The 224,612-nt window shown below is 64.9% G+C and carries 207 protein-coding genes, 2 tRNA genes and 2 pseudogenes (2 of these 211 cut by a window edge); 110 read left to right on the top strand and 101 right to left on the bottom strand.

The features are described from left to right. A protein-coding gene (efp, locus tag AIOL_RS16730) for an elongation factor P (RefSeq protein ID WP_049644033.1) crosses the window boundary here: on the top strand, positions 1 to 72 show its 3' portion. It extends 492 nt beyond the left edge of the window; only the last 72 of its 564 coding nucleotides appear in the window; its start codon lies beyond the left edge, outside the window; its stop codon occupies positions 70 to 72. A 190-nt stretch (positions 73 to 262) separates the two neighbouring features. Here the strand turns inward: efp and ygfZ are convergent, their stop codons facing one another. Then, a complete protein-coding gene (gene ygfZ, locus AIOL_RS16725; RefSeq protein ID WP_049644032.1) occupies positions 263 to 1,021 on the bottom strand; it encodes a CAF17-like 4Fe-4S cluster assembly/insertion protein YgfZ in 759 nt (252 codons plus the stop codon). 63 nt (positions 1,022 to 1,084) lie between these two features. On the opposite strand from ygfZ, the gene AIOL_RS16720 reads away from it, so the two are divergent. The 9 genes from AIOL_RS16720 to recN all read left to right on the top strand — a co-directional run bounded on the left by AIOL_RS16720 (position 1,085) and on the right by recN (position 11,660). Continuing rightward, complete coding sequence (locus AIOL_RS16720) at positions 1,085 to 1,768, top strand: TIGR04283 family arsenosugar biosynthesis glycosyltransferase (protein ID WP_049644031.1); 684 nt, start codon at positions 1,085 to 1,087, stop codon at positions 1,766 to 1,768. Between the two features lie 45 nt (positions 1,769 to 1,813). Next, positions 1,814 to 2,746, top strand: a complete 933-nt coding sequence (murB, locus tag AIOL_RS16715; protein WP_049644030.1) for a UDP-N-acetylmuramate dehydrogenase — start codon at positions 1,814 to 1,816, stop codon at positions 2,744 to 2,746. A gap of 117 nt (positions 2,747 to 2,863) precedes the next feature. Then, the gene (locus AIOL_RS16710) at positions 2,864 to 3,742 is read left to right on the top strand and encodes a D-alanine--D-alanine ligase (RefSeq protein WP_049644029.1); all 879 of its coding nucleotides are present in this window, start codon (positions 2,864 to 2,866) and stop codon (positions 3,740 to 3,742) included. After that, positions 3,730 to 4,617: a cell division protein FtsQ/DivIB gene (locus tag AIOL_RS16705; protein ID WP_049644028.1), complete on the top strand. Its 888-nt coding sequence runs from the start codon at positions 3,730 to 3,732 to the stop codon at positions 4,615 to 4,617. Before AIOL_RS16710 ends, AIOL_RS16705 begins: the two co-directional genes overlap by 13 nt. Beyond that, positions 4,614 to 5,948, top strand: a complete 1,335-nt coding sequence (gene ftsA / locus AIOL_RS16700; protein WP_049644027.1) for a cell division protein FtsA — start codon at positions 4,614 to 4,616, stop codon at positions 5,946 to 5,948. Before AIOL_RS16705 ends, ftsA begins: the two co-directional genes overlap by 4 nt. 179 nt (positions 5,949 to 6,127) lie before the next feature. Next, positions 6,128 to 7,738: a cell division protein FtsZ gene (gene ftsZ / locus AIOL_RS16695; protein ID WP_082152641.1), complete on the top strand. Its 1,611-nt coding sequence runs from the start codon at positions 6,128 to 6,130 to the stop codon at positions 7,736 to 7,738. A 385-nt stretch (positions 7,739 to 8,123) separates the two neighbouring features. Beyond that, entirely contained in the window at positions 8,124 to 9,053 is a 930-nt protein-coding gene (lpxC, locus tag AIOL_RS16690; RefSeq protein WP_049644025.1) for a UDP-3-O-acyl-N-acetylglucosamine deacetylase, read from the top strand. Positions 9,054 to 9,142: 89 nt separating this feature from the next. Beyond that, entirely contained in the window at positions 9,143 to 9,964 is an 822-nt protein-coding gene (locus AIOL_RS16685) for an outer membrane protein assembly factor BamD (protein ID WP_049644024.1), read from the top strand. A gap of 40 nt (positions 9,965 to 10,004) precedes the next feature. Continuing rightward, positions 10,005 to 11,660, top strand: coding sequence for a DNA repair protein RecN (gene recN, locus AIOL_RS16680; RefSeq protein WP_049644023.1), 1,656 nt, complete (start codon positions 10,005 to 10,007; stop codon positions 11,658 to 11,660). Between the two features lie 190 nt (positions 11,661 to 11,850). Here recN and AIOL_RS25545 read toward each other — a convergent pair whose 3' ends face one another. Together AIOL_RS25545 and AIOL_RS16670 are read right to left on the bottom strand one after the other, a co-directional pair. Beyond that, on the bottom strand, positions 11,851 to 11,988 hold the full coding sequence (locus AIOL_RS25545) for a hypothetical protein (RefSeq protein ID WP_160314502.1): 138 nt from the start codon (positions 11,986 to 11,988) through the stop codon (positions 11,851 to 11,853). Between the two features lie 164 nt (positions 11,989 to 12,152). Continuing rightward, positions 12,153 to 12,839 (bottom strand): fused DSP-PTPase phosphatase/NAD kinase-like protein, encoded by a 687-nt coding sequence (locus AIOL_RS16670; protein ID WP_049644021.1) that lies wholly within the window; start codon positions 12,837 to 12,839, stop codon positions 12,153 to 12,155. Positions 12,840 to 12,974: 135 nt separating this feature from the next. On the opposite strand from AIOL_RS16670, the gene AIOL_RS16665 reads away from it, so the two are divergent. After that, a complete protein-coding gene (locus AIOL_RS16665; RefSeq protein WP_049644020.1) occupies positions 12,975 to 14,168 on the top strand; it encodes a pyridoxal-phosphate-dependent aminotransferase family protein in 1,194 nt (397 codons plus the stop codon). A gap of 339 nt (positions 14,169 to 14,507) precedes the next feature. Here the strand turns inward: AIOL_RS16665 and AIOL_RS16660 are convergent, their stop codons facing one another. The 7 genes from AIOL_RS16660 to AIOL_RS16630 all read right to left on the bottom strand — a co-directional run bounded on the left by AIOL_RS16660 (position 14,508) and on the right by AIOL_RS16630 (position 24,043). Beyond that, entirely contained in the window at positions 14,508 to 15,650 is a 1,143-nt protein-coding gene (locus AIOL_RS16660) for an acetate/propionate family kinase (RefSeq protein ID WP_049644019.1), read from the bottom strand. Position 15,651: 1 nt separating this feature from the next. Beyond that, a complete protein-coding gene (locus AIOL_RS16655; RefSeq protein WP_049644018.1) occupies positions 15,652 to 16,011 on the bottom strand; it encodes a DsrE family protein in 360 nt (119 codons plus the stop codon). A gap of 141 nt (positions 16,012 to 16,152) precedes the next feature. Then, entirely contained in the window at positions 16,153 to 17,922 is a 1,770-nt protein-coding gene (gene xsc / locus AIOL_RS16650) for a sulfoacetaldehyde acetyltransferase (RefSeq protein ID WP_049644017.1), read from the bottom strand. Positions 17,923 to 18,098: 176 nt separating this feature from the next. Beyond that, positions 18,099 to 19,559 (bottom strand): MocR-like pyridoxine biosynthesis transcription factor PdxR, encoded by a 1,461-nt coding sequence (pdxR, locus tag AIOL_RS16645; protein ID WP_049644016.1) that lies wholly within the window; start codon positions 19,557 to 19,559, stop codon positions 18,099 to 18,101. A 143-nt stretch (positions 19,560 to 19,702) separates the two neighbouring features. Then, on the bottom strand, positions 19,703 to 20,800 hold the full coding sequence (locus tag AIOL_RS16640) for a DUF2235 domain-containing protein (RefSeq protein WP_053101297.1): 1,098 nt from the start codon (positions 20,798 to 20,800) through the stop codon (positions 19,703 to 19,705). Next, positions 20,787 to 23,084 (bottom strand): xanthine dehydrogenase family protein molybdopterin-binding subunit, encoded by a 2,298-nt coding sequence (locus tag AIOL_RS16635; protein WP_049644015.1) that lies wholly within the window; start codon positions 23,082 to 23,084, stop codon positions 20,787 to 20,789. Before AIOL_RS16635 ends, AIOL_RS16640 begins: the two co-directional genes overlap by 14 nt. A 260-nt stretch (positions 23,085 to 23,344) precedes the next feature. After that, complete coding sequence (locus AIOL_RS16630) at positions 23,345 to 24,043, bottom strand: DNA helicase (RefSeq protein WP_049644014.1); 699 nt, start codon at positions 24,041 to 24,043, stop codon at positions 23,345 to 23,347. 320 nt (positions 24,044 to 24,363) lie between these two features. On the opposite strand from AIOL_RS16630, the gene AIOL_RS16625 reads away from it, so the two are divergent. The 4 genes from AIOL_RS16625 to AIOL_RS16610 all read left to right on the top strand — a co-directional run bounded on the left by AIOL_RS16625 (position 24,364) and on the right by AIOL_RS16610 (position 29,585). Next, the gene (locus AIOL_RS16625; protein ID WP_049644013.1) at positions 24,364 to 25,248 is read left to right on the top strand and encodes a phytanoyl-CoA dioxygenase family protein; all 885 of its coding nucleotides are present in this window, start codon (positions 24,364 to 24,366) and stop codon (positions 25,246 to 25,248) included. Further along, entirely contained in the window at positions 25,248 to 25,841 is a 594-nt protein-coding gene (locus AIOL_RS16620; RefSeq protein ID WP_049644012.1) for an HD domain-containing protein, read from the top strand. Before AIOL_RS16625 ends, AIOL_RS16620 begins: the two co-directional genes overlap by 1 nt. 321 nt (positions 25,842 to 26,162) lie before the next feature. Then, positions 26,163 to 29,249, top strand: coding sequence for a valine--tRNA ligase (locus AIOL_RS16615; RefSeq protein WP_049644011.1), 3,087 nt, complete (start codon positions 26,163 to 26,165; stop codon positions 29,247 to 29,249). A 6-nt stretch (positions 29,250 to 29,255) separates the two neighbouring features. Then, the gene (locus tag AIOL_RS16610; protein ID WP_049644010.1) at positions 29,256 to 29,585 is read left to right on the top strand and encodes a DnaJ family domain-containing protein; all 330 of its coding nucleotides are present in this window, start codon (positions 29,256 to 29,258) and stop codon (positions 29,583 to 29,585) included. Here the strand turns inward: AIOL_RS16610 and AIOL_RS16605 are convergent, their stop codons facing one another. Continuing rightward, positions 29,586 to 30,656: an SMP-30/gluconolactonase/LRE family protein gene (locus tag AIOL_RS16605; protein ID WP_049644009.1), complete on the bottom strand. Its 1,071-nt coding sequence runs from the start codon at positions 30,654 to 30,656 to the stop codon at positions 29,586 to 29,588. Between the two features lie 51 nt (positions 30,657 to 30,707). Here AIOL_RS16605 and AIOL_RS16600 point away from each other — a divergent pair, with 51 nt between their 5' ends. Then, positions 30,708 to 31,823, top strand: a complete 1,116-nt coding sequence (locus AIOL_RS16600; protein ID WP_049644008.1) for a pyridoxal phosphate-dependent aminotransferase — start codon at positions 30,708 to 30,710, stop codon at positions 31,821 to 31,823. A 75-nt stretch (positions 31,824 to 31,898) separates the two neighbouring features. Further along, on the top strand, positions 31,899 to 32,129 hold the full coding sequence (locus AIOL_RS16595; protein WP_049644007.1) for a hypothetical protein: 231 nt from the start codon (positions 31,899 to 31,901) through the stop codon (positions 32,127 to 32,129). A gap of 123 nt (positions 32,130 to 32,252) precedes the next feature. On the opposite strand, the gene AIOL_RS16590 is transcribed toward AIOL_RS16595, so the two are convergent. After that, positions 32,253 to 33,107 carry a phosphate acyltransferase gene (locus AIOL_RS16590; protein ID WP_049644006.1) on the bottom strand — a complete coding sequence of 285 codons (855 nt, stop codon included), beginning with the start codon at positions 33,105 to 33,107 and terminating at the stop codon, positions 32,253 to 32,255. Between the two features lie 43 nt (positions 33,108 to 33,150). Between AIOL_RS16590 and AIOL_RS16585 the strand changes: the two genes are divergently transcribed. Next, the gene (locus tag AIOL_RS16585; protein ID WP_049644005.1) at positions 33,151 to 34,284 is read left to right on the top strand and encodes a citrate/2-methylcitrate synthase; all 1,134 of its coding nucleotides are present in this window, start codon (positions 33,151 to 33,153) and stop codon (positions 34,282 to 34,284) included. Positions 34,285 to 34,553: 269 nt separating this feature from the next. On the opposite strand, the gene AIOL_RS16580 is transcribed toward AIOL_RS16585, so the two are convergent. The 6 genes from AIOL_RS16580 to AIOL_RS16555 form a co-directional block, all read right to left on the bottom strand. Beyond that, positions 34,554 to 36,134 (bottom strand): ABC transporter substrate-binding protein, encoded by a 1,581-nt coding sequence (locus AIOL_RS16580; protein ID WP_049644004.1) that lies wholly within the window; start codon positions 36,132 to 36,134, stop codon positions 34,554 to 34,556. 154 nt (positions 36,135 to 36,288) lie between these two features. Beyond that, positions 36,289 to 37,380, bottom strand: a complete 1,092-nt coding sequence (locus tag AIOL_RS16575) for a mandelate racemase/muconate lactonizing enzyme family protein (RefSeq protein WP_049644003.1) — start codon at positions 37,378 to 37,380, stop codon at positions 36,289 to 36,291. Positions 37,381 to 37,488: 108 nt separating this feature from the next. Further along, positions 37,489 to 38,427, bottom strand: a complete 939-nt coding sequence (locus AIOL_RS16570) for a 2-hydroxyacid dehydrogenase (RefSeq protein ID WP_152912560.1) — start codon at positions 38,425 to 38,427, stop codon at positions 37,489 to 37,491. Then, positions 38,424 to 39,272 (bottom strand): fumarylacetoacetate hydrolase family protein, encoded by an 849-nt coding sequence (locus AIOL_RS16565; protein ID WP_049644002.1) that lies wholly within the window; start codon positions 39,270 to 39,272, stop codon positions 38,424 to 38,426. The genes AIOL_RS16570 and AIOL_RS16565 overlap by 4 nt, the downstream gene beginning before the upstream one ends. A gap of 80 nt (positions 39,273 to 39,352) precedes the next feature. Beyond that, on the bottom strand, positions 39,353 to 41,155 hold the full coding sequence (locus AIOL_RS16560) for an IlvD/Edd family dehydratase (RefSeq protein WP_049644001.1): 1,803 nt from the start codon (positions 41,153 to 41,155) through the stop codon (positions 39,353 to 39,355). 54 nt (positions 41,156 to 41,209) lie between these two features. Beyond that, the gene (locus AIOL_RS16555) at positions 41,210 to 41,956 is read right to left on the bottom strand and encodes an SDR family oxidoreductase (RefSeq protein WP_049644000.1); all 747 of its coding nucleotides are present in this window, start codon (positions 41,954 to 41,956) and stop codon (positions 41,210 to 41,212) included. A 114-nt stretch (positions 41,957 to 42,070) separates the two neighbouring features. Between AIOL_RS16555 and denD the strand changes: the two genes are divergently transcribed. Together denD and AIOL_RS16545 are read left to right on the top strand one after the other, a co-directional pair. Next, positions 42,071 to 43,042 carry a D-erythronate dehydrogenase gene (denD, locus tag AIOL_RS16550; RefSeq protein WP_082152640.1) on the top strand — a complete coding sequence of 324 codons (972 nt, stop codon included), beginning with the start codon at positions 42,071 to 42,073 and terminating at the stop codon, positions 43,040 to 43,042. Positions 43,043 to 43,074: 32 nt separating this feature from the next. Further along, positions 43,075 to 43,590, top strand: a complete 516-nt coding sequence (locus tag AIOL_RS16545; RefSeq protein ID WP_049643999.1) for a redoxin domain-containing protein — start codon at positions 43,075 to 43,077, stop codon at positions 43,588 to 43,590. Positions 43,591 to 43,675: 85 nt separating this feature from the next. Here AIOL_RS16545 and AIOL_RS16540 read toward each other — a convergent pair whose 3' ends face one another. Then, entirely contained in the window at positions 43,676 to 44,614 is a 939-nt protein-coding gene (locus AIOL_RS16540) for a phytanoyl-CoA dioxygenase family protein (RefSeq protein WP_049643998.1), read from the bottom strand. 222 nt (positions 44,615 to 44,836) lie between these two features. On the opposite strand from AIOL_RS16540, the gene comD reads away from it, so the two are divergent. From comD to AIOL_RS16525, 3 genes are all read left to right on the top strand, one after another. Next, positions 44,837 to 45,355: a sulfopyruvate decarboxylase subunit alpha gene (gene comD, locus AIOL_RS16535; RefSeq protein WP_049643997.1), complete on the top strand. Its 519-nt coding sequence runs from the start codon at positions 44,837 to 44,839 to the stop codon at positions 45,353 to 45,355. Beyond that, positions 45,352 to 45,906 carry a sulfopyruvate decarboxylase subunit beta gene (comE, locus tag AIOL_RS16530; RefSeq protein WP_049643996.1) on the top strand — a complete coding sequence of 185 codons (555 nt, stop codon included), beginning with the start codon at positions 45,352 to 45,354 and terminating at the stop codon, positions 45,904 to 45,906. The genes comD and comE overlap by 4 nt, the downstream gene beginning before the upstream one ends. 346 nt (positions 45,907 to 46,252) lie before the next feature. Continuing rightward, a complete protein-coding gene (locus tag AIOL_RS16525) occupies positions 46,253 to 46,972 on the top strand; it encodes a type 1 glutamine amidotransferase (RefSeq protein WP_049643995.1) in 720 nt (239 codons plus the stop codon). A 215-nt stretch (positions 46,973 to 47,187) separates the two neighbouring features. On the opposite strand, the gene AIOL_RS16520 is transcribed toward AIOL_RS16525, so the two are convergent. The 3 genes from AIOL_RS16520 to AIOL_RS16510 form a co-directional block, all read right to left on the bottom strand. Continuing rightward, positions 47,188 to 47,796: a hypothetical protein gene (locus tag AIOL_RS16520; RefSeq protein ID WP_049643994.1), complete on the bottom strand. Its 609-nt coding sequence runs from the start codon at positions 47,794 to 47,796 to the stop codon at positions 47,188 to 47,190. 93 nt (positions 47,797 to 47,889) lie between these two features. Further along, positions 47,890 to 48,504, bottom strand: a complete 615-nt coding sequence (locus tag AIOL_RS16515) for a TetR family transcriptional regulator C-terminal domain-containing protein (protein ID WP_049643993.1) — start codon at positions 48,502 to 48,504, stop codon at positions 47,890 to 47,892. Positions 48,505 to 48,506: 2 nt separating this feature from the next. Beyond that, the gene (locus tag AIOL_RS16510; protein ID WP_049643992.1) at positions 48,507 to 49,142 is read right to left on the bottom strand and encodes a TetR family transcriptional regulator C-terminal domain-containing protein; all 636 of its coding nucleotides are present in this window, start codon (positions 49,140 to 49,142) and stop codon (positions 48,507 to 48,509) included. 93 nt (positions 49,143 to 49,235) lie between these two features. Between AIOL_RS16510 and AIOL_RS16505 the strand changes: the two genes are divergently transcribed. The 10 genes from AIOL_RS16505 (at position 49,236) to AIOL_RS16460 (ending at position 57,705) form a co-directional block, all read left to right on the top strand. Continuing rightward, complete coding sequence (locus tag AIOL_RS16505; RefSeq protein ID WP_049643991.1) at positions 49,236 to 50,486, top strand: Zn-dependent hydrolase; 1,251 nt, start codon at positions 49,236 to 49,238, stop codon at positions 50,484 to 50,486. Continuing rightward, positions 50,483 to 50,827 (top strand): hypothetical protein, encoded by a 345-nt coding sequence (locus AIOL_RS16500; RefSeq protein WP_049643990.1) that lies wholly within the window; start codon positions 50,483 to 50,485, stop codon positions 50,825 to 50,827. Before AIOL_RS16505 ends, AIOL_RS16500 begins: the two co-directional genes overlap by 4 nt. Before the next feature lie 88 nt (positions 50,828 to 50,915). After that, a complete protein-coding gene (locus tag AIOL_RS25140; protein ID WP_152912559.1) occupies positions 50,916 to 51,719 on the top strand; it encodes a hypothetical protein in 804 nt (267 codons plus the stop codon). Beyond that, a complete protein-coding gene (gene hydA / locus AIOL_RS16485) occupies positions 51,716 to 53,170 on the top strand; it encodes a dihydropyrimidinase (protein ID WP_049643987.1) in 1,455 nt (484 codons plus the stop codon). The genes AIOL_RS25140 and hydA overlap by 4 nt, the downstream gene beginning before the upstream one ends. A 10-nt stretch (positions 53,171 to 53,180) precedes the next feature. Further along, on the top strand, positions 53,181 to 53,510 hold the full coding sequence (locus tag AIOL_RS25135; protein ID WP_152912558.1) for a hypothetical protein: 330 nt from the start codon (positions 53,181 to 53,183) through the stop codon (positions 53,508 to 53,510). Further along, entirely contained in the window at positions 53,507 to 54,289 is a 783-nt protein-coding gene (locus AIOL_RS16480) for an ABC transporter ATP-binding protein (protein ID WP_049643986.1), read from the top strand. The genes AIOL_RS25135 and AIOL_RS16480 overlap by 4 nt, the downstream gene beginning before the upstream one ends. After that, on the top strand, positions 54,279 to 54,845 hold the full coding sequence (locus AIOL_RS16475) for a hypothetical protein (RefSeq protein ID WP_152912557.1): 567 nt from the start codon (positions 54,279 to 54,281) through the stop codon (positions 54,843 to 54,845). Before AIOL_RS16480 ends, AIOL_RS16475 begins: the two co-directional genes overlap by 11 nt. Next, entirely contained in the window at positions 54,842 to 55,765 is a 924-nt protein-coding gene (locus AIOL_RS16470; protein WP_049643984.1) for an ABC transporter permease, read from the top strand. Before AIOL_RS16475 ends, AIOL_RS16470 begins: the two co-directional genes overlap by 4 nt. Positions 55,766 to 55,853: 88 nt before the next feature. Continuing rightward, the gene (locus tag AIOL_RS16465) at positions 55,854 to 56,696 is read left to right on the top strand and encodes an ABC transporter permease (RefSeq protein WP_049643983.1); all 843 of its coding nucleotides are present in this window, start codon (positions 55,854 to 55,856) and stop codon (positions 56,694 to 56,696) included. A 25-nt stretch (positions 56,697 to 56,721) separates the two neighbouring features. Further along, entirely contained in the window at positions 56,722 to 57,705 is a 984-nt protein-coding gene (locus AIOL_RS16460; protein WP_049643982.1) for an ABC transporter substrate-binding protein, read from the top strand. An 86-nt stretch (positions 57,706 to 57,791) separates the two neighbouring features. On the opposite strand, the gene AIOL_RS16455 is transcribed toward AIOL_RS16460, so the two are convergent. After that, positions 57,792 to 59,411 (bottom strand): peptide chain release factor 3, encoded by a 1,620-nt coding sequence (locus tag AIOL_RS16455; RefSeq protein WP_049643981.1) that lies wholly within the window; start codon positions 59,409 to 59,411, stop codon positions 57,792 to 57,794. Between the two features lie 200 nt (positions 59,412 to 59,611). Here AIOL_RS16455 and AIOL_RS16450 point away from each other — a divergent pair, with 200 nt between their 5' ends. Continuing rightward, positions 59,612 to 60,493 (top strand): Hint domain-containing protein, encoded by an 882-nt coding sequence (locus AIOL_RS16450; RefSeq protein ID WP_082152639.1) that lies wholly within the window; start codon positions 59,612 to 59,614, stop codon positions 60,491 to 60,493. A 32-nt stretch (positions 60,494 to 60,525) separates the two neighbouring features. Here AIOL_RS16450 and AIOL_RS16445 read toward each other — a convergent pair. Next, positions 60,526 to 60,777: pseudogene (locus AIOL_RS16445) on the bottom strand (GTP-binding protein); the annotation flags it as partial. 346 nt (positions 60,778 to 61,123) lie between these two features. Between AIOL_RS16445 and AIOL_RS25970 the strand changes: the two are divergent. Beyond that, on the top strand, positions 61,124 to 62,878 hold the full coding sequence (locus AIOL_RS25970) for a Hint domain-containing protein (RefSeq protein ID WP_049643978.1): 1,755 nt from the start codon (positions 61,124 to 61,126) through the stop codon (positions 62,876 to 62,878). On the opposite strand, the gene AIOL_RS16435 is transcribed toward AIOL_RS25970, so the two are convergent. Both AIOL_RS16435 and AIOL_RS25965 read right to left on the bottom strand, forming a co-directional pair. Further along, positions 62,875 to 63,897 carry a Hint domain-containing protein gene (locus AIOL_RS16435; RefSeq protein WP_049643977.1) on the bottom strand — a complete coding sequence of 341 codons (1,023 nt, stop codon included), beginning with the start codon at positions 63,895 to 63,897 and terminating at the stop codon, positions 62,875 to 62,877. The genes AIOL_RS25970 and AIOL_RS16435 overlap by 4 nt on opposite strands. Before the next feature lie 188 nt (positions 63,898 to 64,085). Continuing rightward, positions 64,086 to 64,277 (bottom strand): hypothetical protein, encoded by a 192-nt coding sequence (locus tag AIOL_RS25965; protein WP_152912556.1) that lies wholly within the window; start codon positions 64,275 to 64,277, stop codon positions 64,086 to 64,088. Between AIOL_RS25965 and AIOL_RS16430 the strand changes: the two genes are divergently transcribed. Both AIOL_RS16430 and AIOL_RS16425 read left to right on the top strand, forming a co-directional pair. After that, positions 64,264 to 65,043: an SDR family oxidoreductase gene (locus AIOL_RS16430; RefSeq protein ID WP_049645502.1), complete on the top strand. Its 780-nt coding sequence runs from the start codon at positions 64,264 to 64,266 to the stop codon at positions 65,041 to 65,043. The two genes, AIOL_RS25965 and AIOL_RS16430, sit on opposite strands and share 14 nt — an antisense overlap. 107 nt (positions 65,044 to 65,150) lie before the next feature. Then, positions 65,151 to 66,233, top strand: a complete 1,083-nt coding sequence (locus AIOL_RS16425) for an ABC transporter ATP-binding protein (RefSeq protein WP_235439054.1) — start codon at positions 65,151 to 65,153, stop codon at positions 66,231 to 66,233. On the opposite strand, the gene AIOL_RS16420 is transcribed toward AIOL_RS16425, so the two are convergent. Further along, positions 66,225 to 66,920, bottom strand: a complete 696-nt coding sequence (locus AIOL_RS16420) for a helix-turn-helix transcriptional regulator (RefSeq protein WP_049643976.1) — start codon at positions 66,918 to 66,920, stop codon at positions 66,225 to 66,227. The genes AIOL_RS16425 and AIOL_RS16420 overlap by 9 nt on opposite strands. 180 nt (positions 66,921 to 67,100) lie before the next feature. On the opposite strand from AIOL_RS16420, the gene AIOL_RS16415 reads away from it, so the two are divergent. Genes AIOL_RS16415 through AIOL_RS16400 form a run of 4 tightly spaced genes read left to right on the top strand, consistent with a single transcriptional unit; the run spans position 67,101 to position 69,815 of the window. Continuing rightward, the gene (locus AIOL_RS16415) at positions 67,101 to 67,331 is read left to right on the top strand and encodes a twin-arginine translocase TatA/TatE family subunit (protein WP_200898762.1); all 231 of its coding nucleotides are present in this window, start codon (positions 67,101 to 67,103) and stop codon (positions 67,329 to 67,331) included. A 24-nt stretch (positions 67,332 to 67,355) separates the two neighbouring features. After that, positions 67,356 to 68,048 carry a Sec-independent protein translocase subunit TatA/TatB gene (locus tag AIOL_RS16410; RefSeq protein WP_049643974.1) on the top strand — a complete coding sequence of 231 codons (693 nt, stop codon included), beginning with the start codon at positions 67,356 to 67,358 and terminating at the stop codon, positions 68,046 to 68,048. Between the two features lie 6 nt (positions 68,049 to 68,054). After that, complete coding sequence (gene tatC / locus AIOL_RS16405; protein WP_049643973.1) at positions 68,055 to 68,978, top strand: twin-arginine translocase subunit TatC; 924 nt, start codon at positions 68,055 to 68,057, stop codon at positions 68,976 to 68,978. Next, a complete protein-coding gene (locus AIOL_RS16400) occupies positions 68,979 to 69,815 on the top strand; it encodes an ATP-binding protein (protein ID WP_049643972.1) in 837 nt (278 codons plus the stop codon). It begins immediately after the preceding gene. Positions 69,816 to 69,842: 27 nt separating this feature from the next. Here the strand turns inward: AIOL_RS16400 and AIOL_RS16395 are convergent, their stop codons facing one another. The 4 genes from AIOL_RS16395 to surE all read right to left on the bottom strand — a co-directional run bounded on the left by AIOL_RS16395 (position 69,843) and on the right by surE (position 75,544). Further along, a complete protein-coding gene (locus tag AIOL_RS16395; protein WP_049643971.1) occupies positions 69,843 to 72,542 on the bottom strand; it encodes a Hint domain-containing protein in 2,700 nt (899 codons plus the stop codon). 338 nt (positions 72,543 to 72,880) lie between these two features. Continuing rightward, positions 72,881 to 74,008 carry a LysM peptidoglycan-binding domain-containing M23 family metallopeptidase gene (locus AIOL_RS16390; RefSeq protein ID WP_326973132.1) on the bottom strand — a complete coding sequence of 376 codons (1,128 nt, stop codon included), beginning with the start codon at positions 74,006 to 74,008 and terminating at the stop codon, positions 72,881 to 72,883. A gap of 100 nt (positions 74,009 to 74,108) precedes the next feature. Then, positions 74,109 to 74,750: a protein-L-isoaspartate(D-aspartate) O-methyltransferase gene (locus AIOL_RS16385; RefSeq protein ID WP_049643969.1), complete on the bottom strand. Its 642-nt coding sequence runs from the start codon at positions 74,748 to 74,750 to the stop codon at positions 74,109 to 74,111. An 8-nt stretch (positions 74,751 to 74,758) separates the two neighbouring features. After that, positions 74,759 to 75,544 carry a 5'/3'-nucleotidase SurE gene (surE, locus tag AIOL_RS16380; protein ID WP_049645500.1) on the bottom strand — a complete coding sequence of 262 codons (786 nt, stop codon included), beginning with the start codon at positions 75,542 to 75,544 and terminating at the stop codon, positions 74,759 to 74,761. A gap of 497 nt (positions 75,545 to 76,041) precedes the next feature. Between surE and AIOL_RS16375 the strand changes: the two genes are divergently transcribed. The 9 genes from AIOL_RS16375 (at position 76,042) to AIOL_RS16335 (ending at position 86,084) form a co-directional block, all read left to right on the top strand. After that, positions 76,042 to 77,430 carry an aspartate aminotransferase family protein gene (locus tag AIOL_RS16375; protein WP_049643968.1) on the top strand — a complete coding sequence of 463 codons (1,389 nt, stop codon included), beginning with the start codon at positions 76,042 to 76,044 and terminating at the stop codon, positions 77,428 to 77,430. Between the two features lie 113 nt (positions 77,431 to 77,543). Further along, positions 77,544 to 78,095, top strand: a complete 552-nt coding sequence (locus tag AIOL_RS16370; protein ID WP_049643967.1) for an SH3 domain-containing protein — start codon at positions 77,544 to 77,546, stop codon at positions 78,093 to 78,095. A gap of 190 nt (positions 78,096 to 78,285) precedes the next feature. Next, positions 78,286 to 80,253, top strand: a complete 1,968-nt coding sequence (gene dnaG / locus AIOL_RS16365; protein ID WP_049643966.1) for a DNA primase — start codon at positions 78,286 to 78,288, stop codon at positions 80,251 to 80,253. 143 nt (positions 80,254 to 80,396) lie between these two features. Continuing rightward, positions 80,397 to 82,403, top strand: a complete 2,007-nt coding sequence (rpoD, locus tag AIOL_RS16360; RefSeq protein WP_049645499.1) for an RNA polymerase sigma factor RpoD — start codon at positions 80,397 to 80,399, stop codon at positions 82,401 to 82,403. A 6-nt stretch (positions 82,404 to 82,409) separates the two neighbouring features. Further along, the gene (locus AIOL_RS16355; protein WP_082152637.1) at positions 82,410 to 83,228 is read left to right on the top strand and encodes a patatin-like phospholipase family protein; all 819 of its coding nucleotides are present in this window, start codon (positions 82,410 to 82,412) and stop codon (positions 83,226 to 83,228) included. A 12-nt stretch (positions 83,229 to 83,240) separates the two neighbouring features. Beyond that, positions 83,241 to 83,525, top strand: a complete 285-nt coding sequence (locus AIOL_RS16350; protein ID WP_049643964.1) for an HlyU family transcriptional regulator — start codon at positions 83,241 to 83,243, stop codon at positions 83,523 to 83,525. Between the two features lie 23 nt (positions 83,526 to 83,548). Next, positions 83,549 to 84,397, top strand: coding sequence for an SDR family NAD(P)-dependent oxidoreductase (locus AIOL_RS16345; protein WP_049643963.1), 849 nt, complete (start codon positions 83,549 to 83,551; stop codon positions 84,395 to 84,397). Positions 84,398 to 84,530: 133 nt separating this feature from the next. Next, positions 84,531 to 85,646 carry a hypothetical protein gene (locus AIOL_RS16340; protein ID WP_049643962.1) on the top strand — a complete coding sequence of 372 codons (1,116 nt, stop codon included), beginning with the start codon at positions 84,531 to 84,533 and terminating at the stop codon, positions 85,644 to 85,646. Between the two features lie 18 nt (positions 85,647 to 85,664). Further along, a complete protein-coding gene (locus tag AIOL_RS16335; protein WP_049643961.1) occupies positions 85,665 to 86,084 on the top strand; it encodes a secondary thiamine-phosphate synthase enzyme YjbQ in 420 nt (139 codons plus the stop codon). Here the strand turns inward: AIOL_RS16335 and AIOL_RS16330 are convergent. Then, complete coding sequence (locus AIOL_RS16330; protein ID WP_049643960.1) at positions 86,081 to 86,596, bottom strand: hypothetical protein; 516 nt, start codon at positions 86,594 to 86,596, stop codon at positions 86,081 to 86,083. The genes AIOL_RS16335 and AIOL_RS16330 overlap by 4 nt on opposite strands. A 183-nt stretch (positions 86,597 to 86,779) precedes the next feature. Between AIOL_RS16330 and nrdR the strand changes: the two genes are divergently transcribed. Both nrdR and ribD read left to right on the top strand, forming a co-directional pair. Further along, on the top strand, positions 86,780 to 87,256 hold the full coding sequence (nrdR, locus tag AIOL_RS16325; protein ID WP_049643959.1) for a transcriptional regulator NrdR: 477 nt from the start codon (positions 86,780 to 86,782) through the stop codon (positions 87,254 to 87,256). Between the two features lie 23 nt (positions 87,257 to 87,279). Then, positions 87,280 to 88,350 carry a bifunctional diaminohydroxyphosphoribosylaminopyrimidine deaminase/5-amino-6-(5-phosphoribosylamino)uracil reductase RibD gene (ribD, locus tag AIOL_RS16320; protein ID WP_049643958.1) on the top strand — a complete coding sequence of 357 codons (1,071 nt, stop codon included), beginning with the start codon at positions 87,280 to 87,282 and terminating at the stop codon, positions 88,348 to 88,350. Between the two features lie 312 nt (positions 88,351 to 88,662). On the opposite strand, the gene AIOL_RS16315 is transcribed toward ribD, so the two are convergent. The 4 genes from AIOL_RS16315 to AIOL_RS16295 form a co-directional block, all read right to left on the bottom strand. Next, positions 88,663 to 90,693 carry a capsular polysaccharide biosynthesis protein gene (locus tag AIOL_RS16315; protein WP_049643957.1) on the bottom strand — a complete coding sequence of 677 codons (2,031 nt, stop codon included), beginning with the start codon at positions 90,691 to 90,693 and terminating at the stop codon, positions 88,663 to 88,665. A gap of 6 nt (positions 90,694 to 90,699) precedes the next feature. Continuing rightward, positions 90,700 to 91,788, bottom strand: coding sequence for a polysaccharide biosynthesis/export family protein (locus tag AIOL_RS16310; protein ID WP_200898790.1), 1,089 nt, complete (start codon positions 91,786 to 91,788; stop codon positions 90,700 to 90,702). A 107-nt stretch (positions 91,789 to 91,895) separates the two neighbouring features. Continuing rightward, positions 91,896 to 92,854 (bottom strand): IS630 family transposase gene (locus AIOL_RS24510; protein WP_152912289.1). Its coding sequence is split into 2 segments (ribosomal slippage): positions 91,896 to 92,510 and positions 92,513 to 92,854, totalling 957 coding nucleotides; the frame shifts between segments, so codons are not numbered across the junction. 372 nt (positions 92,855 to 93,226) lie between these two features. Beyond that, on the bottom strand, positions 93,227 to 94,513 hold the full coding sequence (locus tag AIOL_RS16295) for a capsule biosynthesis protein (RefSeq protein ID WP_049645497.1): 1,287 nt from the start codon (positions 94,511 to 94,513) through the stop codon (positions 93,227 to 93,229). A 158-nt stretch (positions 94,514 to 94,671) separates the two neighbouring features. On the opposite strand from AIOL_RS16295, the gene AIOL_RS16290 reads away from it, so the two are divergent. The 3 genes from AIOL_RS16290 (at position 94,672) to AIOL_RS16280 (ending at position 96,833) form a co-directional block, all read left to right on the top strand. Further along, positions 94,672 to 95,277 carry a riboflavin synthase gene (locus AIOL_RS16290; protein WP_049643956.1) on the top strand — a complete coding sequence of 202 codons (606 nt, stop codon included), beginning with the start codon at positions 94,672 to 94,674 and terminating at the stop codon, positions 95,275 to 95,277. A 1-nt stretch (position 95,278) separates the two neighbouring features. Then, entirely contained in the window at positions 95,279 to 95,509 is a 231-nt protein-coding gene (locus AIOL_RS16285) for a hypothetical protein (protein ID WP_049643955.1), read from the top strand. A gap of 88 nt (positions 95,510 to 95,597) precedes the next feature. Beyond that, entirely contained in the window at positions 95,598 to 96,833 is a 1,236-nt protein-coding gene (locus AIOL_RS16280; protein ID WP_049643954.1) for a mandelate racemase/muconate lactonizing enzyme family protein, read from the top strand. A gap of 303 nt (positions 96,834 to 97,136) precedes the next feature. Here AIOL_RS16280 and AIOL_RS16275 read toward each other — a convergent pair whose 3' ends face one another. From AIOL_RS16275 to AIOL_RS16265, 3 genes are all read right to left on the bottom strand, one after another. Continuing rightward, complete coding sequence (locus tag AIOL_RS16275) at positions 97,137 to 97,631, bottom strand: thioredoxin family protein (protein ID WP_152912555.1); 495 nt, start codon at positions 97,629 to 97,631, stop codon at positions 97,137 to 97,139. Positions 97,632 to 97,714: 83 nt separating this feature from the next. After that, the gene (locus tag AIOL_RS16270; RefSeq protein WP_049643952.1) at positions 97,715 to 98,380 is read right to left on the bottom strand and encodes an SOS response-associated peptidase; all 666 of its coding nucleotides are present in this window, start codon (positions 98,378 to 98,380) and stop codon (positions 97,715 to 97,717) included. Positions 98,381 to 98,492: 112 nt separating this feature from the next. Beyond that, the gene (locus AIOL_RS16265; protein ID WP_160314501.1) at positions 98,493 to 100,574 is read right to left on the bottom strand and encodes a methyl-accepting chemotaxis protein; all 2,082 of its coding nucleotides are present in this window, start codon (positions 100,572 to 100,574) and stop codon (positions 98,493 to 98,495) included. A gap of 399 nt (positions 100,575 to 100,973) precedes the next feature. Here AIOL_RS16265 and lhpI point away from each other — a divergent pair, with 399 nt between their 5' ends. Continuing rightward, complete coding sequence (gene lhpI / locus AIOL_RS16260; RefSeq protein WP_049643950.1) at positions 100,974 to 102,665, top strand: cis-3-hydroxy-L-proline dehydratase; 1,692 nt, start codon at positions 100,974 to 100,976, stop codon at positions 102,663 to 102,665. A 99-nt stretch (positions 102,666 to 102,764) separates the two neighbouring features. Here the strand turns inward: lhpI and AIOL_RS16255 are convergent, their stop codons facing one another. Next, a complete protein-coding gene (locus AIOL_RS16255) occupies positions 102,765 to 103,385 on the bottom strand; it encodes a 2-dehydro-3-deoxy-6-phosphogalactonate aldolase (RefSeq protein WP_049643949.1) in 621 nt (206 codons plus the stop codon). An 18-nt stretch (positions 103,386 to 103,403) separates the two neighbouring features. Then, positions 103,404 to 104,549, bottom strand: coding sequence for a mandelate racemase/muconate lactonizing enzyme family protein (locus AIOL_RS16250; protein WP_049643948.1), 1,146 nt, complete (start codon positions 104,547 to 104,549; stop codon positions 103,404 to 103,406). 72 nt (positions 104,550 to 104,621) lie between these two features. Here AIOL_RS16250 and AIOL_RS16245 point away from each other — a divergent pair, with 72 nt between their 5' ends. From AIOL_RS16245 to AIOL_RS16205, 9 genes are all read left to right on the top strand, one after another. After that, positions 104,622 to 106,307 carry an SMP-30/gluconolactonase/LRE family protein gene (locus tag AIOL_RS16245; RefSeq protein ID WP_049643947.1) on the top strand — a complete coding sequence of 562 codons (1,686 nt, stop codon included), beginning with the start codon at positions 104,622 to 104,624 and terminating at the stop codon, positions 106,305 to 106,307. A 23-nt stretch (positions 106,308 to 106,330) separates the two neighbouring features. Then, positions 106,331 to 107,359 (top strand): ABC transporter ATP-binding protein, encoded by a 1,029-nt coding sequence (locus AIOL_RS16240; RefSeq protein ID WP_049643946.1) that lies wholly within the window; start codon positions 106,331 to 106,333, stop codon positions 107,357 to 107,359. Next, on the top strand, positions 107,359 to 108,171 hold the full coding sequence (locus AIOL_RS16235) for an SDR family NAD(P)-dependent oxidoreductase (protein ID WP_049643945.1): 813 nt from the start codon (positions 107,359 to 107,361) through the stop codon (positions 108,169 to 108,171). The genes AIOL_RS16240 and AIOL_RS16235 overlap by 1 nt, the downstream gene beginning before the upstream one ends. Positions 108,172 to 108,262: 91 nt before the next feature. Continuing rightward, the gene (locus AIOL_RS16230) at positions 108,263 to 109,519 is read left to right on the top strand and encodes an ABC transporter substrate-binding protein (RefSeq protein ID WP_049643944.1); all 1,257 of its coding nucleotides are present in this window, start codon (positions 108,263 to 108,265) and stop codon (positions 109,517 to 109,519) included. Positions 109,520 to 109,554: 35 nt separating this feature from the next. Next, positions 109,555 to 110,487, top strand: a complete 933-nt coding sequence (locus tag AIOL_RS16225) for a carbohydrate ABC transporter permease (protein ID WP_160314500.1) — start codon at positions 109,555 to 109,557, stop codon at positions 110,485 to 110,487. Next, positions 110,487 to 111,323, top strand: coding sequence for a carbohydrate ABC transporter permease (locus tag AIOL_RS16220; protein WP_049643942.1), 837 nt, complete (start codon positions 110,487 to 110,489; stop codon positions 111,321 to 111,323). Before AIOL_RS16225 ends, AIOL_RS16220 begins: the two co-directional genes overlap by 1 nt. After that, positions 111,323 to 112,231, top strand: a complete 909-nt coding sequence (locus tag AIOL_RS16215; protein WP_049643941.1) for a dihydrodipicolinate synthase family protein — start codon at positions 111,323 to 111,325, stop codon at positions 112,229 to 112,231. Before AIOL_RS16220 ends, AIOL_RS16215 begins: the two co-directional genes overlap by 1 nt. After that, positions 112,228 to 113,403 (top strand): mandelate racemase/muconate lactonizing enzyme family protein, encoded by a 1,176-nt coding sequence (locus AIOL_RS16210; RefSeq protein ID WP_049643940.1) that lies wholly within the window; start codon positions 112,228 to 112,230, stop codon positions 113,401 to 113,403. The genes AIOL_RS16215 and AIOL_RS16210 overlap by 4 nt, the downstream gene beginning before the upstream one ends. A gap of 27 nt (positions 113,404 to 113,430) precedes the next feature. Next, complete coding sequence (locus AIOL_RS16205) at positions 113,431 to 114,303, top strand: 2-dehydro-3-deoxygalactonokinase (protein WP_082152633.1); 873 nt, start codon at positions 113,431 to 113,433, stop codon at positions 114,301 to 114,303. Positions 114,304 to 115,265: 962 nt separating this feature from the next. Here the strand turns inward: AIOL_RS16205 and AIOL_RS16200 are convergent. Continuing rightward, positions 115,266 to 115,472 (bottom strand): cold-shock protein, encoded by a 207-nt coding sequence (locus AIOL_RS16200; RefSeq protein WP_049645496.1) that lies wholly within the window; start codon positions 115,470 to 115,472, stop codon positions 115,266 to 115,268. Beyond that, positions 115,465 to 115,815, bottom strand: coding sequence for a hypothetical protein (locus tag AIOL_RS25120; RefSeq protein WP_152912554.1), 351 nt, complete (start codon positions 115,813 to 115,815; stop codon positions 115,465 to 115,467). Before AIOL_RS25120 ends, AIOL_RS16200 begins: the two co-directional genes overlap by 8 nt. Before the next feature lie 165 nt (positions 115,816 to 115,980). Here AIOL_RS25120 and AIOL_RS16195 point away from each other — a divergent pair, with 165 nt between their 5' ends. Continuing rightward, positions 115,981 to 116,856: a lysophospholipid acyltransferase family protein gene (locus tag AIOL_RS16195; RefSeq protein ID WP_049643938.1), complete on the top strand. Its 876-nt coding sequence runs from the start codon at positions 115,981 to 115,983 to the stop codon at positions 116,854 to 116,856. A gap of 490 nt (positions 116,857 to 117,346) precedes the next feature. On the opposite strand, the gene AIOL_RS16190 is transcribed toward AIOL_RS16195, so the two are convergent. The 5 genes from AIOL_RS16190 to AIOL_RS16170 all read right to left on the bottom strand — a co-directional run bounded on the left by AIOL_RS16190 (position 117,347) and on the right by AIOL_RS16170 (position 121,716). Further along, on the bottom strand, positions 117,347 to 118,504 hold the full coding sequence (locus AIOL_RS16190) for an LLM class flavin-dependent oxidoreductase (protein ID WP_235439053.1): 1,158 nt from the start codon (positions 118,502 to 118,504) through the stop codon (positions 117,347 to 117,349). Positions 118,505 to 118,708: 204 nt separating this feature from the next. Beyond that, positions 118,709 to 119,584, bottom strand: coding sequence for a helix-turn-helix domain-containing protein (locus AIOL_RS16185; protein ID WP_082152632.1), 876 nt, complete (start codon positions 119,582 to 119,584; stop codon positions 118,709 to 118,711). A 600-nt stretch (positions 119,585 to 120,184) separates the two neighbouring features. After that, the gene (locus tag AIOL_RS16180) at positions 120,185 to 120,586 is read right to left on the bottom strand and encodes a DUF7737 domain-containing protein (protein WP_049643935.1); all 402 of its coding nucleotides are present in this window, start codon (positions 120,584 to 120,586) and stop codon (positions 120,185 to 120,187) included. 96 nt (positions 120,587 to 120,682) lie between these two features. Next, positions 120,683 to 120,757 (bottom strand) — tRNA-Gln (locus AIOL_RS16175). Positions 120,758 to 120,897: 140 nt separating this feature from the next. Continuing rightward, positions 120,898 to 121,716 carry a sulfotransferase family protein gene (locus AIOL_RS16170; RefSeq protein ID WP_049643934.1) on the bottom strand — a complete coding sequence of 273 codons (819 nt, stop codon included), beginning with the start codon at positions 121,714 to 121,716 and terminating at the stop codon, positions 120,898 to 120,900. Positions 121,717 to 121,864: 148 nt separating this feature from the next. On the opposite strand from AIOL_RS16170, the gene AIOL_RS16165 reads away from it, so the two are divergent. The 4 genes from AIOL_RS16165 to AIOL_RS16150 all read left to right on the top strand — a co-directional run bounded on the left by AIOL_RS16165 (position 121,865) and on the right by AIOL_RS16150 (position 125,368). After that, complete coding sequence (locus AIOL_RS16165) at positions 121,865 to 123,442, top strand: DUF5928 domain-containing protein (protein WP_049643933.1); 1,578 nt, start codon at positions 121,865 to 121,867, stop codon at positions 123,440 to 123,442. A 77-nt stretch (positions 123,443 to 123,519) separates the two neighbouring features. After that, a complete protein-coding gene (locus AIOL_RS16160) occupies positions 123,520 to 123,699 on the top strand; it encodes a zinc-finger domain-containing protein (protein ID WP_049643932.1) in 180 nt (59 codons plus the stop codon). A gap of 18 nt (positions 123,700 to 123,717) precedes the next feature. Beyond that, positions 123,718 to 124,365, top strand: a complete 648-nt coding sequence (locus AIOL_RS16155; protein WP_049643931.1) for a DUF2459 domain-containing protein — start codon at positions 123,718 to 123,720, stop codon at positions 124,363 to 124,365. 91 nt (positions 124,366 to 124,456) lie between these two features. After that, the gene (locus AIOL_RS16150; protein ID WP_049643930.1) at positions 124,457 to 125,368 is read left to right on the top strand and encodes a pirin family protein; all 912 of its coding nucleotides are present in this window, start codon (positions 124,457 to 124,459) and stop codon (positions 125,366 to 125,368) included. A gap of 386 nt (positions 125,369 to 125,754) precedes the next feature. Here the strand turns inward: AIOL_RS16150 and AIOL_RS16145 are convergent, their stop codons facing one another. After that, positions 125,755 to 127,395: an electron transfer flavoprotein-ubiquinone oxidoreductase gene (locus AIOL_RS16145; protein ID WP_049643929.1), complete on the bottom strand. Its 1,641-nt coding sequence runs from the start codon at positions 127,393 to 127,395 to the stop codon at positions 125,755 to 125,757. 211 nt (positions 127,396 to 127,606) lie between these two features. Here AIOL_RS16145 and AIOL_RS16140 point away from each other — a divergent pair, with 211 nt between their 5' ends. From AIOL_RS16140 to AIOL_RS16130, 3 genes are all read left to right on the top strand, one after another. Then, positions 127,607 to 127,987, top strand: coding sequence for a VOC family protein (locus tag AIOL_RS16140; RefSeq protein ID WP_049643928.1), 381 nt, complete (start codon positions 127,607 to 127,609; stop codon positions 127,985 to 127,987). A 454-nt stretch (positions 127,988 to 128,441) separates the two neighbouring features. Beyond that, the gene (gene greA / locus AIOL_RS16135) at positions 128,442 to 128,912 is read left to right on the top strand and encodes a transcription elongation factor GreA (RefSeq protein WP_049643927.1); all 471 of its coding nucleotides are present in this window, start codon (positions 128,442 to 128,444) and stop codon (positions 128,910 to 128,912) included. 37 nt (positions 128,913 to 128,949) lie between these two features. Continuing rightward, a complete protein-coding gene (locus tag AIOL_RS16130; protein WP_200898789.1) occupies positions 128,950 to 129,966 on the top strand; it encodes a hypothetical protein in 1,017 nt (338 codons plus the stop codon). A gap of 250 nt (positions 129,967 to 130,216) precedes the next feature. Here AIOL_RS16130 and AIOL_RS16125 read toward each other — a convergent pair whose 3' ends face one another. Then, positions 130,217 to 130,675 carry a DUF6173 family protein gene (locus AIOL_RS16125; protein WP_049643925.1) on the bottom strand — a complete coding sequence of 153 codons (459 nt, stop codon included), beginning with the start codon at positions 130,673 to 130,675 and terminating at the stop codon, positions 130,217 to 130,219. Further along, positions 130,672 to 130,932: pseudogene (locus AIOL_RS16120) on the bottom strand (MBL fold metallo-hydrolase); the annotation flags it as partial. The pseudogene AIOL_RS16120 and the gene AIOL_RS16125, both read right to left, overlap by 4 nt. A 153-nt stretch (positions 130,933 to 131,085) precedes the next feature. On the opposite strand from AIOL_RS16120, the gene AIOL_RS16115 reads away from it, so the two are divergent. Then, the gene (locus tag AIOL_RS16115) at positions 131,086 to 132,129 is read left to right on the top strand and encodes an IS110 family transposase (RefSeq protein WP_049641827.1); all 1,044 of its coding nucleotides are present in this window, start codon (positions 131,086 to 131,088) and stop codon (positions 132,127 to 132,129) included. Positions 132,130 to 132,462: 333 nt separating this feature from the next. Here AIOL_RS16115 and AIOL_RS16110 read toward each other — a convergent pair whose 3' ends face one another. Together AIOL_RS16110 and AIOL_RS16105 are read right to left on the bottom strand one after the other, a co-directional pair. Further along, positions 132,463 to 133,344: an MBL fold metallo-hydrolase gene (locus AIOL_RS16110; protein ID WP_152912692.1), complete on the bottom strand. Its 882-nt coding sequence runs from the start codon at positions 133,342 to 133,344 to the stop codon at positions 132,463 to 132,465. Between the two features lie 2 nt (positions 133,345 to 133,346). Continuing rightward, positions 133,347 to 135,059 carry an acyl-CoA dehydrogenase gene (locus tag AIOL_RS16105; RefSeq protein WP_049643923.1) on the bottom strand — a complete coding sequence of 571 codons (1,713 nt, stop codon included), beginning with the start codon at positions 135,057 to 135,059 and terminating at the stop codon, positions 133,347 to 133,349. Positions 135,060 to 135,160: 101 nt separating this feature from the next. Here AIOL_RS16105 and AIOL_RS16100 point away from each other — a divergent pair, with 101 nt between their 5' ends. Next, positions 135,161 to 136,093: an L-threonylcarbamoyladenylate synthase gene (locus AIOL_RS16100; protein ID WP_049643922.1), complete on the top strand. Its 933-nt coding sequence runs from the start codon at positions 135,161 to 135,163 to the stop codon at positions 136,091 to 136,093. Positions 136,094 to 136,409: 316 nt separating this feature from the next. Here the strand turns inward: AIOL_RS16100 and AIOL_RS16095 are convergent, their stop codons facing one another. Both AIOL_RS16095 and AIOL_RS16090 read right to left on the bottom strand, forming a co-directional pair. Continuing rightward, the gene (locus tag AIOL_RS16095; protein ID WP_049643921.1) at positions 136,410 to 137,180 is read right to left on the bottom strand and encodes a hydroxypyruvate isomerase family protein; all 771 of its coding nucleotides are present in this window, start codon (positions 137,178 to 137,180) and stop codon (positions 136,410 to 136,412) included. Beyond that, positions 137,177 to 138,079, bottom strand: coding sequence for a DMT family transporter (locus tag AIOL_RS16090; RefSeq protein WP_049643920.1), 903 nt, complete (start codon positions 138,077 to 138,079; stop codon positions 137,177 to 137,179). The genes AIOL_RS16095 and AIOL_RS16090 overlap by 4 nt, the downstream gene beginning before the upstream one ends. A 114-nt stretch (positions 138,080 to 138,193) precedes the next feature. Here AIOL_RS16090 and AIOL_RS16085 point away from each other — a divergent pair, with 114 nt between their 5' ends. After that, complete coding sequence (locus tag AIOL_RS16085; protein ID WP_049643919.1) at positions 138,194 to 139,846, top strand: choline dehydrogenase; 1,653 nt, start codon at positions 138,194 to 138,196, stop codon at positions 139,844 to 139,846. Between the two features lie 524 nt (positions 139,847 to 140,370). Here AIOL_RS16085 and argF read toward each other — a convergent pair. The 4 genes from argF to AIOL_RS16065 form a co-directional block, all read right to left on the bottom strand. Then, complete coding sequence (gene argF, locus AIOL_RS16080; RefSeq protein WP_049643918.1) at positions 140,371 to 141,276, bottom strand: ornithine carbamoyltransferase; 906 nt, start codon at positions 141,274 to 141,276, stop codon at positions 140,371 to 140,373. An 80-nt stretch (positions 141,277 to 141,356) separates the two neighbouring features. Beyond that, positions 141,357 to 142,535 (bottom strand): aspartate aminotransferase family protein, encoded by a 1,179-nt coding sequence (locus AIOL_RS16075; RefSeq protein WP_049643917.1) that lies wholly within the window; start codon positions 142,533 to 142,535, stop codon positions 141,357 to 141,359. An 846-nt stretch (positions 142,536 to 143,381) separates the two neighbouring features. Further along, positions 143,382 to 146,171, bottom strand: a complete 2,790-nt coding sequence (locus AIOL_RS16070; RefSeq protein WP_049643916.1) for a [protein-PII] uridylyltransferase — start codon at positions 146,169 to 146,171, stop codon at positions 143,382 to 143,384. Beyond that, positions 146,152 to 147,333 carry a penicillin-binding protein activator gene (locus AIOL_RS16065; protein ID WP_049643915.1) on the bottom strand — a complete coding sequence of 394 codons (1,182 nt, stop codon included), beginning with the start codon at positions 147,331 to 147,333 and terminating at the stop codon, positions 146,152 to 146,154. Before AIOL_RS16065 ends, AIOL_RS16070 begins: the two co-directional genes overlap by 20 nt. A 99-nt stretch (positions 147,334 to 147,432) precedes the next feature. On the opposite strand from AIOL_RS16065, the gene rsmI reads away from it, so the two are divergent. The 3 genes from rsmI to gshB are packed head-to-tail and all read left to right on the top strand — an operon-like array spanning position 147,433 to position 149,617. Further along, complete coding sequence (gene rsmI / locus AIOL_RS16060) at positions 147,433 to 148,272, top strand: 16S rRNA (cytidine(1402)-2'-O)-methyltransferase (protein WP_049643914.1); 840 nt, start codon at positions 147,433 to 147,435, stop codon at positions 148,270 to 148,272. Continuing rightward, positions 148,269 to 148,622: a YraN family protein gene (locus tag AIOL_RS16055; protein ID WP_049643913.1), complete on the top strand. Its 354-nt coding sequence runs from the start codon at positions 148,269 to 148,271 to the stop codon at positions 148,620 to 148,622. Before rsmI ends, AIOL_RS16055 begins: the two co-directional genes overlap by 4 nt. Positions 148,623 to 148,675: 53 nt before the next feature. Next, on the top strand, positions 148,676 to 149,617 hold the full coding sequence (gshB, locus tag AIOL_RS16050; RefSeq protein ID WP_049643912.1) for a glutathione synthase: 942 nt from the start codon (positions 148,676 to 148,678) through the stop codon (positions 149,615 to 149,617). Between the two features lie 148 nt (positions 149,618 to 149,765). Here gshB and AIOL_RS16045 read toward each other — a convergent pair whose 3' ends face one another. Continuing rightward, complete coding sequence (locus AIOL_RS16045) at positions 149,766 to 150,248, bottom strand: PaaI family thioesterase (protein ID WP_049643911.1); 483 nt, start codon at positions 150,246 to 150,248, stop codon at positions 149,766 to 149,768. Between the two features lie 49 nt (positions 150,249 to 150,297). Then, complete coding sequence (gene metF, locus AIOL_RS16040; RefSeq protein WP_235439052.1) at positions 150,298 to 151,158, bottom strand: methylenetetrahydrofolate reductase [NAD(P)H]; 861 nt, start codon at positions 151,156 to 151,158, stop codon at positions 150,298 to 150,300. Positions 151,159 to 151,250: 92 nt separating this feature from the next. On the opposite strand from metF, the gene AIOL_RS16035 reads away from it, so the two are divergent. The 4 genes from AIOL_RS16035 (at position 151,251) to AIOL_RS16020 (ending at position 155,172) form a co-directional block, all read left to right on the top strand. Then, positions 151,251 to 152,174: a LysR family transcriptional regulator gene (locus tag AIOL_RS16035; RefSeq protein WP_049643909.1), complete on the top strand. Its 924-nt coding sequence runs from the start codon at positions 151,251 to 151,253 to the stop codon at positions 152,172 to 152,174. Positions 152,175 to 152,199: 25 nt separating this feature from the next. Then, positions 152,200 to 153,975: a Na+/H+ antiporter NhaA gene (gene nhaA / locus AIOL_RS16030; protein WP_049643908.1), complete on the top strand. Its 1,776-nt coding sequence runs from the start codon at positions 152,200 to 152,202 to the stop codon at positions 153,973 to 153,975. Between the two features lie 142 nt (positions 153,976 to 154,117). Then, positions 154,118 to 154,906 (top strand): inositol monophosphatase family protein, encoded by a 789-nt coding sequence (locus AIOL_RS16025; protein ID WP_049643907.1) that lies wholly within the window; start codon positions 154,118 to 154,120, stop codon positions 154,904 to 154,906. 77 nt (positions 154,907 to 154,983) lie between these two features. Beyond that, positions 154,984 to 155,172, top strand: coding sequence for a hypothetical protein (locus AIOL_RS16020; protein ID WP_049643906.1), 189 nt, complete (start codon positions 154,984 to 154,986; stop codon positions 155,170 to 155,172). Here AIOL_RS16020 and cas8a1 read toward each other — a convergent pair. Together cas8a1 and AIOL_RS16010 are read right to left on the bottom strand one after the other, a co-directional pair. Beyond that, positions 155,166 to 155,534: a type I-B CRISPR-associated protein Cas8b1/Cst1 gene (cas8a1, locus tag AIOL_RS16015; RefSeq protein WP_049643905.1), complete on the bottom strand. Its 369-nt coding sequence runs from the start codon at positions 155,532 to 155,534 to the stop codon at positions 155,166 to 155,168. The genes AIOL_RS16020 and cas8a1 overlap by 7 nt on opposite strands. Further along, a complete protein-coding gene (locus AIOL_RS16010) occupies positions 155,531 to 156,277 on the bottom strand; it encodes a rhomboid family intramembrane serine protease (RefSeq protein ID WP_049643904.1) in 747 nt (248 codons plus the stop codon). Before AIOL_RS16010 ends, cas8a1 begins: the two co-directional genes overlap by 4 nt. A 113-nt stretch (positions 156,278 to 156,390) precedes the next feature. On the opposite strand from AIOL_RS16010, the gene AIOL_RS16005 reads away from it, so the two are divergent. Then, positions 156,391 to 156,476, top strand: a tRNA-Leu gene (locus tag AIOL_RS16005). Positions 156,477 to 157,504: 1,028 nt separating this feature from the next. Here AIOL_RS16005 and AIOL_RS15995 read toward each other — a convergent pair. The 6 genes from AIOL_RS15995 to AIOL_RS15970 all read right to left on the bottom strand — a co-directional run bounded on the left by AIOL_RS15995 (position 157,505) and on the right by AIOL_RS15970 (position 162,501). After that, entirely contained in the window at positions 157,505 to 157,981 is a 477-nt protein-coding gene (locus tag AIOL_RS15995) for a GAF domain-containing protein (RefSeq protein ID WP_049643903.1), read from the bottom strand. After that, positions 157,981 to 158,886 carry a branched-chain amino acid ABC transporter permease gene (locus tag AIOL_RS15990; protein WP_049643902.1) on the bottom strand — a complete coding sequence of 302 codons (906 nt, stop codon included), beginning with the start codon at positions 158,884 to 158,886 and terminating at the stop codon, positions 157,981 to 157,983. The genes AIOL_RS15995 and AIOL_RS15990 overlap by 1 nt, the downstream gene beginning before the upstream one ends. Further along, a complete protein-coding gene (locus AIOL_RS15985) occupies positions 158,886 to 159,749 on the bottom strand; it encodes a branched-chain amino acid ABC transporter permease (protein ID WP_049643901.1) in 864 nt (287 codons plus the stop codon). The genes AIOL_RS15990 and AIOL_RS15985 overlap by 1 nt, the downstream gene beginning before the upstream one ends. Before the next feature lie 62 nt (positions 159,750 to 159,811). Then, a complete protein-coding gene (locus AIOL_RS15980; RefSeq protein WP_049643900.1) occupies positions 159,812 to 160,993 on the bottom strand; it encodes an ABC transporter substrate-binding protein in 1,182 nt (393 codons plus the stop codon). A gap of 42 nt (positions 160,994 to 161,035) precedes the next feature. Then, positions 161,036 to 161,737 (bottom strand): ABC transporter ATP-binding protein, encoded by a 702-nt coding sequence (locus AIOL_RS15975; RefSeq protein ID WP_049643899.1) that lies wholly within the window; start codon positions 161,735 to 161,737, stop codon positions 161,036 to 161,038. Continuing rightward, positions 161,734 to 162,501, bottom strand: coding sequence for an ABC transporter ATP-binding protein (locus tag AIOL_RS15970; protein ID WP_053101293.1), 768 nt, complete (start codon positions 162,499 to 162,501; stop codon positions 161,734 to 161,736). The genes AIOL_RS15975 and AIOL_RS15970 overlap by 4 nt, the downstream gene beginning before the upstream one ends. A gap of 83 nt (positions 162,502 to 162,584) precedes the next feature. On the opposite strand from AIOL_RS15970, the gene AIOL_RS15965 reads away from it, so the two are divergent. The 3 genes from AIOL_RS15965 to AIOL_RS24505 all read left to right on the top strand — a co-directional run bounded on the left by AIOL_RS15965 (position 162,585) and on the right by AIOL_RS24505 (position 165,655). After that, positions 162,585 to 163,235, top strand: coding sequence for a TetR/AcrR family transcriptional regulator (locus tag AIOL_RS15965; RefSeq protein ID WP_049643898.1), 651 nt, complete (start codon positions 162,585 to 162,587; stop codon positions 163,233 to 163,235). 5 nt (positions 163,236 to 163,240) lie between these two features. Continuing rightward, entirely contained in the window at positions 163,241 to 164,482 is a 1,242-nt protein-coding gene (locus AIOL_RS15960; RefSeq protein ID WP_049643897.1) for a metal-dependent hydrolase family protein, read from the top strand. A gap of 684 nt (positions 164,483 to 165,166) precedes the next feature. Next, positions 165,167 to 165,655 (top strand): hypothetical protein, encoded by a 489-nt coding sequence (locus AIOL_RS24505; protein ID WP_235439051.1) that lies wholly within the window; start codon positions 165,167 to 165,169, stop codon positions 165,653 to 165,655. 115 nt (positions 165,656 to 165,770) lie between these two features. On the opposite strand, the gene AIOL_RS26240 is transcribed toward AIOL_RS24505, so the two are convergent. Together AIOL_RS26240 and AIOL_RS15950 are read right to left on the bottom strand one after the other, a co-directional pair. Then, positions 165,771 to 165,971 (bottom strand): hypothetical protein, encoded by a 201-nt coding sequence (locus AIOL_RS26240; RefSeq protein WP_326973131.1) that lies wholly within the window; start codon positions 165,969 to 165,971, stop codon positions 165,771 to 165,773. 12 nt (positions 165,972 to 165,983) lie between these two features. Then, complete coding sequence (locus AIOL_RS15950; RefSeq protein WP_326973130.1) at positions 165,984 to 166,976, bottom strand: cytochrome b/b6 domain-containing protein; 993 nt, start codon at positions 166,974 to 166,976, stop codon at positions 165,984 to 165,986. 159 nt (positions 166,977 to 167,135) lie between these two features. On the opposite strand from AIOL_RS15950, the gene fabD reads away from it, so the two are divergent. The 4 genes from fabD (at position 167,136) to AIOL_RS24500 (ending at position 170,592) form a co-directional block, all read left to right on the top strand. After that, positions 167,136 to 168,074: an ACP S-malonyltransferase gene (gene fabD / locus AIOL_RS15945; protein WP_049643895.1), complete on the top strand. Its 939-nt coding sequence runs from the start codon at positions 167,136 to 167,138 to the stop codon at positions 168,072 to 168,074. Between the two features lie 9 nt (positions 168,075 to 168,083). After that, a complete protein-coding gene (locus tag AIOL_RS15940; RefSeq protein WP_049643894.1) occupies positions 168,084 to 168,407 on the top strand; it encodes a hypothetical protein in 324 nt (107 codons plus the stop codon). A 485-nt stretch (positions 168,408 to 168,892) separates the two neighbouring features. Continuing rightward, positions 168,893 to 169,633 carry a class I SAM-dependent methyltransferase gene (locus tag AIOL_RS15935; protein WP_049643893.1) on the top strand — a complete coding sequence of 247 codons (741 nt, stop codon included), beginning with the start codon at positions 168,893 to 168,895 and terminating at the stop codon, positions 169,631 to 169,633. Positions 169,634 to 170,112: 479 nt separating this feature from the next. Further along, positions 170,113 to 170,592: an isochorismatase family protein gene (locus AIOL_RS24500; protein ID WP_082152627.1), complete on the top strand. Its 480-nt coding sequence runs from the start codon at positions 170,113 to 170,115 to the stop codon at positions 170,590 to 170,592. Here the strand turns inward: AIOL_RS24500 and AIOL_RS15930 are convergent. From AIOL_RS15930 to AIOL_RS15920, 3 genes are all read right to left on the bottom strand, one after another. Next, complete coding sequence (locus AIOL_RS15930; protein WP_049643892.1) at positions 170,579 to 171,007, bottom strand: GNAT family N-acetyltransferase; 429 nt, start codon at positions 171,005 to 171,007, stop codon at positions 170,579 to 170,581. The genes AIOL_RS24500 and AIOL_RS15930 overlap by 14 nt on opposite strands. Positions 171,008 to 171,292: 285 nt before the next feature. Continuing rightward, complete coding sequence (locus AIOL_RS15925) at positions 171,293 to 172,774, bottom strand: flavin-containing monooxygenase (RefSeq protein WP_049643891.1); 1,482 nt, start codon at positions 172,772 to 172,774, stop codon at positions 171,293 to 171,295. A 12-nt stretch (positions 172,775 to 172,786) separates the two neighbouring features. Next, entirely contained in the window at positions 172,787 to 173,251 is a 465-nt protein-coding gene (locus tag AIOL_RS15920) for a cupin domain-containing protein (RefSeq protein ID WP_049643890.1), read from the bottom strand. Between the two features lie 126 nt (positions 173,252 to 173,377). Here AIOL_RS15920 and AIOL_RS15915 point away from each other — a divergent pair, with 126 nt between their 5' ends. After that, positions 173,378 to 174,364, top strand: a complete 987-nt coding sequence (locus tag AIOL_RS15915; protein WP_160314498.1) for an AraC family transcriptional regulator — start codon at positions 173,378 to 173,380, stop codon at positions 174,362 to 174,364. A 77-nt stretch (positions 174,365 to 174,441) separates the two neighbouring features. Here the strand turns inward: AIOL_RS15915 and AIOL_RS15910 are convergent, their stop codons facing one another. Then, entirely contained in the window at positions 174,442 to 176,328 is a 1,887-nt protein-coding gene (locus AIOL_RS15910; protein WP_049643889.1) for a PhoX family protein, read from the bottom strand. A gap of 313 nt (positions 176,329 to 176,641) precedes the next feature. Here AIOL_RS15910 and AIOL_RS15905 point away from each other — a divergent pair, with 313 nt between their 5' ends. The 11 genes from AIOL_RS15905 to AIOL_RS15855 all read left to right on the top strand — a co-directional run bounded on the left by AIOL_RS15905 (position 176,642) and on the right by AIOL_RS15855 (position 188,201). Then, positions 176,642 to 177,961, top strand: coding sequence for a serine hydroxymethyltransferase (locus AIOL_RS15905; RefSeq protein WP_049643888.1), 1,320 nt, complete (start codon positions 176,642 to 176,644; stop codon positions 177,959 to 177,961). A 158-nt stretch (positions 177,962 to 178,119) separates the two neighbouring features. Further along, positions 178,120 to 180,423, top strand: a complete 2,304-nt coding sequence (locus AIOL_RS15900; RefSeq protein ID WP_049645492.1) for a bifunctional salicylyl-CoA 5-hydroxylase/oxidoreductase — start codon at positions 178,120 to 178,122, stop codon at positions 180,421 to 180,423. Continuing rightward, complete coding sequence (locus tag AIOL_RS15895) at positions 180,420 to 181,142, top strand: SDR family NAD(P)-dependent oxidoreductase (RefSeq protein WP_049643887.1); 723 nt, start codon at positions 180,420 to 180,422, stop codon at positions 181,140 to 181,142. The genes AIOL_RS15900 and AIOL_RS15895 overlap by 4 nt, the downstream gene beginning before the upstream one ends. Then, positions 181,139 to 181,618, top strand: coding sequence for a MarR family winged helix-turn-helix transcriptional regulator (locus AIOL_RS15890; RefSeq protein WP_049643886.1), 480 nt, complete (start codon positions 181,139 to 181,141; stop codon positions 181,616 to 181,618). The genes AIOL_RS15895 and AIOL_RS15890 overlap by 4 nt, the downstream gene beginning before the upstream one ends. Further along, a complete protein-coding gene (locus AIOL_RS15885) occupies positions 181,611 to 182,408 on the top strand; it encodes an enoyl-CoA hydratase family protein (protein WP_049643885.1) in 798 nt (265 codons plus the stop codon). Before AIOL_RS15890 ends, AIOL_RS15885 begins: the two co-directional genes overlap by 8 nt. A gap of 59 nt (positions 182,409 to 182,467) precedes the next feature. Continuing rightward, positions 182,468 to 183,610 carry an acyl-CoA dehydrogenase family protein gene (locus tag AIOL_RS15880; RefSeq protein WP_049643884.1) on the top strand — a complete coding sequence of 381 codons (1,143 nt, stop codon included), beginning with the start codon at positions 182,468 to 182,470 and terminating at the stop codon, positions 183,608 to 183,610. Positions 183,611 to 183,613: 3 nt separating this feature from the next. Next, positions 183,614 to 185,218, top strand: coding sequence for an AMP-binding protein (locus AIOL_RS15875; protein ID WP_049643883.1), 1,605 nt, complete (start codon positions 183,614 to 183,616; stop codon positions 185,216 to 185,218). Further along, positions 185,215 to 185,622 (top strand): RidA family protein, encoded by a 408-nt coding sequence (locus AIOL_RS15870; protein WP_049643882.1) that lies wholly within the window; start codon positions 185,215 to 185,217, stop codon positions 185,620 to 185,622. Before AIOL_RS15875 ends, AIOL_RS15870 begins: the two co-directional genes overlap by 4 nt. A 154-nt stretch (positions 185,623 to 185,776) precedes the next feature. Then, on the top strand, positions 185,777 to 186,610 hold the full coding sequence (locus AIOL_RS15865) for a tryptophan 2,3-dioxygenase (RefSeq protein WP_049643881.1): 834 nt from the start codon (positions 185,777 to 185,779) through the stop codon (positions 186,608 to 186,610). Then, positions 186,607 to 187,794: a kynureninase gene (gene kynU, locus AIOL_RS15860; RefSeq protein WP_200898761.1), complete on the top strand. Its 1,188-nt coding sequence runs from the start codon at positions 186,607 to 186,609 to the stop codon at positions 187,792 to 187,794. The genes AIOL_RS15865 and kynU overlap by 4 nt, the downstream gene beginning before the upstream one ends. Then, positions 187,794 to 188,201, top strand: a complete 408-nt coding sequence (locus tag AIOL_RS15855; RefSeq protein ID WP_049643879.1) for an acyl-CoA thioesterase — start codon at positions 187,794 to 187,796, stop codon at positions 188,199 to 188,201. The genes kynU and AIOL_RS15855 overlap by 1 nt, the downstream gene beginning before the upstream one ends. Before the next feature lie 353 nt (positions 188,202 to 188,554). Here the strand turns inward: AIOL_RS15855 and AIOL_RS15850 are convergent, their stop codons facing one another. From AIOL_RS15850 to AIOL_RS15800, 11 genes are all read right to left on the bottom strand, one after another. Next, on the bottom strand, positions 188,555 to 189,334 hold the full coding sequence (locus AIOL_RS15850; protein WP_049643878.1) for a succinate dehydrogenase iron-sulfur subunit: 780 nt from the start codon (positions 189,332 to 189,334) through the stop codon (positions 188,555 to 188,557). A gap of 18 nt (positions 189,335 to 189,352) precedes the next feature. Then, entirely contained in the window at positions 189,353 to 189,682 is a 330-nt protein-coding gene (locus AIOL_RS15845; RefSeq protein ID WP_049643877.1) for a hypothetical protein, read from the bottom strand. Further along, positions 189,679 to 191,484 (bottom strand): succinate dehydrogenase flavoprotein subunit, encoded by a 1,806-nt coding sequence (sdhA, locus tag AIOL_RS15840; protein ID WP_049643876.1) that lies wholly within the window; start codon positions 191,482 to 191,484, stop codon positions 189,679 to 189,681. Before sdhA ends, AIOL_RS15845 begins: the two co-directional genes overlap by 4 nt. 17 nt (positions 191,485 to 191,501) lie before the next feature. Then, complete coding sequence (locus tag AIOL_RS15835; protein WP_049643875.1) at positions 191,502 to 191,873, bottom strand: succinate dehydrogenase, hydrophobic membrane anchor protein; 372 nt, start codon at positions 191,871 to 191,873, stop codon at positions 191,502 to 191,504. Between the two features lie 13 nt (positions 191,874 to 191,886). Continuing rightward, positions 191,887 to 192,270, bottom strand: coding sequence for a succinate dehydrogenase, cytochrome b556 subunit (gene sdhC, locus AIOL_RS15830; protein ID WP_049643874.1), 384 nt, complete (start codon positions 192,268 to 192,270; stop codon positions 191,887 to 191,889). A gap of 185 nt (positions 192,271 to 192,455) precedes the next feature. Continuing rightward, a complete protein-coding gene (locus tag AIOL_RS15825) occupies positions 192,456 to 193,199 on the bottom strand; it encodes a DUF4344 domain-containing metallopeptidase (RefSeq protein ID WP_049643873.1) in 744 nt (247 codons plus the stop codon). A 77-nt stretch (positions 193,200 to 193,276) separates the two neighbouring features. Then, positions 193,277 to 194,413, bottom strand: coding sequence for a M48 family metalloprotease (locus AIOL_RS15820; protein WP_049643872.1), 1,137 nt, complete (start codon positions 194,411 to 194,413; stop codon positions 193,277 to 193,279). A gap of 157 nt (positions 194,414 to 194,570) precedes the next feature. Beyond that, the gene (ahcY, locus tag AIOL_RS15815; RefSeq protein ID WP_049643871.1) at positions 194,571 to 195,959 is read right to left on the bottom strand and encodes an adenosylhomocysteinase; all 1,389 of its coding nucleotides are present in this window, start codon (positions 195,957 to 195,959) and stop codon (positions 194,571 to 194,573) included. Positions 195,960 to 196,038: 79 nt separating this feature from the next. Then, positions 196,039 to 197,184, bottom strand: a complete 1,146-nt coding sequence (locus tag AIOL_RS15810; protein ID WP_049643870.1) for a M24 family metallopeptidase — start codon at positions 197,182 to 197,184, stop codon at positions 196,039 to 196,041. A 30-nt stretch (positions 197,185 to 197,214) separates the two neighbouring features. Continuing rightward, positions 197,215 to 197,754, bottom strand: a complete 540-nt coding sequence (locus tag AIOL_RS15805) for an SRPBCC family protein (RefSeq protein ID WP_049643869.1) — start codon at positions 197,752 to 197,754, stop codon at positions 197,215 to 197,217. A gap of 231 nt (positions 197,755 to 197,985) precedes the next feature. After that, positions 197,986 to 201,174, bottom strand: coding sequence for a 2Fe-2S iron-sulfur cluster-binding protein (locus AIOL_RS15800; protein WP_049643868.1), 3,189 nt, complete (start codon positions 201,172 to 201,174; stop codon positions 197,986 to 197,988). Between the two features lie 107 nt (positions 201,175 to 201,281). Between AIOL_RS15800 and AIOL_RS15795 the strand changes: the two genes are divergently transcribed. Then, entirely contained in the window at positions 201,282 to 201,983 is a 702-nt protein-coding gene (locus tag AIOL_RS15795) for an HAD family hydrolase (RefSeq protein ID WP_049643867.1), read from the top strand. Positions 201,984 to 202,253: 270 nt separating this feature from the next. Here AIOL_RS15795 and AIOL_RS15790 read toward each other — a convergent pair whose 3' ends face one another. From AIOL_RS15790 to AIOL_RS15780, 3 genes are all read right to left on the bottom strand, one after another. Beyond that, entirely contained in the window at positions 202,254 to 203,129 is an 876-nt protein-coding gene (locus AIOL_RS15790) for an ABC transporter substrate-binding protein (protein WP_152912552.1), read from the bottom strand. Between the two features lie 58 nt (positions 203,130 to 203,187). Next, positions 203,188 to 205,602 (bottom strand): SDR family NAD(P)-dependent oxidoreductase, encoded by a 2,415-nt coding sequence (locus AIOL_RS24495; RefSeq protein ID WP_082152625.1) that lies wholly within the window; start codon positions 205,600 to 205,602, stop codon positions 203,188 to 203,190. A 155-nt stretch (positions 205,603 to 205,757) separates the two neighbouring features. Then, a complete protein-coding gene (locus AIOL_RS15780; protein WP_049643865.1) occupies positions 205,758 to 206,351 on the bottom strand; it encodes a LysE family translocator in 594 nt (197 codons plus the stop codon). A gap of 220 nt (positions 206,352 to 206,571) precedes the next feature. On the opposite strand from AIOL_RS15780, the gene AIOL_RS15775 reads away from it, so the two are divergent. Then, positions 206,572 to 207,321: a YebC/PmpR family DNA-binding transcriptional regulator gene (locus AIOL_RS15775; protein ID WP_049643864.1), complete on the top strand. Its 750-nt coding sequence runs from the start codon at positions 206,572 to 206,574 to the stop codon at positions 207,319 to 207,321. A gap of 328 nt (positions 207,322 to 207,649) precedes the next feature. Here the strand turns inward: AIOL_RS15775 and AIOL_RS15770 are convergent, their stop codons facing one another. The 6 genes from AIOL_RS15770 to hppD form a co-directional block, all read right to left on the bottom strand. After that, positions 207,650 to 208,066 (bottom strand): HIT family protein, encoded by a 417-nt coding sequence (locus AIOL_RS15770; RefSeq protein ID WP_049643863.1) that lies wholly within the window; start codon positions 208,064 to 208,066, stop codon positions 207,650 to 207,652. 67 nt (positions 208,067 to 208,133) lie between these two features. After that, positions 208,134 to 209,819, bottom strand: coding sequence for a thiamine pyrophosphate-binding protein (locus tag AIOL_RS15765; protein WP_049643862.1), 1,686 nt, complete (start codon positions 209,817 to 209,819; stop codon positions 208,134 to 208,136). Continuing rightward, positions 209,816 to 210,595 (bottom strand): alpha/beta fold hydrolase, encoded by a 780-nt coding sequence (locus AIOL_RS15760; RefSeq protein ID WP_049643861.1) that lies wholly within the window; start codon positions 210,593 to 210,595, stop codon positions 209,816 to 209,818. The genes AIOL_RS15765 and AIOL_RS15760 overlap by 4 nt, the downstream gene beginning before the upstream one ends. Beyond that, positions 210,588 to 211,178, bottom strand: a complete 591-nt coding sequence (locus AIOL_RS15755) for an amino acid synthesis family protein (protein WP_049643860.1) — start codon at positions 211,176 to 211,178, stop codon at positions 210,588 to 210,590. Before AIOL_RS15755 ends, AIOL_RS15760 begins: the two co-directional genes overlap by 8 nt. Then, on the bottom strand, positions 211,178 to 212,209 hold the full coding sequence (locus tag AIOL_RS15750; protein WP_049645490.1) for an LLM class flavin-dependent oxidoreductase: 1,032 nt from the start codon (positions 212,207 to 212,209) through the stop codon (positions 211,178 to 211,180). The genes AIOL_RS15755 and AIOL_RS15750 overlap by 1 nt, the downstream gene beginning before the upstream one ends. A gap of 142 nt (positions 212,210 to 212,351) precedes the next feature. Beyond that, positions 212,352 to 213,452 (bottom strand): 4-hydroxyphenylpyruvate dioxygenase, encoded by a 1,101-nt coding sequence (hppD, locus tag AIOL_RS15745; protein WP_049643859.1) that lies wholly within the window; start codon positions 213,450 to 213,452, stop codon positions 212,352 to 212,354. A gap of 135 nt (positions 213,453 to 213,587) precedes the next feature. Here hppD and AIOL_RS15740 point away from each other — a divergent pair, with 135 nt between their 5' ends. Together AIOL_RS15740 and AIOL_RS15735 are read left to right on the top strand one after the other, a co-directional pair. Further along, positions 213,588 to 214,046, top strand: coding sequence for an Lrp/AsnC family transcriptional regulator (locus AIOL_RS15740; RefSeq protein ID WP_049645489.1), 459 nt, complete (start codon positions 213,588 to 213,590; stop codon positions 214,044 to 214,046). A 58-nt stretch (positions 214,047 to 214,104) separates the two neighbouring features. Further along, positions 214,105 to 215,991, top strand: coding sequence for a monovalent cation:proton antiporter-2 (CPA2) family protein (locus tag AIOL_RS15735; RefSeq protein WP_049643858.1), 1,887 nt, complete (start codon positions 214,105 to 214,107; stop codon positions 215,989 to 215,991). A 91-nt stretch (positions 215,992 to 216,082) separates the two neighbouring features. Here the strand turns inward: AIOL_RS15735 and AIOL_RS15730 are convergent, their stop codons facing one another. The 4 genes from AIOL_RS15730 to rplS form a co-directional block, all read right to left on the bottom strand. Then, positions 216,083 to 217,153 (bottom strand): methyltetrahydrofolate cobalamin methyltransferase, encoded by a 1,071-nt coding sequence (locus AIOL_RS15730; protein ID WP_049643857.1) that lies wholly within the window; start codon positions 217,151 to 217,153, stop codon positions 216,083 to 216,085. Positions 217,154 to 217,389: 236 nt separating this feature from the next. Then, entirely contained in the window at positions 217,390 to 217,911 is a 522-nt protein-coding gene (locus AIOL_RS23985; protein WP_053101291.1) for a GNAT family N-acetyltransferase, read from the bottom strand. Between the two features lie 621 nt (positions 217,912 to 218,532). Beyond that, on the bottom strand, positions 218,533 to 218,754 hold the full coding sequence (gene rpmE, locus AIOL_RS15720) for a 50S ribosomal protein L31 (RefSeq protein WP_049643856.1): 222 nt from the start codon (positions 218,752 to 218,754) through the stop codon (positions 218,533 to 218,535). A 12-nt stretch (positions 218,755 to 218,766) separates the two neighbouring features. Beyond that, on the bottom strand, positions 218,767 to 219,144 hold the full coding sequence (rplS, locus tag AIOL_RS15715) for a 50S ribosomal protein L19 (RefSeq protein ID WP_049643855.1): 378 nt from the start codon (positions 219,142 to 219,144) through the stop codon (positions 218,767 to 218,769). 321 nt (positions 219,145 to 219,465) lie between these two features. Here rplS and AIOL_RS15710 point away from each other — a divergent pair, with 321 nt between their 5' ends. After that, a complete protein-coding gene (locus AIOL_RS15710; protein WP_049645487.1) occupies positions 219,466 to 220,266 on the top strand; it encodes a lytic murein transglycosylase in 801 nt (266 codons plus the stop codon). 34 nt (positions 220,267 to 220,300) lie between these two features. Here the strand turns inward: AIOL_RS15710 and AIOL_RS15705 are convergent, their stop codons facing one another. Beyond that, complete coding sequence (locus tag AIOL_RS15705; RefSeq protein WP_049643854.1) at positions 220,301 to 220,804, bottom strand: hypothetical protein; 504 nt, start codon at positions 220,802 to 220,804, stop codon at positions 220,301 to 220,303. Positions 220,805 to 220,848: 44 nt separating this feature from the next. Between AIOL_RS15705 and polA the strand changes: the two genes are divergently transcribed. Then, positions 220,849 to 223,656 carry a DNA polymerase I gene (gene polA / locus AIOL_RS15700; protein ID WP_049643853.1) on the top strand — a complete coding sequence of 936 codons (2,808 nt, stop codon included), beginning with the start codon at positions 220,849 to 220,851 and terminating at the stop codon, positions 223,654 to 223,656. A 71-nt stretch (positions 223,657 to 223,727) separates the two neighbouring features. On the opposite strand, the gene AIOL_RS15695 is transcribed toward polA, so the two are convergent. Further along, positions 223,728 to 224,291: a DUF1285 domain-containing protein gene (locus AIOL_RS15695; RefSeq protein ID WP_049643852.1), complete on the bottom strand. Its 564-nt coding sequence runs from the start codon at positions 224,289 to 224,291 to the stop codon at positions 223,728 to 223,730. Between the two features lie 93 nt (positions 224,292 to 224,384). Between AIOL_RS15695 and AIOL_RS15690 the strand changes: the two genes are divergently transcribed. Then, positions 224,385 to 224,612, top strand: the 5' portion of a protein-coding gene (locus AIOL_RS15690) for an AAA family ATPase (protein ID WP_049643851.1). It continues 780 nt past the right edge of the window; only the first 228 of its 1,008 coding nucleotides appear in the window; it begins with the start codon at positions 224,385 to 224,387; the stop codon falls past the right edge of the window.

Below are 224,612 nucleotides of genomic sequence, written 5' to 3'. Positions count from 1 at the left end.
CCGCCCTTCGTGGGCCAAGACGAGAAGATCATCGTCGACACGCTGTCGATGGAGTATTCCGAGCGGGCCTGACCCTCGGCATGTCCTAACCAAATCCTAACGCCGCGTGCATCCGTTCCGGAGGCGCACGGCGCGAATCGGGGGTTAATCCCTTATTTTCTTGGCAAAACCGGTGTCGGCTTTTTGTCGGCAAAACGTCGGCTTTTCGTCGGGCACTGACGGGCCAAAGCGCGTGGTTAACAGAGCGCGCGGTGGTCTGGCCCTAAAGCCGCCGCACCACGGCGTCGCCCGCCTGCAAGTCGCCCTCGGCCCGATCAAAGCGCAGGTAGGCGAGCGCGTGCCCGCCCGCGATGCGATGCAGCATGCCAACCGGCTTGCCGGCGGAGGTGATCGCGGTGCCCGGCACCGCCGCGCCCTCGACGGACACCCGGGCCAGCCCCTTGCGCAGCGAGGTTTTGTGCTTCATCCGCGCGGTGACCTCCTGGCCAACATAGCAGCCCTTCTTGAAGTCCACGCCGTTGAGGCGCTCGAACCCCATCTCTAGGATGTAGCTGTCATTGGGGACCAGCTCGGCGCCGGTGGCGGGCACGGCCTGGGCGATCTCCAGCGCGGCCCAGTCGATCCCGGCGGGCGTGGCCTCTAGCGCGCCATAATGCCGCCACCCGAGTGCGGGGTCGCGCGGGTCGGGCCACGCCTTGGGCGGCGGCGGGGCATCCGCCCCGCGATAGACCTCTAGCGGCAATGGCGCGATCTGCACATCCGCGCGCAGCTTGTACATCCCCAGGCGCTGCGCCACGCCAGCGGCAAGGTCGGCCTGCACATCCAGCAAAACCGCATCCTCCTCGCCTGGGACCAGGAAGAAATCCGCCATGTACTTGCCCTGCGGCGTCAAAAGCGCGGCGTAGACCAGCCCGTCTTGCAGCCCGGCCACGTCATTGGTCACCAGCCCTTGCAGGAATTCCATCCGATCCGCGCCGCTAATGCGCAGAATCTGGCGGTCGGTGTCGCGGTCGGCCTGCATGTGGGGTTCCTTCCTTTGCTCGGGCGGTACTATAGGGGGCGCGAGCCCAAGGGAAAGAGCCAGATGCGCGCGCCAATCTCTATCGTGATCCCGACCCTGAACGCCGAGGGGGCGCTGCCCGCCACGCTGGGCGCGCTGGGCGAGGGGCTGGAGGCCGGGCTGATCCGCGAGCTGGTGATCTCTGATGGCGGCTCTGCGGACGCCACACGCAAGGTGGCCGAGCAGGCCGGCGCGGTCTGGGTCACCGGCGCGGCGGGGCGGGGCGGGCAGCTGCGCCGCGGCGTAGAGGCCAGCGGCGGCGATTGGGTGCTGGTGGTGCATGCCGATACCTGGCTGGCGCCGGGTTGGGCAGAGCAGGCCTTGCGCCACATTAACAGCGCGCCGGACAAGGCGGGTTACTTTCGGCTGGAGTTCCGCGCCCAAGGCCTGGCGCCCGCCCTGGTGGCGGGCTGGGCCAACCTGCGGGCGCGCCGCTTCGGGCTGCCCTATGGCGATCAGGGGCTGCTGATCGCGCGGGCGCTTTATGACGAGGTCGGCGGCTATGCCGACATCCCGCTGATGGAGGACGTGGCGCTGGCGCGCGCTTTGCGCGGGCGGCTGCTGGCGCTGCCGGGCCGCGCACTTACCGACGCCGAGAGATATCAGCGCGAGGGCTGGCTGCGCCGCGGCGCGCGCAACCTCTGGACGCTGGCGCGCTACCTGCTGGGCGCGGACCCGGCGCGCTTGGCGCGCGGCTACAACCGGTGACCCGGGCCCTTGTCAGCGCGGGGCCGAGCGCTTAGGCCTCGCGGGATGGATATCTCTGCGCTTCCAGGCGTCCGCGGGACGCTGACCCCCGACCGGGCCTTGGGCGATCTCACTTGGCTGCGGGTGGGTGGCCCGGCGGATGTGCTGTTTCAGCCCGCCGATATCGAGGATTTGTCCGGCTTTCTGCGCGCCTTGCCCGGCGACGTACCGGTCTTTCCCATCGGAGTGGGTTCGAACCTTATCGTGCGCGATGGCGGCATTCGTGCCGTGGTGATCCGCCTGGGGCGGGGCTTTAATTCCATTGAAATTCAGGGGGATATGGTGGTCTGTGGCGCGGCCGCCTTGGACGCGCATGTCGCGCGCAAGGCGGCGGAGGCCGGGCTGGACCTGACCTTTTTGCGCACCATTCCGGGCGCCATCGGCGGCGCTGTGCGCATGAATGCGGGCTGCTATGGCTCTTATGTGGCGGATGTTTTCGTTTCCGCTCAGGCGGTTACGCGGTCCGGGGAGGTCGTCACGCTGAGCGCCGATGACCTGCAATTCGCCTACCGCCAATCCGCGCTGCCCGACGGCTGGGTGCTGGCCCAGGCCACTTTCCGCGCCCCGCGCGGCGACGCCAACGCCTTGAAAACAAAGATGGAAGAGCAGCTGGCCAAGCGCGACGCCACCCAGCCCACCAAGGACCGCACCGCCGGGTCGACCTTTCGCAACCCCGCCGGGTTCAGCTCGACCGGGCAGGCCGATGACACTCACGAGCTGAAGGCCTGGAAGCTGATCGACGAGGCCGGGCTGCGCGGGCATCGCCTGGGCGGGGCGATGATGTCGGACAAGCACCCCAACTTCCTGACCAACGCCGAGGGCGCCACCGCCGCCGAGCTGGAGGCGCTGGGCGAGCTGGTGCGAAAAAAGGTGTTTCAAAACAGCAAGATTCAGTTAGAATGGGAAGTGATCCGGGTCGGAGAACCCGGACAGGCATAAAAGGGCCGCACGGCCCAGAGGTTTAAAGCCCAACAAGGTCAAGCATTTAGGCCAGGGGCAACAAGGCAGGCAAACGTGGGAACGTCGGGCAGGACATCCCCGAAAGTTGCTGTATTGATGGGTGGTCCCTCGGCTGAGCGCGAGGTGTCGCTATCGACGGGGCATGAATGCGCCGAAGCGCTGCGGGGCGAAGGATTTGAGGTGGTCGAGCTGGACGCTGGCGCCGACATTGTCGCGCGCCTGGGCGAGATCCAGCCGGATGTGTGCTTTAACGCGCTGCATGGGCGCTGGGGCGAAGATGGCTGCGTCCAAGGCATCCTGGAGTGGCTGCGGATCCCCTATACGCATTCCGGCGTGCTGGCCTCGGCCCTCGCGATGGACAAGGAGCGCACCAAGGCCGCGCTGCGCGCCGCGGGGCTGCCGGTGGCGCATTCGGTGATCGCCGACAAGTCCGAGGTCCAGGCCCGCCACATCATGCAGCCGCCTTACGTGGTGAAGCCCAATAACGAGGGCTCTAGCGTCGGCATCTACATCGTGCAGAAGAGCGCCAACCAGCCGCCCTTCCTCAACGAGGAGATGCCCGAGCGGGTGATGGTCGAAAGCTATGTGGCCGGGCGCGAGCTGACCACGGCGGTGATCGGCGACATGGCGCTGACGGTCACGGATATCATCACCGACAGCTGGTATGACTACCACGCGAAATACGACGCGGGCGGCTCGCGCCATGTGCTGCCCGCCGATATTCCGCAGGAGATCTTTGACGCCTGCCTGTCCTACGCCAAGCGCGCCCATAACGTGCTGGGCTGCCGCGGGCTGACCCGCACCGATTACCGCTGGGACGAGGAGAAGGGGCTCGACGGGCTCATCATCCTGGAGACCAACACCCAGCCCGGCATGACGCCCACATCGCTGGCGCCGGAGCAGGCCGAGCATATGGGCATCTCCTTTGGCCAATTGTGCCGCTTGCTTGTGGAGGACGCCTCGTGCAACCGGTGAACCCGCATGACGCCGCGCGCCGCGACCCGGCGCCCTCGCGCCTGTCCTACCGGGTGCAGCGCTGGTGGCTGACGCCGAACTTCCGGCGCATGGTGCGCTATGGCTTGCCGATCGCAAGCATCGCGCTCGCCCTTCTGTGGGTCTTTAGCGTCGAGGAAAACCGCGCCGTCATCGAAGAGCAGATCGCCGAGATCCGACGCGCCGTCGCCGAGCGCCCCGAGTTCATGGTCAAGGCGATGGCCGTGGACGGGGCCTCGGAGGAGTTGGGCGAGGACATCCGCGAGGTGCTGCCGGTGGACTTCCCGATCTCCAGCTTTGACCTGGAGCTGCAGGACATGAAAGCGGTGGTCGAGCAGCTCGACGCCGTCGCCCAGGCCGAGCTGCGCATCAAGGCGGGCGGCATCCTGCAGCTTGAGGTGACCGAGCGCATGCCGGCGATCGTCTGGCGCAACCGTGGCACGCTGGAGCTGTTGGACGAGACCGGGCGCCGCGTGGCCGCCATCACGCATCGGTCGCAGCGCCGCGACCTGCCGCTGATCGTGGGCGAGGGGGCGGATCAGGCCGTGCCGGAGGCGCTCGCGCTCTTCGCCGCGGCCACGCCCTTGGAGCCACGCCTGCGCGGGCTGGTCCGCATGGGCGAGCGGCGCTGGGACGTGGCGCTTGACCGGCAGCAGCGCATCCTTCTGCCAGAGCAGGGCGCGGTGCAGACGCTGCAGCAGGTGATGGCGCTGGACCAGGCCAAGGACGTGCTGGACCGAAACATCATAGATTTTGACATGCGGGACCCCGCTCGGCCGACCCTTCGGTTAGCAGCGCCGGCGGTCGAGGATCTCCACCGCATCAGAGCATTAGAAATAGGAGGCTCCGGCCAATGAGCGATCTCTACGAGTCCCAGCGCGCCATGCGGAACATGCGCCAGGCGGCGATGCAGCGGGGCGTGATCGCGATCCTGGACGTGGGCAGTTCCAAGATTGCTTGCCTGGTGCTGCGCTTTGACGGGCCGGGCCGGGTGACCGGGGACGATGGCGTGGGCTCGCTTGCCGGGCAGTCGGCGTTCCGGGTGATCGGGGCCGCCACGACGCGGTCGCGCGGGGTGCGCTTTGGCGAGATCGACGCCATGCAAGAGACCGAGCGCGCCGTGCGCACCGCGCTTCAGGCCGCGCAGAAGATGGCGCAGGTGCGGGTGGACCACGTGATCGCCTGCTTCGCGGGGGGCAACCCGCGCAGCTACGGCCTGGCCGGGGCCATCGACATCCACGACACGGTGGTTTCCGAGCATGACGTGGCCCGCGTCATGGCAAGCTGCGACGTCCCGGATTTCGGAGAGGGCCGCGAGGTCTTACACGCGCAGCCGGTGAACTTTGCGCTGGACCACCGCTCGGGGCTGGGCGACCCGCGCGGGCAGATCGGCAACAGCCTGGCCTGCGACATGCACCTTCTGACCATCGACATGGGCGCGGTGCAGAACCTTCTATACTGCATCAAGCGCTGCGACATGGAGCTGGCGGGGATCGCCAGCTCGGCCTATGTCTCGGGCGTGTCCTCGCTGGTGGAGGACGAGCAGCGCCTGGGCGCGGCCTGCGTGGACATGGGCGGCGGGGCGACGGGCCTGTCGATCTTCATCAAGAAACACATGATCTACAGCGACTCGGTGCGCCTGGGCGGCGACCACGTCACGCAGGACATCTCGAAGGGTCTGCAGATCCCCATGGCCACCGCCGAGCGCATCAAGACCTTCTATGGCGGTGTCGTGGCCACCGGCATGGACGACCGCGAGATGATCGAGATCGGCGGCGACACCGGCGATTGGGAGCATGATCGCCGCACCGTGAGCCGGGCCGAGCTGATCGGGATCATGCGCCCGCGGGTCGAAGAGATCCTTGAGGAGGTCCGCGCCTGCCTGGACCGCGCCGGGTTCGAGCACCTGCCGAGCCAGCAGATCGTGCTGACCGGCGGCGCAAGCCAGATCCCAGGGCTCGACGGGCTGGCCCCGAAAGTGCTGGGAAATCAAGTTCGTATCGGGCGCCCGCTGCGCGTGCAGGGGCTGCCGCAGGCCGCCACGGGGGCGGCATTTGCCTCGGCGGTGGGGCTGTGCCTCTTCGCGGCACACCCGCAGGACGAGTGGTGGGACTTTGAGATGCCAATAGAGCGCTACCCGGCCCGGTCGCTTCGGCGCGCCATGCGCTGGTTCAAAGACAACTGGTGAACACAAGCGGTGGTGCGATCGGCGAAATAACGCGGAAGTAAAGGCAGTTTCCCCTAGATTTTGTGGCAGTTTCGTGTCTTTTTAGGGGATGAGAGAATAAAAGGGGCACGAGTCGCCCCAATTGAGCAGATCAAGACCGGCCAGGACAGGGGCCCGGCAAGACAGCAGGCGGACAGGCAATGACATTGAATCTTACAATGCCCCAACAGGAAGAACTGAAGCCGAAGATCACCGTATTTGGTGTCGGTGGCGCCGGGGGCAACGCGGTCAATAATATGATCGACAAAGAGCTTGAGGGCGTTGAGTTCGTCGTGGCCAACACCGACGCGCAGGCGCTCCAGCAGGCGAAGGCCCCAAGCCGCATTCAGATGGGCGTGAAGGTCACCGAGGGGCTGGGCGCGGGCGCGCGGCCCTCCGTGGGCGCCGCCGCCGCCGAGGAGACCATCGAAGAGATCGTCGACCAGCTGGCCGGCGCGCATATGTGCTTCATCACCGCCGGCATGGGCGGCGGCACCGGGACCGGCGCCGCACCGATCATCGCGCAGGCCGCGCGTGAGATGGGCGTGCTGACCGTCGGCGTCGTGACCAAGCCCTTCCAGTTCGAGGGCAACAAGCGCATGCGCCAGGCCGAGGAAGGCGTGGAGCAGCTGCAGAAGATGGTCGACACGCTGATCATCATCCCGAACCAGAACCTGTTCCGCCTGGCCAACGAGAAGACCACCTTTACCGAGGCGTTCTCGATGGCCGATGACGTGCTCTATCAAGGCGTGAAGGGCGTGACCGACCTAATGGTGCGGCCCGGCCTGATCAACCTCGACTTCGCCGACGTGCGCGCGGTGATGGATGAGATGGGCAAGGCGATGATGGGCACCGGCGAGGCCTCTGGCGAGGACCGCGCGACCCAGGCCGCCGAAAAGGCCATCGCCAACCCGCTGCTGGACGAGATCTCGCTGCGCGGCGCCAAGGGCGTGCTGATCAACATCACCGGCGCGCATGATCTGACGCTGTTCGAGCTTGACGAGGCGGCCAACCGGATCCGCGAAGAGGTCGACCAGGACGCCAACATCATCGTGGGCTCGACCCTGGACGAGAACATGGAAGGCGCGATGCGCGTGAGCGTGGTTGCCACCGGCATCGACGCCGCGGACGTCACCCAGGACATCCCAGCGCCGCGCCGGTCTCTGGCCGCGCCGATGGCCACAGCCCCGGTTGAGGCCCCAAGCATCGAAGTTCCCGCCGCCCCTGCCGCTGTGCAGGAAGAGCCGGCACCGGTCGCAGAGGTCGCGCGGGCCCATCAGGAAGAGCCGATGCTCTTTGACGGGCTCGACGCACAATCCGCCGCCGCGCAGGAGCAGGCCGAGGAAGTCTTTGCCGAAGACCAGCTGCCGCCCCCGGCCTACCAGCCCGAGGTCGCCTTCACGCCGCAGCCTGACGTCTCGGAAGAGGCCGCATTTGTGGCGCCCAAGCCAGGCACGCCATCGCCAGAAGCGATGGCGCGCCTGCAAGCCGCCGTCAGCAAGGCGCCGCGCCCGGTTCCAAGCCAGGCCGCAGAGCGGCCGCAGCAGCCCGCCGCCGCAGCCGCCCCTGCAGATGCGGGCGCCGAAAAGCCGCGCTTTGGCATCAACTCGCTGATTGGCCGGATGACCGGTCATTCGGACGTGCCGCAGCCGCGCCCGGCGCAGCAGCGCGTGCAGCCGACGATGCAGCAATCCGCGCCCGCCGAGCCCGAGCAGGATGCCGATCAAGAGCGCATCGAGATCCCGGCCTTCCTGCGCAGGCAAGCGAACTAAGCCCGCGCAACAAAGACCGATCAGGTTACCCAAGGCGACCGCAATGTGCGGTCGCCTTTTTTCGTGCGTGTTGCCGGGCGAGGCCCCGCCAGAGCCGGTACGATGTGGCTCATCACGGCGAAGCCCATGGCCAAAGCGCAGAAAACGGCCTGTCCAGCGCCGCCGCGGCAATTTCTGAATTGTTTCCAACCTAGGCCGTCGAGCGGGGGCAAAATGGTGAATTATCAGTCTGTTGCGCAACAAAATCCGCGGAGTAGGCGGTTTTTTGCGCATCCATTTGAGATGTTTCAGAGCGTTGCAAAGAGTGAGTTGCTGACTTGGTTCCGCGCGGGTTAACGCTTTTGGTGCTGCCACGCATGTTGCAGCACGAGGGTTGGGACCAAAAGTGCAAACGACGTTAAAATCAGTAGTCGCCTTTACAGGCGTGGGCCTTCATTCTGGAAAGCCGGTGCGTATCGAAGTCCAACCGGCCTCGGCGGAATACGGCATTTGGTTCCAGCGGGTGGACGTCTCTGGCGTCGACCCCATGATCCCGGCGCGCTGGGATTGCGTGACGCCCTCGCCCTTGTGCACGCGGATTGAGAATGACGCGGGCGTCCATGTCTCGACCATCGAGCATCTGATGGCGGCGCTGGCGGGCTGCGGCATCCATAACGCGCTGATCAATATCGACGGCCCGGAAGTGCCGATCCTGGATGGCAGCTCTGCCGACTTCGTGGCGGGCTTTGTGGCAACCGGGATCCGCCGTCTGGGCGTGCCGGTGCGGGCGCTGCGCATCCTGCAGCCGATCCAGGTGCAAGACGGCGAGGCCATTGCGCGCCTTGAGCCTTGCGACAATTTCGAGATCGACTTTCGCATCGACTTTGAGGACGCGGCCATCGGCCAGCAGTCCAAGAGGCTGCGGATGGCCAACGGGGCCTTCATCCACGAGCTTTGCGACAGCCGCACCTTCTGCCGGCAGTCGGACGTGGATGCCATGCGCGAGAAGGGCCTGGCGCTTGGCGGCTCGCTGGAGAACGCCGTGGTGGTTGCGGGCGAGAAGGTCCTGTCGCCGGGCGGGCTGCGCCACGAGGATGAGGCGGTGCGCCACAAGATGCTGGACGCGATGGGCGACTTGGCCCTGGCGACCTGCCCGATCCTGGGCCGGTATACCGGCATCCGGGCCGGGCACGCGCTGTCCAACAAGCTGCTGCGGGCGCTTTTCGCCAATCCGGCCTCCTATCGGCCGGTCATGTGCGACGCGGCGATGACGGCGAAACTGCCGGGTTCTGGCATCGGGCGGGCGGACATCGCGGGATTGCGCGCCGCCGCCTGAGAATTCGGCGTTTTGCGCCGGAATATCCTGTGCTAAACCAACCCAGGACGCACTTCGTGCGGTGGGAACACGATAAGGGTGGTTGAGGCATGAACAGGTCAGGTTGGATAGCTGCGGGCGTGGCGCTGGCGGTTCTGGTCGGGTGCAGCCGGAGCGAAGAGGTCGCGATCGAGGACCAAAGCGCCGAGCAGATTTTCACCCAGGGCGAGTACCAGCTTGAGGTTGGGCGCGCCGATGACGCGGCGGAGTTCTTTGGCGAGGTGGAGCGGCTCTATCCCTACTCGGAACTGGCCAAGCGCGCCCTTATCATGCAGGCCTTCGCCTACCACGAAGACAACGATTACGAGAACAGCCGCGCCAGCGCGCAGCGCTATATCGACTTCTACCCCGCCGACGAGGACGCCGCCTATGCGCAGTACCTCCTGGCGCTCAGCTACTACGATCAGATCGACGAGGTCGGCCGCGACCAGGGCCTGACCTTCCAGGCGCTGCAGTCGCTGCGCACGGTGATCGAGCGCTACCCGGACACCGAATACGCGCGCTCCTCGATCCTGAAGTTTGACCTGGCCTTCAACCACCTCGCCGCGAAAGAGATGGAGATCGGGCGCTACTACCTGAAGCGCAAGCACTACCCCGCGGCGATCAACCGGTTCCGCGTGGTGGTGGAGGAGTTCCAGACCACGACCCACACGGCCGAAGCGCTGTACCGGCTGGTCGAAAGCTATCTCATTCTGGGTTTCCCGGACGAGGCGCAGACCGCTGGCGCCATTTTGGGCCATAACTACCAGTCCACCGAATGGTATGACGACGCCTATAAGCTGCTCACCGGGCAGGGGCTGCGGGCCGAGGTGGCGGGCGATGGCTGGCTGCGGCAGGTCTATCGTCAGATGATCCGGGGCGAGTGGCTCTAGGGAGGGTGCGTGCAGGCACGCACCCAACGGAACGCGGCTGATGCTCGTCTCATTAGACATCCGTGACATACTCATCATCGACCGGCTGGAGATCGAATTCCAGCCGGGCCTGAACGTGCTGACCGGCGAGACCGGGGCGGGCAAGTCGATCCTGCTGGACGCGCTGGGCTTTGTTCTGGGCTGGCGCGGTCGCGCCGACCTGGTCCGCTCCGGGGCCAAGCAGGGCGAGGTGACCGCCGTCTTTGAGCTGCCCGAGGGGCACCCCGCCCGCGAGGTGCTGCGCGAGGGCGCCTATGGCGGCGAGGATGGCGGCGAGCTTATCCTGCGCCGGGTCAACAGCGCCGAGGGGCGCAAATCGGCCTGGATCAACGACCGCCGGGCCTCCGGCGAGGTGCTGCGCGCCCTGTCGGACGCCTTGGTGGAGCTGCATGGGCAACATGACGACCGCGGTCTGTTGAACCCGCGCGGCCACCGCGACCTGCTGGACGCCTATGCCGGAGTGGAGGCCGAGCTGGCGAAGGTGCGAGCCGCGTGGCGCGCCCGCGCCGCCGCACAAGACGCCCTGCGCGCCGCCGAGGCCACGCTCGAGGCCGCCCGCGCCGAGGAGGACTTTCTGCGCCACGCCGTGGGCGAGCTGGACGCGCTGGCGCCGGAACCCGGCGAGGACGCGGCGCTCGACACCAAGCGGCGTCTGATGCAGGCCTCAGAGCGCATCCGCGACGACATCGCCAAGGCGCAAGACGCGCTGGGATATGACGGCGCCGAGGGCATGCTGGGCAATGCCGCGCGCTGGCTTGAGGGCGTCATGGACCAGGCCGAGGGGCGCTTGGATGCGGCGGTGGCGGCACTTGGGCGCGCGATGACGGAGCTGGGGGAGGCGGAGCAGGGCGTGGCCCGCGCCCTAGAGGCGATGTCGTTCGATCCGTCAGAGCTTGAGGCCGCGGAAGAGCGCCTTTTTGCGATCCGCGCCTGCGCGCGCAAGCACGGCGTGCAGCCGGATGACCTGGGCGCCTTCGCCGATGACCTGCGCGCGCGCCTTGCTGCGATTGATGGCGGCGCGGATAACATCGCGGGCCTGCGCGATGCCCTTGCTGCGGCAGAGGCGGCGTATGACGCCGCCGCCGGACGCCTTTCGGCGCGGCGGGCAAAGGCGGCGGTCTCGCTGGACGCCGCCATGGCCGAAGAGCTGGCCCCGCTTAAGATGGAGCGCGCGGTCTTTTCGACCGAGGTCTCCGAGGGCGAGGCCGGCCCCTCGGGCCGGGATGCTGTTGCCTTCACCGTTGCGACCAATCCGGGCACGCCCGCCGGGCCGCTCAATAAGATCGCCTCTGGCGGTGAGCTGTCGCGGTTTCTTCTGGCCTTGAAGGTGTGCCTGACCCAGGGCACCAGCGGCTTGACGATGATCTTTGACGAGATCGACCGCGGCGTGGGCGGCGCCACTGCGGATGCGGTGGGTCGGCGCCTTGCGGCGCTGGCCGGGGGCTGCCAGGTGCTGGTCGTGACCCACTCGCCGCAGGTCGCCGCACGCGGGGCGCATCACTGGCAGGTGGCCAAGCGGGTGGAGGGTGGTCAGACGCTCTCGACGGTGACGCCCCTCGCCGAGGCGGCCCGGGTGGACGAGATCGCGCGCATGCTGGCGGGCGATGTGATCACGGCTGAGGCGCGGGCGGCGGCGCAGGCCTTGCTTAGCGGGTAACGCCTGCGGGTCTCACGGGCGCTCTGGGTCTTGGCGGAACCAAATCTCTTGCAAGAGATTTGCAACTTCCTTGAAAGGAAGTTGGTTGCGCGAGAGTGTCGAGCGCGCTCTTTGTGCCTACGCCTCAGAGGCTTGCGCGACGCAAAACTCTTTCAAGAGTTTTGCCGATTTCTTCCAAGAAATCGCCCCCTCACCCCTTGAATTGCAGCTTGTGTAGCTGGGCGTAGAGCCAGTTGCGGCCGACCAGTTCGTCATGGGGGCCGTGCTCGACCACGCGGCCCTGGGCCATCACCACGATCTTATCCGCGGCGCGGATCTGGGCCTGCACGAACGCCTGTAAAGACTCGCCGGGACGCGATCGGCACCCAGCGAAACAGCCCCCCATGAGCACCATCCGCACAGGCGTCACCGCTGCCGCGATCAGCCAGATATGGCCGCGCAGGTAGCCCCGCCACACCTAGCGGGTCAGCGCGCGGCGGCCCGGGGCGTCGCTCATCCCTCCCAGCCCATCTTGGCAAAGAACTCGGCCGTCAGCGCCTCGTTGTCATAGGCCTCGGCGAACCATTGCCGGATCGGCATGGGGGCGCTCGCGGTGTCGGCCTCGTAGGCGTCCAGCACGTGATCCATCAGCCCGGTCTTGGTGCGCTTGAGATGCGCGTAGCGCAATGAAAGCATCTTTTTGGCCTGCGCGACGCTCGCGCCCTCTTGGTCCAGCAGCCACAGTGCCGAGACCAGCCCGGCGCGATCCGCGCCCGACTTGCAATGCAATAGGAACGGGCGCTCCAGCCGGTCGAAAATCTCAAAGAGCTCCAGGAAGGTCTCGCGCGAGACCAGATATCGCGCGTAGATCTTGTGGTCGATCAGCGCGATGCCCAGCTTTGCGCAGGCCTCCCGCTCGAACAAGTAGAAGCTGAAATCGTCCGCCCCGCGAAGGTTCAGGATGGTGCGGATGCCCTGTCCATGCAGCCTGCGCAGCCGCGCGGGCGAGGGCTGGTTCGAGCGCCAGACCCCCGGCGCGATCTCGAACTGGTTGGTCCAGAGCCCGCGCAGGATGCCATGGTCGGACAGGTAGAAATGCCACCACGCGGCGCGGCGCGCGCTTGGCGTCGAGATGCTCTTGCCAAAGGATCTCGAGAACCTCTTCTCGATCTCATGGATGCGTTGAATCAGGGCGCGCAAATTCGAGGCCTTTCGCCAGCGGGTTCAGAGGGTCGCCATAAAGACAAACGCCGGGGGGCTCAAGCGCTGGCGGGTCGGATTGACGCCCCCCCGGCGGCGGCGTAACGCTTGCGGCAGAGCAGAATGGAGCCGCAAATGACGCTTTCGAACGGACGCCACTACCTTGCAATCCCGGGCCCCTCCGTGGCGCCCGACGAGGTGCTGCGCGCGATGCACCGCCCGTCGCCGAATATCTACGAGGGGCCTTTGGTGGATATGGTGCCCGGGATCGTCGCGGATCTCAAGAAGGTGGCCCGGACCGAAGGCGAGGCCGTCATCTACATCGCCAATGGGCACGGCGCCTGGGAGGCCGCGCTGGCGAACACCCATTCGCGCGGCGACCGGTCCCTGGTTCTGGCCACGGGGCGGTTCGGGCATGGCTGGGCCGAGATGGCCGAGCGCATGGGGGTGATCTGCGATGTGCTGGATTTCGGGCGCTCGGATACCCATGACCTAGAGCGGGTCGAGGCCGCCCTGCGCGCGCGCGACGATTACGCCTCGGTGCTGGTGACACATGTGGACACCTCGTCCTCGGTGCTCAACGACGTGGCCGCGGTTCGCGCTCTGATGGACCGGGTGGGCTCTGGCGCGCTGCTGATGGCCGATTGCATCGCCTCGCTGGCCTGCGACCGCTTCGAGATGGACGCGCTTGGCGTGGACGTGATGGTGGCGGGCTGCCAGAAGGGGCTGATGGTGCCGCCGGGCATGTCCTATGTGTTCTTCAACGCCAAGGCGGACGCCGCGCGCGAGACGGCGAATTGCGTGACCTCCTACTGGGACTGGCGCCCGCGGGCCGCGCCGGAGGATTTCTACCAGTATTTCGGCGGCACCGCGCCGACGCATCACCTCTATGGGCAGCGCGCCGCGCTGGACATGATCTTTGCCGAGGGGCTCGAGGCCGTCTGGGCGCGCCACCGCGCCTTGGCCGGGGCGGTCTGGGCCGCGCTCGACTGCTGGGCGCAGGACGGGCCCTTGCGGATGAACATCGGCGACCCGGCTTTGCGCTCGAACGCGGTGACCGCCGTGAGCATCGGCAAGCCCCATGGCGCGCAGCTGCGCGGCTGGCTGACGCAGAACGCGGGCGTGACGCTGGGCATCGGGCTTGGCATGGCCACCGAGGAAGACCCCGCCTCCGAGGGCTACTTCCGCATCGGGCATATGGGCCATGTGAACGCGCAGATGGTGCTGGGATTGCTGGGCACGATGGAGGCGGGGATGCGCGCGCTGCAAGTGCCTTTCGGGGCGGGGGCCTTGGAGGCCGCGGCGATGGCCTGCACAGAGGCGGGCTAGGTCAGCGCGGCGCCGTTGGGGGCAGGCGGGTGTCTTTGGGTCGGCTTTGTGCGGCTTGGAGCGGGCATTAGAAACCCGCCCTAGGCCTGACCCTGGGGCCTCAACCTTGAGCCAAGCGCAACCTGGGCAGCGGCCGACCTGGAGGTCGCCTGCGCATGGGTTCTGTGTTGCGAACGATCTTCGAAAACGCGAGCGTTCCAATGGGTTGCGACGTTGCAAAAGCGGCCTCCTGGGGGAGGTCGGCCGCTGCCCGAGGCAAGCTCGGGCGGTTGTATTGCTTGGGTTCCGTCGCATCTGGTGTTGGCAAGCGTTGTCAGGGCCGCACGCATCCCGTCCAGCCTAAAGCAATCCCAGCGCGTCCTCGGCGATCATCTGCTCTTCCGCCGCAGGGACCACCCAGGCGCTGACCTTGGAGGTCTGCGCGTGCAGCCGGGGTCCGCCGCGGTGGTTGCCGTCGGGGTCCATGCGCAGCCCAAGCCATTCCAGGCCGCGCAGGATGCGCGCGCGCACCGCTACGGCGTTCTCGCCGATGCCGCCGGTGAAGGCGACCGCGTCGCAGCCCTCCATCGCCGCCACCAGGGACCCCGCGTGGCGCAGCGACCAGTAGCAGAAATGCTCGACCGCAAAGTCGCTCTCTGCGGAATGCTCCAGCACCAGGTTGCGCATGTCGGACTTGCCGCCGGAGAGTCCCAAAAGGCCGCTCTCGTGGTTCAGGATCGCCTTGGTGCGCTCTAGCCCGTTTTCTTCGACCAGGCGCAGCACGGCGTTGGCGTCGATCCCGCCGGAGCGCGTGCCCATGGTCAGCCCGTCCAGCGGCGAGTAGCCCATCGTGGTGGCCACGGACCGCCCGTTATGGATCGCGCATAACGACGCGCCGTTGCCCAGGTGGAACGCCAGCAGGCGCGAGGGCAGGGCGGCGCCGGACACCTCGGGCAGGCGCTTGACCATCGAGGCATAGCTGAGCCCGTGGAAGCCATAGCGCCGAATGCCCTTGGTCTCCATCATCTTGGGGATGGCATAACGCGTGGCGACGTCGGGGTTGCTGGTGTGGAAGGCCGTGTCAAAGCTGGCGAATTGCGGAAGGTCGGGGGCGGATGCGGAAAGGGCCTCGATGGCCGCGAGGTTATGCGGGTTGTGCAGCGGCGCCAGGGGCGTGCAAGAGACGATCTCGGCGATGTTCTCGGGCGTCAGGCGCACCGGCTTGGACAGGTGCCGCCCGCCATGCACCACGCGATGCGCGGCGGCGCGCAGCCCGCCTGGCTCTACGCCGACCTTCTTGAGCGCCGCCAGAACTGCGGCCAGTGCCGAGGTGTGGTCGATGAAGGGCTGCTCTTTGCGGGCGCCGTCGATCTCGAGGAAGGAGGCGCCGCCGATCCCGGCGGCCAGCCCGCGATGCTTTTCTTCCAGCGCGCCGTTGAATACCGCGAATTTGATCGAGGACGAGCCCGCGTTCAGAACCAGGATGTCCCCCGCATCGCCCATCTCAGTAACAAAGAACCGTGTCGGCGTCCGTCGTCATCTGCACCAGCAGCGTCGGCATGCCAAAGCGCGCGTTGTAGCCCTCTAGCAGGCCGTCATCATAGCCGCGGGCCTTGGCGGACATGCCAGAGACGCCCATCTCAGCGCCCGCCTCGCGAAGCCCCGCCAAGTGGTCGCCCACCCGGCCCGTGCCCTGCCCGGTCACGTCGGCATGGTCCGGTGAGAGCAGATGCACAGCGTCGCCCGCAAGAAAGAGCTGCACCGCGTGCCCCTCCTTGCAGCCGGTCAGGGCTACGAGCAGGCCGAGCGCGGCTTTGGTTGGGTTCTCGGGGCCCGTGTGGATGTGGATCAGAAGCTTGGCCATGATGAATTCTCCTCTGTGTCACTTGCGGTCATATGGCGCGAAACCTGGAAAATCTTTAGTGAATGTTCACCCGTTGTGCCGAATAATGGCACAGGGCGGGCACGGCCGTGCCGGTCGGAACCGGCACGGCCTGATCACGCGTTATTGCGGCACCATGTCGGCGGCGTCGATGCCGGCCACCTCGACGGGGTTCTTCATCGCGTCCCGGCGGAAGGGCTCGCCCAGCTCTTGGTTGATCATCGCCTCGATCAGCGTGGTGATGCCGTTCTTCTGGTCCCTCAGCGCTTGATCCAGCGCCGCGGTCAGCTCGTCCTGGGTGCGCGCGACAACGCCCTTCAGCCCGCAGGCCTTGGCGATGCCGGCATACGAGACTTCCTCGTCCAGCTCGGTGCCGACAAAGTTGTCATCGAACCACAGGGTGGAGTTCCGCTTTTCCGCGCCCCACTGATAGTTGCGGAACACGATCTGGGTGATCGCGGGCCACTCGCCGCGACCGATGGCGGTCAGCTCGTTCACCGCGATGCCAAAGGCGCCGTCACCGGCAAAGCCAACGACGGGCACGTTGGGGCAGCCGATCTTTGCGCCCACGATCGAGGGCAGACCGTAGCCGCAGGGCCCGAAGAGCCCAGGCGCGAGGTATTTGCGGCCCTCCTCGAAGGAGGGGTAGGCGTTGCCGATGGCGCAGTTATTGCCGATGTCGGACGAGATGATCGCCTCGCGCGGCAGGGCGGCCTGGATCGCGCGCCAGGCCATGCGGGGGCTCATCCAGTCGGGCTTGGCGGCGCGGGCGCGCTGGTTCCAGGTGGTGCCGGGGTCGTCCTGCTCCTCGTTCATCGAGGTCAGTTCCTGCGCCCAGGCGGATTTGGTCTGCGCGATGGTGGCCTTGCGCGCGGCGCGGTCGGCATCGCCGGCGGCGTCGCTGAGCTGCGCCAGGATGCCCTGCGCCACGCTGGCGGCATCGCCCACCACGCCGACGCTGACCTTCTTGGTCAGGCCGATCCGGTCGGGGTTGATGTCCACCTGGATGATCTTGGCGTCGGCGGGCCAGTACTCCATGCCATAGCCCGGCAGGGTCGAGAACGGGTTCAGCCGCGTGCCCAGGCAGAGCACCACATCGGCCTGGCTGATCAGCTCCATCCCGGCCTTCGAGCCGTTATAGCCCAGCGGGCCAGCGAAGAGCGGGTGCGAGCCGGGGAAGGCGTCATTGTGCTGGTAGCCGACGCAGACCGGCGCGTCCAAGCGCTCTGCCAAGGCCTTGGAAGCCTCAATGCCGCCCTCTGACAGCACCGCGCCCGCGCCGTTCAGGATCACCGGGAACTTGGCGCTGGACAGAAGCTCTGCCGCCGCGGCGACCGATTTGGCGCCGCCCTGCGGGCGCTCGAACTCGATGGGCTCGGGGATCGCGATGTCGACCACCTGGGTCCAGAAATCGCGCGGGATGTTCAGCTGGGCGGGCGCCGACAGGCGCTTGGCCTGGGCGATCACGCGGGTCAGGACCTCGGCCACGCGGGTCGGGTCGCGGACCTCTTCCTGATAGGCGACCATGTCCTCGAACAGCTTCATCTGCTCGACCTCCTGGAAGCCGCCCTGGCCGATGGTCTTGTTCGCGGCCTGCGGGGTGACCAGCAGCAGCGGCGTGTGGTTCCAATAGGCGGTCTTCACTGCGGTGACGAAGTTGGTGATGCCGGGGCCGTTTTGCGCGATCATCATCGACATCTTGCCGGTCGCGCGGGTGTAGCCATCGGACATCATGCCCGCCGAGCCCTCATGCGCGCAGTCCCAGAAATGGATGCCCGCCTTTGGGAAGAGGTCAGAGATCGGCATCATGGCCGAGCCAATGATCCCAAACGCGTGTTCGATCCCGTGCCGCTGTAGGACTTTTACAAAGGCCTCTTCGGTGGTCATCTTCATGGTGGCAGGCTCCCGGAAATGCTAACGCGGGCGGCACAATGCCCCCGCCTCTGGACCTCAGTTTTGTACGGCGGAGCGGGGTCAGCCAATAGGGCCAACCGGTGGGGCCGGTTATAGCCAGTCCGGGCGGGACGGGGCCGGGCAGGGCCGGGTCCCGGGAGTGGGCGCGCGCCGATCTATGCCGCCAGCGCATCGGCGATCAGACCGATGCCCTCGGTGATGCGTTCTTTTGGGATCGAGGAATAGGCGAGACGGTAGAAGGCGTTGTTTTCGTCCTCGGGCCCAAAGAAGGCCCGCCCCGGCTCGATCAGCACGCCCATCTCGCGCAGCCGCTGCGCCAGATCGATCGTGTCGACGCCTTCCGGCGCGCGCATCCAAAAACTGGAGCCGCCGAAATTGCTTGGCGCCGCCAAATCAAGACCGAACTCGTGGATCGCGGCCTCCATCACGGCGCGCCGCTCGGCATAGGCCGTGCCCATGCGCCGGACCTGCGCGTCGTAATGCCCAAGGGACAGGAAATAGGCCACCGTGCGCTGGATATGCCCCGGCGGGTGGCGCAGCACCAGCCCGCGCAGCGCGCGCGCCTCGCGAATGAAGGTCTCGGATCCCACCAGGTAGCCCAGCCGCAGCCCCGGGAATACCGATTTCGAGAACGAGCCAATATAGACCACCGCCCCGGTTTGATCGAGCGATTTCAAGGCGGGCGAGGGCGAGCGGGCAAAGGACATCTCGAATTCGTAATCGTCCTCGACGATGATGAACCCGTCCTGCGCGGCTCGGGCCAGCAGCGCGCGGCGCCGCTCCACCGGCATGGTCGCGTTGGTGGGGGACTGGTGCGAGGCGGTGGTGAACACCACATCGACCTCGCTTGACAGCGCCTCGGGCGGCAACCCGCCCGCGTCGACATCCACGACATCCAGCTTGCAGCGTGTGGGCTCTAGGATCTCGCGCAGCCCGGGGTAGCAGGGGTTCTCGATCGCGGCGGTGCGGCGCTGCGTCAGCAGGACCTGGGCGGCCATCCACAAGGCGTTCTGAGCGCCCAGCGTCAGCAGGACCTCCTGCGGGCGGGCGGCGATGCCGCGCCGCGGCAGGATGTGGCGGGTGATGAACTCGATCAGGCGGGCGTCGTCGCGCTCGTAGTAATCCGCGGTCATGGCCTCGAAATCGCGCTGCCCGAGCGCCTTCAGGGCGCATTGCCGCCAGTTCTGGTGGTCAAATAGCGTCGCGTCCGCCTGGCCATAGATGAACGGGAACTTGTAGCGCCGCCAGTCGGAGGGGCGCACCAGGGGGGCATAGCGCGAGAAGCGCTGGCCAATCGCGCGGGTCCAATCCACGGAATCCGCGGTCGCCTGGTCGGGGATGTCAAACACCGGTGGGCGCGGCGCGTTCTCGGACACGAAATAGCCCGAGCGCCCCTCGGCCCGCAGGAAGTCGTTCGACACAAGCTCGGTATAGGCCAGCGTGACGGTGATGCGGCTGACGCCCAGCTGCTCGGACAGGCGTCGGCTAGAGGGCATGCGCTCGCCGGGTTGCAGGCGGCCGGACAGAATGCCCTCGGTCACAAGTTCCTGGATCTGCTGCTGCAGCGTGCCCTCATAGCTGGGATCAAGCACAAAGCTTTCGGCGGGTATGACCAACGTAAGAGACCTCGGGCGGTGGGATAACTGGACTTAACAGCGCTGGGCGCATAATGCCAGAGCCAGATGCGGCAACCGGATGCTGGGCCGCGCGCGTTGGGGGGCTGTGAAACCTGGGGCGACCGGCGATGCCGCGACGGCGCCTAGCCTCGAAGAGCGCCGGGCGTGCGACCGTTTACCGGGCCGCTGGTCTGGTCCGCGCGGTCTTGCTTGGGCATGGGGGCCGGGTCCGCGGTTGGGTGGACGCGCTCGGACGGGTCCGCGCCGATCACGCGCCGGCGCCGCGCCATGAAGAGCGGCCCCCAGCCGCGCAGGGTGCCAACCGAGGGCGCCTGCGCGTCGCAAGGAAAGCGCGCGCGCCATTGGCGGGGCAGGGCGAGGCCGCAGGCCTCCACCCGCTCCAGCATCCACACCAGCGGTATATTCGACAAGGGCCGCGCGGGCAGGAAGCCGCTGAGCTGCCCGCCCACATCGCCATGGCTGCCACGGAACCAGACCTGCTCGACATGGCCGGGGAAATCTTCGGTGTCGTCCCAAAGCACCGGCGCGAAGGCCTCGCGCGTCTCGTCGCGCGCCAGGGCGTGGTAGGCGTGCTTTACCTGCGCGCCCAGCTCGTGATTGTGGAAGCGGTGCTTGGTCTCGGTCCAGCGCCACAGCACCGGCAGGCGCATCCCCAGCGCCTTCACCGTGTCCCAGACGCCCAGCATCTCGATCTCGGGCGCGTCGTGGCAGTAAAGCTGGGTGAACCTCTCGCAGGCCTCGCTGGTCCCGCCGCGCTCGTAATGGCGATAGGCGTCGCGGATATGGCGCACGGTGGCATATTCGGGCCGCAAGAGCCCGACGCGGTCGATCACCCCCGCCAGCGAGCGCACCGCATAGGCCCCGCGGGAATACCCGAACAGAAAGATCCGATCCCCGGGGCGGTAGCGCGAGGCGATGAAGCCATAGACGCGCCGGATCTGCCGGTTGATGCCGCGCCCCTCGATCACATCCCGCGCCGAGGTCCAGTTGCGCCACTGGATGCCCGCCTCGTATCGCAGGCTGATCCGCTTGTCGGGCGCCATCTCGCACAGAAGCTTATAGAGCAGCCCGGCATTTGTCTCGTAGCCGAGGCGCAGGGTGGACATAGAGCCGTCAATGATCACCACATGATCGACGCGGTCGCGCGTGGGCCCCGCGGGGAACGTGCGGGACTTCGGGCCGCGCCCGATCCAGCCTGCTATGCGATCAAATAGCTTCACCCTCTAACTCTTTCAAAGTCTCCCACATTTTGCCCGGCGTGAACGGCATGTCCACCCGGCGCGCGCCCTTGTCCCAGGTCGCATCCAACACCGCGTTGGCCACCGCGGCAAGCGCGCCGACGGTGCCGGCCTCGCCGCAGCCCTTCATGCCAAGCGGGTTGGCGGTTGAGGGCACAGGATAGGTTGTAAACGAGATCCATGGCAAATCTTGGGCACGCGGCATGGCGTAATCCATAAAACTTGCGGTCAGCAGCTGCCCGGTCTCGTCATAGACCACGCGCTCTTGCACCGCCTGGCCCACGCCCTGGGCCACGCCGCCATGTACCTGCCCCTCTGCAAGCAAGGGGTTGAGAAGGTTGCCAAAATCGTCGGTGACGGTGTACCTTACCACCTCCGTTTCGCCGGTGTCGGGGTCTATCTCCACCTCTGCTATATGGGCACCATTTGGATAACTGCGACCGGGCAGCTCCTCACGCTGCATAAATTTCAAGAGATCCTCGCGCCCGGCGGCGCGCGCCATCTCGGCGGCCTCCAGGAAGGTGGGCGTCAGGTTCGAGCCCTCGGCGCGGAACCGCTCGTCATCGAACTGCACCGCCTCTGCGGGCAGGCCCATCTCGTCCGCCAGGAACGCCGAATAGGCCGCAACCATCACCCTAACCGCATGAAAGGTCACGTTGGTCTGCACCGTCATCGAGCGCGAGCCGCCGGTGCCGCCGCCCTGCGCGATGGCGTCGCTATCGGCCTGCACAAAGCGGATCTTGTCGGCGGGGATGCCCGTCTGATCGCTGAGATAGGAGACCATCGTGGTCTCATGCCCCTGGCCGTTCGAGACTGTGCCGACATAGATCGTCGCCGTGCCGTCCGCGTTGAAATCGACCTGCACCGATTCAGAGGGCTCGCCCAGGATCGACTCGATATAATAGCACAGCCCCAGCCCGCGCAGCTTGCCCGCCGCATGTGAGGCGGCGCGGCGTGCCGCGAACCCCGCGCGGTCCGCCTGCGCCTCTGCCTTGGCCAGAACCGCGCCGAAATCGCCCACGTCATAAAGCTCGCCCGTCGCACTGCGATAGGGGAACTGATCGGGCCGGATGAAGTTCATCCGCCGGAACTCCCACGGGTCCAGCCCCAGATCCCGCGCGGCATAATCCATAGCGCGTTCAAGCACATAGATCGCCTCTGGCCGCCCGGCGCCGCGATAGGCGTCCACCTGCGTGGTGTTGGTATAGACCCCCACCGAGTGCAGATAGGCCGCCTGGCAATCATAGGTGCCCATCATCACCTTGGTGAAGAGATCGGTTTGAATGCCTTGGGACATAACGGAATTATACGCCCCAATGTTGAAGACATTCTTCACACGGTAGCCGATGATCTTGTGGCCCGCGTCCAGCGCCAGCTCGGCGGTCGAGACCAGGTCGCGCCCGGAATTGTCCGTCAGCATCGATTCCGTGCGCTCTGCCATCCACTTCACCGGGCGGCCCAGCAGGCGCGCAGCGGCGATCACCGCGTAGTATTCGGGGTAGGGGAAGGCCTTGGTCCCAAAGCCGCCGCCCACATCGGGGATGGTCACGCGCACCGCGTCGGGGGCCAGCCCAAAGGCCCCGGCCATGAGCTGCTTGATCCCCCAGACGTTCTGCCCGCCAAAGCACAGATGCATGCGCCCGTCCTGCCACTCGGCGTAGCAGGCGCGGGGCTCCATGGCGTTGCAGAAGATGCGGTTATCCGAGATGTCGTAGCTGAGCACCTTGGCGGCGCCCGCAAAGACCTGCTCGACCGCGGCCTCGTCGCCGAAGCCATAGTCGATGGCCACGTTCCCAGGCGCCTCGGGGTGGATCTCTGGGCCGCCGGGGGCGATGTCGAGATGCACCGGCAAGTCGTTGTAATCGATCATGATTAAGTCGGCGGCGTCCTTGGCGGCCTCCATCGTCTCGGCGATGATGCAGGCGATGGGCTCGCCCACGAACCGCACGCGCTTGCGGGCCAGGCAGGGGCGTTCGGGGAACGCCCCGTCCGAGCCGTCGCGGTTCGGGAACTGCCGCGAGAACATGCCGACCTTGACGCCCTGCGCCTCTAGGTCCTCGACGGTCAGCACCGCCAGCACGCCCGGGGCGGCGCGGGCCTCGTCAAGGTCCAGCGCGCCGAACTCGGCATGGGCCATAGCGCTGCGCAGGAAGTAGGCGACCGCCGCGCCCGCGGGCGCGATGTCGTCGACATACCGCCCCTCGCCGGTCAAGAAGCGTTGGTCTTCGATCCGACGGATCGGCTGGCTCTTGCCAAAGGCTTGCATGGGGTGCTCCGCGCATTTGAGTGTCGCGGTGGAGCCTAGCGGAGGGCGGCGGAATGTCTAGCGCCGGGCGTGGGTCTTACCGAGGGGTAAACGCGGCGGGCGGTGGTTTCGGCCCGCCGCGCCGCGGATCGGGGTTAACCCCTTATTTTGCTGGAAAATCCGCGGTCGGCAAAGCGTCGGCAAAACGTCGGCCTTGCGTATGGCACCCTGTCGGGCAGATCGCAGGGTTAATCGACCGTGCGGGGCTTGGGGGCGGCGCCTCAGAGAGGCGCAATCCTGGTGGCGCCGCCATGCAGGAACACCGCGCGGGCAAAGAGCGTCAGATCCACCGGGTTGGGCAGGCGTATATCGCTGGCATCGGGAACGGCCTTGGCGTCGGGGTCAAACCGGCGGTCGATCTGGCTGATGCACAGGAATGACACGCCCGAGCGGCGCGCGAAGGCGCTCAGTTGGGCGACCTGCGCGTCAAGCGGCGGGTGCGCGCGGCGCTGGTCCAGAAGCTGCAGGTAGTCGATGACCGCGACCGTGCCGGGGCCCGCGCCATCCAGCGCGCTGGTGATGTAATCGGCAGAGATCTCATCGGCCACGTCGAACCGCACCGCGTCCCCCGCGCGTCCCCCGACGGTGTGATACGGTTCGGCGATTTCCTCGGCGGTGTAGTCCAGCGAGAAGACCGCGCCCGCATGCCCGGCCTTGGTCGCCTCTGCGAGGATCTCCAGCGCCAGAAGCGTCTTGCCCTGGCCGGGGCGGGCCGCGATCAGCACCAGCTCTCCCGGGGTGAGCGCGGCCAGCACGCTCTGCGCGGGGCTGTTCGGGGCGGTGTTCGAAAGATGGCTCCAGGATTGGAACCCCTGGTCCGCGGCGACCTTGTTCAGGGCCGCGTGCAGCGGCAAGCCGCCGTCGCGGGCGAGCTGCTTGGCCTGGCGTTTCAGATAGAAGATGGGTGCAGAGATCTGCAAGGTTGAACCCTCCAAGGCGCGGCCTGGCTGCAGTCCCTCCGTTATGCGCGGCGCGTGCCCCGTCAGGTGTGTTGGTACAAGCGGCCCCGCATGCGTTCTGCTTCCCCGTGCCGGAGGGCGGTGGCCCGGGCCAGGGCCATGCGGCTACCGTATCCGGTGGGACTGGCGGGTCAAGGCCCAGGTGGTGAAGCCGCGCCGTTGACGCCGCGCCTGAGGCCTCACCGTTGGAACCTCACTGTCCAAAACCGACCCCCAGGTCGAAAACGGGACAGCATTGCCCGGCCTGGTGTAGAGTCTGCGGGGAATACGGGAGGATTTACATGTTGGATAGTTTGACTTTGGCGGGGGGGCGCCTCTCTGAGGCGCAAAAGGCGCAATATTGGGACCAGGGGTTTCTCTTCCCGATCCGCGCGATCCCCGAGGACGAGACCGCCGCCCTGCGGGCCGAGTTCGAGGCGCTGGAGCGGGAATGGCTGGACAATGGCCTGCCGCAGCCCCTCAACACCTACAAACGCCTGAACGCGCATACCGTGATGCCCATGGTGGCGCGCACGGCGCGCGACGCGCGGGTGCTGGACGTGGTGGAGGGCGTGCTGGGCCCCGACATCATGATCTACTCCGCCGAGTTCTTCATAAAAGAGCCCCGCACCAAGCATATCGTGTCGATGCATCAGGACCTGACCTATTGGGGGCTGGGGGCCATTGACGGGCTGGTGACGGCCTGGCTGGCGCTGTCGCCCGCCACGGTGGAGAGCGGCTGCATGGACTTCGTGCGCGCCAGCCATAAGAACGCGATCCAGCCGCATCAGGACACCTATGCCGAGGACAACCTGCTGAGCCGCGGCCAGGAGATCGAGGTGGATGTGGCGCCGGAGGATAAGGTGAATATCGCGCTGCGCCCGGGCGAGATGTCGCTGCATCACGGGCTGACGATCCATGGCTCGGGGCCGAACGCGTCGGATGACCGGCGCATCGGGATGGTGATCCGCTATATCCGGCCCGACATGGCGCAGGAGGAAGGCCACGAGGACCACGCGATGCTGGCGCGCGGCGCCGACAGGCATGGCAACTTCACGCCGGTCGCGCCGCCGCGCGAGAACTTCGCGCCCGAGGCGGTGGCGCTGCACGAGAGGATCCGCCTGCAGCAGGCGGCGGTGATGATGAAGGGCGCCAAGAGCGGCTCGGCCGCGGGGATGTATGACTGATGGAGCATGTGAAATTCACCGCGATGAAAGATGGCGACAAGGAGGATTACGCGTTCCTGCACCCCTTGGAGGTCGAGTACGCGTCTGGTACCGCCGACCGGCTGCTGAAGGCGCTGGTGAGCCTGGACGAGAGCCTCTCGGGCTATCAGGTCACGCGGCTGGGGCACTCGCTGCAATCGGCCACGCGGGCGGAGCGGGATGGGGCGGATATCGACTGGGTGGTCTCGGCCTTGCTGCACGACATTGGGGACATCTTCGCGCCCTATAATCACGACGAATACGCCGCCGCGATCCTCAAGCCCTTCGTGCGCGAGCAATGCACCTGGGTGGTGGAGAAGCATGGCGACTTCCAGATGATCTATTACGGGCACCATGTGGGCGCCGACCCCGAGAAGCGGCAGCAATATGCCGGGCACAGATACTTTGACGACTGCGTGGCGTTCTGCGCGCGCTGGGACCAGGCGTCGTTCGATCCGGGCTATGACACGCGGCCGATAGAGCATTTCGCCGCGCGGGTGCATGAGGTCTTCGCACGCCAGGCCTATGACCCGGCGGTGATCCGCACAGGCGAACGTGAGCCGCTGGTGGTGTAGCGTGGGATTTTGCGTGAGGTGGCTGGATTTGACCTCCAGCGGATATGGGCGCGACGCAATTTTCTTGCAAGAAAATTGCGAAACTCTTGCAAGAGTTTCCTCAGCGCGCCCCAAAATGATCCCTTAATCGCACCCCCTTGCCGCTTGCGGGCCCACTTTCCTTGGAAGGAAAGTGCAAATCTCTTGCAAGAGATTTGGTCCCGCCCGGACGCAGCGGCACATAACAGCTTCCACTCCCGCGCGCGCTTCGATACACCGCCCGCGACCGCAAGGAATTGCCCCCTCGTGCCCCATCGCTTCGCTATCTGAGGACGACGCGCCATGCCCATGGAAAAGACCTTCAACGCCGCCGAGGCGGAACCGCGCATCACCAAAGCCTGGGAGGAGGCCAAGGCCTTCGCCGCGGGCAAGCATGTGGACAACGCCGAGACCGGCAGCTTTTGCGTGATGATCCCGCCGCCCAACGTCACCGGCGCCCTGCATGTGGGGCACGCGTTCAACAACACGCTGCAGGACATCCTGACGCGCTGGCACCGGATGCGCGGGTTCGACACGCTCTGGCAGCCGGGGCAGGACCACGCGGGGATCGCCACGCAGCTGCAGGTCGAAAAGAAGATGAAGGCGGAAAGCAACATGCGCCGCACCGACCTGACCCGCGAGGAGTTCCAGGGCAAGGTCTGGGACTGGAAGACGGAATACGCCTTCACCATCATCGACCAGCTCAAGCGCCTGGGCTGCTCCTGCGACTGGGACCGCAACGCCTTCACCATGGCGGGCGCGCCGGGGGACCGCCGCGTGGGGCACGAGAACTCGCCCAACTTCCACGACGCCGTCATCAAGGTCTTCGTCGAGCTCTATAACCAGGGCAAGATCTACCGCGGCAAGCGCCTGGTGAACTGGGACCCGCATTTCGAGACCGCGATCAGCGACCTGGAGGTCGAGAATATCGAGACCCCGGGCCATATGTGGCACTTCAAGTACCCGCTCGCCGATGGCGTGACCTACGAGTATGTCGAGAAGGACGAGGACGGCAACGTCACCCTGCGCGAGACGCGCGACTATATCTCGATCGCCACCACGCGGCCCGAGACGATGCTGGGCGACGGCGCGGTGGCCGTGCACCCCAAGGACGAGCGGTACGCGCCCATCGTGGGCAAGCTCTGCGAAATCCCGGTGGGCCCCAAGGAGCACCGCCGCCTGATCCCGATCATCACCGATGAGTATCCCGACCCCGAGTTCGGCTCTGGCGCGGTGAAGATCACCGGCGCGCATGACTTCAACGACTACGCCGTGGCCAAGCGCGGCGGCATTCCCTGCTACCGGCTGATGGACACCAAGGGCGCGATGCGGGCGGATGGCGCGGCCTATGCTGAGGCGGCGGGCATCGCGATGGCTGTTGCCAAGGGCGAACGCAGCTTGTCCGAGGCCGAGGTGGACGCCGTCAACCTGGTCCCCGACGAGCTGCGCGGGCTGGACCGGTTTGAGGCGCGCGACAAGGTGGTCGCGCAGATCACCTCCGAGGGGCTCGCGGTGATGACCGCCGGGGACGATCCGCGCCTGGGGCGTAGGGTGGGCGGTTCCTCGTCGGAAGACGAGGGTTCGCCCACCGCCCCCGTACCTTTGGTCGAGGCCAAGCCGATCATGCAGCCATTTGGCGACCGCTCAAAGGTTGTGATCGAGCCGATGCTGACCGACCAATGGTTCGTGGACGCCGAGAAGATCGTCGGCCCGGCGCTGGATGCTGTCCGTGACGGCACGGTCAAGATCCTGCCCGAGAGCGGGGAGAAGACCTATTTCCACTGGTTGGAGAATATCGAGCCCTGGTGTATCTCGCGCCAGCTCTGGTGGGGGCATCAGATCCCGGTTTGGTATGGTCCCAAAGTCAACTCCGATGGCGTAAACATCGAAGGGGTCGAAGTATTCTGCGAACCAAGCGAACAGGAGGCAATCGAGCAAGCCCGAAAACACTATGGCGGGGTTTTCGCCGGTGACCTGACAGTTGAGGTACGTGGAGACACCCAGACGCATGGCGTACCTGTTCTCGCGGCCGGACAAGCCGGCATTTCGCTTGGCAAGAACCTGAATGTGGTCCTGACACGGGAGGCCGACGTTCTCGACACTTGGTTCTCCTCCGGGCTCTGGCCGATCGGCACGCTGGGTTGGCCCGAGGATACGCACGAGCTAAACACTTATCACCCCACCTCGGTGCTGATCACCGGCTTTGACATCCTGTTCTTCTGGGTCGCCCGGATGATGATGATGCAGCTGGCCGTGAAGGGCGAGGTGCCCTTCCACACGGTCTATCTGCACCAGCTTGTCCGCGACGAGAAGGGCAAGAAGATGTCCAAGACCACGGGCAATGTGATCGACCCGCTGGAGATCGTCGACGAGGTCGGCGCCGACGCGCTGCGGTTTACCAATGCGGCGATGGCCTCGATCGGGGGCGTGCTGAAGCTGTCGAAGGATCGCATCACCGGCTATCGCAACTTCACCACCAAGCTGTGGAACGCGGTGCGGTTCGCCGAGATGAACGGGGTCTATATCGAGCATGTGCCCTCCGGGGTCACGCGCCCCAGCCAGACGGCGAATAAGTGGATCATTGGCGAGACGGCCAAGGTGCGGGAAGCGGTGGATCAGGCGCTGGCCGAGTACCGGTTCAACGACGCCGCCAGCGCGCTTTATGGCTTCACCTGGGGCAAGGTCTGCGACTGGTATGTGGAGTTCTCCAAGCCGCTTCTGAACAGCGAGGACGAGGCCATTGTCGCCGAGACCCGCGCGACCATGGGCTGGGTGTTGGATCAATGCATGATCCTGCTGCACCCGATCATGCCGTTCATCACCGAAGAGCTTTGGGGCGTCACCGGTGACCGCTCCACGATGCTGGTCCATGCGGAATGGCCCAGCTATGGCGCTGAATTGATTGACGAAGATGCGGATCGCGAGATGAACTGGGTGATCTCGCTGATCGAGGAGATCCGCTCTGCCCGCCACCAGGTGCATGTGCCCGCGGGCCTGCAGATCCCGCTTATGCAATTGTCGCTGGACGGGGCCGGGCAGGCGGCCTGGGCCCGCAACGAGACCCTGATCAAGAAGCTCGCCCGCGTGGAGTCCTTGAGCGAAATCAGCGAGATGCCCAAGGGCGCGATCACCATCCCCGTCGAAGGCGGCACCTTCTGCCTGCCGCTGGCGGACATCATTGATGTTGGCGAGGAAATCGCTAGGCTTGAGAAATCGCTGGGCAAGCTTGAGAAGGAGATCAACGGCTTGCAGGGTCGCCTCAAGAACCCGAAATTCGCCGCCTCCGCCCCGCCGGAGGTGGTCGAAGAGACCCGCGAGAACGCCGCCCTGCGCGAGGATGAGGCCGCCAAGCTGCGCAGTGCATTGGATCGTCTAAAAGAGATTGGATAGCATGATATGCCGCGCAATTTCAGACAGTTGACTGAGGCGCAAATCAAGAAGGCCGAGGCGGAGGGCAAGCTCTCGGGCCTGGCGGGCGAGGGCGAACCGCTGCCGTATCGCCCCGGCGACGCCTATATCGACCCCGGCGACGCCGTGGGGCACCGGATTATGGCCGAGGCGGGCGCGCTGCCTGAGGAGATCACGCTCAAAAAGCAAGTCGCCGCAGCCAAAGACGCCTACGCGACTGCCAGTGAGGCCGACAGAAAAGCCGCCATGGCGCGGCTGGCTGATCTGGAGTTGAAGCTTGCGATCGCCCAGGAGGCGCGGCGCAAGTTCCTAAAGTAGCTACTTGATCTCGGCCAGCGGCAGCCGCGCCAGGACCGGCCCCTCGAGCAGGCTTATATAGAGATCATCGCCCACCACCCGCGCCCCGGTGGTGATGCCCAAAGAGCCGCTCGAATTCTGCAGCACGTTCAATATGTTGCCCTCGCCGTCAAAATGCACAACGATGCCGTGAGGGATCGGCGCCGGGCGCACCATGGGGCCCAGCCGCCAGATCATCTTGCGGAGAAACGGGTAGGGCATCAGGGCCTCCGCGGATACGCGCGGCGAGGCGAAGGCCATCCAATAGGTGCCGTCGCCCACGGGCTCGATATTGTCGGGGTAGCCCGGCAGGTTCTCCATAAAGATCTCGCGCTGCCCGGCCTGGTCCCCGGTCAGCCACAGCCGGTGCAGGCGCGCGCGCCCGGTCTCGGCGATCAGCAGGAAATCCTCGCCCGGGGACAGGGCCACGCCGTTGGTAAAGACGAACCCGTCGGTGATGATCTCGGCGCCGCGCTCGGGGTGCCAGCGCGCGACAGAGCCGGTCTGGGATTGCTCCCAGATCGTCATGACAGAGGTGAGCAGGGTGCCGCCCATCGTCTCGGGGTCGAACTTTTGCGAGGAGGCCGAGAAATAGACCGTGCCGTCGCGCGCCACGTCCAGCTGGTTGGCGTAGATCACCGGCGCGCCGTCGATCTCTTCCACCAGCCGCTCGGCCCCGCCGTCGGGCGTCCAGCGCATCAGCCCGTGGAAGCTGTCGGCGATGTAGAGCGCGCCGTCCGGCCCCTCGTCGAGGCCGAGGGGGCGCCCGCCCAGCTGCGCGACCTTGGTCAGGGCGTCGCCCTCCAGCCGGAACAGCCCGCCCGTGACATCCGCGGTGTAGAGCGCGCCATTCAGCACGGCGATGTCCTCGGGGCCCGCGGCACCCTCGGGCAGGCGCAACCGCGTGGCCCCGCCCAGGGCATCGGAGGGCGCGAAGGCCCCGGTCAGCCCGGGGGCCTTGGGCGGCGCATAGGCCACCGGCGCGACCGGCACGGGCCAGAACGCAAGGTAGAGCCCCGCCAGGATCAGACTGAGAAGAATAACACCGCGCATGCTCGCCCCGCCGCTCTTGCCGCCGCCCGCATCCTGGGCGATGGTCCCAGCATGACTGGACCACGATACACGCCGCTTGTCGACAGCCTTCCCGCCACCGTGCCCTTTGTTGGCCCCGAGACGCAGGAGCGCGCGATGGGGCAGGGGTTCCGCGCCCGGCTGGGCGCCAACGAAAGCGTTTTCGGGCCCTCCCCCAAGGTCGTCGCCGCGATGGCCGAGGCCGCGCGGGGCAGCTGGATGTATGGCGACCCCGAGAACCACGACCTGCGCCAGGCGCTGGCCGCGCATGAGGGCGTCGCGCCGGAGAACATCATCATCGGCGAGGGGATCGACGGCCTGCTGGGCTATCTGGTGCGCATGGTCACGGCGGGACCAGCGGACCATATCGTGACCTCGGACGGGGCCTATCCGACGTTCAACTACCATGTGGCGGGGTTCGGCGGCACGATGCACAAGGTGGCCTACCGCGACGATCACGAGGACCCGGCGGCCCTGTTGGCCAAGGCGGGCGAGGTGGCCGCCAAGCTGATATACTTCGCAAACCCGGATAACCCGATGGGGTCCTGGCACCCTCGCGCGGTGGTCGAGGAGATGGTTGCGCAGGTGCCGGCGGGCAGCCTGCTGGTGCTGGACGAGGCCTATGGCCAGTTCCTGCCGCCCGAGGACCTGCCGCGGATCGATCCAAGCGACCCGCGCGTGATCCGCTTCCGCACCTTCTCGAAGGCCTATGGCATGGCGGGGGCGCGGGTGGGCTATGGCATCGCCGCGCCGGAGCTGATCACCGCCTTCAACAAGGTGCGCAACCATTTCGGCATGAGCCGGGTGAGCCAGGCCGGGGCCTGCGCGGCGCTGGATGATGGCGCCTACCTGGCCGACACAATCGGCAAGGTGCGCGACGCCGTGGCGCGCATCGGGCAGATCGCGGCCGAGAACGGGCTGACGGCATTGCCGAGTGCGGCGAATTTCGTGGCCATCGACTGCGGGCGGGACGGCGCGTTCGCCAAGGCGGTGCTGGACGGGCTGGTGGCGCGCGGCATCTTCGTGCGCATGCCCTTCGTGGCGCCGCAGAACCGCTGCATCCGGATCTCGGCGGGCGAAAAGGCCGACCTGGAGGTGCTGGCGCAGGCCCTCCCCGACGCCCTGGCCGCCGCGCGCACGGGAGTTTGATCAAAGCTTGCCGCGCGTGGGCTAGTCAGAGCGGCAATTGGTGCTATCATCTGCCCTGAGTAGAGTGGGACGCCCATGCAGCACCACGATCGCCAAAGAGACACGCGCCGCAGCAGTGGAGCCCTTGGCTATGTCGAGGACTTCACCGTGCCGTTCCTGGTCACCGCGGGCGTTTTGTGCTTCGTCCTGTTCTACGCGGTGCTTGGCGTCTTTGGCTGGTTCGTGACCCTTGGGCTGGCCTATGGGACCGACAAATACATGGCGCGGCGCCAAAGGGCCAGGGCGCGCGTCTCGCGCGATGGCTGAGGGGTCAGGCTGAGAGACTAATTCGGACGCGCCGTCCCGGCGCCCGCCCTGAATCATCTGTCGCGCAATACATCTAAGAAATCGCTAAATTTCGTACGCTGCGTCCCCGCGCCGCAGCCCGGCCTACGCCATGGCCACCGTCACCAGGGTCGCCGCAACGATGTCCTCCACCGTCGCCCCCCGCGACAGGTCGCAGACCGGCCGCGCGAAGCCCTGCAGGAACGGGCCCACCGCCTGCGCGCCGCCCAGCTCTTGGGCCAGCTTATAGGCGATGTTGCCCGCGTCGAGATCCGGGAAGACCAGCACGTTGGCGTCTCCGGCACCCAACCCCTTCTTGGCGGCGATGGCGGGGTTCAGCGCGGCGTCGGCCTGCACCGGCCCGAGGAAGCCCGTGGTCTCCGCCGCCGCGCGCACCATGTCCACGGAGGCGCCCGCGCCGCTGGTGCCGGTGGAGAACGACAAGAGCGCGACCCGCGCCGCGCCGAGGAGCGCCGCGCCAGAACCCGAGGAGGCCCGCGCGATATCCGCCAGCTGCGCCGCATCCGGGGCCACGTTCACCGCGCAATCGGCGAATATCATCTCGCGCCCGTCGGGGAAGAGTATCAGAAAGAAGCTGGAGACCGTCTCGACGCCCTCCGCCAGCCCGATGCCAATCGAGGCGGCCTCGATGACGCGCTTGGTGGGGCTATCGGCGCCCGCGACCATCGCGTCCGCCTCGCCCGCGGCCACCATCGCGGCGGCGCGGTAGAGCGGGCGGCCCAGCATGCGCTTGGCGATGCCCTCCTTGAGCCCGCGCGCCTCCACCAAAGCCGCCACATGGGCCGCGCTGGGCTCCTTGGCCAGGGGCACCGGCACCACCAGCCCGTCCGCCTGCAGCCGGCGGATCGCCTCGGCCACGCGCGGCTCCGCGGCCTCTGGATATACGACTTTGGCGCGCCTGGACGCTGCGGTTTCGGTGGCCTTCTGCAATATCGACATGTATGCCTCGGTATGCCGGGGGAGTTGAGCACAGGAGACCGATATGACCGACGCCGTCAAGATTAATCGCGGCCTGAAGGGCATCTATTTCGAGCGCTCGGGGGCCTCTGACATCGACGGCACGGCGGGCAAGCTCAGCTATCGCGGTTATGACATCAACGACCTGGCGGAGAATGCGAGCTTTGAGGAGGTGGCCTACCTGCTGGTCCATGGCGAGCTGCCGACGCGGGCGGAGTTCGACGCTTTCGATGCCGAGCTTAAGGCGGCGCGGGAGCTGCCCGGGGCGGTCTATGACATCATCCGCGCGGCCAAGGACGGGCACCCGATGGACGTGCTGCGCACCGCGGTTTCGGCGCTGGCCGCTTTGGAGCCGGGGAGCCAGGACGCCTCTGAGGCGGGGTTCATCCGCAACGGGGTGCGGCTGACGGCGCAGATCCCGGTGGTGATCGCCGCCCATGACAACATCCGCAACGGGCGCGACCCGGTGGCGCCGGATGCCAGCCTGGGGCACGCGGCGAACTGGCTTTGGATGCTGACGGGCAAGGCGCCCTCGGCGGATGCGCAGCGCCTGGCGGAGCTGGACTTCATCCTGCATGCCGAGCACGGCTCGAACGCGTCCTCCTTCGCGGCGCGGGTGACCGTGGGGACCGAGGCGAATATCCACGGCGCCATCGTCACGGCGATCTCTACGCTGGCCGGGCCCGCCCATGGGGGGGCGGCCGAGGACGTGATGAAGATGGTGCATGAGATCGGCACGCCCGAGAACGCGGCTGAGTATGTGAAAACCAAGCGCAAGGCGCGCGAGGCGGTCACCGGGTTCGGGCACCGCGTCTACCGCACCGAGGATCCGCGCGCGCGGCACATGCGCAGCGGGGTGGAACGCCTGTCCAAAGAGATGGGCCAGCCGGAATGGTACGAGATCCTGCAGGGCGTGGTGGAGGCGATGAAGCCCTATGCCCGCCATGGCCTGAACGTGAATGTGGATTTCTATTCGGGTGTGATCTACCAGCTGCACGGGATCCCGATGGACCTCTACGTGCCGATCTTCGCTATCGGGCGCGCGCCGGGCTGGGTGGCGCAATGTATGGAGCAGGTGCGCGGCAACATCCTGATCCGCCCGCTGACGCTTTACAACGGGCCGGACCCTCGCCCGTTCGTTGCAATGGCCGACAGGTAGCCGCTGTTAAATTGAGCGCCTTCGGCGCGCTTTATGTCTCGTCGTCCGCCTCCGGCTCCCTCCTCGGGTGGGCCGGTCGCGCGTCCTGTTCTTCATCTTGTCCCAAATACGCATCTCTGCGCGGGCGCCCGATCGCGACGCCCATGTGGCGCGTCGCCTGCAGCCCAACTTAAAAAAAGAGCGTGCGGAAGCACTCATTTGGATCAAGCCCGCGAAAGGGAAAGGGGCGCCCCGTTGGAGCGCCCCCTCTACCGTCTTAAGGCCTAGGCCTAGTTGAAGGTGAAGTACTTGAACTGCGCCGCGTCGCCCGGGTCAACGATGGTGTTGACTTTGGACTTCATCCCCCAGTTCAGCACCTGGTGGTGGATCGGGATGTAGAGCTGCTCGTCCTGCACGACCTTCCAGATATCGTTGATCATGGCGTCACGCTTGGGCAAGTCGGTCTCGGCGGCCAGCGCCTGGATCTTCACATCCAGGTCCGGGTTGGAGAACCGCGTGGCGTTCCAAGAGCCGTATTTCTCGCCCTTCGAGTGCACCAGGAAGTTAAAGATGTACTCGCTGTCATAGGTCGGCACGCCCCAGCCCAGCATGTAGAAATCGGTCTCCAGGTTGCCGATCAGCGGGAAGTGCTGCGCCTTGGGCTTGGCATCCAGGTTCACCGTGATGCCGATCTGCGCCAGCATCCCCACCGCGGCCTGACAGATCGCCTCGTCATTGATGTAGCGGTCGTTCGGGCAGTCCAGGGTGATCGAGAACCCGTCGGCGTATCCGGCCTCTGTCATCAGCGCCTTGGCCTGTTCCAGATCCGTGTTCGAGGAGCTGTCCATGGCGTCGTTCCAGCCGTTCACGAAGGGCGGAGCGATCATGCCCGCGGGCGCGGACTGCCCGCGCATCACCACCTGCTTGATGGCGTCGCGGTTGATCGCCATCGACATTGCCTTGCGCACGCGCAGATCGGCGAGCGGGTTGGTGCCGTCGACACTGTCATTGGACAGATCCGCGTCGCCCTGGTTCAGGCCAAAGAAGATCACCCGGTTCTGCGGCGCTGTGCGCACCTCGAGCCCCTCGGCATCCGACACGCGCGCCAGGTCCTGCACCGGCACGTCCTGGATGAAGTCCACCTCGCCGGACAGAAGCGCCGCGACGCGCGTCGCCTTGTTCTGGATCGGCGTGTAGATGATCTCGGTGACCTCCATGGGGAACTCGTCCATGCCCCAGTAGTTCTCGTTGATCGTCAGCACGGTCTTCACGTCAGGTTCGCGGCTGACCAGCTTGTAGGGTCCGGTGCCCATGGCGTTGCTGGACGCATAGGTCTGCTCGCCGCCCTCATAGTCCTGCACCTTGACGGTATTGTTGGCCTCGGCCCAGCCCTTGTCCATCATGAACAAGTTGGTGAGGTTGTTGGCCATGATTGGGTTCGGACCGTTGGTTTCGATCTCGACCTCGTAGGGCCCGGTGGCGCGCACCGCTACCACGCTGGCCAGCAGCTCTTTGTAGCCGCTGTCGGGCGTCATGGCGCGCTCTATCGAGAAGACCGCGTCCTCGCTGTCAAAGGTCGAGCCGTCATGGTAGGTCACGCCCTCGCGCAGGGTGAAGACCCAGACGTTTGGGTTCTCCTCGGAGGGGCCCCATTCGGTGGCCAGCCCGGGCACCATGGCACCGGTCATGTCGCGCACGACCAGCGTCTCCATGATCTGATGCGCCAGCGCCGAGGTCGGGCCCTCGTTTTGCGCATGCGGGTCAAGGGTAAGCGAGTCGCCCTGCCGCGCCCAGCGAAGGGTCTCTGCGGACACGGAAACAGCGGTCGTCGCCAGGAGCGTCGCCGCGAGGGTAAGGTTTCTTATTTTCATGGATATCTCCCTGATTGGTGAACGGGAGTATGCCGTCTCGCGCGAAAATGGCAACGGTGCTGTTTTCAGATGGCGCGCATTCAGCGCGCAGGTCTAGCAATTCGTGCGGCTGCGCGCGCGCCCCTGACCCCCGTACCTGGATGTTGCTTAGAACTTAACCAGTTTGGAAATTCGCGAGTTTGCTCCAGTCAAACGCCACGCCCGTTCCCGGTGCATCCGTCGCCTGCGCGAGATGCCGCGCGACCTGCAAGGGCCGGTGCGTATAGCGGTCAATGGGAAAAGAATGCACCTCCATCCAGCCCGCGTGGGGCTGGCTGGCCAGGAGCGAGACATGCAGCTCTTGCATGCCATGCGAGCATACCGGGATGCCGTTCTGGGCGCAGAGCTGCGCCACTTTCAGCCAGCCGGTGATCCCGCCGCAATTCGAGGCATCGGGTTGCATATAGCTAAGGCCCGCCCATCGCGCGGCGTGCTCGAACTCCTCGATGATATGCAGGTTCTCGCCCATTGCCAGCGGCATTCCCGTGGCCTTTGCGATGCGCCCATAGGCAAGGTAGTCGTCTGGGATGGTGGGCTCTTCGAACCACAGCAGATCAAAGGGCCTAAAGGCATGGGCGGCCTCGGTCGCCGCCGCCTCTGACATGGAATAGTTCGCGTCCACCGCGAAGGCGATATCTGGCCCGATCAGCTTGCGCACCGCCGCGATCCGCTCCAGGTCTTCGGCCAGGGTGGGCTGCCCGATCTTGATCTTCACCCCATTAAAGCCGGCATCCAGGTAGCCGCGTATCGAGTCCAAGAGCTTAGGCAGCGGAAAGTTCAGGTCGATCCCGCCGCAATAGGCCTTGCACGCGGTGCCCGCACCGCCCGCCATCTGGCGCAGCGGCTGGCCCAGTCGCTTGCCCCGCAGATCCCATAGCGCGATATCCACCGCCGAGATCGCGAAGCTCGCGATCCCGCCGCGGCCCACATAGTGGATGTGCCAGAGCATCTCCTCGTAGAGATCCTCGACCGCCTCGGCATCGTGGCCCTCCAGGAAGGGCGCCAGGTCATGGGCGATCATTGCCGCGATCGCATGCCCACCCTTGCCGCCGGTATAGGTATACCCCGTGCCCTGGCTGCCGTCGTCCAGGGTCACCGTGGCGGTGATCAACTGAAAATGCGTGTGGCTGCCATGCTTGGCGTCCACCAGCACCTCGTCGAGGGGCACGTTAAAGAGGCGCGCTTCGATGGATTGGATCGCTGGCATGTCTTCTCCTACGCGGAACTCATCCGCCATTGCGGGCGTCTTCGTCAGGCGAGGAGTGCCCGCAGATCGGGGGAGCCCGATCAGGGCGCGAGGGGCCGCGCGCTGACGTTACTGGCATTCCGGCACCGGCGTGATCGCCTTCCCGGTTGCGTGAAACTGCGCCAGGTTGTCGGCCGCCAGATCGCCCATCGCGTTGCGCGTCTCGACGGTGGCCGAGCCGACATGCGGCAGAAGGGTGACGTTCTCCATCGCGATCAGCGCTGCGGGCACATGCGGCTCGTGCTCGAACACGTCCAGCCCGGCCCAGCCCAGCCGGCCCTCTTGCAGCGCCGCGATCATGGCCGGTTCGTCCACCGAGGACCCGCGCCCGATATTGACAAAGATCCCCTCTGGGCCGAGCGCGTCCAGCACCGCGCGCCCGATCATGTGCTTGGTGGCCGCGCCGCCCGGCATGATCGAGATCATCGCGTCCACGTCGCGCGCCATCTCCACAAGGTCCGGGTAGAAGCGGTGGGGCACGTCCTGCGGGTTGCGCCCGTGATAGACCACATCGATGCCGAACACGGCGAGCTTCTCGGCCGCGGCCTTGCCGATCCGGCCCAGGCCGACGATGCCCACGGTCATGCCGCGCACCGAGCGGCTAAGCGGCGCGCTGCCCTCGGCCTCCCAGCGTCCGGCGCGCAGATAGCGCTCGTCGGCGGCGAAGTTGCGCGCCACGGCCATGAGCAGCAGCACGGCGGTGTTGGCGACCTCGTCATTCAGCACGCCCGGCGTGTGCGTCACCAGGATCCCGCGCGCCAGCGCGGCGTCCATGTCGATGGCGTCATAGCCCACGCCGTAATTCGAGATCGCGCGCAGCTTGGGCATGCGGTCCATCAGCGCCGCGTCACAGCCGCCATGGCCCTGCCAGAGCAGGTATTCGATCTCGGCCCCGTGGGCGGCCAGGATAGCCTCCTGATCACCTGCACGGTGAACCGTGAAGGTCTGGGCCAAGCGCTCGGCGGTGCGATCCGCGCCGCCGATCATCAATGCAACGGGCTGGGTCATGCGTCCTCTCGCACCATTTGGGTCTGCTGGCCGAGCCCTTCGATCCAAACATCCATCTTGTCGTCGGAGTTGAGGTAGACCGGTTCGGGCTTCATCCCCATGCCGACGCCCGGAGGGGTGCCGGTCGAGATCACATCGCCCGGGTGCAGCGTCATCAGCCCCGAGAGATGCGCGATGATCTGCGCCACGGTGAAGATCATGGTCGCGGTCGAGCCCGTCTGCATCCGCGTGCCGTTCACATCCAGCCACATACCAAGGCTCTGCGGGTCCGGCACCTCGTCGCGGGTCACCAGCCAGGGCCCGGTGGGCCCGAACGTGTCGCAGCTCTTGCCCTTGGTCCAATTGCCGGAAAGCTGGGTCTGGAAGTGCCGCTCGGAGACGTCATTGCACACGCAATAGCCCGCCACGTAATCCAGCGCGTCGGCCTCGGAGACGTATTTTGCCTCTTTGCCGATCACCACGCCCAGCTCGACCTCCCAGTCGGTGTGGGTGGAGCCGCGCGGCATGACCACGTCGTCATTGGGGCCCACGATGGCAGAGTTGGCCTTCATGAAGAGGATCGGGTGGTCTGGCACGGCCAGACCGCTTTCGGCGGCATGGTCGGAATAGTTAAGCCCGATGCACATGAACTTCGAGAACCCGGCGACGCAGGCGCCGAGCCGAGGGTTGCCCTCCACTGCGGGCAGGCTGGCGGTATCCAAAGCGCGCAGCTTGTCCAGCGATGCGTCACCCAGCATCGCGCCGGTGATGTCGTCCACATGGGCGCTCAGATCGCGGATCACACCATCGCCATCCATAAGCCCCGGTTTTTCTGATCCAACCTCGCCGTACCGCAAAAGCTTCATGTCTTATCCTCTCTCTCGTCTGGGCGGTGGCGGATTTCTTAAAGAAATCCGATCCGAAATCCTTCAAGGATTTCGGCGCCCTAGTGGTTGTTTCTCGGTTTGTACTTATAGCCAACGTCGCGATAGGTGTGGGCGTCGCGCAGGGTCATGCCCTCGCTGAAGGGCTGCACCATCTCGCGGAAATATTGCTGCCAGGGTGTGTGGCTCTCGGGGCTCTGATATCCGCCCGCTTCCTCCAACGCTGCCCGTCGTGCCGCCAGCTCCGCGTCGCTGATCAGCATATCCACCCGACCCTTGGCCAAGTCGATCCGCACCCGGTCGCCGTTCTGAACCAGCGCCAGCCCGCCGCCATCCGGCGCCTCGGGTGAGGCGTTCAGGATCGAGGGCGAGCCCGACGTGCCGGACTGCCGCCCGTCGCCGATGCAGGGCAGCTCGATCTCGCCCTCCTGCTTTAGCAGGTAGCCGGGCGCGCGCATATTCACCACCTCGGCCCCGCCGGGATAGCCCTTGGGCCCGGCGCCGCGCATGATCAACACGCAGTTGGCGTCGATCCCCAGCGCGGGGTCATCAATGGTGGCGTTGTAATGCTCTGGCCCGTCAAAGACGATGGCGCGGCCCTCAAAGGCGTTGGGGTCATTGGGGTTGGACAGGTAGCGGCGCTTGAAGTCCTCGGAGATGCCCGAGGTCTTGATGATTGCACTGTCAAAGAGGTTGCCGGTGAGGTTCTGAAAGCCCGCGTCCTGCTTGAGCGGCGCCGAGACGGGCCAGATGACATCCGGGTTCACGATCTCGGCCTCGGCGCAGTTCTCGCCAATGGAGCGCCCGTTCACCGTCAGAGCATTGGGGTGCGGCAGCATCCCCGCCCGCATCAGCTCGCCCACCACGGCGGGCACGCCGCCCGCGCGGTGGTAGTCCTCGCCCAGATACTTGCCGGAGGGCTGCAGGTTCACGATATGCGGGATCTTGTGGCCCACCGCCTCCCAGTCGTCATTGGTCAGCTTGATCCCCAGATGCCGCGCGATGCCGTTGAGGTGGATCTGCGCGTTGGTCGAGCCCCCGATGGCGGAGTTCACCACGATGGCGTTCTCGAAGGCCTCGCGGGTCATCACCTGCTCGGGGCGCATGTCGTCCCAGACCATGTCGACGATGCGCTGCCCGGTGCGGTAGGCCATCTGGCCGCGCTCGCGATAGGGGGCGGGGATCGCCGCCGCGCCCGGCAGTTGCATGCCAAGGGCCTCGGCCAGCGAGTTCATCGTGGTCGCGGTGCCCATCGTGTTGCAATAGCCGGTGGAGGGGGCGGAGGAGGCGATCAGCTCGGCCATCTCTTCGTCGTTGATCTCGCCCTTGGCATGCAGCTCGCGCGCCTTCCAGACGATGGTGCCCGAGCCCGTGCGCTCGCCGCGGAACCAGCCGTTCAGCATCGGGCCCACGGACAGGGCGATGGCGGGGATGTTCACCGTGGCGGCGGCCATCAGCAGCGCGGGCGTGGTCTTGTCGCAACCGATGTTGAGCACCACCCCGTCGATGGGATAGCCCGCGAGGCTCTCCACCAGCGACAGGTAGGCCAGGTTGCGGTCCAGCGAGGCGGTGGGCCGCTTGCCGGTCTCTTGGATGGGGTGCACGGGGATCTCCATCACCGTGCCGCCGCGCTCGATCACCCCGTCGCGCACCCGCTTGGAGAGCTCGATATGGTGGCGGTTGCAGGGCGATAGATCGCTGCCGGTCTGCGCGATGCCGATGATGGGCTTGTTGCCAGAGCGCAGCTCCTCCAAGGTCAGCCCGTAATTCAGATAGCGTTCCAGATAGACGGCCGTCATCTCGGGGTCATCTGGGTTGTTGAACCACAGGCGCGAGCGCAGGTCCTCGGGTTTTCTCTTGGTCATGTCATTCCCTTGATATTCGGCCCAACATAGATATTCGTTAAAAAATACAGCGTGTTAGCCAGACCAGCCCCCGTCGATATAGAACGGCTGGCCGGTGGTGAACGCGCTCTCGTCGCTGGCCAGGTAGACCGCCAGCGCGGCGATCTCTTCGGGCTGGGCGACGCGGCCCATGGGCTGGCGCGACACGAAGGCCTCGAGCGCGGCCTCATAGCTGCCCATCTCCTCGCCAAGCGCCTTCACGCGGTCATGCCAGGACGGGCTCTCGACCGTGCCGGGGCAGATGCAGTTGCAGCGTACGCCGGTCTTGATAAAGTCGATGCCCACCGATTTCGTCATGCCCTCGATGGCCGCCTTGGAGGCCCCATAAACAAAGCGATTGGGCGCGCCGATCTTGGCGCCGAGGGCCGAGGCCATGTTGATGATCGAGCCGTTGCCGCGCGCGATCATCCCGGGCAGCGCGGCGCGGATCGTGCGGTACATCGAGCGCACGTTCAGATCGAAGGCAAAGTCCCATTCGTCATCCGTGGCGTCCAGAACGGTGCCGTGATGCACAAAGCCCGCGCCGTTGAACAGCACGTCCGGCTGGGCGCGGGCGACGCCTGCCGCGACGGAGGCGTCGTCGCGCACATTCATCACGAATGCCTCTATGTTTGAGTGGTTTAGCTCGCCGAGCAACGCCTCGTTCACATCCGTGGCGAAGACCTGCGCGCCCTCATCCGCCATGGCCAGCGCGGTCGCTCGCCCGATGCCCTGCGCCGCCGCCGATACGAGGGCACGTTTCCCTGAAAGCCGTCCTGACATAAGCCATCCTCCCATTTTCCTGAAAGTGTTAGCGCACACAAATGCCGAACAACAGACCTATCCTGTCCGGGGTGCCGCGGTTAGTGTCAGGGCTGATATAACTTGGAGGGTAGGGTGCAGAGAATTTTGATTTTGGGCGGCGGCGGCATGATCGGCCAGAAACTGGCCTGGCATCTGGCCGGCGAGGGGCTGAACGGGGATCGCGATCTGGACGTGACGCTGCATGATCTGGGTTATCCAGAGCCCTCTGCGCCCGGGCGCAAGCGGATCGGGAACGTCGCCGTGGCGGGCACCATGACAGCGGCCGTCGCCGAGAAACCGGACGTGATTTTCCATCTGGCGTCGGTGGTTTCCGGCGAGGCCGAGCAGGATTACGACAAGGGCTGGGCGGTCAATATGCACCCGATGTGGGAGCTCTTGGAGGCCCTGCGCGCGCATCAGGCGGCGGATCCGGGCTATTGCCCAAAGGTGATCTTTTCCTCCTCGATAGCGGTGTTCGGCGCCCCCTATCCGGAGGCGATTGGCGACACGTTCCTGTCGGCACCGCTTAGCTCTTACGGGGCGCAAAAAGCCGTTTGCGAGCTGATGCTCAGCGATGCCAGCCGCAAGGGTTTCGTCGACGGCATATCGATCCGCCTGCCGACGGTCTGTGTGCGCCCGGGCAAGCCCAACAAGGCCGCGTCGGGGTTCTTCTCGGGCATCATCCGCGAGCCGTTGAACGGCAAGGAGGCGGTGCTGCCCGTGGATGACAGCGTGCGGCATTGGCTTGCCTCGCCACGCTCTGCGGTGGGCTTCTTGGTGCATGCGGCTGGGCTGGACAGCGCGCGGCTGGAGGGGCGGAGGGCGCTGAACATGCCGGGCTTTTCCTGCACCATCGCCGAGCAGATCGAGGCGCTGCGCCGCGCCGCCGGTGAAGACGCGGTGAAGCTGATCCGGCGCGAGCCGGACGAGGCCATCATCAACATCGTCAAGAACTGGCCGCGCAACTTCCAGACCGACCGCGCCTTGGCGCTGGGCTTCACGGCCGAGTCCGATTTCGACGAGATCATCCGGGTCTATATTGAAGACGAGCGCCCGGGCTGCTAGCCCTAGGCCACTGCAATAAAAGGAAAACCTCTATGAACACCGCAAGACCCGCTGTCGGCGCGCCCCTCGGCCCGCTCACCTTTGCCAAACTTGGCGGAGGCGAGATCACCGTCGGCGCGCCCGGCGCGCGCTGGACGATGTTGGTGGTTTATCGCGGCAAGCATTGCCCGCGTTGTAAGCGTTACCTGAACAAGCTCAGCGGCATGTTGGACAACTGGAACGAGCACATGGATGTGGTCGTCGTCTCGGCCGACCCCGCCGAGAAGGCGCAGGCGGATATGGACGAGTTCGGTTGGACGTTTGACCTGTGCTATGACCTAAGCGAAGCCCAAATGCGCGCTTTGGGTCTCTACGTGTCCGACCCGCTCTCGGAGGCCGAGACCGACCGGCGCTTTGCCGAGCCTGGAACGTTCGCCATTCGCCCGAGCGGTGAGTTGATGTTGGTTGATATCTCGAACGGTCCTGCCTCGCGTCCAGATCTGGATGAGCTGCTGGATGGGATGATTTTCAACATCACCAAGGACCGGCCCGCGCGCGGGCTTGCCTAGCCACGGGCTAAGTTAAGGCACGGGCTAAGTTAAGGCACAGGCTAAGTTAAGGTACGGGGCGGGATAATCCCGCCCCTGCCAACGATCACGACCAATCGGTCAGCCCCAAGAGCTTCTCGCCCAGAGCGTTCAGCTTGGCGGGCCCATAGCGCGATTTCTCCCAATCACGCGGATCGCCCGGAAAATCGGGGCGGTTTGGCGGCTCGATCTCTTTCCAGAGCCGCACCCGCTCGGCCTTCTCGGCGGCGTTCTCGGGCTCGGCGGGATGCATCGAGATATACTGCGCCACACGGAACCGGTCCTTAGAGATGTTGGGCCGCACGCCATGGGCCAGTAGCGAGTTGAAGATCATCAGGTCGCCCGGCTCAAGCATGATGTTCTCGCGCGCCACGCCGGTCATGTCCGGCAGCAGCGGGTTGCGGTCGGCGGGCTGCGTTTTCACCCACTCGTCGAAATGCTCAAAGAGGTAGGGCGCGCATTGGAAGCCGCCGGTCTCCATGTCTTGCACATCGAGGCTGAGCACGCCCTGAACCCCAATCGGCGGCGGGTCGAGCGATGTGTTCACGTCCCAGTGGATGAACCCGTCCGTGGTGGTGGCGCCCTTCTTAGGCGCGTTCAGATTGGCGCGGTCGATGGTGACCCACAGGTCCTCGCGGTCCCAGATGTCCACGAAGGCCTCGTAGACACGCTGTGTCTGGCGGTTATCCCAGAGCGCCTGGTGGTGGTAGATCTCGACCATGCCCGCGTTGTTGAGCTCCTTGCGCACATGCGGGCGGCGCTCTGGCGCGTACCAGGTCTCGGGGTCGTTGCGGTCCTTTTCGTCGAACTCAAAGAGCACCTCCGCCAGCGCCTTGGCCTGCGCGGGCGGCACCGCCTCTTTCACCACCACGTAGCCCTTGGTGATCCAATGCTGCCAGTCCTCCTCGGAGAGCACCCGCAGGGGCAGCTCCTTTTGGATGTCCTTGAGCTGAGTGGTGAGCCCGGCGCTGATTGGGTGGCTGATGTCGTCGGCGTTTGGCTGCATGGCGATCTCTCCCTAATTGATCGCGGCCCGCAGAGCCCTGGCTCAGAGCCTTCGACGGGGCGCGGGCGCATATTGGCACCATGCGCCCGCTGCTGTCCAGCCTGGCGCGCGCCGCATTTTCGGCATATCGAAAGCCGGTTTTCGGGGCGCGTGAAATGCTTGCAGCCGCCCTTGCGGTCGGGCCGAATAAACGCATATTCAGCCGCAACCTGGGAGGCGCAATTGGATATCAACAAAAAATTTGCCGATGATTTTGCGGCGAACGGCGTGGACTTTATCACCACCGTGCCCTGCAAGCAGCTGGCCGGCGTGATCGAGGAGCTCGAGCGGCGCGACGACATCTTTCACATCCCGTCCAACAAAGAGGACGAGGGGATGGGGCTATGCGCGGGCGCCCATATGGGCGGCAAGCGCGCGGCGATTATCATGCAGAACACCGCGCTTGGGGTGACCATCAACACGCTGGCCACCCTGATCCAGTACTACCGTATGCCGCTGCCGATGCTGATCAGCTACCGCGGCGAGCTGGGCGAGCCCGTGGCCTGCCAGGTCGAGATGGCCGTGCACACCAAGGGCCTGCTGGCGCAGCTCAACATCCCGACCTACCACTTCCACCGGCCAGAGGACGTGGCCGAGTTCGACGCCATCCTGAAATACACATTCATGTGCAACAAGCCCGTGGCGATCTTGACCGACGCGACCTTCTGGGGCGGCTATGACGGCGAAGGAGACGCGAAATGATCCGTTCTGAGGTTCTCAAAGAGATCGCGCCGATCATCCGCGACGAGCTGATCGTCTGCAATATCGGCATCCCCAGCCAGGAACTGCACGCTATCGACGACCAGCCGACGAATTTCTACATGCTGGGTACGATGGGGCTGGCCTCGTCCATTGGGCTGGGCCTGGCGCTGGCGCAGGACAAGAACGTGATCGCGATCGATGGCGACGGCTCGGTGCTGACCAATCTGGGCACGCTGCCGACGATCGCCAACAACGCGGCGGGGAATTTCACGCTGCTGATCGTGGATAACGGTTCCTATGGCTCGACCGGCGACCAGCCGACCTATGCGGGCATGAAGACCTCGCTGTCTAAGGTGGCCGAGGCCTGTGGCTGCGAGAACGTGGTGGAGTGCCGTGCCGAGGACACCGGCGAGGTGCTTGAGGCCGCGCTGGCGGGCGACGAGATGACCATCATCGTGTGCAAATGCGAAAGCGGCAACGCCAAGATGCCCGTGATCACGATGGACCCGGTGGTCATCAAGGACCGGTTCATGAAGGCGGTGCAGGCCTAGCGATCTGCGTGGAGGCGGGGTCAAATCTGGCCTTGGCGCGACACAATTTTCTTGCAAGAAAATTGCGAAACTCTTGCAAGAGTTTCTCTCCCGCGACCCGCGTTGAACCTTTAATAGCAACCTCTTATACGCTTGCGGGCCCACTTTCCTTGGAAGGAAAGTGCAAATCTCTTGCAAGAGATTTGGTGCGCCCACATGGTGCTCCGGGCCAGAACCGCCAATCCGCCTCGCTGATCCGACACTCTTTCGTTCTACACGATGGCGGCGCGCACCCGCCTCATGCCTTGATCGCTTGCGCCCGAGGCGGAAACCACCATGATGCGTGCAACACCAGCCGGAGACTTCAATGCACATCCTTGTTCTGCAACATGCCCGCATCGAGCATCCTGGGATCTTCCGCGGTTTCCTAGCCGAGGACGGCCACAGCTGGGATGCCGTGGAGCTTGACGAGGGCGAGGCGCTGCCACCGCTGGACGGCTACGACGGGCTTTGGGTTATGGGCGGGCCAATGGATGTGTGGCAGGAGGATGCGCATCCCTGGCTGGTCGCCGAGAAGGCGTTGATCAAGGAGGCGGTCGCGGACCGCGGTCTGCCTTTCCTTGGGCTCTGCCTGGGGCATCAGCTGCTGGCCGAGGCCCTTGGCGGCGAATGCGGCCCCTCCGCAACGCCCGAGATTGGCATCCTGGACGTCCAGATGACCGAGGAGGGCGCCAGCGGCGTGTGGATGGACGGGTTGCCCGAGACGTTCAAGGCGCTGCAGTGGCACTCGGCCGAGGTCACCCGCCTGCCGCAGGGCGCCAGCGTGCTGGCCACGTCGCCAGCCTGTGCTGTGCAAGCGATGAAATGGGGCACGCGGGCATTCTCGGCCCAATTCCACGTCGAGATCGAGCCCGACACCGTGCGGAACTGGGCCAAGATCCCCGAATACGCCCAGGCCCTGGCCAGCGCGTTGGGCGAAGACGGCTTGACCGTGATGGATGACGGTGCGGCGCAGAATATGCGCGATTTCAACGCTATGGCCGAGCGTCTGTATATCAACTGGCTGCAATGCGCGGCCAAAACTTAAACTGGTGAATGTCTGCAGGCCCTAGCCTAACTCGCAAAGGCTGAGTGTCGCGCGGGGCGCGTGCTGGCTGGGCGGCTCGGTGCGCCGCTGTTGGCTGGCAAATTTGAGGCGGTTCAGAGATCCGCGCCTGTTAAGACCCACGGGACCTCACGGGTCACGGATCGAAGCTATGGCGGGTCGCAAAGAAACTGCATCAGGTTTTGAAGCGAAAGGCTTTAGGCCTCCTCTCCCAGCACCGCTGGCGTCGCAACGGTCGCGGCCGGGCCTTGGGCGGTACTTGCGACGGTGGCCATGCGGGCAGCGTCCCGCGCCGCGCTCTCGGTCGCGTCCGCGCTGCTTTGCGCGGCGTCGACAGGGTCAGGTTCACGCGGCGGCGCGCCAGTCCGGGCGCGCGTCTCGGCATTCTCGGCGGGCTGGTCCGCCGCGGCATCCTCCGGCGCGTCCAGAGCCAGCGCGGTATCTGCGCCAGGCGAGGGGGGCGCTTCGACGAAACGCGCGTTGGCGTCCTCCTCCCGGCCAAAGGAATGCGAGGCGTTCATCCGCGCGAGCGATTCCTGAAGCTGCGCGTCCAGTTCAAGGACGGAGATCTGAAACGCCGGCGGAGGGCCGGGGATCGTGTGCTCGTCGGGCTTTGGCTCAGCGGGCGCGTCAGGCGCGGGCTGCTGCCCGCTGCCGTTGCTTTGCGCATCCGCGGTCATCTGCCCGGACAGCGCTGAGCCCCCGGACGATGACGCCACGGGCGCGATGGCGGGAATTGCGATCTCTGCGGTGTGTCGGACCGGCCCGAGGCCGCCGAGTATATTTAGACCGGCAATGTCACCCATTTTGATGCTCCCACATTCGGAGCCCCCACATTGGGAACATTACCAAATCCGGCCCAAAACACAAGGAAACCTCAGTAAAACCTGAGGTATTGGTTAACCCACGGTTAATGCGCGGCGGTAGAATCCTGCCAGGAATTCCGCCGCGTCGTCAAAATGTGCGTCGCCCTTGGGGGCCAGGATGCCGCGCACCTGCACGTCGAAATCCGCGTAATGCTGCGTGGTGGCCCAGATCGAGAATATCAGGTGATGCGCGTCCAGGGCCGCGATGCGCCCCTGCGCGGACCAGCCCGCGATGAGCGCGGCCTTATCATCCACCAGGGCCTTCAACGGGCCCTTGATCTCGGTCAGGATGCGCGGCGCGCCCTGCACGATCTCGTTGGCAAAAAGGCGGCTTTCGCGCGGGTAGGCCCGCGCCATGTCGAGCTTGCGCCGCACGTAGCCCAGGATCTCTTCCACGGGGTCGCCGGCAGCGTCCAGGGTGCGTAAGGGATCCAGCCAGGTGTCCAGCAGGCGCTCAAGCAGGGCGATGTGCATCGCCTCCTTCGACCTGAAATAGTAAAGCATGTTGGGCTTCGACATGCCTGCGGCTGTGGCGATCTGGTCAAGCGTCGCGCCGCGAAAGCCCTGGTTCGAGAACACCTCTAGCGCGGCCTCAAGGATCGTGGCGCGGTTCTTCTCCTGGATGCGGGTGCGCTTTTGCTGCGCCATGTTCAGACCTTCACCCCGATGCCTTGGAGGATGATTCGCTTGATTGTGGTCTTGGCCTCCTCCCACTGGGCCTCGCCCAGCGGTTGACCGCCGTTCAATGTGTTGATTTGATGCCGAAAGTCGGCGTAGTGCTGGGTGGTGGCCCAGATCATGTGGAGCAGATGCCGCGGGTCCACTTTATCCATCAGCCCGGCGTCCACCCAGCGCTGGATTATCGCCAGCCGGCCTTGGGTCCATTCGACCAGGGTGGTTTCAAGGTAGTCCTGTGTGAACGGGGCGCCATGCATGACCTCGCTGGCCCAGACCTTGGACCCGTTTGGGTGGCTGCGACTGATCTCCATCTTGGCGTCGATATAGGCGCCGATTCCTTCGACGGGACCGACGGCGTCGTCAAAGGCCGAGGCGGCCTCGAGCCAGATGCCGAAGATGTTTGACACCACCTGCCGGTAGAGGTCCTCCTTGGTCTGGAAGTAGTAATGCACGTTGGCCTTGGGCAGCCCGGCCACGTCCGCGATCAGCTGCATAGTGGCGCCGCCGAACCCCGCCTGGGCAAAGACGCGCTCGGCGGCGCGCAGAATAATCTGCTCTTTCTCGCGGCGTTTGGCGTTTTTTTTGTCCGTGGGGGTCTGGATGTTCATGGACCCATGTAAAAATTTGTTGACCGCTTGGTCAAGTGACGGAATAGTCCTGGCCTACCGGTCAGGATAGGCCGCACATGCCAGGGGGATAGTATGGCCCAGCTCGCCGACAATATGCGCATAAATGGCGAACGCCTTTGGGATTCGCTGATGGAGATGGCCAAGATCGGGCCGGGCATCGCGGGCGGCAACAACCGCCAGACCCTGACCGACGAGGACGCCGAGGGGCGCGCGCTGTTCCAGCGCTGGTGCGAGGCCGCGGGCTGCACCATGGGGCTGGACACGATGGGCAACATGTTCGCGCGGCGCGAGGGCACGGATCCCGAGGCGCTGCCGGTCTATGTGGGCTCGCACCTGGACACCCAGCCTACGGGCGGCAAGTATGACGGCGTGCTGGGCGTGCTTGGCGGGCTAGAGGTCCTGCGCACGCTGAACGACCTGGACATCAAGACCAAGCATCCCATCGTCGTGGTCAACTGGACCAACGAGGAGGGCACGCGGTTCGCCCCCGCCATGCTGGCCTCGGGCGTCTTCGCGGGCAAGCATACCGAGGACTGGGCCAAGGACCGCATGGATGCCGACGGCAAGCGGTTCGGCGATGAGCTCAAACGCATCGGCTGGGAGGGCGACGAGCCCGTCGGCCAGCGCAAGATGCACGCCATGTTCGAGCTGCATATCGAGCAGGGGCCGATCCTGGAGGCCGAGGGCAAGGATATCGGCGTGGTCACGCATGGGCAGGGGCTGCGCTGGATCGAATGCACTGTGACGGGCAAGGAATCGCATACCGGCTCGACGCCCATGCATATGCGCAAGAATGCGGGCCGCGGCCTGGCGCGGGTGACCGAGCTGGTGCACGAGATCGCCATGGCCGCCCAGCCGGGCGCGGTGGGCGCGATCGGGCATGTGGACGTCTCCCCCAACTCGCGCAACATCATCCCCGGCAAGGCGGTCTTCACCATCGACTTCCGCTCGCCGGATCTGGAGAAGCTAGAGCGCATGGTGGCCGAGCTAGAGGCCCGCGCGCCGGGGCTTTGTGCGGAGATTGGTGTGGAGTTCTCGTCTGAGATCGTCGGCCAGTTCAACCCGCCCGCCTTTGATGAGGGCTGCGTGGGCGCGATCCGCGATGCCGCCGTGCGGCTGGGCTACAGCCATATGGATATCGTGTCTGGGGCGGGGCATGACGCTTGCTGGATCAACGACGTGGCCCCCACGGCGATGATCATGTGCCCCTGCGAGGACGGCTTGTCCCACAACGAGGCCGAAGAGATTACGCCCGGCTGGGCCACGGCTGGCACGGACGTGCTGTTCCACGCAGTGGTGGAAACGGCGGAGGTTGTGGGGTGAGGACGCTCGTTCTTTTTCCCGCAGCGCTGTGCCTTGCCGCCTGCCAGACAACGCCCGGCTTGGACGCGACGTCCGAGCCCGAGCTGAACACGCCCTATCCGCCGGGATATTCCAGGGCCGAGGGCCGGTTGCCGGAGCAGGTCAAGGCGAACCTGCCCGCCGACATCACCGCAGAGCAGGTCCTGATCGCGGATGACGGGTGCTACTTTTACCACCGCGGGGCCACGACCTATGCGGTCAAGGGCGGGAACCCAGTATCCAGGTTCTGCCTGGAGCGCGAGCCCGTCGGCATCCCTATTGACCTGAATGCGCCGGTCGGAACTACGGAGGCGGGCAGTTGAGTCCACCAGGCCGTGAAACAATTCAGCGTACGGCCGCCGGGACGGACGTGCTGTTCCACGCGGTGGTGGAGACGGCGGAGGTTGTGGGATGAGCGAACTCGTACCAAAAAAGGCTGGGCTCGTAAGGAACCCTCTAACAGTTATTGCGATTTTCGCGGGGCTTGCTGAGGTGACAGCAACTATTGCGCTCCCACAACTGACGCCAGAAATACAAAGACTCTTTGTTTGGTTCGTAATGTTGTTTCCAACGATGCTCGTCGCATTATTCTTCTTCATTCTTTGGAAGCGTCATCATGTTCTTTATGCTCCCAGCGACTATTCCGATGAAGAAAACTTCATGAATTGGTGGCGACGCGCTGGATCCAGCAGTCAAGACAATGACGAAGCTTATTTGGAAGAATCTGAAGAAGAGGTTGTCCAAATCGAAAGCCGATTTAGTCAAAGTGGATCTGCCCTCATTTCTCGACGGAACTCCGAATATCAAATTGCGGAAGATATTGCGGTGGCGCATCTGGAAACGAAATTGGGCCTAACATTCACTCGTGATGTGGAACTTCTGGGACACCGCGGTGTTCGCTATGATGCCATCGCGAAATCTAAATCCGGACCGATTTTAGTTGAGGCCAAACTCGTCCGAAGCCTCAACATGGCATACATGGTTGTAAGACGGGAAATCGATCGCGCAGCAGCCATGAGCTACCGGCTGCCACCGAGCGAGCTAAGGGAGTTGCGTCTAATCATTGTCATTTTATGGCGTGAGGAAGTTGGCGATGAGCAAAAGGAACGATCAAAACGTCGAATTTTAGAATTGAGGGATCAGGTAGGCCTTCCTTTTTCCGTCGAGTTCGAATTTTTGCCGTTTGTTTCGAATGAGGAGGAAGAGACGGAATGACCACAGTCATCAAAAACGGCACCATCGTCACCCATGACCTGACCTACCAGGCGGACGTCCTGATCGATGGCGGCAAGATCATCGAGATCGGCATGGCGCTGACGGGCGACAAGACCCTCGACGCCACCGGCTGCTACGTCATGCCCGGCGGGATCGACCCGCATACTCACCTAGAGATGCCCTTCATGGGCACCTATTCCTCCGACGACTTCGAATCCGGCACCCGTGCCGCATTGGCGGGCGGCACCACCATGGTCGTCGATTTCGCCCTGCCGAGCCCCGGCGAGGGGCTGCACGAGGCTCTGAAACGCTGGGACAACAAGTCCACCCGCGCCAATTGCGACTACTCCTTCCACATGGCCGTGACCTGGTGGGGCGAGCAGGTCTTTGACGACATGAAATCCGTGATCGAGCAGCGCGGCATCACCACTTTCAAGCATTTCCTGGCCTATAAGGGCGCGCTGATGGTCAACGATGACGAGCTCTTCGCGTCGTTCAATCGCCTGGCCGAGCTGGGCGGGATCGCGATGGTCCATGCCGAGAATGGCGATGTGGTGGCGGAGCTCAGCGCCAAGCTGCTGGCCGAGGGCAATACCGGTCCCGAGGCGCATGCCTATTCCCGCCCAAGCCAGGTCGAGGGCGAGGCCACCAACCGCGCCATCATGATCGCCGATATGGCGGGCGTGCCTTTGTATGTGGTGCACACCTCCTGCGAAGAGGCGCACGAGGCGATCCGCCGGGCCCGCCAGCAGGGCAAGCGCGTCTGGGGCGAGCCGCTGATCCAGCACCTGACGCTGGACGAGTCAGAGTATTTCAACGCCGACTGGGACCACGCCGCGCGGCGCGTGATGTCGCCGCCCTTCCGCAACAAGATGCACCAGGACAGCCTCTGGGCCGGGCTGCAATCGGGATCTCTGTCCGTGGTCGCCACCGACCACTGCGCCTTCACCACCGAGCAGAAGCGGTTCGGCGTGGGCGACTTCACCAAGATCCCCAACGGCACTGGCGGGCTAGAGGACCGGTTGCCGATGCTCTGGACCCATGGCGTGGCGACGGGGCGGTTGACGCCGAATGAGTTCGTCGCCGTGACCTCGACCAATATCGCCAAGATCCTGAACTGCTACCCCCGCAAGGGCGCCGTGGCGGTGGGGGCGGATGCCGATATCGTGGTGCTGGACCCCGAGAAGTCCAAGAGGATCCTGGCCGCCACCCAGCAATCGGCCATTGATTACAACGTCTTCGAGGGGCACGAGGTGAAGGGCCTGCCGCGCTTCACCCTGACCCGCGGCCATGTCGCGGTGCATGACGGCGAGATCCGCACGCAAGAGGGCCACGGCGCGTTTGTCTCACGCAAGGCCGATCATCCGGTGAACAAGGCGCTCTCGAGCTGGAAGGAGCTGACCAACCCGCAGCCGGTTAAGCGGACGGGGATACCGGCGACGGGGGTTTGACTGCCTAAAGATGAAGAGACGTGAGCCAACAGTTTCAAAAGGTGAAGGCGGTTATCAAATCGCTGAGCAAGAAGGCTTGATTTCAAGTTTTTATAAACAAAACAAAGCCGTACGAGTTAGCTTTTCTGGTGGTCTGATTGGCATCTTCTTGGGAAGCTCACGCGGCAGAGTCGATGCAGTTCTAAAGAGAGAGAACGCCGCCGGTTGGAATCTGGCTGAAGTAATTCCCGACAATCCCAACCTGGCTATATGGTTGCTTCGTTTGGTTTTCTTGATCGTTACGCTAGGTCTGTGGACGCTCTCGACTGGGTACATCTTCATATTTGAGAAACCGAGATGATCGACGAAATTGTATCGGCTAAAAATCTAGACCTGACGTTCCAGACCAACGACGGGCCGGTGCATGCTTTGAAGGGCGTGGACCTGGAGATCGGCAAGGGCGAGTTCGTCTCGTTCATTGGGCCTTCGGGCTGTGGCAAGACAACGTTCCTGCGCTGCGTGGCGGGGCTGGAGGAGCCGACGGGGGGTGCGTTGACCGTCAACGGCATGACCCCGGACGAGGCGCGGCGGGCGCGGGCCTATGGTTACGTGTTCCAGGCGGCGGGGCTCTATCCTTGGCGGACGATTGCGGGAAATGTGAAACTCCCGCTCGAGATTATGGGGTATTCGCGCGCCGATCAGGACGCGCGTGTTCGAAATGTGCTAGAGCTTGTAGAGCTCGCCGGGTTTGAGAAGAAGTTCCCCTGGCAGCTTTCGGGGGGCATGCAGCAGCGGGCGAGCATCGCCCGCGCTCTGGCCTTTGACGCCGACATCCTTCTGATGGACGAGCCCTTTGGGGCGCTGGACGAGATCGTGCGAGACCACCTTAATCAGCAGCTTCTGACCCTCTGGGCGCGCACGGAAAAGACCATCGGCTTCGTGACGCACTCGATTCCAGAGGCGGTGTATCTGAGCACCAAAATCGTGGTGATGTCGCCGCGCCCGGGGCGGATAACGGACGTGATCGAGAGCCCGCTGCCCAAGGAACGTCCCTTGGATATCCGCGACACGCCGGAGTTTCTGGAGATCGCCGGGCGGGTGCGAGAGGGGCTTCGCGCGGGGCATGCCTATGACGATTGAGGCCCAAAAACCCACGTCGGTATTACGTCGGTATCGCGTCGGTATTGCGTCGGTGCGCGCTGCGATATTGGCTATTGCCCTGGTCACCCTAACGCTTTCTCAAACAGTTCTTGCGGATCAGTTGTCCTCTATTGACGAAGGGACGCTCGGTGGAACGAAGCTGACCTTGGTGGCTCTCAAGATTCCAGGCGACAAAGGCAAGGGGTTCCCGCCTCGGCTGAAAGGGGCGAAATACGCCACTGAAGTTGCATCAGGCGAGTGGGCGCGCGTCGTATTGATGATCGAGGGACGAGAGCTTTCGCAGGGCCCACTCGTTCTCAATTGTCTCCTAAAAATCACTGATCCAACGGGCGTTCTCCTATATGATCAGGTCCGGAAGGATTGCTTGAACGAACCGGTAGATCGCTTGGTTATCGCAGATCTTGACGTAAGAATTCGACCGGACCCTGGCGATCCGATTGGCGCCTACCGCGTCACCGTCGAAGTCAAGGCGCGAGGAGTGGCTAAGGCGCGCTCGTTGACGGTCGGAATTGGCCATATCGGGTCGCGCCAATGAATCGCGTTCTACCCATCCTTACCGTGCTCGCCGGGCTGGTGGTGCTCTGGTACGTGGCCGTGGTGCCGATGAACATCGCGCAGTCGATCAGCCTAGCCAAGAAGGACGGGGTGGAGGTCTCGGCGCCCGAGACCATCGGCGAGATGGCCAAGGCCAGCAAGATCGGCCTGACACTGCGCAACCCGGACGTCTGGCGGTACTCTTACAGCCATAAACGCCCGCGCCTGCCTGCACCGCATCAGGTGGGCGAGGAGCTCAACAAGACCGTTCTGCAAAAGAATGTCACCTCCAAGCGCAGCCTGGTCTATCACGGGCTGATCACCCTGCGCTCGACACTTTACGGGTTCGTCCTCGGCGTCAGCCTGGGGCTCGCGATGGCGGTGGCCGTGGTCTATACCCGCGTGGCCGAGATGAGCCTGATGCCCTGGGCGGTGATCAGCCAGACCATCCCCATCGTGGCGCTGGCGCCGATGATCATCGTGGTCTCTGGCCAGATGGGCATCGCCAGCAAGGACGTGCCCAAGGCGATCATCTCGGCGTATTTGTGTTTTTTCCCGGTGCTGGTGGGCATGGTGAAGGGTCTGCGGGCGCCGGATGCGATGCAGCTGGACTTGCTGCGGACCTATGGCACCTCGGGCGCGCAGGTGTTCTGGAAGCTAAGGCTGCCCGCGTCGATGCCCTACCTCTTCACCTCGCTGAAGATCGGGATCGCGGCGGCGCTGGTGGGCACCATCGTGGGCGAGCTTCCCGCGGGCGCCATCCAGGGCCTGGGCGCGCGCATCCTGATCGGAGACCAGTTCGGCAACCCGATCATGGTCTGGGCGGCGCTGATCGCGGCGGCGGTGCTGGCGGGGGTCCTGGTGACGGTGGTGAGTCTGCTGCAGGGCGTGACGCTCAGGCGGATGGGGTTCGCGCGATGAGGGCCTGTGATTTGCGTATTTTTGACAAGATGAACGAGGGCCGCTTCGCGCGGCGAGCTTCGACTGCACGTGGCGCGGGGGATCGCGCATGACCTTGGTTGTGGCGGCGGCAGCGATCTGGGCGGCGGGCTGGTGGCTGAACGTCAAGCTGGCGGGCTCTGCACTAGGATCGCGGCCCCTGGGCCGCCTCATCGTGCCTGTCGTGTTTGGCGTGACGCTTTTGGGTGTGTGGGAGCTTGTCGTGCGTGGGCTGGACGTGCCCAACGTGATCCTGCCACCGCCCAGCATGATCGGGGCCAAGTTCGCTGCCGAGACCGCCACGCTCTGGATCGACGTGCTGCAAACCGCGCTCAAGGGCGCGCTGTCGGGTTATGTGATCGGCTGCGCGGCGGGGTTCGGTGCGGCGCTGGCGATCGACCGCTCGCCGTTCCTGCAGCGGGGCCTCTTGCCCATCGGGAACTTCGTGGCCGCGCTGCCCATCGTCGGCACCGCGCCCATCCTGGTGAACTGGTTCGGGTTCGACTGGCACTCCAAAGCCGCGGTGGTGGTGGTGATGGTATTCTTCCCCGTGCTGGTGAACACCGTGCAGGGGCTGGCCGACACCACATCCATGCAGCGCGACCTGATGCGCACCTACAGCGCGGGCTACTGGCAGACGCTCTGGCGCCTGCGCCTGCCCGCGGCGATGCCCGCCATCTTCAACGGGCTCAAGATTTCAACAACGCTCGCGCTGATCGGTGCTATCGTGGCCGAATATTTTGGCTCGCCCACGCGCGGCATGGGGTTCCACATCTCGACAGAGGTGGGGCGGCTCGGGCTTGATATGGTCTGGGCAGAGATCACGGTGGCGGCGCTGGTCGGCACGGTGTTTTACGGCGCGGTGGCGCTGATGGAGAAGCGGGTGACGTTCTGGCACCCATCGCAGAGATAACAATGACCAACCTGGAGGGAACAAAATGAAACAGATCCTAGGAAGCGCCGCGGCGCTGGGCCTGATGGCGGGCGGCGCGTTTGCGGCCGACGACCTGACGCTGCAGCTCAAATGGGTGACCCAGGCGCAGTTCGCGGGCTACTACGTGGCCCTGGAGAACGGGTATTACGGCGAAGAGGACCTCAACGTCACCATCAATCCCGGCGGGCCGGACATCGCGCCCACGCAGGTGCTGGCCGGCGGCGGCGCGGACGTGACCGTGGAGTGGATGCCAGCGGCGCTGGCCGCCCGCGAGAAGGGCCTGCCGATGGTCAACATCGCCCAGCCGTTCAAGAGCTCGGGCATGATGCTGACCTGCCGCAAGGATACCGGCGTGGCCAGCCCGGCGGACTTCGCCGACAAGACCCTGGGCGTCTGGTTCTTCGGCAACGAATTCCCCTTCCTCAGCTGGATGTCGCAGCTTGGTCTGGCCACGGATGGCAGCGCCGGGGGCGTGACCGTGCTGAAGCAGGGCTTTAACGTCGACCCGATCTTCAACGGCCAGGCGGATTGCGTCTCGACCATGACCTATAACGAGTACTGGCAGGTGATCGACGGCGGGCTGACGCCGGGCGACCTGGTGACCTTCAAATACGAGGACCAGGGCGTGGCCACCCTAGAGGACGGGCTTTACGTGCTGGAAGACAAGCTGGCTGATGCGGCCGAGGTCGACAAGCTGACCCGCTTTGTGCGCGCCTCGATGAAGGGCTGGAAATGGGCCGAGGAGAACCCCGATGACGCGGCCATGATCGTGCTGGAATACGACCAGACCGGCGCGCAGACCGAAGAGCACCAGACCCGCATGATGGGCGAGATCGCCAAGCTGACGGCAGGCTCGAACGGCGCGCTGATCGAGGCGGACTTCCAGCGCACGGTGGACAGCCTGCTGGCAGGCGGCTCGGACCCGGTGATCACCAAGCAGCCGGAGGGCGCCTGGACCCATGCGATAACGGATGCGGCGCTGAACTAGCGCGGCGCGCGCCCCGGGCTTGATCCGGGGCCTCCACCTGGAAACACCTCAAGGTCCCGCGGGTTCGCGGGGCCTATTCAGTCTGCCTAGACCATCATCTCTTTGGTCGCGCTGAGCGTCAGGTCGGGATAGTCCCGCTCCACCCGGTCGATGTCCCATTGCAGGCGCGTCAGATACACCACGTCGCCGTCATTGTCGTAAGAGATGTGCTGGCGGTTGGCCTGGGCGAATGTCTCGACCGCGTCCTTGGGCCCATGCACCCAGCGGGCGGAGGTAAACTGCGAGGCCTCGAACCGCACCGGCAGGCCGTATTCCAGCTCGATCCGGCTGGCCAGCACCTCGAATTGCAGCGCGCCGACGACGCCCACGATGAAGCCGCTGCCGATCATCGGCTTGAACACCTTGGCCGCGCCCTCCTCGGCGAATTGCATTAGCGCCTTGTCCAGGTGCTTGGCCTTCATCGGGTCGCCCGCGCGTACGCCCTGCAAGAGCTCGGGCGCGAAGGAGGGGATGCCGGTCACCCGGATCGCCTCGCCCTCGGTCAGCGTGTCGCCGATGCGCAGCTGGCCGTGGTTGGGGATGCCGATGATGTCGCCGGCCCAGGCCTCCTCGGCCAACTCGCGGTCAGAGGCCAGAAACAGCACCGGGTTGCTGATCGCCATGGGCTTTTTGGTGCGCACATGGGTCAGCTTCATGCCGCGCTTGAAGTGCCCGGACGCCATGCGCACGAACGCCACGCGGTCGCGGTGCTTGGGGTCCATGTTCGCCTGCACCTTGAACACGAAACCCGCGACCTTCTTTTCCTCGGGGCCCACCTGGCGGGGCTCGGCGGATTGCGGCTGCGGCTCGGGGCCGTAGCCCGCGATGCCGTCCATCAGTTCCTTCACCCCGAAGGAGTTGATCGCAGAGCCGAACCAGATCGGCGACATGGTGCCATCCAGCACCTCCTGCGGGTCCAGCGCGGGCAAGAGCTCGCGCGCCATCTCCAGGTCTTCGATCAGCTTCTCTAAGAGCTGCGGCGGAACATGTTCCGCGATCTTGGGGTCGTCCAGCCCGGTGATCTGGATGCTCTCGGCCACCTTGTTGCGGTCGGCGCGGTCCATCAGCTCCAGCCGGTCGCGCAGCATGTCATAGCAGCCGATGAAATCAGCGCCGACGCCGATGGGCCAGCTCGCGGGCGTCACATGGATCGCCAGCATCTCTTGGATTTCGTCGATGATCTCAAAGGTGTCGCGGCTCTCGCGGTCCATCTTGTTGCAGAAGGTCAGGATCGGCAGATCGCGCATGCGGCAGACCTCGAAGAGCTTCTGCGTCTGGCTCTCCACGCCCTTGGCGCCGTCGATCACCATCACCGCGGCGTCCACGGCGGTCAGCGTACGGTAGGTGTCCTCGGAGAAGTCCGAGTGGCCGGGCGTGTCCACCAGGTTGAAGCGGTATTCCTGGTCGCCGCTGGCATAGTCGAACGCCATGGCCGAGGCCGATACGGAAATCCCGCGGTCCTGCTCCATCTTCATGAAGTCCGAGCGCGTGCGCCGCGCCTCGCCCTTGGCGCGCACCTGGCCCGCGGTCTGGATCGCGCCGCCATAGAGCAGGAACTTCTCGGTCAGCGTGGTCTTGCCCGCATCCGGGTGCGAGATGATCGCGAATGTGCGCCGCCGCGCGATCTCGGGCGGCAGGTCTGGGGCGTTTGAGGTGCGGTCTAACATGGGCGCGGGTATAGGCGAGCCGCACAAAAGGGGCAATCGGCCAAGCACGCGCGCGCCTCTTAAACCTCGACCTGCCGCGCATCTCCTATTCGCGATCGTCGGTCCATCGCGATCTGGCGCCATTTCCTCGAGACATGGTAAATTGATCGCTAATCTGGTTTACTTGCCGGAAAGCCGCGCAAGCCCAGGGGGGACATAAAATGCCAAATTCGGAAACTTTCACTATTTTTTACCGGATTAGCACATCGGACTTGATCGACGGATCAGAAACCTATCCGGCTCCAACCACAGCAAACACGGAAGTATCGGACACTCGGGACTCCGGGGGAATCGACGGGATGACGGCAATCGGCGATCCGCTCGATTGGGATATCTCCGCATCCACGGCGGTGTTCTGGGGATTTTTCGGGGCGGGCGATCCCATTATCCGAGTGGCCACTTTAACGGATGGCACATTTGACTTTTACGTGCTGTCCAATGACCCGGTGCTCACGGGAACCGTCGGGTTTAATCCCAGTGGCGTCTATCAATATTGTTTTGCCGCCGGAACCGGCATTGCTGTGCCCAATGGCGAAACCCCGGTTGAACGGCTTTGCATCGGTGACGCATTGGCACTTGCCGACGGTCGCACCGCGCGCGTCAGATGGGTCGGTCGGCAGACGATCTCAAAACTGTTTTCAGGGCAGCGTTCGTCACTTGTTCGTATCGCCGCAGGCGCTCTGAGCCACCGGCAACCGCATCGCGACCTCTATGTCACGGGCGACCATGGCATGATTCTCGACGGCTATATCGTAAACGCATCCGCGTTGGTCAATGGAGGCACAATTGATTGGGTCGGCTTGGCGGACACGCCAGACCGCCAAACCGTCTACCACATCGAGACCGAGGATCATGATGTGATCCTCGCCAACGGCGCTCCGTCAGAGACCTACCTGGATGCGCCAGGTCGCCGGGCGTTCGACAACTACCAAGAATACCTGGACCTCTACAGTGCCGAACGCACCATCGCTGAAAGCCCGCTGCCCCGGATCAGCAGCGCCCGGTTGTTGCCCGGTCATCTCCGCGTCCCGATGGCGGCGTAGCGGTTAAGGAGGAACTCTTGGTCGCCGCTGGCATAGTCGAACGCCATGACCGAGGCCGAGACAGAGATCCCGCGGTCCTGCTCCATCTTCATGAAGTCCGAGCGCGTGTGCCGCGCCTCGCCCTTGGCGCGCACCTGTCCCGCGGTCTGGATCGCGCCCCCGTAGAACAGGAACTTCTCGGTCAGCGTCGTTTTGCCCGCATCCGGGTGCGAGTTGATCGCAAATGTGCGCCGCCGCGCGATCGCTGGCGGCAATTCGGGGGCATTTGAGGCTCTGTCCAACATGTGCGGGCGTAAAGGCGAGCCCGGGGCGAAGGGCAATCGGCAGTGCACCTGTCCAGCGCGTGGCACAGAGTCGGCGGGCAACGACTACGCCCGGCATCGCTTGCTTTACTGCGGGCACCCTGATCGCCACACCATCGGGGAGGTTGCCGTGGAGGCTTGGCGATTGGCCGCTCGGTCGTCACAACCGGCGGGCGCTGCGTGCCCGTGAAATGGGTCGGTTGGCGGCGGCCGCAGCACCGCTAGACAATCCAGCAGTGCTGCTCGATATTCGATCGGGATCAACGCGGCGCGGCTGGGTGATGCGGCCTGCCTGGATCACCAAAGGTACGACCAAGAAAGCCCAATCATGCCTCTTCACATCGTCGATCCGGCCTCTACCGAGACCGAGCACGTCACCTCGGTTGATGTTTATTTCTCGGGCACGCATATCGGCGGCGGGATCTATTTTTCGGCCAACCACAACCCTACGCCCGGGGGCAGCTCCAACGCCGAGCCTCAGGCCTGGCTGAACAGCGCCGCGGAGCTGCACAGCACCACCGAGATCGACTTTACGCTGCCTGCGAACTCGGCCGATTGGGGGCCGTATCTGAACGGCAGTACCGTCCTGGCGGGCTTCGATATCGGCATGCATGTGGGCGACACGATCACCGGCGGCGGGTTCTATGACGGCCCGGCGATCCCGCTTTTGGTGGCGATGGACCCGGATGACCTGTCCGGCACGGTCACGATCACCGGCTACCCCGAGCAGATGAATGCGCTGAACATGCAGGCGGGTGTGCTGCACCAGACCTCGGGTGACCTGCTGGGCTTTGGGCAGGGGTTCATCGAGCAAGATGTGAACGGTGATGACGGCGGTTACTTCCAGATCGACGTGGGTGACGTGGTCGGCGGGATGAGCGGCGGCGGGAACTTTCTTGATTTCGACGCCGATGGCGACGGCACGCCCGAGACCTACCTGATTGGCGCGACGTCGCGCTCGCTGACGGACGCGTTTGGCACCACGCTGCAGTCCACCGCCTTCGCGCCGCACTACGCCGACATGGCGGCGGCGATCCAGTCCCTGACCGGCGCGGCGGCGCGGGATGCGGACGACTTCGCGCGCATGGTGCTGTTGGCCGGGCAGAGCGCCGGCAGCGGGTTGACCCAGGTGCAGGGCGCGTTCTTCCACGAGGACATCTATGGCAGCGCTTTCGCCGACACGCTTCTGGGCGCCGGTGGCAATGACATGCTGGCGGGGCGCGACAGCGACGACCGGCTGGAGGGCGGCGACGGCGCGGACACGCTGAACGGCGGGGCGGGCAATGACACGCTGGTCGGAGGCGCCGGGGCGGATCTCTTCACCGGCGACAGCTTTGGCGGGGCGGTCACGACCGACGAGATCAGTGACTTCGACGGCTCGGAAGACATCGTGGACCTTGCCGGCTTCTTTACCGATATCTCTGACGTGATTGCCGCCAGCACCGAAAACGGCGCGGATCTTGAGATCAACCTCGGGGCCGGGTCCATGCTAATCATGCGCAACACCAGCCAGGCTCAGCTTAGCGCCACCAACACGAATACGCTGTGCTACGCCGAAGGCACGATGATCGCCACGCCCGCGGGCGAGGTGGCGGTAGAGGCCCTGCAGATCGGGGACATGGTACGCACCGACGGGCGCGCCGTGCCGGTGAAATGGATCGGGCGGCAGACGATCTCAAAGCGCTTCGCGGGGGAGCGGGCGCAACTCGTGCGGATTTCGGCAGGGGCGCTGGGCAACCACTCGGACCTCTATGTCACAGGCGACCATGGGATGATGCTCGGCGGCTTCGTGGTGAACGCCTCCGCGTTGGTGAACGCTTGTTCAATTGACTGGGTGTCTTTGGCGCAGACGCCAGAGGTCCAGACCGTCTACCACATCGAGACCGAGGCCCATGACGTGATCCTCGCCAATGGAGCCGCGTCCGAGACCTACCTGGATATGCCGGGCCGTCGCGCCTTCGACAATTACCAAGAGTACCTGGATCTCTACGGGGGCGAGGCCACGATACAAGAGAACCCGATGCCGCGAATATCGTCCGCGCGGCTTTTGCCCGGTTACCTTCGGGAACGGCTTACGGCTTAAAGCATCGACGCCTTGCGCAGGATGTCGGCGGCAATCGCGCTGTCGAGCATGCCCTCGCCCAGATCCACCGGCCTGGGGCGGTTCGGCGACAGGCGGCTGAAGCCGAGCTTTTCCTGCACATGCCGCGGCAGGGCGGGCGAGGTCCGGCGGTCCACCGTCAGGCTCTCGGTCGCGATGCCCTCGGCAAAGATGAACTCGTGGTTGTCAAACAGGATCTGGAAGTAGTCCACGAACCCGCCATCAGAGCGCTTCACCGTATCGCCATTTACCAAAAGCTCGGCCTTCACCACCACCTCGGCCTGGCCGGTCTTTAGGCGGTCCTGGCGCTGGTAGACGAACAGGCGCTGGTTGGGGCTGAGATGCAGGTCGTGGGCGTTATGCATCGCGCCCTTCTTGATCACGATGGGCGCGAAGGCCCCGGTGGCGCGCACGGTCTGTTGCCCGACCCAACGCACCGGCTGGATGCCGTTGTCGCGGGTGAGCACCCGGTCGCCGGCGCGGAGCTCTTCGACGCGGCGCTGCTCGCCCGTGGCCATGGTGATATGCGTCCCGCGGGTGAAGCTGACGCAGGCCAGGCCGGCGAATCTGGCGCGCGGCGTCTCGGTGCTGACATCCACCAGCGCGTAGTCCGTCCGGGGCGCGATCTCGGCCAGCGGCAGCATGTAGGTCTCGGCGATCACGCCGGTCTCGCGCTCGGTCTCGATCAAAACGATGGCCTCGACGATGGTGCCGTCCGGGGCCATCAGCGTGGCGCAGCAATCCAGATGGACCTCGGCCTCGATGGTGCCAAGCTGCGAGCCCTCGCAGATCACCAGATGGCTGCCGCCGTCCACATTGGCCACCGATAGCCGCCACTTTCGGGCCGCGGGCGTCAGCTGATAGATGTCGTCAAGGATGATGTCGCTTGCTTCGCCCAGCGGGTCGCCGAGGTTGGCGCCATTGCTGACGCGGAAGTCAGACGCACGGAACACCCGCAAACCCTGCGCGGTAGCCCGATTGTCAAATCCAAGTATGCTCATGCCCACCGACTCGCGATGCTACGTTTCGTGGCTGTGCAAGATGGAGACCGAAGAGTCACGAATCCCTTGGCGCACCCCACACGCCGAAGATTGGTCATGGTTAGAGCGATCATACATCTTGGTCAACTATCCGCGTTGCTTCGAGCGAGTGGTGCCCGAATTTGTTTCGCGACCAGTCACAGTCCGGCCTAAAGCAATGGATTGGCGATGATTTGGCGAAATTGTGGCTTTTTTAGCATGTGTTCTTTTTTGGCGCCAACTGGCCCTGATTTGGCTCTGATCTGCCGCTGCGCCCTTCCCGCCGCCGCGCCGCGGTGATAGGCGGAATGGAACGGAACAGAACTCGCGACCAGAGAGGTGAAGGCGATGGATCTTGGCATTAAGGGCAAGAAGGCGATTGTTTGCGCGTCGTCCAAGGGGCTGGGGCAGGGCTGCGCCCGGGCGCTCGCCGCGGCGGGCGTGGATCTGGTCATGAATGCGCGCGGCGCCGAGGCGCTTGAGGCGTCCGCGGCGGCGATCCGGTCGGAGTTTGGCGTTGATGTTCAGGCGGTTGCGGCGGACATCACCTCGGAGGAGGGCCGCGCTGCGGTTCTTGAGGCCGCGGGGCAGGTCGACATCCTGGTCAACAACGCCGGCGGCCCACCCCCAGGCATGTGGCACGACTGGGAGCGCGAGGACTTCATTCAGGCGCTCGACAGCAACATGCTGACGCCGATCGCGCTGATCAAGGCCTGCGTGCCCGGCATGATGGAGCGCGGCTGGGGCCGGGTGGTCAACATCACCTCGCAATCGGTGAAGGCGCCCATCGGTGTGCTGGGGCTGTCGAACTCGGCCCGCGCTGGGCTGACGGGCTATGTCGCGGGCACTTCGCGCCAGGTCGCGGGCAAGGGCGTGAACATCAACAACCTGCTGCCCGGCATCCACGCCACGGACCGCGCGACGTCGCTGGATGGCGGCGTGGCCAAGGCGCAGGGGATCACCCCCGACGAGGCGCGCGCGAATCGCGAAAAGACCATCCCGGCGGGCCGCTATGGCACTGCGGACGAGTTCGGCGCGGCCTGCGCGTTCCTGTGCTCGCAGCACGCGGGCTTTATCGTCGGCCAGAACATCCTGCTTGATGGCGGTGGGGTGAATTCCACCCTTTAAGCGGCCGCTTGGTTCGCCAGGGTGGGCGACCTTGCTTGCGGTGCCGTGGAGGCCTTGCTATTTGCGGCAAGCCCGAGCGAAAGGCTCGGGTTTCTTAAGGGGTAGACGTGCCGGGCGACGCGTTCAGATTGGAAGTGCAGCATCTGGTGCGCCATTTCGGTGGGCGGGCTGTGGTGGACGACGTCTCGCTGCGGGTGCGCGCGGGGCAGGTGACCTGCCTGCTTGGCCCCTCGGGCTGCGGCAAGTCCACCACGCTGCGGTGCGTATCTGGCGTTGACCAGCAGGATAGCGGCGCGATCTACAGCGATGGCGAGCTGATCTGCGACGGCAAGACCAGTCGCCCGCCCGAGGACCGCCCCGTTGGGCTGATGTTCCAGGACTTCGCGCTGTTCCCGCATATGAGCGTGGCCGACAATGTGGGCTATGGGCTGCGCGGGCCCCGGGCCGAACGGCGCGCGCGCGTCGGCGCGATGCTGGAACGCGTGCATCTCAGCGCGCTGGCGCGGCGCTACCCGCATGAACTGTCCGGCGGCGAGCAGCAGCGCGTGGCGCTGGCCCGCGCCCTGGCCCCGCGCCCCAAGATCATGCTGATGGACGAGCCCTTCTCGGGGCTCGACAACCGCCTGCGCGACGGCATCCGGGATGAGACGCTGGAGATCCTCAAGGACGAAGGCGCCGCCGTCCTGCTGGTCACCCACGAGCCGGAAGAGGCCATGCGCATGGGCGACGAGATCGCCCTGATGCGCGACGGCAAGATCGTCCAGCAGGGCGCACCCTACAACGTCTACAACGCTCCGGTGGATAAGGCCGCCGCGGCCTTCTTCAGCGACATCAACGTGATCCGCAGCGAGGTGCAAGGCGCTCTGACCGAGACCCCCTTTGGTCAATTCTTGGTGCCCGGCCAGCCCGACGGTGCCCAGGTCGAGATCGTGATCCGCCCGCAGCACCTGAAGATCGACTTTGACCGCGGCGGGCGCGGACCCAACCCCACACCGAGAGAAGGCACACCCGCGCGCGGCGTGGTCGAGCGCGCGCGCTTCATGGGGTCCGAGAGCCTGGTGGAGTTCCGCATGGATTACGACGGCTCGATCCTGAAGGCCGCCGTGCCGTCGGTGTTCCTGCCCAAGCCCGGCATGGCGCTTTGGCTGATGTTCCGCCGGGACCGCTGTTTCGTCTTCCCGTCAGAGTGACGGCTTCTCTTCCTGCTCCAGCCTAGCGGCATAGTCCTCTAGGCGCTTGCCGTCCTCCTCGACGAACAGCGCAGGCAGGACCTGCAACGCGTCGATCCGGTCGACGCGGAGCACGCGGAAGTCGTCACGCAGCTCGCACCAGCAGGTGGCCGTCCAGACCCGCCCCCAATATTCCAACTCCAGCGGCCGCACGGTGCGGGTCGTGACCGCGCCGTCCAGCGATTGATAGACCAGCCGCAGCTTCTGGCGCGCGCGGATCGCGCCGCGGATGCCGGGCATGTGCTGGAACCCCTTCGCCGCGTCCGCAAAAGGGTAGACCGCAAACCCCCAGCCGGTGGGCGGGGCGCGCCGATCCTCGGGCAGCACCGCGTCGATCTTGGCAGAGAGCGACGCGGCGGCGGCCTTTAGCTCGTCATCCGCGGCCTCGCCCACCACCGCCATACCGAAATGCAGCGCCTCCAATTCGGTCATCGTCAGGTTCAGCGGCGGCAGGGTGATCTCGGCGGTGATGCGATAGCCCAGCCCGCGCGCGCCCTCGATCGGCAGGCCGCTGGCCATCAGCGTGTCCATGTCGCGATAGATCGTGCGCACGGTGACGCCCAGGCGCGTGGCGATGTCCTGGGCGCGAAACAGGCGCCCCTCGCGCATGATCTGCACAACGGCGATAAGGCGGTCACTGCGGCGCATCGGGTCCTGCGGCTACGGGTTCGAAGGGAAGGCTACTGACAGGATACTGTCACAAATTCGTGCCCGTAACCAGGAAATTCGCCCGCGTGGCCTTTTCGCGCGTGCAGAATGCGCCTAACTGACTTGCCCAATAGTCACGAACTCGAACTGGGGCCGCAGGCCCCCACCGGAGGAAGTCACATGCACTCTGCAATGTTTATCACCAATATCCCGCCCGTTGGCTGGCTGATCATCGCCGTTGTGGTGCTGGTGCTGTTCGGCCGCGGCAAGATCTCTTCGCTGATGGGGGAGGTCGGCAAGGGCATCACCTCGTTCAAGAAAGGCGTCGCCGAAGGCACCAAGGAGCTGGAGGAAGCCCAGGCCGAGGCGGCCAAGGACGTCACCCCCGAGGACGAAAAAGACAAAGCGTAAATCCCGCCTGGAAGGGTTTCTGACATGGGCTTGATGGAGCTTATGATGGTCGGCGTGGTGGCCCTCATTGTTGTGGGGCCAAAAGACCTGCCGGTCATGTTCCAATCGCTGGGCAAGATGACCGCCAAGGTGCGGCGCATGGCGCGGGAGTTCTCCAGCGCGATGAACGATGCCGCCAACGCCACCGGCGCCAGCGACATCGCCAAGGACCTCAAGGGAATCGCCAACCCCAAGGCCATGGGCATGGACGCCCTGAAGGACGCCGCCGACGCCTTTGACAAGTGGGAGCCGGGCAAGGAGCCCAAGGTGGCCGATAGCGAGACCGCCAAGCTGCGCGCCGAGCAGGCTCGTAAGATCAAAGAGAACATGGCGCGCAAGGGCCAGGAGAAGCTTGACGCGGAGAAGGCCAGCAAGGCCGAGGCCGAAGGCGCCGAGGCACCGGCCACCACTGCCAAAGCCGCAAAGCCAAAGGTTGCCAAGGCAAAGACCGCCAAGCCCAAGGCCGAAGCAAAGCCCGCGGCCAAGCCGGCGCCAAAGCCCAAGACCACCAAGGCAAAGCCCGCAGCAACCAAGGCCAAGCCCGCAGCTGCCAAGGCGAAACCCGCCGCGGCCAAAGCAAAGCCCGCGGCAACCAAGGCAAAACCCGCAGCCGCCAAGGCCACGCCAAAGCCCAAATCCACACCCGCGGCGAAACCCAAAGCGGATAAGGCGAGCTAAGATCGCATGAGCCAGACCGAAGACCAGATCGAAGACAGCTCTGCCCCGCTGATCGAGCACCTCGCAGAGCTGCGCAACCGGCTGATCAAGGCGGCCATCGCGTTCGTGATCGCGATGTTTGCGGTCTTCACGGTCGAGGTCACGCCCTCGCTGGGGCGCCCGTTCTTTAACTTCCTTGCCAGCCCGATCTGCGACACGCTGATCTCGCGGGGGCAGGACTGCAACCTGATCTTGATCAAGCTGCAGGAGGGCTTTTTTGTCACCATCCGCATCTCGCTGATGATCGGGTTTGCCTTGGCGTTCCCCTTCATCGGTTTCCAGCTGTGGCGGTTCGTGGCCCCGGGGCTCTACCGGTCCGAAAAGAACGCCTTCATGCCGTTTCTGATCGCCTCGCCCTTCATGTTCTTCCTGGGCGGGGCCTTTGCCTATTATGTCGTGATGCCGCTGGCCTATGACTTCTTCCTGAACTTCCAGCAGGTGGGCCAGGGCGAGAGCGCGCAGATCGACTTCCAGGGCTCGGCGGGCGAGTACCTGTCGCTGACGGTGACGTTCATTCTGGCCTTCGGAATGTGCTTTCAGTTGCCGGTGTTGCTGTCGCTTCTGGGCAAGGCCGGGCTGGTCAGCGCCGAGGGCCTGGTGAATGTGCGCAAATACGCCGTGGTGGCGATCCTGGTGGTCGCCGGGCTGGTGACGCCGCCCGACGTCTTCACCCAGGTGATCCTATTCGTCGTGGTCTATGGGCTCTACGAGATCTCGATCCAGCTTGTGAAACGCATCGAGAAAAACCGCGAGGCGAAGCTGCGCGCAGAGGGCGCGTTCTTTGAGGAAGACTATGAAGACGACGACGCGGATGATGCCGAAGGCTGGACCGAGGAGGATGCCGACACGGATGCCGATGACGGCGAGGGACATCCCGAGGAGCGCACCTAAGTGTCCGATGATCTGATGCGCCGCATCGCCGAGGCGTTGGAAAGGGTCAGCCCGCCGCCTTCGCCCACGCCCAGCTTTGAAGGCGAGGCCTTCGTTTGGCACATCGAACCCGACCGGCTGGAGCCCGTGGCCAAGGTCAACCGCGTGGATCTGTCCCTGCTTGTGGGCATCGACCGCGCCCGCGACACCCTGGTTGAGAACACGATGCAGTTCGCGCGCGGCCTGCCCGCGAATAACGCCCTGCTCTGGGGCTCCCGCGGCATGGGCAAGTCCAGCCTGGTCAAGGCGGTGCATGCCGACGTGCACGAGACCTATTCGGTGTTGAAGATCATCGAAGTACAGCGCGAGGATCTGCCCAGCATCGGGCGGCTCATGAACCTGCTGCGCGACCGCGCCGAGCGCTTCTTGCTTTTCTGTGACGACCTAAGCTTTAGCCATGATGACACCCATTACAAATCGCTAAAGGCGGTGCTGGATGGCGGGATCGAGGGCCGCCCGGACAACGTGCTGTTCTATGCCACCTCGAACCGGCGGCACTTGATGCCGCGGGACATGATCGAGAACGAGCGCGGCTCGGCGATCAACCCGTCTGAGGCGACGGAAGAGAAGGTCTCGCTTTCGGATCGCTTCGGGCTGTGGCTGGGCTTTCATCCTTGCAGCCAGGACGAGTACCTGCAGATGATCCGCGGCTACTGCGCGGCCTATGGCGTGCAGATCGACGAAGAGACGCTTTGGGCCGAGGCGATCGAATGGCAGGCGACCCGCGGGGCGCGGTCGGGACGCGTGGCCTGGCAGTATTTCACCGATCTTGCTGGGCGGCGCGGCACCAGCCTTTAGCGGGGTGTAGCGCGCCGTTGGGCGACCCTACGCGGCTAACGAAATCTCAGACAGTCCTGAATGGCCTAAGGCCACGTCGCGCAGCACCTGCTTGCGCTTCATGAACGGGCGCGCCGTTGGGCCGTAGCAGTCCTCTACCGGCTTTTCGCCAAGGCCGGGCACGACGTCCTTTAACTCGTCCACGATGGCGTCGGGATACATCGCCAAGGCTTGCTCGCCAGGGTAAAAGCTCTCCGCCGCGGCGCCGTTGGCATAGATGACCTGATGGGCGTCAAACATTAGATGGATGTAGGTCACGCGCTTTTTGCCATGCGCCACGCGCACTGGGCCGGGGGCCTCTGCCAGATGCTTGGCCCGCGCGAAGGCCCCCCATCCGGGTAGGCCATTAGAGATTAGCAAGCCATGCAGCGGCGACACCAGAAGCGGGGCATAGTTGCCGCTGACGCCCGTTGGTATGAAGACCGGGGAGTGCTCTGGGAAGAGCTTCAGCTCGCGGCGCTCCAAACGGCGCTTACCGACCCAGCGCAGTGGCATCGCACCGTTGTCCTTGGTCAGGACCAGGTCGCCGACCTTGAGGCTCTCTATCGGCACGTCGCCTTTTGGTGTCCGGATCAGCGTGCCTTCGGTGAAGCAGGGGATGCCCGCCGCGCTCAGCGCCTGCGCGCCCGTGACCGTGGCCGGGGCGACGCCCTGCAAGATCACCGTCTCGCCGTTGGGGAAGCTTAGCAGCGCGTTGCCGAAGCCGTCGTCGCTGACCACCACATCCCAGGCGTTCACCGGGTTGCCGGCCGCGTCGGTCAGCCCGGTGACGTCGAACTGGTCGTTAAAGACCCCGTCGCCATTGGTGTCCGCGGTGTCGAAATCGGTGATCACATCCGCGCCCGAGCCGCCATCGGCCAGCACGAACACGTCGTCGCCCGCGCCGCCGGTCATGGTGTCATTGCCGGTGCCGCCGGTGATCGTGTCGGCGCCATGCATCCCGTCGATCACATCCGCGCCCGCGCCGCCGTCCAAGCTGTCGCTTGAAACGGCGGTGGACGGGATCGTCTCGAAGAACACGTCGCTTACATTGATGCCATGGGTGCCGGTCAGCGCATTGGAATAGACGATCTCGATCTGGCTCACCGGGCCCGCGATCTCCACCAGGACCGAGCCTGCGGCGTCGGCAGAGGTCTCGCCGGTCGGACCCGCACTGATCGTATTGCCAGACACCGTGTCATTGCCCGCGGGCGTGATCGTCACGCTCACGGGGTTTCCGTTCGCGTCATAGGCGTTGATCGTCACCGTGTCTTGGTGGTTGCCCGCCGCAAAGTCGATATCGCTGATCCGGAACGAGACGTTCTCGACCGCGTTCTCGACCTGCGCGCCGGTCGCGGCGGCAAAATCCATCGTCGTGGTAGAGGTCGCCGCGTCGCCATCACCAAAGAGGAAGAGCGAGGAATTGGCGTCGAACTCCTCGCCGGCCTCTACATAGACAGCATCAGTGGTCTCAATCGTGAAGATGGGGTCGTTGTTGCCATCGTTGGTGAAGCTGAGGCTGACGTCGATGTCGCCGGTATTCTGCGTAAAGCCCGCGGCCACATTGGTGCCGTCGGCGCCTTCGGCGCTCCAGTCCAGCACCTCGGTGCGCCCGGCGCCGCCATCGCCCAGGATGGTGTCGTTGCCCGCGCCGCCATCCACGGTGTCGCTGCCCGCCCCGGCGGTGATCTGGTCCGCCCCGGTGCCACCGGCGATGCTGTCAGCGCCGCTGCCCGCGTCAATCGTGTCCGCCCCCGCGCCGCCAATGATGCTGTCACTGCCCCCGCCGCCCAGGATCGAATCCGCACCCGCCCCACCATCGAGCGTGTCGTTGCCCGCGCCGCCATCCAGCGTGTCGTTGCCCGCGCCGCCCAAAAGCGAGTCCGCGCCCGCATCGCCCGCTAGAACGTCATTGCCGCTCTCGCCATAGATCGTGTCGGCGCCGTCGCCCCCGGAGAGCGAGTCATTGCCGCCACCCGCTGCGAAATCGCCATTGTCGCCATAGATCAGGTCGGCCCCGGTGCCACCCAGGATGGTATCGTCGCCCGCACCGCCCAATCCGGTATCCGCACCGGTGCCCAGGTAAACCAGGTCATTGCCCAGCCCGGAGGCGACCGAGTCATTGCCGCCCTCAGCATAGACAATGTTCCCGTGACCGCTGGGGCCGCTGCCGCCGCCGTCATCAATCTGGTCGCCCTCGGGGTCGCCCGCATAGCTGGCGTCGATTGTATCCGCGCCGCTGGTGCCCGTTACGATCCCATCCGGAGAGATATAGTCGTTAGCACTCCATGCCGGGTCCCCGGCCGTGACATCGGGATTGGAATTATAGGCCAGCGTTTCGTAGGACCGCCCAACCACCAGGGGCACTTCGGAGAGCGTGTAATAGCCCGCGGCGGCACCGTTTTCGACCTGAAGGGTCGTGACCTCAAAAATCTCTCCGGTGACGGTGTCGCGTATGGTCCAGACCTCTTCGGCATCCACGTTCGAGCCAGTAGAGGTGTTGCCGCCGACGGTTACATCCGCGGTCGCGGTCTCGCCGCCGGCGTTGTCATCGTCGAGCGTGAACTCTTGGATGCCGGTTTCGGTGTCGGTGATCGTGGCCGTGCCGTCAGCGGTCGCGGGCCCGGACCAGGTCGCCGTCCCATTGACCGTCTGATTGAAGATGCCAAGCGGATCGACATCATAGAAACTGACGTCATAGGTCGCCATGACGCGTCTCTATCGTCAGCGTGGTGCACCATTGCACTTGCATCCAGACCGTCAGGCGCACCCGTCGGGCGGAAGGTTCCTGTGCCGGGTTAAGGCGTTGAGTTTTTAAAGCGATTACATTCATATCTGCGGCCCCCAAATCTCTGCCGCGAGGTGGAATTTGGCAGGGGAGCTTGGCGCCGGATTGGCGACAATCAGGTTATTTTTAGAAAAATTGTATCCGAATTACTCAATAAACCGGGGGCTTGCCCAGGAATCGTCGCAGTTGTCGCAACTATTCCGCGAAGTCGCTCCGACTGTTTCCATCCTGGAGCCAGTCGGCTCGACTCCCGCCGCGCTCAGTTCAGATAGGTGATCGGATCCACGCTGTCGAAGCCCTCGCGCACCTCAAAATGCAGGAAGCTTGGCGAGGCGCCGCGCACCTTGGCGATGGTCTGGCCCTTGCTGACGCTGTCGCCCTTCTTGAACGCCACGTCCTCGATATTGGCATAGACCGTCAGCAGGTTGCCCGAGTGGCGCAGCACCAGGATCGGCACGCCATCGGTGTCGCGCGTGATCGCGGCCACGGTGCCGGCGGCGGCGGCCTTCACCGGGGTGCCGGCGCTGGCGGAGATGTCGATCCCGTCCGATTTGCCCTTCACATAGTCGCGGATGATGCTGCCATTCACCGGCATGGACAGCCGCGTGCTTGAGGCGGCGGTGCGGTCCTGGGCCAACTCGGCGGGCGGGGCGGGGGTCTCTTTGACCTCCGGCTCGGGCTCGGGTTCCGGCAAAGGCGTGCTGGCGCTGGGCGGCTCGGGCGCGATGGAGCCCGCGCCGGGCACGGACACCTCGGGCTCGGGGGCGCGGGCGGCGGGCGCCACCGGCGCGGATTTGGCGATGGGGATCAGCAAGTACTGCCCCTCGCGCACGTTCAGATCCGAGCCCAGCCCGTTCCAATCCGCCAGCGCGCGGACCGAGACTTTGTAGAGACGCGAGATCGAATACGCGGTCTCGCCGCGCGCGACCTGGTGCTGGATCGGCTCAGGCCCCGCCTGCACAGGCGGCAGCGTGCCGGTCGCGCCCTCGCGGTCGGCGCGGTCCAGCGCGTCGCCGGCAAGGGTGGTGATGTCGATGGCGTCGTTCGCGGGCAGGCCCGCCAGGGTGCCGCGGCCGTCTGCCGGCTCGGGCAGGGCCACGACCTCGCCGCCGCGCAGCTGCGTGCTTACGTCGAGCCCGTTATAGCGGGCCAGCGCGACCGGGTCCTGGCCAATGCGGTTGGCCACGTCGGCCACGGTGTCGCCGCGCTTGGCCACGGCCACTTGGAAGCTTGGGTAAGAGATCAGCCCCCGGTCGTCCGGGTTCGGGCGGCGCTGTGTCTGCTGGCGCACGGCCTCCGAGGTGTCTGGCCCGCCCGCTATGTTGCGCAAGTCCAGGTCAAAACCATCAGAGCACGCGCTTAGCGCAAACAGGCTCGTGCCCAGCAAGATGCCACGCAAAATGGGTCGGCGGATTTCTGCCATTGCTCGTCCTCGCATCCGAGCCCGGTTCGCTCCGGGCCTCTCGATTTGCCCCGCGGGGCCTGTTCTAGTCCTGTCCGAGCCCCTCCAGCAGGGGCACAAAGCGCACGGGGGCCAATTCGTCATAGTCAAAGCCCGCCTCGCTGCGCGTCACCTTTATCAGGCTCTGCACCGCGTCGGACTGCCCCACCGGCACCACCATGATACCGCCAACGCGCAGCTGCGCCAAGAGCGGGCCGGGCGCGTCCTCGGCGGCGGCGGTGACGAGGATGCGATCAAAGGGCGCCTGTTCGGGCAGGCCAAAGCTGCCATCGGCGATCAGGGTGGTGATATTTACAAGCCCCAGCGCGTCAAACACCGCCCGCGCCTCGGTCACTAGGCGGCGGTGGCGCTCGACGGTGTAGACCCGCCGGGCGAGCTGGCTGAGGATCGCCGCCTGATAGCCAGAACCCGTGCCGACCTCTAGCACCTTGTCGCGCGGCCGCACGTCCAGCGCCTGGGTCATCAGGCCCACCACCGAGGGCTGGCTGATGGTTTGCCCGCAGGCGATTGGCAGCGGCATGTCCTCGTAGGCGCGCGCCGAGAAGACCCCGCCCCGCAGGAACGCTCCGCGGTCGATCGACTCCATGGCCTCAAGCACGCGCTTGTCCATTATGCCCTTAGAGCGGAGCGCGAACAGGAATTGCATCTTGAGCTCGGCGTCCATCATCGTCGGCGCTATCCCAGCGTGGCCTTGAGCGCGTCCAGCGCGTCATGCGCGGTCAGGTCGCAACGCATCGGCGTCACCGAGGTGTAGCCCGCGATGTTGACGGTGCAATCGGTGTCGGGGCCGCTCTCGACCGCCTGGGCGCCGCCGCCGATCCAGAGGTACTTTCGCCCGTTCGGTGCCTCATGCGGGTTGGCCGAAAAGCGCACCCCTGGGCGGCGCCCCTGCGCCACCACGCGGGTGCCCTTGACCTGGGCCGCCGGGACCGGCGGGAAGTTGACGTTGTAGAAGATCGGGTAGGGGTCCGCACCCCAGCTGTCCGCCGCCAGGATGTCGCGGATCACCTGCGCGCCGGTCTGCGCCGCCGCATCGAACGGGTTCTCAATGGCGTTGTTGGCGGGGCCGTAGAACTGGCTCAGCGCGATGGCCTTGCAGCCCTGCAGGGCGCCCTCCATCGCGGCTCCTATGGTGCCGGAATAGAGCGTGTTCTCGGCCGAGTTGTTGCCACGGTTCACGCCGGACAGGATCAGGTCCGGCTGCGCGCCGCCCAGCACGTCATAGATGCCCGCCAGCACGCAATCCGCCGGGAAGCCCTCGACCTCGAAGCGGCGCGGGCCGCGTTCGGCGATCCGCGCGGGATTGGTGTAGCTGACGCAATGACCGACGCCCGACCGCTCAAAGGAGGGCGCGACGACCCAGACTTCTCCGGCGGCGCCCGCGATCTCGTTCGCGACGGCCTCCATGATCTTGATGCCAGGCGCGTCGATGCCGTCGTCATTGGTGATTAGAATGCGCATGTGCCCGCCCTGAATATGTATCGCATCGTCCATACGGCGCCGGGGCGGCAAAGGGAATACTGGGTGAGCCTCCGACGGAAATTCTGCGTTTTGGGTGTGGCTTGTTTTGGCCTACAGCGGTCCTTTGGGCGCGCCAAATCTCTTGCAAGAGATTTGCACTTTCCTTCCAAGGAAAGTTGGGCCCGCTAGCGGCCAAGCGATCGCCCTAGGCGGATCATCTCGTGTCGCGCCAAAGAAACTCTTGCAAGAGTTTCGCAATTTTCTTGCAAGAAAATTGTGACGTCCAAAATTCGCTCCAAGCCAAAACCGACCCTTGGCTTAATCTTGCTGCGCCGCCCGCTCTCCCTTTGCCGCGCCACATCGGCCCGCTTCGGACAGTTCAGAGCGCACTGATCACTAGTCTCACGCCCCGCCTTAAGCCGACGGTGCATGGATGATCGTTATTGACCCCAAACGCGCATTCCCTAGGGTGGCCCGAAAATGCGCGAGGCTCTGAAATGAACATCTTGACCAACAATCTACCCACCGAAGAGCTGCAGGCCATCGACGCCGCGCATCACCTGCACCCGTTCACCGCAGGCAACGAGCTGGCCCAGAAGGGCGCGCGGATCGTTACGCGGGCCGAGGGCGTTTGGCTGACCGATAGCGACGGCAACCGCCTGCTGGACGCCATGGCGGGCCTGTGGTGCGTCAACATCGGCTATGGGCGCGACGAGCTGGCCGAGGCCGCCGCGGCGCAGATGCGCCAGCTGCCCTATTACAACACCTTCTTTCAGACCTCGCATATCCCGGCCCTGAGCCTGGCCAAGCGGATCGCGGATCTCGCGCCGGGGGATCTCAACCACGTGTTCTTCGCCTCGTCGGGGTCCGAGGCCAACGACACCAATATCCGGCTGGTGCGGCAATACTGGACCCTGCGCGGCAAGCCCCAGAAGAAGGTGATCATCAGCCGGGTGAACGCCTATCACGGCTCTTCAATGGGCTCGGCCAGCCTTGGCGGCATGGCGGGGATGCACGCCCAGGGCGGCATGCCGATCCCCGATATCGAGCATATCGGGCAGCCGCATTGGTACGCCGAGGGCGGCGACATGGATCCCGAGGCCTTTGGGCGGATGCGCGCCCGCGAGCTGGAGGACAAGATCGCCGAGCTGGGCGAAGAGAACGTCGCCGCCTTCATCGCCGAGCCGATCCAGGGCGCCGGGGGCGTGATCATCCCGCCCGCCAGCTACTGGCCGGAGATCCAGCGCATCTGCGACGCGCACGAGATCCTGCTGATCGCGGACGAGGTGATCTGCGGCTTCGGGCGCACTGGCGAGTGGTTTGGCAGCCAGACGCTGAACCTGAAGCCGGACATGATGACCATCGCCAAGGGGCTGTCCTCGGGCTATGCGCCGATCGGCGGCTCGGTGGTGTCCGATCATCTGGCCGAGGTGCTCAACCAGGACGAATTCACCCATGGCTACACCTATTCGGGCCACCCCGTGGCCTGCGCCGTGGCGCTGGAGAACCTAAGAATCATCGAAGAGGAGGGCCTGGTCAACCATGTCAAAACCGTGGCCGCGCCCGCTTTGAAGACTGCCTGGGAGAGCCTGGGCGATCACCCGATGGTTGGCGAGACGCGCAGCATTGGCTTGATGGCCGGCCTCGCCTTGTCCCCCAACAAGGCCGCGCGGGCCATTTTCGACGCGCCGGTCGGCACGGTCGGCTACCAATGCCGAGAGGCCAGCTTTGCCAACGGCTTAGTCATGCGCCATGTGGGCGACCGAATGATCATCTCGCCGCCGCTTGTGATCACGCCCGATGAGATCGAGACCCTTGTGGCGCGGGCCCGAAGCGCGCTGGATACGGCGTATGAATGGGCAAAAAACGAGGGGCTTTGTTCGTAAAACCACACGGCCCAATTAGCGCCCAATTAACTGACTATCGTCATAGTTGATACTCAAGACGCCCATGACGATAGTCGGAGGACGGTATGCGTTTCGCCTTAATTGCGTTTGCGATGATTTTAGCGCTCATTGCGGGCCCCCATGTGGACCTGGGTGAGGACATGCCCGAGACCTTATTGCCAAGCCCTATCGTATCTCGCACCCTGCCGGAGCCTGAATACGCCGTGTCATTGCAGTCGGATGTCTTGCTTCCGGAAGTCATTTCCCAACCGGTCAGCATGGACGGGTCGATCTTCATCAACCCGCCGTCTCGGGTGACGATGCCCTTAATGCCGGATATCCCAGAGCCCGTGCATCAGATTGAACCCGTGCAAGCGCCGCTCTTCGCGGCGCTGGCGGCGCCAGACCCTCTGCTGTCGAGCTTGGTGGTCTCCACTAAGAATGTCGATGCAGCCATGGGCGACGGCCAACGCCAGGGCCGCATATTGGGGGATGCGCTGAATGTGCGCGTTGGGCCCGCAAAGCGGCACCCCTCAGTGGCGCGCCTGCGTCGTGGCGATGTGGTCGAGGTCGTGGGCAGAGTGAACGGCGGTTGGGTGCCGATTGCGCTTGAGGGCTCCGACCAGGTCGGCTGGGTGTTCCAGCGTTATATCGAGCTCCTTTAGACCAGCTTAGCGGCCCGGGCGGGCGCCAAAATCTCCAATCAGAAGCTGCGCGACCCTTGCCGGGTCCTTGCCAACCACTGGCCATCTTTGTTGGCGCGCGCGGGCGGTGTTGCGATAATTCTTGCGCCAAACCCACATAAGACCGGCCGTTCCCCTAGACTCGGCAAGGTGCAATGACGATATTCTGTACATGAGCCTGCCCCCCGGATTCCTTGACGAGCTACGCACACGCACCTCTATGTCGCAGGTCGCGGGGCGCAAGGTGATGTGGGACGCGCGCAAATCGAACCAAGGCAAGGGCGACATGTGGGCGCCGTGCCCCTTCCACCAGGAAAAAACCGCGTCTTTTCATGTGGATGACCGCAAGGGCTATTACTACTGCTTCGGCTGCCACGCGAAGGGCGACGCGATCTCTTTCGTGCGCGAGACCGAGAATGTCTCGTTCATGGAGGCAGTGGAAATTCTTGCCCGCGAAGTCGGCATGCAGGTGCCCGAGCGCGACCCCAAGGCGCAGGAGAAGGCTGACCGGATAACCCGGCTTGCCGAAGTAATGGAGCAGGCGGTCCAGCATTTTCGGTTGCAACTCAAGACGGCTGGGGCGGCAGAGGCGCGGGATTACTTGGCGCGGCGCGGCCTCAGCGAGGCGGCGCAGGAGCGCTGGGAGATCGGCTTTGCGCCGGACGCCTGGCAGGGGCTTTGGGATCATCTCAAGGCCAAGTCGGTCGAGGATGACCTGATCCTTGGCGCGGGCCTGGCCAAGCCGAGCCAGAAGGGCGGGCGCCCCTATGACACGTTCCGCGGGCGCATCATTTTCCCGATCCGGGACGCGCGGGGCCGCTGCATCGCCTTTGGCGGGCGGGCGATGGACCCGGGCGACAACGCGAAATACCTCAACTCGCCCGAGACCGAGCTTTTCGACAAGGGCCGGTCGCTGTTTAACGTGCGCGCGGCGCGAGAGGCCGCGGGCAAGGGCCAGCCGCTTGTCGTGGCCGAGGGCTATATGGACGTCATCGCGCTGTCAGAGGCGGGCTATACCGGCGCAGTGGCGCCGCTGGGGACCGCGGTGACAGAGACCCAGCTTCAGATGCTATGGCGGATCGCGCCAGAGCCTTTGGTGGCGCTTGACGGCGACACGGCGGGGCTGCGCGCCGCGATGCGGTTGATCGACCTGGCGCTGCCGCTGCTCGAGGCGGGGCGGTCCCTGCGCTTTTCCATTATGCCGCCGGGGCAGGACCCCGACGATGTGATCCGCTCCGGTGGGTCCGGCGCGATGCAAAAGCTGTTGGATCAGGCGCAGCCGATGGTGTCTCTGCTGTGGCGGCGCGAGACCGAGGGCAAGAACTTTGACAGCCCCGAACGCAAGGCCGCGCTGGACAAGGCGCTGCGGGAGGCGATCAGCAAGATCCAGGACCCAAGCCTGCGGGGCCATTATGGCGAAGAGATCAAGCGCCTCAGGTGGGACCTTTTTGGCACAGCGCGTCAGGCGCAAAAGCCGCGCGGGTCGGGGCAGGGGCGCGGCGCATGGCAGCGCCGCGGGGAGCCGCAGGGGCCGACGCCCGGCGCGAAGCAATCCGCCCTGGCGGCGCAATCTGGCGAGGTCGAGCAGCGCCTGCGTGAGTCGGTGATTCTGACGGGGCTCTTGGTGCAGCCGCAGCTGCTGGACCGATTCGAGCCGGAGTTGGACGACCTGTCCTGCACCACCCCCGATCACGAGGCGCTTCGGCGCGCCATCCTGCGGCATGCGACGGCCGAGGACCCACCCAGTGCCGTGGCCGGCGAGCTGGGCACCGACCCGCTTGAAACCCTTATGGCACAGGGCCATATCCGCGTGATCCCGGCGCTGCGCGCGGATGCGGACCCGGATGAAACCCAGGCCTGCATCGCCGAGGAATTCGCCAAGATCGCCGCCAGCCTGGGCGCCGAGCACGAGGTGCGCGAGGCGATCCTGGATATCGAATCACTTGCCGACGAGGGGCTGACCTGGCGCCTGACGCAGGCCGCAGAGGCCCGCCGTGCCGCGCAAAAGGGCCATGAAGAGGAAGAGATCGACTTTGAAACCGCGCCAAACGGCGCGAAAATCAACCGTAGCGAGCGAAAAGCGCTGGATGCTCTTGTCGATGGTATTGCGTTTTCGAAACCACACCGTACGCCTCGGTAAGGTTTGGTAAGGAAGCTCTCAATAAAAAAGGGTAAATGGGTGTGCGAATCACTGATTCGCGTTAAATGATTCGCATTGGGCCTATCCAACCCTATATGTGGCGCGTAAACGCCCCCGCGAAGACCGAGCAAGGAGTGCCCGCAATGGCCGCCAAGGACACCAACGAAGATCGCAAGCAGGACGACTCCGACCAGGAGGCGATGCTGGATATGTCCCAGACTGCGGTCAAGAAGATGATCGCTGAGGCGCGCGAGAAGGGCTACATCACCTACGACCAGCTCAACACGGTCCTGCCGCCCGATCAGGTGAACTCCGAACAGATCGAGGACGTGATGTCGATGCTGTCCGAGATGGGCATCAACATCATCGAGGACGAAGAGGCCGAGGAAGAGGAAAACAAGGGCGCGACCGACCTGGTAGAGGCATCCGCCTCGCGCGAGGTCGCCGTGGCGGCCTCCGCCACCGAAAAGCTTGATCGCACCGACGACCCCGTGCGGATGTATCTGCGCGAGATGGGCTCTGTCGAGCTGCTCAGCCGCGAGGGCGAGATCGCCATCGCCAAGCGCATCGAGGCCGGTCGCAACACGATGATCGCGGGGCTCTGCGAGAGCCCGCTGACCTTCCAGGCGATCACCATCTGGCGCGACGAATTGCTCAACGAAGACATCCTGCTGCGCGACGTGATCGACCTCGAGACCACATTCGGCAACTCGATGGACGAGGACGGCGAGGAGGGCACCGAGCCCGTCGTCGAGAACCTCAATGTTGAAGCCGCCGGTGTGCAGCAGCCCAAGAAAGAGGCCTCTGCCGAGCCAGAGCTGGACGCCGACGGCAACCCGATCCAGACCGATGACGACGACGATGAGGACGACCAGGCCAACATGTCGCTGGCCGCGATGGAGGCGGCGCTCAAGCCCCGCGTGTTAGAGACGCTCGACCGCATCGCTGACGACTATGCCATGCTCTCCGAGATGCAGGACCTGCGGATGTCGGCCACGCTGAACGAGGACGACTCGTTCACCGAGAAGGCCGAGCAGAAATACCAGAAGCTGCGCTCCGAGATCGTCGAGCTGGTGAACGAGCTGCACCTGCATAACAACCGGATCGAGGCGCTGATCGACCAGCTCTACGGCATCAACCGCCGCATCATGTCGATCGACAGCAACATGGTGAAGCTGGCCGACCAGGCCCGCATCAACCGCCGCGAGTTCATCGACGAGTATAAGGGCGCCGAGCTGGACCCAACCTGGCTGGACCGCATGGCCGAGAAGGCCGGGCGCGGCTGGCAGGCCTTTATCGAGCGCTCGACGGACAAGGTCGAGAAACTGCGCGCCGAGATGGCCCAGGTCGGCACCTATGTGGGCGTCGACATCTCCGAATTCCGCCGCATCGTGCAGCAGGTCCAGAAGGGCGAGAAAGAAGCCCGCCAGGCCAAGAAGGAAATGGTCGAGGCGAACCTGCGCCTGGTGATCTCGATTGCCAAGAAATACACCAACCGGGGCCTGCAATTCCTTGATCTCATTCAGGAAGGTAACATTGGCCTGATGAAGGCGGTCGATAAGTTCGAATACCGCCGCGGCTACAAGTTCTCGACCTACGCGACCTGGTGGATCCGCCAGGCGATCACCCGGTCGATTGCCGACCAGGCCCGCACGATCCGTATCCCGGTGCACATGATCGAGACGATCAACAAGCTGGTGCGCACCGGCCGCCAGATGCTGCACGAGATTGGCCGCGAGCCGACGCCAGAGGAACTGGCCGAGAAGCTGCAGATGCCGCTCGAGAAGGTCCGCAAGGTGATGAAGATCGCCAAAGAACCGATCTCGCTCGAGACGCCGATTGGCGACGAAGAGGATTCGCAGCTCGGCGACTTCATCGAGGACAAAAACGCGGTGCTGCCGCTGGACTCTGCGATCCAAGAGAACCTCAAAGAGACCACCACCCGCGTGCTGGCCTCGCTGACCCCCCGCGAGGAGCGCGTGCTGCGCATGCGCTTTGGCATCGGGATGAATACCGACCACACCCTAGAGGAGGTCGGCCAGCAGTTCTCCGTGACCCGCGAGCGGATCCGTCAGATCGAGGCGAAGGCGCTGCGCAAGCTCAAGCACCCCTCGCGCAGCCGCAAGCTGCGGAGCTTCCTGGATCAGTAAAACGCCATGACGACGCCTCGCATCGGGCTCGTTCTCGGTGGCGGTGGCCCGTCGGGGGTGATGCACATCCCCGTGCTGGAGGCGTTCGATGAGCTGGGCGTGAGACCCGCCGCCATCGCGGGCACCTCCGTTGGTGCGTTGATCGGCGCGATCTATGCTGCGGGCCTCCCCGCCAATGAGATCAGGGAACACTTCATCCGCCAAAGCGCGCGGGGGCTTCGACAGCTCACCCGCGTCCTGCTCAGGGGCGGGCTGGGCTTCAATCGCGGGCTGTTTGCGGTCAATCCGGAACGTTTCGCCGAATTGACCCTGCCCGCGGGGATGCCCGATCGGTTCGAGGACCTCGCCATTCCGTTCACCGCCGTGGCCATGGATTTCCATCGCAAGACGGCGGTGACACTTGACCAAGGCCCGCTGCTTCCCGCCATCGCGGCCTCCATCGCGGTGCCTGGCGTGTTCAAGCCGGTGATGCGCGATGGCCGCCCGCTGGTAGATGGCGGTGTCGTCGAGAATTTGCCGCTGACCCGCCTGCCGCCGGTGGACATCACGCTGGCGGTGAACGTCTTTACTGATCGCCCCAGTGACTCCGATAAACGCCCGGGCAATCTGCGCGGCGCCGCGGCGGTGATCCGCACCATGCTCTGCAAGCAGGTTGACGCGGCTCTGGCCGCAAACCCGCCCGACATCCTGATCGAGGCGCCGATCCAGCCCGGCGGCATCGGGGCCATGTGGCACGTCCGCCAAATCTTGCAGGAGGCAGAGCCGATGCGGGCAGAGACCTTGCGCCGCCTGTCTGAGCGGCTAACATCTCTGCCATCGGGCTAACGGGGGCGTATCATGTCATTTCTATCCAAACTCTTCGGCGGCGGTGGCGGCGACGGTCCAAAGAAGGGCAAGTCCGCCGATCCCGTCGAGCATAGTGGCTTCCGCATCTATGCCGAGCCGATCTCGGAGAGCGGCGGGCATCGCATTGCCGCCCGCATCGAAAAGGACATCGACGGCGAGACCAAGACCCACCAGATGATCCGCGCCGATGTGACCAGCAATCGCGATGAGGCCGTCGAGACCTCTGTACACAAGGCGAAGATGCTGATCGACCAGCAGGGCGAAACCATTTTCTGAACCGCCCCCAAAAGGAGCGCGCCATGACCCACCCCGCCTTCACCTCTGACAGCGTTGTCACGGTCACCGGGGGCGCCTCGGGGATCGGACGCGCGGTGGCGCTGCACTTCGCGGGGCTGGGCTGTCGCGTGGTGGTGGTGGACCGCAGTGTGGAGGCGCTCGCGCAGACCGAGGACGCGCTGCGCGGGGCAGGGGCGGCGGATGTGATGACCTCCGCCACGGATGTGTCCGACCGCGCGGCCCTTGAGGCGCTGGAGGCCGATGTGACCCAGCGCTTTGGCGGCACGGACATCCTGATGAACAATGCCGGGGTCAGCGAGGGCTCGTCAACGCTGGGCGATAAGGCGCCCTGGGACGCGATGCTGGGCGTGAACCTCTGGGGCATCATCAACGGCACGCAGGTCTTTGGGCCCGGCATGGTGGCGCGCGGGCGCCCCGGCGCGATTATCAACACCGGCTCCAAGCAGGGCATCACCACGCCGCCGGGCAACCCGGCCTATAACGTCAGCAAGGCGGGGGTGAAGGCCTTCACCGAGGCGCTGGCCCATGAGCTGCGCAACACCGAGGGGCATCAGCTGACGGCGCATCTGATGATCCCGGGCTTTGTCTTCACAGGCATGACCGCAGGCGGGCGCCGTGAGAAGCCGGACGCGGCTTGGACTGCGGAACAGACCGCCGCCTTCATGGTCGAGAGCATCGCGCGTGGCGATTTCTACATCCTCTGCCCCGACAATGACGTGGACCGTGCAACCGACGAGAAGCGCATGGCCTGGGCGGCGGGCGACATCATAAAGAACCGCCCCGCGCTTAGCCGCTGGCACCCCGACTGGGCGGAGGCCTTCGCCAATCACATGAAGCAGGGCAAACCTTAGCGTTTCCATAAGCGTGGTTGCGCTGCCGCATCCGATGACGGCGTCGCCTCTAAGGCGAGATTGTCATCGACCTGCTATTGCGTCCCGATGTAGGGCTCTGCCCTGAGTAACTGAGCGCAACGGCAGGAACAGGATGACCGAGCTTCGCATTCATCACGCCACGCGCGTGGCCGTGCCGGAAGGGTATCAAAGAGACCGCGCAATCCGCCCCTCCGGGCTCGCGCCGGAAAGCCATCTGCGCTACGATTTTGACACGTTCTTCTATCAGGCCATCCGTGCCGGGCGGCACGTCGCCCTGGTTGCCCCAAAGCTGCTGAATTTTCGGCGCCTCTTCCGGCAGGCCCAGTTCCGCGTTGGCGGGCAGCGCGTGCGCCGCACGCGTATCTTCTCGTTTTATCGCCATGCGATTATCTGGCTGCTCAACGTACCCGAGGGCGAGACACTTGCGATCACATTCCCGGATGGTTCCGAAGCAGACGCCCACATCCATCCGCAGGATCTTGGGTTTCTAGCGGGACTGAATTGTCAGATGATGATCTCGAAGGACAATGACCTGGGATGGATCAAGGACCAGCTTGGGTTCCACGCCGCAGCGTGCGGTTTGGAGGCGGTGTGCTTTATCGACAATGGGTCGACCGCCTATGGGCTGGACGATCTGGCGCAAGCACTCACAGAGGTCGGGCTACAACGCGCGGTCCTGATCTCGATGCCGTTCAAATGGGGCGGGGTGAACCGCAAACCGGCTAACCGAGAGCTATATTTGCAGACCGCCGCCTACAACGCTGCGCGACTGAAGTATCTAGCGCAGGCGCGTGGGGTCCTCTGCCTGGACGCGGACGAGATCCTGATCCCTCAGCCCGACGGCGAAACGGTGTTTGACCGCGCGCAACGCGCACGGCTGGGATTTGTGCGCTTCTCCGGGCGCAACCGCTTTCCTGGACCCGACGCCCAGCCGCGCTTTGACTACGCAGATCACGGCTGGATGCTGAGCGACCAGGCGCCTGCCGCACACAACTGGTGCCTGAACCCGCGTGGACCAATGGGGCACTTTCAATGGCGATGCCACAACCTAGAGCACAACATTCTTGATGTTTTCCAGGTGCTTCAGGGGGATCACTTCTATCATTGCCTGGGGATTGGCACTGGGTGGAAAGACCCGCAACGATCAGATGGGGGACCGGCGCTGCGCCCCGACCCCGAAGCAGAGGCATTCTGGCGCGACACATTCGTGCCCGCCTTGCCTCGATAAAGTGCGAGGGACACGCGGTTGACCGAGTTTGACATAGCGACACGTGGCGCCGGGCTTTATGAATTCACCCGCGAAGTGCAGGGCTGGCTGCCGGGCGAGGCGACCGGCTTGCTGACGCTCTTTGTGCGGCACACGTCCTGCTCCTTGCTGATCCAAGAGAACGCTGACCCCGAGGTGAAGACGGATCTGAACGCGTTCTTTCGCCGCTTGGTGCCGCCCAGCACCGACCCCAGCATGTCCTACCTGACGCATACCTATGAGGGGCCCGACGACATGCCCGCGCATATCAAGGCGGCGCTCTTGCCGGTCAGCCTGTCGATCCCGGTGCAGGACGGGCGCCTGGCGCTGGGCACCTGGCAGGGCATTTATCTCTTCGAGCACCGGGACCGGCCGCATCGCCGCCGGGTTGTGGCGCATCTAGCAGCGTCGGGCCTTTAACTTGAGGCATCAGGTAACGGTCTGGGGCGCGGAACCTTTTGAGCGTGTGGACGCGCTGCCAATAGTGGTGAGTTAGGTTCTCGCGGCACGCTGTAGCTAAGCAATTCACCCGGCTCGGGGCAATCGCGCACGCCACGCTGCACGCGGTCAATCACGAAGCGCGCACCAAAGTCGGTTTGTTGAAAGACGTAGCCGTCCCCGTTCCGAAAGACCCAATAACAATACGGCCCCGGAGCGGGGATCGTCGGGTAGGTAAAGCAGGCCTGGTCAAGGTCAGAGATCGCCATCTGCCCCGGATTGGAATAGGGGTAGATTTCGCCCTCGGGATAAGTGCGATAGACCGTCTGTCCGGAGGGCTCAATGCACTCATCCACGCGCAATCCGGAATTGGCTTCGTAACCGAATTGATGAGTGCCAAAGAGCTCGGAAAGCTCCGCGCCGCGCAGCAGCTGCATCTCCTGTGAAGAGGCGGGCAGGGCGACCATGGCAACGAGAACGGCGAGAGGTCTCATACTACACCGTCTAAGAGATATCCTCGCGCTGGGGTAGCGTATGTGGCGCAAATTAGCCTCGCGTGTTCGCGGCGCCATACATGCGCCGCTAAATGGAGTGGCCCAATTTCCCCTCTACCCAATCTGTCGCCTGTCCCCTATAGTGGCTGTGGATACTTAAGGACAGGGACCGAGGGAGAGGTCATGCGCTGCCCGTTTTGCGGAAATATAGATACTCAGGTGAAAGACTCGCGCCCGGCGGAGGATCATGTTGCGATCCGGCGGCGGCGTTTTTGCCCGGCCTGCGGCGGGCGCTTTACAACTTACGAGCGCGTGCAGCTGCGCGATCTGGTCGTCATCAAGACCAATGGGCGCCGCGAGGAGTTCGACCGTGACAAGCTGGAGCGGTCGATCCGGATCTCGATGCAGAAACGCCCGGTGGAGCCCGAGCGGATTGACCAGATGATCTCTGGCATCGTGCGCCGCCTCGAGAGCATGGGCGAGACCGACATCCCGTCCAAGGTCATCGGCGAGATCGTCATGGAAAGCCTCAACCGCATCGACACTGTCGCCTATGTGCGCTTTGCCAGCGTCTATAAGAATTTCCAGGACGAAGAGGATTTCGAGGCCTTCGTCTCGGAACTGCGCCCCGGCAACGACGACGATGTCGAGGACGATTGAGCGGCGCGGCTGACCAACGCTTCATGAACATGGCCTTGGGCCTCGGACGCCGGGGCCAGGGGCGCGTTTGGCCCAACCCGGCGGTTGGGTGCGTTGTGGTGAAAGACGGCCGGGTCGTGGGGCGCGGCTGGACCCAGCCCGGGGGGCGGCCACATGCCGAGCGCGTGGCCCTGCACCAGGCCGGCGCCTCCGCCAAGGGGGCGGATGTTTACGTCACGCTCGAGCCCTGCAGCCATTATGGCAAGACCCCGCCCTGCGCCGATGCATTGATCGCCGCGGGCGTCGCGCGGGTGGTCGTGGCGGTGGGCGATCCGAACCCCCAGGTGGCGGGCCAGGGCCTGTCGCGGCTGCGCGCCGCGGGGATTGCGGTGGCGCTCGGCGTGATGACCCAGGAGGCGGCGCGGGACCACCAGGGATTTTTGACACTGCAGATTCAGGCCCGCCCGATGGTGACGCTGAAACTGGCCTCCAGCGTGGATGGCCGCATCGCCACCGCCACGGGCGAGAGCCAGTGGATCACCGGGCCGGAGGCGCGGCGCCGCGTGCATCTTATGCGCGCCTGCCACGACGCGGTCTTGGTGGGCGGCGGCACGGCGCGGGCAGACGATCCCATGCTGAACACCCGCGGGCTAGGCGTGGCGCACCAGCCGGTCCGGGTGGTCTGGTCGCGAAATCTCGATGTTCCCCTAAGCGGCGCATTGGCCCGCACCGCCCGTGATACGCCCGTCTGGCTATGTTGCGGCCCCAGCGCGGACCCTGCTCTGCAACGGGCGTGGGAGGATCTTGGCGCCCGCGTTTTTGTCGTGCCGGTTGGCACTGGCGGGCAGGTGGCGCCGCGCGAGGCGCTGCAAGCCCTGGGCGAGGCCGGGATCACGCGCGTTTTCTGCGAGGGCGGCGGGGCGCTGGCGGCCTCGCTGCTTCAGGCGGATCTTGTAGACCGCCTAGAGGTGTTCTCGGCGGGGTTGGCGCTGGGGGCCGAGGGGCGCCCGAGCCTGGGCGCGCTTGGGGTGGACCGTCTGGCGGAGGCGCCGCGGTTCAATCTGTTGGGCACAGAGGCCGTGGGCCGTGATGTCTTGCTGCGGTTCTGCCGTTAGTGGCCGGGCGCGGACGTTGACAAAAAGCGCACCGCCCTGACCACGCTTGCCGACACCAGACGCATCGGAACCCAAGCAGCTCAACCGCCCGAGCTTGCCTCGGGCAGCGGCCGACCTCCCCCAGGAGGCCGCTTTTGCGACGCTGCAAACTACTGAAACAACTGCGTTTGTAGAGCGCGCGCGCCAAATGGCGACGTTACACAAGCGACCTCCAGGTCGGCCGCTGCCCGGGTTGCGCTTGGTTCAAGGGAGAGGCCCCGGATCAAGTCCGGGGCGATGGGTCTCCACTACCCACTCCAGGCCTACAATCGATCAGCTGCGCCGCCAGATCCAGGCATAGCTGGCAAAGGCTCCCTGCAGCTTGGCCAGGCCGCGGTTAAACCGGCCAGGCTTTGGAACCTCGCCCAGCGAGAGGCGACGGACCGCGATTTCGGGCGGGCAGGGTTGGTCGGTCACGGGGTCGTGGTAGCGCGGGTACGCAATGAGCGCGGCATGGGCCAGCGCGATAAGGGTGGGGCGGGCCTGCCGCCAGGGCGGCACCGGCCCGCGATCCTCGGTCAGCCCCCAGCCCGAGTAGAACGGCGCGCCGAGGCAGGTCACGGGCTTGCCGCGCAACAGCGCCTCGAACCCCATCAGCGAGGTCATCGTCCAGACCGCGTCCACCGTTTCGATCAAGTCCACGGGGTCGGCCTGGTGCAGCACCGCATCGGCCCAGTCTTCGGCGTTGTCCACCGCGCCTTCGCGCAGCCCGGCCTCTACATCCGGGTGCGGCTTATAGAGGATCACCGCGCCGGGGTTGGCCGCGCGGGTGGCCTGCAACAGCGCTGCGTTGGTGCGGATCTCACCGCAGCCCTTCAGGATTGAGGCGTCGTCCTCCACCTGGCCCGGCACCAGGATGCGGTGCCCCTTTGGCAGGTCCTCGGGCGCGGCGCGCTCTAGGTTATACTTGCTCAATTGCCCTTTGAGGATCGCCGCCACCAGCGCCTCGGCCCGGTGCAGCGCCTCCGGCGGCAGCGCTGCGGCCTCGGCGATCAGCTGGTCCAGGCGGCTCTCGCTTGTGGGGTCGTAGTAGATGCCGAGATCATCGGTGACCAAGGAGAGCGGCGGGATTAGGTCTGCGCCAAGACCGCGCGAGCGTAGGAACCCGTCCTCGACGCGGTGGACCGGTGCGGGAAGGGCCTCGACCGCTGGCGTGGCCTTGCTGGCCCAGACCAGCACGGGCAGGTCGCCCTTCGGGGCCTCGGTGAAGCGCAGGCGTTTCTCGCGGCCAAACACCTTCTGCAGCGGCGCGCGCTTCCACAGGCGCATGCCCGCCGCGTCATATCCCAGCCGATCCGCGCGCCAGGCGCGCGTCTGCGCCTCCAAGGTTGCGATCGCGTCCTCAAGCTCACAAAGTGCGTCGCGATAGGGATCGTACCAGGTGGGGTAAAGGATCATCACCGCCGCAAAGAGCTGTGCGCGGGTCAAGCTGCGCCGCCGCCGGTCGATTGGAAAGCGGTCGTCCGTCAGCCCCCAGCCCGCGTAGAAGGGCTGGCCGAAGAGCCGCGGTTTGTGCCCCGCCAGGATCGCCTCGAACCCCATGCCCGAGCTGACGGTGTAGACCGACGTGGCGCCCTCCATCAGCGCCCAGGGGCTTACCGGATCGCTGCATAATGTGACCAAGTCGCTGGCGTCCTCGGGCCCGAAATGGCCGGCGCGGTGGCCCGATTGGGTCTCGGGATGTGTCTTGATGACGACGCGACCGCCGAAGTTCTCTTCTTGCGCCCAATAGAGCATCTCGCGAAAGCGGCTTGCGTCCGCGCCGCTGCCGGCGATCGAGGCGTCGCCGCGGGTCTGGTCGATCACCAGCGCATAGGGCGCCTTTGGCAAGGCGGCATCGGTGTCAAAGGCGTTGTATTTTGAGATATGCGCGCGCTTGATCCAATCCATGGCGGCGCGGGCGCGGGCCAGAAGTGCGGTGTCGTCCAGCGGGTGCTCGGCCAGCAGGGTCTCAAGATCCGACGGGCGGGAGCTGTCGAAATGCACGCCGGTTTGGTCCAGCAAGAGGCCCAGCGGCGGCGCGCCAGCGCGCCCCGGCAGCACCGAGCGCAGAAACGCGTCCTCTATCCTGAGGAGCGGGGCGGCCCGTCGGGCCGCGATCCTCTCGCCGCGATGGGCGGTGGGAGAGTTGCCCCAAACGCCAACCCAATCGCCCGCGCGCGGCAGGCCCAACCGGATATCCCAGCCCGCCAGCGACAGGATGCGCCGAACCCGGCGCTGGGTCAAAAAGCCCCCATTGTAAACAAATAACCGCCGAGAAGGGGCTTCCTTCCCGGCGGCTCGCGCCTGTTCAGCGCCGTTCATCTGAGGTCAGTTGCCTGCCAAAGAGTTCACCGAGCCCGCGGTGGACAGCGAGCCGGTGACCGCCGAGAGGATCTTGGTGAACTGGGCGTAGGGCGCCTCGGTCACGTAAAGCGTGTCGCCGTCGCGAACGATGAAGTCGCGCGCCAGGAACAGCCCGTTCGGCTCGGTCAGGTCGAGCACGTAGACCATGCGCTGCGTGCCGATCAGATCGGTGCGGCCCAGGACCTGATGCGCGATCTCCTCTGGCTCGTTGCGGAAGACGAAGACGCCGGTGGGATCGGCGGTGGTGGGCGACAGGCCGCCGACCTGTGCGATGGCCTCGACTGCCGTCAGGGTCTGCGTCTCAAAGCGCACCTGCGTCTGCGCGCCGGTGGCGCCCAGAACGGTGAAGGATCGCGTGTCGGCCTCGACCAGGATGTTGTCGCCGTTGCGCAGGGCGATGTCGAAGCTGGGGTTCTCAAACAGGTCCTCGAACCAGACCTCGCCGGTTTGATTGCCGCGGATGACTTTCACGCGGGCGATCTCAGGCTCTACGCTCACGCCGACGGCGTTGGCCAGCATGGCGGTCAGGGTCCGGGTGGGGCGTTCGATGGCGAAGATGCCCTGGCCGCCCACCGCGCCGGAAATCGACACCGTGGCGCCGTCGCCGGCGGCGCGGCGCACCTGCACTTGCGGATCAGGCGTCGCCTCGCCCAGCTTCTCTGTGATGATCCGGCGCACGGTCTCGGGGGTGTTGCCCGCGGCCTTGATACGGCCCGCATAAGGGATGAAGATGTAGCCGGCGCTGTCGACCTGGACTTCCTCAAAGGCAGCAGAATTCGTGCCCGGCGAGGCGATCAGCGGCGAGTCCACGTTCTCGAAGATCGTCAGTCCCAGCGTGTCACCGGGACGGATTGTGTCCGAGCCAAGCTGACCCGCGTTTATGAAGGCCGAGCTGAACCCAAGAGCGGGAACAATCGCGGTCGCTCGCGTCACCCGGTCATTCACCGAGACCACGAACGCGTCGCCCTCTTTTTGCACTGAACCGCGGAAGATTTCGCGTTTATTGGGGCCGACGCGGGGCAAGCCGCAGGATGATACGATGCCCACAAGCATCAACAGGGCGACACCTTTCGCCCAGCGCGAAGTACTAATTTTCACTGCTCGGTCTCCTCGACCTTATAATTCTGCCTCAGTTTTTTTTACGCTAGAGCGTTTCGACATTAGTTTGAGACATATCCAGCGGCCTTGAAGTAGTTCGAGCATTCTTCCGGATCGTACAGGTCACAGATTTCACCGATGGCTTTGAAGACGGATGTGAACGAGCGTGCTCCGATCCGTCGGAGATGGGCCTTGAGCTTCGAGAAAGCTTGTTCAATCGGGTTGAGGTCTGGGGAGTGTGGCGGCAGGTACAGAAACCAGCAGCCATGCGCCTTTAGCGCGGCTGCTGCTTCCTTGTTGCGATGCGTGGCCAGGTTGTCGAGAATCACCACCGTGCCGGGTGTGATTTCGGGCACCAGCACTTCGCGGATGTAGGCGGCAAAAGCAGGACCGTCCATTGCGCCTTTGATGACCCAGGGTGCGATCAGCGCATCATAGCTCAGACCGGCAATCAGTGTCTGCGTCCCCCAACTGCCGAAGGGCGCGTCCATGGTCAGGCGCTCGCCGCGTGACGCCCAGCCCCGTAGCCGCGTGAGGTTCGTCTTCACGGCGGTTTCGTCAATGAAGACAACACGATCCGGTGAGGCCCCGACGGCCGGAATGCGATGAGCAAACCAATCAGCCCGCCGTCGCCTTACCTTGGCATGGCGGCGCTCGGAGGCCACCAACGACTTTTTTTGTGCGTGAAGCCGAGGCGCTTGAGCAACCCCGCAATGGCGGAATGATGGACCGCAACCCCTTCCGCATCAGCGAGTGCATCACGCAGTTCGAATAACGTGATGTCCGGGTCCTGCGTCACCAACTCCCTAAAGAACTCTATATGGTCGGCCAGCTTGCCCGATCCCGCAGGACGTCCCATCAGTGCAACAGTGGCAGCCCCGGTACTCCGGATTCGACCGGCCCATCGAGCGCCAGTGGCGGCAGAAACCTGAAGGCGGCGTGAGGCTTCTCTCCCGGACAGTCCTTCCCTGATCAAACGCGCAAAGCGGTCGCGCAGTTCTGTCGACAATGGTGCTGGCATGATGTGATCCTCCCTATCAAGGTGAATCACAGTTCAAGCTCTGTGGGAATCCAACCGATTCAAACTTTTGTCGAAACGCTTTAATTAACGGTTTCTGGGCGGAAAATCCACCCTGGACCCTTTGGATTGTTTCCGTCGCGGCGGTTTTGCATCACATTGACAGGGGATTGGCGAGATTTGGCCTCCAATGGGCATCGGCGCGTCGCAATTTTCTTGCAAGAAAATTGCGAAACTCTTGAAAGAGTTTCTTCACCGCGAGCCGCAATGATCCGCTATGCGCAACCTCTCACCGGCCGCGGACCCAACTTTCCTTTGAAGGAAAGTGCAAATCTCTTGCAAGAGATTTGGACCGCTCCAGGCCAAACCGAGCGGCTACTTCACAACCCTTAACTGCTGTCTGGGCGCCGCTGTTCCCTTGGCCAGCGCCTCGTAAGGATCCTCAGGCGCGAGCATCATATCCACCACCTGCCGCAGAAGCTGTCGGCGCCCGCGCGCCGAATAATACCCGCCCGCGATCTGCGATGTCTCCAGAAGGAAGTGCCGGTAGTCGCGATAAGCCCGGCTGTCGGGCCGGGCGGGGCGGGCAAAGAACTCTGGTAGGCGCTGGGTGGAGACGAATTCGGGCTTGGCGAAGACCGCCTCGCCGAAGACCTTCAGCGGCTGACCGCGCCACAGCACCTGCTGAGCGGCGGTTGAGTTAACGGTCACGGCGCTGCGGGCGTGGTCCAAGAGCTGTGCCAGCTTGCCGCCGCGCACGTAGTGCACCCGGTCCGCAACGCCATGTTCGGCGGCCAAGCGATTGATCTCGCCCCGCAAATTCACGCGGCCGTCCTCTAGGGGATGCGCCTTGAAGACAAAATGGTGATGCGTCGGCGCGCCCTCGGCGAAGCCTTTGATCACCAGTTCCAGGAAGTCCACCATCGTCTCGAAAGGCGAGTGCATCTGGAAGCTTGAGTCATGCTCCAACTGCAACAGCGCCAGGTGATAGGGGAAGCCGCCAAACTTGATCCGCTGGGTGGCGATCACGCGATCCGCCCAGATCATCGGCATCAGCACGAGCCGCCGCAGGTAAAGCCGGAATTCCTGCGTGACGGTCAGCGCACGATGCGGGGCAAAGTTGCGATAGGCGCGGTTCGCCAGCAGCACATGGCCGTGATAGAGCGCGCCGTAGAACACGTGCTGGCGCATGTCGCCCCAATGCGCCGGCGCCTCGGGGATGTCCAGTTCGGCGTTCGCCAGCGTGCGCTGCATGCCCGGCACGGTGAGATCCATAAGCGCGGAGTTGCCGTTCGAGCCGCCGCGCTCGTAGGTGACCCAATAGGGGCGCAGATAGCCCTCTTCAAAGACATGAATGGTCAGGCCCAGCTCCTTGGCCACGGCGACGGCCTCGGCATGGATGCGGCGGGTGTCGCCGTAAAGCACGATATCAGAGACGCCGTTTTCCGCGACGATCTGGCGAAAGCGCTCTGCCCAGGTGTCGATGGTGTCTTGGAAGGGAATGTAGCTGGCCTTGTCGCTCCAGAACGCCGCGTCGCCGGCGTTGAAGCCCACGCGCAGAGCGCGCGCGCCAGCGGCCCCCAGCATCTTGGCCAGACGCCGAAAGAACGGCCCATGCGGGCCCTGCAGGAACAGAAATGTCCGGTCTTTACCGGTTACCATGTGCTCAAACCCCATCCGCCCGATCTATGCCCGGCGGCTTTGTCCAGAGATTAGCATGTTTACCCTTTAGGGCAAATTTATGACCAAAGCGGAAAGATCGCATGGCCTTGCCCTCGGCGCGTGGCGGCGCTAGGCCTGCGGGAAAGGAGGCGCCCCCTATGTTCACAGGCATTGTAACCGATATTGGCGAGATTTTAGAGATCGAGCAGCGTGGCGACCTGCGCGCGCGGATCGCGACGGCCTACGACGTGGACGGGATCGATATCGGCGCCTCGATCGCCTGCGATGGGGTCTGCCTGACGGTGATCGCCCTGGGCGAGGACCCGAGGCCCTGGTTCGATGTCGAGATCAGCGCCGAGAGCGTCAGCAAGACCAACATCGGCCGCAATGGCTGGGCCGCCGGCAAGCGGGTGAACCTAGAGCGCGCGCTGAAGGTGGGCGACGAGCTGGGCGGGCATATCGTGTCGGGCCATGTGGACGGCGTGGCCGAGGTGCTCAGCGTGACGCCCGAGGGGGACTCGACCCGCGTGATGTTCCGCGCGCCGCAGGAGCTGGCGCGCTTCATTGCGCCCAAGGGCTCGGTGGCGCTGAACGGCACCTCGCTGACGGTGAACGAGGTTGAGGGGCGCGATTTCGGCGTGAACTTCATCCCCCACACTCAGGCTGTGACCACATGGGGCGGCGTCGCCGCGGGCGACGCGATCAACCTCGAGATTGACACCATGGCGCGCTATGTCGCCCGCCTGCGGGACTGGGAGCGCTGAGGTGAAAAAGCCGGTCGTGATGAACTCCTACGAGGATGACGGCGGGCTGCGCTGTGTCGATATCCGCAAGCACGAGGACGGCGCCTGGTCCTGGGCCGAGTGCCGCAGGGACCCAGAGGACGCCACGGGCTGGCGCATCCTGAATCTGGGCGAGGGCTACGGCGACGAGGCCGCGGCCTTTGCCGGTGCCATGGGCGCGGTGGATTGGCTGAGGCCGCCGCGCGAGGGCTAGGCGCGACCTTGGCCGTCGCGCATTGGCCTAGACCCCTGTCTCGAACGGTGCTTTGCTCGGTTCGACGAAACCCAACGCAGAGACCGCCATGAAGCTCGCCGATCTCGACATCATCGTCACCGCGCCGCCGCCACCAGGCTGGGGCGGGCGCTATTGGATCCTGGTCAAGGTCACCACCGATACCGGGATCACCGGCTGGGGGGAGTGCTATGCCGCCTCGGTGGGGCCGGACGCGATGCGCGCGGTGATCACGGACGTCTTCGAGCGGCACATGGCCGGCGAGCACCCCGAGAATATCGAGCTGATGTTCCGCCGCGCCTATTCCGCGGGCTTCACCCAGCGGCCGGACCTTACGGTGATGGGCGCGTTCTCGGGGCTAGAGATCGCCTGCTGGGACATCCTGGGCAAGCACCGCGAGCGCCCCGTCTGGGCGCTGCTGGGCGGCAAGATGAATGACCGCGTGCGGGCCTATTCCTACCTGTACCCCTTGGCGCATCACAAGCTGCCAGAGTTCTGGGTCTCGCCCGAGATGGCCGCCGAAAGCGCCCTGGCGCTGGTCGAGCAGGGCTATACGGGCGTGAAATTCGACCCCGCCGGGCCCTACACGATCCGCGGCGGGCACCATCCGGCGATGAGCGACATCGAGACCTCGGTGGCGTTCTGCAAGGCGATCCGCGCGGCGGTGGGCACGCGGGCGGACCTGCTGTTCGGCACCCATGGCCAGTTCAACACCGCGGGCGCGATCCGGCTGGGCAAGGCGATCGAGCCCTACCAGCCCTTGTGGTACGAAGAGCCAATCCCACCCGACAACCTTTTGGAGTTCCAGCGCGTGGCGCAGGCGGTCCACATCCCGCTCGCCACCGGCGAGCGGATGACCACGCGGGCCGAGTTCGCGGCGCTGCTGCGCACCGGCGGGGCCGATATCTTGCAGCCTGCCTTGGGTCGCGCGGGCGGGATCTGGGAGATGCGCAAGCTTGCCGCGATGGCCGAGAGCTTTAACGCGCAGATGGCGCCGCATCTCTATGCCGGGCCGGTGGAATGGGCCGCGAATGTGCATCTGGGCGTGTCGATCCCGAACCTGCTGATCGCCGAGACTATCGAGACCGACTTCCATCGCGACCTGATCAAGGGCTCCATCGCGGTCGAGAACGGCTATATCCCCGCGCCGACCGCGCCTGGGCTTGGCATCGAGGTGGACGAAGCGCTGGCGCGGGCCAATCCCTATACCGGCGACGGGCTGCATCTTCAGATGCAAGAAGCCCCCTGTGACTACCAGTCCGGGAACGTTTTTGAAGGCGGTGCCCCGACGCAAACCGGAGATTGAGTGTTGCAGAAACACCACAATCAGGACGGACATTAGGGCGGATATGTGCAATCAAGGCGGGAAATTGTCCCCGAATTGGGAACAATCTCAACCCCTTAGGCGTGTATTCGTCGGATTGCTGCACGTTGCCATAGTCTCGCCGCAATTTGAGGCTATAGTATATCTAAGCTGGTTCACGTGTTCCGGTGAACCGAAAAACAAGAGCTTAACGATTTCCTCCCTGACTGGACAGGCCGCGCAAGCGGCCTTTTTTTTCGGGGAACGCCGGGTGGCGCGCGCGGGGACATGCCTCAACGGCGCCAACTACCCAGGCAGATGCGCCGCAAGGATCGCGCGCAACTCAGCGCGCCGCCGCATCCCGCGCAGGGTCTCGACCAGTTCCCCGTCCGCGTTGAACACCAGCAGCGTCACATGGGGCACGTTGTAACGCGCGGCAAATACCTGGCCCTTCTCGGTTTTGATATTGGCGACGAGGTAGACCATCGCACATTCTTCAAAGCCGGAAAGCGCGCGACGGGCCTCCCGCCGTAGCGCATTGCAGGTGGCGCATCCCGGGTCATGGATCTGCACAACGCTCGGTTTGCCCTGTCCAACGCGGGTCAGATCATGCTCTGCAATCGTCGCCATCACGGAACGCGCGCCTATAATGCCGCCCCCGCCGAGCACCGCCGCGGCGATGGCGCCATTGCGGGCCAGACGCAGGACGCCGCGGCGGTCCATTTGCCTTTGCGCGTCGGTTCTGGGCGCTTGCGCCTTACCCTTCTTAGAGCCCTTTTGCGGCTTGCGAGACTTCCTCATTCGGCGACTCCAATGCGGCTGCGACCGCTTTGCAGTGTCAAGTCGAGGGCAGGATTGGGCAATGCACGCTTGCGCACGGGCGCTCACGAATGCGCGAGCGGTTCGGTAAGTTCCGGTCCAGAGGCGCGGTTCGAATTGACCCGCGGGTCCACGCGGTGGAATTCAAACTCCGAAGGCGGATCTTGCATTAAGATCGCGGCGCCTTTGCCCGCCTCGCCAAGCCAAAGCCCCCAATCCTTCGGCCTCAGCGTTACGGGCATGCGGTGATGAACCTCACGGACGGGTCCCCGCGCGGATGTGGTCACGATGGCACAGGTCGCCATCGTCGCGTCCTCCTGGCTCCAGTCCTGCCAGATGCCAGCAAAGACCAGCGGGGCCTTGTCGCTGGAACGGATGTACCAGGGCAGGCGCTTGCCATCGGCATCCTTGGTCCATTCATAGAACCCCGATGCCGGGATCAAGCAGCGCCGCTCGCGGCAGGCCGCGCGAAAGGCGGGCTTCTCGGCGATGGTCTCCGCGCGGGCATTGATCAAAAGCGGCCCGTCGCTGGGGGTCCTGTACCAGTGCGGTATGAAACCCCATCGCATCGCGCCCAGCCTGCGGCCGGTCTCACCGGCTGTGATCGCGTGCACCTGCGTGGTTGGGCAGACGTTGAAGTTTGGCACCGCCGGCAAGTCATTTGCGGGCTGTGCCTCAAAAAGCCGGGCCATCGCGTCGCTGGGCAAGGTGATGGCAAAGCGTCCACACATGGGCGCAGCCTAGTTCAGATCGTTCGGAAGGTCAGCCCCCGCGCATCGCCAGGTCTGCGGGAGATCTACCTGGGCGTTCTGACGGGGGCCGCGATGCAAATTGATCGTCGCGTTATGCCGCACTGCGCTGCGCTGGCGCGTCCGCTTTGCTGGCGTCCAGGGTGAACTGCGCGATAAGCTTGCCCAGCGCGTCGGTTTGCTCGCCAAGTGTTGCGCTAAAGCTCATGCTGTCTTCAACCATGGTGGCGTTGTGCTGCGTGACCTGGTCGAGCTCAAGCATCGAGTCCTTGATCTCTTCGATGTTTTGCGATTGGTCGCCCGCGTCCTCGGCGATCTTCTGCACAGCAACGTTAGAGTTCTCAATCCCAGAGCTTACCGCATCAAAGGCCTCGCCCGCGCGCTCCACCATGGTGACGCCGGATACGGTGATCTGCGTCGATTGGTCGATCAACCCCGAGATCTCATTGGTGGCTTCTGTTGCGCGTACAGAAAGCGCCCGCACTTCGTTGGCAACAACCGCGAAACCCTTGCCATATTCGCCCGCGCGCGCGGCCTCGACCCCGGCGTTCAGCGCCAGCAGGTTGGTCTGGAAGGCGATGTCTTCGATCATGCCGACAACGGCGGTCATCTTCTTGGCGCTTTCATCGATCTGCTGCATCGCGACGACGACTTCTTGCACGCGGCGCCCGCCCTCGGCGGCGTCCTCGCGCAATCTTGCGGTGATGTCGCTGGCCTCGCCCGCGGCCTCGGCGGATTTCACCACCATCTCAGAGAGCTGGCTGAGCGCGGCGGTGGTTTCTTCCAAGGCGGCCGCCTGAGAGGTCGTGCGTTGAGACAATTGGTCATTCGCGTCGTTAAGCTGATCGCTTGAGGAATTCAGCGTATTGATCGAATTGCCGACGATGCCCAATGCAGAGGCAAGTTGCTTGACCGCTTGGTTGAAGCTGGTGCGCAGGCTTTCAAATTCGGGCGGGAATTCATTCCCGATGGCGCAGGTAAGGTCGCCGATAGACAGCTTCTCTAGGGCGGTGCCAAGCCGCTCGATGACCTCAGCCCGGTTGCGTTGCGCGTCCGTCGATTCTTGCTTGCTGCGTTCGATGCTCTCGCTGGCGTCGCGCAGGTCGTCCTTGGTTCGGTCGAGCGCGATGAAGAGGCGCCCGAACTCGGTGATCTCGTCCTTGGTTTTTTGGCGATTCTCAAAGTCACCATTGCCGATGCGCTCCAACGCGCGTGCGAAGGCCGAGATACTGCGGTCAAAGGACGCCATCACGAACCGTGCGACAAAGATGGTGCTGCCGATCGCGACGGCGGAGACAAGGATCGCCATGGCCAGCAGGAAAGTCCGCCAAATCGCCAGCCCATTCCCGATCTTATGGACGGCTTCCTCGGCCTTAAGCTCGTCGCGGCGCAGGTTTTCGATCCAAGCGGTCGAACGCGCGAACCATTCTGCTGCGGTCACTCCCGAAATTGCGCCACCGGGCCCGGCTGCGTAAACAATATCGCGGAACTCCCCAAGGCCGCTGGATTCCAAGTCGCGTTTGAAATCAATGCCTTCTATGAGCCCGTGAAACTCCTTTTCCGCTGTGCTGAGCAGGCCGTGTTCGACGGAACCGAACCCCACAAACGTGCGGAATTGCTGCATGTTGAACTGACCGGTTCCAAATCCTGCGGCCCCAACCGCGCGCTCTCGACCGGCGGCTTCTTTCGCCTCTGCGAGGGCCAATAGACCGGCGCCAAGGCGCACTACATGCGGGTCCTTTTGCGAGACCAAAAGTTCCTCGCTGATGTCCAACGCATGGGTGATCAGGTCGGTATAGACGGGTACCATGTCGGCCACCGAGATGGTCAGCGCATTAATCTGGTCCCGAAGTTGCCCAAGCTCGGCCAATTCGCCGTTGAGTTCGCTGGCGATTTCGGGGACCCGCAGCACAACGTCATCAACATTGGCCCGCATCCTTGGCAGGGTGTCCGCGAAGTTTCGCCCCTCTGACGAGACAAATCCGGCGGATTGCCCGCGTTCCACTTGAAGCATATGCACCAGTTCGGACAGAATCTCGATCTCTGCGATATGTCGGCGCGTCTCGTTCGCGGCCAGAAACCCAACAAGTTGGTAGACGCAAAGATATGAACTGACCGCGACCAGACCCGCGATCGGGATGGCGGCCAAGAGTGTGATCTGCTGCTTCAGTTTCATACCATTTACCCATGCGAAATACGAATTCTGCGACACGCTACCAATGGGCTCTTTATAAAAGTTGAACATCAGCGGGGCCGCGGGTTGCCTTTTGGCGTGTCCATGAAGCTCTTTTTGCGGCAAATTTTAGCGAATTTCTTCCCGGGCCATCAGTTGCGACTTTAGGGGCGCGCGCGTGGGCGAGGGGTCAAGATTCACTGGGATTTGGCCGCGGCAGAGATCCGTCGGATCGTGGTTCGACTTGCCCCGGCGAAAACACCCGGTAGCATGCGGGTCGATAATTCTCGAACCAAAACGGCGCAGATGAGATCAAGCAAGCTAATCATCCCCTCCGGTCGGCGGGCGGCGCGGTCTCTCGGTCGCGGTGGTCACACGGCCGCCCGGGCGGGCACCCGCTGAATGGATCGGCGCTCCGCCCTCTTGATCGTCCCCGCGGATGTCAAAGCGCAGATCGTTCGCTGCGACGAGGGCCTCAGCTTTTGGGGCGGCGTTGATCCCAGCTCGGGGACGGTGATCGACGCGCATCATCACCTGCATGGGCAATCGCTTGCCGGTCGGATCGTCATGATGCCGACCAGCCGCGGGTCCTGCTCGGGCAGCGGCGTTTTGTTGCAACTGGCGTTGAACGGTATGGCACCGGCGGCGTTGGTGTTCCGCGACGACGAAGAGGTGCTGACCCTTGGCGCGCTCATTGCCGGGGCCATGTTCGACCGGACGGTGGGCATCGTTCGGCTGGGCGCGCGGGACTACGACGCGCTCTCGGCCCAGAACGAGGCCCACCTGCAGGGGGCAAGGCTGGTGGCGGGCGAGATTGCCATTGATCTGCACCGGATCACGCAAGACGATCTTGCCCTTTCGGACACCGATAGGGCGATGCTGAACGGCGGCCATGGCGAGCCCGCCGCGCTGGCGATGCAGGTGATCTCGGCGATGGCGGCGGCGCAGGGCGCCAAGGAGCTGATCGACGTCACGCGGGGGCATATCGACGGCTGTATCTACGCCCATGAGGCCAACCTCATCTTTGCCGAGACCATGGCCGAGATGGGGGCACAGGTCGCGATCCCGACCACGATCAATGCGATCTCTGTCGACCGCGAGGATTGGGAGCAGCATGACCTGCCGCCCAATTTCGGGCGGGCGGCCAGCCGGCTGGCGGATGCCTACGTGCGCATGGGCGCGCGGTCGACCTTCACCTGCGCGCCGTATCTGTCGGGCGATGCGCCGCGGCTGGGCGAAGAGATCGGCTGGTCGGAATCCAACGCCGTGATCTTTGCCAATAGTGTTCTGGGCGCGCGCACGGCGAAGCACCCGGACTACCTGGACCTCTTTATCGCTCTGACGGGGCGGGCGGCGCGGACCGGCGTCTACCTAGCCGAGAACCGGCGCCCGCAGATGCGGATTGACGTGGAGCTACCCGATGGCCACGACGATGCCGTCTGGCCGCTGATCGGCTGGATCGCGGGCGGGTTGGCGCCCGATTGCGTGCCGCTCTTGACCGGTCTGGAGGCGGCCTTGCCAAGCCGCGACGACCTGCGCGCGCTTTGTGCGGCCTTCGGGACAACTTCCGCCGCGCCCTTGCTGCATGTCGCCGGTGTCACGCCCGAGGCGGGTCTGCCCCTTGCCGAGAACGCCGCGCGTGCGACCGTGACCCGGGCCGATCTTGTCGCCGCATGGCGAGAGTTGAACGCTGGCCCGGAAGCGGTGGACCTAATCGCGCTGGGCAGCCCGCATTTCTCGCTGGAGGAGACCCGCGCGGTCGCCTCCCTGATGGCGGGCAAGCAAAAGCACCCGGATGTCGAGGTGATCATCACCCTGGGTCGCGAGATCTTTGTAAGCGCCGAGGCGGAGGGGCTGATCGCGCAGCTTCGCGGCGCTGGCGTGCAGTTCTACCGCGATCTGTGCTGGTGCTCTATCGTCGAGCCCATCTTTCCCACAAGCACACGGACCGTCATGACGAATTCGGGGAAATATGCGCATTACGCCCCCGGGCTCAGCGGGCGGGCGGTGCGCTTTGGGGGCCTGTCCGATTGCGTCGCCGCGGCGCAGACGGCGTGCGCGCCCGCGTCGCTTCCCGGGTGGCTGACTGGCTGAGAGCCTGCAGGCCGCGCATCTTGCCGAAAGCCAGATCATCTTGCCGTGCGGCCGCTTGGCTTGGTTTGGTCCAACTCAACGGCTCTGTTTCGTGCTGGATCAGCTGCTAAAGACCTTGTCTATGCAGCCGGTCAGCGCGTCGGCGCGCGTCCGCAGCTCGCTTGTCTCGAGGCTCGGGTCAAACAGCAGAGAGCCTAGCCCGAAGCCGGACGCGCCAGCGGCGACCCAATCCCCGAAGCTTTCCGCCGGGATGGAGCCCACAGCGACCACCGGCGCCTCCGCCGGCAACACGGCGCGTAGGGCTTTCAGTCCGGACGGCTTCAGCACATTTGCCGGGAAGGTCTTCAGGATATCGGCGCCGGCGCGCAGGGCGGTGAAGGCCTCGGTGGCCGTGAACACGCCGGGCGCAGAGATCATGCCCGCCGCTTTGGTGGCTCTGATGATCTCTGGATTGCAGTCGGGCGAGACCACAATCTGGCCGCCCGCATCTTTGACCCGCTGCACGTCCTCCGCGGTCAAGACCGTGCCTGCGCCGATCAAGGCCTGGTCTCCGAAGGCGCGCGCCAGGCGTTCGATGGCCTCCAGGGCGCCGGGGCGGTTCAGGGGCACTTCGATCGTGTTGATACCGGTCTCGATCAGCAGGCTGCCGGTCTCCTCGGCGCGCTCTGGGTTCAGCCCGCGCAGGATGGCGATCAGGCGATACATGTCTGGCGATGTCATGGGGGTACTTTCGGTCAATCAGTATGAGGGCTTGGTCGGGAACCAGCCGGGGCGCGCCGCATCGAGATAGGCGCCTTCGATCTTGTCGACGGCAATGGCCTCGACCAGCGCCTCGTCGATGTCGACGCCAAGGCCGCAACGATCGCTGACCGCATAGCCGCCGTCACGCAGCGCGGGCGGCTCCGGCGAGACATCCGCCCCGATCCAGGCGCGCTCGGTGTCGATGGGGATCGTCATGTTCGGGATGCAGGCGGCGAGGTGGATATAGGCGGCCTGGCTGATCGCCAATTCGCCACCGGAATGCAGGCCAACGGGCACGCCCTGCGCCTCGCAAAGCGCCGCTGCCTTTATGCATTGCCAGAGCCCGCCCGCCTGGTGCGGGTCGAGCAAAGCCGCGTCCATCGCGCCAGCATCCAGCGCCACGGAGACGTCGGACAGCGTGTAGGTCGCTTCGTCCAGCACGATGGGAATCGGCTGGCCGCGCAGTTCGGCGGAGCCTTTCAAATCGGACAGCTCCAGCGGCTGCTCGACCCAATTCGGCGCGAACTCAGCCAACCGAGCCAGTTGCCGCTTGGCGGTCGGGCGGGTCCAGGCCCCGTTCACGTCGAGGCGAATATCGGCGCTGCCGACCTCCTGCCGCGCGGCCTCGGTCAGGGCGATGTCGCTATCGGCGCCCATGCCGATCTTGATCTTGAAGGCCTCATGGCCGCGATCTGCATGCAGCTGCAATTGCCGCCGCGCCTCGGCCGGGTCAGAGGCGAACACATAGCCCGTCGCCCGCACCTCATCGCGCCACTTGCCGCCCCAAAGCGCCCATAGGGGCTGGCCCAGGGCGCGCCCAAGCGCGTCCCACATCGCCATCTCAAGCGCCGCGATGGCGTAAACGGCGGCGCGCTGGTGGTGGTAGTAGCCAGCGCCCAGGATCAGCCGGTGAAAGCCCTCGACATTCCTGATATCCCAGCCATGTACCAGCTCTGCCGCCGTGCCAAAGGCCGCGGGCGTGCTGTCGATCAGGCATTGGGTCTCGCCCCAGCCCTCATGGCCCGAGCGCGTCCTGATGCGGCAGATCAGCCGCGTCGTGCCCAGCCTCGTGCCAGAGCCCCACTCGACCGGGATCGAGAACGGCGCGCGCACCAACCAGTGGTGAATTTCGGCAATTTCCATCGGCATCCATTGACTTGAAACTTAGTTCCAAATATTGCTACCCGACGGAATGCGGGAAGGTCAATTCGTAAAATGGTGGCGAGAGACGATAGCGAAACCGGCGTTCAGCCAGGCATGCAGGCGCTTGTGCGCGGGCTGCGGCTGCTGGACGTTTTATCCGAGGCCAGCGGCCCGGTGCGCTTCAACGCGCTGCAAGAGGCGACGGGCCTGCCCAAGGCCACGCTGAACCGGGTGATCCAGACGCTCATTGACGAACGCTACCTGCGCGAGACCGACCAGGGCTATCGCCTGGGCGCGCGGCCCTTCCAGCTGGCGCATCGGGTGTGGGACGGGTTCGACCTGCGCGGCGCGGCGGCGCCCGAGCTGGCGCGGCTCGCGCGCAAGCATAACGAGGCCACGCGGCTGGCGGTGCTGGACAATGCGCAGGTGCTCTATATCGACCAGCGGGACGCGCAGCGCGAGGTGCGGATCGGCTCTGCGGTCGGGCAGCGCGCCGCCCTGCACGCGACCGCTTTGGGCAAGGCGCTGGCGGCGCATCTGGACGAGGGCGCGCGGCGGCGGCTCTACGCCTCTGACCTGGCGGCCATCACGGATGCAACCGTGACCAGTGCGGGCGACCTGGATCGGCAGCTGAACATGATCAAGGCGCGCGGCTATGCCGTCTCTATCCGCGAGCACCACGAGGAACTTGCCGGCGTCGCCGCGCCGGTTCTGGACCACACTGCGCGGGCCATTGGCGCCATTGGCATCGTCGGCCCCGCCTATCGCTTGGGCGAGGACCGCCTGCATGCGCTTGGCCGCGAGGTGATCGAGGCCGCCCGCCATATCTCAGGCAATATCGGAGAGCTTGCCATGTCCATCGGAGTCGCCCGCAGGCCGCTGCAAGAGGTTACAGGCTCGGTCGAGTTGGCCATCCCGGGTGAGGATTTCCTGGGCGAAGGCCCGCATTGGGACGCCGATGCGGGCGTGCTGCATTGGGTGGACATCCTGGCCCCGGCGCTGGTCTCGTCCGATGGCAAGGTCACCGCCCGCCGCGAGACCGCCTTGCCCGAGCTGACCGGCGTTGCAATTCCCAAGACTTCCGGCGGGTTCATCCTTGGCGGCGAAACCGGCATTCACGCGCTGGAGCCCGATGGCACCCTGGAAAAGCTGGCCGACCCCGAGGCCGACCGCTCTGGCAACCGCTTCAATGACGGCAAATGCGACGCCAAGGGGCGGCTCTGGCTGGGGTCGCTGGCGATCTCGACCGAGCCGGGCCAGGGCGCGCTTTGGCGCTATGCGAATGGCGAGACTTACAAGGCGTTGGATGGGATCACCGTGGCCAATGGCTTGGGTTGGTCGCCGGATAATAAGACCTTCTACTTCACCGATACCGGCGCCAAGACGATCTGGGCCTTTGGCTATGACCTGGAGACCGGCACGCTGGGCAATCGGCGCGTGTTCGCTGAGTTCGACGGCGCGAATGGCGTGCCTGACGGGCTGTGCGTGGATGCCGAGGGCGGCGTCTGGGTGGCCATGTGGGACGGCTGGTGCGTGCAGCGCTTCCTGCCCGACGGCACGCCCGATCAGAAGATCACCGTTCCGGTGCCGCGGCCGACCTCTTGCGCCTTTGGCGGCGCGGATCTCTCGACGCTTTACATCACAACCGCTCGCATTCGCCTCTCGGCGGCGCAGCTGGATGAGGCCCCCCTTTCGGGCGCGCTTCTGGCCGCAAATCCCGGAGTGCGGGGCCAGAAGGCCCATCCGTTCGCGGGCTGACGCTACACAGAAGGAAATCGCAAATGGCTAACCTGAAGATTGCGGGCCTGTGCAAGGATTACGGGCCCGTTGAAGTCCTCAAGAACATCGACCTGGACATCAAGGACGGTGAGTTCGTCGTCTTCGTCGGCCCCTCGGGCTGCGGCAAGTCCACGTTGCTGCGCATGATCTGCGGGCTGGACGAGGTGACCAGCGGTGCGCTGGCGATTGGCGATCAGATTGTGAACGACGTGCCAAGCTCCAAGCGCGGTATCGCGATGGTGTTCCAATCCTATGCGCTTTACCCGCACATGTCGGTGGCCAAGAACATGGGCTACGCGCTGCGCCTTGCGGGCGAGGACGCCTCGGAGATCGACCGCCGCGTGAAGGCCGCCGCCGAGATCCTCAAGATCGACCACCTGCTGGACCGCAAGCCGCGGCAATTGTCGGGCGGTCAGCGTCAGCGCGTCGCCATCGGCCGCGCCATTGTGCGCGAGCCCGAGGTGTTCCTGTTTGATGAGCCGCTGTCGAACCTCGATGCCGCGCTGCGCGTGGATATGCGCATGGAATTCGCCCGCCTCAAAAAGCGCCTGGGCACCACGATGATCTACGTCACCCATGATCAGGTCGAGGCGATGACCCTGGCCGACAAGATCGTGGTGATGAATGCGGGCCGCGTCGAGCAGGTCGGCGCCCCGATTGAGCTCTACCATGCCCCCATGAACCGCTTTGTGGCCGAATTCATCGGCTCGCCTCGGATGAACATCCTGCCCGCCGGGCTGGTCGCGGATGCCCCGGCTGGCGCCGACACGGTGGGTCTGCGGCCCGAGCAATTGGTCCTGGGCGAGGCCGGGCTTCGCGGCAAGGTGCTGACGACCGAACGGCTTGGCTCTGACACCTTCGCCTATGTCGAGATTGACGGGCTGGAGCGTCCGCTGGTCGTGCGCAAGGGCGGCGACGAGGCGCTGGCCTCGGGCCTGGACGTGACCGTGGGGTGGGGGGCGGATGCGCTTTACGCCTTTGACGCGGAAGGTCGCGCGCTCCAGGTGGCACCGCTCAAGGCGGCCTCCTGATGCTAGAGGCCTCTGACGATCCGCTGCTGAAGCCAAGGCAGGTCGAGGCCGCGTCCTACCCGTCGCTGCACGGACGGGGCGTGCTGATCACCGGCGGCGGCTCGGGGATCGGGATGTATCTGGTCGAGGCCTTTTGCGCGCAAGGCGCGCGGGTCGGGTTCGTGGACCTGAACGCCGAGGCCGGCGCGCGGGTGGCGGATGTGGTCGCAAAGACCACCGGCAATCGCCCCGCTTTTCGGCAATGCGACCTGACCGACATCGCCGCGCTGCGCGACGCGGTCGAGGCCCTGCGGGCGCAAACCGGGCCGATCACCGCCCTGGTCAACAACGCTGGCAACGATGATCGCGTCCCGTTCGAGGATCTGAGCCCCGATTACTGGGATGAGCGCCAGGCGGTGAATATGCGCCACCACGTCTTCGCCGCCCAGGCGGTCTTGCCGGACATGAAAGCGGCGGGGCAGGGGGTGATTCTCTCGATGGGGTCGAACTCTTGGATGCAGGGCGCGCCGGGGCTTTTGGCCTACACGACGGCGAAGTCCTCGGTGCAGGGGTTTGTGCGCTGCTTGGCGCGCGAGGTCGGCGCGTTCGGGGTCAGAGTGAACGCCATTGCCCCGGGCTGGATCCTGACCGACCGGCAGGTCAGCCGCGCCCGCGCGGTGCTGACCCACAAGTTCGAAGAGTATCTTCAAAAACAGTGCCTTAAGGAATTCCTGCTGCCGCCCGATGTGGCGCGGATGGCGCTGTTTCTTTGCGCGGATGACAGCCGCATGATCACCGGTCAGACCATGATCGTGGATGGCGGGGTCGTATGATTGAAACTAAGTTTCAAGATGCTTGCAAGGGGCTCATCCGCGCGCTATGACACTTTTGGAACATAGTTTCAGAACTAACGGGAGGACCATTATGAAACACCTAAAACTCACCGTCGCAGCGCTGGCGATGCTCGCGGGCACGCAGGCCGTGGCCGAGACCCAGTTTATGGGCTGGACCCAATCCGAAGAGACCGGCAAGGCCGCGATGGCCGCATTGGCGGAGTCCTTTGAGGGCGATGTCGAGCTGCAGGGCTATGCCTGGGGCGAGATCAACAAGAACTACATTCTGCGCGCGCGCTCCAACACCCTGCCCGATGTGGGCCAGGTGCAGGGCCGGCTGCTGCCGACCGTGGCCGCGGGCGCAAATCCGGTTGACCTCAACGAGGTGATCGGCCGCGAAAAGCTGCTCGAGATCTTCGACGCGGGCTTTCTTGCCATGGGCGAGGTGAACGGCAAGCAGGTTGGTCTGCCTTGGATCACCGGCACCATCGGTTGGGTCGCCAACAAGGAAGTCATGGCCAAGGCCGGCATCGAGGCGGCGCCGACCACCATCGAAGAGTTCAAGGCGGCGCTGAAGGCGGTGAAGGCCGCGGACCCGGACACAGTGCCCTTCGGCATGGCGACGAAGAACCCGAACTCGATCCTGCTCGACTACCTGATCCTGGCCTGGACCTTTGGCGCCGACCCGATCTCGGCGGACGGCAAGGCGGCTGTGAACACGCCAGAGGCCATCGAGGCGCTGGAATTCATGGTCGAGATGGTTCAGGGCGGTCTGGCCGCGCCTGAGATCGACCGCCCCGATGCGCGTCGCCTGTTTGCGCAGGGCAACACCGCCTTCTACATCGACGCCCCGCAGGCGCGCAGCTTTGCGCGCAAGTTCTCGGGCCGCGGTGAGGAGATCGACGGCGCAGTGCTGCCCATCGCGGGTCCGGTGGACGATGCTGGCGATACGCCTGTGTCGATCCAGTGGGGCCATATCCTGACCGTGTTTGGTGACAAAACAAAGCGATGGACAGCGACGGCGTGCGCTGGGTCATGCATCTTCTCGCCAATGAGCAGCTGGTTGATTACGCGGTGGGCCAGTCGGTTCTGCCCGCGACGATCTCTGGCCAGGCGTCCGATGCGGTTCAGTCCGACTCTTACCTGGCGAACTGGGTGGCGGCGTCGCAATCGCCGCGTCGGAACACGGTTGCGGCTCTTTCGAACGCGTCCGAGGTGGCCTCCATCGTGGGCGAGGAAGTCCAGGCCGCGATCCTGGGTCAGAAATCGGCCGCCGAGGCCGCCGCTGACATGCAGTCGCGTCTGGAAGACGCCCTCTAGAAATCCTCCCATGGCCGGGCGCGTCTGACGATGCGCCCGGCCGTTTTGTTTTTGGAGTCCCCAGTGAGCAAAGCCGCAACACTCACGGATCTGCCCGTCTCACCCCATGCCCGCCGCGGCGGGCTGAAGGCACGCCAAGGCCGTTTTGGCGTCATGCTGCTGATCCCAGCGCTCGTCGCGTTTGGGGTGGTCGTGCTGCGCCCCTTTATCGAGGCGCTCACGCTCTCGTTCTACAAATACACGCTCTCGACGCCCGAGCCCGTCTGGGTCGGTCTAAGGAACTTTGGTAAGGTTCTGACCGACGAGCGCATCCTGGGCAGCTTTGTCACCACGGCGATCTATGTGGGGTTGGCGACGGCGTTCTCGATCATCCTGGGGCTCGCCTGGGCGATCATCCTGAACCAGCCGTTCCGGGGCCGGGCGGCGGTGCGCTCGCTCTCGCTGCTGCCCTGGATCATGCCGTCGGTGGTGACGGCCTTCCTGTGGGGCTGGATCTTTAACTCGCGCTACGGGCTTTTGAACTACGGCGCCCTAGAGATGGGGCTGATCGACGAGCGCGTGGCGTGGCTGTCCACCTCTGCCGGGGCGATGGCCGCGATTGTGATCACCAAGGTCTGGCTGTCGATCCCGCTTTTCATGGCGTTCTTTCTGGCCGGGTTGGCGTCCATGGACCGCGAACAGATCGAGGCCGCGCGGGTCGATGGCGCGGGCAACTGGGCCGTGCTGCGCGACCACCTGATCCCGCATCTAAGGCCCGTGCTGCTGGTGACCATCGTGCTGGCGATGATCGGCAACCTGCAACAGTTCGACACGATCTGGGCGCTGACCGGCGGCGGCCCGGTGCGCGCGACGACCGTGCTGTCTGTCGAGGTCTACCGCCGCGCCTTTGAGAGCTGGGATATCGGCATGGCCGCCACGGTTGGCGTGCTTTGGGTCGCGACGATCCTACCGCCCGCTTACTTCTACCTGCGCCAGTTGATGAAAGGGGCGGAATAATGTTGGACCTTTCCACCTGGCAGGCGAAGACGGTGTTCACCGCGCTGGCCGTACTGATCGGCTTCTTCCTGTTCTTTCCGGTCTATTGGCTGGTGATTTCCTCGGTGAAGCCGGATCACGAGCTGTACCTCCTCTCGCCGACGATCTGGCCGAATGAGTTCACGCTGAAGCACTTCAAGACGGCCTTGTTCGAGGGCGGCTTGCCGCTGCATCTGACGAACTCGCTGATCGTGTCGCTGAGCTCGGCGGCGATCAACGCGACGCTGGCGGTCTATGCGGGCTATAGCTTTGCCAAGTACCGCTATTTCGGGCGCAAGCCGGTGATGCTGTTCATGCTGAGCGCGCAGATGTTCCCGTTCGGGCTGCTGTTGATCACGATCTACCCAATGTTCACCGATTGGGGCCTGCTGGACAGCCGCTTTGGCCTGATGGTCAGCTATATCGTCTTTGCGCTGCCGGTCGCGACCTACATGCTCTATAGCTACTTCTCCCAGGTCCCGAACGAGCTGATCGAGGCCGCGCGGGCGGATGGCGCATCGGATCTGCGGATCTTCCACACCATCGTGCTGCCGATCTCGGTGCCGCCGATTGTGACGGTGTTCCTCTATTCCTTCATGTGGTCCTGGAACGACCTTCTGTACTCGCTGACGCTGATCGTGTCGGACGACAAGCGCACGGTCGGGCCCGGGCTTCTTCTCAATTATCTCAACGAATCAAACGCCGACTGGGGCGGCGCCATGGCGGCCTCGCTGATGGCCGCAGCGCCGGTCGTGATCGGGTTCATGGCGCTGCAACGGTTCTTCATCCAGGGCGTCACCGCAGGAGCAGTAAAGTAATGACACTTCGGGGATGTTTTCCGGTTCTGTGCACGCCGTTCGATGCCGAGGGCGCGGTCGATGCGGCGGCGTTTGACCAGGTGGTCGACTTCGCTTTGGGCTGCAGCGTGCAGGGGGTGGTCTTTCCGGGCACCGCGTCCGAGGTCGGGCATCTGACTCAAGACGAACGCGCCATGCTGATCGCGCGCCTTGGCGCGCGGCTTGATGGCCGCGTGCCCTTCGTGGCGGGGGCGACCGCTGATACGCCAGAGGCGGTGTCGGACCATATCGCGGCCGGCGCCGCGGCGGGCGCGACCGTGGCAATGGTCATGGCCCCCAAGGCGCTCGGCCAGGACGTATCGGCGCATCTGGAGTTCTTCCGCGCCATCGACGCGCCAATCCCGCTGATGCTGCAGAACGCTCCGGCGCCCTTTGGGGCGGGGCTGAAGCCCGCACAGGTGGCCGAGCTGGCCCGCGCTCTGGATTGCGTTGACTATGTGAAAGAGGAAACGCTGCCCTGCGGCGCGAACCTGTCCACCGTGATCGAGCTTGCAGGCGACAGCATCAAGGGCGTCTTTGGCGGCGCGGGCGGGCGCTATATCACCGACGAGCTGGCGCGCGGGGCCTTGGGCACCGTGCCGGCGGTGGAGATCGCGGATTTGCACACCGCGCTGATCGCAAGCTGGGAGACCGGCGACCTGAACGAGGCCCGCCGGCTCTTTGCCGCCTCTCTGCCAATGCTGAACATGCAGGCGATCTTTCGCACGCGGTTGACCAAAGAGGTGCTGCGGCGCCGCGGCGTGATCGGCGCGTCCGAAAGCCGCCACCCGGACCCGCGCATGGATGCGGGCGACCTGGCAGAGCTTGGCATCTGGTGCGATTGGTTGTCCGAAGACCTCAGCGGGCCTAAGCTTATCGCCGCAGAATGAGCCAGCTTGACGCCATAACCTCGGTGGATGTGTTCATTGTCCGCATCCCCCGAGAGGTGCCCTATCTGGGGCCCTTGAAACCTGGCGAGGCAATCAACGAGCGCGGCTATCTGATCCGCAAGGGCAACAAGACGATCTATCCCGACAAGGATATGACCGTGTTGGTGCGCGTCACCGGCGAGAGCGGCAATGTGGGCTGGGGCGAGACCTATGGCATCACCGCGCCCGAGGCGACGGCGGCGATCATTCGCGATCTTCTGGCGCCGGTGATCCGCGGGCGCTGCCCGTCCGAGGTCGCCGCCATCTGGGACGATCTCTATGACATGCAGCGGGTGCGCGGCTATCACTCGGGCTATTACGTCGACGCCCTGGCCGCGATCGATATCGCCCTTTGGGATCTTTTCGGGCGGCTGACGGGGCTTTCGGTCGCGCAGCTTCTGGGCGGCAGACGGCGCGATACCATCCCGGCCTATATCTCTGGCCTGCCGCGCCAGACAGTGGCCGAGAAATGCCAGCTGGCGCAGGACTGGCAGGCGCAGGGCTATGACGGCTTTAAATTCGCCGCCGCCGTGTCGGACGCGGGCATTGCCCAGGAGATGGCCGCGCTGCGCGAGGCTTTGGGCCCCACCGCGCGCATCTGCACCGATCTGCACTGGAAGTTCGAGGCGTCGGAGGCCATTCGCCTGATACGCCAGCTTGAGGCCCATGACCTTTGGTTCGCCGAGGCCCCGGTCGCGCCAGAGGACATCCCCGGCCTTGCGCGCGTGGCCGCGTCGGTCGGTGTGCCCATCGCGGCGGGCGAGGAATGGCGCACCGTCTACGAGCTGCGGCCTCGGCTCGAGGCGCAGGCGGTCTCGATCCTGCAGCCCGAAATGGGCCATACCGGGATCACGCAATTCGCGCGGATGGCCACGCTGGCGCAGAGCTTCCACAAGCAGATCATCCCGCATGCCACGATCTCGACCGGGATCTTTATGGCGGCCTCGCTGCAAGCCTCTGCGGCGGCCGCGAATGTGGTGGCGCATGAGTATCAGCACTCGGTCTTTGACCGGAACTTGGGCTTGCTGTCCGGCGATATGGGCTGCGGGGAGGGCGCCTACCGCGTGCCAACCGGCCCCGGCCTTGGCGTCGCGCCCAATGATAAACTCTTGGGGATGGCGGAACCGGCCTGACCCACCACAAACACTCGGAGACATAGTATGACCGTCACTCTTGGGGTTGACTGGGGTTCTTCCCATTTGCGCATCCATCGGCTGGAAAACGGTGAGGCGGTGGATTGCATCCGCTCCAAATCCGGCGCCAAGGGGCTGATTGGTAAGGGCGCGGCGGCGTTCGAGGCCGTGCTGTGCGAAACCGCGGGCGCATGGATGGAGCAGGCCGAGGAGATCTTTGTCACCGGTATGGCCACCTCCAAGAACGCCTGGGTCGAGACGCCCTATATGGATTGCCCCAACGACCTGAGAGGCCTGATCGACCTGGCCGAGCAGGCCGAGATCATGGGCAAACCGGTCACGCTCTTGCCCGGTATCTCTGACCCTGTGGGCCCGGACGTGATGCGCGGCGAGGAGCTGCAGTTGTTGGGCCTCGCCGAAGAGGGAAAAGACAGGATCGTGGTGCTGCCCGGCACCCATTCGAAATGGGTCGAGATGTCGGGCTTTGAGGCCCGCCAGTTTCGCACCTTCATGACCGGAGAGATCTTTGATCTGGCCCGCCATAACGCGCTCTGCGAGCGGCTCGCCGAGGGTGAGGCGTTCGACGCCGCGGGTTTTGATGCCGGGTTGGCCAAGGCGACGGACGGCCTGCTCAACGGGCTCTTCTCGGCCCGACCCAAGGTGCTGCGCGGTGACATGCCCGCCTCTGCGACCCACGCCTTCCTGTCGGGCGTGGCAATCGGAACCGAGCTTTTGGACGCAAAGAGGGCGTTCGATGTGACCGAGAAAGACGTCCTGCTATATGCGGATGACCCGCTCGCCCGGCTTTACCAGCGCGGCTTTGAAGTCGCCGGCGTGGCAGTGACCCGCATCCATGAGAGCGCGACATCCAAAGGCTTCGGCGCGCTCTGCCGGAACTGACAATGATCCGTGCGGCAGCTCTCTGCCGCACCTAGCACTCTTGCGCAGATCGCGGCACCGGGCCTGTTGGGCCCCAAGGCGCCACGCGGCATCGCACAGACGCTCTGGGTCTATCCGCGCGCCCAAAACCCGCTGCCGAATGCCCCGCCAGGTTGGCTTGCGCCATAAGAGCCGAAAACTGCCGCTTTGTATTCAGTCGTCCGCGCAAAGCCGACAGAGCGTCAGAATGATTGAGAGACTGTCGTGGTATTCCCTTCCGTACGGCATTCAAGAGTCGTTTGAAGAATGGCTTAATAAGGATTCCAGCAGTGTATCTCTTTGCACCCCGAGCTCTGCGACGCCTGCGTCATGTATCTTGAGATTTAACGCGATGCCCACTGCCGCAGTTGTGCAAATTGATGGTGAGATTCCCGAAAGCGGATGAGGTGGCTTCATCCCGTTACGTATTTTGAGTGGCTACCTTTCCTGCAGCGGGCATTGCGTAAACAAGATCAAAGATAGCAAAGTCCGCGACTTGTGAATCTACGGCCTTGGATCTGCTGGAGGCTGCATGAATGGCCGATGTTCTGGCTGCAGCGCGGCGCTCGCATTTGAGCAGTTGCAACAGTTTTTGCGCTGCGCGCGCATGCGGCGAGAATTCTGAATTCATAGGTCGGGCTCACAACGGCCTTGCGGCGGCGCAGCAGCACGGATCAAGCGAAACAGCACTCAGTCCCACCCGCCTGATAATGCCAGTCAGCCCGAAGCGCACATTGCTGACCAACAGGTAGAGCGGTTTGCGGCACGTCTCACGTTGGCCGGGATCGTAACCAACAGTTAGCCAGCTGCTCAGGCCTACCCCTCGTTCCGTGGCATGGAAGTCAGCCAAAAGACCGTCGAATTGTTTGCCATTTCAGAAGTGGAAAGGCAGAACGCGGCCCCTTCCCAAGGGCCGCGTCTCGATAGCTTGTCAACCGGTTGGCTTATGCCAAGGCAATGTTCGAAGCCGACTCGCGGCCGTCGCGCCCGGATTCGATGTCGAACGTAACTTTCTGGTCGTCAGCCAAGCCCGTCAGTCCCGCGCGCTCAACGGCGGAGATGTGAACGAACACATCTTTGCCGCCGGTGTCCGGTGCGATGAAGCCGAAGCCTTTGGTTGTATTGAACCATTTTACGGTGCCGTTAGCCATATCCGTATTCTCCATAACTAGATCTGCCCGCGGAATGCGGCAGTGCGGCGTGGTCGGTCTGGATCGAGAGACTGAATGCCGGATTAGGGAGACAGCGGTCGAAAAAGAAAAACGTCTGCCCCGGCCACATATTACCATAGGCAAAAGGTTTCAAGCGCAGTTCGGTGAAGGCCGATATCCCGACCCGCCACAGTTGATCGGGCTCGCCCTCCTGGTTCGTGGTTGCAGAGGTCGCGATTTTTTTCGTGGTGGCGACACTCCCAGGACGAACATGCTGCGACGCGAACAGATGGCCAGAATGTGAAAATTGCGGCGCGACATCTCGATCTGCATCCAAGGTCAAGCATGGGCCACGAGCATCGGCCGCATGGGCCGGATCGTCGCCATAAGCGCCGCCCCCGCCGCAAATCAGCCTCGAATTGCCCCAAAAAGAATGGATAGCAGAACGAACTGAAACGCTTTGAACGTTTTCGATTGGTGTCGCAGCGAAACCTGTTCATAGAGCGGTATGTTTTCCACCCCCCTGAGATCAGTGATTCATCACGCCCGATACTTCCCCCTATGGTCGGCGTTGACGATTTTTCGTTGGCGCGCATTTGACTTGCGGTCTCGAGGTTTGGGTACAACGTTTGGAACGGTTATGCGCTGGTTCCCACCTGCAAGGAGCCGGTTTGACCGCGAAGCAAAACGGGTCTTCCCCAACATGAAGCGCAGTGCGCGATTGAAGCTCGGTCAGGATATGGGCCGGCAAATGGGTCGAACGCTTTTTGAGATCTACCACGACGCCGAATTTCAGACCCAACACCATAAATTCCGAGCCTCCGGCCCTGGTCTTGCGGCCCTCAAAGAGGCGAATGCCGCGGGCAAAGGGGCAATCATTGTTTCCGGCCATTTTGGGCAATGGGAAGCCGTGCGGGCCGTCATCAAAATGCATGGCCTAGAAAGTGGAGCCGTCTATCGCCCCCATAAAAACCGCCACTACGAGCGCCGCATTCGGGGCGGCATAGAGGCTGGAGGGAAACCAATTCTTGCGACCGGTCGGGTCGGCACGCGAGCCCTGGTGCGTCATTTGCGAGACGGCGGCATCATCTCCATCTTGTTGGACGAAAAATACGCGGAAGGGGCTCGGATACCGTTTCTTGGCCATGACGCCCTAACATCTCTTTCCGCAGCGCAGCTTGCCCTCAAATACGACCTCCCCATGATCCCCGCCTACGGCATCCGGACTGACGACGGGAACGCATTTCGCGTGGAATTCGAGGCCCCAATTCCCCACACCGACAGCATGACCATGACCCGAGCCTTTAATGATAGTTTGTCTGCGCGGATAATTGCAGACCCAGAACAGTGGTATTGGATGTTGAGGCGTTGGGATGGTGCTTGAGTTCTGCTCGGTCTGATTCCCAATCATGGCCACATTCAAACTGCGGGTGGCTGCGAATGCCCGCAAAGCGGGCTGCGGGCGCAGCATCAGGGCGGGGTGCTGAGAGTCCGGAGAGGGCCGTTCGCGTGGCACGCGTAGCGTTCCTGCGTCAAAGAACTGAAACTCTGAAAATCCAGCCGCTTTCATGATGCGTATCCCAAGCGGAATTCAGCAGGATTACTGTGGTTGTTTTTGATGGTCGATGGGGCCGAACCTGCTGCGATAATAGGTCAATGCGCTGCCTGTTTCATCTTGTCTGGATCATGAACTCAACCCCGCGAAAATGCCTCGGCTTCAGAACGCCGTTGGGGCCCTTCGCTCAAAAGCTCGGTGTCGCCCTTGAAATGTGAATCCAGCCCTTTGGAGATCTGTGATCGCAGATCCTCGCCTGCAGACCTGCGATCACCTGTCTTGCTTGCGGCCGCCATGTGCAGCGGGCGGCCAGAGCCTTCTATTCAGCGGCGTTGACTTCTTTTTCATAGCGCTGCGTGGCTTCTTCAACCGCTTTGAGTTGTTTCTCCGCGAGGCCGGCGCGGTTTTTCTGAGCACGGTCAGCCGCCGCTTGCAGCCCCATGCCAGAAGACTGGAAATGCGGCATCACTTCGCGCGCAAAAAGTTCGAAACTCTTCTGCGTGGCTCCCTTGTTTGCCCAGTTATGTGCGAGCGTGAGGTAAGCGCCAAAGCCGCCGTTGCTTTGTTCGAGAAGTTCCTCGATCTGCTTGACCATCATTTCCGGTGTGCCAACGACGCCCAGGCCCCCATTTACGAAATCAATCATCTCGTCGAGATTGCCTCCTTCGACGGCCATCTGCGGGAAGGCCGCGACGTTCTGGAAATAGCGGAACCATTGGGTCATTCCGTATTTCACATCCTCGCGGGCCTGTTCTTCTGTCTCGGCAAGGTGCATCAGACCAACCAGACGCCATTTGGCCCGGTCTGCAACCTGTCCGTGTTCCTTGGCAGCCTGCTCCTGAATGGTCCAGTGATGCGCCAGAACGTCCATGCCGACAGCTACGGTCGCGCCCAGTGACAAAAGCCCGGCTCCGTAGCGTCCGGCAAGTTTGGCCCCCGAGGGCGAGGCAACGGCCGCGACGGCAAGGTCGAACAAAGGTTCAGAATACGGGCGCAGGTGCAAGCGTGCGTCCTTTAACGTCAGACGGTCGGACTCGTAGTTAATCGGCGCGTCCGACGTCAGCAGGCGGTAGGCGATGTCGATATACTCCTCAAAGAGGGGGCGCATCTGCTGTGGTTCGAGGCCCAGCATGGACGCATCCGTTGGAAGCGCGCCCGGACCCATCCCAAACATCACGCGCCCGCGGGTCAGATGATCCAGAAGCACCATGCGTTCCACCGTCCAAAGCGGGTTGTGATACGGCATCGAAACGACGCCGGTTCCCAGACGAATGCGCTGCGTACGCTCGGCGGCGGCCATAATGAAGATTTCGGGCGAGGCGATAATCTCGCTCCCTGCCGAGTGGTGCTCTCCGATCCAGGCCTCATCATATCCAAGCTTGTCGAGGTGCTGTAGAAGTTCCAGATCGTCATCCAAGGAAATTGTAGGATTATGACCCGGCGCGTGAAACGGTGCCATGAAGATCCCAAAGTTCATTCGCATAGTGTTCCTCCCTATACTCCTATGGCGCGCTCGGTGATCTTTGGCCTCTTGGGCATTTTATCGGCATGCAGGCTGGTTTTGGGGATCGACACAAGCGCAGTCCGGTCAGGTTGTACGCGGGTTTTTGGGAAATCTTGGAAAATCTGGTGAAAACGTTGGACAATTCTGCAGGGCAATTGCGGCGGTTTTCCCGGCGCTCTAGTCGCGCCGGAAGGTCGCCGGAGTCGCACCTTTTAGTTTCTTGAACACGCGGTTCATATGCGGCTGATCGTAAAAGCCACAGTCAACGGCGATGGCCTTCAGCGGCCTGTCAGAGGTGCTCAGCAAATGCAGCGCGCGCTCAACCCGCTGGTTCAAGACAAAGCTGTGGAAGGACAGACCGAAGGTGCGCTTGAACTTGCGCATAAAGCTCCAAGTGCCCAAGCCAGTGATGGCGGCGGCATGTTCGTATGAAATCTTGTCCTGAATGCTGTCATTCACAAAATCTACGATGCGCTTTGCAACAGCGGGGGGTAAGTGCCCAAAGCGTTCGCTCGTGACGAACCCGGTGTCGGCATATGTGCGCAAGAGGCGCACCGATAGCTCGCGCGCGGCCGCCTCGGCAATGAGCGGACCGCCAAGGCTTTGGTTTCCCGCTTCCTCACGGATAACGGCCATACATCTTGAAATGCCGGGATCCTTGGCCCGCAGAACATCTTTCAGCGAGATATCGGCGACTTCACGTTCGAAGACTTCCTGTGCGATGCTTTCGACCAGATCAGCTTTGAGATAGACATGCGAGACATCCACGGTCTCGGTCCAGGACCAGTCGGATTTCTGCGCCCGCGTCAAAAGCGTGAGGTCGCCGGGTCCAAGGGTGTAGTCACTCCATTTTCCGTCAACGCAGCGGCGCAACGGCGTGCGACCGTTCTCGAACGCGATGATCATGTAGTCGTCCATCGGCGGGAGTTCGATCTCCATCCCGAGGTGCCGATAGCTTCTGTAATTCAGCCCTGTCCATCCACGACCGTCACCATTGCGCAGCAAGCGTCCAGGCGCGTATTTTGGTAGCTCTTTATATGTGATGCTTTTCATTTTAGGCGAGATCGAAAGTAATCTTAGGACCTTTCTTTACTCCGAGGCAGGGTCCCTCAAGGATGAGACAAGGTTGTCGCAAGTTAACTCTTTGTGTCAAGTTTCGTGTTCAGACCGCGCTTTCGCCCTGACGGCGATACATCTCCACAAATCACCGGGGCCGGATGAAAACGGCGCACAAGTCTTCAAATCTCGCATTCCGCGACGCGGCCGGCGGCCGGTTTGGTGGCGCCGTCTGATGCACTCATATTGATCAGCAATCGCGAGGTGAGTGTTTAAACGTGTTGGGAGAGCATGCGTTTTTTTCGGCCAGGAGGTTCGACCGAACCTGCGTTTTGCACCGGTAACGAAAGGCGGCTTTGTCAGTCTGCGTCGCAGCACGCGGCAAGTTCAACCAAGGTCCGGTTTGGGCCGTCCCTGCGGATGGCGGTGCGCCGATCGAGTGTACATGCGGCAACCGATCTAACGGCGGGTCAGAGCCCGCTTTGACCAATGCTGCGCGTTTCATGTGAGATCGCTTCTGATTAACGCGCCAAGAAAAGTTGTAGACAAACGAAGACCCAAAATTGCCTCGTAAGCGTTGCTGTTCTACTTCTTTCGTTAATGCGATCGCTTTAATTGGCTAACAATGTCGCTCGCTTTGATTTGGTCATCCTCGGCCAGAATCAGCGCTTTGGACAGGATCATCGACAGCCGGTTATCTCCATCAAATGGCTGGGCCACTGCGGATGCCTTGGATACAGCGCCGGGCATGATGCATAGATAGCGGTCGCAGGGCGCCATCAGGATGTTGGAGCTTCCAAGGTGGATGACCGGAAACCCGTGTTGCCGTTTCCTCCCGATCTGCAGTCTAAAGTCGGCTTTGTCGGCGCCGGCCTTCAGGTCATTAATGTGATGCGCGGTGTAGTGGACATTGATGACCGAACCGTGCCGAATTAGGTTTCTGTTGCGGTTTCCGGCGGACTGAATCACGCCGCTTCTGGGCATGGCGCGCAAGGCCATGTGTTACACCCTGCGTCGCAGTTTCAGGATGCTGTGACACAAGGCTTGTATCGGCCTGGGTTAAGCCTTTGTTTTCTTGAGGATCTCTAAGAAACCTGGCTGGGGTGGTAGGATTCGAACCTACGATACACGGTACCAAAAACCGCTGCCTTACCACTTGGCTACACCCCAACGGTGATCGGCTAATTACGCGCCTCCTGCCCGTGCTTCAAGACCCGATCTTTCGCTTTTTTACGATTTACGGCGGCCGAAGCAGGGACTCGCTGTCGGTTACCGCGAATTGGTTGAGAATTCGTGCGCAAACTCGCTTATCAGGCGCCCAGCTTGGCGTGCACCTCGTCCAGATCGACCTCGCCCAGCGGCAATTTGTTCCCAGGATTCTCAAAGTCGTATTTGAAGAGCTGGAAGTCGCGCTTGTAGATCTCGTAGACCAGATGCATCGACAGGTCGTCGAAATAGTCCTCGATCGGGTGGGCGCGCTTGGGGCCGTGGCCTTCGCTTTCGTTAAAGCGCGGGATCTCCTCAAGCAGGACGGGGTGGGCCATCTCGATGCTGTTCAGCACGGATTGCATGCCGTCGTTGAACTGCTCGGTGAAGAAGATGTTGTCGTAGCGCCCGCCATTCACGATGAAGGTCGAGATATGCCCCGACATGGCCGACCAATGGATGTCGGGGTCCATCGGGCGGCGCCAGCGGATGGTGTCGCGGGCGAAAAGCAGGAACCGCCGAAAGCTCTGGATTTGGTCGAACTCCTGCTTGCCGTCCTCGCCGCCGACCTCGATCCCGTATTTCTGGATCAGCAGCGGCACAAGGTTGCCGCGATAGCGCTTGCCGTTGCGCTGGATGCCGCAGATCTTGTCGAAGAACGAGCTTAGGATCCGAGAGTAGGGGTTGCGCACGCAGGTGAACGCATAGGCCTGATGCTTCTGCACGTTTCTGGTGATCTTGGGCTGGCTGGAATCCAGCGCCCATTTATGCATCCCGCCCTTGGCGTCATGGATGTCGCCCTCGAAGAATTCGCCATGATCCGAGTAATACATGATCTGACCGATCGTCGAGCAAGCGCATTTCGGCACCACCCGATAGACCATGCTCTCGCTCTCGGTCATCCAGGTTCCAGGAAATCCCATAAAACACTGCCTCCTTAGCCGCGGTTCGTCGCCCGAATGGGGTGCGGCACATTCGTTCAGAAAAAAGCAAATAAATCCTGTTTATTCAATGGTTATTCGCGATATGTCTGCAAACAATGTGTAAGTAAGACGAGAAACTGTTTCCGAAATGGCAAAAATTGCCTTCATTCTGCTGTGCCACAAGGACCCAGAGTCCATCATCCGGCAAGCGCAGCGACTAACCGCCACGGGCGACTACATCGCGATCCACTTCGACGGCAACGCCAAGCAGGCCTTCTTTGACCGCCTGCAGGAAAAGCTCGCCGACAATCCCAACGTGGTGTTCACGCCGCGCCGCATCAAATGCGGGTGGGGGGAATGGTCCCTGGTCGAGGCCACCCTGTTGGCCGTGGAGTCCGCGGTGAAGGCCTTCCCGCGGGCGACGCATTTCTACATGCTCTCTGGCGATTGCATGTCGATCAAATCCGCCAGCTACGCCCATGACTTCCTGGACAAGGACGATCGCGACTATATCGAGAGCTTCGATTTCTTCAAATCCGACTGGATCAAGACCGGGATGAAGGGCGACCGCCTGCACTACCGGCACTGGTTCAACGAGCGCAAGCACAAGTTCCTGTTCTACGCCTCGGTGAACATCCAAAGGCGCCTGGGGTTACACCGCAAGGTTCCGCAAGATTTGCAGATGATGATCGGGTCGCAATGGTGGTGCCTGCGGCGGCGCACGGTCGAGTGGATCCTGGATTTCTGTCGCGCCCGCCCCGATGTGCTGCGGTTCTTCCAGACCACCTGGATCCCGGACGAGACGTTCTTTCAGACGCTGGTGCCGCATCTGGTGCCGCAGGACGAGATCAGCACGCGGACGCTCACCTTCCTGATGTTCACCGATTACGGCATGCCGGTGACCTTCTACAACGATCACTACGATCTGCTGCTCAGCCAGGACTACCTCTTTGCCCGCAAGATCTCGCCGGGCGCGTTGGAGCTGAAAAAGCGCCTGGGCGAGCTTTACGCCGAGGATAGCGCCGAGTTCTCGCTCTCTAACGAAGGGTCCAGCCTGTTCCGCTTCTTGGTCGGGCGCGGGCGGATCGGGCGGCGATTCGCGCCGCGATTCTGGGAGACCGAGGCCACCCTGGGCCGCGAAAGAGAGCTGCTGATCGTGGTGTGCAAGAAGTGGCACGTCGCCAAGCGGCTGCTGGCGCAGATCAGGGCGGTCACCGGGCTGCCTTGCATTGAATACCTGTTCGACGAGGAAACCACGCCGCTGCCGGATCTCGGCGGCATCCAGGGCTCGATCGAAAAGCGCACGCGGCACCGCCGGGCGCTGATGCGCATGCTGTTTGACTATTACAACACCGACCGGATGGTGGTCTGCCTGGACCCCAACAACCTGGACCTGATGCGCGATTTCTTCTCGGATCGCTCCACGACCAAGCTGCTGGAGGTGCAATGCGACTTCTCTGACGAGTATCTCTTGGGCCATGCCAAGCGGGTGGGGCTCGCGGGGGAGCGCACCAGCGCCGAGACCCTGACCAGCCTCCTGCCCACGATCCGCGCCGATGTTGTGTTCGAGAGCGATCAGATTCGTGACGCCGGGTTCGAGGGCATCTTTCGCGTCAAAGAGGCCAGCACCGCGGACGAGAACGCGGCCAGGCTGGCCGACTTCCTGGGCGTCGATCGCCAGGCGGCGCTTAAGATCACAACGAACGAATACCTCTTCGTAGATTGAGCCCGCCTGCGACTGGGCGGTTGCATTTCCCGCGCGCGTTATCATAAAGGCAAGAAACGCCAGCTAAGGGTGATCCTATGACCATCGAAGCGCCAGAGACAGAGATCGTAGAGACTATGCGCGTCGCTTGCGACGGCGGCGAAGGGGCGCTGGGCCACCCGCGGGTCTGGCTCTCGATTGACCCCAAGACCGGGTTCGTCGAGTGCGGCTATTGCGACAAGAAGTTCATCCATCGGGACTTTGTAGAAACCGAGTAGCTGCGCGTGCGACGGGGATTGCTCCGTGCCGTTTACGGCCTGGCATCTCTGGTGGCCGCCTATCTGATGGCGGCGGTCCTTGGCGCGTTGGTGCCGGGCCCAAGCGACGAACAGCCGGACGGCGGCGCGGTGCAGGTGCTCTTTCTTGCGGGGCCGATCCATTACGACATTCTGCTGCCCGCCACCGCCCAGACCCGCGAGGCGCTTGGCTTCGCAGAGCCGGCAGGGGTGCCGATCACGCACCCCGCGGTGGAATGGGTCCTGGTCGGATGGGGCGCCGAGCGGTTCTACACCACCACCGGCACATATCTCGACGTCAATGCTGGCGCCATCTGGCGCGGCGTGACCGGGGACCGGGCGGTGCTGCGCCTGGACGTGCTGGGCGCGTTGCCGCAGGATCATGGCCTGTCCGGGATTGTGCTGTCGAGCGCCGAGTACTCGGCCCTTGTGGCAAGGATTGCGGCAGAGAGTGACACTTCCGCGGCGCTGGACCATCCCGGCTTCACCGAGACGGACGCTTTCTTTGCCGCGCGCGGGCCCTTCCACCTATTTCGCACCTGCAATGTCTGGGTCGGCGAGGTCCTGCGGGCCTCTGGCGCGCGCTTTGGGGCTTGGACGCCGACGCCCTATTCGGTGCGGCTCAGCCTTTGGTGGCATCAGGGGTGAACGGGCCCTGTGCGCCGACGCGCATAGTCCGGGGATGTATCCGGCCCGAAGCGCGCCATATCTAAGGGACCAGCGACAAGGAGCCGATCCGATGACCTTCCGCCCCGTCACCTCGACCCACCAGGCCCAGCCCACCATGGAGGGCGCCGGCGTGCATCTGCATCGCGCCTTCGGCTTTGGCGACACGTCTGAGAGCGACCCGTTCCTGCTGCTGGATGACTTCCGCAACGAGGACCCGGCGCAGTACCAGCGCGGCTTTCCCTGGCACCCGCATCGCGGCATCGAGACGATCACCTATGTGCTGGAGGGCACGGTGGAGCATTCCGACAGCCTCGGGAACTCTGGGCGCCTCGGCGCGGGGTCGGTGCAATGGATGACCGCGGGGTCCGGGATCCTGCATCAGGAGATGCCGCTGGGCAACGCGCGCGGCCAGATGCACGGCTTCCAGCTCTGGGCGAACCTGCCGGCCAGCCTCAAGATGACGGCGCCGCGCTACCAGGACATCGCGGGCGGTGACGTGCCCGTGGTGACCGATGACGACGGCACCAGCGTGCGCGTGATCACCGGGGATTTCTGGGGCCAGCGCGGCCCGGTGGACGGGATCGCCGCGGACCCGCTTTATCTGGACGTCTCGCTGCCGCCCAGCACGCAAAAGGTGCTGAAGGTCGACACCTACGCCAGCACATTCGCCTATGTCTTCGCCGGCGCGGGCAGCTTCAAGGACGCCAGCGCGCCCCAGGGCGTGCTGGTCGAGAAGGAGGTCGCGGGCGAAGAGCTCAACATCCGGGACATGACGGGCAACCGAACCCTTGTGCGTTTCGGCACCGGCGATGAGATCACCGTGCGGTCCGGCGAGCAGGGGATGCGCTTCCTGCTGGTGTCCGGGCAGCCGATCAAAGAGCCCGTGGCCTGGCACGGCCCCATCGTGATGAACACCCAGGCCGAGCTGCAGCAGGCGCTGCGCGATCTGCAGAACGGGACGTTCATTCAGCCGGTGGGGTGAGTTGCGCCAGGCGTGGAAGTGAGAAACCCGCCCCGGACTTGATCCGGGGCCGCCACCTTGAACCAAGCGCAACAAGGGCAGCGGCCGACCTGGAGGTCGCTTGTGTAGCATCGCCACTTGGCGCGCGTGCTCTGCAAACGCAGTTGTTTCAGTGGCTTGCGACGGTGCAAAAGCGGCCTCCTGGGGGAGGTCGGCCGCTGCCCGAGGCAAGCTCGGGCGGGTGCATTTTTTGGGTTCCGTGGCGTCTGGTGTCGGCAAGCGTTGTCAGGGCGTTGCGCTTGGCTCAAGGTGGCGGCCCCGGATCAAGTCCGGGACGGCAGACCTTCAACGCCCGCTCCCAGGCCAAACCGCCTCACCAAGCCGGGCTATGCCCGGCAACGTCCAGACTACATGTTCGGATAGTTCGGCCCGTCGCCGCCCTGCGGGACCGTCCAGGTGATGTTCTGGCTGGGGTCCTTGATGTCGCAGGTCTTGCAGTGCACGCAGTTCTGGAAGTTGATGACGAACTCGTTGTCGACCACCTCGTAGACCCCCGCCGGACAGTAGCGCTGGGCGGGCTCGGCGAATTTCGGCAGGTTCACCTTGATCGGCGTCTCCGCATCGGTCAGCCGCAGATGCGCGGGCTGGCTCTCCTCGTGGTTCGTAAACGAGAAGCTCACATTCGTCAGGCGGTCAAAGCTCAGCTTTCCATCGGGCTTGGGGTAGTCGATGGGCTTGTGCTTGCTCGCGTCCTGCGTCGATTGCGCGTCGTTCTTGCCGTGTTTGACCGTTCCAAACAGGCTGAAGCCGCCGAATATGGTCTGGAACCACATGTCGAACCCGCCAAGCGCCAGGCCACCCAGGGGGCCGAATTTGGCATTCAGAGGTGCGACGTTGCGAACGCGGTGCAGGTCTTTGCCCACGGGGCCGGACTTTAGCGACGCGTCATACGCCTCAAGGAGATCGCCGCCGCGCCCGTCCTGGATCGCCGCATGGGCCGCTTCCGCCGCCTCAATCCCGGAATGCATCGCGTTGTGGTTGCCCTTGATCCGGGGCAGGTTCACCAGCCCCGCAGAGCAGCCAAGCAGCGCGCCCCCGGGGAAGGCAACCTGGGGGATCGACTGGTAGCCGCCCTTGGTCACCGCCCTTGCGCCATAGGCCACGCGCTTGCCGCCTTCCAAGAGCTTGGCGATCTTGGGGTGATGCTTGAAGCGCTGGAATTCCATGTAGGGATAGAGATGCGGGTTCTTATAGTTCAGGTCGACGATGTAGCCGACATAGACCTGGTTGTTGTCGAGGTGGTACACAAAGGACCCGCCGGAGTTCTTGAACCCCAGGGGCCAGCCCATCGTATGGGTGACCTCGCCCTCGTTGTGCTTGTCTGGGTCGACCTCCCAGATCTCCTTCATGCCGATGCCGAATTTCGGCACGTCGCAATCCTCGTCCAGACCGTATTTCGCGATCACTTCTTTCGAAAGCGACCCGCGCACGCCCTCGCTGAGGAACACGTATTTGCCCAGGAGCTCCATGCCGGGCTCGTAGCCATCGCCGGGCGTGCCATCGGCGTTCTTGCCGAACTCGCCCGCGACCACGCCCTTAACCTCGCCATCGTCGCCATAGATCAGCTCGGAGCACGCCATGCCGGGGTAGATCTCGACGCCCAGCGCCTCGGCCTGCTCGGCCATCCAGCGGCAGACATTGCCCATCGAGACGATGTAGTTGCCGTGGTTGTTCATCAGGGGCGGCATGATCGCGTTCGGCAGTCGAATTTGACCGGCCTCGCCCAGGACGTAAAAGTTGTCCTCCTTGACCGGCACGTTCAGCGGCGCGCCCTTGTCTTTCCAGTCGGGGAAGAGCCGCGCCAAACCGGAGGGGTCCAGCACCGCGCCGGACAGAATATGCGCGCCGACCTCCGAGCCCTTCTCGAGCACGACGACCATCAGCTCCTCGTCGAGCTGCTTCAGACGGATCGCCGCCGACAGGCCCGCAGGCCCCGCGCCTACGATGACCACATCGACTTCCATCGACTCGCGTTCGATCTCCGACATCTCCGAACCCCTTTTTGCTCGCGTCCCGCTTGGCTCGCGCCGTGGTACTTGGCCCGTGCCGGGCGGTCAATTGCGACACGACGTTACAAAGGCCAAACGCGACGTTGCCGTCAGTTTGTGGGCGGGCAAGAAACCGCTTGACCTAAAGTTGACTTGAGGAATTACGACTCAGGGCATCAACGCAACACAACCGATGATTGGAGACCCCCAAATGACTGCGATGCTTGAACATGTGAACGTCACCGTGGCCGACCCCAAGGCCACCGCCGCCTGGCTGCAAGAGATCTTTGGCTGGCACACCCGCTGGGCGGGGGACTCGATCTATGGCGGGCTCACCGTGCATGTGGGCACGGACGCGCAGTACCTGGCGCTCTACGCCCCGCCGGAGCCGCCCAAGGGCCAGGCCCATAGCTACACGCATATCAACGGGCTGAACCATATCGCCGTGGTGGTCGACGACCTCGACGCCACCGAGGCGCGGGTGAAGGGCAAGGGCTTTTCCGTGGGCGAGCACTACGACTACGAGCCGGGGCGGCGGTTCTACTTTGACAGCCCCGAAGGCATCGAGTTTGAGGTGGTGGAGTATGATTAGGGGATTGTGGCGGTTCTGGCCTGGGGCCGCCACCTTGAACCCAGCGCAACATGGGCAGCGGCCGACCTGGAGGTCGCTTGTGTAACACCGCCACTTGGCGCGCGTGCTCTACAAACGCAGTTGTTTCAGTGGCTTGCGACGTTGCAAAAGCGGCCTCCTGGGGGAGGTCGGCCGCTGCCCGAGGCAAGCTCGGGCGGGTGCATTGTTTGGGTTCCGTTGCATCTGGTGTCGGCAAGCGTTGTCTGGGGGGGGGGCGCCAGATCCCCAAAGGCCCGCCCAGACGCAATCGTAACCCTCTTCCCCGCGCCCATAATCCCGCGCAAACCAACGCGAAATTCAGCCCATGGGGCCATCCAACACATGCAATACCGGGCAAACCCGGCTTGACTTTCCCAGCGCATCTGTTGAGGTAGATCGCCAAGACTGCCTACCCCCTTTCCGGAAGTACGGACCCATGGACAAAATACCTTTGACCCGCGCGGGCCACACCGCGCTCAGCGAGGAATTGAAGAGGCTCAAGTCAATTGAGCGTCCTGCGATCATTAAGGCGATCGCCGAGGCTCGCGAGCATGGCGACCTCAGCGAGAACGCCGAGTATCACTCCGCGCGCGAGAAGCAGGGCTTCATCGAGGGCCGCATCAAGGAGCTTGAGGGGGTGCTGGGGCTGGCGGACGTCTATGACCCGGCGACGCTGTCGGGCACGATCAAGTTCGGCGCCACGGTCAAGATCGTCGACGAGGACACCGATGAAGAGCGGACCTATCAGATCGTGGGCGAGCCCGAGGCGGATATCGAGAGCGGCAGGCTGAACATCAGGTCGCCGCTGGCGCGGGCGCTGATCGGCAAGGATGTGGGCGATTCCATCGAAGTGCGCACGCCGGGTGGCGAAAAGGGCTATGAGGTCCTCAGCATCGACTATATCTAGGGGCGCGACTCGGTAGGCGCTCCCAATAATGAGTACGATGGACGAGAAGCAGAACCAGACGCCGATTGATCTCGGCATTTACCGGCGTCAGGAGGCGGCGCCAAAGGTCTCGTCGGTCGAAATGGCCGCCGTGGCGGTCTCGATTCTGTGGATGGCGGGCGTCGGGGCCTTCTTCCTCTTGACCGCGAATTCCGAGCGGCCGCTGGACTCCCTGCGCTTCGTGATGACGCTGATGGCGATCTTCCTGCCGGTGGCGCTGATCTGGGTCGCGGTGACCGCGGCGCGCGCCAGCCAGGTGATGCGCGACGAAAGCGCCCGGCTGCAGGCGGCCATTGACGCGATGCGCCAGTCCTATGTGCAGGCGCTGCAGTCCAGCCAGGGGGTGAAGCCCTCGGTCGAGCGCAAGCTGGACGAGATCGCCGCCGCGCAGCGCAAGACCGCGCACACGATCGCCACCTTCACTTCGATCCGTCCCGAGGTAGAGCCCAGCGCCGTCTCCGCCCCGGCCATCGCCGAGACGCCGGACCCCGAAGAGCAGGGCAAGCTAGAGCTCGGCACCTCGGTCGAAGAGATGACCGCCGCGCCGGTGAATGTCTCGGATTTCGTTAAGGCGCTGAACTTCCCCGAGAATGCCGAGGATCGCGACGGCTTCCGGGCGCTGCGGCGGGCGTTGCAGGATCGCCAGACGGCCGAGCTGGTGCGCTATAGCCAAGACGTGCTGACCATGCTCAGCCAGGACGGCATCTATATGGACGATCTGCGCCCGGATCGGGCGCGGCCCGAGATCTGGCGCAAATTCGCGCAGGGCGAGCGCGGCCGGGCCATCGCCGGGCTCGGCGGTGTGCGCGACCGGTCCTGCCTGGCGCTTACCGCGGCGCGGATGCGCGAGGACCCGGTGTTCCGGGACGCCACGCACCACTTCCTGCGCCGGTTCGACAAGACCTTCGCGGCGTTCGAGGCCGGGGCCACTGACGCCGACGTCGCCGCGCTGTCGGACACGCGCACGGCGCGGGCCTTCATGCTGCTGGGGCGGGTGACGGGGACGTTCACCTAGGGGCTTGGGGTTGGGTCGGTGGACTGACGCTTGGCTCGGGCGGGGTGCACCTCGCCACACCTCACGGCACCGCGCGGTCTGTTAACCAGGCCGTTTCCGGGCAAGTTGCCCGACGGAAAGCCGACAAAAGGCCGACGTTACGCCGACACGGGGTTCCCCTGTAAAATATGGCGTTAACCGCCGATTCGCGCCTCGTCGTGGCGGCGCTGCTAACGCCGCGGTAACTTTGCCTTAACGGATGCGGTGACCTCTAGCCCTCGGCCTTGTCCAGCTCCTGCTCCAGGCGGAACCCGATCCGCCGCGGCGCCTCGGTGGCGACCTGCTTGGGCAGCGCCCGCAGCATCACGTTCAGCTGGGTGACGTGCTGGATAAGCTGGGTCTTGGCCCCGGTGGGATCGCTGCCATAGAAGGTCACGATATCGGGGTCGAAATAGCCGATCCCCTCGATGCGCACCACGCCCGCATCGCCGCCGGTAAAGCCCATGGCGATCTCGTGCTCGGCGTCGAGCTGCTCCTCGAAGTTCTTGATATATAAGATCAAACGCTCATAGGCCCACTCGGCGGGGCTCTTCTGCTCCACCGGTTTCTTGGCCAGGGCGGGCGGCAAGGGGATGTTTGGCCCGCTCTCCATATCCGCGACCGTGACGCGTATGCGCGGCAGCATCGCGTCCTCTTTGGCCTCCGCCGTGGTCTTGATCTCGTCGCTCATGCTTCCCTCATCTGCCAGGCCCAGGCGCCGTTTTCTAGGCGGGTCCGGGAGGCCTCGCCAAGCGCCAAGAGGTGGTTGAGATGCGCCACCGCTTCGACCAGGGCCAGGCCATATTCTCCGGCGCCGATCTTGCGCAGGAACAGCGGCTGAAAGCAATCCACCGCGCTGCGCGGCTGGGTCAAGAATTCGCGCAGCCGGCGCAGCGCGCCATGGTGGTTCTCGATCTTCTGGCGCAGCCGAAACGGCAGCCCGGTGAAGATACCGTAATGGGCCTCGGCGCGAATCTCGGTCGTTACGCTTGAAGCGGTGTCGCAGAGAGGGTGTCGTTGCCCTTTGATACGCATGATGCGTGTCTACGAGGTCTTGCCAGATGGCGCGCCTCAATTCCAAAGAATAGAAAGGACAACGACATGGATATCTTTATCGGACTGGACGTCTCTCTGGCAAGCACGGCTGTTTGCGTGCTCGGTGATCGCGGCAAGATCCTGAAGGAAACTGACGTCGCCAGCGAGCCGGAAGTGTTGGTCAGCTTCCTCAAGGCCTTGCCCTGCGAGATTACCGGGATTGGCCTGGAAGCGGGTCCACTGTCCCAATGGCTTCACAAGGGGCTGACCGAGGCCGGGCTACCCGCGATCCTGATGGAAACGCGGCAAGTGAAGGCGGCGCTGAAAGCAAGCCCGATCAAGACGGATCGGCGGGATGCACAGGGGATCGCGCATCTCCTGCAGATGGGTTGGTTCAGCGCCGTGCACTGCAAGTCGGTTCCTGCTCAGGAAACACGCGTGTTGCTGACGGCGCGCAAGGCGATCCAGAAGGTACTGATCCAGTTGGAACTGTCGGTGCGGGGCGTGTTGCGCAACTTTGGCCTGAAGATGGGACCCGTCTCGAAAGGTCGCTATGACCAGCGGGTCAGGGACCTGGCGGCGGGCAATACTGTGCTGAAAGCGGCTATTGAGCCGATCCTGCGTGCCCGCGCAGAGCTGCGAAGGGAACTTGCGGGGTTCGAGAAGATGGTGCGCGATCAGGCGAAGATCGATCCGATCTGTCGCCTGCTGATGACCATGCCCGGTGTGGGTGCCGTCGTTGCGCTGACGGTGAAGGCCGCGATCGATGATCCCACACGCTTCAAACGATCTCGTGATGTTGGCCCCTGGGTCGGGCTGACGCCGGGGCGGGATGAATCCGGCGAGCGGTCCATTGTGGGCGCGATCACCAAGGTCGGAGACGCAGGTCTCCGGGCGGCGCTCTACCAGGCGGCCAACGTGATGCTGCATCATGGCGGCCCGAACTGGCTCAAGTCCTGGGCGCTGCGCCTTGCCGAGCGTCGTGGGAAGAGACGTGCCACCGTGGCGCTGGCCCGTCGCATCGGCGTGGTGCTGCACCGGATGTGGGTGGATGGAACCGGGTTCCGCTTCACCCGTGACGAGGCGATGGCGCTCCGGCAGAACGCCTGAGCGCCCCGCATCCATGATTGAAATGTTTTCAGCACAAGGAGCGTTCGGCCGCACCTGACGGTGCCGGCCCACCAGTGTCCCAGCCGGGACGCGGTCCCCGATGATGTACGCAAGCTGCCATCTGCCGACCCGTTCCAGGGTTGAGCGCGCCCTGAAGATCGACACTCGGGAGCCGAACCGGACAAGGTATGAAGTTGGCAGCCATTGCGCTGACCACGGACGGAAGCACGAGCCCGGCGCAGACACATCACGGTGAGCAGGCATGCCGACAGGCGAGGCCAACAACACTGGCATATTCCCCATCGCCACAGCACAATCACTCCGCTGTGAACCTCACTGCGCCTGGCAGGCACCCCGGAAACCTTCGTCGGTTCCCGGGTTTTTGAGGGTGAAAACGCTGTCCTTGACATCAACTGGCCCATTACGGAAGGGCAGCTTATGCCCCGGCAGCACCAGCTGATCGGGGCGCGCGAACCGCAAGAGCCGCTCGCAGGCCTCGTACCATTCCGCGACCGGATCGGCGTCCGGCTCGGTGGCGTAGACGCCCAGATTGGGCGAGATCGATGGCAACAGCTGGTCGCCGCCCAGCACCAGATTATCGCTTTGAGACCAAAGCGTTGCGTGCTCCGGGGCGTGGCCGTTGCCAATGCGGATGGCCCAGTCGCGGCCGCCCGCGCGCAGGGTGTCGCCCTCGCGGAGACGGGTGAAGCCCAGGGGCAGGGGGGCCACGACATCGGCGAAGTTGAACGGGCGCTCCGCCAGTCGCTGCTCTAGGATCGCGGGCAGCATGCCCGCCGCCCGCCAGAAGTCAGCGGTCTCCGGCGCGACGTGGTCCTGCACGTCCAGCACCAGCATCCGCGCCATCAGCCAGGCGGTGCGGGTGGTGAGCAATTCGGCGCCGTGCTCGGCCTGGAACCAGCCCGCGTTGCCGATATGGTCGGGGTGGTGATGCGTCACCAGCACGCGGGTCACGGGCTTGCCCGCCAGGGGACCGTCCAGCAGCGCCTGCCAGATCGCGCGGCTGCGGCGCGAGGACATGCCGGTATCCACCAGGGTCCAGCCGTCGCCGTCATCCAGCGCGTAGCAGTTCACATGGTCCAGCTTCAGCGGCAGCGGCATGCGCAGCCATAAAACGCCCTCGGCGACCTCCACCGCGGCGCCCTCCTCGGGCGGCGCCTCGAATGGGTATCTTATGCCGCTGGCCTCACCATCCATCATTAGGCGACGGCCAGGTCTTCGGGCGACAGGGCGTAGAGCCCCTCGGCCCCGGCGCGGGCATGCGCGCAATTGGCGGCGTGGTCCGGCAGCAGGCGCGAAATATAGAACCCCGCCAGGGATTTACGCGTGTCGCCCCCGGCGCTGGCCGCCTTGAGGTGGTAATGCGCGCCCAGCACCCGCGCGAAGGCGCGCAGATAGGGCAGCGCGCCGGCGAAGCGGTCGCTCATGTCCTGGCCGACCAGCCATTCGGTGGTCTCGCGCAGGTTCTCCGCGGCGCTCCAAACCGGCTGCGCCAGATCGGGCATGGTCTCGCGCGCGGCCTCGGCGCCGGCCTCGATCTCGTCGAGCAGGCGATAGGCGGCCTCACCGCCATCCATCATCTTGCGCGCCACCAGGTCCATCGACTGGATGCCGTTGGTGCCCTCGTAGATCGCCGTGACCCGCACGTCGCGGGCGTATTGCGCGGCGCCGGTTTCCTCGATGAAGCCCATGCCGCCATGCACCTGCAGGCCAAGCTCGGACACGGCCATGCCGACCTCGGTGCCGTGGGCCTTGGTGATGGGCGTCAAAAGCGCCGCGCGCGCGGTCCAATCCGCCTGCCCGGTCGCGGTCGCCATATCCAGCGCCACGGCGTTGGCCAGCGCGATGGCGCGGGCGGCGAAAAGCTCGGCCTTCATGGTGGTCAGCATGCGCCGGACATCGGCGTGGTCCAGGATCGTGCCGGTCCCGCCCGGCACCGCGGCCCGGCCCTGCTTGCGCTCCAGCGCGTAGGCCAGCGCGTGCTGATAGGCGCCCTCGCCGGCGCCGATGCCTTGCACGCCCACGCCCAGGCGCGCGTTGTTCATCATGGTGAACATCGCCGCCATGCCGCCATGCTCCTTGCCGATGAGCCAGCCCGTGGCGCCGTCATACTGCATCACCGCCGTGGGCGAGCCATGCAGGCCCAGCTTATGCTCCAGGCTGACCACCTTCAGGGTGTTGGCCACGCCAGGGGTGCCGTTCTCGTCGGGGATGTTGCGCGGCACCATGAAGAGGCTGATGCCCTTGGTGCCCGGCACCCCATCGGGCAGCCGCGCCAGCACCAGGTGGCAGACATTGCCGGTAAAGTCGTTATCGCCCCAGGAGATATAGATCTTCTGGCCGGTGATCGCATAGGTGCCATCGCCGTTGGGCTCGGCCTTTGACCGCAAGGCGCCCACGTCAGAGCCCGCCTGCGGCTCGGTCAGGTTCATCGTGCCCGACCACTCGCCCGAGATCAGCTTTGGCAGGTAGAGCGCCTTGATCTCGTCGCTGGCATGGTGCTCGAGCGCCTCGATCTGGCCCTGCGTCATCAGCGGGTTCAGCTGCAGCGACAGGCAGGCGCTGGCCATCATCTCGTTCACCGCGGTGGTCACGGTCAGGGGCAGCCCCATGCCGCCATGTTCCGGGTCGGCGCTGGTCGAGACCCAGCCGCCCTCGGCGATCGCCTTATACCCGTCCGCGTAGCCCGGCGAGGTCCGCACCACGCCATTCTCCAACACCGCCGGGTGCAGATCGCCGTTGCGCTGCAGCGGCGCGAGCACGTCCTCGGACATCTTGCCCGCCTCGCTTAGGATCGCGTCCACCGTCTCGGCATCGGCCTCGGCGAACCGCTCTGTCGCGGAAACTGTGGCAAGCTCGACCACGTGGTCAAACAAGAAGCGGAATTCTGAAACCGGTGCGCGATACGGCATTGCGATACTCTCCAACGGACTTGGCAGCTTGGCGAACTCTCGGTAGATGGGGCGGATGCTAACACGGAGCCAAGGCCTCCGCAGTAGGGACGCCACGTCACATGTTAGAGACCCAGCGTTTGACGCCAGAGCAAATCGACCGCGCCGCGGCCATCCTGCGCGCGGGTGGGCGCGTGGCCTTCCCGACCGAGACCGTCTATGGGCTGGGCGCGGATGCCACCGACGACCGGGCGGTGGCGGGGATCTACGCGGCCAAAGATCGCCCGCGGTTCAACCCGCTGATCGTGCATGTCCCGGACGCGACGGCGGCCCGGCGGTTCGCGATCCTAAACGATCAAGCGGAACGCCTGGCGGGGGCCTTCTGGCCCGGACCGCTGACCCTGGTGCTGCCCCTGCGGGCAGAGGCCGGGATCGCGCCCTTGGTCTCCGCGGGGCTGAGCACGGTGGCCGTCCGCGTGCCCGCGCATCCCTTGGCGCAGGCGCTCCTGCGGGCGGTCGGGCGCCCCATTGCGGCGCCTTCCGCCAACCCCTCGGGCCGGATCAGTGCGACCACGGCGGATCACGTCTGGGACGGGCTCGCAGGCCGGATCGAGGCCGTTCTGGATGGCGGCGGATGCGATGTGGGGCTGGAATCCACCATAATCGGCCTGGCGCCGGATCCGGTCCTGCTGCGCCCCGGCGGGCTGCCCGCGGAGGCGGTCGAGGCCTGCCTTGGCGCGCCCCTGCGCCGCCATGACGGCGCGATCAACGCGCCGGGGCAGCTTTCGTCCCACTACGCGCCAGAGGCGACCATCCGGCTGGCGGCGGGCTCTGCCGAACCCGGCGAGAGCTTCTTGGGCTTCGGTCCTGGCCCCGCCACGCTGAACCTTTCGGCGGCGGGCGATCTGACCGAGGCGGCGGCGAACCTCTTTGGCCACTTGCGCGCGCTGGACGCCATGGGGCGGCCCATTGCGGTGGCCCCGGTGCCCGAGGCCGGGCTAGGGCTGGCGATAAACGACCGGCTGCGCCGCGCGGCGGCCCCGCGCCCAAGTTAGCCGTTGGGTTTTTGCGCGGGCCTTGGCGGGGCGCAATTTTCTTGCAAGAAAATTGCGAAACTCTTGCAAGAGTTTCTTCCGCGTGCCTCGAAGTGATCGTTTAAGCGCACCTACTCACCGGGTTGCGGGACCTACTTTCCTTGGAAGGAAAGTGCAAATCTCTTGCAAGAGATTTGGGTCACGCAACGCTCACTCCAGGCCATGAAGTCACACGCATTAATCCAGCCGGAGGCGATCCCAGTCTCTTGTTGCGCTTTGCAAGCCACTTGCCCGACCGAGACCAGGATTGCCCCGAAGATCACCCGCATCTGGCCCTTCACCCAATCGCGGCCCGCCGTTCTGCGGCCAGCCAGTCCAGGCTGTCCTCTGTCGCGCCCGCGGGGCGGTATTCCGCTCCCAAGGGGCGGGTCCAGCCCATTGCGCGGATCGCAGCGAAAACCGTTGGGTGGTGCAGTTCGCTCTCGTCCGGATTGCCTCTGCCCGGGACGCCGGCGAACTGGATATGCCCGACAAATGGCAGCAGGTGCCGCAACCGGGTCGTCACGTCGCCCTCGCTGCGCGCGACGTGGTAGCAGTCGAACATCAGTTTCAGGTTTGGCGCGGCCACCGTCTCGATCACCTGGCGGGCTTGATCGGTGCTCGACAGGAAATAGCCCGGCGCGTCATGGCGGTTCAGGGGCTCGATCAGGATGGTCCGGCGGGTCTGCGCGCAGGCGTAGCGCAGGTTGTCGGCGAACTGCTCGGCAGCAGCTGCGCCCGCGGCGCGTCCGGCCATGACATGGATGGCCTGGGCGTCAATCGCGTCCGCATAGTCGATGGCCTCGTCAATGGCGCCGCGCGCCTCGACGGCGCGTCCCGGCAGGGCCGAGAGACCGATATCGCCATCCCCGCCGATGCGCGTGTTCAGGCCCAGCATGGGCAGGGCGGTCTCGGACAGGGCGGCGCGCAGCTCGTCCTCCGGGACCGCATAGGGCCAATGGCACTCCACCGCGTCAAAGCCCGCGGCATGGGCGGCGCGGATCGCCTCCGGAAGGGGCAGGTCCTTCCACAGGAAGCCAAGATTGGCCGAGAACTTAAGCGCGCTCATGCTCGACCTCCCGGCGCGCGCCTGCGCATGAGCCGGGCGAGGGGCTCCAGCAGGCTCGCCCCGGCGATCAGCAGCACGCCCAGGGTCTCGCGTAGGCCGAAGGGCTCTCCCGAGAGCCAAGCCGCCGAGATCGCGCCCACCACGATCTCGGTCATGAACAAGAGCCCCACCACGCCCGGGTTGAGGTGCTTTGGCCCCCAAAGCGACAGGTAGGTGCCCGGGATCACCAGGACCACCACGAAGGCGATCAGCATCGGCATCGCGGGCCCGGCCTGGCCGACCGAGGCCACGCCCGCGGGCGCAAGCAGCAACGCCGCCCCCAGCGCCATCACGATCCCCCACAGGAAGAACCCCACGGTCAGATCCACCGCCTCATGCACCGGATTGGCCCGGATGCGCACCGCCACCACCGCCCAGGCCACGCCCGAGGCCAGCCCCATCCAGTCGCCGATATTCTGCGGCAGCGGCACGCGCAGCCCCAGCCCGAAGATCGTCAGCATCCCCGTGAAGGCCAGCGCCATCGCCGCGAAGCGCAGCGGCGTGATCGCCTCTTTCAGCACGACCCAGCCCAGCAGGGCACCCCAGATCGGCATCAGGTAGAACAGCAGGATCGCCCGCACCACCTCGGTGTAGATGATCGACATCGAGTAAAGCACCAGGGCCACGCCGCTGGCCAGGATTGTGATCTGCAGGTCCAGCCCGCCGCGCGCAAAGTGCCGCCAGCGCAGCGCCGCGATGGGCAGCACGATCAGCGAGGGCACCGCGAAGTAGAGCGTGATCACCCAAAGCTGGTGCAGCCCGGCATGCTCCAGCCCCCGCAGGGGGATCCAGAACAGCCCCCAGACCGCGCCTGCGCCCAGGCACGCCAGCTTGGCGCGGGATTCAACGGTGCCCAACAAAATGCGCGGTCCTGCGTTGCGGTGGAAGGCGCCGGGGCGCCGCTGCGCTCATGTTTCTTGTGTGCGGCCCTTGAGATCAATAGAAAAAAGCGTGGCGGTGCAGGGGGGCAGGGCGTGGAGTTCGACTATATCATCGTGGGCGCGGGCTCGGCGGGCTGCGTGCTGGCCAACCGGCTGAGCGCTGACCCCGCCAACCGGGTGCTGCTGCTGGAGGCCGGGCCGCCGGACAGGGCCTTGTCGCTGAAGATCCCCGCGGCGATGCTATCCAACCTGCGCAGCACGCGGCACAACTGGGCCTTCCAGGGCGAGCCCGAACCCGCGCTGGGCGGCAGGCGGCTGCAACATGACCGCGGGCGCACCCTCGGCGGGTCCTCGTCGATCAACGGGATGGTGTTCATCCGCGGACACGCGCTGGACTTTGACGGCTGGCAGCAGGCGGGCTGCGAGGGCTGGTCCTACGCGGATGTGCTGCCCTATTTCAAGCGCGCCGAGAGCAGTGCTGCGGGCGAGGGGACCTATCGCGGCGGCTCTGGCCCGGTGCATGCGCATTGGCCCGCCGCGAACTCTGTGCTGAACCGCGGCTTCTTGCAGGCCGGGCGCGAGGCGGGCTATCCCATCACCGAGGACATTAACGGGCGCGTGCAAGAGGGCTTTGGCCCGCTGGAATCCACCCGCCGCAACGGAGAGCGCTGGAGCATGGCGCGCGCCTATCTCGACCCGGCGCGCGGGCGCGCGAATTTGAAGATCGTGACCGGCGCGCTGGTGCAGCGCTTGGCGTTCGAGGGCGCGCGGGTGAGCGGTGTGCATTACCTGGCCGCTGGGCGGCCGGTGAGGGCGGCGGCGGCGCGCGAGGTGATCCTCAGCGCCGGCGCCGTGGGCAGCCCGCATATCATGATGCTCTCAGGCATCGGCCCCGCCGAGCAGCTGCGAGATGCGGGCATCGCGCCGTGCCATGACCTGCCGGGCGTCGGGCAGAACCTGCAAGACCACCCCGATTTCGTGATGCAGTTCAGATGCTTGCAGCCGGTGTCTCTCTGGCCGCAGACGCGGCTCCTGGGGCGTGTGCTGGCGGGGATGCAGTGGCTGCTGACCCGCGGCGGGATCTGCGCCAGCAACCATTTCGACGTGGTGGCCTGCATGCGCTCGGCGCCCGGCGTGGCCTACCCGGATCTGCAGCTGACGATGTCGCCGCTGGCGGTGGACAATAAAACCTGGGCGCCGCTCCCGGGCCATGCCTTCCAGATCCATATCGGCCTGATGCGCGCCCATAGCCGCGGCCAGATCACGCTGCGCGATGCCGATCCGGCGAGTCCGCCGCGCATCGAGGTGAACTACCTGCAAGACCCGCGCGACCGCGAACTTTTGCGCAGGGGCGTGGCGCTGGTAAGGGAACTTGTCGCGCAGCCCGCCTTTGCCGACCTGTGCGGCGCAGAGATTTTCCCGGGCAGCCATGTGCAAAGCGATGCGGATATGGACGCGGCGTTCAACGCAGATATCGCGTCGCAATGGCACCTCTCGGGCACCGCGCGCATGGGCGCGGCGACGGATGCAGGCGCCGTGGTCGACCCGCAGGGCTGCGTGCATGGCGTGCCGGGGCTGCGGGTGGTGGACGCCTCGCTTATGCCGCAGGTCACGAATGGCAACACCAACAGCCCGACGATCATGATCGCCGAGAAGCTGAGTGACGCCATCCTGGGCCGCCCGCCGCTGCCGCGCGAGGAGGTCGAGGTCTGGCAGAGCCCGGACTACGAGACGCAGCAGAGATAGGGGCGCTCCTATTGATGGCAGTTCCGCCCGGATAGGTTTGGCCTGGAGTGGACATTGGGCGCGCCAAATCTCTTGCAAGAGATTTGCACTTTCCTTCCAAGGAAAGTGGGCCCGCAAGCGGCAAGGGGGTGCGATTTAGGGATCATTTCGGGGCGCGCTGAAGAAACTCTTGCTAGAGTTTCGCAATTTTCTTGCAAGAAAATTGTGTCGCGCCAAGGTCTGGTGGAGCCCATAAGCTACCAACCGTGCGCAGGGTTATCAAAATCCTAACTGCCGCGGGGTAGAACTCCGCCTGCTTGGCCAAGCACTCGCGAAGTCCGACCGGGAGCGGTGACCCCGCCCCATCCGACCCTTCCGCGGATCACATTCGGATCACGGACGCCCTTTGCAGCGGCGCCGTTGCTTTTCCTATCCAGGCTGGGCCCTTCCGGCCCTGATCCCAAGACCATCACCGAGAGACTTCCCATACGAGGGGGACGGCGACGTCTCGCCCCCCCTTTGGCGTGGCTTGCCTCCGCGTGGCCTTAGACCCCAAGGCACCAGCGCATAATGGCCTTTTGAGCGTGCAGGCGGTTCTCGGCCTCGTCAAAGATCACCGAATGCGGGCCGTCCATGATCTCTGAGGTCGCCTCTTCCTCGCGATGCGCGGGCAGGCAGTGCATGAACAGGCTGTCGGGCTTGGCATGGCTCATCAATTCGGTGTTCACCTGGTAGGGGCGCAGCAGGTTGTGGCGCCGCTCGCGCGTGGTCTGCGCGTCATGCATCGACACCCAGGTATCGGCGACCACTAGGTCGGCCCCCGCCACCGCCTCCTCGGGGTTGCGGATGGTGGTGTAGAGCCCCTCCAGCGCGGGGTCCGGGTCCAGCGTGTCCGGGCCGGTGAACACGAGGTCGAACTCGAATTGCTTGGCCGCATGGGCGAAGCTGGCGAAGACGTTGTTGCCGTCGCCGGTCCAGACGATCTTCTTGCCTTTGATGGGGCCGCTATGCTCCTCAAACGTCATCACATCCGCCATGATCTGGCAGGGGTGGCTGTCATTGGTCAGCCCGTTGATCACCGGCACGCTGGCGTGCTCGGCCATCTCCATCAGCGTCTCCTGCTCGAAGGTGCGGATCATGATCAGGTCCACATAGCGGCTGAGCACGCGGGCGGTGTCGGCGATGGTCTCGCCATGGCCGAGCTGCATCTCGGAGCCCGACAGCACCATGGACTGCCCGCCCATCTGGCGCACGCCCACGTCGAAGGACACGCGGGTCCGGGTCGAGGGCTTCTCGAAGATCAGCGCCACCATGTGCCCCGCCAGGGGCTGCGCGTCATCCGGTGCGCCCTTGGGGCGCCCGGCGCGGGCGTCCTTCATGCCGCGCGCGTGGTCGATCATGTGCCGCAGGTCGGCGGGGGTGGTGGTGTGGATGTCTAGGAAATGGGTCATCGAGGGCTCGTTTGCTTGGAAAGGCTGGGGGGACCAGTCCCCCCAGACCCCCCTGGGATATTTTCAAACCGAAGAAGGGGCTATGCGTTCGCGCCTAGGGACGCGGCGGCGCGGTCGAGGCGCTCCACCGCCTCGGCGATTTCCGCGTCGCTGATCGTCAGCGGCGGCAGCAGGCGCACGGTGTTCTCGGCGGCGGGCACGGTGAGGATCTCGGCCTCATAGCCCGCCTTCACCACCTCCAGATTGGTCGCCTTGCAGACCAGGCCCAGCATCAGGCCCGAGCCGCGCACGGACGCGAAGACCTCCGGGTGCGACGCCACCAGCCCCTCCAGGCGCTGCCGCATGAGCCCCGCCTTGCGGTTCACCTCGGCCAGAAAGCCCGGGTCGGAGACGATGTTCAGCACGGCCAGCCCGACCGCGCAGGCCAAGGGGTTGCCGCCATAGGTCGAGCCATGGGTGCCGCCGGTCATGCCACTGGCGGCCTCCTCGGTGGCCAGCACGCAGCCCAGCGGGAAGCCGCCGCCGATGCCCTTGGCCACCATCATGATATCCGGGGTCACGCCCGCCCATTCATGGGCAAAGAGCCTGCCCGTCCGGCCCACGCCGCATTGCACCTCGTCCAGGATCAGCAGGATCCCCTGCGCGTCGCACAGCTCGCGCAGCGCGCGGATGTGGATCTCTGGCAGCGGGATGATCCCGCCCTCGCCGATCACCGGCTCGATGATGATCGCGGCGGTGTTCTCGGTGACCGCCGCCGCCATCGCGTCCAGATCACCCAGCGGCACCTGGGTGAAGCCCGGCAGCAGAGGCCCGAACCCGCCGGTGAGCTTCTCGGATCCCGCCGCGGCGATGCCCGCCGAGGAGCGCCCGTGGAACGAGCCCTCAACGGCGATGATCTCGACCTTCTCGGGGTGCCCCCTGTCGTGGAAATACTTGCGCGCCATCTTCACGGCCAGCTCGCAGCACTCGGTGCCCGAGTTGGTGAAGAACGCCGTGTCCGCGAAGGTTAGGTCCACCAGCTTGTCGGCCAGGGCCTGCTGATTGGGCACCTCGTAGAGGTTGGAGGTGTGCCAGAGCTTGCCCGCCTGCGCGGTCAGCGCCTCGACCAGCGCCGGGTGCGCATGCCCCAGCGCGTTCACCGCGATCCCCGCCCCGACATCCAGGTATCGGCGCCCGTCGACCGTGGTCAGCCAGGAGCCCTCGCCGCTCTCAAAGGCGAGCGGCGCGCGTGCATAGGTTGGCAGAAGGGACGGGATCATCGGATAAGTCCTTAGGGATGTAAGAAGCCTGTTGGTGCCCCATCGGGGCGGCGGCTGTCAATGTTTTGGAAGGGGCGCGCGGGCAGGCCGCGCTGGGTCACAGCGGTTGGGACGGCTTAGCGTCGGCGTCGGAGATGCGTCGCGGTGATCATGCGGCATGGCTAACGGTTCCCGCGCCGGATGTGAAGCGATTTCTCGGGGCGCCAATACCCGCCGCGCCCAACGCATAGGCGGCCGTGACCAGCCCCATGGCATACCCCTCGCGCCCCAAAGACCACGCTGTAACCCACCGCGCAGCCCCACGAGCCCCTCACGCGGCCACGCCAGCGCGACCCCGGTGGGGCCGATAAGTGCCGCCGCGGTAAAAAATCAGGGCGAAGGAATAAAGCGTTCTGCTTTTAATTTGAGACGTCAGGTTGAGAGCAAACGCCCACAACATCGGTAGGTGAGGCCGATCGCGGCGCGCCCGTGGTCCAGCTGTGCCAGAAACACCGAGACCCCGTGCACCGTGCCGAACCGGGCACAGATCAGGGCCGACACCGCCACAGCGGAGCCTTTGCCGGGGGCGAAGGCCTAGATGGGTTGGCTCCACATGGGGTCCCGTTGCCGAATGCGAAACAGAGGCTCGTGCCGCGCGGCAGGGCAGGCCGCAGCGGTTTGTTGGATTTTTTCACCTTATCTAAACCCGAATCGGAACACCCTCAGCGGGTGGTGGTCGGGGAACTGTCTCAAGGAATTCCCCAACCACCACCCGCAGATTCTGCGCGCGCTGGGGTTGAGATTTCGTGAAGATTCGCGCCCCTTTGCCGCGGCGCGCCGTCGCGCCACGGCCGTTACAGCCCGCGATTACCCCGAATGCGCCCGCTCCGCGCCGCGGGTGATCGCCTCGCGCAGGCGCTTCTCTAGCGCTTTCTGCTTGGACTCAGAGTAGAATTTCAGCCCGAACATGTCCTTGACGTAAAAGCTGTCCACGACCTGCTCGCCATAGGTGGCGATCACCGCGCTGGAGATCTGGATGTTTGCGTTGGCCAGGGTGCGCGCGAGGTCAAAGAGCAGGCCGGGGCGGTCGCGGGTGTCCACCTCGATGATCGTGTAGATCTCCGAGCCGTCATTGTCGAAGGTGATCGAGGTCGGCACCTGGAAGGCGCGCTCGCGTTTCTTGATCTTGTCGCGGGATTTAAAGGCCTCGGCGGCCACGACCTCGCCCCGCATGGTCTTCTCTAGGGTGGCGCGCAGGCGGTGCAGCTTGGAGGCCTCGAAGGGCGCGCCATCGGCGTCCTGCACCCAGAAGGCGGCGGTGGCCCAGCCGTCCTTGGAGGTGAATGTGCGCGCGTCTTTGATGTTGGCGCCGACCAGGGCCAGCGCGCCGCACATGCGCCCGAACGCGCCGGGATGGTCCTGCATCGCAAAGCAGACGCGCGTGGCGTCGCGATCGGGGTCCGGGGTCAGCTTGGCGCGGATGCCGACCTCGGTGATGCCCTTGAGCAGCTCGGCGAAATCCGCGTGGGCGGTGACATGCAGCCCCTGCCAATAGGGGTCATAATGGCGCGCCAGCTCGGTCTTGATCTCGCCCGGGGCCCATCCGGTCAGCCGCGCGCGCAGGTTCTTCTTGGCCTCGGTGCCGCGGGTGCCGCGGTTGAGCGCCTCCAGCCCGTCCTCCATCGCGCGGCGGGTCTGGCGGTAGAGCGCGCGGATCAGCACGGCCTTCCAGTTGTTCCAGGTGTTGGGCCCCACGCCGCGGATGTCGCAGACGGTCAGCACGGTCAGCAGGTCCAGCCGCTCGCGGGTCTGCACCGCCTTGGCGAAGTCGCGCACGGTGCGCGGGTCGGCGATGTCGCGTTTTTGCGCCATGTCGGACATCAGCAGGTGATAGCGCACCAGCCATTCCACGGTCTCGCATTCGGCGGGTTTCAGCCCCAGGCGCGGCGCGATCTTGCGGGCGATCCTGGCGCCCAGCACCGAGTGGTCCTCGTCCCGGCCCTTGCCCAGGTCGTGGCAGAGCAGCGCGACATAGAGCACCTTGCGGTTCACGCCCTCCTCCAGGATGGCGCTGGCCACGGGCAGCTCCTCGACCAGCTCCTCGCGCTCGATCTCGGCCAGCACGCGGATCGTCTGGATCGTGTGCTCGTCCACCGTGAAGGAGTGGTACATGTTGAACTGCATCATCGCCACGATGGGCGCGAATTCCGGCAGGAAGACCGCCAGCACGCCAAGCTCGTTCATGCGCCGCAGCGCGCGCTCGGGGTTGCCGTGCTTCAAGAGCAGATCCAGGAAGATGCGGGTGGCCACCGGGTCGGCGCGCATCTCGTCATCAATCAGGTCGAGATTGGCCGAGATCAGGCGCATCGCATCGGGGTGGATCAAGAGCCCCGTGCGCAGCGCCTCCTCAAAGATCCGCAGGATGTTCAGCTTGTCGGCGAAGAACGGCTTTTCATCGGCGATGTTCAGGCGGTTCAGCTCGACCTTATAGTCGGGCTTCACCCGCGGCTTGCGCTGGAAGAAGCGCAGCAGCGCGGGCTCGCGCTTGACGTGGCGCTCCTCCAAGGCGGTCAGGAAGATGCGCGTCAGCTCGCCCACGGCGGTGGCGTGGCGGAAGTAGTCCTGCATGAAATGCTCGACCGCGCGACGCCCGGCGGTGTCGGCGTAGCCCATGCGCTCGGCGACCTCGACCTGGCGGTCAAAGGTCAGCTGATCGGCGGCCCGGTCGGCGATCAGATGCAGGTGGCAGCGCACCGCCCAAAGGAACTCCTCGGCCTCGACAAAGGCGTCGTATTCCTCCTGCCGGAACACGCCATTCGAGACCAGATCGGCGCGATCGTCCACGCCAAAGACATATTTGTCGATCCAAAACAGCGATTGCAGGTCGCGCAGGCCGCCCTTGCCCTCTTTCACATTGGGCTCGACCATATAGCGCTGCCCGCCCTGCTTTTGGTGGCGCGCGGTGCGCTCGGCCAGCTTGGCCTCGACGAACTCGGTGGCGGTGTTGCGGAACAGATCGGACCAAAGCTTGTGGCGCAATTCCGCGGCGGGCTCGGCGTCGCCGCACAGAAAGCGATGCTCCAGCAGGGAGGTGCGGATGGTGTAATCCTCGCGCCCCAGGCGGAGGCAATCGCGCACCGAGCGGCTGGCCTGCCCGACCTTCAGATGCAGGTCCCAAAGGATGTAGAGCATGCTCTCGACCACGCTCTCGGCCCAAGGGGTCATCTTGTAGGGCACCAGAAACAGCAGGTCGACATCGGAATGCGGCGCCATCTCGGCCCGGCCATAGCCGCCCACGGCGATCACAGAGAACCGCTCGCCCTCCGTCGCGTTTGGGCGCGGGTGCAGGTGGCTGGAGGCGACCTCATAGATCGCGCCCACGATGCAGTCGGTCAGATGCGCATAGGCGCGCGTGGTGGGACCGGCGGCCTTGGGATGCGCCGCGAAAGCCGCGGCGATGGCCGCGCGCCCCTCGAGCATTGCCGCGCGCAGAACCTGCACCGCGGCGGCGCGGATCTCCTTGGCGCCCTTGGCCGCGCCGCAGGCCTCTTGCAAGGCCGCGCCCACGGCCGCCCCATCGAACACCGCATCGGGCGCGCAGATCAGCGCGCCGATGGGCGAGGCATGGGCGCCGGGCCTAGAGGCCGGCGCCGCCAAAGCTTCTTGGGGCGGGGTCAATGACGACGACTTTATTCTCTCGGATTGTGGCAACGGCCAGCCCACGTTCGTTTGTACCATCCGCCCGTAACCTGAAGACGCCGTTAACGCCAGAGAATCCGGTGGGCTGGGTCAGCGCGGCCCCCGTTAGGGCGTCCGCCTTGCCCGCCTGCACCAAGGCGCCGATGGCGGCGATGCCGTCATAGGCCAGCCCGGCGATCGGGTGCGGCGGCTCGCCATGCACGGCCTGGTAGCGGCTGCGGAACTGGTCGGTGAGCGCCGGGTCCGGCACCGCGAACCAGCCGCCCTGCAACGGCCCCAGCTCCAGCGCGCCGACCGGGATGTCCCAGCGCTGCAGGCCTATGAACTGGGTGGTGGTCTTGTCGATGCCATTCTCGGTCACCAGCTGGCTGAGGATCGGCAGCGCCCCGGCCGTGCCCGAGGTGTAGAAGATCGCGTTCGCGCCGCTCGATTGCGCCGCGCTGGTGATCAGGGGGACGGCCTGCACGACGCCGTTCTGCGACAGCTCAAAGGACGTCGTCCCGGCCTGGGTGGCGCCGCTGCGCGCGATGGCCGAGGCGATGGCCGCGCGGCCCTTCTCTTCGGCGGCGTCCTGACCGTTCACGATCAGGATGTTGCCCTTGCCGTTCGCCGCGGCGAAATTCACCAGCCTGTTGGCGGTGTTCTCGAACGTGTTGCCCAGCACGTAGACGTTGCCGCCCGCGATATCGGTGTTGTTGGAGAAGGCCAGCACGTTGACGTTGCGCGCGGCCACGGCGGTGCCCGCGGCGTTGGCCGCGGCGCCGTAGACCGGCCCGAGAATGATCTTGGCGCCCTCGGAGACCGCCTGGTCCGCGACGCTCGCGGCCTGCGCGGGGCTGCCGGCGGTGGCGTAGACGCGCAGGTCGATCTCGACCCCGGAGAGGTCGGTCATGGCCAGCCGCGCGGCGCTCTCAAGCGAGGCGGCGAGGATCTCGTCCCCCGACTGGCCGGAGCCGCGCGGGATCAACAGCGCAACGGGCACCGGCTTGCTGGTGTTGATGCGTGGCCCGCCGGTGCCGACCGCGGGCAGGGTGACGTCGCAGGCGGCCAAGGCCAGGGCCCCGAGCAACAGACCGGCGCCCACCAAGCGCCGCCGCGTCTTCATTATCAACCCGGTCATCCCAACGCTCCCCTTGGCTTGCCGACCGGTGCAGATTATGCCGAAGATTGGGTGGAGTAAACGCAATCATAGCGGGGGCGTCTTGTGAGGCCGGAAAAGATGAAACTGGATGCCGGGCTTTACTTTGTGGCCACGCCGATTGGGACGGCGCGCGACATCACCTTGCGCGGGCTGGATATATTGGCCTCAGCGGATGTGCTGGCGGCGGAGGATACGCGCACGTTGCGGCGCCTGATGCAGATCCATGGCGTCGCACTGGAGGGTCGGCAGATCGTTGCCTATCACGACCATAATGGCGCGAAGGCGCGTCCGCAGATACTCCGGGCGCTGCGCGAGGGGCGCTCTGTTGCCTATGCGTCCGAGGCGGGGACGCCGCTGGTGGCGGATCCGGGGTTTCAGTTGGCGCGCGAGGCGATGGCGGAGGGCTTGCCGGTCACCAGCGCGCCGGGGCCGTCGGCGGTGATGGCCGCGCTGACGCTGTCGGGCCTGCCGACGGATCGCTTCCTGTTTGCCGGCTTCCCTCCGGCCAGCAAGGGCGCGCGGCAGAGCTGGCTGGCCGAGGTGTTGGCGGTGCCGGCAACGGTTGTGATCTTTGAAAGTGCGAAGCGAATTAACCGAATCTTAGGTGAGATGTCCGATAAGGCGGGGGAAAGAGAGGCGGCGGTGTGTCGCGAATTGACCAAGCGCTTCGAAGAGGCGCGCCGCGGCACTGTTGCGGAACTGGCCAAGTCGCTGGAGGGCGAAAGCCTTAAGGGCGAAATCGTCTTGGTGATTGATCGCGACCGCCGAGAGGCCGCGGCGGATGATATGGATGACGCATTGGACAAAGCCCTTCTGGAGATGAGCGTGAAAGACGCCGCGGGTTTCGTCGCCGAACAATTGGGCCTGCCTAAACGCCAGGTTTACCAAGCTGCCTTACAACGGGAGAAGCCAGAATGAGCGGACAGATATCGCATTACGCCGGCGAGGCCGCCGAGGATATCGTTTCGCGCTTCTATTCCGGGCAGGGCTATGCCGAGCAAGAGCGCCGCTGGCGTGGGCCTGTCGGTGAGATCGACCTCATCCTATCGCAAGACGGCATGACCGTTTTCGTCGAGGTCAAGAAAAGCAAGGACTTCGCCACCGCCGCGTCCCGCGTATCTGCGCGTCAGATCGGGCGCATCGAGGCTTCGGCGGCCGGATACATGGCGCGGTTGGCGCTTGGCCAAAGCAGCGAGGCGCGCATCGACGTCGCCCTGGTCGATGCGGCAGGCGCTGTGGAAGTGCTTGAAAACGTCACCCTTCATTGACGCCGCGGCGCGGCGGGGCCATGTAGTCGGGGTAAGTCACCGGAGCCCCGCAGATGTCCCTAAAAGTCGCCTTCCAAATGGACCCAATCGATGCCGTCGACATTGATGCCGACAGCACGTTCCGCATCGCCGAAGAGGCGCAGGCGCGCGGCCATGAGCTTTTCTTCTACACCCCCGACAAGCTGGCCTTTCAAAGCGGCCGCGTGACGGCGCGCGGGCAGCGCATGGTTCTGCGCCGCGAGGTCGGCAACCATGTGGATCTCGCCCCCGAGGAGGAGGTCGACCTTGCCGATTGGGACGTGGTCTGGCTGCGCCAGGACCCGCCCTTTGACATGGGCTACATCACCACCACGCATCTTTTGGACCTGATCCATCCCGGCACGCTGGTGGTGAACGACCCGTTCTGGGTGCGCAACTACCCCGAGAAGCTCTTGGTGCTGCAATTCCCCGAGCTGACGCCGCCCACCACCATCGCCCGCGACCTGGACACGCTGAAGGCGTTCAAGGAGGCCCATGGCGACATCATCCTCAAGCCGCTCTACGGCAATGGCGGCGCGGGCGTGTTCCGCCTGGGCCCCGACGACAAGAACCTGACCTCGCTGCACGAGCTTTTCACCGGCATCAACCGCGAGCCCCTGATCGCGCAGAAGTTCCTGCCGGACGTCTCCAATGGCGACAAGCGGGTGATCCTGGTGGACGGCCAGCCTGTGGGCGCGATCAACCGCGTGCCGCAGAAGGGCGAGACCCGCTCGAACATGCATGTGGGCGGGCGGCCCGAGAAGGTGGGGCTCACCGCGCGCGACCGCGAGATCTGCGCCGCCATCGGGGCTACCTTGCGCGAAAAGGGCCAGATCTTTGTCGGCATCGACGTGATCGGCGACTACCTGACCGAGATCAACGTGACCTCGCCCACGGGCATCCAGGAGCTGGAGCGGTTCGACGGCACCAACACCGCGGCGCTGATCTGGGAGGCGATAGAGGCCAAGCGCGGCTGAGCGACGCGGCCTGCGCGCGCGCGTCAAATCGGGAAACCTCGTTGTGGGTCTGTTTTCTTAAGGAAATCTTGGTGATTCGTCCCGGATCATAGATCCGGGAGGGTGCCGCGGCACACCCATCCAGATTGCCGCCTAAAGCAGAGCGCCTCTAGGGCCGCATGATCATACAGGTCGTGGAGCCTGTCGCATAAAGCTTGCCATCCTCGGCGCCGCGGATCTCGCCATTGGCCACGCCGGTGGAGCGCCCCGCGTGCTGCACCAGCCCCTCGGCCACGATCTCCATCCCCAGCGGGATGCCGCGGGTGATGTTAATCTTGTATTCCAGCGTGGTGTAGAAGGCGCCCTTGGGCACCACGGTCATGATCGCGCAGGCCATGCAGCTGTCCAGCAAGGTGCCGTACCAGCCGCCATGCACCGTGCCCATCGGGTTCATCGTCTCGAAGGTCGGCGCGCCGCGGAACACCACGCGGCCCTCCTCGACCACATCCAGCCAGTAGTTCAGCGTCGGCCCGATGGGCGGGCCCGAGACGGTGCCGTCCAGAACGCCCTGCATGAATTCCAGCCCCGACATCGCGAGCATCTGCTCCCGCGTCGGCAGGTCGTCCATGGATTGCGCGATGAAATTGCCCATGGGCGCAGTTTGCACCGCCTTCAGCGGGCCGCAAGCCCCGTTGCGGAATTTACGCTACGTCGCGCAGCGCCAGTTTCGGCGTCACGCCAAGGGCATGGGCGACCTCGCGGGTCAGCGAGGGTTTGTTCAACGTGTAGAAATGTAGATCCTCGACCCCGCCCTCAATCAGGTCAGAGCAGAGCTCGGTGCAGGTCGCAATCGCCAGCAGATCATGGCGGTCGTCGCGGATCGCCGTCTCAAACGCGTCCGCCAGCCAGCCCGGCACATGCGCGCCGCAGCGCTGGGCAAAGCGCTGCATCCGCGTCCAGTTCTCTATCGGCAGGATGCCGGGGATGATCGGCGCGTCGATCCCCGCCGCCGCGCAGGCGTCGCGGAACCGAAAGAAGGTCTCGGCCTCAAAGAAGAACTGCGTGATCGCCGAGCCCGCGCCCGCGTCGATCTTGCGCTTCAACCAATCCACATCCGCACCGGGGAGTTGCGCCTCGGGGTGCGGATCGGGATAGGCGCCGACACGGATGTGGAACTTGTTCATATCGGCCAGGGCGGCGACCAGCTCGGCGCTGTCGGCGAAGCCATCGGGGTGGGGCTCAAAATGGCTGACGCCCTTGGGCGGGTCGCCCCGCAGCGCCACGATCTCGGTCACGCCCGCCTCGGCATAGCCTTGCGCGATCTCAAGCGTCTCGGCCCGCGTGGCATCCACGCAGGTCAGATGCGCGGCCACATTCAGCCCGTAATGGCTGTTGATCGTGCCCACGGCCTCGTGAGTCAAATCCCGCGTGGTCCCGCCAGCGCCATAGGTGACCGAGACGAAATGCGGCTCCAAAGGGGCCAGCTCGTTCACCGCGTCCCAGAGGCGGAAAGAGGCGTCTAGACCGTTGGGCGGGAAGAATTCAAAGGAGAGGCGGGGCATACTATTATCCTGCTTGAGTTGTCCTCTTGTCTCATGGCCCACGACGTGAGACAAATTCATAAAACTCACTAACGTTATGAGCCCTATTTGAAATGCACCTGGAATTCCGCCACCTGCGCACCATCAAAGCCATCCACGAGGCGGGCGGGCTGGCCCGTGCCGCCGACCTGCTCAACATCACCCAATCGGCGCTCAGCCATCAGGTGAAGGGGCTAGAGGACCAAGCGGGCGTGGAGCTTTTTGTGCGCCGCACCAAGCCCTTAAAGCTCTCCTCCGCCGGGCTGCGCCTGTTGAAGCTGGCCGAGAAGGTCCTGCCCGAGGTCGAGGCGCTAGAGGAGGATTTTCGCGGGCTGCGAACCGGCAAGACCGGGCGGCTGCATATCGCCATCGAATGCCATGCCTGTTTTGAATGGCTCTTTCCCGTCCTGGAACTTTTCCGCAAGGCCTGGCCGGATGTCGATGTGGACATCCGCCCCGGCCTGGCCTTTGACGCGCTACCCGCCCTGCAGCGCGAGGAGGTCGATCTGGTGGTCTCCTCGGATCCCGAGGATCTGGACGACGTTGATTTCACCGCGCTTTTCGACTACGAGCCGGTCTTTGTGGCCTCTGCCCAGCACCCGCTGGCGCAGAAGGAGTTTGTCGTGGCCGAGGATTTCCGCGACGAGCTTTTGATCACCTACCCGGTGGAGCGGTCCCGGCTGGATGTGTACAGCCAGCTTCTGCTGCCCGCCAAGGTCGAGCCGCGCGGGATCCGGCAGGTCGAGCTGACGGCGGTGATCCTGCTGCTGGTGGCCTCGAACCGCGGCGTGGCGGTGCTGCCCGACTGGGTGGTGCGCGAGGTGCGCTATCATTCCGACTATGTCACCCGCCCGCTGACGGCGCAGGGCGTGACGCGCCGGCTCTACGCGGCCACCCGGGACGTTGAGACAACCAAGCCCTATATGGCGCATCTTCTGCGCCTGGCGCGGACGGAGCCCTTGAAGCTTCAGCGCGAGGGGCAGACAATACCGGCGTAACCGGGCAGCCTGGTGGGGGGCACGCATGGCGCAAGACATCACTCTAGGAACCGCCGACGCGAAGGTCTCTTTGCATTGGTTTGTCGACTACACCAGCAAGCCGGCGCGGCGCATCCGCGACGTGATGATGCGCACGGCAGAGCGGTTCCCGACAGAGGACGTGTGCCTGACTTTGCGCTTCTTGCCCGGCAGCGCGCCGGGGGCGCAGGAGGCCGCCCGCGCGGTAATCGCCGCGCAGGGGCAGGGCAAGGCGTTCGATCTGCATCGCGCCTTGTTCGAGCGGGGCAGGGCTCTGGACATGCACGCGATAGAGGCCGCCGCCGCAGAGCTGGGCCTGGATGTGGCGCAGCTGCGCGCCGATATGGCGTCCGAGGCCACCGACGCGGTGCTCGCGGACCATCGCGCCGAGGCCACGGCGGGGCATATCAACGCCGCGCCCGCGCTATTCGTTGACGGGCGGCATTACGAGGGCGCCTGGGACGAGGATTCGCTGATCGAGGCCGCGACCAAGCCCCTGGGCTACCGCTGGCGCCTGGCCAGCAGCGATTTCTTCGAATGGGCCGCCTCGGCGGGCATGGTGCTGATCCTGGCCACACTGGCCGCCTTGGTCGCGGTGAATATCGGGCTGCATCACTGGTACGAGGAGCTCAAGCACCTCAAGATCGGCATCTCCATTGGCGAGGGCGGTCTGAACCTGCCCTTCGAGGCCTGGGTGAATGACGGCTTGATGGCGCTGTTCTTCCTGGTGGTGGGCATCGAGATCAAGCGCGAGATCGTGGATGGAGAGCTGTCGGATATGTCCCGCGCGGCGCTGCCGATCATCGGCGCGATTGGCGGGATGCTGGTGCCGGCGCTGATCTATGTGGCGGTGAACTGGGGCGGGCCCGGAGCGGGGGGCTGGGGCGTGCCCATGGCCACCGATATCGCCTTTACGCTGGGTATTATGGCGCTGCTGGGCTCGCGGGTGCCGACCTCTTTGAAGGTCTTCGTCTCGGCCCTGGCCATCGCCGATGACCTGGGCGCGATCGTGGTGATCGCGCTGTTCTACGGGCATGGGTTCGACGGGCACGCGCTGCTCTTGGCGGGGGTCGTGCTGGTGGTGATGGCGGGGCTGAACCTGGCGCGGGTTTATTCGCGGCTGCCCTACCTGCTGCTGGGCGTGGTGCTGTGGTACTACGTGCATGAAAGCGGCTTGCATGCCACCGTGGCCGGGGTGCTGACCGCGGCGGCGATCCCGTCGCGCCGGGGGGCGAACCTGGCGGGCGTGGCGGCGCAGACCGCCGCGGTATTCCAGGCCGAGCTTGAGGCGGCCAGCGGCAGCTCGCGGGGCATTGGCAACCGCGCCTTTGAGGTGCTGGAGGGCGCCATGGACCGCCTGCGCGAGCCGGGCCTGCACCTGCAGCACGCGCTGGAGCGCTGGTCGAACTTCCTCATCCTGCCGCTCTTTGCCTTCCTCAATACCGGGATCGTACTGGTGGGGATGTCGTTTGATCTCTTCGCGCCCGAGGCGCTGGGCGTGATCCTTGGCCTGCTGGTGGGCAAGCCGCTGGGCATCGCCCTGGCGGTCTGGATCGCGGTGCGGCTGGGGCTGGCGCGGCTCTCGGCCGAGATCTCCTGGATGCAGATCATCGGCGCCGGGGCGCTTTGCGGCGTTGGCTTTACCATGTCGATCTTCATCGGCTCGGCGGCCTTCGACGGCAGCACGCTGGACACGGTGAAGCTGGCGATCCTGATCGCCTCTGCCCTGTCGGGCGTGCTGGGCGCGGCACTGCTTTGGGTGGCGGGGCGCCCGGCGCGCTAAGCGCGGCCCCCCGCGCGCCGATGGCGCGGGATCTGTCGCGGGTTCCGGCGGACCGGGCCCTGCGGCAATGAGGCGGGCCTAAGCGGCTTGGCTTCCGCGCGCGGCTCGCCTATATCGCGCCGGTCCCATCGGAGAGCCAGACATGCAAGGCAGCGCCAACCTCAACCTGATGATTAAGGCCGCGCGCATCGCGGGGCGTTCGCTTGTGAAGGACTTCCGCGAGGTCGAGAACCTGCAGGTCTCGATGAAGGGCGCGGGCGACTTCGTCAGCCGCGCCGATCTGGCCAGCGAGGCGATCATCCGCGAAGAGCTGATGAACGGGCGGCCAAATTACGGCTGGCTGGCCGAGGAGAGCGACGAGGTGGAGGGCAAGGACCCCACAAGGCGCTGGATCGTGGACCCGCTGGACGGGACCACCAACTTTCTGCACGGGCTGGCGCATTGGTCGGTCTCTATCGCCCTGGAGCACAAGGGCGAGATCGTCTCGGCCGTGGTGTTTGACCCCGCCAAGGACGAGATGTTCTTTGCCGAGAAGGGGCAGGGCGCCTGGATGAACGAAAGCCGCCTGCGCGTGTCTGGGCGCAGCCGCATGATCGAGGCCATGTTCGGCACCGGCCTGCCGTTTGGCACCCGCCCCGACCTGCCGCACGCGCTGCAGGATCTGGCGCGCATTTCGCCGGTCTGCTCTGGTGTGCGGCGGCTTGGCTCGGCGGCGCTGGACCTGGCCTATGTCGCCGCCGGGCGCATGGATGGGTTCTGGGAACGCCACCTGCACCCCTGGGACATCGCGGCGGGCGTTTTGATCGTGCGAGAGGCCGGCGGAATGGTCGAGGGCATCAAGGACGTCGACAATCCGGTCATGGACAAAGGATTGATCGCCGCAAATGCCGAAATTCATGAGAAATTTGCCAGGGTTATCCGAAACTCCTAGGTTCTTACTCGGAGCCCCGTTAACCGACTCATTGTAGGGTAGCGCTAGGGGACAGTTGTGAACTTAGGATTGGTTAGATGACTCGTAAGCGATTGGCAGAACTACTCGAGGACGAGACCGGTGCCATCACCGTCGACTGGGTGGTGCTGACCGCCGCGGTCGTTGGTCTGGTCACCGCGATCTTCATAACGCTGGGCAACGACACCGCCGATTACAGCGAACAGATCGGCGAAGTGATGTCCAGCCAGAACATCCCGACCTACTGATCGTCGCCCGCGTCTGAGGGGTGGTTCGCCCCGTCATTCCATCCCAGCGGCTCCAGCTCTTTGGGGTTCACGCCCTCAAGGCAGCCGATATTCACGCCAAACTCAGAGCTGTCGGACCTGCGCCGGTGGTGGGTATAGATCCCGCAGACCGAGCAAAAGTAATGCTCTGCGGTGCCGGTGTTCCACTGGTAGAGGCTCAGCTTGTCCGCGCCCCGCAGCACCGTCAGCTCGGTCTCTTGCACTGATACGTTTGCGGCCTGCCGCCGGCGGCAAAAACTGCAGTCGCAGCGGCGCGCCTCTGCGATGTCCTCCGCCAAGGTGACCTCGAGTTCGACCGCCCCGCAATGGCATGATGCTTTCATCGGCGCCTCCCGGCGATAGGTATGCGTGACTGGCTCAGCCGGTACTTGGTCTCGGGGTGGTCCGGATGGCCGCCGGTGCGGGCCCAAAAGGACTGCCCGCCGCGCCGCGCCCAGAGCGGCAGCACGCAGAGCACCCCAAGAACGAAGCCGCCGATATGCGCCCAATAGGCCACCCCGCCGCCCTCCATGCTGGACCCCAGCCCGCCCAGCACCTGCAGCACGAACCAGACCCCAAGCACGATCCAGGCCCGGATCGGCCAGATCTTGAAGAACACCAGGAAGAAAAAGAACACGTCCACCCGGGCGCGCGGGTAGAGCAACAGATACCCGCCCATCACGCCCGCGATCGCCCCCGAGGTGCCCACCGTGGGCACCGTGGACCAGGGCGCGGCCAGCACATGCACCAGCCCCGCGCCGACCCCGCAGACCAGGTAGAACAGCAGGAAGCCTGCGTGCCCCATATCCTCTTCCAGGTTGTCGCCATAGATCCACAGGAACAGCATATTGCCCCCTAGATGCATCAGCCCGCCATGCAGGAACATCGAGGTGACCAGCCCGCTTAGGTTCCGGCCATCCGCCACGTTCTCGGGGATCAGCGCCCAGTCGAAATAGAACCGAAAGAGCGCGCGCTCGTCCGCGAAGAGGTGCCAATAGCTGATGAAGATCAGGATATTGGCCGCGATCAGCGCGTAGGTCACATAGGGCGTCTTCTCGGACGGGTTATGATCGCGAAAGGGGAACATCCCGGCAGCATCTTGGCCCGCCCGGGAAAGGTCAAGATCAATCGCCCGATCTGCACATCTGCCTCTTTCCGCCCGCCGCGGGCGCCGCTATGGTCGCCGCGCTACGGTCACGGGCCCGCGTGATGGAATGGTAGACATAGGGGACTTAAAATCCCTAGGCCGGAAGGCCGTGCCGGTTCGAGTCCGGCCGCGGGTACCAATAGAGACAATAGCTTACCAGATTTCTTGGTTGCGATAGCTAATCCGAAATACCCTTGCACAGAGCTTACACATTGCGTCATACGGAGCGTCGGCTGCGAGTGGCAGAACACAACACTCGATTTTGGGCGGAAAGGTGCACGTCAATAAGCGGTCTGATGGCCCGATTTGGCAGTGTTCGACCTACCTCCAGGGGAAAACCGCCGGGTTTTCAATAAAGAGGTGAGCCTTTCAGCGGCCAAGGACTTTGCTGAGGAATGGTATCTCAACCTCATGAGGACAAAGCGGGACGGCACGCTTGTCTCGGGGACGTTGTTTAAAACGGCGTCAAAGCAGTTCCTAAGAGAATTCGATGTTCTGACTGTCGGAACTAGAAATCGTCAATACGTGGATGGTCACGAGCGCCGAGTTCGGCTCTATTTGGATCCCTTTTTTTGGGAACACACCACTTCCAGAGATCAATGCCGGGGCAATTCAGGACTACCGCGTGCATCGTTTAATCGATTTTGCGAAGAAGCCGGCAAACAGCACGCTGCACCAAGAGATTGTCGTACTCCGACAGATTCTGGAGGTGGCTATTCGTCGAGGATAGATTGAAGCTTTGCTTGACATGTCGATGCCTTATCGAGGTTCCTCGAAGATCAGTCACCGAGCATGGGTTTTGCCGGAGGAGTATAGGAGGCTGTATACCTCGACCCGGGCGCGTATTCGCAAGGCCCGCAATGGCAAAGACCTTGCTGCAGCCCAGCGAGTGCATGAAAAGTTCTGTTTATGGCCAACACCGGTTTGAGGCCGGATGGGCTAAAAAGATTGGAGTATCGTGATGTGGCCGTTGTCCACGACGAGGCCACAGACGACACGCTTCTTGAAATCAGCGTGCGCGGCAAGCGCGGGGCTATTCTAATAACGTTGAAGGTTCACTTCGAGTCCACATGGACCCATGCTGGGCGCACCAGAATCGACGTCTTCGCAACGAACGCAGCCCATTCCGCAGTAGCGGCAGGACGCTGCGCAATTCAGCGCCGCGGGTTAGCCATGGCTCTGCGCAGACCAAGCCGCGAAGCGGGGGGCCAGAGAGGCCGCGAAGGGCGCGCACCGCGCAATGTGGGCAAGGCAGTACCAGTGCGCCTCGTGCAGCAGGTTCATGGTTCCAATGACCGTATCCTGATCATAGACGGGCACATTTAGAACGGACTCACAGCCCAACCCGCGAATGGTCTCATGGTCTGGAAAGACAGATCGAAGGTCGTCGGCATCCTCGCCGATATAGGCCATTCCTTTGTCCAAGACCTGCGCGCCCCAAACCCCCATACCGCCCAAGGGTTTGCGCCCCTTGACGGGATAGGCCTCGGGGTTGGAGGAGTACACGCGCGCGGCCTCGCGGGTGGCGTGATCAATCACCATCAACGTGAAGAGTTTATGGCCGACGATCTCAGCCATAAGCTGGTCGAGTGCCGCATAGAGGTCTGGCGCGGTCTCCAGGGTTTGCAATCGCAGACAGTCCATTATTGGGTCCTTAGGGATTTGGGCGGACGCTCGGCCAGCAGCCCTTGCGGCCGGATGCGCATTATCAGGATGAGGCTGCTGCCGATGATGATCTCGCGCAGAGCGGCGCCTTGCGCCCCGGACAGGCCATGAAAGAGCGGCTCGATGAAGCGGCTGCCCTCAAGGATCAGGATCACGAAGAACGCGCCGATGACAGCCCCGCTGGTGTTGCCGGTGCCGCCCGCCGTGAGGGCCAAGAAGATGTAGATCGTCAGAAGCGGGCGAAAGATATCAGGGGCCACATAGCTGGTGAAATGCGCGTAGGCCGCACCGGCAAGCCCCAGAAGCCCCGCGCCGATGGCAAAGGCCTGCACCTTGTAGCGCCTGACGGGCTTGCCCGCGACGGCGGCGGCGGTTTCGTCATCGCGGATGGCGCGCAACGCGCGCCCAAAGGGGGCTCGGCGCAGGCGCTCCGTCATCCACCAGGCAAGGCCCACGGCGGCAAACAGCAAGGCGCAGGACAGCGCGTTGAACTCAAGAGGCGTCAGCGTCCCGCGCAACGGGCCCGGGATACCGGGGATGCCGTCCGAGCCATTGGTCAGCCAGATCTCGTTCGCCGCGATCAGGCGGATGACCTCGCTGAAGCCCAGCGTCACAATCGCCAGATAGTCGCCGCGCAGATTAAGCGTCAGGCGCGACAGCAAGGCCCCGGCGGCGGCGGCGAAGGCAATCGCGATGACAATGCCCACAATGATCGGCAGGCCAAGCGCCACCGTTGCCAGCGCCGAGGCATAGGCGCCAAGGGCGAAGAAACCGGCAAGGCCCAGGTTGATCATGCCCGCCATGCCCCAGATCACGTTGAGACCCAGCGCCAACAGCGCGTAGACCCCGGCGAATGTCAGTGTGGCAAGAAGGTAGCTTAGCATCAGTAGGCCCTCTCGCCCAAAAGGCCGCGGGGACGGAAGGCCAGCACAAGGACGATCGCGATAAAGCCCACGGCGCTCTTATAGGCGGGGGACAGGACAAGCAGCGACAGCTCCTCGCCAATGCCCACAACCATCGCGCCCAGGGCCGCACCGGGTATGCTGCCCAAGCCGCCTACCACGGCGGCGGCAAAGATCGGCAGGATAAAGCGAAAGCCCGTCAGCGGGTCGATGGAGGTCCCAAGCCCCAAAAGCATGCCGCCCGCGCCAACCAGCCCCATGGCCACAAAGACCGTCAAGCGCCCCACGCGCACCGGGTCGATGCCCTTGAGCTCGGCCAGAGTGGGGTTGTCGGCCACGGCCCGCATGGCCTTGCCGATGCGCGAGAACTTCAAGGCCGCAAAGACCCCCGCCATGATCACCAGGGCCAGAGCAAGGTTCTGCACCTGCTGCGGGCCCACGCGCACGCCCATGATCCGCCAGTCCCGCACAAGCGGAAGGTCATAGCCGCGCAGGTCATTGCCAAAGCCAAAGCGCACCATGTTCTCCAGCACGATGGTCAGCGCGATCGAGGCAATCGCCGCCGTCAAAGCCCCATAGGGGCGCAGCGGGCGCAGCGCGATCTCGTCCGAGGCCAGCCCCACCAGACCCGCCACCATAAAGGCCGCCACCAGCGCAGGCACCGCCGGCAGGCCCAGCCCGACATTCGCCGCATATCCCGCAAAGGCCCCGATGGTGGCCAGACTGGCGACCGAGAAGTTCGGAAAGCGCAGAACGGCGAAGATGGCGGTAAAGCCAATGGCCGGGATCGCCAGAAGCGCTCCGCTGATGATGCCATTCACCAGAAGTTGTGGGATGAGGTCCATGGATGCCTGCTCTTGTGATTATTCAGTGGGCCGCCCCCGCCAGGAAGCGGCCCTTGTTTTGATCAGACCCGTTTGTATTCCGACGGCTTGCCGCCCGAGATTGTCTTGAACACGAATTGCGTGCCTGTGATGTCTCCGATCTCGTTGAAATCGCAGGGCCCCGATGCGCCGGAGTAGTTGATGCCGCCCGCAAGCGCTGCCAGGCCGTCGACGGCGCTTTCGACGATCTGGCCATCGCCCTGGCTGATGCTGCGCACGTTCTGGCGCACCGTGTCGCCGCTGCTGTCGCCGCCGGCCGCCATCGCCAGGATGGTCAGGCTTGCGTGGTCATAGGTTTGCGCCGAATAGGGATCGACCTCATCCACGCCCAGGATCGCCTTCACGTTGGCATAGGCCGCGCTGTTCACCGCGGGCGCGCCTTCCCAAGTGTAGATCCCTTCGGTCACCGCACTGGGCAGCGTGTCCAGCAGGCCCGCATTCACCGCATAGGCCGGGCCGATGATCTTGCCCTCATAGCCGGCCTGCCAGATGTCGCGCAGCAGCACGGTGCTGTCCGCCGCGTAGCCGCCCAGCATGATGAAGTCGGGCTTGCCGCGCAGGATCTGGTCGACCTCGGAGCGATAGGTGGACTTGTCCGCCTCGTAGATCAGGCTCTCCATGCCCGCCCCGTTGGCCGCGGCGATCTGTTCCAGGATATCAATGGACGAGGCCGCGAAGGGCGTCTGCGGCCCGATCCAGGCCATCTGCGTCGCGCCTTCGGCCACCATGAAGTCGCCCGCCACCTGGATCTGCAGGATCGAATTCGGCTGCGTCCGGCAGATGAAACCCTGATGCGGCAGCTTGGTGATGCTGTCGGCCCCCGAGACGCACATCAGCATCGTCTTGCTTTCCCAGGCCAATGGCGCGACGGCGGTGGTGATGGACGACGCCCATGTGCCCAGAATGGCAGAGACCCCATCCACATCAATCAGCTTGCGCGCCGCGCGCACGGCGGCCTCGGGCGAGGTCTGCGTGTCTTCGGAGGCAACTTCGATCTGGCGCCCCAGGATCCCGCCCGCCTCGTTGACCTGCGCCACCACTCCAAGGATCGCATCGCGCATCGATGGGCCGTAGGTGCCGCCCACGCCGGTCAGCGGCGTCAGCGTGCCGATCTTGATGGCGCCGGATTGCGCCCGCAAGAGAGCAGGGGTCGCCAAGGTCGCGGCACTGGCGCTTAGGAACGCGCGTCTGTTCAGTTTCAGCATGGTGGATCCTCTCTGTTGTTTTGCTTTCGTCTCTAAATATTCTTACCCGCCCAGGAACGTGCGCCGAATATCCGGATCGGCGGCCAGGTGGGCGCCGGATCCCGTGACGTGATTTTGCCCTGCGGTGAGGATGTAGGCACGGTCGCACATGTTCAGCGCGTCCATGGCATTCTGCTCCACAAGGAGGACGCTGACCTGTTGCGCAGCGATCTCCCTGATCGTTTCAAAAAGCTGGGTGGCGGCGATGGGCGAAAGCCCCGCCGAGGGCTCATCAAGCAGCAAAAGCCGGGGCGAGACCATCATGGCGATCGCCATGGCCAGGATCTGGCGCTGCCCGCCCGACAGGGTGCGCGCGGCATCGCCGCGTTTCTCGGCCAGGATTGGGAAGCGCTCGAACATCTCGGATATGCGCTGCGCCGGGTCCGAGGCGATATAGCCGCCCATCTCAAGGTTCTCGCGCACCGTCATGGTGGCAAAGACGTTGTTTTCCTGAGGCACGTAGGCCACGCCCATCTGGGCGATCTGGCGCGGGCGGCGCCCGTTCAGCTTGGTGCCATACAGCTCGATATGCCCCTTGAGCTCGGGCAAGACACCGGTGACGGCCTTGAGGAAGGTGGACTTGCCCGCGCCGTTCGGGCCAACGATGGCCACGATCTCTCCGGCGTCGGCGGTGATGGTCAGCCCCTTCAGGATCTCGTCCGCAGCGCTGTATCCGCCGACCACGTCTGTTGCTTGAAACATCATGCCCGCTGGCCCAGATATGCGTCCTGCACGCGCGGGTCGCTGACCACCTCTTCAAAGCTGCCTTCGGTCAGCTTCGCGCCCGCGGCCATAACGATCACCGGATCGCACAGGCGCGCGACAATCTCCATGTCATGCTCGACCACCAGAAAGGTCAGCCCGGTCTCGCGCAGCGCCGCGATGCGCTCGGCGATCTCGCCCGAGAGCGTCGGGTTCACCCCCGCAACGGGCTCATCAAGCAGGATCAGCTTGGGCCGCCCCATCAAGGCGCGCCCGATTTCCAGCAGCTTCTTCTGCCCGCCCGACAGGTCAGAGGACATGTTGTCCAGCACATGCGTCAGGTTGAGCTGCGCGGCGACCTCTTCGGCCCGCGTGATCAGCTCGGCCTCGCGCTTGCGCCAGCGCCCGGGCGAGAACAGCGCGGCCACCACATCCTCGCCGGGCTGGGCCTCGCCATGTAGCAACAGGGTTTCCAGAACCGTGAGCCTGGGGAAGCCGCGGGCGATCTGGAAGGTGCGCACAAGGCCGCGCTGGCTGATCTGTTCGGGCCGCCAGGTTGTGATCTGGGTGCCGTCAAAGGTGATCTGCCCGGCCTCGGCAGGGATGACACCGGAAAGGCAGTTGAAGACCGTGGTTTTGCCTGCGCCGTTCGGGCCGATCAGGCCCGTGATTGTGCCCGCCTGCACTGCAAGATCCGCCCCATTCAGCGCGTGAACGCCGTAGAAGCTACGGCGCAGACCTGCAACGCTAAGCAATGATACAGACACATGATCCCCCGGACGCGCAGATTTCAGCCCGCGCGTATCCTTTTTTCCTTTCTTACATACCAACTAGTCGGTATCTTGTAAACATGGCCGCAGACACAAATTCGATCGACAAGCGCACCCCCGTGACGCGTCGCCGCGACAAGGATAAGACAATTGCGGCGTTGAAACGCGCCGCGCGGCAGCAGCTGATCCTGGAAGGTGGTACGGGCCTGTCGATCCAGCCGATCCTCAATATGGCCGGGGTCTCGCGCGGGGCCTTGTTCCATCACTTCCCCACCAAGAACCATCTGATTGCGGCGGCTTTTTTCGATCTGATGGATGACATGGCAGAGCGCCTGGGGGCGCTCGGCGAGGCGCTGCGGGAGGGCAGCATCGGGCGCTCCGACTTTGTCGAGCGCGTGCGCGACGCCTATTGCAGCGACATCTTCGTGGGCTCGATGGATATCGCGGTCAAAACCCGGGCCGAACCGGAGTTGCGCGCGCTGGTCGATGAGGGGGTCGACGATTGGTACGTGGTGCTTGCCGCGTTCTGGCAGGACACGTTTGAGTTGCCGGGGTTCGGCGGCGCGGAGGCCGATCAGCACTGGGTCATGGCCTCGAACCTGTTGCGCGGCCACGCCTTCGCGTCGATCTACCGCTCCACCCCCGAGATCCGCCGCGCGTTTTGCGCATCCTTTGAGGAAATGATTCTGGCGCAAGCCGTCATAAAACCACTATCGCCACAGAATGGATAATCCCAATGACTGATATTCTGATCACCTCTGCCCGCATCGTCGACGGCACCACGGACCAGCCGCAGGACGCCGTGGATATCCGCCTGGCCGATGGGCAGGTGCAGGAGCAGGGCCAGAACCTAAGCCCCGGCGCCGAGACCGTGGTGATCGACGCCAAGGGCCAGTTCGTGATGCCGGGGCTGATCGACGCCCATGTGCATGTCAACGCCGTGGACGCGAACCTCAAGGCCAACGCCGCGCTGCCCGATCCCATCGTCACGATTGGCGCCATGAACCAGATGCGCGCCATGCTGATGCGCGGCTTTACCACCGTTCGGGATCTCGGCGGGGCGACGGGCGCCTTCCGGCAGGCGATGGGCGCGGCACCGCTGGCGCTGCCCAGGCTCAACATCTGCGGCAAGGCGCTCTCGCAGACGGGGGGGCATTCCGACCTGCGCGGCCCCTTCGAGCGCACACCGACCGAGGGCCATCAGGACCGGCTGGGCACCATGGGCGTCATTTGCGACGGCGTGCCCGCCGTCCGTCAGGCGGCCCGGGAACAGTTTCGCTCCGGCGCGGATTTTCTCAAGATAATGGCCAATGGCGGCGTCTCCTCGCCGACCGACCCGATCCACTTCCTGGGCTTCTCGCGCGAGGAGCTGATCGCGATGGTCGAGGAGGTCAACAACGTGGGCTCCTACGCCGCCGCGCATCTCTACACGGACGAGGCCATCCGCCGCGCGGTCGAGTGCGGTATTCACTCGCTGGAGCATTGCAACCTGATCGAGGCCGAGACGGCCCAGCTTGCGGCCAATCTGGGCTGCATCGCCTGCCCGACCCTGATCACCTATGACAAGCTCGCCAGCGAGGGGGCCAGCATGGGGCTGCCCGCCGCATCCGTCGCCAAGGTGGACGACGTGCGCCTGAAGGGGCTGGAGTCCCTGACCATCATGGCCGAGGCAGGCCTGCCCATGGCCTATGGCAGCGACCTTTTGGGCGGCATGCAGCCGCACCAATCCGGCGAGTTCGAACTGCGCGCCAAGGTTCTGCCCACCCAGATGGTGATCGCGGCCGCCACGCAGATTGCCGCCAAGCTGATGCGCATGGAGGGCAAGCTCGGCACCCTGAACCCGGGCGCGTTCGCGGATGTCTTGCTGGTCAAGGCGAACCCGCTCGAGAACATCTCGGTCCTTTCCGGGCAAGGCGAAGGCGTATCGGCCATCATTAAGGGCGGAGATATCGTCAAACATGAGGCGCTGCTGGCTTAAAGAGGCAACCGACACCATGCAGGCGGGCATTATGGATGCCGCGCGCGCGGGGCTCTGGTCTGGTTTTTACGTGCGCCGAAGACCCGCCCCACGGCTCGAAAACGCTCGACAATCAAGCGGCACTCTCTTGGCAGGCTTCGCGGGCTGAGCCCTAGGCCACAGCCATTGAAGCCAACAACAACGGCTGTGGCGCCAACCCATAACTTGTTAGAAAACGTCTTGGCAGACACGCAGCAGCTGGGGCCGTCCCACCCAACAGCGCATCACCCTTCATCCGCCAACGGGGGACCAGATGCGGGCCAAGTCTCCGAGGATCGGGTTGTTTTTTTGATGCTAGTCGAGCGCGATTAACGCGAAAACCACTCAACCGAGGCTACGGGCGCGTTTGGGTAATTGAGGTAATTGGAAGCAATGTTGCTGCATCAAGAACGTCGTGACCTGACAGGCCGTTGGCGCACCAGCAGCTAAACAATCCTTTGCCCCGCTCATTACCAGTTCGTGCGCGGTTCACCGAATGGCTGCAAGTCCCCGAAACCAGAGCATCGTGCAAGGCGCAGAGAAAGACCGAGGAGAGCCCAATTCACCTAATGCTGCAATGCAAAAAGCGGTGCTAGGTGACACTGCTGACATCCCTTGGCGGCAGCGTATGCTACCCTGGAAGTTGGCTGGCGAGGGAGAGCAGATATGAGCAGCATCGAGAACTATGTATCGCAATCAGGAAAGCTGATCCCTGTCTTTCGAATGGAGATAAACACTAGACCGGATGATGCCGAACGACTGTTGGATGCCATCTTTAAGGTTCATCCGCTTGCCGTTGGCGCTTACGAGCGAAATGCAACGGTAACCGCTCAGGGAGCCGAGACAGGAAGACCAGGAGAACAGACGGTTACGCGGATTCACAACGAGGACTTCGAAGCCGACGGAACCGAGGTCTACCCGTCCGTCGAACTGAAAGTATCCTTCGAGCGCGATGTGCAGCTGCTCGAAAAAATCATGGAGGCCGTTCTCTACGCCCATCAGTACGAGGAACCAATCATCCACGTTCGTGAGGAATGGGCCAGCCGCGCAAATTACACGCCAAAGAACGATAATCCGAACCGATGGTGGAACGATGCGCGCGGCACTCCTGAGATGGTTTCGCTCGCCAGAGTCGTAGATAGCTGGTTATCCTGAACGGCAGGTTTCGTCCGCATTGCAGTGATCCGCAACCCGCGCGCCAGAACCTGCGAGCCCAACGGGGCGCCAAGAAAAGCGGCGCCAGACGGGGAGGCCAAAGGGGCGGGTCCGGCTACGCCCCGCCCTTGGTGGCCGATAGCGTGATGGCCACATCCACCTGCCAGCCGAGCCCGTCCGTGTCGGAATATTGCTCGCCGATCTTGTAGCCGCGCCGGTCGATTCTCGCGCTGGCGGTCATGTCGGCGGTGTCGCCCTCAAGGGTCAGCGCAAAGGGCATAGAGATCGGCATCTCGATATCGCGGATGCGCAGCACCCCCTCGGCGACTTAGCCATCCGCGTCGGACAGGATGTCGGCCCGAAACAGCGCCGTCGGGAAGGCCTCGGCCTCAAAGAAGCCCTGCCCAAGCGCCTGCGCGGTCACCGAGCCCAGCGTCAGGCTGCCCACGGCGATGGTCACCTCGGCGTCGCCGTGGCGCCCCTCGATGGCGGTCTCGGAGAAGTTGATCGCGGCGGTCCAATCCGCGAAGCTGCCGGTCACGCGGTTGCCAAGCTGGTCGACGGTGATCTCTATTGTGCCCTCGGTGACCTGCCACTGGGACGGCACCGCGGCCAAGGCAGTGGCGGTGGCGCTGGCGGTGGCCTGGTGGCTGTCCTGGTTGGCGAGCGCCAGGGCGCCGGCGAAGCCCGCCGCATAGATCACCGCAGCGGCAAGCATCGGGGCGTGGCCATGCGGCGCGGGGGTGACCTGCACCTCGGGCTGGCCCGGCAGCATCCGCGCCAGCGTGGCGTCGCGGTCGATCACGACATGCTTCAGCGCGCCGGCGATGTGCAGCAGCACCGACAGGCCCAGCAGCTTGGTGAAGACGAAATGCACCGCGGCAAAGCCCTCGGCCACGGGCTCGGACTTCGGGACCAGCGGCAGGCCCTGGCCCAGCGGCCAAAGGATCGGCGCAAAGCCCTCGGTCGCGGCGTGGTGCAGCCAGCCCGACAGCGGCACGATCAGCATCGAGGCGTAAAGCAGCCAATGCACCAGCTCGGCCATGAAGGTCTCGAGCCGGTTCTCCGGGTGCAGCCCGGCGGGCTTGACCTGGCTCAGCGCCCACAGGATGCGCGCCAGCGCCACCAGGAAGGCCGCGATGCCCACGGTCTTGTGCAGGGAGAACAGCCAGGCCTTTTGCGCCAGCTCCTCGCCCGTGCCAAAGGGCAGCCCATTGGCGATCATGCCCAGCGGGAAGGCGGTCAGGATCAAAAGCGCGGTCAGCCAGTGGAACGTCTTGGTGACGCCGCCATAGCTGGCGGCAGAATTCGCTGCTTGCATGTCTGGTCCTCGATCTATGCTGGCGCTCAGATAGCGCGCCTGGGGAACAGCACAAACCCCCCGAATATTCACAGGGCATGTGCTTTCTTGCGCGCGGCTCAATTGCGCGCGCGCGCCGGGCGCGCTATGGCAGGCGGCAAGCAAAGAAGGGGGCTAGTGATGGCACGGGCGTTTATTTTTCCAGGGCAAGGCGCGCAGACGATCGGTATGGGTAAGGCGCTGGCCGAGGCCTATCCCGGCGCCAAGGCGGTCTTTGACGAAGTCGACGACGCGCTGGGCGAGAAGCTGTCGGCGCTGATCTGGGAGGGCGAGCAGGACGCGCTGACCCTGACCCAGAACGCCCAGCCCGCGCTGATGGCGACCTCGCTGGCGGCGATGGCCGCGCTGGAGGCCGAGGGCGTGACAGTTGCGGCCGCGGCCTATGTGGCGGGGCATTCCCTGGGCGAGTACTCGGCGCTGACCGCCGCGGGCGCGCTGACGCTTGCGGATACCGCGCGGCTCCTGCGCCTGCGCGGGCAGGCCATGCAAGAGGCCGTGCCGGTGGGCGAAGGCGCCATGGCGGCCCTGCTGGGCCTGGACTTTGAGACCGCGCAATCCGTCGCAGAGGAGGCCGCCGCGGGCGAGACCTGCCAGGCGGCGAACGACAACGACCCCAGCCAGGTGGTGGTCTCGGGCAGCAAGGCCGCCGTGGAGCGCGCCGTCGAGATCGCCAAGGCCAAGGGCGCCAAGCGCGCGATGCTGCTGCCGGTCAGCGCGCCCTTCCACTGCGCCCTGATGCAGCCCGCCGCCGAGCGCATGGCCCAGGCCCTGGCCGAGGTCGATATCGAGCGCCCCAAAGTGCCGCTTGTGGCCAACGTGCTGGCCCATGACATCAGCGACCCGGCCACGATCCGCTCGCTGCTGGTCGAGCAGGTCACCGGCTCGGTGCGCTGGCGCGAGAGCGTGGCCTGGATGGGCGCGCAGGGCGGCGTGACCGAGACCTGGGAGATCGGTGCGGGCAAGGCGCTGTCGGGCATGGTGCGGCGCATCAACCGCGAGATCGCTGTGCGCAACATCGGCACGCCGGACGACGTCAAAGCCGCCGCCGAGGCGCTGTAGCGCCCCCTGATGAGCGCCGCTTGGACCCTAGAAGAAACCGACCCCACCAGCGGGCGGCAGATCTTCGCCCGCCCGTCGGAGCCCATCGGCAAAGGGGACACCGGCACCCATGACTTCAAGATCGCGCGCGACTTTCAGGTCCGCTCGGCTGCGGGCGAGGTCCTGCTTGAAGCCCATGGCAGCGCCGCTGGCGAGTATTGGTGCGGCGCGTTCCTGTTCTTTGTGGATGGCAGTGCCGGGCGGCAGGTGCGGCTGGATGAATCCGACCGCGCCGAGGACGTCATAATGGACGTGCCCGACACGCCCCTGGCCCCCGACGCCATCCGGCCCTGAGCCTGGTTTGTCCGCCCTGCGGGCCGCCCAGCTTGCGCGCCATTGACGGCGTTGAATGCGGCGGGTCTGCCGCGGCGGATGAGAGCACCGTTCAGCGCGCCTTAAGGATGCGTAAACGACCCGCGCCGAGGACGCGTCCGTCCTGCCAACCGAATCGGGGTTAACGCCTTATTTTCCTGCCAAATCCCGCGTCGGCAAAGCGTCGGCAAAACGTCGGCCTTGCGTATGGCACCTTGTCGGGCAAACCGGTGGATTAACGCAGCGCGCGGTGGGTTTGGGGCTTGTTGAGGGGCTGAGGGGTGGTGCGTGAGATCACGCAGCCTACGTTTGCTGGAAGATGTTTGGGTGCGGCTATTGAGGGCGGTGGGCAAATTGCCCACCCTACGCTTGCTTAGAGGGCCGATATGCTGGACGAAGAAGACCTTTAGCGGTTCAAAATGAATTTCGGCTTCCACCACAGCCGTTGAGTTTTTAGAACACTGTTCATGGATGCTTTGTACCACGAGACGAAACTCGTTGAAGTCTACGATGCGATAAACTCATCGCGTGAGGATTTTGATTTCTACATCGAAGAATTTCCAAACGCGCCCGCTGACATCCTGGACATAGGATGCGGTACCGGGACCTTCGCTCTTGAACTAGCACGTCGTGGATATGCGGTGACTGCGGTTGATCCCGCCCCACAGATGATTGTCAGGGCGGAGCAAAAAGACACTGAAGGATCAGTAGATTGGGTAACCGGTCTTGTATCCGATTTAGCGAACAATATCAGTTTCGATGCAGCAGTCATGACTGGCCACGCATTCCAGTGTCTTCTAGAGGACACGCAAGTTTCGGCCCTATTTGAAGCGGTTGAGCAACGGTTGAGTGCAAACGGATCGTTTTGGTTTGAAACCCGCAATCCCATGACTAAACCTTGGTTGCGATGGACGCCGGAGCACGCATCGCCTCCCATAGCTCTTGGAAACGGTCGAAGCGTTGAGGTCGTCCAGAAAGTCTTAGAAGCCAAGGGCGATTACGTGACTTTTGAGGAGCGGTACAATTTCAGCGACACAGGCGGGACACTTGCCTCACAAAGCACGCTACGTTTTCTTGAATTGGACAAGATAAAAGCCATCGCAGCAAAATGCGGTCTGGAATTGTCTGAAACGTTTGGAAACTGGAAGCGAGAGCGGTTGGGAGACGAAAGCCCTGAGATAATCATCCAGTTGATGAAAGCAGCGTAGCGGACATCCGTGCGTCTTGCAGCATCGGTCAGATTGGGCTTAAGGCAACCCTTGCGGCGGGCCCCTTTCGGAGCATTGCGGAAACCAAAGAGGCCGCCAGAAACAACGGGGGGCTTCTGGTTGTCGAAACGATATCCGCCGAGCCGTCTGACTTGGACGCCTCGATAGGGCTCGACCCAGGGCTGCAAAGACCGAAAACCGTCCCTAACGGCTACCCTCCGGTTTCCTTGGGAGGGGGGACATAACATCTGGTCGGTCCAACGGTGCGGCGGGCATTTGCGAGGGGTTAACCCTGCGCGCGGTGGTTCCGGGTGTGGGCCGCTCATCGGTGGGTTAACGCCTTATTTTGTGGAGGAATCCCGTGTCGGCAAAGCGTCGGCAAAGTGTCGGCCTTGCGTATGGCACCTCGTATGGCAAATGGTGGGGTTAACAGACCGCGCGGTGGGGATGGGGTTTGCTGAGGTTCTGAGGGGTGGTGCGTGAGATCACGCGCCGAAGATGTTTGGGTGCGGTTATTGAGGGTGGTGGGCACATTGCCCACCCTACGCTTGCTTGTTCAAAATGATGGACCGACAGGTCACAGGCTCGAAGTTGGAAGTGAGGGTTGGGAAATCGTGCCAGCACTTGGCCCGGACACCGGCGAAATTGTTGTGAACAAAAAGAGTTGCGGCTCTTTTCATGATACCGACCTGCTACAGCACTTAACGCAAATGGGTGCGTCTCGGCTCATCATCGGTGGATGTATGACGCAATATTGCGTTGATACGACCGTCAGACGTGCTGTTTCACAGGGCTTTGATGTCGTATTGGTGTCAGATGGCCCCTGCACAGGTGATGCAGGCGCTTTGCGTCAGGGTCAGATAATTGCGCATCATAATCAAACCCTTGATGGTTTCGACGCAGGGCAATATTCGGTTCAAATTCAGTCAGCGCGTGATATCGTATTTATGCCTGCTTAACGCGGCATGACATGCCAAGCGATGCAGGTGCCGTCTCTCTAAAACCGAACTGCGCATAGAGCTTGTCGGCTGGAACATCTGCAAGAAGGCTTAGAAATGCTGTCTCAGGCAGTGTCTTCTTTGCGTGTTCCATCAAGGCCGTCATGATTGTTTTGCCAAGCCCTTTGCCGCGATGTCTTGGGTCAACTGCAATATCGACAATCTGTAAGAAACAACCGCCGTCGCCAACGATGCGCCCCATGCCAATTGCTTCACCATCCGATCGAAGCGTCACTGCGGCAAACGACCCCTTAAGCCCTATTGTAGCGGCCTCCTCCGAGAAGGCGCTTAGTCCGCCCTCCCGGCGCAGTTTCAGATATTCTGACACCGTAGGGGCCTCGAAATCTAAATCGACCGATGCTTTACTATTCAACATGACGACCCTTCCGCAGTGTTTGGAGGCACTGTTTCACTGCCGTGGGGAACTGACAAGAGACCGTCGAGGACCATCGGGTTCAAATCACACAGGCGTCATTCAGACAAAATCCCTAGGCCGGAAGGCCGTGCCGGTTCGAGTCCGGCCGCGGGTACCAATAGCGAGCTTTGCGGAGGAGGCCGGGACGCGGGCGCGCGTTCGGCGACACCGAATCATCAATCAATAATGTCGAAATGCATGCCGCCCCGCGTCAGATCTTTGCTGCGGGGCGGCTTGGTCTTTTGCCTACGACGCCTGATACTGTGGGCAGGACGCGAGGAACTCGGCATAGGCCTGATGGTTGGGATAGCTGAACTGCTCGGCCAGCGGGTTGCCGCGCTTGCGCTTCTTGGCGCCCATATCCGCCAGCAGCTCGTCGAAATGCTTGAAATGGAACGGCGCCGAGCACAGCCCGCCATAGATCTGCGCGGCGGGGCGTTCGTTGCGCTTCCAGTTCAGCATCATCTCGATATTGGCGTTCATCTCGGCCTCGGTCGGCTGGTTGGCCAACTGCCCGTCCATGTAGCGCACCAGCCAATTGGCGATCATCTCGGCCGACAGCACGGTGCAGAAGGACGAGTTGAAGCCCACAAAGCCCATATCCGGCAGGTCCGGGTTCACCGCCAGGCGGTAGACGCGGTACTGGCCGTCCTCCTCGATCAGCGTGGCCCGCGCGTCCTCGGGCAGATAGGGCACGCCCAGCTTCCAGCCCACGGCCAGGATCGAGGTGTCGGCCTCGACCCGCTCGCCGCCGGTCATCACGATGGTCCTGCCGTCATAGCGGTCGAACGTGCCCTGGATGGGCTTGATCTTGCCGGCCTTGAGCGCCTCAAAGAGCCCGGGCGTGACGATCGGCACCGAGCAGGACACCTCTTTCTCGATCGGCGTCTTGGGCACCATGTTGTGTTTGTGCAGGCCAAGCTGCGTCTTCAGCAGCGTCTCCAGCCCGCGGAAGTTCGCCCAGACCAGCGGCTTGAGCAGCGCCGCCAGGACCCGTTGCAGCGGGCCCTTGCCCCAGGTGTTGAACTGCTGCTCTTGCGCGCGCATGTAAAGCAGCCGCTTAAAGTTGATCCCGCCCACGAAATAGGGCACCCGCCAGACCGGCTCTAGATAGACCCAATGCACAGATCGCGCGCCGTTCTGCGCCGCGTTCACGGCGATATCGGTGGCGGATTTCGAGCCGCCCAGCACCACGACCCGCTTGCCCGCGATCATCTCGGGGTCGGTGTATTCCGACGAGTGCATCACCTCGCCACCGGCCTCGGCAAAGCCGTCCTGGCCGGGATGCGAGATGATGTTTTTGTCCGAGAACTGCCCGGTGCAGATCGCGACGAAGTCCACGTCCTGCGTCCATTCGCGCCCGGCCTCCTCCAGCACCAAGGTCCAGCCGCCATCCGCGCGCCGGGTCATGGTCTTGACGCCGGTGTTCAGCCGAAAGAGCCGCGCCAGCTTGTGCTTGGCGGCGTAGGAATGCAGGTAGGCATGCACCTGCGGGCCCTTGGGCCATTCCGGGTAATCCGACGGCATCGGGTGGTCGGTGTAGCAGTAGAGATCCTTGGGCGACTGCGTTTGCACGTCGGGGTAGCTGCGCGACAGCTCCCACACGCCGCCGAAATCATGGCTGCGCTCGAACCCCAGCACGCGATGCCCGCGCGCGTCAAAGGCCTTGGCGGCGGCAAGCCCCGAGACCCCGCCGCCGATCACGGCGACCGTTTTTCGTTTCACCATCTTCAGTGCTCCTTACCCGGCGTCCGGCGGGGGCGGCAGAAAGTCGACCTCGTGCAGCGCCGAGAGCCGCACCAGCTCCTCCGGTTCCGTGACCCCGTCCAGCGCGCCGAACAGCTCAAAAAGTTTGCGCGAGGGCGCCACGCCAAAGACGCAGGTCGCCTCGGCGCCGGAGCGGTTGAAGATGCCGTGCTCTTCGCCCGTGGGCATGCGGACCACATCGCCCGGGCCCGCCTTTTGCACGCTGGGCGCGCCCTTGGTGTGGCCGAACTCGATCTCTAGCTCGCCCGTGAGCATGGTGATCCACTCGTCCTGCGTGGGGTGGATGTGCGGCGGCACGAAGGTGTCGGCCGGAACTACTGCGTGCCAAATGAAGGCGTTGTTGGACAAAAGCTTGGGCGTGTAGATCTGCCCGACCACATTCCATTGTGTGCCCTCAAGCCCCTCGGCTGACGGGGTGACCCCGGCTCCATTGTGCATTTTTACTTCTCCCCTATGGTTCATTTCGACCCAGGCTATGTGGGCACGGGGAATTCGCTTATCCGAAAAACGAAAAAAATTGCGAGCGGCGCGTATCCAGGCGCGTCTTTGTGCTATCCTCGCCGGATGCAACCCGTTCCAAAGTCAGAGCCGCTGGCCCGGCAGCGACTGTTTCAGACCGACGAGCTGGACGAGGCGCGCGCCATCGTCGCCGCCAAATTCTGCGACCACCGGTTGGACATCGCGTCGGGCGCCGAGGCGTTCGACGCCTGCCACCATCGGGCCGAGGGCCGGGCGGCCTCGCTGAACTACATCCGCTACGGGGCGGATGTGCGCATCGATCCGGGAGAGCTGGGCTCGTTCTATCTGATCCAGATCCCCCTGGCGGGGCAGGCCGATATCAACAACAGCGCCGGCGAGGTCCATACCGGCGCCGGGCTGGGCAGCGTGCTGAACCCGCATCGCCACACGCGGATGCGCTGGCGCCAGGGGTGCACGCAGCTCTTGCTGCAGATCGACGCCGAGGCGCTGAACCGCCAGGCCGCGCGCCTGGCCAGCCAGGCCCTTGCCGCGCCGGTGACCTTTGCGACCGCGGTTGATGAGAACCGCGCCGCCACCGCCAATTGGGTGCGCAAGCTCAAGACCTGCTTTGGCCTGGCCGAGAAGGGCGCGGTCTTTGCCAGCGAGAACATCAACACCCAGGTGCTGGTCGAGGAGGAGCTGATCACAGAGTTCCTGCTGAGCCAGCCCAGCGACGTCCAGGACCTGCTGCACGGCCCCCGCCCAAGCGCGGCGAATGTGCATGTTCAGCGCGCCATGCAGTTCATCCGCGACAACCTTGGCGACCCCATCACGCTCGGCGATATCGCGGATGCCGCGGGCGTGTCCGATCGCAGCCTGCAGCTGGGCTTTCGCGCCGAGCTGGGACAGTCGCCCATGCGCTACCTGCGCGATCAGCGGCTGGCGATGGCGCGCCGGATGATCCGGAACGCAAGCCCGTCAGAGACCGTTGGCGACATATGCCACCGGGCCGGGTTCGCGCATTTCGGGCGCTTCTCGGTGGCCTATCGCGAGATGTTCGGCGAGCCACCAAGCGCCACCCTGCGGCGCTAGACGCGGCCTTCGCAAGAGCTCTCATAACAGAAATGGGCCCCCGAAACGGGAGCCCATCGCATGCGCGCTGAGGTGCTTTAGCCCACAAGGCCGCCATCATCGCGCCAAACGGCGACGATGCAGGACCGCGGCAGGCCCGACCCGTCAGGGAAGGAACCGCCCGGGTGCTGGATGCCCACAAACGCGGTGCGCTTGTCGGTGGACCAGCACAGCCCCGTGACCTCGGACCCGTTCGGCCCGGTCAGGAAGCGCTGGATCTCGCCCGTCACCGGGTCGCCCGCCAGCATCTGGTTGTTGCCCTGGCCCTCGAACTCGCCCTCGTTGTCGTCATCGCCATCCGTCTGGATCCACAGCAGGCCGGCGCTGTCGAACATCATCCCGTCGGGCGAGTTGAACATGTTGCCGGGGTTGACGTTGGACGAGCCCTTATACGCGCCCTCACCCACGACGGGGTTGCCCGCCATGACGTAAAGATCCCAGCGGAAGGATTCGGTCGCGTGGTCGTCATTGGCCGGGAACCAGCGCACGATCTGGCCGTAATTGTTGGCCTCACGCGGGTTGGGCCCGTTCACCGAGGTGTCGTCGCCGCCCGCATTTGGCTTCACGCCGCGGTTCTTGTTGTTGGTCAGCGCGCAATAGCCCTCGGCGGCGACCGGGTTCACCGCGACCCATTCGGGGCGGTCCATGGTGGTCGCGCCCACGGCGGAGGCCGCCATGCGGGTGTGGATCAGGATCTCGCCCGCGTCCATGCCCGTGGTCGCCGGCGTCAGCGGCAGCCAGTCGCCCGTGCCATCGGCGTGGAACTTGGCCGCGTAGAGCGTGCCGTCATTCAGCAGCTCCTCGGTGTCCCCGCCCGGCGCGTAGGTCGCGTTGGAGACGTATTTGTACATGTACTCGCCGCGCTCGTCATCGCCCATATAGACGACCACATGGCCCGAGGGCGCCAGCACGCAGGCCGCGTTCTCGTGCTTGATCCGGCCCAGCCCGGTGCGCTTTTTGGGCGTCGAGGCCGGGTCGGCGGGGTCGATCTCGACGACCCAGCCCGCGCGGTGCGGCTCGTTGGGGTTCTGCGAGATGTCAAAGCGCGGGTCGTGCTTGTGATAGTCGTAGCCCCAGCCGTCGATGCCGATGCCATAGCGCTTTTGGCCCGCCGTGCGCTCTAGATCGGCGTCGGTGGAGCCGAAATAGCCGTTAAAGTTCTCCTCGCAGGTCAGGTAGGTGCCCCAAGGCGTCGGGCCAGAGCCGCAATTGTTCATCGTGCCCAGCGACATGGTGCCGGTGGGATCGGCGGCGGTCTTGAGCATGTCATGCCCGGCGGCGGGGCCGGTGATCTGCATCGGCGTGTTGTGGTCGATGCGCCGGTTGAAGGGCGAATCCACCACGATCTGGTAGGCGCCGCTGTCATCGGGGGCCACCTCGAGCACGGTCACGCCCTGGATGCCCTGCAAGAGCTGCACGTCCTCAAGGCTCTGCGGCACGCCCTCGCTGCCCGGCAGGTTGGTCTTGCGGTTGGCGTATTCATTGTTGACCGCGAGCAACTCGTGCCCGTCCACCGAGTAAAGCCACATGCCGTCGGTGTTCTCGCCAAAGACCTTGGCCGCGTTCGCGGTGCTGTGGCCGGTGGCCGGGTCAAACGGCTCGGCGTCCGAGGTCAGCGCGTCGCCCCAGCGGGCCACGACCGACCAGCTATAGCCCTCGGGCACATGCACGGTCGCATCGGTCTGGATGCCGATCGGGGTGAAGGGAAAGCGGTTGGCCGATAGCGCCTCGGCCGAGGTCGACCCCAGCAGCGTGCCCGTGCCCATCACCGCCGCGCCCGATCCAAAGGCCACGATGCCGCCCAGGAACCCGCGCCGCGAAAGCGCCTCGTCCACCACACGGTCAAAATCTGAGGTCTCGGGACGCGGATCGTTGGCTTCGTCCCAGTCATCCATCGTCAAGCCGTGATCAAGTTCGTCTCGCATCTAGCTTCTCCCTAGGTTGCTATTCCGGCGCGGGAGAATCCCCGCGCGTTTGGCTGCGTCGGTACGGTACCGTGCGAGCGTTCTTACCGTTGCGATGTAACCGTATCTTAACGGTGGCAGGCCTGGCGGCTATGAATGCGGGCCGTCCAATGAAGATTTGCGGCTCGCGGGCGCGATCCTGGCAGCGGTGGTCTTGCGCGGTGGTCGCACGGGCGTCGAATCGCCACTTGGTTGATCCCAAAAGAACTCTGCGCTTCAAAATCATCCGGGCAGGCCGCAATATGGTGCGCAAGCAAATGAGGAGCGCAATCTGATGAGGTTAGCCAACAGAGATTGGGTGCCAGGCGCGTGCGAGGCCCGGGTGCAGGCCATCGTCGATGACATAGAGGCGGTGGAGGCGCAGGCCCTGCTGACCCGGATCGAGGACCTCGCCGAACGCAACCGCGCCATCCATGAGCGCGAGTGCTTCAACCTCAACCCCGCCACCAACGTCATGAACCCGCGCGCCGAGGCCTTGCTGTCCTCGGGCATCGGCTCGCGCCCGTCGCTGGGCTACCCGGGCGACAAGTACGAGATGGGGCTGGAGGCGATCGAAGAGATCGAGGTGATCGCCGCGCAGCTGAGCGCCGAGGTATTCCAGGCCCGCTTTGCCGAGATCCGGGTGGCGTCCGGCGCGATGGCGAACCTCTATGGCTTCATGGCCACCTGCGCGCCGGGGGACGCGATCATCGTGCCGCCAGCCTCGGTGGGCGGGCACGTGACACACCACATGGCGGGCTGCGCCGGGCTCTTTGGGCTGCGCATCGCCGAGGCGCCGGTTGCCGCGGACGGCTACACCGTGGATGTGGACGGGCTTGCCGCGCTGGCCCGGGCGGAGCGGCCAAAGCTGATCACCATCGGCGGCAGCCTGAACCTTTACGAGCACCCGGTGGCCGAGATCCGCGCCATCGCCGACGCGGTCGGCGCCAAGGTGCTGTTTGACGCGGCGCATCAATGCGGCATCATCGCGGGCCGGGCCTGGGGCAATCCGCTGGCGCTTGGGGCGCATCTGATGACCATGAGCACCTATAAGAGCCTGGGCGGCCCGGCGGGCGGGTTGATCGTGACCAGCGACGCAGAGATCGCGCAGCGGCTGGACGGCATCGCCTTTCCCGGCATGACGGCGAATTTCGACGCCGCGAAGTCGGCGGCGCTGGCGGTGACCATGCTGGATTGGCGCGACTTTGGCGCCGATTACGCCGCCGAGATGATCGCGCTGTCCCAGGCGCTGGCCGCAGAGCTTGCGGCGCGCGGCGTGCCGGTGTTCCGGACCAGGCAGGGGCATACGGCCTCGCATCAATTCGCGGTGCGGGCCGCGGCCTATGGCGGCGGGCAGGCCGCGTCCAAGAAGCTGCGCAAGGCGGGGTTTCTGGCCTGCGGGATTGGCCTGCCCCTGGACGAGGTTCCCGGCGATATGAACGGGCTGCGCATCGGCACGCCCGAGCTGGCGCGCTGGGGCATGACCGCCAAGGACGCGCCAGAGCTGGCGCGGCTGATCGCTTTGGCCCTGGCAAGCAATGACCCCGAGGGCATCGCCGCCGAGGTCTCGGCCTGGCGGGTCAACTTCGACAAGGTGCATTTCGCGCGGCTCTAGCCCCAAGATGTCCGGTGCGCGCCGGGGCATGAGCCGGGGCATGCTTCGGTTAAGGCATGCTTAAATATTTCAGGCTTGAAATTAAATGGCGCGGCGCCTAGGCTTCGCGCCAAGGGGCGGCTTTGGCCCGCCGGTTACGCTTCAGAATGGAGGATGCGATGCGCGTTGCATGCCTGGGCGGAGGGCCCGCGGGGCTTTACTTTGCGATCTCGATGAAGCTGCGCGACCCGTCCGCCGACGTCACGGTGATCGAGCGCAACCGCGCCGACGACACCTTTGGCTGGGGCGTCGTGCTGTCCGATGAGACGCTGCAGAACCTGGCCGCGAATGACCCCGAAAGCGCCAAAGCGATCGGCGAGAACTTCGCCTATTGGGACGATATCGCGCTGCATTACCGCGGCGAGGAGCATGTCTCGTCCGGGCATGGGTTCTGCGGGATCGGGCGCAAGAAGCTGCTGCTTTTGCTGCAGGATCGCGCCCGCGCGCTGGGCGTTGAGCTGCGGTTCGAGACCGAGGTGCAATCGGCCGAGGAGTACCGCCGCGACTTCGATGTGGTGGTGGCCAGCGACGGGCTGAACTCGCGCACCCGCATGCTTTACGCCGACACGTTCAAGCCCGAGGTCGACCAGCGGCTCTGCCAATTCACCTGGCTGGGCACGCATCAGACATTCGCGGACGCCTTCACCTTTATCTTCGAGGAAACCGAGCATGGCTGGGTCTGGGCCCATGCCTATCAGTTCGACGACGACACCGCGACCTTCATCGTGGAATGCGCGCAGGAGACCTTTGACAAGTTCGGCTTTGCCGAGATGTCGCAGCAGGAGAGCATCGCGATCTGCGAGCGCATCTTTGCCAAGCATCTGGGCGGGCACGCGCTGATGACCAATGCCGGCCACATCCGCGGCTCGGCCTGGATCCGCTTTCCGCGGGTGCTGTGCGAGACCTGGCACCACGAGAACGTGGTCTTGCTGGGCGACGCCTCGGCCACCGCGCATTTCTCCATCGGCTCTGGCACCAAGCTGGCGCTGGAATCGGCCATCGCGCTGGCCGACCTGATCCATACCGAGCCGGACCTGGACGCCGCGTTCACCCGCTATCAAGAGGACCGCCGGCTTGAGGTTCTGCGCCTGCAATCGGCGGCGCGAAACTCGATGGAGTGGTTCGAGCAGGTGGAGCGCTATCTGGGGCTCGACCCGGTGCAGTTGAATTACTCGATGCTGACGCGCAGCCAGCGCATCAGCCACGAGAACCTGCGCGAGCGCGACCCAAACTGGCTGGAGAGCGCCGAGCGCTGGTTCATGGACCGGTCCGGGATGCCCGCCGACGCGCCGGTGCGGGCGCCGATGTTCGTGCCCTTCCGGCTGCGCGAGATGGCGCTGAAGAACCGCGTGGTGGTCTCGCCAATGGCGCAGTACCTGGCCAAGGACGGCTGCCCGAACGACTGGCACCTGACGCATTACGGCGAGCGCGCCAAGGGCGGCGCGGGGCTGGTCTTTACCGAGATGACCTGCGTCTCGCCCGAGGGGCGGATCACGCCGGGCTGCCCGGGGCTTTACGCGCCCGAGCACGAGGCCGCATGGCGGCGCCTGACCGACTTCGTGCATGGCTTTACCGATGCCAAGATCTGCTGCCAGATCGGGCATTCAGGTCGCAAGGGCTCGACGAATATCGGCTGGGAGGGCATGGACGCGCCCCTGGCTGCTGGGAACTGGGAGATCGTCAGCGCCTCGGCCCTGCCTTGGTCGGACCAGAACGCCGTGCCGCGTGAGATCACCCGTGCCCAGATGGACGCGATCCGCGACCAGTTCGTCGCCTCGGCCGAGATGGCCGAGCGCGCGGGCTTTGACATGATCGAGCTGCACGCCGCCCATGGCTACCTGATCTCAAGCTTCATCTCGCCGGTCTCCAACATCCGCAGCGATGAATATGGCGGCAGCCTGGAGAACCGCCTGCGCTACCCGCTAGAGGTCTTCGCCGCGATGCGCGCCGCCTGGCCGCAGCACAAGCCCATGTCGGTGCGCATCTCGGCCAATGACTGGGTCGGCGAGGCCGGGGTGACCCCGCAGGACGCCGTCGAGATCGCCCGCGCCTTCACCCGCGCCGGGGCCGACCTGATCGACGTCTCCGCCGGGCAGACCACCACCGAGGCGCAGCCCGTCTATGGCCGCATGTTCCAGACGCCGTTCAGCGACCGCATCCGCAACGACGCCGGGATCAAGACCATGGCGGTGGGCAATATCTACGAGGCCGATCACGCGAACTCTATCCTGATGGCGGGGCGCGCGGATCTGGTGGCCGTGGGGCGCCCGCATCTGGCGGATCCCTATTGGAGCCTGCGCGAGGGCGCCGGGATCGGCGACCGGCAGGCCTGCTGGCCGCGTCCCTACGAGGCGGGGCGCGACCAGGCCTGGCGGCTTGCGGACCGCGCGGCAGAGGCAGCAGCACAGGAGCTAAGGGTATGAGCAGGCGCGTTTTGGTGACCGGCGGCGGCACGGGGATCGGGGCCGCCATCGCGCGCGGCTTTGCCGAGGCGGGGGATGCGGTGACCGTCAGCGGGCGCCGCCGGGAGCCTCTGGAGGCGACCGCCGCGGGCCATGACATGACCATCGCGCAGGCGGATATCACCGACGAGGCCGGCGTGGCGGCGCTTTTTGCGCAGCCCTTCGATGTGGTCGTCGCCAACGCGGGCGTTGGCGCCCCCGCCAAGCTGGTCGACACCACGCTGGAGCAGTGGAACTGGATCATCGGCACGAATCTGACGGGGGTCTTCCTGACCTTCCGCGAGGCGCTGCGCGGCATGGCACCGGGCGGGCGGCTGATCGCGATCGCCTCGACCTCCTCGCTGCAGGGCGGGTCGAATATCGCGCCCTATTCGGCGTCCAAGCACGGCGTGCTGGGGCTGGTGCGCTCCACCGCCAAGGAGGTCGCCAAGAAGGGCATCACCTGCAACGCGGTCTGCCCCGGTTTCGTGGACACAGAGATGGCGGCGGAGGCCGCCAAGGGCGTGGCCAAGAAGTTCGACGTCTCGGTCGACAAGGCCATGGGCATGATCGTCTCGGGCAACCCGATGGCGCGGCTGATCGCACCGGATGAGGTGGCGAGCGCGGCGCTCTACCTGGCCTCGCCGGGGGCGTCGTCGGTCAACGGGCACGCGCTGAGCGTGTCGGGGGGGGAGATATGAAGCCGAAGACACAACCGGCCGCCGAGGCCCCGCTTTCGAAGGAGCGGCTGCGGCTGTGGCTAAAACTTCTGAAGGCCAGCCGGGCCGTGGAGGACGAGGTGCGGCGGCGCCTGCGCCGCGATTACCTTTCGACGCTGCCCCGGTTCGATGTCATGAGCGCGCTGAGCCGCGCGCCCGAGGGGCTGAAGATGAGCGAGATCTCCAAGATGCTGAAGGTCTCGAACGGCAATATCACCGGCATCGTCGACAAGCTGACCGAAGAGGGCCTGGCGCTGCGCGTGGCGGTGCCCGGCGACCGGCGGGCGCACTCGGTGCGCCTGACCCCGCGCGGGCAAGAGGTCTTTGCCGAGCACGCCGCCGCGCATGAGGCCTGGATCGACGAGATCCTGGGCGGGCTGGACGCCGAGGACGTGGGCGGGATGATCGCCCGGCTCGACCACCTGGGCGCGACACTGGAGGATCAAGAGGATGTCTGAGGCAACGCATTTCCAATGCCAGGTGAAGGACGGGATCGCGCATGTCTCGCTGGACCGGCCCGAGCGCAAGAACCCGCTGACCTTTGAGAGCTATGCCGAGCTGCGCGACTGGTTCCGCGCGCTGCCCTATCGCGACGACGTGGATGTGGTGGTCTTTGGGCCGAATGGCGGGAACTTCTCGTCCGGCGGCGACGTGCATGACATCATCGGGCCGCTGACGCGGATGAACATGAAGGAGCTTCTGGCCTTCACCCGGATGACGGGCGACCTGGTCAAGGCGATGCTGGGCTGCGGCACGCCGGTGATTGCTGCGGTGCAGGGCGTCTGCGCGGGCGCGGGCGCGATCATCTCGATGGCCGCCGATCTGCGCATCGCCACGCCGGACGCCAAGGTGGCGTTCCTGTTCAACCGCGTCGGGCTGGCGGGCTGCGATATGGGCGCCTGCGCGATCCTGCCGCGCATCATCGGCCAGGGCCGCGCGGCGGAGCTTTTGTATCTGGGGCGCTCCCTGAGCGCCGAGGAGGGGCACGCCTGGGGCTATTTCAACAAGGTGGTGGAGGCCGAGGATCTGGAGGCCGAGGCCTCGGCGCTCGCCCGCAGGATCGCGGACGGGCCGGGCTTTGCCAACATGATGACCAAGACCATGCTGGCGCAGGAATGGTCGATGTCGCTGGAGCAGGCCATCGAGGCCGAGGCGCAGGCCCAGGCGATCTGCATGCAGGGCAACGACTTTAAGCGCGCCTATGAGGCCTTCGTCGCAAAACAGCGACCGGTGTTCGAGGGAGACTAGGGAGGGCAATTTTGGGGGCCAGCCCCCAACCCCCCGCCGTATTTGGAGCCAAGAAGAAGATGGACCGAAGCTTTTTGAACTGGCCGTTCCTTGAGGATCGCCATCGGGCCCTGGCGGCAGAGGTCGAGGCCTTCGCCGCCAGGGTGTCGGTGGATCACGGTGACGTGGATGCGGCCTGCCGGGCGCTGGTGGCGTCCCTGGGCGAGGCCGGGATCGCGGCGCATTCGGGTGCCGAGGACGGGCGGCTGGACGTGCGGTCCCTGTGCCTGATCCGCGAGACCCTGGCGCGCCATGACGGCCTGGCGGATTTCGCCTTTGCGATGCAGGGGCTTGGGACCGGGGCGATCTCGCTTTTCGGCTCTGAGGAGCATAAGGCCGAGTGGCTGCCGCTGACCCGCGCGGGCAAGGCGATCTCGGGCTTCGCGCTGACCGAGCCGGGCAGCGGCTCGGACGTGGCGGCCAACACGATGAGCGCAGCACTGGACGGCAACCACTATGTGCTGGAGGGCGAGAAAACCTGGATCTCAAACGGCGGCATCGCCGACGTCTACACCGTATTCGCCCGCACCGGCGAGGCGCCGGGCGCCAAGGGCATGTCGGCCTTCGTGGTGCCCGCGGACACGGCCGGGCTGGAGGTGGCCGAGCGGCTGGAGGTGATTGCGCCGCACCCCCTGGCGCGGCTGCGCTTTGACGGCTGCCGGGTGCCTGCGAGCGCGATGATCGGCCAGCCGGGGCAGGGGTTCAAGATCGCGATGTCGGTGCTGGATGTGTTCCGCTCCACGGTCGCCGCGGCGGCGCTGGGGTTCGCGCGGCGGGCGCTGGACGAGGCGTTGACCCGGGTAGGATCGCGCCATGTCGGGGGCGCGCCCCTGTCCGACTTGCAGATGGTGCAGGGCCATATCGCGGACATGGCGCTGGACGTCGACGCCGCGGCCCTGCTGGTCTACCGCGCCGCCTGGGCCAAGGACATGGGCGCGCCGCGGGTCACCCGCGAGGCCGCCATGGCCAAGCTCTTTGCCACCGACCGAGCGCAGCAGGTGATCGACAAAGCCGTCCAGCTGCATGGCGGCGACGGCGTGCGGTCCGGCGAGACCGTCGAGAAACTATACCGCGAAATCAGGGCCTTGCGCATCTATGAGGGCGCCTCGGACGTACAGCGCGTCGTCATCGCCCGCCAGACCCTTGCCAACCACGGAGCGTGAACGATGCTGAGACCTTCCGCCCATACTGACGGATTTGCCCGGGACAACCTGCCGCCCGGCGACCAGTGGCCCGACCTGCCGCAGCGGTTCGATTACCCCGACCGGCTGAACGCCGGCGTGGAGCTGACCGATGCCATGGTGGCGCGGGGCTTTGGCGACCGCACCGCGCTGATCGGCAACGGGCGGCGGCGCACCTATAAGGAGCTGACCGATTGGACCAACCGCCTGGCGCATGCGCTGGTGGACGATCTGGGCGTGAAGCCCGGCAACCGGGTGCTGATCCGCTCGGCCAACAACCCCGCCATGGTCGCCTGCTGGCTGGCCGCCACCAAGGCGGGCGCGGTGGTGGTCAACACCATGCCGATGCTGCGCGCCGCCGAGCTGAACAAGTATGTCGAGAAGGCCGAGATCCAGTTCGCGCTCTGCGACACGCGCCTGATGGACGAGATGGTCTCCTGCGCTAAGGGCTCGAAAACGCTAGAGAAAGTGATCGGCTTCGACGGCACCTCGAACCATGACGCAGAGCTGGACCGGCTGGCGTTGGAGAAGCCCGTGCAGTTCGAGGCGGTGCCCACCAGCCAGGATGACGTGGCGCTGATCGGGTTCACCTCTGGCTCCACCGGCGACCCCAAGGGCACGATGCATTTCCACCGGGATTTGCTTATCATTGCAGACGGTTACGCCCGCGAGGTGCTGAGCGTGCAGCCCGATGACATCTTTGTCGGCTCGCCGCCCTTGGCCTTCACCTTCGGGCTGGGCGGGCTGGCGATCTTCCCGCTGCGCTTTGGCGCCACGGCGACCCTGCTGGAGAACGCCGCCCCGCCCAACATGATTGAGATCATTGAGAAATACCGCGCCACGGTCTGCTTCACCGCGCCCACGGCCTACCGGTTCATGATGCGCGCGATGGACGAAGGCGCGGACCTGTCCAGCCTGCGCGCCGCGGTCAGCGCCGGCGAGACGCTGCCCGCCCCGGTCTATGACGAATGGATGGCCAAGACCGGCAAGCCGATGCTGGACGGGATCGGGGCCACCGAGATGCTGCATATCTTCATCTCCAACCGCTTTGAGGACCACAAGCCCGCCTGCACCGGAAAGCCCGTAAGTGGTTACGAGGCAAGGGTAATTGGCCCCGACGGGGCCGAGCTGCCGCGCGGCGAGGTGGGGCGGTTGGCCCTTAAGGGCCCCACCGGCTGCCGCTATCTGAAGGGCGAGCGGCAGGGCGAATACGTGCAGGACGGCTGGAACATCTCTGGCGACGCCTTCTGGCAGGACGAGGAGGGGTATTTCCACTTCGCGGCGCGCAATGATGACATGATCATCTCGTCGGGCTACAATATCGCCGGACCCGAGGTGGAGGCGGCGCTTCTCAGCCACCCCAACGTGGCGGAATGCGCGGTGATCGGCGTGCCGGACGAGGCGCGCGGCGCCATCGTCGAGGCGCATGTGGTGCTGGCCGATGCGGCGCCCTCGGAGGCGCTGACCGAGGCCCTGCAGGCCCATGTCAAAGCCGCCATCGCGCCCTATAAGTACCCCCGCAGCGTGGTCTATGCCGAGGCGCTGCCCAAGACACAAACCGGGAAAATTCAAAGGTTTAAGTTGAAATGAGCCATCAGATCATTCACCCCGAGGGCTGGCTGCCCGCCAAGGGCTACGCCAATGGCGTGCTGACCAAGGACGGCGTCCTGCATATCGGCGGGCAGATCGGCTGGACCGCCGAGAAGGTCTTTGAGGCGCGCGATTTCATCGGCCAGGCGCGCCAGGCCCTGGCCAATATCCGCGCCGTGGTCGAGGCCGCGGGCGGCACTGTCGAGGACGTCACCAGGCTCACCTGGTTTGTGACCGACAAGCGCGCCTATGTGGCGAGCCAGGCCGAGATGGGCGCCGCCTATCGCGAGGTCTTCGGGCGGCATTTCCCTGCGATGTCGATGCTGGTCGTGGCGGGGCTTATCGAGGACGAGGCCCTGGTCGAGATCGAGGCCACCGCGCATCTGAGCGACGCCAAATGCTAACGAGGTCTAAACGCCGCGGTCGCATGCAGGCGGCGAATCACCGGGTTAACACCTGTTTTTTATGGCCAAACGCCGGTCGGCAAAGCGTCGGCAAAGCGTATGGCACCTGTCGGGCAAACCCCGTGGTTAACAGAGCGCGCGGTGGGGCCTGCGCATGGCTGAGTTCGACCCCAAGAAGGACGGCGCGAAGACGGATTTCTCGGACGCGATGTCCTATGGCGACTACCTGGGGCTGAGCGCGCTGCTGTCCCAGCAGCACCCGCTGTCGGACGCCCATGACGAGATGCTGTTCATCATCCAGCACCAGACCAGCGAGCTTTGGATGAAGCTCGCCCTGCACGAGCTGAGCGCCGCGCGCGAGGCGCTCATCGCGGGCGAGATGCCCACCATGTTCAAGATGCTGGCCCGCGTGAGCCGCATCCTGGAGCAGCTCAACAACGCCTGGGACGTGCTGCGCACCATGACGCCGGCGGATTACACCGCCTTTCGCGCCGCCCTTGGGCCCTCCAGCGGGTTCCAGTCGCATCAATACCGGCTGATCGAGTTCGTGCTGGGCAACCGCAACCGGCACATGCTGGGCCCGCATGCGCACCAGCCCGAGCAGCATAAAATCCTGACCGACGAGCTGGCCCGCCCCAGCTTTTACGACGCGGTGGTGGCGCATCTCTTCCGCACGCTGGACGGCGACACCGCGCAGATGCCCGCGCCGCAGCTTGACACCCCGCACGAAGCCCAGCCCGAGATCCAGGCGCGCTGGCGCCAGGTCTACGAGGATATCGACGCGCATTGGGGGCTCTACGAGCTGGCCGAGAAGCTGGTGGACCTAGAGGATTACTTCCGCCGCTGGCGCTTTAACCACGTCACCACGGTCGAGCGCGTGATCGGGTTCAAGCGCGGCACCGGCGGCACATCGGGCGTGCAATACCTGCGCAGGATGCTAGAGGTCGAGCTGTTCCCGGAGCTATGGAACGTCAGGGGTGAATTATGAGCGTGCTGCGCAAAGAGATGTTCGAGCTGCCCGAGGGGGTGATCTATCTGGACGGCAACTCGCTGGGCCCGCTGCCGAAGGGCGCGGTGCAGCGCGCGGCGCGGGTGATCGAGACCGAATGGGGCGGCGAGCTGATCCGGGCCTGGAACTCGGCGGGCTGGATGGAGCTGCCGCGCCGGGTCGGCGATCGGATCGCGGGGCTGATTGGTGCGCCCGCGGGGTCGGTGGCCACCGGCGACACGCTGTCGATCAAGGTCTACCAGGCGCTGGCCGCGGCGCTGAAGATGCGCCCCGAGCGGCGCGTGATCCTGTCCGATAGTGGCAACTTCCCCAGCGATCTCTACATGGCCGACGGGCTGATGCGCACCATCGACAAGGGCTATGAGCTGCGCAGCCCCGCGCCCGAGGACGTGGCCGAGGCGATCACCGAGGAGGTGGCCGTGGTGATGCTGACCCATGTGGATTACCGCTCGGGGCGCTTGCATGACATGGCCGCGATCACCGCGCGCGCGCATGAGATGGGCGCGGTGATGGTCTGGGACCTGGCGCATTCGGCCGGCGCGGTGCCGGTGGACATCGCCGGCAGCGGCGCCGAGTTCGCCGTGGGCTGCAGCTATAAATACCTCAATGGCGGGCCCGGCGCGCCCGCCTTCATCTATGTGCGCCCGGATGTGGTCGAGGGGATCCAGCCCGCATTGTCAGGCTGGCTCGGCCATGAGGCGCCGTTCGCCATGGAGCTGGGCTATCGCCCCGCCATGTCCACCGAGCGGATGCGCGTGGGCACGCCGCCGATCCTGCAACTGGCGGTGCTGGACGTGGCGCTAGACGCCTGGGAGGGCGTCGACATGGGCGACCTGCGCGCCGCATCGCAGGCGCTGTCAGAGCGCTTCATCGCCGAGGTCGAGGCCCGCTGTCCGGCGCTGGAGCTGGCCTCGCCCCGCGACAAGCACGCCCGCGGTAGCCAGGTCTCGTTCGGGTTCGCGCAGGGCTACGCCGCGATGCAGGCGCTGATCGACCGCGGCGTGATCGGCGATTTCCGCGCGCCCAACATCATGCGCTTTGGCTTCACGCCTTTGTTCATCGATGAGGCGGACGTGGTCGCGGCGGTCGGCATCCTGGCCGAAGTGCTGGACGGCGAGCTGTGGCGCGCGGCGAAGTACCAGACCCGCTCCCGCGTCACCTGATGGCGTTCACCTTCCCGCAGAAGGTGCTGTTCAAGCACTGCGACCCGGCGGGGATCGTGTTCTACCCGCGCTACTTTGAGATGCTCAACGACGCGGTGGAGGCGTTCTTTGATGCAGCACTGGGCTGGCCGTTCGAGGTGATCCATGCGGAGGCGGCGGTGCCCACGGCGTCGATGCAGGTGCAATTCACGGCGCCCAGTCGCCATGGCGACGCGCTGGTCTTTGAGGTCGCGGTGCAAGCGGTGGGGCGCAGCAGCGTGACCCTGCGGACGCAGGCTCGCTGCGGCGCCGACCTGCGCATGGCTGTGGACCACGTGCTGGTGCATGTGGACCGAGACGGGCGCCCGCAACCCTGGCCCGCGCGCGTTCGCGGGGCCATGGAGGGGGTCATGGACGGGCCGGAGTGAGGCGCCGGCATTGGCCGTTTTGACCTTCGGCGGGTCTTGGCGCGACACAATTTTCTTGCAAGAAAATTGCGAAACTCTCGCAAGAGTTTCTTCGGCGCGACCCGAAATGATCCCTAAATCGTAACCCCTTGCCGCTTGCGGTCCCAACTTTCCTTGCAAGGAAAGTGCAAATCTCTTGCAAGAGATTTGGCGCGCCCAAAGGACGTTCCAGGCCAGAATGAGGCATCCACACCGAAGCATCGGTTCTCGCTGCCGACGGCACGAGACCATTGATCGGCCAGCGAATTGCCACTCGCTGCAAGGGGAGACAAAACTCTTGCAAGAGTTTTGCCGATTTCTTCCAAGAAATCGCGCTAGTGGGCGCGCTCGACCATCATCTTCTTGATATGCGCGATCGCCTTGGCGGGGTTCAGCCCCTTGGGGCAGGTCTTGGCGCAGTTCATGATCGTGTGGCAGCGGTAGAGCTTGAACGGGTCCTCGAGCTCGTCCAGCCGCTCGCCCGTGGCCTCGTCGCGGCTGTCGATGATCCAGCGATAGGCGTGCAGCAGGGCCGCGGGCCCAAGGTAGCGGTCGCCGTTCCACCAGTAGCTGGGGCAGGAGGTCGAGCAGGACGCGCACATCACGCATTCATACAAGCCGTCCAGCTTCTTGCGGTCCTCGATGGACTGCTTCCACTCGCGCTGCGGGCGGTTCGTCTTGGTCTCTAGCCAGGGCATGATCGAGGCGTGCTGGGCGTAGAAATGCGTCAGGTCCGGGATCAGGTCCTTGACCACAGGCATGTGGGGTAGGGGGTAGATCTTTACGTCGCCCTTCACCTCGTCCATGCCATAGATGCAGGCCAGCGTGTTGATGCCGTCGATATTCATCGCGCAGGAGCCGCAGATCCCCTCGCGGCAGGAGCGGCGGAAGGTCAGCGTGGGGTCGGTCTCGGTCTTGATCTTGATCAGCGCGTCCAGGACCATCGGGCCGCAGCTGTCCATGTCCACGAAATAGGTGTCGACCGAGGGGTTCTCGCCCGTGTCGGGGTCCCAGCGGTAGATCTGGAACTTGCGCGTGTTGGTCGCGCCCTCGGGCTTGGGCCAGGTCTTGCCCACGCGGATTTTGGAGTTCTTTGGAAGGGTGAATTGAACCATCGTTTTGCTCCTCGGCCTCTATGTGGCCAGTCCAAGGCCGGTCTGCAGCAGGCAGCGCGCGGTCTCGGGGCGTTTGGTGATGTCGAACACAAGCGTGACGGTGTCTTCGTCCACGCCGATCAGGGCGGCCTGGGCCAGCCGCGCGATCTCGCGGCCCGAGGCGTTGTCGATCACGCAGTCGGTATAGGGTGTGACGCGGTTGCCGTCGACGCCGGGGAAGCGCGTGACCAGCACCTCGTCAATCGCCGCGCGCGCGCCCTGGCGGGCCACGTTATCGGTAGCCCGCTGCACCTCGGCGCAGGCGGCGAGCGCCAGCAGCGCGGCGGCCATGCCAAGCGCGCGGATCAATAGACCCGCGCCTTGGGGGCGATCCTTTTGAGGTCGATCCCGCCCTCGTCCGCGGAGCTGAGCGGGTCCAGATGCACCGGGCGGTAGCCCAGCTTGGCCTCGCCCTTGCCCAACCAAGCCAGCGTGTGCTTGCGCCAGTTCTTGTCGTCGCGCTCTGGGAAGTCCTCATGCGCATGCGCGCCGCGGCTTTCCTTGCGGGCCTCCGCGCCGGTCACCGTGGCCAGGGCCTGCGGCAGCAGGTTGGCCAGCTCCAGCGTCTCCATCAGGTCAGAGTTCCAGATCATCGAGCGATCCGTGACGCCGACATCGTCAAACAGCGCGTCCACCTTCTGCACCCGCGCGACGCCGGATTTCAGCGTCTCCGACGAGCGGAACACCGCCGCGTCCTCTTGCATGGCGCGCTGCAGCGACAGCCGCAGCGAGGCCGTCGGCGCCTCGCCCTTGGCGTGGCGCAGCCCGTCGAAGCGGTCCAGCGCCTTGTCCAGAGACGCTTGGTTCAGCACCGGGTTCGGGGCGTTCGGGTCCACGACCTCGCCCGCCTTGATCGCCGCCGCGCGGCCAAAGACCACCAGGTCGATCAGCGAGTTCGAGCCCAGCCGGTTCGCGCCATGCACGCTGGCACAGCCCGCCTCGCCCACGGCCATCAGGCCGGGCGCGATGCGGTCCGGGTCATCCTCGGTCGGGTTCAGCACCTCGCCCCAGTAATTCGTCGGCACCCCGCCCATGTTGTAATGCACGGTGGGCAGCACCGGGATCGGTTCCTTGGTCAGGTCCACGCCCGCAAAGATGCGCGCCGATTCAGAGATGCCCGGCAGCCGCTCTGCCAGCGTGTCCGGCGGCAGGTGGTTGAGGTTGAGGTGGATGTGGTCGCCTTCCTTGCCGACGCCGCGCCCCTCGCGGATCTCGATCGTCATGCAGCGGCTGACCACGTCCCGCGAGGCCAGGTCCTTATAGGTGGGCGCGTAGCGCTCCATGAACCGCTCGCCCTCGGAATTGGTCAGGTAACCGCCCTCGCCGCGGGCGCCCTCGGTGATCAGGCAGCCCGAGCCGTAGATCCCGGTGGGGTGGAACTGCACGAACTCCATGTCCTGGAGCGGCAGCCCGGCGCGCGCCACCATCCCGCCGCCGTCGCCGGTGCAGGTATGCGCCGAGGTGGCCGAGAAATACGCCCGCCCATAGCCGCCGGTGGCCAGCACCGTCATCTTGGCGTTGAACACATGCAGCGTGCCGTCATCAAGCTTCCAGCAGAGCACGCCCTGGCAGATGCCGTCCTCGGACATAATGAGGTCGATGGCGAAGTATTCGATGTAGAACTCGGCGTTGTTCTTAAGCGATTGGCCGTACAATGTGTGCAGGATCGCGTGCCCGGTGCGGTCCGCGGCCGCGCAGGTGCGCTGCACCGGCGGGCCCTCGCCGAACTCGGTGGTGTGGCCGCCAAAGGGGCGCTGATAGATCTTGCCCTCTTCGGTGCGGCTGAACGGCACGCCGTAATGCTCTAGCTCGTAGACCGCCTTGGGCGCCTCGCGCGCCAGATACTCCATCGCGTCGGTATCGCCCAGCCAGTCGGAGCCCTTGACGGTGTCATACATGTGCCACTGCCAGTGGTCGGGGCCCATATTGCTCAGCGACGCCGCGATGCCGCCCTGCGCGGCCACCGTGTGCGAGCGCGTCGGGAACACCTTGGTCACGCAGGCCGTGCGCAGGCCCTGCTCGGCCATGCCGAGCGTCGCCCGTAGGCCCGCCCCGCCCGCGCCTACTACTACGACGTCATAGTCATGCGTCTCGTACTCGTATGCTGCCATTATTTACTTCCTAAGCTTCAGAGCGCGATGCGGGCCACGGCAAAGATGCCGGCCGCGATCAGCGCGTAAGAGAATGCCGTCACCACCACCATGGTGATCTTGCCCGCGATGCCGGGCACGTAGTCCTCCACCGCGACCAGGGTTTCCTGCATGACGTGGTAGATGCCCACGGCCAGCGTCAGGATGGTGATCAGCGCGGGCAGGGGGCGGGCGAAATAGGCCAGCACCTCTTCATAGGTGCCGCCGAGCCCCAGCCCGAAGGTGATCACAAAGAGCGGGCCGAGCACCACCAAGAGCATCGAGGTGACCATCATCTGCCAGTGGTGATGCGTGCCCCCGCGGCCCGAGCCCAGGCCCTGCGCGCGCTTGCGGTCGGTTAGAAACTGCATCCCGTATCCTCCCCTACAGCGCCACGGCGCAGATCAGCGCCAGGAGTGTTGCCAGGCCGAACATGCCGATCGCCAGCCTCTCGGACGTCTCGACCTCGAGGCAGTAGCCGAAGTCCCAAAGCACGTGCCGCAGCCGCCCCAGCACGTGGTAGAACACCGCCCAGGTCGCGCCGAACATGATCAGGTCGCCGAACCAGCTGCGCAGGAAGGCGTCGATCCCGCCGAAGGCCGCCTGCGATGTCGCGGCCGCAAGCAGCCACCAGACCACGAACACCGCCGCGCCCAGGAGCGCGATGCCGGTGAGCCGCACCATGATGGAGGACATTGAGGTAAGCTGTGGGCGGTAGACCTGTAGGTGGGGCGAAAGCGGCCGGTTGCCGCGATTCACGTCTGCCATGTCTGTTCCTCTCGTTGCCGCGCACGGGTGGGCGCGAGATTACGTCCTGAATACTATTTTTTCGTTGCGTGTCACGCGGTCCGCGGCCCGCATCGCGCGGTTTTTTGGCGCAGGTTGCGGATTTGTTTGAATTTTGTGATCACGCGCGGAAATATAGTGATCACAAACCCGCGGCCCGCGCGCCCTCACCTCGGGGCGACCTCGGCGAGATACTCGGCGAATTCGGTGCAGATGATGATCTCGCGCCGCTTTGGGTCGTAGAAGGCGTTCACCGTGTCGCAGGGCTCGACCCGGACCAGCAGGCGCTTGGGGAGCGAGAGCTCCTTGTTCATCGCCTCCACCTCGGCGCGGATCACGTCGATGGTCAGCTGGCCCGCCGTGCTGACGCGGTAATTGGCAAGAAAGCGGATCGTGCGACCGGCGCCGGCGTCGCGAAGGTCCGTGATCACCGGCCCCCAGGAATCCGCGGCCAGGCGGTATTCCTCTTCGCAGGTCTGGCGGCGCTCCTCGGGCAGGCGCAGCTCGCGGGCCAGGGCGGAGCGCTCGGCCGGGTTGGCCCCAAATATTAGGCAAACGAAGGTGTAATAGCGCTGCAGATCGGGGCCATGCACGTCCCAGTAGGACACCCGCACGCGCTGCGCCTCGGCGATCGAGCGCTCGCCCAGGAACCCAATCGCGGCGGCCCGCGCGATGCGCTGGGCGGAGGGCTCTTTGAACAGATGGTGGATCAAGACGGCGCTGAGCACATCGGCGGCGTCCTCCTCCTGGCCAAAGATCGGCAGCTTGAGGATGTCGATCAGCGCGTGGCCCAGCTCGTGATAGTAGATCGCGATGAGGTTTGCGGCCACGAAATCCTCGGTGCGCTTGTCCAGCGCGTGGGACGCGGGCGCGGCGAGGCAGAGCAGGATCGCGGCGAGGATACCTTTCATGGGCGCAGTTTAACGCGCCGCGGCGCGGCATGGTCAAGCGGATTTGGTCAAGTGGTGTACGGTCAGGGGCGGGCGCGTCACTGCACCATCAGGGCGCTGCAGATGCGCTGGCCGATGCGGGCCAGATGCGGCTCCAGCTCGCGGTCAATGGCCGCGAAATCCACATCGCTGGGGACCACCTTTGGCATTTGCTTTGGCAGCGTCTGCAGGAAGGCGATGCGGAAATTGGAGGGCGGGTGCGTCTCGTCCGCGGCGTGCCCGGTCTCGTGCATCTCTCGCAACAGCTGGTCGCGCTTGTCCGGCGGCACCTCGACGGTGGCGCGGGCCAGGCGGCGGATCATGTCGATCCCGTCGGGCAGGTTGCGCCCGCCGAGCCGGGCGATCTCGACATTGATCTGTGGGGCCATCTCGATCTGCTGCAACAGGCGAACCGGCGCCTTGGCGCCCGCCACCTCGGCAGAGAACGCATCGGCCAGGTACTCGGCGCGCTGCGATTCCAGAAAGCACAGTCGCCCCAGCGCGGCGCTGAAGAGCTCGACGATGCTGCGGGTGAGGCCGCCGATCAGATCCGCGATCAGGTTGGAGCTTTGGGCGTAATCATCGGCGTGATGCGGCTCGAAGATGCGCGAGGGCAGGAACATCTCGTACCAGGCGTCCAGAGTGCCCATTGCGGCGCCCAGAAAGCCGTTGCGGGTGGGGTCCTGGTTCACCAGATGGACCAATTCGTGCCCGATCAGCGCGATGCGCTGCTCCGCCGGCAGGCTCTCCCACAGGGTCGCGCCGAGGATCAGGTAGCGGGCTTTGCGTGTCTCGCCGACCGCGGCGTTGTGCGCGTCACTGATGGCGATGGCGTCGATCCGCGGTGCGCCCAGCGCCGCGCCCACCCGGTCCACCAGCGCGAATGTCAGCGGCAGCTCCGCGCGGGTGAGCGCGCCCTCCGGCAGGCGGCGGCGCGGCGGCAACAGGAACCAGCCCGCCGCGGCCAGGATCGCCGCGACCACGAGGGGCAAGATGTTGGGGAAGCCCGCATAGGCCAGCGCCAGGGCGGCGGCGAGGACCAGATAGGGCGACAACAGCACAATGGCCGCGAGCGCGTAGGTCACCAGGCGCACCGCCGAGCGCCGGTTCAGCTCGCCCGTGAGGTAGTCGCGCTGCGCGTCGAGAAAGATCCGCTCTGCCAGCCGCTTGTTCAGTTCCTTGCGCCAAGACCGCATCCGGCGGGCCCCATCAATGAAGGCAATCCCAGGCAGCTTGGCGGCTGGGGGGCGTAAAATCAAGGAAGGCCGGGCCGGCGGGGGCGAGAGGTCGCCGCCGCGGTCAGAGAACGCCGCCCCGCCGATCAGACATCGGCGAGGCGGAACGCGTCATCGTTTAGTAGCGGTAGTGCTCTGGCTTATAGGGGCCCTCGGGTGTGACGCCGATATAGGAGGCCTGTTCCTTGTCCAGCTCGGTCAGCTTCACGCCGATCTTGGCCAGGTGCAGGCGGGCGACCTTCTCGTCCAGCTTCTTGGGCAGGATGTAGACGTCGTTCTGGTAGGCGTCGGTGTTGGTCCAGAGCTCGATCTGCGCCAGGGTCTGGTTGGTGAAGCTGGCCGACATCACAAAGCTTGGGTGCCCGGTGGCGTTGCCCAGGTTCAGCAGGCGGCCTTCCGAGAGCAGGATCAAGCGGTTGCCCGAGGGCATCTCGATCATGTCCACCTGCTCTTTGATGTTGGTCCATTTGTGGTTCTTCAGCGCGGCGACCTGGATCTCGTTGTCGAAGTGGCCGATATTGCCGACGATGGCCATGTCCTTCATCTCGCGCATATGCTCGATGCGGATCACGTCCTTGTTGCCGGTGGTGGTGATGAAGATGTCGGCGTCGGCGACGGTGTCCTCAAGCGTGACGACCTCGAACCCGTCCATCGCCGCCTGCAGCGCGCAGATCGGGTCGACCTCGGTCACCTTCACGCGGGCGCCCGCGCCGCGCAGGGACGCCGCCGAGCCCTTGCCGACATCGCCATAGCCGCAGACCACCGCCGTTTTGCCCGCCATCATCGTGTCGGTGGCGCGGCGGATGCCGTCGACCAGCGATTCCTTGCAGCCATACTTGTTGTCGAATTTCGACTTGGTCACAGAGTCGTTCACGTTGATCGCTGGGAAGGGCAGCTGGCCGTTGCGCTGCAGCTCATAGAGCCGGTGCACGCCGGTGGTGGTCTCCTCCGAGACGCCCTTGATCGCGTCGCGGGTCTTGGTGAACCAGCCGGGGGTCTCGGCCATGCGCTTGGCGATCTGCTTTTTGATCACCTCTTCCTCCTCAGAGGACGGCACCGGGATGACGTCCTCGCCCGCCTCGGCGCGCGCACCCAGCAGGACATACAAGGTCGCGTCGCCGCCGTCGTCGAGGATCATGTTGGCGCCCTCGGGGAACTGGAAGGACTTGTCGAGATAGTCCCAATGCTCCTCAAGCGTTTGGCCCTTCACGGCGAAGACCGGAACATCCGCCGCCGCGATGGCCGCCGCGGCGTGGTCCTGGGTGGAGAAGATGTTGCAGGAGGCCCAGCGCACGTCGGCGCCAAGCGCCACCAGCGTCTCGATCAGCACCGCTGTCTGGATCGTCATATGCAGCGAGCCCACGATCCGCGCGCCCTTGAGCGGCTGCGAGGGCCCGTATTCCTCGCGGCTGGCCATCAGGCCCGGCATCTCGGTCTCGGCGATGGTGATTTCTTTGCGGCCAAACTCGGCCAGTGCGATATCCTTGACGACGTAATCTTGTGCCATTGGGCGCTCCGGATCTATGTTTCAGGCGCGGCATTATCACCCGCCCAGTGGCGCGTAAACCATACTTGCGGCAATTGGTTCAGGAAAGGCTAACTTCACTCACCGACTTAGGGTGATGGGTGATCTGTTCGTACCCGCTGTCGGTGATGATGAAGCTGTCGCCGACCTGGGCGCGGAAGCTGTCCGTCGCGACCGAGCCGTCCACCGCGAACACCATCCCCGGCTGCAGCGCGGTGGTCTCGCCGGTCACCAGCTGCGGCTGCTCGAGATAGCTGAACCCCGTGGCGCGCCCGCAGCGGAACGGGAAGTCATAGCCCGCATCCTGGATCACCGCGGCATAGGCGGCGTGCACCTGCTCGGCGCGCACTCCGGGGCCGAGCACCGACAGCGCCGCGGCCTGGCTGGCCACCGCCACCTCATAGACCGCCACTTGGTCCGAGGGCGGCTCGCCGATCCAGAAGGTGCGGTCGAAGCCCAGCTTGAAGCGGTGGAAATTCGTCATGCCGCAGAAGCACAGGAACACCGGCTCGCCGCGCCGCATGACGCGGGTGGTGGCGCGGTGGTGGGTCTTGGTGATCTGATCGCCGGAGGCCATGATCTGCAGGAAATGCGTGTTGGGCGACATCATGGCGTCGTCGTAATGCGCGGCCAGGATCTCGGCGGCCTTGCGGGTCCCGGCGCGAGACGTCGCCAGCGCGACCTCATATTCGGGCACGCCATCGGCGATGGCGCCGCGCCCGGCCTGCATCATCGCCATGCCAACCTGGCCCGCGTGGCGGGCGAGCTGCAGCTCCTGCGGCGTCTTGATCATGCGCATCTCGGCGATGATCGGCGTGACGTTGCTGACCGCGCGGTCGGCGAGCAGCCCGTCCACCGCCGCGCGCACCACGGGCGGCATGTGGCCGGGTTCCAGCCCGACGCAGCCCGCGTCCCGCAAAGCGCCGGGCAGCTCGGCGCGCCACTCCGCGCCCACGCCGTCATTCCAGGCCGCCACGCGGGTCACGCGGGCCGCATGCTCGGCCATCGCCGCATCCAGGCTGGGGGTGATCAGCAGGCTCTGGCCATCCGCCCAGACCGCCAGGATCGTGGGCCGACCGAACTCCATATGCAGGTAGTCGTAGTAGCCGCACAGATAATACACCGCGTCGTCATCGGTGATAAGGGCCAGATCGGTGCCCGCCGCGCGCAGGCGCTGCGCGAAGTCGCGCATCCGGTCTTCAAACATCTATGCGCTCCTCCCCCCTTGTGCGGCACCCTATGGCAGGGCGAGGCGCTCCATCTCGTCCTTGAGCGCGTTCAGCGCGGTCTTGATATTGCTGCGGCCCATCAGCCGCTGCACCCAAGCGCCGATCCACGCCGCGCCGCCAAGCTGCGTTTCCACGCGCATCGTGACGCAGCAGGCCGCCGCGTCGTCCAGCGGCTCGAACTCCAGCGCCACCAGCCCGCCGGGCGGCTTGCGCCCATAGGTGAGGCGGAACCGCTGGGCGAGATCGTCCTCGGTCGCCGGTAGCTGGCCGGGGTCGGGCGGCGGGCCGCTGAGGAAACGGGTCGCGATATGCTGGCTGGCGAAGAGGCGCGGGCGGTCCACGGCAATCACGGTCTCGATCGCCTCGACCTCGTACCCGCCGCCTGCGAAGACCCAGCGCAGCTGCGAGCCCACCCCATCCTCGGTGCGGTTCAGCACCTCGCAGCCGGTCACCTCGGCCTGCCAATAGGCGGCGTTCGCCGGATTGGTGACGAAGTCATAGACCTCCTCCGGCGCGCGCGAAATTATGACGGACCTCTGGGCGCGCATCCCTAGCACATCCTCAAAAGAGCGGATCGTGGCAAAGCCGAACGATGTCGCGAATGTTTGCCTTCAAGTAGGTGCCGAAAGCTAAAGGCAGAACGCTTGAAACATAAAAAGAGCATCACTTCCCAACCCGAGCCATAAATTGCGTGCGCTACTTGAGCATAAGTGCAGACACCAAGCTTCGCAATCATGTTCGGGGCGGGACGTGATTCCTTTTTGCAAAAAAAGCGCGCTCTATAGCTCGATCTCTAGCGTACCGTCAGGGTCGGCGGCGCGGGACTGGCACAGGATCATGCTGTTTTCTTTGTCCTTTTTGGACAGCACGAAGTCGCGATGCTCGACATCGCCGCTTAGCACGGTGCATTTGCACACCCCGCAGAGCCCGTCGGAGCATTTCACATCCACATGGATGCCCGCGCGCAAGAGCGCGTCGGTGGCGTGCTCGTCGGCGCTGACGGCGATCTCTTGGCCTGCGATCTTCAGCGTGAAGGGGAAGTTCTCGTAATCGGGCTGCTCGGGGACCGAGAAGTATTCCAGGTGGCGGGCCTCCTCGGGGAAGCCGCCCGCCTCGGCGGCGTCCATCACCGACTGCATATAGGCGTCCGGCCCGCAGGTGTAGACATGAGCGCCGTCCTTGTAGTCCAGCACCTTGGCCAGGTCCGCCCGGCTGCCCTCGTCCGAGAAGTGATAGTGGATCTTATCCGCCCAGGGCACGTTCGGCAGGTCCTCCAGGAACCCGGCATTCGCGCGTTTGGAGCAGCTATAGCGCATCTCGAAGGACGCCCCGATCGCGTGCAGCCGATGCGCCATGGCGATCATTGGCGTAATCCCGATGCCGCCGCCCATCAGGTAGGTGTGGCTGGCGGTCTCTTCCAGCGGGAAGTGGTTGATCGGCTTGGAGATGAAGACGCGGCGGCCCTCCTGGAAGATGCGGTGCATCAGCTTGGAGCCGCCCTTGCCCGCATCCTCGCGCAGCACGGCGATCTGGTACTTGGAGCGGTCCGCCGGGTCGCCGGACAGCGAGTATTGCCGGAAGAACTCTGGCGCCACCACCACGTCGATATGCGCGCCCGCCTCTACGGGCGGCATGTCCTGGCCGTCCACGCGGGAGAACTCGTATTTGGTGACCCCGTCGGTCATCCGCTCGGCCTTGGAGACCACGCATTGCACAACCGGGCTTTCGCCGTCGTCGGTATTGCGCCGGTGTTCCGTCGGTATCCCGTCGGCGCGGCGGCGTTTGTGCTCTTCGGCCGAGATCATGCCCTCATAGGCCTCGATCCCCGCCTCGCGGTCCATCGGGAAGGGCCAGGGATAGGGCGGCGGAGCCAGCGGGGCGGGGTAGACCGCCAGCGTCTGGTCCTCGTATTTCAGGTCCAGATCCTTGGACAGCGCGCGGGCGTTCAACTCATGTGCCGAGACGTGGTAGGGCCCGTCCTCGACCATCTCCAGGTCCCACCACCATTTCTTGGCGCGGTTCATCTCGCCATTGCCGACCATGTCGTCGAGCTTGGCAAGGGCGGGCGCGAGCGACGGCACGTTGGAGGCCGCCCAGCGGAACGGCGCCTCGGCAAAGAGCCCCTCGAGGTTCCACGGGCAGGTCTTCATGCAGCGCCCGCACATCGCGCCCCCCGCCGTGGTCACCCGGTAGGTGGTGCATTTCTGGCTGTCGCTCTTCCAGATCTCATAGCCGTTGAACATAAGCTTTGGCCCGGCGGTGATCGCCCCAGAGGGGCATTCGCGGGCGCATTTGTTGCAGGACTGGCAGAACTTCTGCAGGCCGAAATCGATGGGCCTGTCATGGGCCACGGGCATGGTGGTGGTCACCACGCCGGATTTCAGGCGCGGGCCCAGGAAGGGGTTCAGGATCACCTCGCCAATGCGGGAGACCTCGCCCAGCCCGCCCAGCAGCAGCAGGGGCGGGTGCAGCACCTCGTCATCCATCACCGTGTGCGTGCGCGCGGGATAGCCCAGGTTGCGCAGGTGCTGCGCCAGCACCCCGCCGAGCAGCGAGAAGCGCAGGTAGGCGCGCATCGACTGCGCGCAGGCGATCCAGTCGTCGCCCGAGGCGCCCTCCATCGTCTCATGCCCCTGGTCGACGATCATGCTGATCGCCTGGTCGTGGTAGGGCGTGATCTCGTTGCCCGCGGCGTCGTGGCTATAATAGGTCCAGTCGGGGCAGTCCGAGAGCCCCGCCGCGTCGATCCCCAGCCAGTAGAGCGCGGCCTTGATGTTGTCGGCGTTGCGGGCGGGGTCGCGGGTTGAGGGGTGCTGCGGGCCGGCCTCGCCGTCCTGCAGCAGGATGAAGGCCCCAAGCGAGGGCCGGAAGGCGAAGGCGGAGGCCGATTTGCGCACGTAATTGCCGTTCTTGGCGCCCTCCTGCGCGGCCTTGCCCAGATCGCCGAACAAGGACCGCGCGAACATATTCGCGCGCTTGGGCACGCGCTCGACATTGGGGCGGTCGATATAGGTCGTGGGCTCGTCTACGCGCTTGAGCGTCTCGAACGGGTGCGGGCCGTTCTTAAAGAGCCGCTTGGCGTAGGGGTCCTGGTTGCGCGCGGTCTTGGCGTGGGTGCCGTGGCCGGTGGCCCAGGAGACCGGCAGGTGCTGGTGCGGCTTGAGCGGCGCGTCCGGGGCCAGCTCCATCGTGGTGGTGATCACCGCCAGCCCATAGCGGTCCTCTAGGAACGGGTTCACCGCGCGGCCGCCATTGACCCAGTTGAGCCCCGCGGCCACGCCGAGCTGCTCCAGATGCACATCCGTGGTGGCGGCGGAATGCGCCCGCGCCTCGAAGCCCAGCAGGCGGATGTAGTTGGCCAGGGTGACGGCGGTCTCCATGCCCCGCAGGCAGGCGCGCTGGGCGTCGGCGTCGCGGAACCAATCCGTGCCGGGCTCGCCGTCCTTGGGCGGGCGCGGGTTGTCGACCAGAAACACAATCGCGTGGGTGTGGTGGCGGCAATCGGCGGGCGGCTTGGCCAGGCTCTCGCGCAGCCCGGCCATGATGACGTCGATGCCCGCGGCCAGCGATTTGGGCTGCATGGTGCGGATCTTTTCGGCCAGCCGGTCGATGTCGGGGTTCACCAGGGGCGCGTCCAGCCAGGCGGTGGCGGGGATCTTGCAGACCCCGACCTGGGCGCTGTCCAGGTAGTAGCCGAAGGCCTTGATATGCTCGGCGCGCTCGGCCAGGTCGCTGGGGATCTCGGCGGGCTCCTTTGGGATGCCGTCGCGGGTGGCATCCAGCATCGCCTGGAATTCCTGCATCGCGTTGACGATGCTGATCGGGTCCTCGGGGCGCCGGAAGCTTAGGGGGCTTGGCGGGGGCAGCTCCTGAAGCCCTTGCGGGCCCTGCTCGCTGCGGGTCATGCGCTCTAGCGGATAGGGCCCCAGGTGAACGGGGCGGTTGCGATAGGACCTTAGCTTCAGCATGGATGTTTGTTTGCCTTGTGATTTGTCGCGCTACATTTGGCCAGCGCGAACCGGCTGTCAACGCAGGACCAAGTGTGCGAAGAGGCACGCAAACAGGAGACGGCGCTATGGCGGATGCGATCAAGGGGGTGCTTTTTGACAAGGACGGCACGCTGTTTGACTTCAACGGCACCTGGAACGCCTGGGCCAAGGCGACCCTGGTGGCGCTGGCGCAGGGCGACGCGCCGCGCGCGGCAGAGCTGGGCCGGCTGATCGGCTATGACTTCGCCGCCGGAGCCTTTGATCCGGCCAGCGAGGTCATCGCGGGAACGCCCGACGACATAGCACGGCTCCTGGCGCCGGGGCTACCCGGGCGCGCCATGTGGGAGATCGAAGCCGAGCTGAACGCCAAGGCGGCGCAGGCGCCGCAGGTGGAGGCCGTACCGCTTGGGCCGCTCTTGGAGGAGCTGCGCGGCATGGGCCTAAAGCTGGGCGTGGCCACCAACGACGCCGAGGCGCCCGCGCGGGCGCATCTGGCCAGCGTGGGCCACGAGGCGGGGTTCGATTTCATCGCGGGCTATGACAGCGGCCATGGCGGCAAGCCCGCTCCGGGGATGTGTCTGGCTTTCGCGTCGCAGATGCGCCTGCCCGCTGGGCAGGTGGTGATGGTGGGCGACAGCACCCATGACCTGCTGGCGGGGCGCGCCGCGGGGATGCGCAGCGTGGCGGTGCTGACCGGCATGGCCGGGGCGGAGGAGCTGGCGCCCCATGCCAGCGCGGTGCTGCCAGATATTGGGCACCTCCCCGACTGGATCCGCGCGCAGGGCTAGACGCCGCGGCGATATCTGAACGCCAGGTAATGGGCTGGCTGCGTCGGTTTTCGTGTTCCTGGCCTGGTGCGTTCTGTGGGCGCGCCAAATCTCTTGCAAGAGATTTGCACTTTCCTTCCAAGGAAAGTGGGCCCGCAAGCGGCAAGGGGTTGCGCATAGCGGATCACTTCGAGGCGCGCCGAAGAAACTCTTGCAAGAGTTTCGCAATTTTCTTGCAAGAAAATTGTGGCGCGCCAATGCCTACTGGAGGCCCAGCTCGCACCCTTATCCTTACACCGCAGGCGCCACGACCGCCTCGTCATAGCCCAGCGACCCCAGGTCGCCGCCCTCAAAGATGTCGCGCGCGGCGATCCATTCGCGCGAGGCGTCAAAGATCTCGCGGCTATAGGGCTCGAACACGACCCGCTCGCCCGGCCCAAAGAGCCGTGTGTCCATCTGCGCCTGGAAGCGCTCGGGGAACTCGTTGCGGTAGTAATGCGTATAAAGCTCCTGGCGCAGGTCGATATCCGATTGCGCGCGGCGCAGCGCGGCAAAGAACTTTTCCACGTCGCCCATATTGGCGTCCTCGGCCACCATCGCGGCCATCATGAAGGAGGTGTCCAGCACCTTGCGGAAGCCCATCTGCTCCATGAAGTAATAGGGCCCCGAGAACAGCGACACCGCCGGGATGTTGCCGTCGATCATATGCTCCATGCGCTTGAACAGAAGCCCGTCGGCGAAGCTGAGGTTGATCTGGTCGGCGGGCAGGAACCGCTCCATCGCCTGGATCGTCGAGTAGTGGCTGCCGGATTGGTAGCCCACCGAGATCGGCACGCCCGCCAGGTCCTCGGGCCGTTTGATGGCGCTGTCGGCGGGCACGAAGATCGCGCAGGGCGAGACCGAGTAGCATTTCGCGTAGAGCTTGCCATGCCCCGAGGCCGCGGCCACGTTCACCGTCCAGTGGCAGGCGGAGCTGACATCGCAGCTGCGCCCCTTCTCGAAGGTCTGGTAGGCGCCTACCTTGTCGCCCAGGTCATGCCGGTCGCGCCCCAGGGGTTTGAGCTGGTCCTCCAGCTCGTATTCCAGCCCGACCTCGTCGAAATAGCCCTTCTCGACGGCGATCCACTCATGCAGCCGCATATGCGGCGCGATTACGAATTTTGACATGACGGTCCTCCCTTGCGCAGGAGGCTAGGGGCAGGGCGCGGGTCCCGTCAAGCTTGGCTTACTTCGATTGCATCCGGTCCACGATCCTTAGCACCATGCGGCGCGGCAGGAAGGGCGTGACCCAGTTCAGCATCACGCTCAGCCCGAACTCGTTCACCGTCACCAGCTTGCCCGCCAGCATCGCGTCATAGCCGTGCTTGGCGGCACTTTCCGCGGTGCGCCCGGACCGCACCAGATCGGTGCCCTCCAGGTTGGCGACCTGGGCGAACTCGGTCTCGACATAGCCCGGCGCCAGCACGGTGCAGGTCACGCCCTGGGCGCGCATCTCGTGGTCCACCGCCTGGCTGAAGGAGTTCACGAAGGCCTTGGTGGCATAGTACACCGCCTGCTGCGGCCCCGGCATGAACCCCGCGGTGGAACCGACGTTCAGGATCTTGCCGCCGCCCCGCGCGGCCATGTCCGCGGCGAAGAGATGCGTCAGCGAGACCAGCGTCTTCACGTTGAGGTCGATCATCGCCATCTCATCCGGCAGCGGGCGGTCCACCAGCCGCCCATGCCCGCCAAAGCCCGCGTTGTTGATCAGGATGTCGACCTCGATGCCGGCGGCCTGCACCGCGGCAAAGAGCCTCTCGGCGGCGCCCTCGGCGGCCAGATCGGCGGCGATCACATGCACCTGGACGGAATGCGCGGCCTCAAGTTCGGCCTTTAGCGCCTCCAGGCTGTCCTGCCGCCGGGCCACGATGACCAGATCGCCGCCCAGGGCGGCGTGGTGGCGGGCGAAGGCCGCGCCGATGCCGGCGGAGGCGCCGGTGATAAGGGCTGTGTTGCTCATGGTCTGACCTGGTTTGGAAGCGGTTGCCCCTTGGAGTTGGTCGCTGGTCGCGCCGGTGTCAACCGCGACCTCCTCGCCGGGTAGGGGGATGCCGCCGTCAAAGTGCAGCCGGTTCTTTGGGTCCACCATCTGCTTGACGTCCTGCAATGGGCCGAACTGCGTGTCGTAATACTCCTTCACCTCCTGCGCGCAGTCGGGGAAGTTGATGAACGCCCCCTGCGACATTGGGCCAATCGTGTCGCGGAAATCGTCAAAGAAGGCGTCGATCGCGCCTATGTCCACAGAGCTATCGTCCGCGTTCCACCAGGCCTGCGCCTGCACCATGTAGTCGTTCTTGCGCCAGGGATAGGCGGTCAGCTCGATCGGCCGGTCCTTGGCCGCGCCGCCCATGCCGTGGAAGCTGACATAGACATTCGCGCCCTTAACCTCGTCGTGCCGGCTCACAAGCTCGGCCACGGCGGCGGCGACATCTTTGTCGGGGGCCAGCACGTAAGAGCTGACCTTGTGCGGGTGCGCAGTGGTGTCACAGGTCGAGCGGGGGCCGCCCGCCGAAGGGGGGCCGAGCTGGATGATGTAATCCTTCGGTTCCAGCGCGCCAAAGGGCCCCTGCGCGGGGGGTGGAGAGGCGCGGCCTTCGAGAAAGGCGGCAGCGAAGGTGCCGGGCGTGTCGAAGTCTTCAAACCAAAAGTCATCCACGCTGGGCGCATGTTCGCCAAGGCAGCGCGAGACCTCCGCGCGGGCGTCTTCCTCCTCGCCATAGAACCTGCCGCTAACCACAAAGTCAGGGTTCTCATTGGGCGCCTCCTTTGTGCCGCTGACCAGCATCCGGCCAAAGAAGTTCGTCCGTTCGTCAGCGTCGGCGCACATCCTGATCCAGGCCGAGGCACCCTCTACCCGCCGCCCATCGTTCCAAACCAAGCGGAAGCTTGTGTAGCCGTCCACGTCGGGCCGGGTGAGCTTGAAGGTGAACTTGGTGATGGCGCCAAAATTGCCGCCGCCGCCGCCGCGGATCGCCCAAAAGAGCCGCTCATAATCGACCTCTGGGTCGCGCTCGCCATCGACAAAGCCGGTCTCGTCGATCTGGGCCCATGTGCCGTTGGGCAGAACGATCTCTACGCCGGTCAGCGCGTCCACCGTCGGCCCAAGCCAGCGATAGGACAGGCCCCAGCCGCCGCCCTGAGTCAGCCCGCCCACATTGACGTTGTCGCACACGCCGGTGGGCAGGATCAGGTGGTCCTCGGCCAGCCGATTGATGACGTTCACCAGCGGCGTCCCCGAGCCGACGGTCAGTGTCAGGGCGTCCGGGTCTACGTCGATTTCCTCGCCCGGGTCGGTCAAAAGCACCAGCCCGTCGTTGTTAGAGCTCATGCCCTCGTGGTGGTGTCCGCCGGACTTGATCGAGACCCGCGCTGTGATGCCGCGCGCGTCCAGTTCCTTGAACCAGAATTGGAATAACTCTCTGGAGTGCTTGAATTTCTCGGTGGGCGCGCAGGGCGCCACGACGGTGGGCTTGCGCGGGATGCGGGCGTTCTTGACCCCGGCGCCGGCGTCGTATTCGGGCCCGCTCATATAGGCGGGATAGCAGCGCTCTTTGGCGTATTCCGCCAGATCCCGCAGGTCGTCGCTGTCATATTCCGGCATGATGCCCCTCTTTGGATAAAGTGCTTCTTAAATTAAGCGCAGCCTATGCGCGCTATGCGTGCGCCGTCCAATGAAATCATCGCGCGTGGAGAGTTGCGCGGAAACTGCCCCGCCGACATGCGCCCTTGGAGCACGTGCAATCCCTTTGCGACGCCTCAGAGCCGCAGCAGGGGCACCAGAGAGGCCAGCAGAAGCGCCGCCATCGTCCAGTTGAACGCCCGCAGCCGGGCGGGTGTGCCTAAGAAGCGGCGGATCTCGTGGCCCAACACCGTCCAGCCCGTCACGGCCGGAAACGAGACCAAAAAGAACGCCCCGGCGACGACCAAGACGCCAGCAAGGCTGCGATCCGGGGCGTAGAGCGCGATGGCGCTCGTCCCCATCGCCCAGGCCTTGGGATTCACCCATTGAAAGCCCGCCGCCTGCAGGAAGGTCAGCGGGTGGCTTGTCGATGTGGCCTCACCCGGGGCCGCGGCGCCCGCGATCTTCCAGGCCAGCCAAAGCATGTAGAGCACCGCCAGCACCTTAAGCGCGCTGTCGGCGGCGGGCAGGCGCTCGAACACGCCCATCAGACCGATCCCCACCAGCGCAATCATCACCGTGAAGCCCAGCGTAATACCCGCCATATGCGGCACGGAGCGCAGCACGCCGAAATTGGCGCCCGAGGCCAGCAGCATCAGCGTGTTCGGCCCCGGCGTTGCCGAGGCAACGAAGGCGAAGAGGGTGAGGCTTAGAAGAAGGTCAGCATTCATGACCTAACTGCTACACCATCGCGATCGGATTGAAAAGCGGCGCGGGCCTTTGCGGGCAAAAAATACGCCCGGTTTCTTCGCTGGGGCCGCGTCCGGGCCAGGGCCAGCCTAATCGACCCAGCACTCGAATGCGCTGCACTGGCGTCCCGCGCGCTCTTGCCCAGCCCCCGCCCAGGTTCTATACGGAGCGCCGACCAACAGCACGCGACCGGAGGCACTCATGGCAGGCCACTCAAAATGGGCCAACATCCAGCACCGCAAGGGGCGCCAGGACGCCGCGCGGTCCAAGCTCTTCTCGAAGCTCTCCAAGGAGATCACCGTGGCCGCCAAGATGGGCGACCCGGATCCCGAAAAGAACCCGCGCCTGCGGCTTGCGGTCAAGGAGGCCAAGTCGCAATCGGTCCCCAAGGACGTGATCGAGCGCGCGATCAAGAAATCCGAGGCGGGCGAGGGCGACGACTACGAGGAGATCCGGTACGAGGGCTACGGCCCTGGCGGCGTGGCCGTGATCGTCGAGGCGATGACCGACAACCGCAACCGCACCGCGTCCACGGTGCGTTCGACCTTCGGCAAGCATGGCGGCAACCTGGGCGAGACCGGCTCGGTCGGCTTCATGTTCGACCGCACCGGCGAGATCCTATACCCCGCCGATGTGGGCGACGAGGACACCGTGATGATGGCCGCCATCGAGGCGGGCGCCGCGGATGTCGAGAGCTCCGAGGACGGACACGCGATCTACTGCGCCGACACCGACCTCAACGAGGTCTCCACCGCGCTGGAGACCGAGCTGGGCGAGGCCGAAAGCACCAAGCTGATCTGGAAGCCCACCACCACGACCGAGCTGGACCTTGTGGGCGCGCAAAAGCTGATGCGCCTGATGGAGGTCCTGGAGGATGACGACGACATCCAGCGGGTGACGGCGAATTTCGAGGTCTCCGACGAGGTCATGGAGCAGCTCGGCGCGGACTGAGCTGCTTCAGGGTAGATTGATTGGCCTGCAGCTGCCAATAGAAAACCACCGCCCCGGACTTGCTCCGGGGCCTCTACCTTGAACCAAGCGCAACCCGGGCAGCGGCCGACCTGGAGGACGCTTGCGCAACGTGGACACTTGGCACGCGGGCCCTACCTACGCAATTGTTTCAGTATTATGCGACGTTGCAAAAGCGGCCTCCTGGGGGAGGTCGGCCGCTGCCCGAGGCAAGCTCGGGCGGTTGCATCGCTTGGGTGGCGTTTCATCTGGGGTCGGCAAGCGTTGCCAGGGCGCTGCGGTTGATGCTCAACGTCCGCTCCAGGCCATCCTAACCCACCGCGGCCACGATCTTCTCCGCCTGCGCCTTCAGCACGTCCATATCCGCCATGGTCCCGGGCGGGCGCAGCGCCACGCCCGCATGGCGCGGCAGCACGTGGAAATGAAGGTGGTAGACCTCTTGCCCGCCGGCGTCCTCGTTGAACTGCTGGATGGTGACGCCCTCGGCGCCGAAGGCCCGCATCACCGCGTGGGACATGCGCTGCGTGGTGGCCATCACCGCGGCAAGCTGGGCGGGCGAGGCGTCAAGGAGGTTCCGGCAGGGCGTTTTGGGGATCACCAGGCAATGCCCGTCCGCACGGGGCATGATGTCCATGAAGACATAGGTCTCGTCGTCCTCATAGAGCTTGAACGAGGGGATCTCGCCGCGCAGGATCTTGGCGAAGATATTGTCGGGGTCGTAACTCATAGCGCGCTCCTTGCCGTTGCGCTTTGCTTACCCAATTTTGCGGCGCCGCGCCAAGGCGTTTTCGGGATCACCCGCCGCGGTGCTTGAAGCTGTCGCGCCGGAAGGAATAGAGCGCCGCCGGGTCCACCGCCACGTCCACCACCGCGGGCTTGCCGCAGGCCAGTGCGGCCTCCACAGCGGGCGCCACCTCCGAGAGCCGCTCCGCCCGGAACCCCGCCGCGCCGTAAAGCTCGGCCAGCTTGTCGAAGGGCGGGCTGGGCACATCGGCCCCGATATAGCGCCCGTTGAAGAAGTCGCGCTGATAGGCTTTCTCGGCCCCCCAGCAGCCGTTGTTCATCACGATGGTCACCGTATTGAGCCCCTCGGCCACCGCGGTAGACAGCTCGCTGACCGTCATGCCAAAGCCCCCGTCGCCCATCAGGCTGACCACGGGGCGCTCGGGCTGCGCGGCCTTCACGCCCAGCCCCGCGGCGAAGGAGAACCCCACCAGGCCGAAATCGAGCGGCGTAAACAGGCTGCCCGGCTGGTGGTAGTTCAGCGCGTCCGTGGCCTGTAGGCAGAGCGTGCCCGCGTCCATGGTGATGGCAGCATCGCGGGGCAGCACGCCCCTCAGCGCCTTATAGAGCCCGCTTGGCTGGGTCGGGTGGGTCTCCACCGCCTCAGCATCGCGCGCCGCAAGGTGCGCTTCGCGGTCCGCCTGAAAGCCGATCACCCAGGCGTCCATCGCCTGGCGCTGCACCGTCAGCGCCACCGCCTCGCGCAGCTGGCGGGCTGCGGTGGGGGCGTCCGCCCAGAGGCCGATCTCGACGGGGAAGTGCCGCCCGATGGCCTGCGGGTCCAGCTCGACCTGGATGATCCGCGCCGCCTGGTTGAGGTTGTCATAGCTGTAGAAGGTGGAATTGAAGCCCAGCCGCGTGCCCAGGGCCAGGATCACATCCGCCTCGCGCGCCAAGCGGCTGGCCACGGGGTTGCCGCGCGGGCCCATCTGGCCCGCGTTCAGCGGGTGCCCAAAGGGCACCGCGTCGCCATGCCCGGGCGCCGTCACCATGGGGCAGTTCAGCGCCTCGGCCAGGGCGCAGGCCTCCCGGCTGGCGCGGGTGTTCTTGATGCCGCCGCCCGCCACGATCAGGGGCCGGTCCGCCGCGCCAAGCAGCTGCGCGGCCTGCGCGATCAGGCCCGCGTCGCCGGCGGGACCGGCGGTGGGGCGGGTGGCCTCTGGCGGCAGCGGTGCTGCGCGTCCGGTCTGCGCCGCCAGGACGTCCCGCGGCAGGTTCAGCAGCACCGGGCCCTGGCGTGGCGTCTGCGCGGTGCGAAAGGCCTCGCGCGTCAGCTCCGCCACCCGGCCCGCCGAGGGCACCGACCAGGTCCGCTTGGTCACGGGGGCGAACAGCGCCTGCTGGTCGACCTCTTGGAAGGCATCGCGATACTGGTGCTCGGTCGAGAGCATCCCCGCCAGCGCCACCACCGGCGAGAACGCCGCCTTGGCCTGCGCCAGCCCGGTGACCAGGTTCGTGGTGCCCGGGCCGTTTTGGCCGGCCAGGATCACCCCGGCCCGGCCGCTCGCGCGGGCGAAGCCGTCGGCCATATGCGTGCCGGTGCGCTCGTCGCGCACCCCGATAAAGCGGATGTCCTCGGCGTCGTAGAGCGCGTCAAAGAGCTCCATCGTGGCCGAGCCGATCAGCCCGAACACATGGGTCACGCCCTCGGCGCGCAGCGTGTCGACAACGGCCTGGCCGCCTGAGATTTCGGTCATGTCTGGCTCTCCAAGAAGTCGAGGATGGGCGCGGTGAAGGCTTGCGGGTCCTCCATCAGGCCAAGATGCTGCAGCTTTGGGATGATCTTTAGACGTGGGGTGGCGCATTGCGCGGCGATCGCCTCAGACATCGCGGGCGTCGAGCCGGTGTCGTTCTCGCAGGTCATCACCAGCGTGGGCGCGGTGAAGCACTTGTCCACCAGCTCGCGCACCCCGTGGGCGAGGACCCAGGCGGCGCCTGCATAGCTCTCGGCGTCGACCTGCGCGCGCCATTCGCGCACCAGGTTCGGGCCCGGGCCGGTCTGCAGATAGCTGGGCGTGAACCAGCGCTTCAGCGCGGCGTCCATGGTGGCCATCGCGCCCTTGTCTCGCACGGTGCGGGCGCGCGCCTCGACCTCCTCCTGACCCGCGCCTCGGTCATGGGGCGCGTTCAGGATCACCAGCGAGGCCACCCGGCCCGGGTGGTCCAGCGCAAAGCGCCGGTTGATCATGCCGCCGATGGAGAAGCCCACGACATGGGCCTGGGCGAGGCCGAGATGGTCCATCAGGCCCGCCAGCTGATCACCGTAGAGCGCCAGGCTAGGATCGCGGGGTGCCGCCGCGCTCTCCCCGTGGCCATAGAGATCGTAGCTCAGAACCCGGTGCCCCGCGAGGTCCGGCAGCATGCCGTTGAACACGGCCCTACAAAGCCCAAGCCCGTGGATCAGCGCGACCACCGGCGCGCCCTCGGGCCCGGCCAGCGTAAAGGCCGTGCCGTCTGGCGCGCGCTCAGACACCGGCGGGGTTGTCCACGCTCAGGCCCATCTCGGCCAGGTCCTGATAGCGGTCGCCGATGCGGTGATGCGGGTGCCCCCCCACCGAGGCCCCCAGCGCCACCACGATCTCGTCCGGCGCGGGCGCGTCGGGGATGTTGGTGTGGATCGTCTGGTAGTGGCTGCGGCGGCCGGGGTCGTCCTTGTCCATCAGCGGGATCATGATGGGCTGCCCGCCCACGCCCTTGCAGTTGGTGAAGGCCAGGTAGTTCTTGGACTTCACCGCGTCGCGGATCTGGTTGCCGAACCATAGCGAGTGGGTGATGGCCTGGGCGTGCTCGACCTCGCCGCCCATGCCCACGACGCTGGCCTTGCCGAAGCCCTCCAGGCGGTCGCCGGTCTCGGCCAGGATCATCTCGGTCAGAAGCTTGCCGACCTGCGGGCAGACCTCGCGGACCTCCGGCGAGAGGTCCTCGACAAAGCCGCGCCCGAACCAGGGGTTCTTGATGATCGCCAGCGCGGCAACCAATAGGGTAGGATCGCGGACGGCACGTCCGCCCTCCTCATAGGTGGTCTGGCGGTGCAGGATGGTGCGGCGCAGATGCATCAGGAGAACTCCGGCATAACGTGATCAATAAAGAGCTGCAGCGAGCGTTTCTGCACCTCCATGTCCAGACCCATCGAGGCGTAGTAGATGAAGGCGTCGACGCCCAGGGCCTGGTAGGCACGCAGCTTTTCGATCACCACCTCGGGGGTGCCGAACATCAGGTTCTCCTCCAGCATGCCGGGGTCCACGCGCACGTTGCCCTCCAGCTCCTCGAAGGGGACGCGGTCGGGGAAGCCGTTGCGCACCTCGCCGCGCTTCATCATCAGGTTGCCGAACTGGCCCAGCACGCCCCGGATCGCGTCCATGGTGGCGGCGCGGTCGGTCGCGTTGGCCCAGACGCCCGCGTGGCGCATCATCGCGAACTGCCCGCTCCAGCCGCCGGCCTTGGCGATGGCCTCGTCCAGCTGCACGCGGTACTTCTCGGCTTCCGCAAAGGGCATGGTCAGCGGCCAGGACATGATGTTGCAGCCCTGCTGCACGCCGTAATCAAAGGTCACCGGAGAGCGCGCGGCGATCCATATTGGCACCTCCGCCTGCACCGGCTTGGGGCAGGAGGTCGACGCCGGGAACTGCCAATACGCGCCCTCATGCGCCACGTCGCCCTGCCAAAGCGCGCGCACCAGCGGCAGCGCCTCTTGCAGGTACTTGTACCCGTCCCTTTGGTCGAGCCCCGGGCGCATCCGGTCGAACTCGCGCTGATAGGCGCCCGAGCCCAGCCCCATCTCCAGCCGCCCGCCAGAGATCAGGTCGACCATGGCGGCCTCTCCGGCCAGGTTGATCGGGTGCCAATAGGCGGCGTTGGCCACGCCGCAGCCCAGGCGGATCTGCTCGGTGTGGTCGGCCCACCAGGTCAGGATCTGGAACGGGTTGGGCGCGATGGTCATCTCTAGCGCGTGGTGCTCGGCGGCCCAGGCGGTCTGGAAACCCGCCCGGTCGGCCATCTGGACCATAGCAAGGGTGTGGTCGCGCACGGCGCGCATATCGGTCTGCGGCGACATGCGCTCTAGATTGATCGCAATGTGGAATTTCATCTTGGACTCCATGTGAGGGGTTGGCGTGACTGGGCTTAGCCCAGCAGCAACCCGCACCATGTCTGAGGAGTCCATTCCCGCTTCATGCTTGGAAAGCTAGCCCAAGCCGGGCCGTTAAGGAAAGGTTTTTTGCGCGCCGGGGCTAGGCGGCGTCTGGCTTAAGCTCGCCGCTGGCGAGCTGCTCGGCCTCGATGCTTTCAAACAGCGCCTTGAAATTCCCCTCGCCAAAGCCATCGTCGCCCTTGCGCTGGATGAACTCAAAGAAGATCGGCCCGATCACGGTCTTGGAGAAGATCTGCAGCAGGATCTTGGTCTCGCCGCCATCCACCACGCCCTCGCCATCGATCAGGATGCCGTGCCTCATCATGCGATCCAGCGGCTCTTCATGGCCAGCCACGCGGGTCTTGGACAGCGCATAGTACGCCTCTGGCGGGCCGGGCATGAACTTGATGCCCCGCGCGGCGATCTCATCCGTGGCGGCATAGATGTCGCGCGACCCCACGGCGATGTGCTGGATCCCCTCGCCCTTGTACTTCTTGAGATAGGCCACGATCTGCCCGGTCTCGCCGCGGTCCTCGTTGATCGGGATGCGGATGCGCCCGCAGGGCGAGGTCAGCGCGCGGCTGAAGAGCCCGGTGAATTTGCCCTCGATGTCAAAGAACCGGATCTCTTTGAAGTTAAACAGATCGCCGTAGAAGCGGAACCACAGATCCATGTTGCCCTTAAAGACGTTGTGGGTCAGGTGATCGAGATAGTAGAACCCCACGCCCTCGGGATGCGCCTTGTCGAGCCAGTCGAACTCGGCGTTATAGGGGTTGGTGTCGTAGTAATCCTCGATGAAGTAGATCAGCGAGCCGCCGATGCCGATAATCGCGGGCACGTCCATGGTCTTGCCGGGGCCCTCGTAGGGCTCGGCACCCTTGGCCACCGCGTGGTCAAACGCGTGCTGGGCGTCGACGACGCGCCAGGCCATGGAGGGCGCGCAGGGGCCGTGTTCCTCGACGAAGGCGCGGGCATGGCTGCCCGGCTCGTCATTCAGCACATAGGTGATGTCGCCCTGCTGCCAAAGCTCGATATTGCGGGTCTTGTGCCGCGCCGTCAGGTGATAGCCCATCTTGATAAAAAGTTCGCGCAGCGCCTCCGGCTCGGGATGGGCGAATTCGACGAATTCGAAGCCGTCGGTTCCGGCGGGGTTCTCCTGCGAGATCACGGATTTCGGGGCGTCATGCGGGAAGGGGCCCATCAGAATTCTCCATATCAGCGGCTTCATGCCCAAAATAGAGCGTGACGCGCGGGAAATCCGCGCGTTGTTACACTGTGTTTCAACATATCGCGCGGCGATTTGACAAACTTGGCCAAAATGATGCATAAATTGCGCATGGAACTTGATGCGGTAGACAAGCAGCTCCTCGCGGCGCTGCAAAGGGACGCGCATCTGACCTCTGAGGCCCTTGGCCAGAAGTTGAACCTGTCCTCTAGCCAGGCCGGACGACGGCGCCAGCGGCTGGAGCAGGCGGGGCTGATCGCGGGCTATACGGCACGGCTGGACCCCGCGCAGCTGGGCCTGAACGTGCAAGCCTTTGTGCAGGTGCAAATGGCGACCCACGACCCGGAGAAGGTGCGCACCTTTGCCCATGTCGTGGCCGCAAGGACCGAGGTCGTCAGCGCCTGGACCCTAACCGGCGAGGCCGACTATCTGCTGCGGGTTTTCACACAGGATCTCTCGGCGCTGAACACGTTGATCCATCAGGTCCTTTTGCCGCACCCTGCGGTTGCACGGGTGCAAAGCCAGATTGTTATGGACCAGTTTAAGGCTGACGCGCCGCTTCCGACCTAACCCGTAGGATGGGGTTTAACCCCATCCTACCTTTGAATTCGAAAGGAGTTACCACCCCATGGAGGGGATGTTTTTTCAGATAGCGATTTACTTGGGCGCGGCCGTCGTGGCGGTGCCATTGGCTTCCCGGTTGGGCCTTGGCTCGGTGCTGGGGTATCTGGCCGCGGGGCTTTTGATTGGGCCGGTTCTGGGCCTTGTGGGCACCGAGACGCAAGAGCTGCAGCACGTGGCCGAGTTCGGCGTCGTGATGATGCTGTTCCTGATCGGGCTAGAGCTGGACCCGCGCACGCTTTGGGATATGCGCGACAAGCTTTTGGGGCTGGGCACGGCGCAGATCGTGGTCACAACGATCTTGATCGCGGCGGGGGCGGCTCTGCTGGGGCAGGCGACCAAGCCCGCGATCGCGATCGGCCTGATCTTTGCGCTCTCCTCCACCGCCATCGTGTTGCAGACGCTCAGCGAGCGTGGCCTGATGCGCACCCAGGGCGGGCGCAGCACCTTCTCGGTGCTTCTGGCGCAGGACATCGCCGTGATCCCGATGCTGGTGCTGCTGCCTTTGCTGGCCACCGCGCCGGTGCCGAGCTTTAACCCCGACGGCTCGATCAGCCGCGCCCAGAACGAGGACCTGGCCGACCATTCCGAGCACGCGTTGTCGCTGGTCGAGGGGCTACCGGGCTGGGGCGCTACGCTGGTCACCCTAGGCATGATCGCCGCCGTTATCCTGGCCGGGCGCTATCTGGTGAACCCGATCTTCCACTACATCCACCACTCGCGGCTGCGCGAGATGTACACCGCGCTTGCGCTGCTGATCGTGGTGGGGATCGCGGTGCTGATGGGGCTGGTGGGGCTCTCGCCCGCCTTGGGGACCTTCCTTGCGGGCGTGGTGCTGGCCAATAGCGAGTTCCGTCACGAGCTTGAGAGCGACATCGAGCCCTTCAAGGGGCTGCTGCTGGGCCTTTTCTTCATCACTGTCGGTGCGGGTCTGGACGTGGCGGGGTTCTTTGCCGCGCCCGTGACGCTGATCGGGCTGACGCTTGGGATCATGGTGATCAAGGGGCTGGTGCTCTATCTCCTCGCGCGGGTGTTCCAGCTGCGCGGGCGGCACAAGTGGCTGTTCACGCTGGGGCTGGCGCAGGCGGGCGAGTTCGGGTTGTTGCTGATCAGCTTCTCGGCGCAGCAGCACGTGCTGCCCGGGCCCTTGGCCGATCAGCTTCTGACTGTCACGGCGCTGTCAATGCTGCTGACGCCGCTCTTCTTCCTGGCCTATGAGTTCCTGTCCAAGCGCGTCGCCACGCCGGAGGCCGCCGAGGCGGACGAGATCGACAGCCAGGGCCCGGTTATCATCGCGGGCGTGGGGCGGTTCGGGCAGGCGGTGAACCGCATGGTGCAGATGTCGGGGTTCAACACGGTGGTGCTGGACCGCGACCTGGCGACGATCCAGCTCTTGCGGCGCTTCGGCTATAAGGGCTTCTTTGGTGACCCCACCCGCCCCAGCCTGCTGAACGCCGCCGGGCTGAAGGAGGCCGAAACGCTGGTGGTGGCGCTGGATGACCGCGACGCGGCGGTGCAGCTTGTCGCCCATGCAAAGCGCGAGCGGCCCGACCTCTTTGTGGTGGCCCGCGCGCGCGACCGGGTGCACGCCTATGCGCTGCTGGAGGCGGGCGCCGACAAGGTGGTGCGCGAGCTTTTCGACAGCTCGCTGCGCGCCGGGCGCTACGTGCTGGAGAATGCCGGGCTCAGCGAGTTCGAGGCCGCGACGCTAGAGAAGACCTATTTCGACTATGACCGCGCCGCCCTGCGCGACCTCGCGCCGCTCTGGAAGCGCGGTGTGCCGCTGGAGCAGAACGCGGATTACATGGCGCGGTCGCAGGAGCTGCATACCGAGCTTGAGGCCGCGCTTCTGAGCCGGTTTGAAGAGGAGCATGATGACGAGGGAGCGGTCTAAATTAAGCCGAGCCACAAGTGCCGCCGCTTCGGACCAGAGCCCGCCGAAGGCCGCGCGGTTCGCGGCCCTCTAGCGGGCTGCCCGCGCGCGCCTAGCCACGCCGCCGACGCCGACCACCGCTGCGCCCGCCCGCGGGCGCCGCGTCTGGGTCCTTGTTGAAGTTGATCCAGGCGCTGCCGGCCTCGTCGTTATTGGTCAGGAAGTTGGCGGCGCGGATGGCCTCCATTTCCTTGCCCGCGCGGGAGAGCGTGGAGCCAATGTTGAAGAGCTTGCAGAACGTCTCGTCATCCATGTCCTCTGGCAGCACGATGCCCGCGGCGGCGACCTTTTCCTTGGCCTCGGCCAGCTTCTTGGGCCCGACCGGGATGGCGACGGGGTTCATAATGGCAGAGGTCATGCCCGCGGTCATCGCCATCGGCAGGAAGGCGTTGTTGATGCCGTGCCGGTTCGGCAGGCCAAAGCTGATGTTGGAGGCGCCGCAGGTGGTGTTCACGCCCAGCTCCTCGCGCAGGCGGCGCACCAGGGTGAAGACCTGCAGCCCCGCGGTGCCCATGGCGCCCACCGGCATCACCAGCGGGTCGACCACGATGTCATGGGCGGGGATGCCGAAATCGGCGGCGCGCTCGACGATCTTCTTGGCCACGGCAAAGCGCACATCGGGGTCCTCGGAGATCCCCGTGTCGTCGTTCGAGATCGCCACCACGGGCACGTTGTATTTCTTGACCAGGGGCAGGACCAGTTCCAGGCGCTCTTCCTCGCCGGTCACCGAGTTCAAAAGCGGGCGGCCTTGCGCCGCGGCCAGGCCGTTCTCCAGCGCGCCCGGGACCGAGCTGTCGATGCAAAGCGGGCAATCCGTGACCTCTTGCACCTTCTCGACCAGCTCTTTCATCAGCGTGGGCTCGACAAAGTTGTTGTCGGCATAGCGCGGGTCCTCGGCCATCTTGTTGGAGAAGACCGCGCCGGAGTTGATGTCCAGCACGTTGGCCCCTGCCGCCACCTGCGCCAAAGCATCCGCCTGCACGCGGCTGAAATCGCCCGCCTCAAGCTCCTCGTTGAGGATCTTGCGGCCCGTTGGGTTGATCCGCTCGCCGATCACGCAGAACGGCTGGTCAAAGCCGATGATGGCGGTTTTGGTCTTCGACTCGACGATGGTGCGGGTCATAGGGCGTGGGCCTTCTTGGGCAGGGGCGGGGCGCGGGGCGCCGCGGGTTAAAGCTGAGACGTCATCAAGCAGAACCGCGCGGAATGCAAAGCGCAAAGCGACATCTTGTGCGTTGAAACGGACTCCTATCGAAATCGCTGCCGAACCGCGAGGGCGCGGGGCATGAAAAATCTTCAATGAGTTTATGAAAGCCAGCGCCGCGGCCTTGCTGCGCGGGCGCAGCGCCGGCTCTGAGCCTAGCCGCCGGGCGGAAAGTCGAACCGCAGATAGACCAGATAGGGCTCGAATTCCGGCGGGTTGGCGTTCTCGGGATAGCGCGGGATGTAGCGAAAGCCGAACCTCTCATACATCGACAACATCGCGCGGTTGCCCCTGGCGGTGTCGGCATAGATCGAGGTGCAGCCCATCCGGCGGGCCTCCTCTATCCGCATCTCAAACAGCCGCCGCCCCAGGCCGGTGCCGCGCGCCTCGGGGCGAACATACATGCGCTTCATCTCGGCCGCATCGGCCCTTATCCCCACCAGAGCGCCGCAGCCCACCAGCCGCCCCTCCGGGTTGGACGCCAGCAGCAGCCGGCCCTTCGGTGGCAGCATCTTGGGCAGGTCCGCGATAGAGCCGTCAGTGGCCTCCTGCGGCGTCACGCCGGTCAGGCCAGCCCTGGCGGCGGTCTCCAGCACGTCCGCGTAGTAGTCCAGCAGAAGCGCCCGGAACGCCGCGAGTTCCGGCACCTTAGAGACGAAGTCAACGGACACGGACATGGTAGACACTCCCTCATGCGCACTAGCGCAGGCTCGCAGGGCGATACGCACTTGGCAAGTCTGGTGCCCGTCGGCGCAAGGCTTGCTTGGGCACGGGGCGACCTGCCCATGCGCGCCTACCGGGACACCGAGGCCTCTCCCTTTGAAGAATAGGCGACTTGGGCTGTGGCGTGCATTGGCCTCAAGCGCATCGCCCTGGCAACGCTTGCCGACACCAGATGCAACGGACCCCAATCCGCGCAACCGCCCGAGCTTGCCTCGGGCAGCGGCCATTCGGTCATTCGCTCGAACCGGTGGCGCAGAATGACCTCATTCCCCCAGGAGGCCGCTTTTGCAACCGCGCATACTATTGGAACGTTAGCGTTTTCGAAGATCGCTCGCAACACAGCGCCGTAGTGCATGCGACCTCCAGGTCGACCGCTGCCCGTGTTACGCTTGGCTCAGGGCGGAGGCCTCGGATCAAGTCCGGGGCGGAAGGTCTTCAACGCCCGCCCCGGGCCAGAGCCGCCAATTCGATGCCCCTGGTCTAGATGCGACTACGCCGCGCTTGCCGCGACCCCGGAACGCAAAACGCCGCCCGGAGAGGGGCGGCGTTTGGGTCTTTCTTTCGGGCAGTTGGATCTAGAAATCCATGCCTTCGAATTTCTTCTTGAACTTCGAGACGCGGCCGCCGGTGTCCATCAGGCGCGTGCCGCCGCCGGTCCAGGCGGGGTGCACCGTGGGGTCGATCTCCAGCGTCAGCGTGTCGCCCTCTTTGCCATAGGTCGAGCGCATCTGGACGATGTCGCCATTGGTCATCTTGACGTCGATGACGTGATAATCGGGATGGGTGTCTTTTTTCATCTCGCCGTCTCCTTACGCCTGAGCCTTGGGCTTGTAGGTGGTGTCCTCGGCGATCCGCGCGGACTTGCCGCGGCGCGAACGCAGGTAGTAGAGCTTGGCGCGGCGCACGCGGCCGCGGCGCACTACGGTGATGCTCTCGATGTTGGTCGAGTGCAGGGGGAAGACCCGCTCCACGCCCTCGCCGAACGAGATCTTGCGCACCGTGAACGAGCCGGCGATGCCGACGCCGTTCTTGCGGCTGATGCAGACGCCTTCGTAGTTCTGAACCCGCGAGCGCGAGCCCTCGATGATCTTATAGCCGACCCGGATGGTGTCGCCGGCCTTGAAATCCGGGATCTCTTTGCCGAGCGCAGCGACTTGCTCCGCCTCAAGCTGTGCAATCAGGTCCATGGGACCGTCTCCTATATCTGCCTCTGGTTTGCCCAGAGAGGTGTGCTGTCGGCCCAGAGCTCTGGTTTGCGTCGGGTCTTCCCGCAGGGCCCGCCAGAGATTTCGGTCGTCATTTGCTTGTATCGCGCGGCGTCGATGACGTATCGGCACAGCGCAAACGCCCGAAAGACTCACACGAGCCTCGGACGGGCGGGGTATAGGACCGCAATCCCCGTCTGGCAAGAGCGTTCTTGGCGCCGTGGGTCAGGAATATCGGGCTTGGCGCAGCGCGCACAAAGCCCTTAAATGGGCCAGACAGAAAAATTGATTGAGAGAGCCTTCATGCGTATCATTCTTGCCTCCCTTTGCATCACCCTGGCCGCCGCGGCGCCCGCCATCTCGGCCACCTGCGGCAACACCGGCGCGGGGTTCGGCGCCTGGAAGTCGGAGTTTGCCAGCACCGCCAAAGAGGAGGGCGTGAAAGATCGCGGGCTGCGGGCGCTGGCCGCCGCGACATACTCAAAGGGCACCATCCGGGCAGACCGCAACCAGAAGGGCGTCAAATACGCGCTGGATGACTTCATCCGCATCCGCCTGGGCTCGGTGCGCGGCTTCGCCAGCACCGCGGGCAAGCGCATCGCGCGCAACCCGGCCTTCTTCGCCTCCCTGGAGAAGCGTTACGGCGTGCCGGGCTCGATCCTGGTGTCGATCCACGGCATGGAGACCGGTTTTGGCCGCAGCATGGGCTCGGTGCCGGTGGTGTCGTCGATCCTGACCGTGGCCTATGATTGCCGCCGCTCGGACTTCTTCATCCCGCATGCCATCGCGGCGCTGCAGATGGTGGATCGCGGCATGCTGAGCCCCAGCCAGCTGGGCGCCTTCCATGGCGAGATGGGCCATACGCAGTTCCTGCCCGGCAATGCGATGCAATTCGGCGTGGACGGCAATGGCGACGGTCGCGTGGATTTCTACAACGAGTGGGACGCGCTGGCCTCGACCGCGTATTTCCTGCGCAAGAAGGGCTGGAAGAAAGGCAAGGGCTACCTGCCGGGGGAGCCGAACTTTCCGGTGCTGAACGAGTGGAACGCGGCGACGGTCTATCAGAAGGCCATCGCGGCTGTGGCGGCGGAGATCGACAAATAGCGGCGCTGGATCGCGGCTGCTGGACCGGGCCTAGCTAGCTGATCGGGATCGCGCCTTGGGTGCAAGGCAGCTCTGGCGCGCCGGTCAGATCGCTGCGCAGGAACTCCAGCACGTTGAGCCCGGTCCAGACCTGGATCTGCCGCCCGGCGCTGTCCTTGCCATGGCCGATCACCGTGCCGGTGTCGTTATCCTGGATGGTGTAGAGCACCTGCGCGGTGGTGCCGTCCTTGCATTCCAGGTTCGAGAACCCGGTGCCGAAGAGCCCGCGCGAGCTCCACTTGCCAACGCAGGCGACCCCGTCGTTGCGACGCCCAAAGACCGGCCCCTCGTCCCAGCCGCGCGCCTGGCCGTCAAACCAGAGCCCGTCATCGCCGACACAGGCCAATACGCGGGTGCAGTTCTGCTGGTCCGGGTAGGGCAGTGGCGCGCAGGCGGGCATTGCGTCAGGCGTGCCATCAGGGGTCAGCCCCGGGACCTGCAGCTGCTGCGCCGAAACGTCGGAGGCCAAAACAGCGACTAGAAGGATCAACCGGATCATGTCAAAACAGCATTCTAGGAAACGAACGGTTGGGGCAGCTTATCATGGACACATCCTTCGGCAAGGGTTGCCACCTGCATCTGATCGACGGCTCGGCCTTCATCTTCCGTGCATACCACGCGCTGCCGCCGCTGACGCGCAAGTCCGACGGGCTGCCGGTGGGGGCCGTTTCGGGCTTTGTGAACATGCTGTTCAAGCAGGTCGAGGACAACAAGGGCCCCGACGCGCCGACCCATGTGGCGGTGATCTTTGACCATTCCGGCAAGAGCTTTCGCCACGACATCTTCCCCGACTACAAGGCCAACCGCCCCCCCGCGCCCGAGGACCTGCGCCCGCAATTCCCGCTGACCCGCGACGCCACGCGCGCCTTCAACATCGCCTGCGTCGAGATCGAGAACTTCGAGGCCGACGACATCATCGCCACCCTGGCGCGCCAGGGCCGCGAGGCGGGCGGGCGCGTCACTATTATCAGCTCTGACAAGGACATGATGCAGCTTGTCGGCGGCGGCGTGGAAATGCTGGACGCGATGAAGAACAAGCGCATCGACAACGCGGGCGTCGAAGAGAAATTCGGCGTCGGGCCCGAGCGGGTGATCGATGTGCAGGCCCTTGCGGGCGACAGCGTCGACAACGTGCCCGGCGCGCCGGGGATCGGCATCAAGACCGCCGCCTTGCTGATCAATGAGTATGGCGACTTGGACAGCCTCTTGGCGCGGGCCGAGGAGATCAAGCAGCCCAAGCGGCGCGAGACGCTGATCAACTTCGCCGACCAGATCCGCGTGTCGCGGGACCTGGTGACGCTGGACCAGAATATGGAGCTGGATTTTACGCTGGACGATCTGGCGGTGAAGGACCCCGAGGCGGACGCTTTGCTGGGCTTCCTGACCGAGATGGAGTTCCGCACGATTAGCCGCCGCGTGGCCGACGCCCTTGGCGTCGAGGCGCCGGTGATCGAAGAGAAAGTCGCCGCAAGCGCCGAGGAGGCCCAGCAAGGGGCCGAGGAGGTGCCCTTTGACGCCGAGAAATACGAATGCGTGCGGGACTTGCCCGCGCTGCAGGCCTGGGTCGAGCGCATCTATGCCCGCGGCTATGTCGCCGTGGACACCGAGACCACGGGGCTCAACGAGATGCGCGCCGATCTGGTGGGCATCTCGCTGTGCGTCACGCCGGGCGAGGCCTGCTATATCCCGCTGACCCACCGCGCCAGCGCCTCGGACGACCTGTTTGGCTCGGACGCATTGGCCGAGGGGCAGTGCGGCGAGCGCGAGGCCCTCGCGATCCTCAAGTCCGTTCTTGAGGACCCAAGCGTCCTCAAGATCGGGCAGAACATGAAGTATGACGCCAAGATCTTCTCGCGCTACGGCATCGAGGTCGCGCCCATCGACGACACGATGCTGATGTCCTACGCGCTGAACGGCGGGGCGCATAACCACGGCATGGACCTGCTGTCAGAGCGCTACCTTGGTCACGCGCCGATCCCGATCAAGCCGCTGCTGGGCTCGGGCAAGTCCGCGATCACCTTCGACAAGGTCGCCATCGACGAGGCCACGAAATACGCCGCCGAGGACGCCGACATCACGCTGCGGCTCTGGAAGCAGTTCAAGCCGCAGCTGCACCGCAGCCGGGTGACCACCGTCTACGAGACCCTCGAACGCCCCCTAGTGCCGGTGCTCAAACGCATGGAGATGTCGGGCATCAAGGTCGACCGCGACACGCTTTCGCGCATGTCCAACGCCTTTGCGCAGAAGATGGCCGGGTTGGAGGCCGAGATCCACGAGCTTGCGGGCGAGACGTTCAACGTGGGCTCTCCGGCGCAGCTGGGCGACATCCTGTTCGAGAAGATGGGTCTTTCGGGCGGCAAGAAGGGCAAAACGGGCAAGTATTCGACCCCCGCCGACGTGCTGGAGGATCTGGCGACCGAGCATGACCTGCCGGGGCGTGTGATCGACTGGCGCCAGCTCTCCAAGCTGAAATCGACCTATACCGACAGCCTGCAAGAGCATATCCACCCCGACACGGGCCGGGTGCACACCTCTTATTCGATTGCCGGGGCCAACACGGGCCGGCTGGCGTCGACGGATCCGAACCTGCAGAATATCCCTGTGCGCACCGAGGAGGGCCGCCGCATCCGCGAGGCCTTTGTGGCGCCCGAAGGGCGCGTCTTGCTCTCGCTCGACTACTCGCAGATCGAGCTGCGCATCCTGGCCCATATCGCGGACATCCCGCAGCTCAAACAGGCCTTTGCCGAAGGCCAGGACATTCATGCCGCCACCGCGTCTGAGATGTTCGGCGTGCCCTTGGACGAGATGACGCCGGATGTGCGCCGCCAGGCCAAGGCGATCAATTTTGGCGTGATCTACGGGATCAGCGGCTTCGGCTTGGCGCGCAACCTGCGTATCCCGCGGGCCGAGGCGCAGGGCTTTATCGACCGCTATTTTGAGCGCTTCCCCGGCATCAAGGATTATATGGACGCGACCGTCGCCTTCGCCAAGGAGAACGGGCATGTGCAGACGCTCTTTGGGCGCAAGATCCACACGCCGGAGATCAACGCGCGCGGGCCGCATGCGGGGTTCGCCAAGCGCGCCGCGATCAACGCGCCGATCCAGGGCACGGCGGCGGATGTGATCCGACGCGCGATGGTGCGGATGGAGGCGGCGATTGCGGATCTGCCTGCAACGATGCTGTTGCAGGTGCATGACGAGCTGATCTTTGAGGTCGACCAGGATGCGATCGACGCCACCATCGCGCGGGTCCGCGACGTGATGGAAAGCGCCGCTGACCCGGCGGTGCATCTCGATGTGCCGCTGGTCGTCGACGCGGGGCAGGGGGCGAACTGGGCCGAGGCGCACTGATGTTGCCGCTACGCGTGCCTAGGCCCTTTGGCGCGCAACCCCGCGATGGGATAACCTGAGCTCAGGCGCGGTTAGCCCAGCTCCGCCGCCGGGATGATTGGAAAGAACGCGCCGTGCGAGCGCAGGCCGAACCAATCGGTGCCCTCAACCGCCTCGGTCTCGCCGATCTCCACCAGCCGGTAAAAGCTCTTGCGGTCGATCAGCGCCTCCAGGTTGGCGCGGATATGCACATAGGGCGAGGGCTCGCCCGTCTCGGGGTCGCGCTCTACGCGGATCGGATGCTCGGGGCCGGCCTCGACGGTATCGCCCACATTGGTCTCGAAGGTCAAAACGCCGCCTGCGGCCTCGAAATCCACCGCCACGAAAGGCGCGTCATCCACCTGGATGCCGACCTTCTCCACCGGGGTCACTAGGAAATAGTCCTCCCCGTCCTTGCGGATGATCGACGAGAACAGCTTTACCAATTCGAATCGCCCAATCGGCGTGCCCAGATAGAACCAGGTCCCGTCGCGCGCGATCCGCATGTCCAGATCGCCGCAGAAGGGCGGATTCCATAGGTGAACCGGCGGCGATCCGGCCTTGGAGGCCGCTTTAGCGGCCGATGCGAGCGATTCCGCCGATGCTTTCACGATCATTTGTGCCCCATTTCTGTACAGCGGCCTTTTGCCATTTGTGCTTTTCGCAATAGGTCTCGATAGTAGCGATATAGCAAGCCCAGGAGCATTGTCATGTCTGACGCAGAGAACCTCGTTGCCGAAATCGAAGCGCTGGGCGCCAAGATGCAGGAGGCCGAGGCCAGCATTTCAAAGCGATTCATCGGGCAGAAGGGCGTGATCAACCTGGTGCTGTCGACGCTTGTCTGCGGCGGGCATGGTCTGCTTATCGGGCTGCCGGGGCTGGGCAAGACCCGCCTGGTGGAGACCCTGGGCACTGTGATGGGGCTTGATGAGGCGCGC

This window comes from Candidatus Rhodobacter oscarellae (genome assembly GCF_001078595.1).
Classification (GTDB): domain Bacteria; phylum Pseudomonadota; class Alphaproteobacteria; order Rhodobacterales; family Rhodobacteraceae; genus Rhodobacter_B; species Rhodobacter_B oscarellae.
The sequence above is the reverse complement of the archived record's forward strand: the minus strand, read 5'-3'. Positions and strand labels throughout refer to the sequence as shown.

What these genes read in the sequence shown, in the direction of transcription:
- AIOL_RS15750 (WP_049645490.1), bottom strand. Translation starts at nt 212,209, where the DNA reads ATGAAATTCCACATTGCGATCAATCTAGAGCGCATGTCGCCGCAGACC.
- AIOL_RS15790 (WP_152912552.1), bottom strand. Translation starts at nt 203,129, where the DNA reads ATGTCAAAATTCGTAATCGCGCCGCATATGCGGCTGCATGAGTGGATC.
- AIOL_RS16620 (WP_049644012.1), top strand. Translation starts at nt 25,248, where the DNA reads ATGGAGCATGTGAAATTCACCGCGATGAAAGATGGCGACAAGGAGGAT.
- AIOL_RS16470 (WP_049643984.1), top strand. Translation starts at nt 54,842, where the DNA reads ATGAATCGCGTTCTACCCATCCTTACCGTGCTCGCCGGGCTGGTGGTG.
- AIOL_RS15925 (WP_049643891.1), bottom strand. Translation starts at nt 172,774, where the DNA reads ATGGTGAAACGAAAAACGGTCGCCGTGATCGGCGGCGGGGTCTCGGGG.
- AIOL_RS16250 (WP_049643948.1), bottom strand. Translation starts at nt 104,549, where the DNA reads ATGGAAATTGCCGAAATTCACCACTGGTTGGTGCGCGCGCCGTTCTCG.
- AIOL_RS15985 (WP_049643901.1), bottom strand. Translation starts at nt 159,749, where the DNA reads ATGGACCTCATCCCACAACTTCTGGTGAATGGCATCATCAGCGGAGCG.
- AIOL_RS15870 (WP_049643882.1), top strand. Translation starts at nt 185,215, where the DNA reads ATGAGCCATCAGATCATTCACCCCGAGGGCTGGCTGCCCGCCAAGGGC.
- AIOL_RS16415 (WP_200898762.1), top strand. Translation starts at nt 67,101, where the DNA reads ATGCACTCTGCAATGTTTATCACCAATATCCCGCCCGTTGGCTGGCTG.
- AIOL_RS16185 (WP_082152632.1), bottom strand. Translation starts at nt 119,584, where the DNA reads ATGAAAAGCATCACATATAAAGAGCTACCAAAATACGCGCCTGGACGC.
- AIOL_RS16200 (WP_049645496.1), bottom strand. Translation starts at nt 115,472, where the DNA reads ATGGCTAACGGCACCGTAAAATGGTTCAATACAACCAAAGGCTTCGGC.
- AIOL_RS16105 (WP_049643923.1), bottom strand. Translation starts at nt 135,059, where the DNA reads ATGCCGTATCGCGCACCGGTTTCAGAATTCCGCTTCTTGTTTGACCAC.
- AIOL_RS15875 (WP_049643883.1), top strand. Translation starts at nt 183,614, where the DNA reads ATGCTGAGACCTTCCGCCCATACTGACGGATTTGCCCGGGACAACCTG.
- AIOL_RS16450 (WP_082152639.1), top strand. Translation starts at nt 59,612, where the DNA reads ATGCCAAATTCGGAAACTTTCACTATTTTTTACCGGATTAGCACATCG.
- AIOL_RS16295 (WP_049645497.1), bottom strand. Translation starts at nt 94,513, where the DNA reads ATGGTAACCGGTAAAGACCGGACATTTCTGTTCCTGCAGGGCCCGCAT.
- AIOL_RS16315 (WP_049643957.1), bottom strand. Translation starts at nt 90,693, where the DNA reads ATGAACGGCGCTGAACAGGCGCGAGCCGCCGGGAAGGAAGCCCCTTCT.
- tatC (WP_049643973.1), top strand. Translation starts at nt 68,055, where the DNA reads ATGAGCCAGACCGAAGACCAGATCGAAGACAGCTCTGCCCCGCTGATC.
- AIOL_RS16165 (WP_049643933.1), top strand. Translation starts at nt 121,865, where the DNA reads ATGGCAAAAATTGCCTTCATTCTGCTGTGCCACAAGGACCCAGAGTCC.
- AIOL_RS24495 (WP_082152625.1), bottom strand. Translation starts at nt 205,602, where the DNA reads ATGCCGGAATATGACAGCGACGACCTGCGGGATCTGGCGGAATACGCC.
- AIOL_RS16595 (WP_049644007.1), top strand. Translation starts at nt 31,899, where the DNA reads ATGCAGCACCACGATCGCCAAAGAGACACGCGCCGCAGCAGTGGAGCC.
- AIOL_RS16255 (WP_049643949.1), bottom strand. Translation starts at nt 103,385, where the DNA reads ATGACATCGCCAGACATGTATCGCCTGATCGCCATCCTGCGCGGGCTG.
- AIOL_RS15950 (WP_326973130.1), bottom strand. Translation starts at nt 166,976, where the DNA reads ATGCAAGCAGCGAATTCTGCCGCCAGCTATGGCGGCGTCACCAAGACG.
- AIOL_RS15820 (WP_049643872.1), bottom strand. Translation starts at nt 194,413, where the DNA reads ATGCGGTCTTGGCGCAAGGAACTGAACAAGCGGCTGGCAGAGCGGATC.
- AIOL_RS16210 (WP_049643940.1), top strand. Translation starts at nt 112,228, where the DNA reads ATGAGCCAGCTTGACGCCATAACCTCGGTGGATGTGTTCATTGTCCGC.
- AIOL_RS16515 (WP_049643993.1), bottom strand. Translation starts at nt 48,504, where the DNA reads ATGGCGCAGCAAAAGCGCACCCGCATCCAGGAGAAGAACCGCGCCACG.
- AIOL_RS16385 (WP_049643969.1), bottom strand. Translation starts at nt 74,750, where the DNA reads ATGATGGACGCCGAGCTCAAGATGCAATTCCTGTTCGCGCTCCGCTCT.
- AIOL_RS15935 (WP_049643893.1), top strand. Translation starts at nt 168,893, where the DNA reads ATGGATGCTTTGTACCACGAGACGAAACTCGTTGAAGTCTACGATGCG.
- greA (WP_049643927.1), top strand. Translation starts at nt 128,442, where the DNA reads ATGGACAAAATACCTTTGACCCGCGCGGGCCACACCGCGCTCAGCGAG.
- AIOL_RS15910 (WP_049643889.1), bottom strand. Translation starts at nt 176,328, where the DNA reads ATGCGAGACGAACTTGATCACGGCTTGACGATGGATGACTGGGACGAA.
- AIOL_RS15775 (WP_049643864.1), top strand. Translation starts at nt 206,572, where the DNA reads ATGGCAGGCCACTCAAAATGGGCCAACATCCAGCACCGCAAGGGGCGC.
- AIOL_RS15885 (WP_049643885.1), top strand. Translation starts at nt 181,611, where the DNA reads ATGTCTGAGGCAACGCATTTCCAATGCCAGGTGAAGGACGGGATCGCG.
- AIOL_RS25970 (WP_049643978.1), top strand. Translation starts at nt 61,124, where the DNA reads ATGCCTCTTCACATCGTCGATCCGGCCTCTACCGAGACCGAGCACGTC.
- AIOL_RS16140 (WP_049643928.1), top strand. Translation starts at nt 127,607, where the DNA reads ATGACTGCGATGCTTGAACATGTGAACGTCACCGTGGCCGACCCCAAG.
- AIOL_RS15735 (WP_049643858.1), top strand. Translation starts at nt 214,105, where the DNA reads ATGGAGGGGATGTTTTTTCAGATAGCGATTTACTTGGGCGCGGCCGTC.
- AIOL_RS16660 (WP_049644019.1), bottom strand. Translation starts at nt 15,650, where the DNA reads ATGGGCGATGCGGGGGACATCCTGGTTCTGAACGCGGGCTCGTCCTCG.
- AIOL_RS15890 (WP_049643886.1), top strand. Translation starts at nt 181,139, where the DNA reads ATGAAGCCGAAGACACAACCGGCCGCCGAGGCCCCGCTTTCGAAGGAG.
- AIOL_RS16075 (WP_049643917.1), bottom strand. Translation starts at nt 142,535, where the DNA reads ATGATCCCGTCCCTTCTGCCAACCTATGCACGCGCGCCGCTCGCCTTT.
- AIOL_RS15770 (WP_049643863.1), bottom strand. Translation starts at nt 208,066, where the DNA reads ATGAGTTACGACCCCGACAATATCTTCGCCAAGATCCTGCGCGGCGAG.
- AIOL_RS16160 (WP_049643932.1), top strand. Translation starts at nt 123,520, where the DNA reads ATGACCATCGAAGCGCCAGAGACAGAGATCGTAGAGACTATGCGCGTC.
- AIOL_RS16195 (WP_049643938.1), top strand. Translation starts at nt 115,981, where the DNA reads ATGTTTTCCACCCCCCTGAGATCAGTGATTCATCACGCCCGATACTTC.
- AIOL_RS15895 (WP_049643887.1), top strand. Translation starts at nt 180,420, where the DNA reads ATGAGCAGGCGCGTTTTGGTGACCGGCGGCGGCACGGGGATCGGGGCC.
- AIOL_RS15730 (WP_049643857.1), bottom strand. Translation starts at nt 217,153, where the DNA reads ATGACCCGCACCATCGTCGAGTCGAAGACCAAAACCGCCATCATCGGC.
- murB (WP_049644030.1), top strand. Translation starts at nt 1,814, where the DNA reads ATGGATATCTCTGCGCTTCCAGGCGTCCGCGGGACGCTGACCCCCGAC.
- AIOL_RS16310 (WP_200898790.1), bottom strand. Translation starts at nt 91,788, where the DNA reads ATGCTTGTGGGCATCGTATCATCCTGCGGCTTGCCCCGCGTCGGCCCC.
- AIOL_RS25965 (WP_152912556.1), bottom strand. Translation starts at nt 64,277, where the DNA reads ATGCCAAGATCCATCGCCTTCACCTCTCTGGTCGCGAGTTCTGTTCCG.
- AIOL_RS16575 (WP_049644003.1), bottom strand. Translation starts at nt 37,380, where the DNA reads ATGCCAGCGATCCAATCCATCGAAGCGCGCCTCTTTAACGTGCCCCTC.
- AIOL_RS16665 (WP_049644020.1), top strand. Translation starts at nt 12,975, where the DNA reads ATGACGCTTTCGAACGGACGCCACTACCTTGCAATCCCGGGCCCCTCC.
- AIOL_RS16290 (WP_049643956.1), top strand. Translation starts at nt 94,672, where the DNA reads ATGTTCACAGGCATTGTAACCGATATTGGCGAGATTTTAGAGATCGAG.
- AIOL_RS16685 (WP_049644024.1), top strand. Translation starts at nt 9,143, where the DNA reads ATGAACAGGTCAGGTTGGATAGCTGCGGGCGTGGCGCTGGCGGTTCTG.
- ftsA (WP_049644027.1), top strand. Translation starts at nt 4,614, where the DNA reads ATGAGCGATCTCTACGAGTCCCAGCGCGCCATGCGGAACATGCGCCAG.
- AIOL_RS16280 (WP_049643954.1), top strand. Translation starts at nt 95,598, where the DNA reads ATGAAGCTCGCCGATCTCGACATCATCGTCACCGCGCCGCCGCCACCA.
- AIOL_RS15705 (WP_049643854.1), bottom strand. Translation starts at nt 220,804, where the DNA reads ATGATCCGGTTGATCCTTCTAGTCGCTGTTTTGGCCTCCGACGTTTCG.
- AIOL_RS16340 (WP_049643962.1), top strand. Translation starts at nt 84,531, where the DNA reads ATGACCGAGCTTCGCATTCATCACGCCACGCGCGTGGCCGTGCCGGAA.
- metF (WP_235439052.1), bottom strand. Translation starts at nt 151,158, where the DNA reads ATGCCCCGCCTCTCCTTTGAATTCTTCCCGCCCAACGGTCTAGACGCC.
- AIOL_RS16565 (WP_049644002.1), bottom strand. Translation starts at nt 39,272, where the DNA reads ATGAAGCTTTTGCGGTACGGCGAGGTTGGATCAGAAAAACCGGGGCTT.
- AIOL_RS16345 (WP_049643963.1), top strand. Translation starts at nt 83,549, where the DNA reads ATGACCCACCCCGCCTTCACCTCTGACAGCGTTGTCACGGTCACCGGG.
- AIOL_RS16460 (WP_049643982.1), top strand. Translation starts at nt 56,722, where the DNA reads ATGAAACAGATCCTAGGAAGCGCCGCGGCGCTGGGCCTGATGGCGGGC.
- AIOL_RS16215 (WP_049643941.1), top strand. Translation starts at nt 111,323, where the DNA reads ATGACACTTCGGGGATGTTTTCCGGTTCTGTGCACGCCGTTCGATGCC.
- AIOL_RS16265 (WP_160314501.1), bottom strand. Translation starts at nt 100,574, where the DNA reads ATGAAACTGAAGCAGCAGATCACACTCTTGGCCGCCATCCCGATCGCG.
- AIOL_RS16710 (WP_049644029.1), top strand. Translation starts at nt 2,864, where the DNA reads ATGGGTGGTCCCTCGGCTGAGCGCGAGGTGTCGCTATCGACGGGGCAT.
- AIOL_RS16150 (WP_049643930.1), top strand. Translation starts at nt 124,457, where the DNA reads ATGACCTTCCGCCCCGTCACCTCGACCCACCAGGCCCAGCCCACCATG.
- ftsZ (WP_082152641.1), top strand. Translation starts at nt 6,128, where the DNA reads ATGACATTGAATCTTACAATGCCCCAACAGGAAGAACTGAAGCCGAAG.
- ygfZ (WP_049644032.1), bottom strand. Translation starts at nt 1,021, where the DNA reads ATGCAGGCCGACCGCGACACCGACCGCCAGATTCTGCGCATTAGCGGC.
- AIOL_RS16045 (WP_049643911.1), bottom strand. Translation starts at nt 150,248, where the DNA reads ATGGGCAATTTCATCGCGCAATCCATGGACGACCTGCCGACGCGGGAG.
- gshB (WP_049643912.1), top strand. Translation starts at nt 148,676, where the DNA reads ATGTCCCTAAAAGTCGCCTTCCAAATGGACCCAATCGATGCCGTCGAC.
- AIOL_RS16570 (WP_152912560.1), bottom strand. Translation starts at nt 38,427, where the DNA reads ATGACCCAGCCCGTTGCATTGATGATCGGCGGCGCGGATCGCACCGCC.
- AIOL_RS15780 (WP_049643865.1), bottom strand. Translation starts at nt 206,351, where the DNA reads ATGAATGCTGACCTTCTTCTAAGCCTCACCCTCTTCGCCTTCGTTGCC.
- dnaG (WP_049643966.1), top strand. Translation starts at nt 78,286, where the DNA reads ATGAGCCTGCCCCCCGGATTCCTTGACGAGCTACGCACACGCACCTCT.
- rpoD (WP_049645499.1), top strand. Translation starts at nt 80,397, where the DNA reads ATGGCCGCCAAGGACACCAACGAAGATCGCAAGCAGGACGACTCCGAC.
- AIOL_RS15990 (WP_049643902.1), bottom strand. Translation starts at nt 158,886, where the DNA reads ATGCTAAGCTACCTTCTTGCCACACTGACATTCGCCGGGGTCTACGCG.
- AIOL_RS15765 (WP_049643862.1), bottom strand. Translation starts at nt 209,819, where the DNA reads ATGACCGAAATCTCAGGCGGCCAGGCCGTTGTCGACACGCTGCGCGCC.
- AIOL_RS16020 (WP_049643906.1), top strand. Translation starts at nt 154,984, where the DNA reads ATGACTCGTAAGCGATTGGCAGAACTACTCGAGGACGAGACCGGTGCC.
- fabD (WP_049643895.1), top strand. Translation starts at nt 167,136, where the DNA reads ATGGCACGGGCGTTTATTTTTCCAGGGCAAGGCGCGCAGACGATCGGT.
- nrdR (WP_049643959.1), top strand. Translation starts at nt 86,780, where the DNA reads ATGCGCTGCCCGTTTTGCGGAAATATAGATACTCAGGTGAAAGACTCG.
- sdhC (WP_049643874.1), bottom strand. Translation starts at nt 192,270, where the DNA reads ATGGCAGACGTGAATCGCGGCAACCGGCCGCTTTCGCCCCACCTACAG.
- AIOL_RS23985 (WP_053101291.1), bottom strand. Translation starts at nt 217,911, where the DNA reads ATGTCCGTGTCCGTTGACTTCGTCTCTAAGGTGCCGGAACTCGCGGCG.
- nhaA (WP_049643908.1), top strand. Translation starts at nt 152,200, where the DNA reads ATGGCGCAAGACATCACTCTAGGAACCGCCGACGCGAAGGTCTCTTTG.
- AIOL_RS25135 (WP_152912558.1), top strand. Translation starts at nt 53,181, where the DNA reads ATGAAGAGACGTGAGCCAACAGTTTCAAAAGGTGAAGGCGGTTATCAA.
- AIOL_RS15865 (WP_049643881.1), top strand. Translation starts at nt 185,777, where the DNA reads ATGGCTGAGTTCGACCCCAAGAAGGACGGCGCGAAGACGGATTTCTCG.
- AIOL_RS16145 (WP_049643929.1), bottom strand. Translation starts at nt 127,395, where the DNA reads ATGTCGGAGATCGAACGCGAGTCGATGGAAGTCGATGTGGTCATCGTA.
- ahcY (WP_049643871.1), bottom strand. Translation starts at nt 195,959, where the DNA reads ATGGCACAAGATTACGTCGTCAAGGATATCGCACTGGCCGAGTTTGGC.
- AIOL_RS15805 (WP_049643869.1), bottom strand. Translation starts at nt 197,754, where the DNA reads ATGCGCGCCCAGAGGTCCGTCATAATTTCGCGCGCGCCGGAGGAGGTC.
- AIOL_RS15880 (WP_049643884.1), top strand. Translation starts at nt 182,468, where the DNA reads ATGGACCGAAGCTTTTTGAACTGGCCGTTCCTTGAGGATCGCCATCGG.
- AIOL_RS16110 (WP_152912692.1), bottom strand. Translation starts at nt 133,344, where the DNA reads ATGGATGGTGAGGCCAGCGGCATAAGATACCCATTCGAGGCGCCGCCC.
- AIOL_RS16465 (WP_049643983.1), top strand. Translation starts at nt 55,854, where the DNA reads ATGACCTTGGTTGTGGCGGCGGCAGCGATCTGGGCGGCGGGCTGGTGG.
- argF (WP_049643918.1), bottom strand. Translation starts at nt 141,276, where the DNA reads ATGACCCATTTCCTAGACATCCACACCACCACCCCCGCCGACCTGCGG.
- AIOL_RS15795 (WP_049643867.1), top strand. Translation starts at nt 201,282, where the DNA reads ATGGCGGATGCGATCAAGGGGGTGCTTTTTGACAAGGACGGCACGCTG.
- sdhA (WP_049643876.1), bottom strand. Translation starts at nt 191,484, where the DNA reads ATGGCAGCATACGAGTACGAGACGCATGACTATGACGTCGTAGTAGTA.
- AIOL_RS15695 (WP_049643852.1), bottom strand. Translation starts at nt 224,291, where the DNA reads ATGATCGTGAAAGCATCGGCGGAATCGCTCGCATCGGCCGCTAAAGCG.
- polA (WP_049643853.1), top strand. Translation starts at nt 220,849, where the DNA reads ATGGACACATCCTTCGGCAAGGGTTGCCACCTGCATCTGATCGACGGC.
- AIOL_RS16180 (WP_049643935.1), bottom strand. Translation starts at nt 120,586, where the DNA reads ATGGCCTTGCGCGCCATGCCCAGAAGCGGCGTGATTCAGTCCGCCGGA.
- AIOL_RS15740 (WP_049645489.1), top strand. Translation starts at nt 213,588, where the DNA reads ATGGAACTTGATGCGGTAGACAAGCAGCTCCTCGCGGCGCTGCAAAGG.
- AIOL_RS15980 (WP_049643900.1), bottom strand. Translation starts at nt 160,993, where the DNA reads ATGCTGAAACTGAACAGACGCGCGTTCCTAAGCGCCAGTGCCGCGACC.
- AIOL_RS16095 (WP_049643921.1), bottom strand. Translation starts at nt 137,180, where the DNA reads ATGAGCGCGCTTAAGTTCTCGGCCAATCTTGGCTTCCTGTGGAAGGAC.
- AIOL_RS16505 (WP_049643991.1), top strand. Translation starts at nt 49,236, where the DNA reads ATGGCCCAGCTCGCCGACAATATGCGCATAAATGGCGAACGCCTTTGG.
- AIOL_RS15930 (WP_049643892.1), bottom strand. Translation starts at nt 171,007, where the DNA reads ATGTTGAATAGTAAAGCATCGGTCGATTTAGATTTCGAGGCCCCTACG.
- recN (WP_049644023.1), top strand. Translation starts at nt 10,005, where the DNA reads ATGCTCGTCTCATTAGACATCCGTGACATACTCATCATCGACCGGCTG.
- rplS (WP_049643855.1), bottom strand. Translation starts at nt 219,144, where the DNA reads ATGGACCTGATTGCACAGCTTGAGGCGGAGCAAGTCGCTGCGCTCGGC.
- AIOL_RS16190 (WP_235439053.1), bottom strand. Translation starts at nt 118,504, where the DNA reads ATGAACTTTGGGATCTTCATGGCACCGTTTCACGCGCCGGGTCATAAT.
- AIOL_RS15825 (WP_049643873.1), bottom strand. Translation starts at nt 193,199, where the DNA reads ATGAAAGGTATCCTCGCCGCGATCCTGCTCTGCCTCGCCGCGCCCGCG.
- AIOL_RS16420 (WP_049643976.1), bottom strand. Translation starts at nt 66,920, where the DNA reads ATGCGCCGCAGTGACCGCCTTATCGCCGTTGTGCAGATCATGCGCGAG.
- AIOL_RS16590 (WP_049644006.1), bottom strand. Translation starts at nt 33,107, where the DNA reads ATGTCGATATTGCAGAAGGCCACCGAAACCGCAGCGTCCAGGCGCGCC.
- AIOL_RS16600 (WP_049644008.1), top strand. Translation starts at nt 30,708, where the DNA reads ATGACTGGACCACGATACACGCCGCTTGTCGACAGCCTTCCCGCCACC.
- AIOL_RS15900 (WP_049645492.1), top strand. Translation starts at nt 178,120, where the DNA reads ATGCGCGTTGCATGCCTGGGCGGAGGGCCCGCGGGGCTTTACTTTGCG.
- kynU (WP_200898761.1), top strand. Translation starts at nt 186,607, where the DNA reads ATGAGCGTGCTGCGCAAAGAGATGTTCGAGCTGCCCGAGGGGGTGATC.
- AIOL_RS16270 (WP_049643952.1), bottom strand. Translation starts at nt 98,380, where the DNA reads ATGTGTGGACGCTTTGCCATCACCTTGCCCAGCGACGCGATGGCCCGG.
- AIOL_RS16625 (WP_049644013.1), top strand. Translation starts at nt 24,364, where the DNA reads ATGTTGGATAGTTTGACTTTGGCGGGGGGGCGCCTCTCTGAGGCGCAA.
- rpmE (WP_049643856.1), bottom strand. Translation starts at nt 218,754, where the DNA reads ATGAAAAAAGACACCCATCCCGATTATCACGTCATCGACGTCAAGATG.
- AIOL_RS16035 (WP_049643909.1), top strand. Translation starts at nt 151,251, where the DNA reads ATGCACCTGGAATTCCGCCACCTGCGCACCATCAAAGCCATCCACGAG.
- AIOL_RS15915 (WP_160314498.1), top strand. Translation starts at nt 173,378, where the DNA reads ATGCAACCCGTTCCAAAGTCAGAGCCGCTGGCCCGGCAGCGACTGTTT.
- AIOL_RS16435 (WP_049643977.1), bottom strand. Translation starts at nt 63,897, where the DNA reads ATGAGCATACTTGGATTTGACAATCGGGCTACCGCGCAGGGTTTGCGG.
- AIOL_RS16235 (WP_049643945.1), top strand. Translation starts at nt 107,359, where the DNA reads ATGCTAGAGGCCTCTGACGATCCGCTGCTGAAGCCAAGGCAGGTCGAG.
- AIOL_RS16610 (WP_049644010.1), top strand. Translation starts at nt 29,256, where the DNA reads ATGCCGCGCAATTTCAGACAGTTGACTGAGGCGCAAATCAAGAAGGCC.
- xsc (WP_049644017.1), bottom strand. Translation starts at nt 17,922, where the DNA reads ATGAAGATGACCACCGAAGAGGCCTTTGTAAAAGTCCTACAGCGGCAC.
- AIOL_RS16455 (WP_049643981.1), bottom strand. Translation starts at nt 59,411, where the DNA reads ATGTTAGACCGCACCTCAAACGCCCCAGACCTGCCGCCCGAGATCGCG.
- AIOL_RS16100 (WP_049643922.1), top strand. Translation starts at nt 135,161, where the DNA reads ATGTTAGAGACCCAGCGTTTGACGCCAGAGCAAATCGACCGCGCCGCG.
- AIOL_RS15965 (WP_049643898.1), top strand. Translation starts at nt 162,585, where the DNA reads ATGGCCGCAGACACAAATTCGATCGACAAGCGCACCCCCGTGACGCGT.
- AIOL_RS15810 (WP_049643870.1), bottom strand. Translation starts at nt 197,184, where the DNA reads ATGTTTGAAGACCGGATGCGCGACTTCGCGCAGCGCCTGCGCGCGGCG.
- AIOL_RS15920 (WP_049643890.1), bottom strand. Translation starts at nt 173,251, where the DNA reads ATGCACAATGGAGCCGGGGTCACCCCGTCAGCCGAGGGGCTTGAGGGC.
- hydA (WP_049643987.1), top strand. Translation starts at nt 51,716, where the DNA reads ATGACCACAGTCATCAAAAACGGCACCATCGTCACCCATGACCTGACC.
- AIOL_RS16430 (WP_049645502.1), top strand. Translation starts at nt 64,264, where the DNA reads ATGGATCTTGGCATTAAGGGCAAGAAGGCGATTGTTTGCGCGTCGTCC.
- AIOL_RS16245 (WP_049643947.1), top strand. Translation starts at nt 104,622, where the DNA reads ATGGTGGCGAGAGACGATAGCGAAACCGGCGTTCAGCCAGGCATGCAG.
- AIOL_RS16480 (WP_049643986.1), top strand. Translation starts at nt 53,507, where the DNA reads ATGATCGACGAAATTGTATCGGCTAAAAATCTAGACCTGACGTTCCAG.
- comE (WP_049643996.1), top strand. Translation starts at nt 45,352, where the DNA reads ATGATCCGTTCTGAGGTTCTCAAAGAGATCGCGCCGATCATCCGCGAC.
- AIOL_RS15905 (WP_049643888.1), top strand. Translation starts at nt 176,642, where the DNA reads ATGAGGTTAGCCAACAGAGATTGGGTGCCAGGCGCGTGCGAGGCCCGG.
- AIOL_RS16545 (WP_049643999.1), top strand. Translation starts at nt 43,075, where the DNA reads ATGAACACCGCAAGACCCGCTGTCGGCGCGCCCCTCGGCCCGCTCACC.
- AIOL_RS16655 (WP_049644018.1), bottom strand. Translation starts at nt 16,011, where the DNA reads ATGGCCAAGCTTCTGATCCACATCCACACGGGCCCCGAGAACCCAACC.
- surE (WP_049645500.1), bottom strand. Translation starts at nt 75,544, where the DNA reads ATGCGCATTCTAATCACCAATGACGACGGCATCGACGCGCCTGGCATC.
- AIOL_RS16510 (WP_049643992.1), bottom strand. Translation starts at nt 49,142, where the DNA reads ATGAACATCCAGACCCCCACGGACAAAAAAAACGCCAAACGCCGCGAG.
- AIOL_RS16370 (WP_049643967.1), top strand. Translation starts at nt 77,544, where the DNA reads ATGATTTTAGCGCTCATTGCGGGCCCCCATGTGGACCTGGGTGAGGAC.
- ribD (WP_049643958.1), top strand. Translation starts at nt 87,280, where the DNA reads ATGAACATGGCCTTGGGCCTCGGACGCCGGGGCCAGGGGCGCGTTTGG.
- AIOL_RS15850 (WP_049643878.1), bottom strand. Translation starts at nt 189,334, where the DNA reads ATGGTTCAATTCACCCTTCCAAAGAACTCCAAAATCCGCGTGGGCAAG.
- AIOL_RS16585 (WP_049644005.1), top strand. Translation starts at nt 33,151, where the DNA reads ATGACCGACGCCGTCAAGATTAATCGCGGCCTGAAGGGCATCTATTTC.
- AIOL_RS16115 (WP_049641827.1), top strand. Translation starts at nt 131,086, where the DNA reads ATGGATATCTTTATCGGACTGGACGTCTCTCTGGCAAGCACGGCTGTT.
- AIOL_RS16410 (WP_049643974.1), top strand. Translation starts at nt 67,356, where the DNA reads ATGGGCTTGATGGAGCTTATGATGGTCGGCGTGGTGGCCCTCATTGTT.
- AIOL_RS15975 (WP_049643899.1), bottom strand. Translation starts at nt 161,737, where the DNA reads ATGATGTTTCAAGCAACAGACGTGGTCGGCGGATACAGCGCTGCGGAC.
- AIOL_RS24505 (WP_235439051.1), top strand. Translation starts at nt 165,167, where the DNA reads ATGAGCAGCATCGAGAACTATGTATCGCAATCAGGAAAGCTGATCCCT.
- rsmI (WP_049643914.1), top strand. Translation starts at nt 147,433, where the DNA reads ATGAAACTGGATGCCGGGCTTTACTTTGTGGCCACGCCGATTGGGACG.
- AIOL_RS16130 (WP_200898789.1), top strand. Translation starts at nt 128,950, where the DNA reads ATGGACGAGAAGCAGAACCAGACGCCGATTGATCTCGGCATTTACCGG.
- AIOL_RS16330 (WP_049643960.1), bottom strand. Translation starts at nt 86,596, where the DNA reads ATGAGACCTCTCGCCGTTCTCGTTGCCATGGTCGCCCTGCCCGCCTCT.
- AIOL_RS16240 (WP_049643946.1), top strand. Translation starts at nt 106,331, where the DNA reads ATGGCTAACCTGAAGATTGCGGGCCTGTGCAAGGATTACGGGCCCGTT.
- AIOL_RS16205 (WP_082152633.1), top strand. Translation starts at nt 113,431, where the DNA reads ATGACCGTCACTCTTGGGGTTGACTGGGGTTCTTCCCATTTGCGCATC.
- AIOL_RS16560 (WP_049644001.1), bottom strand. Translation starts at nt 41,155, where the DNA reads ATGACCAAGAGAAAACCCGAGGACCTGCGCTCGCGCCTGTGGTTCAAC.
- AIOL_RS16170 (WP_049643934.1), bottom strand. Translation starts at nt 121,716, where the DNA reads ATGGGATTTCCTGGAACCTGGATGACCGAGAGCGAGAGCATGGTCTAT.
- AIOL_RS15755 (WP_049643860.1), bottom strand. Translation starts at nt 211,178, where the DNA reads ATGCATCTGCGCCGCACCATCCTGCACCGCCAGACCACCTATGAGGAG.
- lhpI (WP_049643950.1), top strand. Translation starts at nt 100,974, where the DNA reads ATGGATCGGCGCTCCGCCCTCTTGATCGTCCCCGCGGATGTCAAAGCG.
- AIOL_RS16375 (WP_049643968.1), top strand. Translation starts at nt 76,042, where the DNA reads ATGAACATCTTGACCAACAATCTACCCACCGAAGAGCTGCAGGCCATC.
- AIOL_RS16055 (WP_049643913.1), top strand. Translation starts at nt 148,269, where the DNA reads ATGAGCGGACAGATATCGCATTACGCCGGCGAGGCCGCCGAGGATATC.
- AIOL_RS16475 (WP_152912557.1), top strand. Translation starts at nt 54,279, where the DNA reads ATGACGATTGAGGCCCAAAAACCCACGTCGGTATTACGTCGGTATCGC.
- AIOL_RS16525 (WP_049643995.1), top strand. Translation starts at nt 46,253, where the DNA reads ATGCACATCCTTGTTCTGCAACATGCCCGCATCGAGCATCCTGGGATC.
- AIOL_RS16635 (WP_049644015.1), bottom strand. Translation starts at nt 23,084, where the DNA reads ATGCAAGCCTTTGGCAAGAGCCAGCCGATCCGTCGGATCGAAGACCAA.
- AIOL_RS16540 (WP_049643998.1), bottom strand. Translation starts at nt 44,614, where the DNA reads ATGCAGCCAAACGCCGACGACATCAGCCACCCAATCAGCGCCGGGCTC.
- AIOL_RS15710 (WP_049645487.1), top strand. Translation starts at nt 219,466, where the DNA reads ATGCGTATCATTCTTGCCTCCCTTTGCATCACCCTGGCCGCCGCGGCG.
- AIOL_RS16010 (WP_049643904.1), bottom strand. Translation starts at nt 156,277, where the DNA reads ATGTTCCCCTTTCGCGATCATAACCCGTCCGAGAAGACGCCCTATGTG.
- AIOL_RS16355 (WP_082152637.1), top strand. Translation starts at nt 82,410, where the DNA reads ATGACGACGCCTCGCATCGGGCTCGTTCTCGGTGGCGGTGGCCCGTCG.
- AIOL_RS25140 (WP_152912559.1), top strand. Translation starts at nt 50,916, where the DNA reads ATGAGCGAACTCGTACCAAAAAAGGCTGGGCTCGTAAGGAACCCTCTA.
- AIOL_RS16580 (WP_049644004.1), bottom strand. Translation starts at nt 36,134, where the DNA reads ATGAAAATAAGAAACCTTACCCTCGCGGCGACGCTCCTGGCGACGACC.
- AIOL_RS16615 (WP_049644011.1), top strand. Translation starts at nt 26,163, where the DNA reads ATGCCCATGGAAAAGACCTTCAACGCCGCCGAGGCGGAACCGCGCATC.
- AIOL_RS16520 (WP_049643994.1), bottom strand. Translation starts at nt 47,796, where the DNA reads ATGGGTGACATTGCCGGTCTAAATATACTCGGCGGCCTCGGGCCGGTC.
- AIOL_RS15855 (WP_049643879.1), top strand. Translation starts at nt 187,794, where the DNA reads ATGGCGTTCACCTTCCCGCAGAAGGTGCTGTTCAAGCACTGCGACCCG.
- cas8a1 (WP_049643905.1), bottom strand. Translation starts at nt 155,534, where the DNA reads ATGAAAGCATCATGCCATTGCGGGGCGGTCGAACTCGAGGTCACCTTG.
- AIOL_RS16720 (WP_049644031.1), top strand. Translation starts at nt 1,085, where the DNA reads ATGCGCGCGCCAATCTCTATCGTGATCCCGACCCTGAACGCCGAGGGG.
- AIOL_RS16555 (WP_049644000.1), bottom strand. Translation starts at nt 41,956, where the DNA reads ATGTCAGGACGGCTTTCAGGGAAACGTGCCCTCGTATCGGCGGCGGCG.
- AIOL_RS16350 (WP_049643964.1), top strand. Translation starts at nt 83,241, where the DNA reads ATGTCATTTCTATCCAAACTCTTCGGCGGCGGTGGCGGCGACGGTCCA.
- AIOL_RS15940 (WP_049643894.1), top strand. Translation starts at nt 168,084, where the DNA reads ATGAGCGCCGCTTGGACCCTAGAAGAAACCGACCCCACCAGCGGGCGG.
- AIOL_RS15960 (WP_049643897.1), top strand. Translation starts at nt 163,241, where the DNA reads ATGACTGATATTCTGATCACCTCTGCCCGCATCGTCGACGGCACCACG.
- AIOL_RS16275 (WP_152912555.1), bottom strand. Translation starts at nt 97,631, where the DNA reads ATGAGGAAGTCTCGCAAGCCGCAAAAGGGCTCTAAGAAGGGTAAGGCG.
- AIOL_RS16230 (WP_049643944.1), top strand. Translation starts at nt 108,263, where the DNA reads ATGAAACACCTAAAACTCACCGTCGCAGCGCTGGCGATGCTCGCGGGC.
- AIOL_RS16025 (WP_049643907.1), top strand. Translation starts at nt 154,118, where the DNA reads ATGCAAGGCAGCGCCAACCTCAACCTGATGATTAAGGCCGCGCGCATC.
- AIOL_RS15800 (WP_049643868.1), bottom strand. Translation starts at nt 201,174, where the DNA reads ATGCTGAAGCTAAGGTCCTATCGCAACCGCCCCGTTCACCTGGGGCCC.
- hppD (WP_049643859.1), bottom strand. Translation starts at nt 213,452, where the DNA reads ATGGGCCCCTTCCCGCATGACGCCCCGAAATCCGTGATCTCGCAGGAG.
- AIOL_RS15995 (WP_049643903.1), bottom strand. Translation starts at nt 157,981, where the DNA reads ATGGACTGTCTGCGATTGCAAACCCTGGAGACCGCGCCAGACCTCTAT.
- AIOL_RS16395 (WP_049643971.1), bottom strand. Translation starts at nt 72,542, where the DNA reads ATGGCGACCTATGACGTCAGTTTCTATGATGTCGATCCGCTTGGCATC.
- AIOL_RS16125 (WP_049643925.1), bottom strand. Translation starts at nt 130,675, where the DNA reads ATGAGCGACGAGATCAAGACCACGGCGGAGGCCAAAGAGGACGCGATG.
- AIOL_RS16605 (WP_049644009.1), bottom strand. Translation starts at nt 30,656, where the DNA reads ATGCGCGGTGTTATTCTTCTCAGTCTGATCCTGGCGGGGCTCTACCTT.
- AIOL_RS16065 (WP_049643915.1), bottom strand. Translation starts at nt 147,333, where the DNA reads ATGACCGGGTTGATAATGAAGACGCGGCGGCGCTTGGTGGGCGCCGGT.
- AIOL_RS16220 (WP_049643942.1), top strand. Translation starts at nt 110,487, where the DNA reads ATGTTGGACCTTTCCACCTGGCAGGCGAAGACGGTGTTCACCGCGCTG.
- AIOL_RS15835 (WP_049643875.1), bottom strand. Translation starts at nt 191,873, where the DNA reads ATGCAGTTTCTAACCGACCGCAAGCGCGCGCAGGGCCTGGGCTCGGGC.